Annotated in this window: 223 protein-coding genes, 2 tRNA genes and 1 pseudogene (2 of these 226 cut by a window edge); 118 read left to right on the top strand and 108 right to left on the bottom strand. The window is 72.1% G+C overall.

The window, feature by feature from the left end; genetic code table 11:
- The 13 genes from JOF36_RS10450 to JOF36_RS10510 all read left to right on the top strand — a co-directional run.
- Positions 1–790 carry the 3' portion of a LysR family transcriptional regulator gene (locus JOF36_RS10450; protein WP_210026461.1) on the top strand. Its footprint begins 125 nt before the window's first position, so 790 of the gene's 915 nt are visible here — the last part of the coding sequence; its start codon lies beyond the left edge, outside the window; its stop codon occupies positions 788–790.
- A gap of 69 nt (positions 791–859) precedes the next feature.
- Positions 860–1,312, top strand: coding sequence for a hypothetical protein (locus JOF36_RS10455; RefSeq protein ID WP_210026462.1), 453 nt, complete (start codon positions 860–862; stop codon positions 1,310–1,312).
- Positions 1,313–1,336: 24 nt separating this feature from the next.
- Entirely contained in the window at positions 1,337–3,283 is a 1,947-nt protein-coding gene (locus tag JOF36_RS10460) for an aconitate hydratase (RefSeq protein ID WP_210026463.1), read from the top strand.
- A gap of 109 nt (positions 3,284–3,392) precedes the next feature.
- Positions 3,393–4,649, top strand: coding sequence for a glycosyltransferase (locus tag JOF36_RS10465; protein WP_210026465.1), 1,257 nt, complete (start codon positions 3,393–3,395; stop codon positions 4,647–4,649).
- Between the two features lie 85 nt (positions 4,650–4,734).
- Complete coding sequence (locus tag JOF36_RS10470) at positions 4,735–6,909, top strand: MMPL family transporter (RefSeq protein ID WP_210026467.1); 2,175 nt, start codon at positions 4,735–4,737, stop codon at positions 6,907–6,909.
- Positions 6,906–8,069, top strand: a complete 1,164-nt coding sequence (locus JOF36_RS10475) for a sensor histidine kinase (protein WP_210026469.1) — start codon at positions 6,906–6,908, stop codon at positions 8,067–8,069. The genes JOF36_RS10470 and JOF36_RS10475 overlap by 4 nt, the downstream gene beginning before the upstream one ends.
- On the top strand, positions 8,066–8,740 hold the full coding sequence (locus tag JOF36_RS10480; RefSeq protein WP_307862303.1) for a response regulator: 675 nt from the start codon (positions 8,066–8,068) through the stop codon (positions 8,738–8,740). Before JOF36_RS10475 ends, JOF36_RS10480 begins: the two co-directional genes overlap by 4 nt.
- Positions 8,741–8,958: 218 nt before the next feature.
- A complete protein-coding gene (locus tag JOF36_RS10485; protein WP_307862304.1) occupies positions 8,959–10,374 on the top strand; it encodes a glycosyltransferase family 39 protein in 1,416 nt (471 codons plus the stop codon).
- Positions 10,371–10,979 (top strand): LURP-one-related/scramblase family protein, encoded by a 609-nt coding sequence (locus tag JOF36_RS10490; RefSeq protein ID WP_210026472.1) that lies wholly within the window; start codon positions 10,371–10,373, stop codon positions 10,977–10,979. Before JOF36_RS10485 ends, JOF36_RS10490 begins: the two co-directional genes overlap by 4 nt.
- 122 nt (positions 10,980–11,101) lie before the next feature.
- The gene (locus tag JOF36_RS10495; RefSeq protein ID WP_210026474.1) at positions 11,102–12,601 is read left to right on the top strand and encodes an AAA-type ATPase lid domain-containing protein; all 1,500 of its coding nucleotides are present in this window, start codon (positions 11,102–11,104) and stop codon (positions 12,599–12,601) included.
- 84 nt (positions 12,602–12,685) lie between these two features.
- Positions 12,686–13,123, top strand: coding sequence for a hypothetical protein (locus JOF36_RS10500; RefSeq protein WP_210026475.1), 438 nt, complete (start codon positions 12,686–12,688; stop codon positions 13,121–13,123).
- The gene (locus JOF36_RS10505; RefSeq protein ID WP_210026476.1) at positions 13,120–14,685 is read left to right on the top strand and encodes a GMC family oxidoreductase; all 1,566 of its coding nucleotides are present in this window, start codon (positions 13,120–13,122) and stop codon (positions 14,683–14,685) included. The genes JOF36_RS10500 and JOF36_RS10505 overlap by 4 nt, the downstream gene beginning before the upstream one ends.
- A gap of 29 nt (positions 14,686–14,714) precedes the next feature.
- Positions 14,715–15,257, top strand: coding sequence for a YbhB/YbcL family Raf kinase inhibitor-like protein (locus JOF36_RS10510; protein WP_210026477.1), 543 nt, complete (start codon positions 14,715–14,717; stop codon positions 15,255–15,257).
- A 65-nt stretch (positions 15,258–15,322) separates the two neighbouring features.
- On the opposite strand, the gene JOF36_RS10515 is transcribed toward JOF36_RS10510, so the two are convergent.
- A complete protein-coding gene (locus tag JOF36_RS10515; protein ID WP_210026478.1) occupies positions 15,323–16,273 on the bottom strand; it encodes an aminoglycoside phosphotransferase family protein in 951 nt (316 codons plus the stop codon).
- A 156-nt stretch (positions 16,274–16,429) separates the two neighbouring features.
- On the opposite strand from JOF36_RS10515, the gene JOF36_RS10520 reads away from it, so the two are divergent.
- Complete coding sequence (locus JOF36_RS10520; protein WP_210026479.1) at positions 16,430–17,527, top strand: AF_0692 family protein; 1,098 nt, start codon at positions 16,430–16,432, stop codon at positions 17,525–17,527.
- On the opposite strand, the gene JOF36_RS10525 is transcribed toward JOF36_RS10520, so the two are convergent.
- Positions 17,472–18,797 (bottom strand): FAD-binding oxidoreductase, encoded by a 1,326-nt coding sequence (locus JOF36_RS10525; RefSeq protein ID WP_210026480.1) that lies wholly within the window; start codon positions 18,795–18,797, stop codon positions 17,472–17,474. The genes JOF36_RS10520 and JOF36_RS10525 overlap by 56 nt on opposite strands.
- Positions 18,798–18,867: 70 nt before the next feature.
- Between JOF36_RS10525 and JOF36_RS10530 the strand changes: the two genes are divergently transcribed.
- From JOF36_RS10530 to JOF36_RS10540, 3 genes are all read left to right on the top strand, one after another.
- Entirely contained in the window at positions 18,868–19,713 is an 846-nt protein-coding gene (locus tag JOF36_RS10530; RefSeq protein ID WP_210026481.1) for a LysR family transcriptional regulator, read from the top strand.
- Between the two features lie 566 nt (positions 19,714–20,279).
- A complete protein-coding gene (locus JOF36_RS10535; protein WP_210026483.1) occupies positions 20,280–21,017 on the top strand; it encodes a DUF4190 domain-containing protein in 738 nt (245 codons plus the stop codon).
- A gap of 571 nt (positions 21,018–21,588) precedes the next feature.
- Positions 21,589–22,026 carry a tyrosine-type recombinase/integrase gene (locus tag JOF36_RS10540; protein ID WP_307862305.1) on the top strand — a complete coding sequence of 146 codons (438 nt, stop codon included), beginning with the start codon at positions 21,589–21,591 and terminating at the stop codon, positions 22,024–22,026.
- Positions 22,027–22,177: 151 nt separating this feature from the next.
- On the opposite strand, the gene JOF36_RS10545 is transcribed toward JOF36_RS10540, so the two are convergent.
- Together JOF36_RS10545 and JOF36_RS10550 are read right to left on the bottom strand one after the other, a co-directional pair.
- Positions 22,178–22,254: transfer RNA gene (locus tag JOF36_RS10545), tRNA-Pro, on the bottom strand.
- A gap of 158 nt (positions 22,255–22,412) precedes the next feature.
- Complete coding sequence (locus JOF36_RS10550; RefSeq protein ID WP_210026486.1) at positions 22,413–22,550, bottom strand: hypothetical protein; 138 nt, start codon at positions 22,548–22,550, stop codon at positions 22,413–22,415.
- 147 nt (positions 22,551–22,697) lie between these two features.
- Here JOF36_RS10550 and JOF36_RS10555 point away from each other — a divergent pair, with 147 nt between their 5' ends.
- A complete protein-coding gene (locus tag JOF36_RS10555; RefSeq protein ID WP_307862306.1) occupies positions 22,698–23,465 on the top strand; it encodes a CHRD domain-containing protein in 768 nt (255 codons plus the stop codon).
- 31 nt (positions 23,466–23,496) lie between these two features.
- Positions 23,497–24,051 (top strand): sortase domain-containing protein, encoded by a 555-nt coding sequence (locus tag JOF36_RS10560; RefSeq protein WP_210026487.1) that lies wholly within the window; start codon positions 23,497–23,499, stop codon positions 24,049–24,051.
- Positions 24,052–24,070: 19 nt separating this feature from the next.
- Here the strand turns inward: JOF36_RS10560 and JOF36_RS10565 are convergent, their stop codons facing one another.
- On the bottom strand, positions 24,071–24,730 hold the full coding sequence (locus JOF36_RS10565; RefSeq protein WP_210026488.1) for an anti-sigma factor family protein: 660 nt from the start codon (positions 24,728–24,730) through the stop codon (positions 24,071–24,073).
- Positions 24,727–25,266: a sigma-70 family RNA polymerase sigma factor gene (locus JOF36_RS10570; RefSeq protein ID WP_307862307.1), complete on the bottom strand. Its 540-nt coding sequence runs from the start codon at positions 25,264–25,266 to the stop codon at positions 24,727–24,729. Before JOF36_RS10570 ends, JOF36_RS10565 begins: the two co-directional genes overlap by 4 nt.
- Before the next feature lie 146 nt (positions 25,267–25,412).
- Here JOF36_RS10570 and JOF36_RS10575 point away from each other — a divergent pair.
- Positions 25,413–25,483 (top strand) — tRNA-Gly (locus JOF36_RS10575).
- Between the two features lie 83 nt (positions 25,484–25,566).
- Here the strand turns inward: JOF36_RS10575 and JOF36_RS10580 are convergent.
- From JOF36_RS10580 to JOF36_RS10625, 10 genes are all read right to left on the bottom strand, one after another.
- Positions 25,567–26,700 carry a tyrosine-type recombinase/integrase gene (locus tag JOF36_RS10580; RefSeq protein ID WP_210026490.1) on the bottom strand — a complete coding sequence of 378 codons (1,134 nt, stop codon included), beginning with the start codon at positions 26,698–26,700 and terminating at the stop codon, positions 25,567–25,569.
- On the bottom strand, positions 26,700–26,918 hold the full coding sequence (locus JOF36_RS10585; protein ID WP_208824972.1) for a helix-turn-helix domain-containing protein: 219 nt from the start codon (positions 26,916–26,918) through the stop codon (positions 26,700–26,702). Before JOF36_RS10585 ends, JOF36_RS10580 begins: the two co-directional genes overlap by 1 nt.
- Positions 26,915–28,270, bottom strand: coding sequence for a replication initiator (locus tag JOF36_RS10590; RefSeq protein ID WP_210026491.1), 1,356 nt, complete (start codon positions 28,268–28,270; stop codon positions 26,915–26,917). The genes JOF36_RS10585 and JOF36_RS10590 overlap by 4 nt, the downstream gene beginning before the upstream one ends.
- 95 nt (positions 28,271–28,365) lie before the next feature.
- On the bottom strand, positions 28,366–29,022 hold the full coding sequence (locus JOF36_RS10595; protein ID WP_245350780.1) for a hypothetical protein: 657 nt from the start codon (positions 29,020–29,022) through the stop codon (positions 28,366–28,368).
- Positions 29,019–29,234 (bottom strand): hypothetical protein, encoded by a 216-nt coding sequence (locus JOF36_RS10600; protein ID WP_210026493.1) that lies wholly within the window; start codon positions 29,232–29,234, stop codon positions 29,019–29,021. Before JOF36_RS10600 ends, JOF36_RS10595 begins: the two co-directional genes overlap by 4 nt.
- On the bottom strand, positions 29,234–30,610 hold the full coding sequence (locus tag JOF36_RS10605; RefSeq protein ID WP_307862308.1) for an FtsK/SpoIIIE domain-containing protein: 1,377 nt from the start codon (positions 30,608–30,610) through the stop codon (positions 29,234–29,236). The genes JOF36_RS10600 and JOF36_RS10605 overlap by 1 nt, the downstream gene beginning before the upstream one ends.
- Positions 30,611–30,765: 155 nt before the next feature.
- Positions 30,766–30,954 carry a hypothetical protein gene (locus JOF36_RS10610; RefSeq protein ID WP_020621973.1) on the bottom strand — a complete coding sequence of 63 codons (189 nt, stop codon included), beginning with the start codon at positions 30,952–30,954 and terminating at the stop codon, positions 30,766–30,768.
- Complete coding sequence (locus tag JOF36_RS10615) at positions 30,954–31,292, bottom strand: hypothetical protein (protein WP_210026495.1); 339 nt, start codon at positions 31,290–31,292, stop codon at positions 30,954–30,956. The genes JOF36_RS10610 and JOF36_RS10615 overlap by 1 nt, the downstream gene beginning before the upstream one ends.
- A 3-nt stretch (positions 31,293–31,295) precedes the next feature.
- A complete protein-coding gene (locus JOF36_RS10620) occupies positions 31,296–31,484 on the bottom strand; it encodes a hypothetical protein (RefSeq protein ID WP_210026496.1) in 189 nt (62 codons plus the stop codon).
- 326 nt (positions 31,485–31,810) lie between these two features.
- Positions 31,811–32,197, bottom strand: a complete 387-nt coding sequence (locus JOF36_RS10625; RefSeq protein ID WP_307862309.1) for a hypothetical protein — start codon at positions 32,195–32,197, stop codon at positions 31,811–31,813.
- Positions 32,198–32,340: 143 nt separating this feature from the next.
- Here JOF36_RS10625 and JOF36_RS10630 point away from each other — a divergent pair, with 143 nt between their 5' ends.
- The 3 genes from JOF36_RS10630 to JOF36_RS10640 are packed head-to-tail and all read left to right on the top strand — an operon-like array spanning position 32,341 to position 34,717.
- Positions 32,341–33,210: a winged helix-turn-helix domain-containing protein gene (locus JOF36_RS10630; protein WP_210026498.1), complete on the top strand. Its 870-nt coding sequence runs from the start codon at positions 32,341–32,343 to the stop codon at positions 33,208–33,210.
- A complete protein-coding gene (locus tag JOF36_RS10635; protein ID WP_210026499.1) occupies positions 33,207–33,899 on the top strand; it encodes an HAD family hydrolase in 693 nt (230 codons plus the stop codon). Before JOF36_RS10630 ends, JOF36_RS10635 begins: the two co-directional genes overlap by 4 nt.
- 59 nt (positions 33,900–33,958) lie before the next feature.
- Complete coding sequence (locus JOF36_RS10640; RefSeq protein ID WP_210026501.1) at positions 33,959–34,717, top strand: phosphotransferase; 759 nt, start codon at positions 33,959–33,961, stop codon at positions 34,715–34,717.
- Here JOF36_RS10640 and JOF36_RS10645 read toward each other — a convergent pair.
- The gene (locus JOF36_RS10645; RefSeq protein WP_210026503.1) at positions 34,714–35,094 is read right to left on the bottom strand and encodes a class I SAM-dependent methyltransferase; all 381 of its coding nucleotides are present in this window, start codon (positions 35,092–35,094) and stop codon (positions 34,714–34,716) included. The two genes, JOF36_RS10640 and JOF36_RS10645, sit on opposite strands and share 4 nt — an antisense overlap.
- A 474-nt stretch (positions 35,095–35,568) precedes the next feature.
- Here JOF36_RS10645 and istA point away from each other — a divergent pair, with 474 nt between their 5' ends.
- Together istA and istB are read left to right on the top strand one after the other, a co-directional pair.
- The gene (gene istA, locus JOF36_RS10650) at positions 35,569–37,149 is read left to right on the top strand and encodes an IS21 family transposase (protein ID WP_245350681.1); all 1,581 of its coding nucleotides are present in this window, start codon (positions 35,569–35,571) and stop codon (positions 37,147–37,149) included.
- A complete protein-coding gene (gene istB / locus JOF36_RS10655; RefSeq protein ID WP_210025094.1) occupies positions 37,146–37,928 on the top strand; it encodes an IS21-like element helper ATPase IstB in 783 nt (260 codons plus the stop codon). Before istA ends, istB begins: the two co-directional genes overlap by 4 nt.
- Here istB and JOF36_RS41360 read toward each other — a convergent pair.
- Complete coding sequence (locus JOF36_RS41360) at positions 37,915–38,235, bottom strand: putative RNA methyltransferase (RefSeq protein ID WP_372447375.1); 321 nt, start codon at positions 38,233–38,235, stop codon at positions 37,915–37,917. The two genes, istB and JOF36_RS41360, sit on opposite strands and share 14 nt — an antisense overlap.
- 587 nt (positions 38,236–38,822) lie before the next feature.
- Here JOF36_RS41360 and JOF36_RS10660 point away from each other — a divergent pair.
- From JOF36_RS10660 to JOF36_RS10675, 4 genes are all read left to right on the top strand, one after another.
- Positions 38,823–39,566 (top strand): DUF6414 family protein, encoded by a 744-nt coding sequence (locus tag JOF36_RS10660; protein ID WP_210026504.1) that lies wholly within the window; start codon positions 38,823–38,825, stop codon positions 39,564–39,566.
- Positions 39,556–40,698 carry an AAA family ATPase gene (locus JOF36_RS10665; protein ID WP_210026506.1) on the top strand — a complete coding sequence of 381 codons (1,143 nt, stop codon included), beginning with the start codon at positions 39,556–39,558 and terminating at the stop codon, positions 40,696–40,698. The genes JOF36_RS10660 and JOF36_RS10665 overlap by 11 nt, the downstream gene beginning before the upstream one ends.
- A gap of 702 nt (positions 40,699–41,400) precedes the next feature.
- Entirely contained in the window at positions 41,401–42,342 is a 942-nt protein-coding gene (locus tag JOF36_RS10670; protein ID WP_210026508.1) for a restriction endonuclease, read from the top strand.
- Between the two features lie 261 nt (positions 42,343–42,603).
- Positions 42,604–43,347: a class I SAM-dependent methyltransferase gene (locus tag JOF36_RS10675; protein ID WP_210026510.1), complete on the top strand. Its 744-nt coding sequence runs from the start codon at positions 42,604–42,606 to the stop codon at positions 43,345–43,347.
- A gap of 247 nt (positions 43,348–43,594) precedes the next feature.
- On the opposite strand, the gene JOF36_RS40040 is transcribed toward JOF36_RS10675, so the two are convergent.
- Together JOF36_RS40040 and JOF36_RS10685 are read right to left on the bottom strand one after the other, a co-directional pair.
- Entirely contained in the window at positions 43,595–44,551 is a 957-nt protein-coding gene (locus JOF36_RS40040; protein ID WP_210026511.1) for a cold-shock protein, read from the bottom strand.
- Between the two features lie 343 nt (positions 44,552–44,894).
- Entirely contained in the window at positions 44,895–45,827 is a 933-nt protein-coding gene (locus JOF36_RS10685) for a DMT family transporter (protein ID WP_307862310.1), read from the bottom strand.
- 879 nt (positions 45,828–46,706) lie between these two features.
- Between JOF36_RS10685 and JOF36_RS10690 the strand changes: the two genes are divergently transcribed.
- Together JOF36_RS10690 and JOF36_RS10695 are read left to right on the top strand one after the other, a co-directional pair.
- Positions 46,707–48,113 (top strand): acyltransferase family protein, encoded by a 1,407-nt coding sequence (locus JOF36_RS10690; RefSeq protein WP_210026513.1) that lies wholly within the window; start codon positions 46,707–46,709, stop codon positions 48,111–48,113.
- Between the two features lie 16 nt (positions 48,114–48,129).
- On the top strand, positions 48,130–48,735 hold the full coding sequence (locus tag JOF36_RS10695) for a TetR/AcrR family transcriptional regulator (protein WP_210026514.1): 606 nt from the start codon (positions 48,130–48,132) through the stop codon (positions 48,733–48,735).
- Between the two features lie 201 nt (positions 48,736–48,936).
- Here the strand turns inward: JOF36_RS10695 and JOF36_RS10700 are convergent, their stop codons facing one another.
- From JOF36_RS10700 to JOF36_RS10730, 7 genes are all read right to left on the bottom strand, one after another.
- Positions 48,937–49,104 (bottom strand): hypothetical protein, encoded by a 168-nt coding sequence (locus JOF36_RS10700; protein ID WP_210026515.1) that lies wholly within the window; start codon positions 49,102–49,104, stop codon positions 48,937–48,939.
- A 44-nt stretch (positions 49,105–49,148) separates the two neighbouring features.
- Positions 49,149–50,315 (bottom strand): mandelate racemase/muconate lactonizing enzyme family protein, encoded by a 1,167-nt coding sequence (locus JOF36_RS10705; RefSeq protein WP_210026516.1) that lies wholly within the window; start codon positions 50,313–50,315, stop codon positions 49,149–49,151.
- Positions 50,312–51,391 carry a tartrate dehydrogenase gene (locus tag JOF36_RS10710; protein WP_210026517.1) on the bottom strand — a complete coding sequence of 360 codons (1,080 nt, stop codon included), beginning with the start codon at positions 51,389–51,391 and terminating at the stop codon, positions 50,312–50,314. The genes JOF36_RS10705 and JOF36_RS10710 overlap by 4 nt, the downstream gene beginning before the upstream one ends.
- Before the next feature lie 100 nt (positions 51,392–51,491).
- Positions 51,492–51,959, bottom strand: coding sequence for a tripartite tricarboxylate transporter TctB family protein (locus tag JOF36_RS10715; RefSeq protein ID WP_210026519.1), 468 nt, complete (start codon positions 51,957–51,959; stop codon positions 51,492–51,494).
- Between the two features lies 1 nt (position 51,960).
- Positions 51,961–53,514 (bottom strand): tripartite tricarboxylate transporter permease, encoded by a 1,554-nt coding sequence (locus JOF36_RS10720; protein ID WP_210026520.1) that lies wholly within the window; start codon positions 53,512–53,514, stop codon positions 51,961–51,963.
- 29 nt (positions 53,515–53,543) lie between these two features.
- Complete coding sequence (locus JOF36_RS10725) at positions 53,544–54,518, bottom strand: tripartite tricarboxylate transporter substrate binding protein (RefSeq protein WP_210026521.1); 975 nt, start codon at positions 54,516–54,518, stop codon at positions 53,544–53,546.
- A gap of 106 nt (positions 54,519–54,624) precedes the next feature.
- Complete coding sequence (locus JOF36_RS10730) at positions 54,625–55,746, bottom strand: tartrate dehydrogenase (RefSeq protein ID WP_210026522.1); 1,122 nt, start codon at positions 55,744–55,746, stop codon at positions 54,625–54,627.
- Between the two features lie 196 nt (positions 55,747–55,942).
- Between JOF36_RS10730 and JOF36_RS10735 the strand changes: the two genes are divergently transcribed.
- Positions 55,943–56,842 carry a LysR family transcriptional regulator gene (locus tag JOF36_RS10735; RefSeq protein WP_210026523.1) on the top strand — a complete coding sequence of 300 codons (900 nt, stop codon included), beginning with the start codon at positions 55,943–55,945 and terminating at the stop codon, positions 56,840–56,842.
- Between the two features lie 267 nt (positions 56,843–57,109).
- On the opposite strand, the gene JOF36_RS10740 is transcribed toward JOF36_RS10735, so the two are convergent.
- The 3 genes from JOF36_RS10740 to JOF36_RS10750 all read right to left on the bottom strand — a co-directional run bounded on the left by JOF36_RS10740 (position 57,110) and on the right by JOF36_RS10750 (position 59,656).
- Complete coding sequence (locus JOF36_RS10740) at positions 57,110–57,991, bottom strand: aldo/keto reductase (RefSeq protein WP_245350783.1); 882 nt, start codon at positions 57,989–57,991, stop codon at positions 57,110–57,112.
- A gap of 311 nt (positions 57,992–58,302) precedes the next feature.
- Positions 58,303–58,677: a cupin domain-containing protein gene (locus tag JOF36_RS10745; RefSeq protein WP_210026524.1), complete on the bottom strand. Its 375-nt coding sequence runs from the start codon at positions 58,675–58,677 to the stop codon at positions 58,303–58,305.
- Positions 58,678–58,816: 139 nt separating this feature from the next.
- Complete coding sequence (locus tag JOF36_RS10750; protein WP_210024799.1) at positions 58,817–59,656, bottom strand: IS5 family transposase; 840 nt, start codon at positions 59,654–59,656, stop codon at positions 58,817–58,819.
- Between the two features lie 164 nt (positions 59,657–59,820).
- Here JOF36_RS10750 and JOF36_RS10755 point away from each other — a divergent pair, with 164 nt between their 5' ends.
- On the top strand, positions 59,821–60,723 hold the full coding sequence (locus JOF36_RS10755; protein WP_210026525.1) for a helix-turn-helix domain-containing protein: 903 nt from the start codon (positions 59,821–59,823) through the stop codon (positions 60,721–60,723).
- Positions 60,724–60,831: 108 nt separating this feature from the next.
- Here JOF36_RS10755 and JOF36_RS10760 read toward each other — a convergent pair whose 3' ends face one another.
- Positions 60,832–62,163: an aminotransferase class I/II-fold pyridoxal phosphate-dependent enzyme gene (locus JOF36_RS10760; RefSeq protein WP_210026526.1), complete on the bottom strand. Its 1,332-nt coding sequence runs from the start codon at positions 62,161–62,163 to the stop codon at positions 60,832–60,834.
- A gap of 106 nt (positions 62,164–62,269) precedes the next feature.
- On the opposite strand from JOF36_RS10760, the gene JOF36_RS10765 reads away from it, so the two are divergent.
- Positions 62,270–63,160: a dihydrodipicolinate synthase family protein gene (locus tag JOF36_RS10765; protein ID WP_245350784.1), complete on the top strand. Its 891-nt coding sequence runs from the start codon at positions 62,270–62,272 to the stop codon at positions 63,158–63,160.
- Between the two features lie 6 nt (positions 63,161–63,166).
- Complete coding sequence (locus JOF36_RS10770; RefSeq protein WP_210026530.1) at positions 63,167–64,441, top strand: MFS transporter; 1,275 nt, start codon at positions 63,167–63,169, stop codon at positions 64,439–64,441.
- Here the strand turns inward: JOF36_RS10770 and JOF36_RS10775 are convergent.
- Positions 64,413–64,604: a hypothetical protein gene (locus JOF36_RS10775; RefSeq protein ID WP_210026532.1), complete on the bottom strand. Its 192-nt coding sequence runs from the start codon at positions 64,602–64,604 to the stop codon at positions 64,413–64,415. The genes JOF36_RS10770 and JOF36_RS10775 overlap by 29 nt on opposite strands.
- A gap of 181 nt (positions 64,605–64,785) precedes the next feature.
- Positions 64,786–65,205, bottom strand: a complete 420-nt coding sequence (locus JOF36_RS10780) for a PPOX class F420-dependent oxidoreductase (protein WP_210026534.1) — start codon at positions 65,203–65,205, stop codon at positions 64,786–64,788.
- A gap of 140 nt (positions 65,206–65,345) precedes the next feature.
- Between JOF36_RS10780 and JOF36_RS40050 the strand changes: the two genes are divergently transcribed.
- Both JOF36_RS40050 and JOF36_RS10785 read left to right on the top strand, forming a co-directional pair.
- Positions 65,346–65,468, top strand: a complete 123-nt coding sequence (locus JOF36_RS40050) for a hypothetical protein (protein WP_281071270.1) — start codon at positions 65,346–65,348, stop codon at positions 65,466–65,468.
- Positions 65,469–65,618: 150 nt separating this feature from the next.
- Positions 65,619–66,371 carry a class I SAM-dependent methyltransferase gene (locus JOF36_RS10785; RefSeq protein WP_210026536.1) on the top strand — a complete coding sequence of 251 codons (753 nt, stop codon included), beginning with the start codon at positions 65,619–65,621 and terminating at the stop codon, positions 66,369–66,371.
- Positions 66,372–66,545: 174 nt separating this feature from the next.
- Here the strand turns inward: JOF36_RS10785 and JOF36_RS10790 are convergent, their stop codons facing one another.
- A complete protein-coding gene (locus JOF36_RS10790) occupies positions 66,546–67,064 on the bottom strand; it encodes a hypothetical protein (RefSeq protein ID WP_210026538.1) in 519 nt (172 codons plus the stop codon).
- A gap of 301 nt (positions 67,065–67,365) precedes the next feature.
- Between JOF36_RS10790 and JOF36_RS10795 the strand changes: the two genes are divergently transcribed.
- The gene (locus JOF36_RS10795) at positions 67,366–67,902 is read left to right on the top strand and encodes a hypothetical protein (protein ID WP_210026540.1); all 537 of its coding nucleotides are present in this window, start codon (positions 67,366–67,368) and stop codon (positions 67,900–67,902) included.
- A gap of 85 nt (positions 67,903–67,987) precedes the next feature.
- Here the strand turns inward: JOF36_RS10795 and JOF36_RS10800 are convergent, their stop codons facing one another.
- The 6 genes from JOF36_RS10800 to JOF36_RS10825 all read right to left on the bottom strand — a co-directional run bounded on the left by JOF36_RS10800 (position 67,988) and on the right by JOF36_RS10825 (position 72,133).
- Complete coding sequence (locus tag JOF36_RS10800; protein WP_210026542.1) at positions 67,988–68,482, bottom strand: flavin reductase family protein; 495 nt, start codon at positions 68,480–68,482, stop codon at positions 67,988–67,990.
- Between the two features lie 51 nt (positions 68,483–68,533).
- Positions 68,534–69,046 carry a hypothetical protein gene (locus JOF36_RS10805; protein ID WP_307862311.1) on the bottom strand — a complete coding sequence of 171 codons (513 nt, stop codon included), beginning with the start codon at positions 69,044–69,046 and terminating at the stop codon, positions 68,534–68,536.
- 158 nt (positions 69,047–69,204) lie between these two features.
- Complete coding sequence (locus tag JOF36_RS10810; RefSeq protein WP_210026544.1) at positions 69,205–70,779, bottom strand: 4-hydroxyphenylacetate 3-hydroxylase family protein; 1,575 nt, start codon at positions 70,777–70,779, stop codon at positions 69,205–69,207.
- Between the two features lie 28 nt (positions 70,780–70,807).
- On the bottom strand, positions 70,808–71,377 hold the full coding sequence (locus JOF36_RS10815) for a flavin reductase family protein (RefSeq protein WP_210026545.1): 570 nt from the start codon (positions 71,375–71,377) through the stop codon (positions 70,808–70,810).
- A 51-nt stretch (positions 71,378–71,428) separates the two neighbouring features.
- Complete coding sequence (locus tag JOF36_RS38825) at positions 71,429–71,785, bottom strand: alpha/beta hydrolase (RefSeq protein ID WP_210026546.1); 357 nt, start codon at positions 71,783–71,785, stop codon at positions 71,429–71,431.
- 12 nt (positions 71,786–71,797) lie between these two features.
- Complete coding sequence (locus JOF36_RS10825; RefSeq protein ID WP_245350785.1) at positions 71,798–72,133, bottom strand: hypothetical protein; 336 nt, start codon at positions 72,131–72,133, stop codon at positions 71,798–71,800.
- A 124-nt stretch (positions 72,134–72,257) separates the two neighbouring features.
- On the opposite strand from JOF36_RS10825, the gene JOF36_RS10830 reads away from it, so the two are divergent.
- Positions 72,258–72,773 carry a hypothetical protein gene (locus tag JOF36_RS10830; RefSeq protein WP_210026547.1) on the top strand — a complete coding sequence of 172 codons (516 nt, stop codon included), beginning with the start codon at positions 72,258–72,260 and terminating at the stop codon, positions 72,771–72,773.
- 14 nt (positions 72,774–72,787) lie between these two features.
- Positions 72,788–73,234, top strand: coding sequence for a DUF421 domain-containing protein (locus JOF36_RS10835; protein ID WP_210026548.1), 447 nt, complete (start codon positions 72,788–72,790; stop codon positions 73,232–73,234).
- 7 nt (positions 73,235–73,241) lie between these two features.
- On the opposite strand, the gene JOF36_RS10840 is transcribed toward JOF36_RS10835, so the two are convergent.
- From JOF36_RS10840 to JOF36_RS10855, 4 genes are read right to left on the bottom strand one after another with little or no spacing between them, the layout of a single operon-like run.
- Positions 73,242–73,883 carry a UdgX family uracil-DNA binding protein gene (locus JOF36_RS10840; RefSeq protein WP_210026549.1) on the bottom strand — a complete coding sequence of 214 codons (642 nt, stop codon included), beginning with the start codon at positions 73,881–73,883 and terminating at the stop codon, positions 73,242–73,244.
- Position 73,884: 1 nt separating this feature from the next.
- The gene (locus JOF36_RS10845) at positions 73,885–74,232 is read right to left on the bottom strand and encodes a DUF3140 domain-containing protein (protein WP_210026550.1); all 348 of its coding nucleotides are present in this window, start codon (positions 74,230–74,232) and stop codon (positions 73,885–73,887) included.
- Between the two features lie 9 nt (positions 74,233–74,241).
- Positions 74,242–75,492, bottom strand: coding sequence for an MFS transporter (locus JOF36_RS10850; protein WP_210026552.1), 1,251 nt, complete (start codon positions 75,490–75,492; stop codon positions 74,242–74,244).
- 8 nt (positions 75,493–75,500) lie between these two features.
- Positions 75,501–76,202, bottom strand: coding sequence for a GntR family transcriptional regulator (locus JOF36_RS10855; protein ID WP_210026554.1), 702 nt, complete (start codon positions 76,200–76,202; stop codon positions 75,501–75,503).
- 226 nt (positions 76,203–76,428) lie between these two features.
- Between JOF36_RS10855 and JOF36_RS10860 the strand changes: the two genes are divergently transcribed.
- Genes JOF36_RS10860 through JOF36_RS10890 form a run of 7 tightly spaced genes read left to right on the top strand, consistent with a single transcriptional unit; the run spans position 76,429 to position 86,756 of the window.
- Positions 76,429–77,790 (top strand): MmgE/PrpD family protein, encoded by a 1,362-nt coding sequence (locus tag JOF36_RS10860; protein WP_307862312.1) that lies wholly within the window; start codon positions 76,429–76,431, stop codon positions 77,788–77,790.
- Positions 77,791–77,849: 59 nt separating this feature from the next.
- A complete protein-coding gene (locus JOF36_RS10865) occupies positions 77,850–78,998 on the top strand; it encodes an acyl-CoA dehydrogenase family protein (RefSeq protein ID WP_210026556.1) in 1,149 nt (382 codons plus the stop codon).
- Entirely contained in the window at positions 78,995–80,422 is a 1,428-nt protein-coding gene (locus JOF36_RS10870; protein ID WP_210026557.1) for an MmgE/PrpD family protein, read from the top strand. Before JOF36_RS10865 ends, JOF36_RS10870 begins: the two co-directional genes overlap by 4 nt.
- Positions 80,419–82,545, top strand: a complete 2,127-nt coding sequence (locus tag JOF36_RS10875; protein WP_210026558.1) for an acetate--CoA ligase family protein — start codon at positions 80,419–80,421, stop codon at positions 82,543–82,545. The genes JOF36_RS10870 and JOF36_RS10875 overlap by 4 nt, the downstream gene beginning before the upstream one ends.
- Positions 82,546–82,590: 45 nt before the next feature.
- Complete coding sequence (locus JOF36_RS10880) at positions 82,591–83,811, top strand: ABC transporter ATP-binding protein (RefSeq protein ID WP_210026559.1); 1,221 nt, start codon at positions 82,591–82,593, stop codon at positions 83,809–83,811.
- Between the two features lie 9 nt (positions 83,812–83,820).
- Complete coding sequence (locus tag JOF36_RS10885; RefSeq protein WP_210026560.1) at positions 83,821–85,563, top strand: ABC transporter permease; 1,743 nt, start codon at positions 83,821–83,823, stop codon at positions 85,561–85,563.
- A 50-nt stretch (positions 85,564–85,613) separates the two neighbouring features.
- Positions 85,614–86,756 (top strand): ABC transporter substrate-binding protein, encoded by a 1,143-nt coding sequence (locus JOF36_RS10890; RefSeq protein ID WP_210026561.1) that lies wholly within the window; start codon positions 85,614–85,616, stop codon positions 86,754–86,756.
- 73 nt (positions 86,757–86,829) lie between these two features.
- On the opposite strand, the gene JOF36_RS10895 is transcribed toward JOF36_RS10890, so the two are convergent.
- The 4 genes from JOF36_RS10895 to JOF36_RS10910 all read right to left on the bottom strand — a co-directional run bounded on the left by JOF36_RS10895 (position 86,830) and on the right by JOF36_RS10910 (position 90,202).
- Positions 86,830–87,300, bottom strand: coding sequence for a MaoC family dehydratase (locus JOF36_RS10895; RefSeq protein WP_307862313.1), 471 nt, complete (start codon positions 87,298–87,300; stop codon positions 86,830–86,832).
- A 43-nt stretch (positions 87,301–87,343) separates the two neighbouring features.
- Positions 87,344–88,087: a 3-oxoacyl-ACP reductase FabG gene (gene fabG, locus JOF36_RS10900; protein WP_210026563.1), complete on the bottom strand. Its 744-nt coding sequence runs from the start codon at positions 88,085–88,087 to the stop codon at positions 87,344–87,346.
- A gap of 58 nt (positions 88,088–88,145) precedes the next feature.
- Positions 88,146–88,928, bottom strand: coding sequence for an enoyl-CoA hydratase/isomerase family protein (locus JOF36_RS10905; protein ID WP_210026565.1), 783 nt, complete (start codon positions 88,926–88,928; stop codon positions 88,146–88,148).
- A 65-nt stretch (positions 88,929–88,993) separates the two neighbouring features.
- Positions 88,994–90,202 (bottom strand): cytochrome P450, encoded by a 1,209-nt coding sequence (locus tag JOF36_RS10910; protein ID WP_210026568.1) that lies wholly within the window; start codon positions 90,200–90,202, stop codon positions 88,994–88,996.
- Positions 90,203–90,310: 108 nt separating this feature from the next.
- Here JOF36_RS10910 and JOF36_RS10915 point away from each other — a divergent pair, with 108 nt between their 5' ends.
- From JOF36_RS10915 to JOF36_RS10940, 6 genes are all read left to right on the top strand, one after another.
- Complete coding sequence (locus tag JOF36_RS10915) at positions 90,311–90,973, top strand: TetR/AcrR family transcriptional regulator (protein WP_210026569.1); 663 nt, start codon at positions 90,311–90,313, stop codon at positions 90,971–90,973.
- An 88-nt stretch (positions 90,974–91,061) separates the two neighbouring features.
- The gene (locus JOF36_RS10920) at positions 91,062–91,499 is read left to right on the top strand and encodes a class I SAM-dependent methyltransferase (protein WP_210026570.1); all 438 of its coding nucleotides are present in this window, start codon (positions 91,062–91,064) and stop codon (positions 91,497–91,499) included.
- Between the two features lie 61 nt (positions 91,500–91,560).
- On the top strand, positions 91,561–91,989 hold the full coding sequence (locus tag JOF36_RS10925; RefSeq protein ID WP_210026571.1) for a DUF1801 domain-containing protein: 429 nt from the start codon (positions 91,561–91,563) through the stop codon (positions 91,987–91,989).
- A gap of 65 nt (positions 91,990–92,054) precedes the next feature.
- The gene (locus tag JOF36_RS10930; protein WP_210026572.1) at positions 92,055–92,357 is read left to right on the top strand and encodes an ArsR/SmtB family transcription factor; all 303 of its coding nucleotides are present in this window, start codon (positions 92,055–92,057) and stop codon (positions 92,355–92,357) included.
- A gap of 9 nt (positions 92,358–92,366) precedes the next feature.
- Positions 92,367–92,846 carry an SRPBCC family protein gene (locus tag JOF36_RS10935; protein ID WP_210026573.1) on the top strand — a complete coding sequence of 160 codons (480 nt, stop codon included), beginning with the start codon at positions 92,367–92,369 and terminating at the stop codon, positions 92,844–92,846.
- Between the two features lie 3 nt (positions 92,847–92,849).
- The gene (locus JOF36_RS10940) at positions 92,850–93,494 is read left to right on the top strand and encodes a maleylpyruvate isomerase family mycothiol-dependent enzyme (RefSeq protein WP_210026574.1); all 645 of its coding nucleotides are present in this window, start codon (positions 92,850–92,852) and stop codon (positions 93,492–93,494) included.
- A gap of 51 nt (positions 93,495–93,545) precedes the next feature.
- Here JOF36_RS10940 and JOF36_RS10945 read toward each other — a convergent pair whose 3' ends face one another.
- Together JOF36_RS10945 and JOF36_RS10950 are read right to left on the bottom strand one after the other, a co-directional pair.
- On the bottom strand, positions 93,546–95,204 hold the full coding sequence (locus JOF36_RS10945) for an AMP-binding protein (protein ID WP_210026575.1): 1,659 nt from the start codon (positions 95,202–95,204) through the stop codon (positions 93,546–93,548).
- 66 nt (positions 95,205–95,270) lie between these two features.
- Complete coding sequence (locus tag JOF36_RS10950; protein WP_210026577.1) at positions 95,271–96,095, bottom strand: mycofactocin-coupled SDR family oxidoreductase; 825 nt, start codon at positions 96,093–96,095, stop codon at positions 95,271–95,273.
- Between the two features lie 181 nt (positions 96,096–96,276).
- On the opposite strand from JOF36_RS10950, the gene JOF36_RS10955 reads away from it, so the two are divergent.
- From JOF36_RS10955 to JOF36_RS10980, 6 genes are read left to right on the top strand one after another with little or no spacing between them, the layout of a single operon-like run.
- Complete coding sequence (locus JOF36_RS10955) at positions 96,277–97,446, top strand: ABC transporter substrate-binding protein (RefSeq protein WP_210026579.1); 1,170 nt, start codon at positions 96,277–96,279, stop codon at positions 97,444–97,446.
- Position 97,447: 1 nt separating this feature from the next.
- Complete coding sequence (locus JOF36_RS10960; protein WP_210026581.1) at positions 97,448–98,344, top strand: branched-chain amino acid ABC transporter permease; 897 nt, start codon at positions 97,448–97,450, stop codon at positions 98,342–98,344.
- A complete protein-coding gene (locus JOF36_RS10965) occupies positions 98,344–99,192 on the top strand; it encodes a branched-chain amino acid ABC transporter permease (protein ID WP_210026582.1) in 849 nt (282 codons plus the stop codon). Before JOF36_RS10960 ends, JOF36_RS10965 begins: the two co-directional genes overlap by 1 nt.
- Complete coding sequence (locus JOF36_RS10970) at positions 99,189–100,010, top strand: ABC transporter ATP-binding protein (protein WP_210026583.1); 822 nt, start codon at positions 99,189–99,191, stop codon at positions 100,008–100,010. Before JOF36_RS10965 ends, JOF36_RS10970 begins: the two co-directional genes overlap by 4 nt.
- Positions 99,997–100,665, top strand: a complete 669-nt coding sequence (locus tag JOF36_RS10975) for an ABC transporter ATP-binding protein (RefSeq protein WP_307862314.1) — start codon at positions 99,997–99,999, stop codon at positions 100,663–100,665. The genes JOF36_RS10970 and JOF36_RS10975 overlap by 14 nt, the downstream gene beginning before the upstream one ends.
- Complete coding sequence (locus tag JOF36_RS10980) at positions 100,662–101,666, top strand: LLM class flavin-dependent oxidoreductase (protein WP_210026584.1); 1,005 nt, start codon at positions 100,662–100,664, stop codon at positions 101,664–101,666. The genes JOF36_RS10975 and JOF36_RS10980 overlap by 4 nt, the downstream gene beginning before the upstream one ends.
- Before the next feature lie 10 nt (positions 101,667–101,676).
- On the opposite strand, the gene JOF36_RS10985 is transcribed toward JOF36_RS10980, so the two are convergent.
- A complete protein-coding gene (locus JOF36_RS10985) occupies positions 101,677–102,486 on the bottom strand; it encodes a nuclear transport factor 2 family protein (protein WP_210026585.1) in 810 nt (269 codons plus the stop codon).
- Between the two features lie 95 nt (positions 102,487–102,581).
- Between JOF36_RS10985 and JOF36_RS10990 the strand changes: the two genes are divergently transcribed.
- From JOF36_RS10990 to JOF36_RS11015, 6 genes are all read left to right on the top strand, one after another.
- Positions 102,582–103,262, top strand: coding sequence for a TetR/AcrR family transcriptional regulator (locus tag JOF36_RS10990; RefSeq protein ID WP_210026586.1), 681 nt, complete (start codon positions 102,582–102,584; stop codon positions 103,260–103,262).
- Positions 103,263–103,369: 107 nt separating this feature from the next.
- Positions 103,370–104,350, top strand: coding sequence for a zinc-binding dehydrogenase (locus tag JOF36_RS10995; RefSeq protein WP_210026587.1), 981 nt, complete (start codon positions 103,370–103,372; stop codon positions 104,348–104,350).
- A 65-nt stretch (positions 104,351–104,415) separates the two neighbouring features.
- Entirely contained in the window at positions 104,416–105,597 is a 1,182-nt protein-coding gene (locus JOF36_RS11000; protein WP_245350788.1) for an acyl-CoA dehydrogenase family protein, read from the top strand.
- Between the two features lie 77 nt (positions 105,598–105,674).
- The gene (locus JOF36_RS11005) at positions 105,675–107,342 is read left to right on the top strand and encodes a class I adenylate-forming enzyme family protein (protein WP_210026589.1); all 1,668 of its coding nucleotides are present in this window, start codon (positions 105,675–105,677) and stop codon (positions 107,340–107,342) included.
- Between the two features lie 72 nt (positions 107,343–107,414).
- Positions 107,415–108,164, top strand: a complete 750-nt coding sequence (gene surE, locus JOF36_RS11010; protein WP_307862315.1) for a 5'/3'-nucleotidase SurE — start codon at positions 107,415–107,417, stop codon at positions 108,162–108,164.
- Positions 108,161–109,090: a 1-phosphofructokinase family hexose kinase gene (locus JOF36_RS11015; RefSeq protein WP_210026593.1), complete on the top strand. Its 930-nt coding sequence runs from the start codon at positions 108,161–108,163 to the stop codon at positions 109,088–109,090. The genes surE and JOF36_RS11015 overlap by 4 nt, the downstream gene beginning before the upstream one ends.
- 50 nt (positions 109,091–109,140) lie before the next feature.
- Here the strand turns inward: JOF36_RS11015 and JOF36_RS11020 are convergent, their stop codons facing one another.
- Complete coding sequence (locus tag JOF36_RS11020) at positions 109,141–109,479, bottom strand: SDR family NAD(P)-dependent oxidoreductase (protein ID WP_210026594.1); 339 nt, start codon at positions 109,477–109,479, stop codon at positions 109,141–109,143.
- Between the two features lie 162 nt (positions 109,480–109,641).
- Between JOF36_RS11020 and JOF36_RS11025 the strand changes: the two genes are divergently transcribed.
- The 7 genes from JOF36_RS11025 (at position 109,642) to JOF36_RS11055 (ending at position 117,586) form a co-directional block, all read left to right on the top strand.
- Complete coding sequence (locus JOF36_RS11025; protein ID WP_210026596.1) at positions 109,642–109,893, top strand: hypothetical protein; 252 nt, start codon at positions 109,642–109,644, stop codon at positions 109,891–109,893.
- An 84-nt stretch (positions 109,894–109,977) separates the two neighbouring features.
- Complete coding sequence (locus JOF36_RS11030; RefSeq protein ID WP_210026597.1) at positions 109,978–110,310, top strand: plasmid stabilization protein; 333 nt, start codon at positions 109,978–109,980, stop codon at positions 110,308–110,310.
- A 52-nt stretch (positions 110,311–110,362) separates the two neighbouring features.
- On the top strand, positions 110,363–112,684 hold the full coding sequence (locus tag JOF36_RS11035) for a molybdopterin oxidoreductase family protein (protein WP_245350789.1): 2,322 nt from the start codon (positions 110,363–110,365) through the stop codon (positions 112,682–112,684).
- 10 nt (positions 112,685–112,694) lie between these two features.
- On the top strand, positions 112,695–113,147 hold the full coding sequence (locus tag JOF36_RS11040) for a hypothetical protein (protein WP_210026598.1): 453 nt from the start codon (positions 112,695–112,697) through the stop codon (positions 113,145–113,147).
- 60 nt (positions 113,148–113,207) lie between these two features.
- Complete coding sequence (locus JOF36_RS11045; RefSeq protein WP_210026599.1) at positions 113,208–114,155, top strand: alpha/beta hydrolase; 948 nt, start codon at positions 113,208–113,210, stop codon at positions 114,153–114,155.
- Between the two features lie 133 nt (positions 114,156–114,288).
- Positions 114,289–115,566: an ATP-grasp domain-containing protein gene (locus tag JOF36_RS11050; RefSeq protein ID WP_210026600.1), complete on the top strand. Its 1,278-nt coding sequence runs from the start codon at positions 114,289–114,291 to the stop codon at positions 115,564–115,566.
- Between the two features lie 10 nt (positions 115,567–115,576).
- Positions 115,577–117,586 carry a CocE/NonD family hydrolase gene (locus JOF36_RS11055; RefSeq protein WP_210026601.1) on the top strand — a complete coding sequence of 670 codons (2,010 nt, stop codon included), beginning with the start codon at positions 115,577–115,579 and terminating at the stop codon, positions 117,584–117,586.
- 163 nt (positions 117,587–117,749) lie between these two features.
- Here the strand turns inward: JOF36_RS11055 and JOF36_RS11060 are convergent, their stop codons facing one another.
- The gene (locus tag JOF36_RS11060; protein WP_210026602.1) at positions 117,750–118,226 is read right to left on the bottom strand and encodes a hemerythrin domain-containing protein; all 477 of its coding nucleotides are present in this window, start codon (positions 118,224–118,226) and stop codon (positions 117,750–117,752) included.
- A 588-nt stretch (positions 118,227–118,814) separates the two neighbouring features.
- Between JOF36_RS11060 and JOF36_RS11065 the strand changes: the two genes are divergently transcribed.
- Complete coding sequence (locus tag JOF36_RS11065) at positions 118,815–121,064, top strand: HNH endonuclease signature motif containing protein (RefSeq protein ID WP_210026604.1); 2,250 nt, start codon at positions 118,815–118,817, stop codon at positions 121,062–121,064.
- Between the two features lie 284 nt (positions 121,065–121,348).
- On the opposite strand, the gene JOF36_RS11070 is transcribed toward JOF36_RS11065, so the two are convergent.
- The gene (locus JOF36_RS11070) at positions 121,349–122,854 is read right to left on the bottom strand and encodes an HAD-IIIA family hydrolase (protein WP_210026606.1); all 1,506 of its coding nucleotides are present in this window, start codon (positions 122,852–122,854) and stop codon (positions 121,349–121,351) included.
- Positions 122,855–123,169: 315 nt separating this feature from the next.
- Between JOF36_RS11070 and JOF36_RS11075 the strand changes: the two genes are divergently transcribed.
- The gene (locus JOF36_RS11075; protein ID WP_210026607.1) at positions 123,170–124,060 is read left to right on the top strand and encodes a polysaccharide pyruvyl transferase family protein; all 891 of its coding nucleotides are present in this window, start codon (positions 123,170–123,172) and stop codon (positions 124,058–124,060) included.
- Positions 124,061–124,070: 10 nt separating this feature from the next.
- On the opposite strand, the gene JOF36_RS11080 is transcribed toward JOF36_RS11075, so the two are convergent.
- The 3 genes from JOF36_RS11080 to JOF36_RS38835 are packed head-to-tail and all read right to left on the bottom strand — an operon-like array spanning position 124,071 to position 126,501.
- Positions 124,071–125,102, bottom strand: a complete 1,032-nt coding sequence (locus JOF36_RS11080; protein ID WP_210035379.1) for a glycosyltransferase — start codon at positions 125,100–125,102, stop codon at positions 124,071–124,073.
- A 5-nt stretch (positions 125,103–125,107) separates the two neighbouring features.
- Entirely contained in the window at positions 125,108–125,638 is a 531-nt protein-coding gene (locus tag JOF36_RS38830) for a cytochrome P450 (RefSeq protein WP_307862316.1), read from the bottom strand.
- Complete coding sequence (locus tag JOF36_RS38835; protein WP_245350790.1) at positions 125,635–126,501, bottom strand: cytochrome P450 family protein; 867 nt, start codon at positions 126,499–126,501, stop codon at positions 125,635–125,637. Before JOF36_RS38835 ends, JOF36_RS38830 begins: the two co-directional genes overlap by 4 nt.
- Positions 126,502–126,574: 73 nt before the next feature.
- On the opposite strand from JOF36_RS38835, the gene JOF36_RS11090 reads away from it, so the two are divergent.
- On the top strand, positions 126,575–127,927 hold the full coding sequence (locus JOF36_RS11090) for a glycosyltransferase (RefSeq protein WP_210026608.1): 1,353 nt from the start codon (positions 126,575–126,577) through the stop codon (positions 127,925–127,927).
- Here JOF36_RS11090 and JOF36_RS11095 read toward each other — a convergent pair.
- The 4 genes from JOF36_RS11095 to JOF36_RS11110 are packed head-to-tail and all read right to left on the bottom strand — an operon-like array spanning position 127,870 to position 131,815.
- Complete coding sequence (locus tag JOF36_RS11095) at positions 127,870–128,262, bottom strand: nuclear transport factor 2 family protein (protein WP_210026609.1); 393 nt, start codon at positions 128,260–128,262, stop codon at positions 127,870–127,872. The genes JOF36_RS11090 and JOF36_RS11095 overlap by 58 nt on opposite strands.
- Entirely contained in the window at positions 128,259–128,954 is a 696-nt protein-coding gene (locus tag JOF36_RS11100) for a ThuA domain-containing protein (protein ID WP_210026610.1), read from the bottom strand. Before JOF36_RS11100 ends, JOF36_RS11095 begins: the two co-directional genes overlap by 4 nt.
- Positions 128,955–128,982: 28 nt before the next feature.
- Entirely contained in the window at positions 128,983–129,495 is a 513-nt protein-coding gene (locus tag JOF36_RS11105) for a (2Fe-2S)-binding protein (RefSeq protein WP_210026611.1), read from the bottom strand.
- Between the two features lies 1 nt (position 129,496).
- A complete protein-coding gene (locus JOF36_RS11110) occupies positions 129,497–131,815 on the bottom strand; it encodes a xanthine dehydrogenase family protein molybdopterin-binding subunit (RefSeq protein WP_210026612.1) in 2,319 nt (772 codons plus the stop codon).
- A 165-nt stretch (positions 131,816–131,980) separates the two neighbouring features.
- On the opposite strand from JOF36_RS11110, the gene JOF36_RS11115 reads away from it, so the two are divergent.
- Positions 131,981–132,199 (top strand): ferredoxin, encoded by a 219-nt coding sequence (locus tag JOF36_RS11115; protein ID WP_210026613.1) that lies wholly within the window; start codon positions 131,981–131,983, stop codon positions 132,197–132,199.
- Positions 132,200–132,227: 28 nt separating this feature from the next.
- On the opposite strand, the gene JOF36_RS11120 is transcribed toward JOF36_RS11115, so the two are convergent.
- Together JOF36_RS11120 and JOF36_RS11125 are read right to left on the bottom strand one after the other, a co-directional pair.
- On the bottom strand, positions 132,228–133,220 hold the full coding sequence (locus JOF36_RS11120; RefSeq protein WP_210026615.1) for an amidohydrolase family protein: 993 nt from the start codon (positions 133,218–133,220) through the stop codon (positions 132,228–132,230).
- Positions 133,213–134,574, bottom strand: coding sequence for a metal-dependent hydrolase family protein (locus JOF36_RS11125; protein WP_210026617.1), 1,362 nt, complete (start codon positions 134,572–134,574; stop codon positions 133,213–133,215). The genes JOF36_RS11120 and JOF36_RS11125 overlap by 8 nt, the downstream gene beginning before the upstream one ends.
- A 259-nt stretch (positions 134,575–134,833) precedes the next feature.
- Between JOF36_RS11125 and JOF36_RS11130 the strand changes: the two genes are divergently transcribed.
- From JOF36_RS11130 to JOF36_RS11140, 3 genes are read left to right on the top strand one after another with little or no spacing between them, the layout of a single operon-like run.
- Positions 134,834–136,303: an FAD-dependent oxidoreductase gene (locus JOF36_RS11130; RefSeq protein ID WP_307862317.1), complete on the top strand. Its 1,470-nt coding sequence runs from the start codon at positions 134,834–134,836 to the stop codon at positions 136,301–136,303.
- Between the two features lie 55 nt (positions 136,304–136,358).
- Entirely contained in the window at positions 136,359–137,375 is a 1,017-nt protein-coding gene (locus JOF36_RS11135; RefSeq protein WP_210026619.1) for an LLM class flavin-dependent oxidoreductase, read from the top strand.
- Complete coding sequence (locus JOF36_RS11140; protein WP_210026620.1) at positions 137,372–138,385, top strand: Gfo/Idh/MocA family protein; 1,014 nt, start codon at positions 137,372–137,374, stop codon at positions 138,383–138,385. Before JOF36_RS11135 ends, JOF36_RS11140 begins: the two co-directional genes overlap by 4 nt.
- Before the next feature lie 45 nt (positions 138,386–138,430).
- Here the strand turns inward: JOF36_RS11140 and JOF36_RS11145 are convergent, their stop codons facing one another.
- Positions 138,431–138,889 (bottom strand): (2Fe-2S)-binding protein, encoded by a 459-nt coding sequence (locus JOF36_RS11145; RefSeq protein ID WP_210026621.1) that lies wholly within the window; start codon positions 138,887–138,889, stop codon positions 138,431–138,433.
- Between the two features lie 4 nt (positions 138,890–138,893).
- Positions 138,894–141,203: a xanthine dehydrogenase family protein molybdopterin-binding subunit gene (locus JOF36_RS11150; RefSeq protein ID WP_210026622.1), complete on the bottom strand. Its 2,310-nt coding sequence runs from the start codon at positions 141,201–141,203 to the stop codon at positions 138,894–138,896.
- A gap of 460 nt (positions 141,204–141,663) precedes the next feature.
- On the opposite strand from JOF36_RS11150, the gene JOF36_RS11155 reads away from it, so the two are divergent.
- Both JOF36_RS11155 and JOF36_RS11160 read left to right on the top strand, forming a co-directional pair.
- Positions 141,664–142,455 carry an SDR family NAD(P)-dependent oxidoreductase gene (locus JOF36_RS11155; protein WP_210026623.1) on the top strand — a complete coding sequence of 264 codons (792 nt, stop codon included), beginning with the start codon at positions 141,664–141,666 and terminating at the stop codon, positions 142,453–142,455.
- Positions 142,456–142,507: 52 nt separating this feature from the next.
- A complete protein-coding gene (locus tag JOF36_RS11160) occupies positions 142,508–143,416 on the top strand; it encodes a TrmB family transcriptional regulator (protein ID WP_307862318.1) in 909 nt (302 codons plus the stop codon).
- A 33-nt stretch (positions 143,417–143,449) separates the two neighbouring features.
- Here JOF36_RS11160 and JOF36_RS11165 read toward each other — a convergent pair whose 3' ends face one another.
- The gene (locus JOF36_RS11165; protein ID WP_210026625.1) at positions 143,450–144,214 is read right to left on the bottom strand and encodes an SDR family NAD(P)-dependent oxidoreductase; all 765 of its coding nucleotides are present in this window, start codon (positions 144,212–144,214) and stop codon (positions 143,450–143,452) included.
- Positions 144,215–144,318: 104 nt separating this feature from the next.
- Here JOF36_RS11165 and JOF36_RS11170 point away from each other — a divergent pair, with 104 nt between their 5' ends.
- On the top strand, positions 144,319–145,566 hold the full coding sequence (locus JOF36_RS11170; RefSeq protein WP_210026627.1) for a cytochrome P450: 1,248 nt from the start codon (positions 144,319–144,321) through the stop codon (positions 145,564–145,566).
- Positions 145,563–146,780, top strand: coding sequence for a cytochrome P450 (locus JOF36_RS11175; protein WP_210026628.1), 1,218 nt, complete (start codon positions 145,563–145,565; stop codon positions 146,778–146,780). The genes JOF36_RS11170 and JOF36_RS11175 overlap by 4 nt, the downstream gene beginning before the upstream one ends.
- Positions 146,781–146,783: 3 nt before the next feature.
- On the opposite strand, the gene JOF36_RS11180 is transcribed toward JOF36_RS11175, so the two are convergent.
- On the bottom strand, positions 146,784–147,272 hold the full coding sequence (locus JOF36_RS11180; protein ID WP_210026629.1) for a nuclear transport factor 2 family protein: 489 nt from the start codon (positions 147,270–147,272) through the stop codon (positions 146,784–146,786).
- 155 nt (positions 147,273–147,427) lie between these two features.
- Here JOF36_RS11180 and JOF36_RS11185 point away from each other — a divergent pair, with 155 nt between their 5' ends.
- On the top strand, positions 147,428–148,180 hold the full coding sequence (locus JOF36_RS11185) for an SDR family oxidoreductase (protein WP_210026630.1): 753 nt from the start codon (positions 147,428–147,430) through the stop codon (positions 148,178–148,180).
- Positions 148,177–149,109, top strand: a complete 933-nt coding sequence (locus JOF36_RS11190) for a TIGR03621 family F420-dependent LLM class oxidoreductase (RefSeq protein ID WP_210026631.1) — start codon at positions 148,177–148,179, stop codon at positions 149,107–149,109. The genes JOF36_RS11185 and JOF36_RS11190 overlap by 4 nt, the downstream gene beginning before the upstream one ends.
- Positions 149,110–149,174: 65 nt before the next feature.
- On the opposite strand, the gene JOF36_RS11195 is transcribed toward JOF36_RS11190, so the two are convergent.
- Positions 149,175–150,218: an LLM class flavin-dependent oxidoreductase gene (locus JOF36_RS11195; protein ID WP_210026632.1), complete on the bottom strand. Its 1,044-nt coding sequence runs from the start codon at positions 150,216–150,218 to the stop codon at positions 149,175–149,177.
- A 241-nt stretch (positions 150,219–150,459) separates the two neighbouring features.
- Between JOF36_RS11195 and JOF36_RS11200 the strand changes: the two genes are divergently transcribed.
- Complete coding sequence (locus JOF36_RS11200) at positions 150,460–151,770, top strand: MFS transporter (RefSeq protein ID WP_210026633.1); 1,311 nt, start codon at positions 150,460–150,462, stop codon at positions 151,768–151,770.
- 66 nt (positions 151,771–151,836) lie between these two features.
- Here JOF36_RS11200 and JOF36_RS11205 read toward each other — a convergent pair whose 3' ends face one another.
- From JOF36_RS11205 to JOF36_RS11300, 20 genes are all read right to left on the bottom strand, one after another.
- Positions 151,837–154,119, bottom strand: a complete 2,283-nt coding sequence (locus JOF36_RS11205; RefSeq protein WP_210026634.1) for a heavy metal translocating P-type ATPase — start codon at positions 154,117–154,119, stop codon at positions 151,837–151,839.
- Positions 154,119–155,054, bottom strand: coding sequence for a DUF8832 domain-containing protein (locus JOF36_RS11210; RefSeq protein WP_210026635.1), 936 nt, complete (start codon positions 155,052–155,054; stop codon positions 154,119–154,121). Before JOF36_RS11210 ends, JOF36_RS11205 begins: the two co-directional genes overlap by 1 nt.
- 86 nt (positions 155,055–155,140) lie before the next feature.
- The gene (locus JOF36_RS11215) at positions 155,141–155,353 is read right to left on the bottom strand and encodes a heavy-metal-associated domain-containing protein (RefSeq protein WP_210026636.1); all 213 of its coding nucleotides are present in this window, start codon (positions 155,351–155,353) and stop codon (positions 155,141–155,143) included.
- Between the two features lie 43 nt (positions 155,354–155,396).
- Positions 155,397–155,678, bottom strand: a complete 282-nt coding sequence (locus JOF36_RS11220) for a metal-sensitive transcriptional regulator (protein ID WP_210026637.1) — start codon at positions 155,676–155,678, stop codon at positions 155,397–155,399.
- 183 nt (positions 155,679–155,861) lie between these two features.
- A complete protein-coding gene (locus JOF36_RS38840; protein WP_307862319.1) occupies positions 155,862–156,596 on the bottom strand; it encodes a VldE C-terminal domain-containing protein in 735 nt (244 codons plus the stop codon).
- A gap of 422 nt (positions 156,597–157,018) precedes the next feature.
- Positions 157,019–157,621 (bottom strand): phosphoribosylanthranilate isomerase, encoded by a 603-nt coding sequence (locus JOF36_RS11230; protein WP_210026638.1) that lies wholly within the window; start codon positions 157,619–157,621, stop codon positions 157,019–157,021.
- Between the two features lie 29 nt (positions 157,622–157,650).
- Entirely contained in the window at positions 157,651–158,592 is a 942-nt protein-coding gene (locus tag JOF36_RS11235; protein ID WP_210026639.1) for a PDR/VanB family oxidoreductase, read from the bottom strand.
- A gap of 13 nt (positions 158,593–158,605) precedes the next feature.
- A complete protein-coding gene (locus JOF36_RS11240) occupies positions 158,606–158,830 on the bottom strand; it encodes a hypothetical protein (protein WP_307862320.1) in 225 nt (74 codons plus the stop codon).
- Positions 158,827–159,888, bottom strand: a complete 1,062-nt coding sequence (locus tag JOF36_RS11245) for a Rieske 2Fe-2S domain-containing protein (RefSeq protein ID WP_210026640.1) — start codon at positions 159,886–159,888, stop codon at positions 158,827–158,829. Before JOF36_RS11245 ends, JOF36_RS11240 begins: the two co-directional genes overlap by 4 nt.
- A complete protein-coding gene (locus tag JOF36_RS11250; protein WP_210026642.1) occupies positions 159,885–161,225 on the bottom strand; it encodes an MFS transporter in 1,341 nt (446 codons plus the stop codon). The genes JOF36_RS11245 and JOF36_RS11250 overlap by 4 nt, the downstream gene beginning before the upstream one ends.
- A gap of 124 nt (positions 161,226–161,349) precedes the next feature.
- Positions 161,350–162,114 carry an IclR family transcriptional regulator gene (locus JOF36_RS11255; protein ID WP_307862321.1) on the bottom strand — a complete coding sequence of 255 codons (765 nt, stop codon included), beginning with the start codon at positions 162,112–162,114 and terminating at the stop codon, positions 161,350–161,352.
- A gap of 144 nt (positions 162,115–162,258) precedes the next feature.
- Entirely contained in the window at positions 162,259–163,581 is a 1,323-nt protein-coding gene (locus tag JOF36_RS11260; RefSeq protein ID WP_210026643.1) for an NAD(P)/FAD-dependent oxidoreductase, read from the bottom strand.
- Between the two features lie 136 nt (positions 163,582–163,717).
- Positions 163,718–164,833: a 1,2-phenylacetyl-CoA epoxidase subunit PaaE gene (gene paaE / locus JOF36_RS11265; RefSeq protein ID WP_210026644.1), complete on the bottom strand. Its 1,116-nt coding sequence runs from the start codon at positions 164,831–164,833 to the stop codon at positions 163,718–163,720.
- The gene (gene paaD, locus JOF36_RS11270; protein WP_210026645.1) at positions 164,833–165,336 is read right to left on the bottom strand and encodes a 1,2-phenylacetyl-CoA epoxidase subunit PaaD; all 504 of its coding nucleotides are present in this window, start codon (positions 165,334–165,336) and stop codon (positions 164,833–164,835) included. The genes paaE and paaD overlap by 1 nt, the downstream gene beginning before the upstream one ends.
- Entirely contained in the window at positions 165,330–166,229 is a 900-nt protein-coding gene (gene paaC / locus JOF36_RS11275; protein WP_210026646.1) for a 1,2-phenylacetyl-CoA epoxidase subunit PaaC, read from the bottom strand. The genes paaD and paaC overlap by 7 nt, the downstream gene beginning before the upstream one ends.
- Positions 166,226–166,606: a 1,2-phenylacetyl-CoA epoxidase subunit PaaB gene (paaB, locus tag JOF36_RS11280; RefSeq protein WP_210026647.1), complete on the bottom strand. Its 381-nt coding sequence runs from the start codon at positions 166,604–166,606 to the stop codon at positions 166,226–166,228. Before paaB ends, paaC begins: the two co-directional genes overlap by 4 nt.
- Positions 166,603–167,568 (bottom strand): 1,2-phenylacetyl-CoA epoxidase subunit PaaA, encoded by a 966-nt coding sequence (gene paaA / locus JOF36_RS11285; RefSeq protein WP_210026648.1) that lies wholly within the window; start codon positions 167,566–167,568, stop codon positions 166,603–166,605. The genes paaB and paaA overlap by 4 nt, the downstream gene beginning before the upstream one ends.
- Positions 167,569–167,712: 144 nt before the next feature.
- Positions 167,713–168,720 (bottom strand): DUF559 domain-containing protein, encoded by a 1,008-nt coding sequence (locus tag JOF36_RS11290; protein ID WP_210026650.1) that lies wholly within the window; start codon positions 168,718–168,720, stop codon positions 167,713–167,715.
- A 51-nt stretch (positions 168,721–168,771) separates the two neighbouring features.
- Positions 168,772–169,383, bottom strand: coding sequence for a TetR/AcrR family transcriptional regulator (locus JOF36_RS11295; RefSeq protein ID WP_210026652.1), 612 nt, complete (start codon positions 169,381–169,383; stop codon positions 168,772–168,774).
- 4 nt (positions 169,384–169,387) lie between these two features.
- Positions 169,388–170,197, bottom strand: a complete 810-nt coding sequence (locus JOF36_RS11300; RefSeq protein ID WP_210026654.1) for an enoyl-CoA hydratase/isomerase family protein — start codon at positions 170,195–170,197, stop codon at positions 169,388–169,390.
- Between the two features lie 148 nt (positions 170,198–170,345).
- Between JOF36_RS11300 and paaZ the strand changes: the two genes are divergently transcribed.
- From paaZ to JOF36_RS41670, 4 genes and pseudogenes are all read left to right on the top strand, one after another.
- Positions 170,346–172,394: a phenylacetic acid degradation bifunctional protein PaaZ gene (gene paaZ / locus JOF36_RS11305; protein WP_210035389.1), complete on the top strand. Its 2,049-nt coding sequence runs from the start codon at positions 170,346–170,348 to the stop codon at positions 172,392–172,394.
- Complete coding sequence (gene paaK, locus JOF36_RS11310) at positions 172,391–173,716, top strand: phenylacetate--CoA ligase PaaK (RefSeq protein ID WP_210026656.1); 1,326 nt, start codon at positions 172,391–172,393, stop codon at positions 173,714–173,716. The genes paaZ and paaK overlap by 4 nt, the downstream gene beginning before the upstream one ends.
- Positions 173,717–173,963: 247 nt before the next feature.
- Positions 173,964–174,668, top strand: a pseudogene (locus JOF36_RS41665) (benzoate/H(+) symporter BenE family transporter); the annotation flags it as partial.
- A gap of 106 nt (positions 174,669–174,774) precedes the next feature.
- Positions 174,775–175,077 carry a benzoate/H(+) symporter BenE family transporter gene (locus JOF36_RS41670; protein WP_504739883.1) on the top strand — a complete coding sequence of 101 codons (303 nt, stop codon included), beginning with the start codon at positions 174,775–174,777 and terminating at the stop codon, positions 175,075–175,077.
- Here JOF36_RS41670 and JOF36_RS11320 read toward each other — a convergent pair.
- Positions 175,074–175,478, bottom strand: a complete 405-nt coding sequence (locus tag JOF36_RS11320; RefSeq protein WP_210035391.1) for an Lrp/AsnC family transcriptional regulator — start codon at positions 175,476–175,478, stop codon at positions 175,074–175,076. The two genes, JOF36_RS41670 and JOF36_RS11320, sit on opposite strands and share 4 nt — an antisense overlap.
- Before the next feature lie 223 nt (positions 175,479–175,701).
- Here JOF36_RS11320 and JOF36_RS11325 point away from each other — a divergent pair, with 223 nt between their 5' ends.
- From JOF36_RS11325 to JOF36_RS11335, 3 genes are read left to right on the top strand one after another with little or no spacing between them, the layout of a single operon-like run.
- The gene (locus tag JOF36_RS11325; protein WP_372447376.1) at positions 175,702–176,760 is read left to right on the top strand and encodes a thiamine pyrophosphate-dependent dehydrogenase E1 component subunit alpha; all 1,059 of its coding nucleotides are present in this window, start codon (positions 175,702–175,704) and stop codon (positions 176,758–176,760) included.
- 8 nt (positions 176,761–176,768) lie between these two features.
- Positions 176,769–177,737, top strand: coding sequence for an alpha-ketoacid dehydrogenase subunit beta (locus tag JOF36_RS11330; protein WP_210035392.1), 969 nt, complete (start codon positions 176,769–176,771; stop codon positions 177,735–177,737).
- Positions 177,734–179,146 carry a dihydrolipoamide acetyltransferase family protein gene (locus JOF36_RS11335; RefSeq protein ID WP_210026659.1) on the top strand — a complete coding sequence of 471 codons (1,413 nt, stop codon included), beginning with the start codon at positions 177,734–177,736 and terminating at the stop codon, positions 179,144–179,146. The genes JOF36_RS11330 and JOF36_RS11335 overlap by 4 nt, the downstream gene beginning before the upstream one ends.
- Here the strand turns inward: JOF36_RS11335 and JOF36_RS11340 are convergent.
- A complete protein-coding gene (locus JOF36_RS11340; RefSeq protein ID WP_307862323.1) occupies positions 179,117–179,935 on the bottom strand; it encodes an SGNH/GDSL hydrolase family protein in 819 nt (272 codons plus the stop codon). The genes JOF36_RS11335 and JOF36_RS11340 overlap by 30 nt on opposite strands.
- Positions 179,936–180,088: 153 nt before the next feature.
- On the opposite strand from JOF36_RS11340, the gene JOF36_RS11345 reads away from it, so the two are divergent.
- Positions 180,089–180,370, top strand: a complete 282-nt coding sequence (locus tag JOF36_RS11345) for an ACT domain-containing protein (RefSeq protein ID WP_210026661.1) — start codon at positions 180,089–180,091, stop codon at positions 180,368–180,370.
- Between the two features lie 21 nt (positions 180,371–180,391).
- On the opposite strand, the gene JOF36_RS11350 is transcribed toward JOF36_RS11345, so the two are convergent.
- The 4 genes from JOF36_RS11350 to JOF36_RS11365 are packed head-to-tail and all read right to left on the bottom strand — an operon-like array spanning position 180,392 to position 183,621.
- Positions 180,392–181,360 (bottom strand): pirin family protein, encoded by a 969-nt coding sequence (locus JOF36_RS11350; RefSeq protein ID WP_210026662.1) that lies wholly within the window; start codon positions 181,358–181,360, stop codon positions 180,392–180,394.
- Positions 181,357–181,848, bottom strand: coding sequence for a carboxymuconolactone decarboxylase family protein (locus JOF36_RS11355; protein WP_307862324.1), 492 nt, complete (start codon positions 181,846–181,848; stop codon positions 181,357–181,359). The genes JOF36_RS11350 and JOF36_RS11355 overlap by 4 nt, the downstream gene beginning before the upstream one ends.
- Entirely contained in the window at positions 181,845–182,180 is a 336-nt protein-coding gene (locus JOF36_RS11360) for a GNAT family N-acetyltransferase (protein WP_210026663.1), read from the bottom strand. Before JOF36_RS11360 ends, JOF36_RS11355 begins: the two co-directional genes overlap by 4 nt.
- Positions 182,181–182,217: 37 nt before the next feature.
- Entirely contained in the window at positions 182,218–183,621 is a 1,404-nt protein-coding gene (locus JOF36_RS11365) for a mycothione reductase (RefSeq protein ID WP_210026664.1), read from the bottom strand.
- Between the two features lie 154 nt (positions 183,622–183,775).
- Between JOF36_RS11365 and JOF36_RS11370 the strand changes: the two genes are divergently transcribed.
- Positions 183,776–185,230, top strand: a complete 1,455-nt coding sequence (locus tag JOF36_RS11370) for an MFS transporter (protein WP_210026665.1) — start codon at positions 183,776–183,778, stop codon at positions 185,228–185,230.
- 211 nt (positions 185,231–185,441) lie between these two features.
- Positions 185,442–186,212 (top strand): molybdate ABC transporter substrate-binding protein, encoded by a 771-nt coding sequence (modA, locus tag JOF36_RS11375; RefSeq protein ID WP_307862325.1) that lies wholly within the window; start codon positions 185,442–185,444, stop codon positions 186,210–186,212.
- A gap of 11 nt (positions 186,213–186,223) precedes the next feature.
- On the opposite strand, the gene JOF36_RS11380 is transcribed toward modA, so the two are convergent.
- Entirely contained in the window at positions 186,224–187,228 is a 1,005-nt protein-coding gene (locus JOF36_RS11380; RefSeq protein ID WP_210026667.1) for an Acg family FMN-binding oxidoreductase, read from the bottom strand.
- 192 nt (positions 187,229–187,420) lie between these two features.
- Between JOF36_RS11380 and JOF36_RS11385 the strand changes: the two genes are divergently transcribed.
- Positions 187,421–189,115: a sensor histidine kinase gene (locus JOF36_RS11385; protein WP_307862326.1), complete on the top strand. Its 1,695-nt coding sequence runs from the start codon at positions 187,421–187,423 to the stop codon at positions 189,113–189,115.
- Between the two features lie 12 nt (positions 189,116–189,127).
- On the opposite strand, the gene JOF36_RS11390 is transcribed toward JOF36_RS11385, so the two are convergent.
- Together JOF36_RS11390 and JOF36_RS11395 are read right to left on the bottom strand one after the other, a co-directional pair.
- On the bottom strand, positions 189,128–189,781 hold the full coding sequence (locus JOF36_RS11390) for a response regulator (RefSeq protein WP_210026670.1): 654 nt from the start codon (positions 189,779–189,781) through the stop codon (positions 189,128–189,130).
- 120 nt (positions 189,782–189,901) lie between these two features.
- Positions 189,902–190,912, bottom strand: a complete 1,011-nt coding sequence (locus tag JOF36_RS11395; RefSeq protein ID WP_210026672.1) for an Acg family FMN-binding oxidoreductase — start codon at positions 190,910–190,912, stop codon at positions 189,902–189,904.
- Between the two features lie 141 nt (positions 190,913–191,053).
- Between JOF36_RS11395 and JOF36_RS11400 the strand changes: the two genes are divergently transcribed.
- The gene (locus JOF36_RS11400; protein ID WP_210026674.1) at positions 191,054–192,280 is read left to right on the top strand and encodes a PIN domain-containing protein; all 1,227 of its coding nucleotides are present in this window, start codon (positions 191,054–191,056) and stop codon (positions 192,278–192,280) included.
- Between the two features lie 54 nt (positions 192,281–192,334).
- Here JOF36_RS11400 and JOF36_RS11405 read toward each other — a convergent pair whose 3' ends face one another.
- Both JOF36_RS11405 and JOF36_RS11410 read right to left on the bottom strand, forming a co-directional pair.
- Positions 192,335–193,237, bottom strand: a complete 903-nt coding sequence (locus JOF36_RS11405; protein ID WP_210026676.1) for a DUF2188 domain-containing protein — start codon at positions 193,235–193,237, stop codon at positions 192,335–192,337.
- Positions 193,238–193,331: 94 nt separating this feature from the next.
- The gene (locus tag JOF36_RS11410; RefSeq protein ID WP_210026678.1) at positions 193,332–193,730 is read right to left on the bottom strand and encodes a DoxX family protein; all 399 of its coding nucleotides are present in this window, start codon (positions 193,728–193,730) and stop codon (positions 193,332–193,334) included.
- Positions 193,731–193,910: 180 nt separating this feature from the next.
- On the opposite strand from JOF36_RS11410, the gene JOF36_RS11415 reads away from it, so the two are divergent.
- The gene (locus JOF36_RS11415; RefSeq protein ID WP_210026679.1) at positions 193,911–194,537 is read left to right on the top strand and encodes a DedA family protein; all 627 of its coding nucleotides are present in this window, start codon (positions 193,911–193,913) and stop codon (positions 194,535–194,537) included.
- Positions 194,538–194,830: 293 nt separating this feature from the next.
- A complete protein-coding gene (locus JOF36_RS11420) occupies positions 194,831–195,085 on the top strand; it encodes a hypothetical protein (protein ID WP_210026680.1) in 255 nt (84 codons plus the stop codon).
- Positions 195,086–195,147: 62 nt separating this feature from the next.
- Here the strand turns inward: JOF36_RS11420 and JOF36_RS11425 are convergent, their stop codons facing one another.
- Positions 195,148–196,599 carry a glutamate synthase subunit beta gene (locus JOF36_RS11425; RefSeq protein ID WP_210026681.1) on the bottom strand — a complete coding sequence of 484 codons (1,452 nt, stop codon included), beginning with the start codon at positions 196,597–196,599 and terminating at the stop codon, positions 195,148–195,150.
- The gene (gene gltB, locus JOF36_RS11430) at positions 196,592–201,160 is read right to left on the bottom strand and encodes a glutamate synthase large subunit (RefSeq protein ID WP_210026682.1); all 4,569 of its coding nucleotides are present in this window, start codon (positions 201,158–201,160) and stop codon (positions 196,592–196,594) included. Before gltB ends, JOF36_RS11425 begins: the two co-directional genes overlap by 8 nt.
- A 509-nt stretch (positions 201,161–201,669) precedes the next feature.
- Here gltB and JOF36_RS11435 point away from each other — a divergent pair.
- Entirely contained in the window at positions 201,670–202,530 is an 861-nt protein-coding gene (locus JOF36_RS11435) for a (2Fe-2S)-binding protein (RefSeq protein WP_210026683.1), read from the top strand.
- Positions 202,531–202,551: 21 nt separating this feature from the next.
- Here the strand turns inward: JOF36_RS11435 and JOF36_RS11440 are convergent, their stop codons facing one another.
- From JOF36_RS11440 to JOF36_RS11450, 3 genes are read right to left on the bottom strand one after another with little or no spacing between them, the layout of a single operon-like run.
- Positions 202,552–202,911, bottom strand: coding sequence for an Asp23/Gls24 family envelope stress response protein (locus JOF36_RS11440; RefSeq protein ID WP_210026685.1), 360 nt, complete (start codon positions 202,909–202,911; stop codon positions 202,552–202,554).
- Positions 202,908–203,474 (bottom strand): Asp23/Gls24 family envelope stress response protein, encoded by a 567-nt coding sequence (locus JOF36_RS11445; protein WP_210026687.1) that lies wholly within the window; start codon positions 203,472–203,474, stop codon positions 202,908–202,910. Before JOF36_RS11445 ends, JOF36_RS11440 begins: the two co-directional genes overlap by 4 nt.
- Positions 203,465–204,091: an RNA polymerase sigma factor gene (locus JOF36_RS11450; RefSeq protein ID WP_307862327.1), complete on the bottom strand. Its 627-nt coding sequence runs from the start codon at positions 204,089–204,091 to the stop codon at positions 203,465–203,467. Before JOF36_RS11450 ends, JOF36_RS11445 begins: the two co-directional genes overlap by 10 nt.
- Before the next feature lie 179 nt (positions 204,092–204,270).
- Here JOF36_RS11450 and JOF36_RS11455 point away from each other — a divergent pair, with 179 nt between their 5' ends.
- The 8 genes from JOF36_RS11455 (at position 204,271) to JOF36_RS11490 (ending at position 212,641) form a co-directional block, all read left to right on the top strand.
- The gene (locus tag JOF36_RS11455) at positions 204,271–204,588 is read left to right on the top strand and encodes a hypothetical protein (RefSeq protein WP_210026688.1); all 318 of its coding nucleotides are present in this window, start codon (positions 204,271–204,273) and stop codon (positions 204,586–204,588) included.
- 217 nt (positions 204,589–204,805) lie between these two features.
- Positions 204,806–206,251 carry a trigger factor gene (gene tig / locus JOF36_RS11460; protein WP_210026691.1) on the top strand — a complete coding sequence of 482 codons (1,446 nt, stop codon included), beginning with the start codon at positions 204,806–204,808 and terminating at the stop codon, positions 206,249–206,251.
- A 298-nt stretch (positions 206,252–206,549) separates the two neighbouring features.
- Positions 206,550–207,149, top strand: coding sequence for an ATP-dependent Clp protease proteolytic subunit (locus JOF36_RS11465; RefSeq protein WP_210035400.1), 600 nt, complete (start codon positions 206,550–206,552; stop codon positions 207,147–207,149).
- Entirely contained in the window at positions 207,149–207,841 is a 693-nt protein-coding gene (locus tag JOF36_RS11470) for an ATP-dependent Clp protease proteolytic subunit (RefSeq protein ID WP_245350791.1), read from the top strand. Before JOF36_RS11465 ends, JOF36_RS11470 begins: the two co-directional genes overlap by 1 nt.
- A gap of 189 nt (positions 207,842–208,030) precedes the next feature.
- Entirely contained in the window at positions 208,031–209,320 is a 1,290-nt protein-coding gene (gene clpX, locus JOF36_RS11475; protein WP_210026692.1) for an ATP-dependent Clp protease ATP-binding subunit ClpX, read from the top strand.
- Positions 209,321–209,456: 136 nt separating this feature from the next.
- A complete protein-coding gene (locus JOF36_RS11480) occupies positions 209,457–210,857 on the top strand; it encodes an OFA family MFS transporter (protein ID WP_210026693.1) in 1,401 nt (466 codons plus the stop codon).
- Positions 210,854–211,006, top strand: a complete 153-nt coding sequence (locus tag JOF36_RS11485) for an MFS transporter small subunit (protein WP_210036441.1) — start codon at positions 210,854–210,856, stop codon at positions 211,004–211,006. The genes JOF36_RS11480 and JOF36_RS11485 overlap by 4 nt, the downstream gene beginning before the upstream one ends.
- Before the next feature lie 90 nt (positions 211,007–211,096).
- Positions 211,097–212,641, top strand: a complete 1,545-nt coding sequence (locus JOF36_RS11490; RefSeq protein WP_210026694.1) for an alkaline phosphatase D family protein — start codon at positions 211,097–211,099, stop codon at positions 212,639–212,641.
- An 11-nt stretch (positions 212,642–212,652) separates the two neighbouring features.
- Here the strand turns inward: JOF36_RS11490 and JOF36_RS11495 are convergent, their stop codons facing one another.
- The 3 genes from JOF36_RS11495 to JOF36_RS11505 form a co-directional block, all read right to left on the bottom strand.
- Positions 212,653–213,642, bottom strand: a complete 990-nt coding sequence (locus JOF36_RS11495) for a family 43 glycosylhydrolase (RefSeq protein WP_307862328.1) — start codon at positions 213,640–213,642, stop codon at positions 212,653–212,655.
- A 153-nt stretch (positions 213,643–213,795) separates the two neighbouring features.
- Positions 213,796–215,319 (bottom strand): MFS transporter, encoded by a 1,524-nt coding sequence (locus JOF36_RS11500; protein WP_210026696.1) that lies wholly within the window; start codon positions 215,317–215,319, stop codon positions 213,796–213,798.
- Positions 215,320–215,418: 99 nt separating this feature from the next.
- Positions 215,419–215,841, bottom strand: a complete 423-nt coding sequence (locus JOF36_RS11505) for a PPOX class F420-dependent oxidoreductase (protein ID WP_210026697.1) — start codon at positions 215,839–215,841, stop codon at positions 215,419–215,421.
- 312 nt (positions 215,842–216,153) lie between these two features.
- Here JOF36_RS11505 and JOF36_RS11510 point away from each other — a divergent pair, with 312 nt between their 5' ends.
- The 8 genes from JOF36_RS11510 (at position 216,154) to dapA (ending at position 224,631) form a co-directional block, all read left to right on the top strand.
- The gene (locus tag JOF36_RS11510; protein WP_210026698.1) at positions 216,154–216,696 is read left to right on the top strand and encodes a hypothetical protein; all 543 of its coding nucleotides are present in this window, start codon (positions 216,154–216,156) and stop codon (positions 216,694–216,696) included.
- A 411-nt stretch (positions 216,697–217,107) separates the two neighbouring features.
- Positions 217,108–219,744: a valine--tRNA ligase gene (locus JOF36_RS11515; protein WP_210026699.1), complete on the top strand. Its 2,637-nt coding sequence runs from the start codon at positions 217,108–217,110 to the stop codon at positions 219,742–219,744.
- A 7-nt stretch (positions 219,745–219,751) separates the two neighbouring features.
- The gene (locus tag JOF36_RS11520; protein WP_245350792.1) at positions 219,752–221,398 is read left to right on the top strand and encodes a bifunctional folylpolyglutamate synthase/dihydrofolate synthase; all 1,647 of its coding nucleotides are present in this window, start codon (positions 219,752–219,754) and stop codon (positions 221,396–221,398) included.
- On the top strand, positions 221,395–221,814 hold the full coding sequence (locus JOF36_RS11525; protein ID WP_210026700.1) for a DUF4233 domain-containing protein: 420 nt from the start codon (positions 221,395–221,397) through the stop codon (positions 221,812–221,814). The genes JOF36_RS11520 and JOF36_RS11525 overlap by 4 nt, the downstream gene beginning before the upstream one ends.
- A gap of 73 nt (positions 221,815–221,887) precedes the next feature.
- Positions 221,888–222,298 carry a nucleoside-diphosphate kinase gene (ndk, locus tag JOF36_RS11530; protein ID WP_210026701.1) on the top strand — a complete coding sequence of 137 codons (411 nt, stop codon included), beginning with the start codon at positions 221,888–221,890 and terminating at the stop codon, positions 222,296–222,298.
- A complete protein-coding gene (locus JOF36_RS38845) occupies positions 222,295–222,816 on the top strand; it encodes a GNAT family N-acetyltransferase (protein ID WP_210026702.1) in 522 nt (173 codons plus the stop codon). Before ndk ends, JOF36_RS38845 begins: the two co-directional genes overlap by 4 nt.
- A 79-nt stretch (positions 222,817–222,895) precedes the next feature.
- The gene (locus JOF36_RS11540; protein WP_210026703.1) at positions 222,896–223,672 is read left to right on the top strand and encodes a TspO-related membrane protein; all 777 of its coding nucleotides are present in this window, start codon (positions 222,896–222,898) and stop codon (positions 223,670–223,672) included.
- Positions 223,673–223,752: 80 nt separating this feature from the next.
- Complete coding sequence (gene dapA / locus JOF36_RS11545) at positions 223,753–224,631, top strand: 4-hydroxy-tetrahydrodipicolinate synthase (protein WP_210026704.1); 879 nt, start codon at positions 223,753–223,755, stop codon at positions 224,629–224,631.
- Positions 224,632–224,653: 22 nt separating this feature from the next.
- Here the strand turns inward: dapA and JOF36_RS11550 are convergent, their stop codons facing one another.
- Entirely contained in the window at positions 224,654–225,448 is a 795-nt protein-coding gene (locus tag JOF36_RS11550; protein ID WP_210026705.1) for a MerR family transcriptional regulator, read from the bottom strand.
- A gap of 88 nt (positions 225,449–225,536) precedes the next feature.
- On the opposite strand from JOF36_RS11550, the gene JOF36_RS11555 reads away from it, so the two are divergent.
- Positions 225,537–226,277, top strand: partial view of a ferredoxin reductase gene (locus tag JOF36_RS11555; RefSeq protein ID WP_210026706.1) — the 5' portion only. The gene runs 318 nt beyond the window's last position; the window shows 741 of its 1,059 coding nt (coding positions 1–741); its start codon is at positions 225,537–225,539; the stop codon falls past the right edge of the window.

The raw sequence follows: 226,277 nt of genomic DNA on the forward strand, positions 1-226,277 counted from the left end.
CGTCGACCTGCTCAGCCATGAAGGCAGGAACGTGCGGCTGACGCCCGCTGCCCGCCGGTTGCTCGAACACGCCGACGTACTGAACGCGCAGTGGGAACACGCGAAGGCCGACCTCGCCGGCCATGCACACCAGGTGGCCGGGACGGTGACGATCTGCGGCGTGTCGTCCGCGCTCGCCGCGTTCGTCGCCCCGGCGCTACCCCGGCTGGCCGACGCGTGTCCACGGCTCGACGTGCGGGTCGTCGAGGAGGAGAGCGTGGACTGCTACCAGCTGCTCACGACCCAGGGGGCCGACGTCGCCGTCGTGCTGCCCACGCCCGACGCGCCCCCCGTGACCGATCCGCGCTTCGACCAACAGCCCCTCTTCGACGACCCGCAGGACCTGCTCGTGGCCCGATCGCATCCGCTGGCGCTGCGCGACGCCGTGGACCTGTCCGACGCCGCAGCGGAGGACTGGATCGTGAAGTCACACCACAACGACACCTACCCGCTGCTGACCGCGGCCTGCGCAGCGGCCGGGTTCACTCCGCGCGTCACACACGAGGTGAAGGAGTGGTACGCGGTCTCGGCGTTCGTGGCACGGGGGCTCGGCGTCTGCCTGCTCCCGAGACTCGTGCCCACCCCGTCCGAGCACGCCGTCACACGCCTCCCGCTCCATGGCGCACCTGTGCTCTCCCGCCGGTTCGTCACCTGTACGCGGCGGGGGAGTTCCGGTCATCCCGCTGTGAGCGCCGTGCTGTCCGCACTGCGGGAGGCGACGGCCGGCCTGCCGCCACCGGGACCGGGCTGAAGGCGCCGGTCTGCGTGGAACCACGGAGGCGCGACCGTGCCCTGCCGTCCACGGTGGACGATGATCGACATGGGAGGACGGATGGTGCAGCGGACGGCGACGGCGTTCGCGGCGGGGATCGCCGCGGCGGCCGGGACCTGGTACCTGATCGGTGATCGGAGCAGCCCGGGAGCGGACCCGTCCGACGGGCGGATCCTGGTTCCGCCACCGGTCCCGCCCGCGGTGGAGCACGTCGCCGGGATCGCGGCCGTGCTGCTGCTCGTCGCGTTCCTGGTCCTGGCGATCCGGCGGCGGCGCCCGGTGGCCGGGACGTCGGCGACGGTGCTGCTCGTCGTCGCAGGGGTGCTGCTCGGTGCCATCGGCCGGGTCGTGTCCGCGGCGACGATCGGCGCGAACATCGGCGGCGGGATCGCGGTCCTGTTCGGTCTGCCGCTGGTCGGGATACTGGTGCTGACGGCCGTGGTCGTGCTGGTGCGGGCCGCGGTGCGTGGGATCGGCGAGAACGGGAACCCGGTCCGGTAGAGCACGCCGCACCAGGGAGGTCCGATGCCCCGCACGCTGACCCGCCAACTCATCGACGAGCACCTCGTCTCCGGGGACCCGGTCGCGGGGCAGGAGATCGCGCTGCGGATCGACCAGACCCTGACCCAGGACGCGACCGGCACGCTGGTGATGCAGGAGCTGGAGGCCATCGGGCTGGAACGGGCCCGCACCGAGGTCAGCGTCCAGTACGTCGACCACAACCTGCTCCAGGCCGACGAGCGCAACGCCGAGGACCACGAGTTCCTCCGGACGGCGGCGCGGCGGTTCGGGTTGTGGTTCTCCAAGCCGGGCAACGGGGTCTCGCACCCCACGCACATGCAGCGGTTCGGGAAGCCGGGCGCCACCATGGTCGGCTCGGACTCGCACACCTGCGCGGCCGGGTCGCTCGGCATGCTGGCGATCGGTGTCGGCGGCCTGGAGGTCGCGTTCGCGATCGCCGGCGAGCCGCTGCGGATCCGGATGCCGCAGGTCTGGGGCGTGCGCCTGACCGGTGAGCTGCCGCCGTGGGTGTCGGCGAAGGACGTGATCCTGGAGATGCTGCGCCGGCACGGTGTCAGCGGCGGGGTCAACCGGGTGATCGAGTACCACGGTCCCGGGCTGGCGGGGCTGAGCGCGATGGACCGGCACGTGATCGCCAACATGGGCGCCGAGCTGGGGGCCACCACCAGCGTGTTCCCCGCCGACGAGCGGGTCGAGGAGTTCCTGCGCGCGGAGGGCCGGGCCGAGGATCATCGCCCGCTGAGCGCGGAGGACGGCGCCGAGTACGACGTCACCGACGAGATCGACCTGTCCACATTGGAGCCGCTGATCGCGAAGCCGTCGGCGCCGGACAACGTGGTGCCGGTCCGGGAGGTCGCCGGCGAACCGGTCGGGCAGGTCGTCATCGGCTCGTCGGCCAACCCGGGACTGCGCGACTTCGCCGTGGCCGCGCTGATGGTGCGCGGCCGGCAGACGAACGATGCCGTGAGCTTCGACGTCAACCCGTCGTCGCGGGAGATCTTCTCCGACCTGACGAAGATGGGCGCCACGTTCGACCTGATCGCCGCGGGCGCCCGGATCCACCAGGCCGGCTGCATGGGCTGCATCGGGATGGGGCAGGCCCCGGCCACCGGGCACAACTCGCTGCGGACCTTCCCGCGCAACTTCAAGGGCCGCTCCGGCACCCCGGAGGACGCGGTGTGGCTGTGCTCGCCGGAGACCGCCGCGGCGGCCGCCCTCACCGGGGTCATCACCGATCCGCGGGAGCTCGCCGAGAAGCTCGGCCTGGACGACCCGGTGCCGGAGCTGCCCGCCGAGGCGTCGATCAACACCGACATGCTCGTGGCGCCGCCCCCCGTCGAGGAGGCGCAGCAGCAGGAACTCGTGCGCGGTCCCAACATCTCCGGGCTGCCCGACTTCCCGCCGCTGCCCGACTCGCTGGATCTGCCGGTGCTGCTGAGGATGGGGGACAACGTCTCGACCGACGAGATCTCCCCGGCCGGGGCGAAGGCGCTGCCGTACCGCTCCAACATCCCCGAGCTCGCGGAGTTCACGTTCACCCGGATCGACGCCGACTACCCCGCGCGGGCCCGGGAGACCGGCGCGCACGCGGTCGTGGCCGGGGCCAACTACGGGCAGGGCTCGTCGCGCGAGCACGCCGCGATCACGCCCCGCCACCTCGGCCTCGCCGTCGTGATCGCCCGGTCCTACGCGCGCATCCACTGGCAGAACCTGGCCAACTTCGGGATCCTCGCCCTCGAGTTCACCGAACCGCAGGACCTGGAGCGGATCTCCGGCGGGACCGTCCTGCACTTCCGGGGACTGCGCGAGCTGGCCGGCACCGAGGAGATCACGGCGACCGACGACGACGGCGCCGAGTTCCGGCTGCGGCACAGCCTGTCGCCGGGTCAGGTCGACGCCGTCCTCGCCGGCGGGCGCATCCCGCAGCTCGCCGAGCAGGGCCCCGGCTGAGCGGACGGGCGCGGCCCACACCGCTGGAGCCCAGCGGAATCGGGTTGCGCCCGATGTCGGGTCGTTGGTGACATCACCCCGTCCTGCCTGCCGAGCCGACGGAGTGTCGTTGCGAGTCCTCATCTCCGCCGTCGGCTCCCGGGGCGACGTGGCGCCCTACACCGGTGTCGGTCTCCGGCTGCAGGCAGCGGGCCACCACGTCACGATCGCCGCGCACCCCTCCTACGAACCGATGGTGCGGGCGGCGGGGCTGGAGATCCACCCGATGCCGGGTGACCTCGGCGTGCTTCTCGACCTGCCGCAGCGCTCGACGCCCGCCTACCAGGCGGGCCGGATCCCGCGGCTGACGACGTTGCTGCACCGGGCCGGGCACGCGACGTACGACGCCGCGGAGCACGCGGACCTGGTGCTCGTCAACGGTTCCGCCCCGTTCGGCTACGACGTGGCCGAAGCCCGTGGACTGCCCAGCGCCGGGCTGTACTGCCAGCCGATGACGCCGACGGCCGCGTTCCCGCCGATCGTGCTGCACTCGGCGCGGTCCTGGGGACGGCGCGGCAACCGGCTGCTCGGCTCGCTGGGTGTCCGCGCCATGATCCCGTTCCACCGGGCGACCGCCGAGCTGCGCCGCGAGCTCGGGCTGCCCCGGCGCCCCGTGCGGGACACCCTCGCGCGCCAGGCGTCCGAGCGGTGGCCGATCCTGCACGGGCACAGTCCCGCCGTGCTGCCCCGCCCGGCCGACTGGCGGCCCGGGCTCGACGTCGTCGGGTACTGGTGGCCTCCCGAGACGCCCTGGGAGCCGCCGGCCGGGCTCGCCGCCTTCCTCGCCGACGGCCCGCCGCCGGTGTTCGTCGGGTTCGGCAGCATGGCGGGCGGTCACGGGCGACGTCTCGCGCCGCTCGTCGTCGCGGCGCTGCGGTACGCGGGGGTCCGTGGTGTCCTGCAGGCCGGTCGGGCGGAGCTGGGTGTCGACGCGCCGGACGGCCTCGGTCCGGACATGCTTGCGGTCGGCGCCGTCCCGCACGAGTGGCTGTTCCCGCGCACGGCCGCGGTCGTGCACCACGGCGGCGCGGGCACGACCGGAGCGACCCTGCGCGGCGGCGTGCCCTCGGTCCCGGTGCCGGTCTTCGCCGACCAGCCACTGTGGTCACGGCGGCTGGTCGAGCTGGGCTGCGCCCCGGAGGTGATCCCGTTCCGCGGGCTGGAGGTGTCCCGGCTGGCCGGTGCGGTCCGCGCGGCCGTGCGGGAACCGCGGTACCGGGCGGCCGCGCAGCGGATGTCGCGGGCGGTGACGGGTGACGACGGCGCGGGCGCGGTCGTCGAGCTGGTGGAGCGGTTCGCCGCGACCGGGAACCTGCGCGGTTCGTGATGTGAGGCCGGTCCACCGAACGGTGGACGCACCGTCCGTGCTCCGGTCGTCCCGCGGACCGGGGGCGCCGGGCGAGGGTTCGACGGTGACCGATGTGCTGATGCGTTGTTCGGGATGGAGCGCTGCTCATCCGTGGCGGGCGGTGGCCGGCTGGCTGTGTTTCGTGGTGCTGTGTGTCGCCGTGGGCACGTCGGCCGGGACGGTCCGGGCGACCACGGAGGACTACCGGATCGGGGAGGCGGGACGCGCGGAGGCCATGGCGGCGGCCGGGGGCCTGCAGCCGCATGCCGTGGAGAACGTCCTGATCACGCGGCCGGACGGGGGCCCGCTCGATCCTGGCGCGGCCGGTGCCGCGGCGGACGACGTCGCGGACCGGATGCGGGTGTTGCCGCAGGTGCGGTCGGTCGAGGCGCCTCGATGGTCCGCGGACGGCAGCGCGATGGTCGTCGCGGTGACGATGGCGGGCCCGGAGCTGGAGGCCAAGGGGCGGGTCGATCCGTTGCTCGCGCAGACCGCCGCGGTCGCGGGAACCACTCCCGAGCTCCGGGTCGCGCAGGTCGGCCCGGCGTCGATCGGCAAGGGCGTGGACCGTCAGCGGTCCGCCGACCTGCTCCGCACCGAGATCGTGGCGGTCCCGGTGACGGTGCTGGTGCTGTTCGTGGTGTTCGGCTCGCTGCTGCTGGCGATGATCCCGTTGCTGCTGGCGGCCACCGCGATCGCCGCGGCGATCGGCTTGTCGATGCCGGCCTCGCACGTGTTCCCGGACGCCGGGGTGGGCACCAACATCATCCTGCTGATCGGGCTGGCCGTCGGGGTGGACTACACGCTGTTCTACCTGAAGCGTGAACGCGAGGAGCGGGAACGTTCGGGTGGGACGCTGAGCGGCGAGGCGATCGTCCGGCTGGCCACGGCGACCGCCGGGCGGACCGTCGTGCTGTCGGGTCTCGCGGTGATCGTGTCGTCGGCGACGCTCTACCTCGCCGACGACGTCATCTTCTCGTCGGTGGCCACCGGGGCGATCACGGTGACCGCGGTCGCGGTACTCAGCGCGCTCACCGTCCTGCCCGCGGTGGTCACGCTCCTCGGCCGGCGTGCGGAACGACGAGGGACCGGACGCCGGTGGGGGCGCAGCCTCCGGCGCCGGACCTCCGGTCCCGGCCGGCTGACCGGGCGGGCACTGCGCCGGGCCGGGCGGCGCCCGGTGTCCACACTGGTGGGCTCGGTGGTGGCACTGCTCGTCCTCGCCGTGCCGATGATCGGGCTGAGCATCACCGACATGGGCCGGGAGACGCACTCCCGCGAGATCCCGGAGATGGTCGGCTACGACCGGCTGAACGGCGCGTTCCCCGACCTGATCGCCACGAACCGGATCGTCGTCGCGGACCGGCCGGAGCGCTCCGGCGCGGTGGCCGCCGAGCTGGACCGCCTGGCCCACGCGGTGACCGGTGCCGCGGCGGGGGACCGGATCCGGATCTCCGACGACGGCGGCGTTACCGTTCTCGATCTCCCGGTTCCCCATCACGTGGGCTCGGAGCCGGCCCGGGCCGCCCTGGCCGACCTGCGGGAGCAGGCGGTCCCACGACTGGCAGCGGCGCTGCCCGGCGCGGACGTCGCGGTGACCGGCGACGTCGCCCGGTACGCGGACTACCCGCAGCACCAGGCCGAGCGGCTCCCGCTGATCATCGCCGCGCTGTTGCTGGTCACGTTCACCATGACGGCATGGGCGTTCCGGTCGATCGTGCTCGGCGCGCTGGGGGTCGTGCTGAACCTGCTGTCCGCGGCCGCCGCGATGGGCGTGGTGGTCGCGGTGTTCCAGCCGACGTGGGCCGAGGGGCTGCTCGACTTCACCTCGACCGGCTCCATCGGGTCCCGGGTGCCGCTGTTCCTGCTGGTGATCCTGTTCGGACTGTCGATGGACTACCAGTTCTTCGTGCTCAGCCGGATCCGGGAGGCGGTCCGCAGCGGGCTCGGTGCCCGCGAGGCGGTGCTGGCCGGCATGAGCCTGTCCGGGCGGGTGGTGACGAGCGCGTCGGTCGTCATGGTGACGGTGTTCGGGGCGTTCGCGTTCCTGCACCTGATCGAGATGAAGCAGATCGGCCTCGGGCTGGCGGTCGCGGTCCTGCTGGACGCGTTCGTCGTCCGGCTGCTGGTGCTTCCCTCGGTGTTGCTGCTGCTGGGGGACAAGGCATGGTGGCCCGGTTCCCCCGCCCCGCAGACGTCCGCCGGGCCGCCGGGACGGATCGAGGTGGCACGTCGGTGAACCTGTTCGGAGCCGGGATCGGCCGGTGGTACCCGGTCGTGTGGGTGCTGTTCGGGCTCGCCCCGCCGGTGATCGGGGCGGTGGACGAGGCACCCGGTGTCCGGGCCGTCGTCTGGTCGGCGGTGACCGTGCTCGGGCTGGTGTACGCCGGCACCCACGGCACGGCCCGGACGGCGAGCGCGCCGGCGTGGCTGTTCCCGGCGGTGCTCACCGCCGCGATCGGAACCCTCGCGGTGTTCTCGGCCGGGGCCGAGGCGTTGTTCGTCGTCTCGCTGCCGCTGTACTGGTCGTCGGCCGCCCACCCGCGCGTTCCGCTGGTGTGGAGTGCGGTTGCTGCCGTGCTGGCGGTCGCGCCCGGGCTCGGGTCGTGGTGGGAGGGCGGGAGCACGTCCCTCGGACTCCCGGTCGTGGCCGCGGGGTTCCTGGCGGGCGCCGGGCTGGGCCTGTGGGGGCACCGCGTCGCGGCCCAGGCGGGGGAGCGGGCCGACCGGCTGGGCCAGGAGCTGACGCGGACCCGGCGCGAACTGGCCGAGGTGCACCAGCGCCAAGGCGCGGCCGAGGAGCGGGAGCGGCTCGCCCGGGAGATCCACGACACGCTCGCCCAGGGCCTCGCCTCGATCGTCGCGCTCGCCGCGGCGGCCCGGGCCGCGGTCACCGCCGACGCCGCGACGGCCGTCCGCCGGCTGGAGTCGATCGAGTCCACCGCGCGGGAGAACCTGGCCGAGGCACGGGCACTGGTCGGCGGGCCCTCCGGGGACGCGCACGGGCCCGCATCCGTCGCCCCGGCCCTGCACCGGACGGCGGAGCGGCTGGCCGAGGACACCGGCATCGCGGTCTCTGGCGAGCTGGCCGAGATCCCGCTCGGCCGGGCGGAGCGGCTCGCGCTGCTGCGGTGCACCCAGGAGTCGCTGGCGAACGTCCGCAGGCACGCCGGGGCGAGCAGCGTCTCGATCACGCTCACCGCCGTCGGCGACCGGGCCGAGCTCGAGATCGTCGACGACGGCCGGGGCTTCGTGACCACCGAGGCCGAGGGGTTCGGGCTCGCCGGGATGGCCCGGCGGATGACCGAGCTGGGTGGGCGGCTCACGGTCACCAGCGCACCCGGGACCGGAACGCGAATCCTGGCGTCGCTGCCGCGGGTACGGGAGGGTGAGCCGTGACCGGGGACGACGCGGCGGTACGGGTGCTCGTGGTCGACGACCACGCCGTGATGCGAGCCGGTGTGGCGGCGCTGCTCGACGGCGAGCCGTCGGTCCGGATCGTCGGCGAGGCGGCGGACGGTCACGAGGCCCTCGCCCTGATCGACTCGCTGCGGCCCGACGTCGCGCTGGTGGACCTGCGCATGCCCGGACTCGACGGCGTCGAGCTCACCGCGCGGGTGACCGCCGGTGCGACCCCGACGCGGGTACTCGTGCTCACCACCTACGACGGTGACGACGACATCGAGCGGGCGGTCGAGTCCGGTGCGGTCGGCTACCTGCTCAAGGACACCCACCGGGCGCAGCTCGTCGACGGGATCCGGGCGGCGAGCCGCGGGGAGACGGTCCTCGCCCCTCGGGTGGCGGCCCGGTTGCTGGCCCGGGCCCGCAACCCCGAGCCCGACCCGGTCCTCACCCCGCGCGAGGTCGAGGTGCTCGCCGCCGCCGCAGAAGGCCTGGTGAACGCCGCGATCGGGCGTCGGCTCGGGATCGGGGAGGCAACGGTGAAGACCCATCTGCTCCGGACGTTCGCGAAACTCGGGGTCGGCGACCGGACCAGCGCGGTCGTCGTCGCGATGGAGAGCGGCCTGTTGCCCGGATCGGGCGGAGACCGGGGCCGCGACGCCCGGTGACCGCCGCCGGGGATCCCCGATCCGCCCCGTGACCGTCCGAACCGAAGTCGATACGCCCGCGACGATCGGTGGGCACGGTGGCACCGCACGTGTGTAGCGCGGTGGGCCTGCGGTGCGGTGGGATCGACGACGACGCGACGGGGCGGGCCGGGAGTGCGCGCCGAGGGGGGATGACGATGGCGTCGGTGCTGCAGCCGGCCGATACGCGGGAGCGAACGGTGCCGCGCCTGGCGAGGTGGCCGGTCGGTCTGACCGCGGCCGCGGTCACCGTGGTGCATCTGGTGGCGGGGTCGCTGGGGCGTGGCTACTGGTTCGACGAGGCGTTGATGCTGGCGATCGGGCGTCATCATCTGGACTGGGGTTCGGCGGATCAGCCGCCGTTGGCGCCGGTGATCGCGGGGCTGGCCGATCTGGTCGCGCCCGGTTCGATGCCGGTGTTGCGGTTGGTGCCGTCGGTGGCGACGGGGTTGGCGGTGCTGGTCGCGGCGTTGATCGCTCGTGAGCTGGGTGGGGATCGGCGGGCGCAGACGTTGACGGCGCTCGCTCAGGCCACGGCGGTGTTCACGACGTTGGCCGGGCACTGGCTGACCCCGTACACCCTGGAGCCGGTGCAGTGGCTGGTGCTGGTGTGGCTGTTGGTGCGCTGGATTCGGGTTCGTGAGGATCGGTGGTTGCTGGCGCTGGGGCCGGTGCTGGGGGTCGCGGCGCTGACGAAGTTCCAGGTGATCTTGTTCGGTGTGGTGCTGGTGTTGATGGTGCTGGTTGCCGGGCCGCGGGAGTTGCTGCGCAGGCCGGCGTTGTGGGGTGCGGCGTTGATCGGGGCGTTGATCGCCGCGCCGACGCTGGTCTGGCAGGCGGTGCACGGTTGGCCGCAGCTGCGGATGGCGTCGGTGCTCAGTGCGGAGGCGCAGGCGCTCTACGGGGGCCGGCCGGGGATCGCGGGCGCGCTGGTGATCATGGCGGGGGTCCTCGGCACGGTCCTGGTGTTCGTCGGTCTGGTCGTGGTCTGGACGGATCCGCGGTTGCGGGTCTATCGCTTCCTGGGTCTGACGTTCCTGGTGCTGTTCGGCTTCTTCGTGGCGACGGCCGGGCGGCCCTACTATCTGGACGGTTTGTACGGGGCGTTGGCTGCGGTGGGGGCGGTGGCGTTGCAGCATCGACGCGAGGCGGGGCACCGGCGCTTGTCGTGGGTGGCGTGGCCGGGTGCGGTGCTGGCGGTGGTGGTGGCGCTGGTGACCCTGTCGGTGTCGCAGTCCCTGAGCCGCCCGGAGACCCCGGATCGGGTGACGGGTCAGGTCCAGCAGGTTTATGCGGGTCTGTCGCCGCAGCAGCGGGACCGCACGGTGGTCTACGGCGCGTCCTACATCTGGGCCGCTTTCGTCGACACCGCCGATCCCGCGCTGGGTCTTCCCGAGGCGCACAGCGGTAACCGTGCCTACGGCTATTTCGATCCGCCGCCCGACGACCATGACGTGGTGATCTACGTCGGTGCCGAGCCCGGCAAGCTCGCCCCGGTGATGACCGGTCTGCGCCGGGTCGGCGGGACCGACGACGCCCCGATCTGGCTCGGCGAGGGGCTCGATCGCCCCTGGTCACAGGCCTGGCCCGAGCTGCGATCGCTGACCGTCGGATGAGCGCGCCCGGAGCGATCCCGCTGTTCACCGAGTCCGAGCTGGTGGTCGGGCAGCGGGACAAGCTCGTCGAGGTGGTGAACGAGTACGACGTGCACGACCGGGACGGCACCCTGCTCGGCACCGCCGTCCAGGTCGGGCAGAGCAGGTTCGCCCGAGCGGTGCGGGTGCTGGGCAAGGCCGACCACTTCAAGGCCGTCGAGCTCGAGGTGCGGGACGCGGCCGGGACGCCCGTCCTGCGGCTGACCCGGCCGGCCAAGATCGTCCGGTCGCGCGTCCTCGTCCGGCGGTCCGACGGCACCGACGTCGGCGAGATCCGCCAGGACAGCACCTTCGGCCGGGCCCGCTTCTCGCTCCTGGTCGGAGGGCAGCGGATCGGTGTCCTCACGGCGAAGGACTGGTGGGCGCGCGACTTCACGATCACCGATCACGACGGCGCCGAGATCGCCCGGATCGTCCAGACCTGGGAGGGCCTCACGAAGGCGGTGTTCAGCACGGCCGACAGCTACGTGGTGCGGATCCACCGCCCGCAGGCCGATCCGCTGGCGAGCATGATCGTGGCCTCGGCACTCACCGTGGACACCGCGCTGAAGCAGGACGCCCGATAGGCCCCCCGGTGGCCCGAGTAGATCTTGTCTCAGGCTGAGACGGCGATTGCTGCCCAGCTGAGGTCGTATGTGACACAGTCCACGGAGCTTTGAGCGCAACGAGGCCTCGGAGGTTCGAGGGTATGAACAGCTCGGTCGGGCTCTCGGAACGGGAGCAGATCGCACGGACGACGGGTGTGGGCTCCGGTATCGCGGTGCCGGACCGGATCGCCGCGTCGTGGCAGCGCAGCGCCGCGTTCGGTGCGTCGCTGGACGAGGTCGCGCCGTCGTTCTGCGGTGGGGTGGACGACGAGTCGCTGTTCTACCGGTGCGGGGTCGAGGTCCTCGGCGGGCTGCAGGAGACGCTGGCGAACGAGCCGATCAGCCTGATGCTCACCGATCCCGACGGCGTGGTGCTCAACCGGCTCTGCCACGAGCGGTCGTTGCTCTCGGCGCTCGACGCCGTCTACCTCGCACCCGGCTTCGACTACGGGGAGCAGGAGACGGGCACGACCGGGCTGGGGCTCGCGCTGGCCGACCGGGCTCCGTCGCTGGTCCGTGCCGACCAGCACTTCTGCACCGAGCTGTGGGGCTACACGTGTGCCGCCGCGCCCGTCCTGGATCCGGTGACCGGGGAGCTGGCCGGCACCGTCAACCTCACCACCTGGTCGCAGCAGTCGGACAAGCTGCTCCTGGCGCTCGCGCAGAGCGCCGCCGGTAGCACGGCGGCACTGATGCTGGCGCGGCATCGCGGGCGATCCCCGCGCCCGGCCGCGCACGGGCAGGTCTTCCGGGTCCACCTCCGCCCGCCGGGTACGGCGGTGAGCCCGCCGTCGCCGCAGTGGCGCACGGCGTCGGCCGAGGTCGAGGCGGCGCTGAGCGCGGGCAAGGTGGTCGCAATCGTCGGCGAGGACGGGGTGGGCCGCACGGCACTGCTGACCGACGCCCTGTCCCGGACCCACCCGCGCCACCGGGTTCTGGTGGCACGACCGCCCGCCGTCCAGGACACGCCCGTGTGGCTGGATCTCTGGACGCCGGAGCTGGGTAAGGACGCCACCAGCATCGTCGTCAGCCGGGTCGACGAGCTCGCCTCGTGGGTCGCGACCGAGCTGGGCGGTGTCCTCGAGCAGGCGGCGTCGGCGCCGGTACCCGAGCAGGCGGGGTTCGCGTTGACGGCCCGGAGCGCGGGAGAGGTACCCGCCCCGCTGCGATCCCTGGTCGACGCCTACGTCGAGCTGCCGCCGCTGCGGCACCGCAGCGCGGACATCATGCCCCTGGCCAGGGCGTTCGCCGCGCGGCGACGGCACCGCGAGGTCCGGTTCACCGCCGCGGCGGGGCGCAGCCTGTCGGCGTACCACTGGCCCGGCAACGTCGAGCAGCTGCGGACGGTCGTGGAGTCCGCCGCGGCCCGCAGCGACGTGATCGACGTCCGGCATCTCCCGGCCGAGCTCTCGTGCGGGACACCGCGCCGGATCCTGTCGCGCATCGAGATGGTCGAGCGCGACGAGATCATCCGCTGTCTCGCCGAACCGGGGACGACGATGGGCCAGGCCGCGGCCCGGCTCGGGATCAGCCGGGCGACCCTGTACCGACGCATCGAGGTGTACGGGATCCGCGACCAGAACGAGGATCCCGTTCCATGATCTGACCCGCCGCCCCGATTCGCATTTCGTCAGTTCGTTCCGCGGTGAGTGCTGCCCGGAAACAATCGAGAGAGGAATTCATCGGTGAGTACTCTTCTGTCCGACACCCAGCGCAGAACGCTGGTCGACCTGCTGCGCGCGGCGTTCCCGCACAGCACGTTCCCGGCCGGTCCGTACGAGCGGACCGCGCAGGCCGTGATCGATGCGGCCGCCACCCAGCCGCGGTTGCAGGCACTGCTGGTGCAGGGGTTGAGCGATCTCGACCAGCAGCGTGAGGTCCCGTTCTCGAAGCTGGACGGCGAGACGGCGGCGGTCGTGCTGCGCGGAATCGCCGACACCCCGTTCTTCGCCGGGATCCTCGACGTCGCCGTCGTCGCGCTCTACGACGACCACGAGATCTGGGAGGTCCTCGGCTACGAGGGCGCCTCCTACGACCAGGGTGGCTACGTCAACCGCGGCTTCAACGACCTGGACTGGCTGCCCGACCCGCGCATCGAGCGCTACGAGGAGGCATCGGCATGACCCGCTTCGACTACGACGACTCCGACGTGGTGGTCGTCGTCGGCTCCGGCGCCGGCGGCGGAACCCTGGCCCACGAGCTGTGCAAGCGCGGTTTCAAGACCGTGGTGCTCGAAGCCGGCCCGCACCTGACCGGGGAGGACTACCACAACGACGAGTGGAAGGCCTTCGGCCAGATGGCCTGGACCGACCCCCGGACGACGTCGGGCAGCTGGGCCATCGCCCGCGACTTCCCGAACCTGCCGACCTGGATCGTCAAGGCCGTCGGCGGCACCACGACCCACTGGGCCGGGGCCTGCCCGCGCTTCAAGCCGCACGAGCTCGCCGCGCGCACCGCCTACGGCGACATCGACGGCGCGAGCCTGCTCGACTGGCCGATCACCCTGTCCGAGCTCGAGCCGTACTACGACCAGGCCGAGATCAAGATGGGCGTCACGCACCGGCACGGCCGCCCGCCGCTGCCGGCGAACAACAACTACAAGGTCTTCGCGAACGGTGCGGAGAAGCTGGGCTACCGCGACTACGCCACCGGCCCGTACGCGACCAACGCCGAGCCCTACGACGGCCGTCCCGCCAGCATCCAGGACGGCTTCAACTTCCAGGGCGACAAGCACGGCTCGAAGTGGTCCACGCTGGTCGCCGAGCTGCCCAAGGCCGAGGCCACCGGCAACCTGGACCTGCGCGCGGACAGCCACGTCGCGCAGATCCTGCACGACACCACCGGCCGGGCCACCGGCGTGCTCTACACCGACCGCAACGGCACCCTGCGCCGCCAGCGCGCCGCGGTCGTCTGCGTGGCGGGCAACTCGATCGAGACCGCGCGCCTGCTGCTGCTCTCGGCGTCCACCCAGTTCCCCGACGGGCTGGCCAACTCGTCCGGCCAGGTCGGGCGCAACTACATGCGCCACACCACCGGCACCGTGTGGGGCCAGTTCGACAAGCCGGTGCGGATGTACCGCGGCGAGACGATGGCCGGGGTGATCGGCGACGAGTCCCGCCTCGACACCGACCGGGGCTTCGCCGGTGGCTACTACATGCAGACGATCGCGCTCGGCCCGGCGTTCTTCGCCAAGTTCGTGGCCCCGGGGGGCTGGGGGTCTGCGCTGACCGACGTCGTCGACAGGTATCTCAACACCGCCGGCATGTGGATCGTCGGCGAGGACATGCCGCAGGAGTCCAACCGGGTCACCCTGTCCGGCGAGACCGACGCCCACGGGCTCCCGGTCGCCAACGTCCACTTCGACGACCACCCCAACGACGTGGCGATGCGCCGGCACGGGCACCAGCAGGGCGCGGCCGTCTACAACGCGGTCGGGGCCACCAACACCATCGAGACGCCGCCGTACCCCTCGACGCACAACCTGGGTACCTGCCGGATGAGCCAGCGTCCGGGTGACGGCGTCGTCGACCGGTTCGGTCGTGCGCACGACGTCCCGAACCTGTTCATCTCCGACGGCAGCGTGTTCACCACCGGCGCCGCCGCCAACCCGACCCTGACGATCGTGGCCCTCGCGATCCGGCAGGCGGACCACATCGCGAGCGAGTTCCGCGCGGCCCAGAGCTGAGCCCCCACCCGACGATCCCTGGAGCACACATGGTCACCAGCACCGCGCCACCCGACCCGTACCTCTTCCTGCCCGAGGTGGCGACCTTCACCCTGACCAGCACCGACATCGCCGACGGCGTCCCGCTGCCCACCCCGCAGGTCAGCGGGATCATGGGTGCCGGAGGCCAGGACCGGTCACCGCAGCTGAGCTGGCGCGACTTCCCGTCCGCGACCCGCAGCTTCGCCGTCACCTGCTACGACCCCGACGCCCCCACCGGCAGCGGGTTCTGGCACTGGGCCGTCGCCGACATCCCGGCGACCGTGACCGAGCTGCCCACCGGGGCCGGTGACCCGGGGGCGACCGCGCTGCCCGAAGGCGCACTCGCGCTGCCCAACGACGCGGGCATCCACCAGTTCCTCGGCGCGGCGCCACCGGAGGGGCACGGCGTCCACCGCTACTTCTTCGTGGTGCACGCCGTGGACGTGGCGACGCTGGGCGTGCCCAAGGGGGCCTCGCCCGCCTTCCTCGGGTTCAACCTGTTCTCCCACACCCTGGCCAGGGCCACGATCACCGCCACCTACGAGCGCTGAGCTCAGGGTTCCGGAGCACGGTGCCGGGGCCGGACGACCGGAGGCGGCTGTGAGGTCGCCTCCGGTCAGCCGGCCACGCCGCCGGCGAACGGCATCGTCCGCCACTGCTCGATCGACGGTGTCAGGTATCCGAGAAGCGCGGGCAGCTGCGGTGCGAGTGCGAGGGTGGCGATGACCCGCAGCATGCCCACGGCGTTCACGAACCCCAGGACGTCCCGGTCCAACGATCGCGCCCCGACGCGCCGGGCGCCGCGGTCGTAGGCGGCCTCGAGATCGGGCCCGAGTCCGGCCAGGTCCCATTCGACGGGTCCCGACGTGACCAGCTCGAAGTCGGAGAACAGGTCCCCGTCCGTCCCGTAGAAGACGTTGGCGGGCGGGCAGTCGCCGTGGATCGGCCGGAGCTCGATCCCCGGGAACGTCTTCTCGAAGACCGCGCGGGAGGACACGAGGGGCTCCAGGACCTGCCACTCGCGACGGGCGCGGTCCAGGTCCGCCGGGTCGAGGAGATCGGGCCGCCTTTCGAGCAGCGCGAGGCTCTGCGTGACGAACTGCGGTTCGGCCGCGGACAGGAATGACAGCCGGCCGGGGTAGTCGCGCATCGCGACGTGCAGTTCGGCGACGGACTCGGCGTTCGCGACGTAGTCGGGCTCCCGGTCGTGGTCCTGGTCGACGAACTGCCAGAACGTCATCGAGAACCCGCCGCGCTGCACGGGCTCCGCGGGCACGAGCGGGCTGGGCGGGATGACGGGTGTGCCCCGCTCGGTGAGCCACCGGGCCACGTCCAGCTCCGCCCGCTGGCGGTGCGCCAGGTGCTCGAGGCTCGCGTAGTGCGGCAGGACGGTGGGGATGCGGGCGACCACCGGCGCGGGTGCGAGGTGGACGACGACCGAGAACAGGTCGTACAGCACCCGCGCGTCCGACACAGTGAGCCCGAGATCGCGCCCCGCACCGGCCGCCGCGTCGACCGCGGCACGGGTACGGCGGACGAGGTCTTCCGGGGTCGCGAAGTCGGACATCCGAGCGAGTCTTCCATCTCCCGGGAGGGGCGGTGCCCCTCATGATCACCGGATGTGGAGTGTGACGTCCGTTTCGCGTACGCAGCGCTCCACAGCCGGTGATCACCGGGTCTCCGTCCCGAGTTAATAGAGTGGCTGCTCTGCTAATGTTGCCGGGTGCCGTCCTCCCGGGTCCGTCTCGCCTCGCTGCTCGGCATCGCGCTCGGTGCGCCGCTGACCGCGGAGTACCTGCAGGCCTACCTGTCGTCGACCGGGGACCTGCCCGCGATGCTGGCCGGGATCCTGGTGTTCGCGCCGCTCTACGGTGGGGCCGCCCTGCTGATCCGGGAGATCGCGGTCCGCACCGGCCGCGGCTGGACCGGGATCCTGCTGCTGGGCGCGGCGTTCGGTGTGGCGATGCCCGGGGTGATCGACCTGGCGATGTTCGGCGCCGAGCGCCCGGACATCGCGTACTGGGCGGAACTGCGGGAACCCACCCTGATCGCGCCGCTGGGGCTCAGCGCGTTCGCGACGCTGGGCTGGGTGGTCGGCCACGTCGTGATGAGCATCGGTGCGCCGCTCGCGGTGCAGCAGGTGCTGGCGTCGTCCGCGCGGGGCCGGCCGCTGCTCGGCCGGTGGGGGATCGCCGCGGTGCTCCTGCTGTGGGCGCTCGCCGCGGCACTCGTCCACGGTGACGGTCGTCAGGTCTACGGCTATGTCCCGTCCGCCGGGCAGGTGGGCGGTGTGCTGCTGACGGTGGCGGTCCTGGTGGTCGTCGCGATGTCCCGCGCAGGTGTGCCCGTCCGGGAGCGCCCGGACGGTCGCCCGGTCCCGGCCGCCGCGATCCTCGCCGGTGGCATCGCGGCCAAGGTGGCCTTCGATCTCCTCCCACCGACCTGGACGGGGTTTGCGTTCGGCATGGGTCTCCTGCTCCTCGTCGCGACTGCGCTCCGCCGGCTCGCCACGCGGCGGCAGTGGGCCTCGCGCGAGATCGGGCTTGTCGGAGTCGCCGTCATCCTCGGTGGAGTGCTGATCGGCTTCGCGAGTCCGGTGCCGGACGGTGTGGCGGTCGCGGCCAAGCTCGGGCAGAACGTCGTCCTGCTCCTGCCGGCGGTTCTGCTCGCCGTGGTCGTGGTCCGCCGTGCTCGGGAGTCTACGTCGTGGTCTCGCACGCCGACGAACCGGGAACACCGTCGGGGTGATCGATTCGCGCGCTGGGTCAGGGCCGGCCGTGGTGGGTCCGGAACACGTCGCCCGGGTCGACTGCGCGCTTGATCGCGGCCAGCCGCTCGACGTCGCCGGGCCGGTAGCCGTTCGCGAGCGCTGCGGCGGTCACGTCAGGGCCGGACAGGAAGTTCACGCACACCCCGCAGGTGCCCCAGGGTTCCATCGCGGTGACGAGCCGTTCGAGCGCCGACCGCAGCCGCGGTACACGCTCGCCCTCGGCGACGCCGCCGGCGTAGAGCACGAACTCGCCGTCCCGGCGGGCGAGTGCGCTCGGCAGGGCTCCCGGCCGGGCCAGCGCTCCTCCGGTGTGGCGCAGTTCCACCAGGTACGGCGCGTCGGCGGTGGGGCCGGCGTGCCGCAGAAGCTCCGTCACGGCCCCGGCGTCCAGCGAATCGAGCACGAGGTTGCGGGCGTGGAACGGCACCGGGGCGGTGGGCTCGGCGTGGATCGTGCCGACGGCGACGTACGGCATCTCGGTGACGGTGTCGGTCACCGGCCCCAGGTCCCGGAACGGGCGGACCAGCCGTTCCCCGTCGGTGGCCGGGCCGGTGAAGGCGAACCGGACGTGCGCGACGTAGCGGCCACGCAGCGCGTCGGGCAGCACCGGGAGGTCCGGCATTCTGATCAGCAGTACCGACGAGCTCATCGACTCCGGCACGGTGCGTGTCCACCGGGCCCAGGTCGCGACGGTGCGCTCGGCCGTGTCGGCGGCGAAGTGCATGCCGCCGCCGTAGAGCCGGGCGATCGGGTGCAGGTCGATCTCGAGCGCGACGACGACGCCGAGCGTGCCCTTGCCGCCCCCGCGCAACGCCCAGAACAGGTCGGGCTCGTGGGTTGCGGTGGCCCGGCGCAGCGTGCCGTCCGCAGTGACGATCTCGATGGCGCGGACGTGGTCGACGGCCCAGCCGAGGCTGCGCCCGAGTATCCCGAGTCCACCGCCGAGGTGGTAGGACACGGCTCCGACCTCGGGCGACGAGCCGTTCGCCGGTGCGAGAGCGTGTTCGGCCGCGGCCGCCACCAGCGCGCCGCTGCGCACGCCCGCCTCGAACCGCGCGGTGCGGGCCACCGGGTCGACGGTGATGCCGTCCATCCGTGAGGTGGTGATCAGTACCTGGCCGTCGGCGGGCCGGGACGGTCCGTGCCCGGTGGCCTGGACCGCCACGCCGAGACCGTGCGTGGCGGCGTACCTGACCGCGGCGATCACGTCGTCGGTGGTCGCTGCCGGAACGACGACGGCCGGCTTGTGCTCGACCGAGAGGTTGTAGCCGGTCCGCTCGGTGTCGTAGCCGGGATCGGTGGCGGTGAGGTAATCCGTCATGCATCGAGAATGAGCCCGTTGCGCAGGCGGAACAACGACGACTCTCGGCACGTCCGATAACCTGTATGTTATGGAAAGGCGCGAGATCGAGATCTTCCTGACGCTCGCCGAGGAGCTCCACTTCGGACGCACCGCCGAGCGGCTGCTCGTCTCCCAGGCCAGGGTCAGCCAGACGATCAAGACGCTGGAACGCCGGTTCGGCGTGGCGCTGTTCGACCGCACCAGCCGCCGGGTCGGCCTGACCCCCGTCGGCGCCGCGCTCTACGCCGACGTCCGCGCGGGCCACGACCGGATCGAGCGCGGAGTGGCCGCCGCGGTCGCCGCCGGGCGCGGGATCGTGGGAACGCTCGGCGTGGGGCTGGAGGCGCCCGCCGTCGCGGAACTCGCGGCGCCGGTGTTCGCGCGGTTCCGCGCGCGCAACCCCGGAATCGAGATCGTCTTCCGCGAGACCGGATTCGCCGACCCGCTCGACCTGCTCCGGGCCGGCGAGGTCGACGTCGCGGTCACCAACGCGCCCGTCGACGAGGACGGGATCGAGGAGGGGCCCGGGGTCTACACGGAGCCGGTCGTGCTCGCGGTGTCGCGCGGGCACCGGCTGGCCGGCCGAGCCGAGGTCACGCTCGACGACCTGGACGGCGAGACGGTGTTCCGCGCCGGACGCCGCGCCGCGCCGTACCGCCGCACGCCCGACCGCACCGCCGCGACGCTGCTGGACCTGCTGGCGCGGATCGCCGCGGGGGAGGGCGTGTGTCCGCTTGCCGCGCATGCCGCCGACTACTTCGCGCGGCCCACGCTGGCGATGGTGTCGTTCGCGGCGGGCTCGCCCCCGGTGCGCTGGGCACTGTGCTGGCGGCGGGGTGGGCGCACCGCCCGGGTCGCGGCGCTGGCGGCCGCCGCCGACGCCGTGGCGGGGTGAGCAGGGGCGCTATCGGGACAACCCCGACAGGGTCTCGACGATCCTGCTTGTCCGTGGTGGCGTCGACGGCTCGCCGACCTCTATCAGGGGCGGCCGCTCACCGAGCGTGAACGAGATCGTGCCTACCGACAGGCAGGACTGTCACCGCCATCTTCGTGATACGCGAGGCGCCCAACACTTCGCCGGAGCCTCCGCGCGAAGCTCCTGGATCGCCTGGCGCGCCGTCATCGGGGGTGGCGTCGCTGCGGCTTGCCGTCGCGGAAGAGGTAGTCGTGCGATCCCGTAGCGAATAGCTCGATCCCGGACCGGCGTCAACGGCTGGCTACATATTGATCTTCGCCAGGTATCGCGGAGCTGCTCCGTGGGTCAAGCGTGGTCGGGTCGCCACGCCCCTGGGCTGCTCCCTCCACAGCCCGCGGCGCAGCCCTCCGAGCACGACGGTGTCGCTGGTCAGGGATACCCGTCCCCAATTCTGTTGAGCCCGAACGGCCGTCGTTAACAACACCGGTGCGGAGCCGACACAACTCGTGAGCACCCTCCTACCAGGACAAAGGACCCGAGCCGCGATGACCACACCAGCAGGCCCCTACCCGCCCCACTCCCAGCCGCAGTGGGGGCCGGGACCGCAGCAGCCGCAGTACCGGAACGGGCTCGGCACCACGGGTTTCGTCCTCGGACTGCTTGCTGCGCTCTTCGCGTGGATCCCGTTCATCGGGGTGATCGCGTGGCCGCTGGCCATCCTCGGCGTGATCTTCTCCGTGCTCGGGCTATACAGAGCGATCAAGGGGCGGGCGAACAACAAGGGGTTGTCGATCGCCGGGCTCGTCCTGTCGGTCATCGCCCTGGTCTTCTGCGTCGTCTACGCGTCGGCGTTCGCGAGTGCTGCCAGCGACGTCGCCGCCACCGGGTCTGTGTCCGGTTCGTCGCAGCCCGCGGCATCCGGTGACGCGATCGCGCCGGCAGGGACGATGATCGACGTCGGCGGACTGCAGCTGATCGCCGGTCAGCTGACGGACAAGACGCAGTACGGGAACCCGTCGCTGTGCACGACGGTCTCCTACAACAACACCGGGGCCGGCTCGGAGAGCTACAACTCCTACGATTGGCAGCTGCTCGACCCGAACGGCGCCACGACCGCCCCGAACATCGCGTGGGACAACGCCCTGAACTCGGGGAGCCTTGTCGCGGGCGGCACCACCTCTGGTGATGTCTGCTTCGCCACGAAGGCAACTGCAGGGGAGTACCGGGTTCTGTACTCGCCGTTCGGCGGGACGAAGGCGTCGTGGACAAGCGCCGTGAACTAGGCTGCGCGGTGATTGCTTCGGTGTTAATGCGGCCTGGCTTGCGTTCCTGCTGCTGGCGATGCCTACACAGCGTGCCGACCTGCGCTATGTCGGCTTGCCCCGGTTGCGCCACGACAAGGGCATCCCGGCCGGGCCGACCAATCTCACCGCGGAGCAATTCCTGACCGAGTGGCTGGACCACATCAAGCTCCACGTACGGCCGCAGACCTGGGCGGGCGGGCTACGAGAGCACCGTCCGCCTCGTGCCGAGGCTCGGGAGGAAGAAGGTCACCGCGCCCTCGGTGCGAGACGTCCGGCGCATGGTCGACGACCTGAAGGCCGGCGGGACCAGCGCGCCCATAGTCCAGTGGATCCGCTCCACGCTCCGGGACGCGTTGCAACACGCCGTGGCCGAGGAGCTGGTGACTTGCAACGTCGTCCGCAGCGTCCAGGCCGCCCAGCCGTCACGGGACACCCTGAGTGAGCCCCTGACAGCGGAGGAGGCGACGGCGTTCCTGCGCGCGGCCAAGACCCACCGGCTGCACGAGCTCTGGGTGAGTGTCCTGGTGCTCGGCCTCCGGCGATCGGAGATGTGCGGCCTGCACTGGGACGACGTGGACCTCGACCGCGGCACCATCGAGATCCAACGTGGACTGCAGCGCCCCGGGGGCGGCTGCAGGAACTGCCCACCAGGACCCGCTGGTCCCGCCGGACGGTCTTGCTTCCCGAGATGGTCGTCGACGCCCTGCGCGAGCACGAGAAGCGTCAGCGTGCCGAACGGACCGCTGCTGCGCGCGAGACCTGGACGGACACCCCGTACGTGTTCACCTCGTCGGTCGGGACGCCACTGGAACCGCGGATACTGACCCGCACGTTCCACGCTCTGCTCGAACGGCACGGGTTCCGCAAGGTCCGGCTGCACGACCTCCGGCACACCTGCGTGAGCCTGCTGCTCTCGCTCGGCGTGCACCCGCGGATCGTGATGGAGATCGTCGGACACAGCGCGATCGAGATGACGATGTACGTCTAGGGTCACGTCACGCTCGACAGCCAGCGCGACGCCCTCGACCTGCCGAACACTCAGCTCGGTAGTGCCGCCGAGAACAGCAACGAGCACTGAGGTTGCTGTCAGATACCGCTGTCAACCGCGTCCGGCACGCCGCTCACGGCGACGTTTCCGCTGGTCGGGGTGGCGGGATTTGAACCCACGGCCCCTCGCTCCCAAAGCGAGTGCGCTACCAAGCTGCGCCACACCCCGTCGGACGGAGTCTAGCCCCGACCCGCTCTCGTCGGACGAGGACCTGCCCCGCGGTGTCCGGTGCTGCCCGGCCTCGGTGCTCGGGCAGCACGTGGACGCTGCGGTGTGACGACAACCGCGGTGTGTAGGACGAACGGACCCAGCCGTCCGTCGCGTGATCAGGACGTCAGCAGGAGGAACGCCATCGGGATGGCGCCGCTGAGGCTCGCCAGCGATCCGATGGCGAGGGCCGCGAGACCGCTCAGGCGGATGCGCGGGGTCGAGGCCGGGGCGGACGTGGGCGACAGGGCAGTCATCGCTTCCTTCTCTTCAATCGTGTCTGGATTGTTGCCTTCACCTATTGCATCGCTTCGATCTCGAGTTCCGTTCCCGTCCCCCGACGTGTCCTGCCCCACCCTGTCGGGGATCGACCTGAGCGTCGGGGCGACGGATCGGGTGAACCGGTGAACGCGGTCACCGCAGCCGTCGTAGAGAAGGGCATCAAGGACAAGAATCCCCGAAAGGACTCCGCGATGCGCCGTTCCCTGCCTCGCCTCGCCGCCGTCACCGCGGCAGGTGCCCTCGCGTTCGCTGCCACCGCCGGTACGGCGTTCGCCCAGGACGGTTCGGTTTCTGAGCCGGACTCGTTCACCAGCATGTACACCGTGTCGGCGACACCCGACATGATCATCAACAACGACGGTCAGTCGGTTCCCGGCCAGGACGGCGCGACCGGCGAGTTCAACTACCGGCTCAACAGCGACGAGGAGATCGTCTGCTACGACCTCACGCTGCGCGGGGTCACCGGCGAGTACAAGAGCCCGGCGAAGACCGCGACGCACATCCACGAGGCCGCCGCGGGCCAGGCCGGGCCGCCGCGCCTGGCGTTCCCGGACCCCCAGGGTGACGGCGACGTCCGCACCTCGTCCGGCTGCATCCAGGGCCCGTTCACCACCGGGCTCGAGGGCGACAACGGTCAGGACACCGCGACCGGCTTCTCGCTCAAGCAGATCGAGGCCAACCCGTCGGCGTTCTTCGGTGACACCCACACCGCCGACTTCAGCGCCGGTGCCGTCCGTGGCCAGCTGATGGAGGTTCCGATGGGTGGCGTCGAGACCGGCGCCGGCGGCTCGTCGAACGACGCCGCGGCCTACGCGATCGGTGCCGCCGGGCTGGCGGGCGTGGCCGGAGCAGGCGTGGTCATGTTCCGACGGGGCCGTGCCCAGAGCTGAGCGCGCGCGTGACCGGCGCCCGGGAGCCCTGATGCTCCCGGGCGTCGTCGCGTTGCTGCTCCTGTTGGTCACCGCGTGCGGTACCGGGCCCGCGGATGCGCCGGAACGGCCCGCGGGCCCGCTCACCCAGGCACCGGTCGTGGCAGCCCCGGACGAGATCGGGCCGACGTCGGTGCGGATCCCCGCCATCGACGTCGACGAGCCCGAGCTGCTGCGTCTGGGCATCGCCGACGACGGTGCCGCGGAGGTCCCGCAGGACTACGACCGCGTCGGCTGGTTCGACCACGACGGTCCCGGCCCGACCGTGCTGCTCGGGCACGTCGACTCCCGTTCCGGCCCGGCGGTGTTCTACCGGCTGCGGGACCTGGTGCCCGGGGACGTGATCGAGGTCGGACGCGCCGACGGGACCGTCGGCCGCTACACGGTGGAACGCACGCAGCAGGTCGCGAAGGACGAGTTCCCGACCTTCGAGGTGTTCGGCGCGGCATCGGGCGACGTGCTCCGGCTGGTCACCTGCGCGGGGGAGTTCGACCGCGGCGAGCGCAGCTACCACGACAACCTGGTCGTGCACGCCCGCGCGGCGTGAACGACCAGGTTGCCCTGGGTCAGAGTTCGCCGCGCAGCACCACGGAACCGCGGTCGTCGAGCACCTGGAATCCGGCTGCTTCGGCCCGCAACACCGACGAGTTCAGGTTGCAGGTCATCGGGTTCGCCCCGGTGCCGATGAACTCGCCCGCGTTGACCGCTCGCCCGTCGTCGGACTCGACGACGACGCGGTAGGTGGAACCGTCGACGAAGCCGTCTGCGGCCAGCACGATCTCGACGCCCCAGGTGTGCGGGATCGCCTCGGCACTGGCCTGCACCGCGGGATCCATCGCCTGCACCGCGACGGGTTCGCGGGGGATGCCGTCGTAGTCGCCTGCCAGGTACCCGGCAGCCCCGCCGACCAGGATCGCGACCGCCGCCGCGGCAGCGACCGGAAGCCAACGCGAGCGCCGGCGGGCCGGGGCGTCGCGCCCCTCGGCACGGGCAGCCGCGACGATCCGGTCGCCCAGATCCGGCGGTGGTACCGGCGTGCGATCGAGCCGGTCGGGATCGACGCGGCGCAGCGCCGGCAGCACCGAGGAGATCTCCTCGAGCTCGGCCCGGCACTCCGGGCAGCCGTCCAGGTGGGCCTGCAGGGTGGCCGCCTCGTGGGCCCCCAACCTGCTCAGAGCGTGGTCGCCGAGCGACTCACGCAGGGTCCGGTGCTCCTCCGGCGTCACGGTTCCACCCCCATCTCGTCCATCGCCAGTCTCAGTGCCTTGAGCCCGTAGAACACCCGGCTCCGGATCGTCCCGAGCGGCACCCCCGCCTCGGCGGCGATCTCCGCGTGCGGACGTCCGCGCAGGTAGGCCTCGACGATCGCCTGCCGGTGCTCGGGCCTGAGCCGTCTCAGCGCCTCTTCCACCAGCCAAGTGTCGACCAGGGCGTCGTCGGCCGGGCCGACGGTGTCCCGGCCGGACTCGGGCTCGTCGGTGAGCTCGCGGCGCCATGGGCGCACGTTCAGCCGGCGGATCTCGTCGACGATGACGTTGCGGGCGATCGCGAACAGCCACACCCGCAGGCTCGCGATCGACGGGTCGTAGGCGTCGGCGCGGCGCCACGCCCGCAGGAAGACCTCCTGCACCACCTCTTGGGCCCCGCCGTCGTCGCCGAGCTGGCGCAGCGCGTAGCGGTAGAGCTCCGCCCCGTGCGCGGCGTAGGCCGCCCGCAGGCCGCCCTCACTGTTCAGCCCGGGTTCGGCGGCATCGGGAAGCACCGCACGCAAGGCTCGTCTGCGCACCGCCATCGGTGTCCGTCACCTCCCGGTTCGTCTGGAAGGTGTGTTCGTACGGCGGGGCGCAGGTGTTCACCGCTGTGGGATCGGCTACGCTGGGGGAGTCCGACCGGGCTTCGGTGGGGCATGCGGGCGTAGCTCAATGGTAGAGCCCCAGTCTTCCAAACTGGCTACGCGGGTTCGATTCCCGTCGCCCGCTCAGGTGGTTCTACCAGCGGAAACGGCGCCCACTCCCGATCTTGGGAGGGGCGCCGTCTTCGTTGTCGTGCAACTAGCGTGCAATTAGCCGTCGTCGTGCTCGTCGCGCTGGACCAGGTCGTTGAGGCGGCGCGCGATGGCTCGGTCCCGTTCGCTGGTGGCGTGCTGGTAGATCAGGGCGGCCCGCATCGAGCCGTGGCCCATGCGGTGCATCAGCTCGCGGGTGCTGGCCCCGGCCGTGGCGGCGAGGTGGTTGCCGGTGTGGCGCAGGTCGTGGAAGTGGAAGCCGCTCGGGAGGCCTGCGGCGACGACGGTGCGGGTCCAGGCGGTGGCGCGGTGGAAGTTGCCTCGGCGTAGTGGGCCGTCGCGGTCGCCGGTGAAGACCAGGCCCTCCGTGCCTTCCTCAGCGTATTCGGCGATGTGCTCGCGCAGCTCGGTCACCAGCACGTCGGGTAGGGCGACGGTGCGGGCCCCGGCCACGGACTTGGTGGGCCCCGCTTCGATCTCTCCGTTCTTGTGCTCGGCCAGGCGCCGGTAGACGTGGATCGCTGCGCCGCCGAGATCGATGTCGCAGCGCCGCAGGGCCACCAGCTCACCCCAGCGCAGTCCGGTGAACGCGGCCGCGAGAACGAGCACCCGGAAGCGCGGAGGCACCAGCCCGGCGAGCCGGTTGACCTGTGCGACCGTCGCCGTCGGTCGCTCCGGGGTCCGGTGCTGGCCCGCGCCCTTGATCCGGCACGGGTTGCGCTTGATCAGTCCGTCGTCGACGGCGGTGTTGAGGATGGCGCGCAGGAGCCGGTAGGCCTTGGCGGTCCGGTCCTCCGAACGTCCGTTGTTCAGGAGAGTGGACCGCCAGGATCGGACGCGATCGGTGCTGATCTGGCCGAGCGGGTAGTCGCCGAGGTACGGAGCGAGGTGCAGCGCCCAGAGACTCGCGTACTCCTCGCGGGTCCTACGGCTGATCTTGTGCTCGGCGATCCACTGCTCAGCGAACTCGCGCAACGGGATCTTGCCCAGAGCCGGGTCGGTCCAGTCGTCACGCAGCAGCTCCGTTTCGACCGTTGAGAGCCACTGCTCGGCCTCGCGCTTGCGGGCGAACGTGTCGGGTGCGGTTCGTCGTCGACCATCGGGACCGAGGTAGGAGGCCTGGTAGCGCCCGGACGGCAGCTTCCTGATCAGGCCGAATCGGCGGTGCCCGGGGCGGTTGCCGCGTGCCATCAGCTCACCTTCCGAAGCTGTCGACGCACGGCGGAGACGTCCACCGGCTCGACCCGTCCGGCCTGGACGAAGGCCTCCAGGTCGGTCACGCGGAGCCGGACGTGCCTGCCCATGTGGTGGAAGGCGATCCGACGCTCGGCGATCAGCCGTCGGACGAAGCGCACCGAGGTGTTCAGGTAGGCCGCTGCCTCGGGGACGGTCAGGTAGTGCGCGGTCATGACGTCTCCTTCCGGGCTCGCGTGGTGCGCTGTTCGCGTCGTCGTTCGGCGATGCCGAGTGCGATTTCTCGTTCGGCGTCGTTGCGGTGGCCGATGTGGACGACGGCCCAGTCGTTGACCACCAGCACTGATCCGGGCTCAGCCGGGGTGTCGAGAGCGGCCAGGGTCTCCCCGAGCCGGTAGGTGCGCCGGTCCCCGCGGATCGCACCGAAGGTGGTCGAGTAGGCGCGGGACTTGGTGAGGAAGTGGCCGCGGAATCCGAGCATGTGCGCCCACCGGCGCAGGTTCAGCCCGTCGTACTCCTCGCGGCCGCCGAGCTCCCATGCGGTTTCGATGAGCCTGCGGTGGTGTGGGGTGATGTCGAGGTGGTCGAGGTGGGCGATGTCGCGGATCGGGCGGTCGGTCGCTTCGGACTTGCCGGTGCCCTTGGTGGCGTACTTGGCCACGTAGGCCGCCAGCGCTGAGTCCGTGATCTCACCGTCGTCGTTCTCCAGCGCCGCCGCGGTCGTGCTGGCGATGGGCCGGATGTCGACCTGCGTCCCCCAGGCGAGCACCTGAGGAGAGCCGTCCGGCCGGTCCACGGTGAGCGACACGTCGTGCGCGGCGTCCCGGATCGCGGCGTGGAGCGCGTCGGTGGTGATCCCGGGCGGTGGGGCGGTCCAGGGTCCCTCGGGGCCGTCGAGGCGGACGACGGCGTGGAAGTGGACCAGTCCGCGGCGCTGGTACTCGGCGACCTTGGCGTAGGACAGGCGGGCGTGGTCGCGGAAGTCGCGGACCCGGACGCCGAGGGACTGGGCGAGCAGGCGTCGGAGGCGGATGGCGAAGCGGTTCCAGAGGACCCCGGAGTGGGCCTGCCAGAGCACCGCGCCGACGTAGTCGTGCGACTCAGGATCGAGTGCGCAGCCGATGCGGGGGTCGTCGCGGTGGTGTTTGTCGCCGCAGCGGCAGGGGATGACGAGGCCGCGGGCGGTGACCCGGCGGGTGTGGACCGGTCCGAACGAGGGCGCGGTGAGCGTGACGAACCGCCGCGGGTGGGTGGCGGCGCTGTCGGGGACGCCCTTGCCGCCGGCCATTCCGGAGCGCAGGAGGTGGTAGGCGTCGGAGGCGTAGCGGTCCGAGCACGCGGGGCACACGCTCGCGCGGCGGTTGCCGCACGGGGCGAGGATCTCGCCTTCCCGCTCAGCGAGGACGGTGCCGGTGGCACGGTCGTAGATCCGCGACGAGCCGGTGAGGTGGATGGGGGCGGCGCAGCCGCCGATGGCGGTGACTTCTCGGCGCCAGGTCTGGAAGCCGTCGGAGCGCAGCAGGTGGGACAGGTCGTGGTCGTGCTGTGTGGTCGTGGCAGCCGTCATCACGGCATCCCTCCGAGGGACGAGGTGAGTGAGTGGGGGTGGCTCCGGCCCCGCCGGGAGCTGGACTCACAACGGCGGAGCCGGGCCAGGCCGCCTCAGCGGCGGTAGAGGCGGTGCTCGTGCTCGATCTCGACCGGCCCCGGTGTGAAGCCGTGGTAGCGGGCCAGGAGCCGGGCAGCGGCCCGGTAGCTCGACGCGTAGCCGACGAGTGCGCCGTGATCGTTCTCGACCCGGTAGCGGCCTCCGTCGCGCAGCACGGTCCCGCCCTGACCGGTCGTGCCGAGGCAGACCAGGGCCTTGCCCGGTTCCACGACGTCGACGCCGATCAGCCCGGTGGAGCGCTGCGGTGTCTTCGTGGTTTCCGGCGCTGGGGCCGGTTCCGGGATGGGCCGGAGGTGGTCCCAGCGGGACACCATGTCCCGGGTCGCCTTGGGCACGAGCACCGACCGGGCCGGGCCCTCAGCACCCGCGTGGTGGATGTGGTGGGTGCCGCCGAGCCGGAGGTGTCCGGTGTCGAGGAGCTGGGCGACGGTGTCCCCGTCGTGGCGGGCTACTGGCTCGGCGCAGCCAGGCCGGGCCGGGTCGGCGCGCAGGACCAGGCCGGTGCGTTCGATGAGGAACAGTCCCGGGTCCTGGGCCAGGGCGACGATGCGGACGACTTCGCGCGGGTCCTGCGTCGCGGCGGGGCCGTGGTCGGTGGTCTCGACGGTCACGGGGTCCCCGAACAGTGCGCCCTGGATGGTGCCGGTCATGCCGACCACCACCAGGTCGCGCGAGCTTCCCACGACCACTCACGGGCGAGCTGGCGGACCACGTACCACTCGGCCACGACGGCCCCGCCCGTGGCTATCCAGAACCAACCCGAGGTGGTACCGAGGTAGAGCCAGGTCCCGCCGACGATCAGTGCGAAGAGCAGGGTGAATCTGGCCCAGGTGCGGAGCACCCATGCGGTGGTGGTGCCCATCAGGCGGCCCCCCGCTCGGTGTCGAGGTCGATCACGTCCGCGTCCGGCGGGGGCGTGCAGCGCTGGACCAGTTCGGTGATGTCGTCGTCGGAGACGAACGCGGCCCGGAAGCGGACCGGGAGGCGTGACCCCTTGTCGATGACGAACCCGATCCCGGCGTGGCGGGCGTCGCCGGGGATCTCATCAGCGAGAGCACCCCGCTCCCGAGCCCCTTCGCCGAGGACCATGTCGACGTGGGAGGCCGCGGTGACGCCCAGGCAGATCCGCTGGGTGAACAGCTCCCGCACGTCCACGACGTCCTTGGAGGGCTCCTGCAGGTAACCGTGGACCGCGAACAGCGACGCCCGACCTTGGGTCATGACCTCCGCCAGCAGCCGCAGCGCATCCCGGACCGATGTGCGGTCGCCGTAGGCGGTGAGCATGGCCATCTCGTCGATGACCAGCAGCTCCACCGGCGTCGCTGGGCTGGGGGTGCAGGCGCGCACGTTCTGGTCGCGCATGTCGTCCTGCCGGTCCCGCATCGCGTCCCGGAACTCGGTCAGTAGCTCCAGCGCGGCGGGCATGGTGGTGGCGTAGCGGTGGAACAGCGGTGCGCCCTGCTCGGTCTCGACACCACCCTTGAGGTCCACCATCCACACCCGGACGATGCCGTCGCGGATGCACGGGCCCACGCCGCGCAGGGTCGACCACAGCACGGAGCCCTTCCCGGAGCCGGAGGCGCCGGCCACGAGGCGGTGTCCGCCGATGACGGGTGCGGTGAACGGCTCGCCGCGCTCGTTGTCCCCGATCTCCACCGCCCCCAGGTCCACATCCTCGGTGGTCTCAGGGATGTCCGGGGCGGGGATGGTGCGGGTGAACGGCAACTCCCACTCGATCACGATTGCGACGACGCCTGGTCGGTGGCGGGTGATGGCGACCCGGTGCGCGATCAGGGCTTCCCAGAGCACGGAGGAGCGTTCCTGCCAGTAGGCGACGTCCTGGCCGCGGACCATGCGGACGTAGACGGTGTCGATCGACGCCGACGACGACCGCACCCGCAGCACCCGCGGGACGAGCAGATCGCCGGTGTGGCGGTGCTCCTTCGTCAGCCCGCAGTCCGACATCAACTGCGCCCAGCGACGGCCGCGGTAGACCGTCCAGCGCCGCCACGTGGCCCGCAGAGCGGGGGCAGCGAACCGGTCGAAGCTGGCCGGGTGCGAACGCCCCCAGACCGCCACGGAGGCGACCAGGACGCCGAGCCCAATCCCGGTGACGAGCGGCCCGAGCATCAGCACGAGGCCCAGGACGACCAGGGGAACGGCGACGAACCCCGGGTGCCGCGCGGTCCACGCCAGCGCCTGGAACTCCCGACCCGGAGGCCGAGACGCACGACCCACATGAGTGCGCGCCGGGCCGTTCATACGTGTTGCAGAGCTACTACGCTTGTTCACTGCTACCAGTCCTCACGAGAGTTTGTGTCGGGTAGCAGGGGCGCCCGCTGTGTGTTTCCGCCAAGAATCAGTGCAGCGGGCGACCCCACCACCCGAGGTGGTCATTTCTGATCGCGCAGCGCGCCCCTTGCTGAGTCCAGGTGGACGGTGAGGTGGGCGACGTCGCGGGCGAGGTTGTCGTGGGTGTTCTTGAACCCACCGGTCCGATACGGAATCCCATGCAGCGAACGCTTGAGTTCGCGCATCGCGGCATCCAGCTCTTCGACGGTCCGATCGACAGCCTTCGACATCACTTCCTCCATTCGCGGGAGACCAACTCGGCCTCCCACTTCTTCGCCGCCGACGCCATGACCCGCAGCGAGGCGTGCGCGGTCTTCGCCGAGGCCCGGATCTCCTCCGGCGACGCAGTCGACCAGTGCTCCCCCTGGACGCCGGCCTTGGCCGAGACGCCCTTTCCGGAGCGCTTGGGCTTGGAGTCGGTGGCCTTGGCTGCGACCTTGTCGGCCTCGGCGAGGGCGTCTCCGACCAGCTGCAATGCCCGCCAGAACTCCCCGTACTTGCGCAGCGCCCGCCGGTTGACCTTCGGCAGGGTCTTGATCCGATCCCGCGGGCCCAGGTTGATCGCCACGCCTCAGACCCCCTTGCGGATGGCGAGCTGGGCCAGGCGCAGACCCTCCGCGACACCGGCCCGCCACGCCTGCTCCGTCGCGACGACGGGGTGCTCAGTGCGGGCCCAGCGGCGCCGCTCAACCTCCAGCCGCCGCACCAGGCGACCCACACCGGAGGTCACCCGCGGGCGGGTGCTTGTCGTTTTGCTCATCGCGTCATCTCCATCTCCGCCAGCGCCGCCGTGGGGCTGCTGGTCTCGCCGTCTCCGAAGCAGCCCGGGCAGACCCCGGAACCACCACACGCCCCACACTCGACACCGCAGGTCGAGTCGCCGTAGCCGTCGCACACATCGCACGCCCGGCTACCGCCGCATTCACCACACACCACCGCAGATCACCCCTTGGCAGAGGACACAGGTGTCCCCGACTCGGAATTACTGGGAATTGCCGGAACACCATTCCGGCGACAAATGGGCCGCTACATCAGGCGGCCGGCCCGCACATCACCGCGGTCAGAACGACACGCAGATGGTGTCGGTCAGGAGTGGTTCTCGTCGTCCTTGCCACGGCGCATCGGCGCCGGAGCGGGGTGGGCGTGCTTGAGGCCCATCGCCTTGAACGCGATCCCCGACACCGTCCGACCATCCGCGGACTCGATCGAGTACGGGTTGATCTTCGGATCGATCAACTGCACCCGGGCGTCCTCCCCGAACCCCTCACCCGGATCCGTCGTCAGGGTCACCTTGATCTCCTCACCCTTCGGCGCCCGCTGACCCGCCTGCACCTGGAGCTTGGCGAACAGCGACACCACGAACTGCGTCACCCCATCCCGATCCGTCACCGGCACCTCCGCACCATTCGCGTCCTGACGGGTCTTGGGCGCGGGCGGCTCCACCACCGTGAGCTTGAAGCCGTCGAGCACCACCGGAAGATCCCTCATCGCTCTCTCCTTCGTTCACCTGACCAGCTTGGCTAGCCATATCAGAATGACCGGCTTGGCTAGCCATGTCAAGCACGAACGAGGAAGATGGCTAGCCGGGCTAGTCAGCCGACCGATACCGTGGGGTCATGAGCACGCCAGCTGAGTTCCTCGCGCACCTGGACCCGGAGGATCCGCGCACCCCGTCGCAGCAGATCTCCAACCAGATCCGCGCCGCGATCAAGCTCGGCAAGCTCAAGGCGGGGGAGAAGCTGCCATCGCAACCTGACCTGGCCGAGCGCTACGGCGTCGCCCGCGAGACGGTCAAGGCCGCGCTACGCCCCCTCTACGCCGAGCGACTGCTCATCAGCCGCCAGGGAAGCGGGGTGTTCGTCCGCGCCCAGACCGAGCTACCGGTGGGGCTGCGCCCGCACATCGAAGCCGCGTTCGAGCGCCCGCACGTGCGCATCGACTTCGCCGGGTTCTCCGGCGAGACCCTGGCCAACACCCTGTCCGAGGTCCTGGACAAGGTCCGCGCCGGACGCCTGAGCCCGGAGTCCATCGCCGTGCGGATCATGCTGTCCGACCCCGGCGTCCCCCTCGCGCTCCCGTGCCGAGCCGACACCGCCGCCGACGACCCCGCCGTCCGCAAGCGCGCCGATCGCATCACCCGCCGCGCGGTGGACAGCATCACCGACGGCGTCCAGGAGCTTGCCGACCTGGGGCTGGTCAAGACCGCGACCGCAGAGGTCCGGGCGCACAGCGCCTCGCCGCTGTTCAAGCTCTACCTGATCAACGACGAGGAAGCGTTCTTCGGCTTCTACCCCGTCCTGGAACACACCGTCACGATCGACAAGGCCCCGGTGCCGATCTTCGACCCGATGGGCAAGGACGCCACCCTGTTCCACTTCTCCAGCGGCGACGACGCCGACACCAGCAACGGCCCCCAGTACGTCACCCAGGCCCGCACCTGGTTCGACTCCGTGTGGACCACCATCACCCGGGAGTACCCGCAGTGACCCTCCCGACCGGCACCCGCACCCAGCTCGCCGACCTGCTCCGCGGCGCCCGGGTCCTGCTCCTGGACTTCGACGGGCCTGTCGCGCATCTGTTCGCCGGCCACCCTGCACCCGAGGTCGCCGCAGCCCTAAGGCAGTTCGCCACCGTGCACGGCATCGACCTCAGCGGGGTTCGCACCGACGATCCGCTAGTCCTGCTCCGAGCCGCGTACCGGCATTCGCCCGAGTCCGGTCGTGACGTCGAGGCCCACGTCATCGAGCACGAGACCCGCGCCGCGACCGTAGCCGAACCGACCCCCGGTGCCCACGAGCTCATCCGCACCGCCGTCGCCACCAGCCACGCCGTCCTGGTCGTCAGCAACAACTCCGAGCGAGCCATCCGCACCTACCTGGCCCGCCACAACCTCACCGAGCACGTCGCGCAGATCATCGGCCGGCCTTTCGGGCACCCCGAGCAGATGAAGCCCGACCCCCACCTACTGCGCGCAGCACTGGACATCACCCGAGCGGCACCGAGCGACGCGGTGTTCGTCGGAGACTCGATCACCGACGTCCTCGCCGGGGCAGCAGCAGCAGTGCCGTGCATCGGCTATGCCAAGCAGGCCGAGCGAGCCGAGGGCCTGGCCGACGCGGACGCCCTGGTCGTCGTCGACGACATGCACACCCTCGCTGGGGCACTCCGCTCGTGACTTCTCTCAGCCCCGCTGTTGCCGACGCTGTGCGCTGTCGATGGCCTGACCGTGCGCCTGTGTGGATCGAGAGCCTTTCCAACGAACTGGCCGCGGTCTGCGCCGCGCTCGCCGTGACACCTACCGGCCGAACGTTCTCCGCACGATCAGCCCACGTCATCGAAGCAACGAGTCGCTCCGGGACACGTTTGATCCTGCGATCGAGTCCGGATCCTGCCGCCGCCCACCAGGCTGCGGTATCGGAGCGATTGGCAGCGCTCGACTTGGCGCCTGCCCTGCATCTCGTCAGCAACACTCCCACCAGCACCTGGACCGCGATGGACGCCATCAGCCCCGGGACCTCACTTGCCGAGCAGGAGCCGACTCCGTCCCAGCTTGCGAGGGTGAGCGAAATGATGGGTGTCCTGCGTAGCGGGAGCGGTCCTGCATCAGCTCCCGGCATCGTGCCGTGGTTGCGCGCTCGCCTCACCGAACCGCCGGCCGATGACCAGCCGCCCCATCGCGGGCCTGCTGCTGAGGAACAGCGTCGCGCCGGACTCGACATGCTCGACCAGCTTGCCGACGACCTGCGCCCGGGCCTCTGCCACGGCGATCTCTCGCCTCCGAACGTCCTGCACGGGGGCCGACGATTGTGGTTCATCGACCCCCGCGGGATGAACGGTGAAGCCGCGTACGACATCGCCGTGCTTGCACTCAAGCTGAGCTATGACGACCTCGACACGGCCCGCGCACTGGCCCGAAGTATCGCCCTGGGCAGCGGGGACGATCCCGACCGTGCCGCAGGATGGACCGTCGTCGCCGACGCCGCGACCGTCTAACCGCCGCTCGTATCGCGACGGAGAACAACAACATCCACAGCAGCGGTCAGTCCCAGGGTGTTCGGCAGCTCTTGCAGGACGCGGTCGCGGTGGTCTGAGTCGATGTGATGGGCGCTGGGCCCCATGTCGACGAGTGCTCGCACCTGGTCGCGGCTTAGGGCGAGCCGCCATCTCACCGGTTGTCGAGCGACCTCGACGAAGCCCTCAAAGGCGTGCTGCAGCCGGTCCGCCTTGCGGGAGTCGATGCCGATCGTTCCGAGGCGGCCGCGCAACTCACGCAGATGCTCCGTGCCCGCCGTGGCCATGAGCAGGACCCCGTCATCGATCAAGACGCGGTTGATCTCGGCGGGTGTCCGTGGGCCGAAGACGTTCAGCACGATATCGACTGACCGTGACGCGAGGGGCAGTGGTTGCCACATGTCCGCTCCGATGGCGGCGGCCCTCGGATGGGCGCGGCTCGCGCGCCGTAGGGCTGCAGTCGACAGGTCGAGGGTCGCGCCCCACGCGTGCGTAAGAGCATCGAGAGTGGCGGCGAGGTAGTAGCCGGTGCCTCCGGCGAGGTCGGCGACGAGCCTGCTCTGCTGTGGGGCGTGCTCGGCGGCGAACGCTGTGATGGTCGAGCGCAGGGCGTCGTAGTGGCCCTGGCCCAGGAACGAGTCGCGTGTCCGTGGCCATGAAAAAGTCCCCGCTGGTGGCCAGGTTCAGGTCCCCGCGGGTGGCCTTGTGAGGTCCCCGCTGGTGGCCAGATAGAAGTCCCCGGTCCCTCGTCGTGTCGTACGCCGGGTTGAGGCCCTGGGCGGTGACGGTGGTGGTTGTCGAAGCCAGCCGCCGCACCACCCAGGGGTCTCCCATTGAAGTCTGCGAGGGAACGGATGGACATCATTTCGGCCTATCGGGATGTCGGCAGTTATCGCGGCGCGGCCGCGATCTGCGCCACGACACCGAAGACCGTGCGTCGGGTCATCGAGCGTCATGACGCGGGGGGTGTTGTCCCGCAACGCAAACCACGCTCCCGGAACTATGAGTCGGTCGCCGAGCTGGTCGCCGGGCGAGTGGAGAAGACCAAGGGCAGGATCTCGGCGAAGCGGCTGCTGCCCGATGCTCGCGCCGCGGGCTACGAGGGCTCGGCGCGCAACTTCCGCCGCCTCGTCGCGCAAGCGAAGGCCGACTGGCGCCGCGATCATCACCGCGGGCGGCGTCCGGCGGTGTGGTCCCCGGGCGAGCACCTGGTCATCGACTGGGGCGTGATCGCCGGGCTGCACGTGTTCTGCGCCGTGCTGGCCTGGTCGAGGGTGCGGTTCGTCCGCTTCGCCGTCGACGAACGCGCCGAGACCACCCTGAACATGCTGGCCGAGTGCTTCGAGACCATCGGCGGGGTCCCGAAGGTCGTGCTCGCCGACCGGATGGGGTGTCTGAAGGCCGCCGTGGTCGCCGACCTCGTGGTCCCGACACCGGACTACGTGCGCTTCGCCAGCCACTACCGGTTCCGCCCGGACTTCTGCCACGGCAACGATCCGGAGTCCAAGGGCATCGTGGAGAACCTCGTCGGCTACGCCAAAGCCGACCTGATCATCGGCTGCGACCTGGTCGACCTCGACACCGGGGACACCGGGGGGCCGGGACGCCCCGACCTGGCCGCGGCCAACGCCGCAGCGCAGCAGTGGTGCGCGGAGGTCAACGCGGTGACGCACTCGGAGATCGCGGCGATCCCCGCTGAGCGGCTGGCCGAACACGAGCTCGACGTCTTGGGCGGGCTCCCGTCGCTGCGCCCTCGGATCACCGGCCCGGCGGTGATCCGCAAAGTCGACCGGTTGTCCTGCGTGAGGTTCGGGTCGGCCCGCTACTCGGTCCCCACCACCGCGATCGGCACCCGGGTCGAGGTCCGCACCCACGCCGACCGCCTCACCATCCTGTCCACCGCCACACCCGGCGGCAGGGTCGGCGCAGTTGCCGGGGCCGGGGTGGTGTTGGCCGAGCACCGCCTGGTCGGGCCGGGCGAGGCGTCGGTGATCGACGCCCACTACGGCGGGCCGCGCCCCACGACTCCGGTTCGGGCGGCCCGCCCGAAGACCGCTGACGAGAAGACGTTCTGCGCACTCGGGCCCGCCGCGCAGGCGTTCCTGACCGGTGCTGTCGCAGCCGGATCGGCCCGCCTGGGCACCGAGCTCGGCGAGCTCCTCGCACTCGGCCAGGCTCACGGCGAACAGGCTCTGCTCGACGCGCTGGCCCGAGCGACGGCGTTCCGTCGTTGGCGGGCCGAGGACGTCCGGTCCATCCTCGCCGCCGGCGCTGCCGCACCGAGACCCCAACCGGCCGGGCAGGCGTTGGTGGTCGAGCTGCCCGCGGTCCCGACCCGCTCGCTGACCGACTACGCCGTCTTCACCGACACCGCCACACCCGCCGGCGGTGTCGTCGAGGGTGATGCGTCATGACTGCGAGCAAGCCCCCGGCGCTCGACGCGGACCTCGAGGCCGGGCTCAAACGACTCAAGCTCGCCGCGATGCGCCGCCTCGCGCCGGAGCTGCTGCTCACCGCCCGCACCCAGCGCTGGCGTCCTGAGGAGCTGCTGCGGGTCCTGGTCGAGGCCGAGGTCGCCGCCCGGGACGCCTCCAACATCGCCAACCGGCGCAAGGCGGCCGGGTTCCCGGTCGCCAAGACCCTCGACGAGTTCGACCTGTCCGCCTCCTCGATCCCCCAGGCCACGTTCGACTACCTCGCCTCGCTGGAATGGATCCGCGCCCCGGAGAACCTCGCCCTGGTCGGCCCGGCCGGCACCGGGAAGTCGCATCTGCTCGTCGCGCTTGGCACGGCGGCGGTCGAGGCCGGGCACCGGGTCCGCTACTTCACCGCCGCCGACCTGGTCGAAGCGCTCTACCGCGGCCTGGCCGACAACTCCGTCGGCCGACTCATCGACCACACACTGCGCCATGACCTGATCATCATCGACGAGATCGGGTTCGCCCCACTCGACGACACCGCCGCCCAACTGCTGTTCCGGCTCGTCGCCGCCGCCTACGAACGCCGCAGCCTCGCCATCAGCTCCCACTGGCCCTTCGACCGATGGGGGCGGTTCATGCCCGAACACACCACCGCGGTCAGCCTGCTCGACCGGCTCCTGCACCACGCCCAGGTCGTCGTCACCAGCGGCGACTCCTACCGCATGCGCGAAGCCCGAAACGCGAAGAAGGGAGCCGCCATCAACACCAGCTGAACAACCCCGGACCGGGGACTTTCACCCGGCCACCAGCGGGGACCACAAACTGGCCATTGACATCGCGGGCCGTCACCATCTCCGCGGTGTCTCCACGGTGGCGGCGTCGGCCGGACAGCAGTGTGAGGTAGCCCTGGCGGGCGATGTCGAAGGAATGGCCTCTCTGGCAGTGGACGGTCCTGCCGTCTCGGCGCAGTACGGCGGCGTGGCATTGCGGGCACCGGAGCCGTTCGAGAACGGCGTCCAGCGAGGTCGGGTATCGGGAAGAGCCGTCAGCGTGGCAGCCGACGGCAGGGGAGGTCTCCACAGTCGCGCAGTCCCTGGGTGCGGAAGCGGGAGTGCGGCGGTGTCACGTCTACACGACAAGCCCATGTCGGCACGGGTGAGAGGCCGTCGGACCTAGCAGGGTCGGACGGCGGGGTGCACCGCCTCAGGCGGTACGGGGGCGCTTCGCGAGCGGGAGCCACATGCCCCTGACCGTACCTGCTCGATCCGCGCCCGAACGTCAAGCATCAGGTGAGACCGGAACGTCAAGCATCAGCCGGGACACGACAACGACGTCAGCGCTCGCCGTGTCTAGACCTTCCATTCGGTATCAAGGCGCCGCCTCCGGCGCCGCCGCGGAGAGGCTGCCCGGGGCGTGCGGCCTCCGGCCGGTCCCCGCCCAGCCTCTCCGCGCAGTCTGATCGGTGCGACGGCGTGACCGTCATAAGTCGAGACGCGTAGGCCCTGATGAGCCTGGTGCATCGTCCATCGGCGTGCGTGCTACTGACAAAATCGTTAAAACTGATGATCGTGATGAGTCGCTGTCACGCTGGTAGTCGAGCGAGCGATGGAACGAAGAGCGGTGACTGCGATCGGAGCGCAATGGCTAATGCAAACAAGAGTGCGACTGTGTCAATCATCAAAGTTGTGTACTTTGATGAAGAGTCGGCATCTGATTACCTTGACATTTCGGCAGGCGGAAAGGCTGTCGCTTCGAGCGAGGATGTTCGAGATCGCACCAGCAAGCTGCACGGCAAAATGCAAGCTGAGGTGGCAGCCAAGTTCAGTTGGCTTCCATTTCTAGGTGGCTCAGCGGGAATTGCAGGTGGTGCGGAAATCGCCCAAAGCGGACAGAGTCTTCTTCGTAAGACACTGTCGAACACGATCCTGACGGACTACCTCAGTAGTGCAGCTAAGGATGAGCGGGTTCAGAAGTTGACTAAACTTCGCGTCACTGCGCCGGAGGGGTCTATGGCATTCGCAAAAATGTTCACGCCATACATGGTTATGCTTAGAATGGAAGATGCGCCGATCGATCTAGCTCGAATGGACGAGACGCTCGCAGGAGCCAAGGGCTACTACGAGCTTCTTGGTGAAGATTCGGGCGGGACGATTCACGTCCTTCGCTTCAATATTAAGGCGTTTAGAAACAATTACGGATTGGCCGATCTCGGTCGGATGAATTTAACATTTCATGGAGTACTTGTTGGGCGAACTGCAAACAAAGCGCTCGACATGAAGGCAGAGATGGCCGTTGGTGCGGACGAGACGTTGCCATCCGCGGCCGACATTGTTGATGCGAAGCCCACTCGGGATGACCTCCTCTTGAACGTCTACGACGTGTTGTTTGCTGGGGTCGAGCATGTCGGCTGATGTCGAGGTTAAGATCTTCTACGGCCCTCCGTCGTGGTTCAAGGAGCAACTTGGGCAAGATAAGGGGGAGAGTCTCCTTGATCTTGTCGATGAGCTTGACGAGGCTAAACGTCGCCATACATTAGCTGTTGAAGGTCAGGACTCGCCGCCGCCTGACGAGTCCGATCCGCAGCCTGAGCTGGTGGTCGCTGAGTCGGGCGATTACGCTACATTGAACGAGCACGCGATCACGAACTTTGTAAGCCTCATCCGAAAGATCAGCCCCGAGTGCCTGTACTTGCATAACCCTCCTGCGCGCGTTCATTCGCAGCTCGAGAGAGTATTCGCAACCGAGGTGCAGCGGTTCGTTTATCCCGTGGTAACCAAGGACGTTCTCGTTGCCTTCCGTGATGGATTTGCTGATCACCTGGTCGGACAAGGGGCCGTAAGGGAGTCGCTTCTAGCTGCGTTGTACCCGCTGACTACAATACGCCGAAGTACGCCGGTCGTTCTGATGTTCTACGGACCTTCGGGTGTTGGGAAGACGGAGACCGCACACTTCATCAACGGACTACTCGGCGGCGCGCTGCTGCGCAAGCAGTTCTCAATGTTTCACAGCGAGAAATTTGCATCGTACGTCTTCGGGGGGGCCCACTCCGAAGTCTCTTTCGCTCACGATCTGCTCGACCGTGAGTCCGGCGTCATCTTGGTTGATGAGTTCGACAAGGCGAATCCGATCTTTCACAGCGCCTTCTATCAGCTCTTCGACGATGGAGTGTTTGAAGACAAGAACTATCGTGTAGAGCTCGGCGCATCCTTAGTGATCTGCACATCAAACTATAGAACGGAGGATGATATACGTGCCGCTCTTGGGGATGCGCTGTATTCTCGATTCGATGCTTTAGTGGAATTTGCCTCTCTGGATGCAGAGGGGGTGAAGCGAGTTATCGACCGGATCGTCGATGGAAGGTTCTCTACGTTGACAGCGGTAGAGCAGGAGTGGCTGGATCTCCCTAAGATTAAGACGATGCTGCAAGCGCGACTACAAAATCTAGGAAACGTTCGAAAGTTGGGAAAGTTGATCGACGAGGTCATCTCGCTGATGCTGGTGCGCGCAATGCTGGAAGAGGAAGGCAAGGCTCTTCCGAGCTGACGCGTCGCGCTTGGGGACACAGTTTGAGTTCTCGGACATATCAGCACTTGTGACAACTGGGCTCCGCTCCTCGCGTGTCGACAGGAGTCCGCCCGGCGGGTCGCAAGAAGGGGTCAACGGAGCGCCCTCGCCGGGCGGGCAGGTCTCCGGGATGGTGACACCGTGCCATCCCGCCGACCTCCCGGAGGGCGTACCGCACGGCCACCCGTGGGCGGAGCGTGGCATGGTCGGGTGCGGTTGCGTCGAGGGCCGCCCACGGGCGCCCACACGGTCGGTCTGGCGACAGGTCGACGGGATGGCACTCAGAAGGCGCGGGGGAGCGGGCTCGCCCCGGGTTACCCCCGGAATTGAACGGCAGAAGCCGACGACGGACCGTTGCCGGGGGAAGACGGGGCACCGCGTCCGTGCAGCGCACGAGGGATGACGGCGAACATCGGGCACCGCCGAAAGTAGTGGATCTCGTCTCCGCGGATTCAGGGTGCACGTGATGGCGGAGCTGCTTGACCAACCGCCTGACAACGGCCCCTGCCTAAGGAAGCGTCCAGCGGACGTCTACGGACTCGACGATGCCGCCCACCTGGGCATCATCGCCTGTCGTGCCCGAGTCACTGTTGCTTCGGGACGAATGAGTCCCCTGCCGCCCGTCCTGCCTGTGTGTCACTCGCTCGCAGTCAGGTTGATCGGACAGATAGCCTGCTGCGCGTGGTTGACGCTCTGCAGCCTGTCAGCGAGATGCCGACGTGGGACGGCTTCTTGCTGCCCGTCCTTCAGGTCCTCAGTGACGGGGAGACGGTCCAGGCTCGCGAGGTTCAAGATCGCGTCGCTGACCATGTCAAGCTCACCGATGCCCAACGAGACGAGGTCCTCGATTCCGGGCAGCAGCGGTTCCGGAACCGCGTCGGTTGGGCAGTCTCCTCGCTGGCCCGAGCCGGAGCGCTCGACCGTCCGCGACGTGGGTCGTACACCGTGACCGATGTGGGGCGGCGCCTGCTCGCCGAGCACCCGCACCGGCTGGACGAGGTCGACCTGAGACAGATTCCGGCGTACCGCGACCACGTCCCGGCCCGGCGTGTGCAGGTCCCATCGAACAACGCAACACCGGTCCAGGAGAACCAGTACAACTCTGAGCTTGATCCGATCGAGCAGATCGAGGCTGGCACCGCCCGGCTTCGAGCGGAGGTCAGCACGCAGCTGCTCGAACGGTTGCGCTCCGCCAGTCCTGACTTCCTCGAGCAATCGGTCCTCGACGTGTTGGTCGCGATGGGCTACGGAGGGGTCGAGCAGCGCGCCCGTCGCATCGGCGGTAGCGGGGATGGCGGGGTCGACGGCGTCATCGACCAAGACCCCCTCGGTCTGGCTCGCATCTATGTCCAGGCGAAGCGGTACGCACCGGACACGGTTGTCGGTCGACCGCAGGTACAGGGGTTCGTCGGCGCCCTTCATGGTCAACAAGCCACTCAAGGTGTCTTCATTACTACGAGCACCTTCTCCCGGGAGGCCGTGGAATACGCGCGCTCTGTCAACGCGAGCGTGATCCTCATCAATGGGGAACGGTTCGCGAACCTCATGATCGATCGCGGGGTCGGCGTACAGGAAGTGCAGACGTACACGATCGTCAAGCTTGACGAGGACTACTTCGAGTAGTCAGTGGACCGGGTGACCTCAGGGAGCCTCTGATGCTGCGCCACGACGACCGGACTCAGCCGGAGCAATCCCGGAGCGGACTGCCAACGATCGCCCAGCATACAGAACGACGTTCCGGCACGAACGCCCAGCTCAGTCGGTACGACACGGCACCGGCCACTACAGGGCGGCACCACGTCGCCGCTTTTACGTCGAGGTGGTCACCGCGCCTCTCCGGCTCCGGCTTAAGGCACGGCCACTGTCTTCGGCATGATGAGGCAGATGACCGATGTACCAGCGGGCGCCGAGGCTCAGGGGCGGCCACAAGTAAACGACTACGACGCCTTTGCTGCAGCCTACTCGGCGGAGAATGACGACAGCCTCGCCAACGCGTACTACGAGCGCCCCGCCATGGTGGCGCTGGCTGGAGACGTAGCGGGCCGCCGCGTCCTCGACGCTGGGTGCGGCTCGGGAACGCTGTCCGCTGCGCTGCGCGACCAAGGGGCCGCTGTCACGTGCATGGACGCGAGCGCTGGGATGCTCGACCTGGCGAAGAAGCGCCTCGGCGACGACGCTGAGCTGCGATTGGCCGACCTCAACGACCCTCTACCGTTCGAAGACGGCGCGTTCGACGACGTGATCGCCTCGCTGGTGCTGCATTACATCGAGGACTGGGCTCCGGTACTGATCGAGATGCGGCGGGTTCTGGAGCCCGGCGGCAGGCTGTTCGCCTCCGTCGACCACCCGATCGTTGCGTACACCATTCACGAGCCCCGGCCGGACTACTTTGAAAACACCAGCTACGAGTTCGAGTGGGAATTCGGAGGGCAGCGGGTACCCATGCGGTTTTGGCGCAAGTCACTGCAGTCGATGCTAGACGCTTTCATGACCGCTGGATTCCGTGTAACGCGCATCACTGAGCCGCAGCCCATTCCGGAGGCGCGCGACTTACACCCTAGGGCCTTCGCTCACTTTTCGACTGCACCCGGGTTCCTCTTCTTCGCACTTGAAGCAGGTCGGGAGTAGCCCTTTCACCTGCCGGGACCCGAGCTCAGCTCGTGCAATTGGCGTGCAACTACCGGCGGTCAACCACGGTCAGTCGCGGGGCTGTCCGTCCCCTATCCCCGCAGGTCAACGTCGCAGAGTGCCAGTCTTGCGAGGCCTTCCAAAGTGGCTACGCGGGTTCGATTCCCGTCGCCCGCTCCACCCTCTGACCAGGGGTCTTGCAAGCCGACTGAGCTGGGGTTCTCGATCCTCGCGGTGGGCCGCCTCTTCAGAGGCGTTCGACGCGGTCGGCCTGCGGGCCCCGGTCGCTCTGACGCACCGCGTACCGGACCCGGTCACCCTTCTGCAGCGGCTCCGACCCCATGACCACGGACACGTGGGCGAAGAGATCGTCGCCGCCTGCGTCCGGGGTGATGAACCCGAAGCCGCGGTCGCCGTCGTAGCGCGCGACGACGCCCTCGCCGCCTCGTGCGGGCACGTCCCGCGTCGCCGGCCCTGCGGCCGCGGCAGGTGCCGACCGCTGCGGCGCCGTCTGGGGCTCGGCCCCCCGGACCAGGTGCACGTCGCGGGCCTGCGGGCCCTTGTCTCCACTAACCACCTCGTAGGCGACGCGGTCGCCCTCCGTGAGCCACGTCAGCCCCTCGGCCAAGGCCCGGGCGTGAACGAAGACGTCCCCGTCGCCGGAGTCGGGGTTTATGAAGCCGAAGCCCTTGTCCTCGTCGTACCAGGCCACCGTGCCGTCGGCACCGTCCGCGCCGTCCGCGGTGCCGGCCGCAGCGGGTAGGCCGGCCCCCGCTCCCAGCGGGATCACGTGCCCGGCCTGCGGGCCGCGCTCGCCCTCGACGACCAGGAAGGCCACCCGCTGCCCCTCGGTGACCACGCCGCCGGTCACGATGGCGGAGCTGTGCACGAAGATGTCGGCGCCGCCGCCGTCCGGCGACGCGAAGCCGTACCCCTTGCCCGGCTCGTACCAGTTGACGGTGCCGAGCAGGCCCACGGCGCTGCCGGTGGCCGCGTCGGCGGTGACGCGAACGTGCAGCGCCTGGGGCCCGCGGTCGTTCTCGCCGACCTCGAACACGACGGCCTGGCCCTCGCGGAGCACTTTCGCTCCGCCGTCCCCGACGATCTCGGAAGCGTGCACGAACACGTCCGGCGAGCCGTCCTCGGGCGCGAGGAAGCCGAAACCTCGTTCGGCGTCGAACCAACGGACGGTTCCCTGTGGCATCGAAGGCTCCAGGTCGGGAGGGCGGGCACTGACCCCAGTCTCCCCGACGGACCTCGCGGTCCGTCGGGCCGGGGGCCCACAGGCGGGAGGTGCGGGGCCAGAGCCGGTCCTCGACCAGCCGCTGCTGCTCCATCGTGCTTACGAGCGCAGACGATCACCCCAGCGGGCGCCGAGCTCCTTCGACCTCGTACCGCGCACACCGGCCGCACCGAGGAGCGCGACCGGTCGGCGGTGGACGGGCCCAACCCGAAAGCCGCGCCCACTCTTGGGAGGGGCGCCGCTCCTGTTTTGTGCAGCTGATGTGTGATTGACCGTGGTCTCCGTCGGTCAGGTCGTACCGGCGTCAGCGGTTCCGCAGCGCGGTGACCGCGCCGAAGATCAGTACGACCCCGGCGACGCCGTGCGCCGGCAGCGATTCCCCGAGCAGTAGTACGGCGAGTACCGCGGCCGTCGCCGGTTCCAGAAGTGTTGCGACGGCGGCGGTGCCCGCTGATGCGGTGCGCAGCCCGGTGTAGAGCAACAGGTAGCCGCCGGCCATCGTGACGACACCGAGGTAGCCGAGTGCGCGCAGCGAAGCCGGCGCGCTGGTCCCGACCGGTCCGGTGAGCATGGCGAGTGGCAGCAGACCGAGTGCGCCTACGGTCGTCGTCATCGTGGTCAGGACCATCGGTGTGATCCGCGGGGCGGCGTGCCGTCCCACCACGGTGACCGCGGCGTAGATGAGTCCGGACGCGATGGCGAGTAGTACGCCGGCCGTCGGCGCCGTACCGGTCCCGGCGTCGACGGTGGACACCAACACGAGCCCGGTGACGGCGACGGCGATCGTCCCGAGCCGGCTGGGCGCCGGCGTCCGGCGGGTGCACAGCGCCTCCCATGCCGTGACGCCGATCGGCGCGAGACCGAGCGCGACGACGGTGGACACTGCGGCGCCGACCAGCGGGATCGAGGCGAACCACAGCGCTTGGTAGGCCGCGACCCCGAGCCCGATGACAACGACCGGCACGGGGCTTGTCTGCACGGCGGCAAGCACCGCGGCCATGGCGCCGGTCGCGACGGCGAGCAGGCCGAGGACGGCCGCAGCCACGGTGAGCCGCCATGCGCTGACGGCGAGCGGTGACAGGTCGCCGACTGCGGCGAACGCGACGGGTGCAGTGCCCCACACGACACCGGCAGAACAGACTTGGAGGACCGCGGCCCGTGAGCGGGCAGGGGTGGACGACGAGGACAACGAGGAGCTCCTGCGCGGAAGAGGTGATGGGCGGGCGCACCGGAGCAATGGCGGATCGGCCGGCCGCGCCTCACGCGCGGTCGGCGGCGCCGGCCCCGGTCAGGAGCGCGGCGGGGGAAGAACGAGGAGCCCGATCACGTCGACGACAGTAGCGTGCGCGAACCGGCCGGTGCCCGTGTTTCGGGACCGCGTAGGTCGGAGGGCTCAGTTGGTCGCGAGACAGGCTGCGGCGGACTTCGTCCGACTGGGGGCGTGCCAGAACGGGCGCGTTGCCGCGGTGACTCACGGGGGTCGCGGTCTCATCGTGCCGAGATCGCCGGGGCGGCCGGGGAGCCCAGGCCGGAGTTGGAAATGGTGCCCGCCCCGGTCGCCGGTGAACACCAGGCCCTCCGAGCCGTCCTCGGCGAACTCGGCGCTGTGCCGGCGTAGCTACTGACGAGCACACCGGGCCGCGCGACGGTACGGGCTCCGGCGACCGACTTGGTGGGCCCGGCTTCGATCCCGCCGTTCTTGTGCTCAGCCAGGCGCCGGTAGGCGTGGACGGCGCTGTGTCCGATGCAGCCGCAAGCGCTCGCGTGGGGCCTCCGGCCGGTCCGCGCGGCGCACGGCCGTAGTGGGGGCGCCTCGGAAGGCGGGAGGCGATAGCCGAGGCTGAGCCGAAGTCACGACATGACGGTGGGTCCTCGCCGGGCGGGCAGGTCTCGGAGATGGTCGGCGACGCGCACCCGTGCGGTGTTGGGTGGCTGAGGACGACGCTTCGGCCCTGCAGTGGGGCGCGGGGCATTCCCCAGCGAGCCCTGCAGCCGTGCGGTGCTTGGCGCTGCGCTCGCGCCGCATTATCAGGTTCTACGCCACGAACCTGGGACGGCGGGCGGGTTCGGATCCGTGATGTTGAGCGATCTTGTCGGAGGCGGCCGTGGTTGAGCAATGCGCGGGGCCGGTAGTCCGCGAAGTTGCGAAAGCCTCGCGCTTCCGCTTCGTGTTTGTGCTCTTCAGGTTGAGGCTCTCGGTCGGCCTGTTCGGGGCCTGGGAGCATGGCTCGGCTGCAAACTGTCCAACTGGACAGGTCGGTCGGTCCTTGCTAGCTTCCTGTCCATGTGGACAGGACCTGTGGCGGGAGCCGGCCTGCCGGGCGGTACGGGCGCGGCAACGGTCCGACCGGCGCGGCTCCACTATGTGGACTCGATACGGATCGCCCTGTCGGCCCTGGTGATCCTTCACCACGCCGCACAGGCGTACGGGCCACGGGACTGGTGGTACGTCGAGGGGCAGCCGACGGCGCAGTGGATCGAGGATTTTGCCGTTCTCAACGCCCCGTTCAAGATGAGTCTCTTCTTCCTGGTCGCGGCGCTCTTTCTGCCGGCCGCCGTGGACCGCCGCAGGGAGCGTCCCTATCTCGGACCGCGGTTGAGAAAGCTGGGCGGACCGATCCTCGTCGGATTCTTCCTGCTGATCCCGGTCTTGATGTACGCCTACTATCTGAACTTCCGAGAGCACGGACCGATCGGATTCGGGGACTACTACTGGACCGTCTATCTCGGCGAGGGTGCTGAACCGGAGGAGTGGAGCGGTCCGATCTGGCCGGATCGTCAGTTCGGGCATCTCTGGTTCATCCAACACCTGCTGGTCTACTCGCTGGTCTATCTGGTGTGGCGTGCGGTAGCCGACCGGATCCGCATCCGTCGCGGCCTACCCGCTACGCCAGGCGTCCGTCGCACGCCGGAGAGGATCGGCGGGCTCGCGGTGCTCGGCTTCGCCGTGATCGTGGCGGTCGGCACCGCCGCCCTACGGATCTGGTACCCGGTCGACGAGTGGGTGCCGGTCGCAGAGATCATCCAGACCGAGCCGGCCGACCTGGCTCAGCACCTCCCGTTCGTGATCGTCGGCGTCCTGGCCTACCGCAGGGGCTGGCTGGAGACGATCCGGCCTCGCGTCGCCTACGCCTGGCTCACGGCCGCTGCCGCATTGAGCGCCGGCTACGTCATCTTCCGTGAGCCACTGACCGGATTCTTCGCCTGGAGCGGCGCCAACACCGGCCAGTTCGCGTGGGCCGGCTACGAGACCGTGCTGTGCGTGGGATTCGCGCTCGGAATGCTGGTGTTCTTCCGCGACCACGTGCGCGGTACCGGCAGACTGCAGCGTGCCGCCGCGAACGCCACGTTCGCGATCTACCTGATCCATCTTCCCATCGTGGTCGGTCTTCACTACCTGGCGCGCGACGTCGAGCTCGACGCCACCGGCCGCTTCCTGCTCGTCGCAGGGCTCGGTTTCCTGCTCAGCGTCGCGGCCGCTCTGGTCCTTCGCCGAACGCCGGTGATCCGCGCGATCCTGTGATGATTAGGCTCCCAGCGTGGCACCCCCCGCCAGACCGAACCGCGGCGACGCCCGCGCCGCGCTCGTCGCCGCAGGACGCAATCTCTTCGCGCTACAGGGATACGACGCCACCACGACCCGCCAGATCGCCGCCGAGGCAGCGGTGTCCCATGCACTGCTCCGCTACCACTTCTCCACCAAGGCCGGCCTACGCGACGCGGTCGACGAGGACGTGCTCGGCTCCTTCGCCGACGCAGTGGCGTCAGCCCGCGAGGAAGGCATCGAACACGGCTCCCTGGCCGAGGTCGGCCGCGCGACAGCACTCCTGTTCGGCGCGGACCGTGAGCGGCGACGCTACGTACGACGAGTCCTGATCGACGGCGACGATCGCGCCGCCGCGCTGCTGACCCGCCTTGTTGCAGGCGCCGAACGGGAAGTCGAACGACTGCTGCCCCAGCCCAGTACGTTGCCGCCGCAGGAGCGCAGTTGGGCGACCTACCAGATACTCTTCCTGATCCTCGGGCCGCTCCTGCTCGAACCGGCCCTGCACACCGTCCTGGGCGACGACCCGTTCGCACCGGAGACCCTCGCGGAACGAAGCAAGGCCAACCAGCGACTGCTGCGACACGGCTTGCTCGCGTGAGAAAGTGACAGCGGAGCCGACGCACGGCGCCCTACACCCGGCGCAGATCGAAGCGGTAGGTCGAACCGCTCCAGCGCTTGAATGCACTCGTCGCCACCGTTTTCACTGCCCACCCAGAATGAAGCTGTGGCGGCTACGGCACTCATGATCGCCGCTCGAACCCGCGACGATGACCAGGACCAGCCCTCACGTCGACCGAGCTCAGTCGGACGGGTGGACCGCCCAGCCGGGCATCGGGGGGAACGGCGCGAGGCGGTAGGCCGGAGGTTCGGTGCCGCGCAAGTGACGAGCGAGGTAGTTCCAGGTGCGCCGTGTGACGTAGTGGAAGCGGCCGTGGAAGTTGTGCTCGACGCCGGGAATGACGAGCATGTCGATGTCGGCTTCGATGAGCAGGAGCTTGCCGGGCAGTCCCCTCAGCCGGCCAGGTCGGCCATGAGCGAGTACAGATCAGCCTTACCTTCGAACCCGATGCCGGGCAGGTCCGGCATCGTGATGTATCCGTCCTCGACCACGACGCCATCGGGGAACCCGCCGAAGGGCTGGAAGAGGTCCGGATAGGACTCGTTGCCGCCCAGGCCGAGGCCTGCGGCGATGTTGAGGGACATCTGGTGCCCACCGTGTGGGATGCACCGGGTCGGCGACCAGTCGTGCTCGCGGAGCATGTCGAGGATGCGCACGTACTCGACGAGCCCGTAGCTCAGCGCGCAGTCGAACTGCAGCCAGTCCTTGTCCCGGCGCAGCCCGCCGTAGCGGATGAGGTTGCGGGCGTCCTGCATGGAGAACAGGTCCTCTCCCGTCGCGAGCGGCGGGTCGTAGACGGCCGCGACCTCGGCCTGGAGTGCGAAGTCGAGCGGGTCGCCCGGCTCCTCGTACCAGAACAGGTCGTACGGGGCGAGCACCTCGGCGTAGCGCAGGGCCGTGGCCCGGTCGAACCGGCCGTTGGCGTCGACGGCGAGGCGTTGACCGGGCCCGAGGACGTCGAGGACGGCCTCGATCCGCCGCCGGTCGGTGTCGAGGTCGGCGCCACCGATCTTCTGCTTCACGACCGTGTACCCGCGGTCGGTGTAGCTGCGCATCTCGTCCTGCAGCGCCGCGAGGTCCTGGCCAGGGTGGTAGTACCCGCCGGCCGCGTAGACGAAGATCCGCCGGTCGGGCTCTCCGCTCCCGTACCGCTCGGCGAGCAGCTGGAACAGGGGCTTGCCCTCGATCTTCGCGACGGCGTCCCAGACCGCCATGTCGATCGTGCCGATCGCGACGGAGCGCTCGCCGTGCCCGCCGGGCTTCTCGTTCCTCATCATCGCCGCCCACACGGCGGCGGGGTCGAGGTTGTCCCCGGTGCCGTCGAGCAAGGTCGACGGGTCGGTCTCGAGCACCCGCGGGATGAAGCGCTCGCGCATCATCGACCCCTGGCCGTAGCGGCCGTTGGAGTTGAACCCGTACCCGACGACCGGCCTGCCGTCGCGGACGACGTCGGTGACCACGGCGACGAGGCTGAGCGTCATCCGGCTGAAGTCGATGTAGGCGTTGCGAATCGGAGAGCTGATCGGGAACGTCCGCTCGCGGATGTCGACGATCTTCATCGGGCCGCCACCTCCCGCTCGAGTGCCGTGAGGAGTTCGGCGGTGACCTCCTGCGTCGACGCGGTCCCGCCCAGGTCGGGGGTGCGCACCCCGGTCTCGGCGAGGACGTGGGAGACCGCGCCCATGACCGCAGCGGCAGCATCGGCGTGGCCGAGGTGCTCGAGCATCATCGCCCCGGCCCAGACCTGACCGATCGGGTTGGCCCGCCCGGTGCCGGCGATGTCGGGGGCGGAGCCGTGGACGGGCTCGAACATCGACGGGAACTCGCGCTCGGGGTTGAGGTTGGCCGACGGCGCGAAGCCGATGCTGCCGATGATCGCCGCCCCGATGTCGGTGAGGATGTCGCCGAAGAGGTTCGAGGCGACGACGACGTCGAACCGGGTCGGGTCGAGCACGAACAGGGCCGCGAGGGCGTCGATGTGGTACTCGCTCGTCTCGACCCCGGGATGCTCGGCGCCGAGCTCGCGGAAGATCTGATCCCAGAACGGCATCGAGTGGATGATCCCGTTGGACTTCGTCGCCGAGGCGAGCCGGCCCTTCCGGCTCCGGGCGAGGTCGAACGCGTAGCGCATGACCCGTTCGACGCCGCGGCGGGTGAAGACGGCCTCCTGGATCGCCACCTCGTCCGGGGTGCCGCGGTAGAGGCGCCCGCCGACCTCGGAGTACTCGCCCTCGTTGTTCTCCCGGACGACGACGAAGTCGAGGCCGCCCTCGGGGACCTCCCGCAGCGGGCTGTCGATGCCGGGCAGGAGGGTGACGGGCCGGAGGTTGACGTACTGGCGGAAGGCCCGGCGGATCGGGATGAGCAGTCCCCACAGGGAGACGTGGTCGGGCACCCCCGGGTAGCCGACGGCGCCGAGGAAGATCTGGTCGTGCTCGCGCAGGATGTCGAGCCCGTCCTCGGGCATCATCCGCCCGGTGCGGGCGTAGTACTCGCACGACCACTCGAGTTCTGTCCATTCGAGCCGGATCCCGAAGTGGCTCCCGGCGCGCTCGAGTACGTCCAGGGCGGCGGGTACGACCTCGGTGCCGATGCCGTCGCCGGCGATGGTGGCGATCCGGTATCTCGTGTCCATGGGTGTGTCTCCTCGGGGGCCGGTGGGCGCGACGACGGCGCCGCGCGGGGGCAGCCGGAGCGGCCCCGCGTCGGTGGTGTGCCGCAGGGGGTCGGTCTGCTCAGAACTCCAGGTCGGGGAGGCGGACGTAGAGCACCTCGGTGAAGATCAGGTAGAAGGTGGTGACGACGACGACCGCGACGATGACGTCGAGGAGGATGCCGCGCAGGGTCGGCCGCTCGGTGCGCATGAGCACCGCCATGAGGACGAAGAAGACGACCCCGCCGACGAGGTAGCCCAGGTACGGCAGGGCCGCGACCCATGCGGTGAGGAGCGCGACGGCGAGCACGAGCCCGCGCACCGGCAGCCGCTCCTCCAGCTCGGTGTCGCCGCCGACCGGCCGGCGCAGCAGCCCGAGGACGAGGAGAACGAGCCCGAAGACCCCCAGGGCGATGATGACCGGGTCGGCGAACGTCCCCCCGTACTGGGTCGTGTAGCTGCGCTGGAGCCAGAAGACGGCGGCGACGGCGACGGTCAGGACGGCGACGGCGATGTTGATCTTGTCGTTGAGCGTGGCGGGTCTGGCCATGTCAGTCCTTCCTCAGCGTCTCGTCGGGGGCCGCGTCGGCCGGCTCGTCGGCTCGACGGGACCGCCGCTGGCGCCGCGCTCGCACGAGCGGCCAGACGAGCGAGACGACCGTGAGGGCGATGAGGGCGAGGCTGAGAGGGCGGTTGAAGAACGTCAGCCACGGCTGCGGCTCGCCCTGCGCGGTGAGCAGGCCCTGGACGAGCCCGGTCTCGGCGATCGAGCCGAGGATGAGCCCGAGGACGATCGGCGCGGCGCTGATGCCCGCAAGAGACAGGAAGTAGGCGAGGACGCCGAGGACGAGCATGATGACGACGTCGACGACGGAGGTGCGCACCGCGTACGCGCCGACGATCGTCAGCACCGTGATGCCAGGCGCGAGGTACCGGGCGGGCATCGCGACGACGCCGCGCTGGAGGGCGCGCCCGCCGATGAGGCCGACCGGGACCATCATGACCGCGGAGATGGCCAGGGCGATGATGAAGGTGTAGACGAGGTCGCCGGAGGCGGTGAACAGCTCGGCGCCGGGGCGTAGCCCGTGCAGGAGCAGGACACCGATGATGATGGCGTCCGGCGGGGTGCCGGGCACGCCGAGCGTCAGGGTCGGGATCATCCCGGCACCGACCGTGGCGTTGTTCGCGGACTCGGCGGCGACGACGCCGTCGACCTCACCCTTGCCGTAGGTCTCGGGGTGTTTGGAGGACCGCTTCGCCTCGTTGTAGGCGACGAGGTTGGCGATGCTGCCGCCTGCGCCGGGCAGGATGCCCGTGATCGTGCCGATGATGCTCGAGCGGATGAGGTTGAACGGCGTGGAGAAGATCCGCCGGATCATCGGCCAGAGCTTCTCGCGGTGCTCGCGCTCGTCGATCATCTGCGCCTCGCGGCCCTTGCGGGCGACGAGCCGGATGACCTCGGGGATCGTGAAGAGCCCGACCATGGCGGGTACGAGCGGGATGCCGCCCTGGAGCATCGGCTCGCCGAAGGTGAACCGGACCTCGCCGCCGACCGGGGCGACGCCGATGGTGGCGAGCAGGAGGCCGAAGACGCCGCCGATGAGGCCCTTGACGAGCGAGCCGGAGGCCATCGAGATGATGATCGTCAGGCCGAAGATCGCGATCCAGAAGTACTCCTGGGGACCGAACTGCAGCGAGAAGTCGGCGAGCGGCGGCGCGAGGAAGATGAGGGCGACGACGCCGATGAGGCCGCCGACGAGCGAGCCCATCGTCGCGCCGACGACAGCCAGCTCGCTCTTGCCCTTCTTCGTCATCTGGTAGCCCTCGAGGGCTGTCGCGACCGACGACGGTGTTCCTGGCGCGTTCACGAGGATGGCGGTGAACGACCCGCCGTAGATGGCGCCCATGTAGAAGGCGCCGAGGAGTACGAGGGCCCGGGTGGGCTCCATGACGAACGTGAACGGGACGAGCAGCGCCAGGCCCATCGTCGCGCTGAGGCCGGGCATGGCGCCGATTGCCATTCCCGCGGCGGTGCCGACGAGAACGAGCAGCAGCATCGACGGCGCCAGGTTGGCGAGGACTCCGCTGCCGAGGAGGTCGAGCATGGGACTTCCTTCCGCGCGGCCGGAGACCGTCAGAGCATGCCGAGGCGCTCGAAGAGGCCCTGGTAGACCGCCTTGCGCTCCTGCGTGAACGTGGTGGCCTCCGCGGGTCCCATGTTCTCCAGGACGAACAGCTGCTCCTTGAACTGCGCGATGAGTTCGGGGTCCTTGTTGATCTCCGCGAACGTGGCGGCGAGCTTGTCGACGATCGCGTCGGGGGTCTCCGGCGGGACGGCGACGCCGCGGTAGGCGCCTTCGACGAGGTCGATGCCCTGCTGGGTGAAGGTCGGGTGGTTCTCCAGGCCCTCCATCGGCGCCTCGGTGGCGATGCCGAGGACGCGGATCTGGTCACCGAGCTGACCGATCATCGGGGTGTACGTCATGAGCGCGTCGACGTGCCCACCGAGCAACGCCGGCACCGCGGCGCCGGTCCCGGAGAACGGCGTGTAGGTCGTCTCGATGCCCGCCTCGTCGTTGAGCAGGAGGGTGCCGATGTGGTTGGCGCTGAAGTCGCCGGAGCCGCCGACCGAGATCGCGCCGGGGTTCGCCTTCGCCGCGGCGATGAAGTCGTCGAGCGTCTGGTACTCGCTGTCGGCGGGGACGGCGAGGATGTTCGGCGTCGACTGGAAGATGTAGACCTGCTTGAGCTCCTCGGTCTCGTATCCGGCGTCCTCGCGCATCATCGGCTGGAGGATGATGTGGGGCAGGTTGTGGCCCATGATCGTGTAGCCGTCGGGCTCCGTGCGGGTCAGCTCCGACCATGCGAGCGCGCCACCGGCGCCCGGCTGGTAGGAGATCGACACCTCGGTGCCGAGAGCCTCCTGGAGCGGCGCTTGCTGCAGGCGCGCGGTGATGTCGGACTCGCCGCCGGCATCGAAGGCGAGGACGTAGTCGATCGGACGTTCGGGATAGGCAGCGGGGTCGTCACCACCGCCGATGCCGCCGCAGGCGGTGATCATGGCGCTGACGAGGAGGACGGGTAGGGCGGTCTTGGCGAAGCGCTTCATCGGATCCTCCGTTGGATCGTGCGTCGCGTGGTTCGTCGGTGCGGTTCGTCGGTGCTGTCGATCGCGTCATCGACCACCTCGCCGGCGCGGCAGCCCTGTCGGCGGGTTATCGGGCGGCGGCGGCCTCCGAGCGACTGGTGCCGGCGGGCTCGCGTAGGGCTGCGACGAGCGCCGACGTGACGTCGTCGGTCGTGGCCGACCCGCCGAGGTCCTTTGTCAAGGTGCCCGCGGCGGTGGTGGCGTCGATCGCGGCGCGCACGGCGTCGGCGACCTCGGGATGGCCGAGGTGGTCGAGCATGAGCGCGCCGCTGGCGACAGCACCGATCGGATTGGCGACGCCGCGCCCGGTGATGTCGGGAGCCGAGCCGTGGACGGGCTCGAACATCGAGGGGTAGCGCCGCTCGGGATTGAGATTGGCGCTGGCGGCGATCCCGAGGCTGCCGGCGAGGGCGCTGCCGAGGTCGGAGAGGATGTCGGCGTTGAGGTTCGAGGCGACGACCACGGAAAGGCTCTCCGGGTTGAGGACGAACCGGGCGGCCATCGCGTCGACGAGGACGGACTCCGTCTCGACGTCCGGGTAGTCGGCGGCGACGCGGCGGAAGACGTCGTCCCACAGGACCATGCCGTACTGCTGGGCGTTGGACTTCGTCACGCTCGCGACCTTCTTGCGGTCGCGGGTGCGGGCCAGGTCGAAGGAGAACCGCATGATTCGCTCGCAGCCCGTCTCCGTGAACAGCGAGCTCTGGATGGCGACCTCGCCACCCTCGCGGGCGGAGAAGTTGCGCCCCCCGAGCCCGGCGTACTCGCCCTCGCTGTTCTCGCGGACGACCACCCAGTCGAGGTCGGCCGAGTCGGCCTTGCGCATCGGAGAGGTCACACCGGGGTGGAAGACGACCGGGCGGACGTTCGCCCACTGGTCGAAGCCCTGGCAGATCGCCAAGCGCAGGCCCCACAAGCTCACGTGGTCGGGCACCCCGGGCCAGCCGACGGCGCCGAAGTAGATCCCGTCGAAGTCCTTGAGGGTCTCCAGGCCGTCATCGGGCATCATCCGGCCGGTCCGGCCGTAGTGGTCCGAGCCCCAGGGGAACTCGGTCCACTCGAACGTGAAGTCCTCGCCGACGACGCGGGCGGCCGCGTCGAGGACGGCGCAGCCGGCGTGGACGACCTCGCACCCGACGCCGTCGCCCGGGATCGTCGCGATCCGGTAGGTGTGTGCAGTGCTGGGCATCGTGTCTCCGGTTCGGCTGGGGCGGTCCGGAAACAGAGTGAAGCGGTGCGGCGCGGCCGTGTCCAAGACCAACATTCGATACCATCGATAGGCTGCGACTATCCGATGGTGCCGACAGGGCGGCCGGCGTCCTGACGAGCCCCGGTCCGGCGTCGAATCACATAGGTTGCACCGCATCAACCGGTAGCGTGCCGGCGTGGACCTCCGGCAGCTCCAGTACTTCCTCGCCGTCGTCGACGAAGGCGGTGTCCACGCCGCAGCGGAGAAGCTCTTCGTCGCCCAGCCGTCGGTCTCGCAGTCGCTGCACTCGCTCCAGCGCGACCTCGGCGCCGAGCTGTTCACCCGGACCGGTCGCCGGCTACAGCTGACCGCAGCAGGTGAGGCGCTCATCGCCCCGGCCCGCCAGGTCCTGCACTGGATGGAACTCTCCCGCGCCCACGTCGAGGCGGTCAACGGGCTGCGGACCGGGCGGCTCGTCATCGCGACGATGCCGTCGCAGGCGGTCGACCCGCTGCCGTCGGTCATCGACCGGTTCGTGCGGAGGTACCCGATGGTGCAGATCTCGATCCGCGCGGCCGGGACCCCGCAGATCGTGATGGCGCTCGTGCGTTCCGGCGGCGTCGAACTCGGGATCATGGCCGTGACATCCACGCCGGACGCCGAGGACCTCGTCGTGCACCCGCTGACTCGGCAGGGCTTCATCGTCATCTCCTGCCGGGAGGCGAACCTGCCCGCCCGCGGCCCGCTGACGTACGACCAGCTCGAGGGCCAGCGGCTCATCATCGGCCAGCCTGGCACCGGGATGCGCCGGGTAGCGGACCAGGTCGTCGCGACGAACCGGTCGACGATCGCCGTCGTCGAGACCGAGCACCGGGAGGCGATCTTGCCGATGGTGCTCAACGGCACCGGGATAGCGATCATGGCAGAGGCGTGGCGGGCCCTGGCCCGGGAGGCCGGGCTCGTCGTCCACGACCTCGTCACCGACGAGCGGCTCGAGGCCTCGGTCGTTCACCGCGACGTCGACCTCTCTCCCGCCGCCCGAGCGTTCCTCCTCTTTGCCGCGCCCGCCGCCGCGACGCAGCAGGCCAGCGGCTGACAGCAGTTGGGCTCGCTCTCGGGCGCCGAACTCTCGGCCGCCACCAGAACCTGGCTAGCCCGGCTGGGTTCATCGACACGGTCACCGAGAACCGGGTGCCGTGGCGGCGGGCCGCGGAGATCACGGTGCCGGTGGAGAACGCCGAGTCGCCGCGCAGCGGCAACCGCGCGCTGCGGTCGACGTCGGCGCCGAGGGCGCGGGCGGTGCCCAGCGCCTCGGCCACCAACGACACGGGTGCGATTCCCGTCCGAGGCTCCGGACCTCCTGTCAGGAATCCGGAGCCCACGCATCCGTCAGGCGCGTCAACTCCGCGGAGCTCAGGCCGATCTTCCCGGCCGCGACGTTCGCACGGACGTGGCTCGCGCGCGTCGTCCCGGGCAGCGGCACCACGTCGAGACCGTGCACGGATGCGCGGCTGTGTACCCAGGCGATCGCGATCTGCCCGACCGATGCCTCATGTGCCGTGGCGATCTCCCGCAGGACAGTGTGCTTCTCCTCGGACGGCGCGTCGCTGATCGCGGCGGCGTGCAGTACGCCGTGCGAGGTCGGGGAGTGTGCGACGACGGCGATCCCCAGGGCGACGGCAGCCGGTACGAGGTCGCGTTCGATGGTGCGCTCGGCCAGTGACCAGTGCTCCTGGAGGGCGGCCACCGGATGGACGGCGGCCGCGCGCCGGAGGTCCTCGGCGGTGACGTTGGAGAGGCCGATCGCGCCGATCTTGCCGTGCTGCACGAGCTCCGCCAGCGCGTCGACCGTCTCCTCGATGGGGACGGTCTCGCTGCGATGGTGCAGGTAGTACAGGTCGATGTGGTCGGTCCGAAGTCGACGGAGGCTGGCTTCGCAGGCCTGGCGGACGTACGCGGCGTCCGCTCGGATCTCGTAGCCGTCCGGGAGGGTGTCATCCCAGACGACTCCGAACTTGCCGGCCAGTAGCACCTCGTCCCGGCGTCGGGCGATCGCGCGGCCGACGAGTTCCTCGTTCCCGTACATGTCTGCCGTGTCGACCATCGAGACGCTTGCGTCGAGTGCAGCGTCGATCACGCGCAACGGGTCCCGGTCGGGTTCTCCGGACTCGTCCTCGCGCAGTCTCATCGCGCCGAACCCCTGCCGGCCGAGGTGAGAGGGACCGGGGGTCGCGATGTGGCTCATCCCGGAACCATAGAAGCTCTATCGGACTCGAGGTCCAGCCTTTTCGCACGCCGAGATCGTCACCTCAGGACGTCGGCGACGACGGCGGCGAACGCCTCGGCCTCGCGGGCGGTGATCCGGGACGTGGTCGCGCGGATCCGGCAGCAGACGAGTACCTGCAGCAGCGCGCGCTGCCCGATCGGCTGACAGCCCTCGGCAAGCCGCTGCTGGTGATCTTCGGCGAGGAAGACCAGAGATGGCGATCCTCATCCGCCGCCGAGTACTGCAGCGTTCCGGGCGCGACGGTCGAGTTGCTGACCGGAATCGGACATTCACGGGTCGGCTGCGACGTGGACCGTGCGAGGGTCGTCGGCTGTGGAGTCGATGGTGGCGCCCGGCGTGTAGAACATCTCTACGACGTCGTCCACCTCGATGTGCCGGTGCCAGTGGCCCTTGGGCACGATCGCGAACTGACCTGCGGCGAGTGGCAAGTGATAGCGGTCGGTGGTGCCGGTGAGGATCTCAACGGTGACGCTGCCGGACAGGACCATCAGTAGCTCGTCGGTATCGGGGTGCAGTTCCCAGTCGGACTGGTCGAGCTGATCGCCGTAGTACATGCAGAACGCGGCGCCGTTGAACGGGGCGAGTTCCTGGAAGTCGAATGGTGAGAGGTCTCTGGCGATGGCGACGGGGTCGTGGATTCGCATGGCCCCATGGTCAGGTGTCGTACACCCGCAGGTCTTGTACGAATGTTCCGCGACGCCGATCTGCGCGCCCCCCTGTCCGCGGTCTTCAGATACTTTCGGAGTATGCACGAAGCCTGCTCTGAGAGCGTGTTTGAGAAGATCAACTTGTTTGGGTGAAGGTGCGTCGCTGCTGTCGGGTGGCAGGTCCGCCGCGGGCGAGGCGGCGGGTCATGGTGTTGATCGCGGCCCAACGGATCATCGCCTCGGAGGTCGCCCGGTGACGTTCGTAGTCGCGAGCCAAGCGACGGTGGGCGGTCAACCAGGCCAGGCTGCGTTCGACCGCCCAGCGTCGTGGGATGACGACGAAACCGCGCTGACCGGCGGGTTTGCGCACGATCTCGATCGTGGTGCCCACGATGGTCTGCGCCCAGTCGACCAGGCGTCCGGCGAACCCGGCGTCGGCGAACACGAATCGCACCGTGGTGGCCAAGTAGGCGCCGAGCAGGGCGGTCTTGGCGCCGTCGCGGTCCTGACGCCCGGCAGAGCAGACCATCACCGTGAGCAGCAGCCCGAGGGTGTCGGTGACGATGAATCGTTTGCGACCGTTGACCTTCTTCCCGGCGTCGTAGCCGCGGGAGTCGCGGCCGACGGTATCGGCGCCACGCACGCTCTGGGAGTCGATGATCCCCGCGCTCGGCTCAGGGTCACGCCCCTCGGCTGCTCGGAGCTGTCTACGCACGATCGGGAGGATCTTCTCGGTGACCCGCTGCTGCTCCCACCGGTTGAAGTACCAGTACACGGTCTGCCACGGCGGGAAATCAGCTGGTAGGGCGCGCCAGGAGCAGCCAGCGCGTACCACGTAGAGGATCGCGTCGACCACGTCCCGGCGCGGGTGCTTCTCCGGCCGCCCGCCCGACCCAGGCGCGGGCAGCAGGGTCTCGATCAGCGCCCACTGCTCATCGCTGGTGTCCGAGGGATACCGCTTCCTCCGTCGAGCCACCCATCCACCGTGGACTCAATCCACCCTCGCGTCCCGCAGACACGCCGACGCTTCTCAAACACGCTCTGAAGGATCACCCTTCGAGCTCTTCGGCACTCCGATCCACCTCTGCCCGGCCGGCCGATCCCGACCCCGGACCGGCACCGGCGACATCGAGCCCTGCCATGGTTCTTCGCGCTGACCAGGTCGGCGGTTGGCAGGTCCTCCGCTCAGCCGACCGGCCCGAGTACGAGGGCGTGGAGCTGGTGGGCTACCGCGACCTTGCCGGGCACGGCCTGGACATGCGGGTGCTGCCCGAGCCGGGGCTGACGATCGTGCTGGTGATCGACGGCGAGCTGCGGATCGACCGGACACGCTCGGTGGCGGCCGGCATCGCGAGCGGGGTGGGAGTCAACTCGGTGCCGGTACGCGGTCGGGATCTGGTCTGTGTGGACATCCACCTCTCACCACTCGCGGCGCACTCCGTCCTCGACGGCGCAGTCGCGGAGCTCGCCGGGACGGTCGTCAGCATCGAGGACCTGTGGGGTGCCACGGCCCACCGGATCCGTGCAGCATTGGCGGGCACCGACCGATGGGAGGAACGGTTCAGTGAGCTCCGCGCGACGCTCGCCGACAAACTCCACACGAACCGCTCCGTCGACCCGGAGGTGGCCTTCGTCTGGCGCGAGCTCGTCGCGAACGCCGGCCATCGCCGGATCGGTGACCTTGCGGCGGAGACGGGGTGGAGCCGCAAGCGCCTGTGGTCGCGGTTCACCGCCCAGATCGGGGTTACTCCCAAGCGGGCAGCGATGCTCATGCGCCTGACGCCTGCTATCGAGGCCATCGTGGCGGGGACGGCGGTCGCCGACGTCGCGGCGCGCTGCGGGTATGCCGATCAGTCGCACCTCGCCCGCGACCTGAAGGGACTGGCGGGATACACCCCCGCGTCACTGTTCCGCGACCGGTATGAGCCCGGGCTCGAGAGGGAGACATCCGCTCAAGAGCCCGACGACCTTCCGGAGGGCATACCGCACGGTCGGTCCGGCGACGGGTCGACGGGATGGCGCTCGGCAGGCGCAGGGAAGTGACAGCATCCCCGGAGATCAACGGCAGACCCCGACAGCCAACCGGCGCTTGTGCCAGGCGTGCCTGCGAGTCCGTGCAGCGCCGGCCGAGGTGAGTGGGACCGGAGACCGTCAGCGCAGGACGTCGGCGACGGCGTCGGCGAAGGCCTCGGCTTCGCGGGGGGTGATTCGGGACGTGGTCGCGCGGATCCCGTGGCGCCCGTCGTCGGTGCGGGTGCGGAACGACGAGCCGTCCCGGACCGACCAGCCCGCGTCGCGCAGGGCTGCGACGACCGGTACCGGGTCGCGTGGGACGGGGATCCACATGTTGAGTCCGTCGGTGGGGAACGGGGTGTCGATCCCGGCCGCGGCGAGCGCGTCGCGCAGCAGGTCGGTGCGGCCCGAGTAGGCGTTCCGGGCCCGTCGGAGCAGCTCGGGTGTGTCCGGGGCGGTCAGCAGTTCGGCCGCGACCTGCTGCAACAGGTGGCTGACCCACGTCGCGCCGGGTCGTAGCCGGGTTCCGAGCAGCTCGGCGGTGACGGGGTCGGAGCCGACGGCGGCCACCCGGATGTCGGGGCCCAGGAACTTCGCGACCGAACGGACCAGCGCCCAGTGCCGCGTCGTCGACGGGGTGATGCGGTGGAAGGGGCGGCGGGAGACAGCCGAGAAGTGGTCGTCCTCGATGACCAGCACGTGCGGATAGCCGGCGAGCAGGTCACGCAGCTCGGCGGCCCGTTCGGCGGTGAGGCTGACCCCGGTCGGATTGTGCGCGCGGGGGGTGACGATGACGGCGCGGGCACCGGCGTCGAGTGCGGTGCGCAGGGAGTCGGTGCGCATTCCGGCGGTGTCGAGGTCGACCGGGGCGGCACGGAACCCGTTCACCCGCACCGTGCCCTCGCTGGCGTAGAAGCACGGGTCCTCGAGCGCGACGAGATCGCCGCGGGTGAGGTGGGCGCCGAGCAGCCGGTCGACGGCGTCGACGGCGCCGTGGGTGACCGAGATCGACGGCGGCCGGTCCGGGAACGCGGGCATCGTGTCGAGTGCCCACTCGGCGAGGCGCGGGTTCACGGTCGGGCTGCCGTAGAGCGCGGTGCGGTAGTCCAGGCGAGCCACGACCGCGGCGATGTCGGGGAGCAGCGCCGGATCGGGGTTCCCGCCGGCCAGGTCGACGAGGTCGGGGCCGGGAGAGTGCTCGTCGGCCGGCTGGTGCGGCGACGGGTCCGCGTCGAAGCGGGGCAGGACGCGGATGTGGGTGCCACCGCGCCCGCGGGTCTCGGCCAGGCCGGCGCCGGCGAGCGTGCGGTAGGCCATGGCGACCGTGTTGCGATGCACACCGAGCTGCTGGGCCAGGTCCCGGATCGGCGGCACCGGGTCACCGGGCCGCAGGTCACCCGCACCGACGAGGTCGCGGATGCTGTCCGCGATCTCGGCGGCGGTGCCCCCGCTGATACGCACTCCGGCCATGCTTCCCAGCTTATGTCATGTGACAAAAGCCGGTCGACGTCCTAGCGTCTACGTCACGTGACATACGGCGTCGTGCAGGAAGGAGCCCGCAGAGGTGTTCACAGGGTTGAGCGCGTTTCCGTTGACCCCGGTCAGCGAGACTGACGTCGACGAGTCGGCGTTCTCCGAGATCGTGGCGCGGTTGGACCGGGCCGGGGTCGACTCGATCGGGGCGCTGGGATCGACCGGCAGCTACGCCTACCTGACGCGCGAGCAGCGGCGCCGGGTGGCCGAAGTGGCGGTCCGGGCCGCGGGCCGGACCCCGGTCATGGTCGGGATCGGCGCACTGCGCACCGTGGACGTCCTGCGCCACGCCGAGGACGCCCAGGCGGCCGGGGCGAGTGCGGTGCTCCTGGCACCGATGTCGTACCAGCCGCTGACCGGCGAGGAGGTCTTCGACCTCTACGCCGACGTGACGGCGACGCTGTCGGTCCCGCTCGTCGTCTACGACAACCCGGGCACCACGCACTTCACCTTCAGCGACGAGCTGCACGGCCGCATCGCCGCACTGCCCCGAGTCGCGTCGATCAAGATCCCGGCCACGCCCGCGGACCCGCAGCGAGCCCGCGAGCGTGTCGAGCACCTGCGTTCCCACATCCCCTCCGACGTGACGATCGGGGTCAGCGGTGACCCCGCAGCGGCCGGCGGGCTGCTCGCCGGCTGCGACGCCTGGTACAGCGTCCTGGGTGGACTGTGGCCGGACGTGTGCCTCGCGCTGACCCGCGCCGCCCAGCGCGACGACCCGGCCACGGCGTCGTCCATCTCGGACGAACTTGCTCCACTGTGGAAACTGTTCGGCGAGTTCGGGAGCCTGCGGGTGGTCTCGGCGATCGCCGAGCAGATGGGTCTCGTGGGTGCGGCGAACCTGCCCAAGCCGCTCCAGGGGCTTCCGGACGGGGCCCGGCGTCGCGTCGAGCAGGTCGTGGAGCGGCTCGCGCCGGTCCTGGCGCGCCACTGACCGGCCGTGTCCTGCTCCGAACCGTCCACTGCCGAGAGTGAGGCCGCGGCCGGCGGGCTGGCGCGCTACGTCGTCGCCGCGGCGCTGGCCCGATGCGGTGACGCGGGCGCGGTGGTCGGCATCGTCCTGCTCGTCACCGCCGACGGCGGATCCGGCCTGCTGGCCGGCGCGCTCGCCGCCTGCATCACCGCACCGCACCTGCTCGGCCCGTTCGTGGGCCGCCGCGTCGACACCGCCGCCGACGGACGCCGGGTCATCGCCACCGCGTGCGTGCTCTACGCCGTGACTCTCGCCGCGGCCGTACTGACCTGGCAGACGGTGCCGGCTGTGGTGACCGGGGTGCTGGTCGCCGCGGCCGGTCTCTGCGGTCCGCTGCTGACCGGCGGGATCAGCAGCCGGCTGCCGGCCATCGTCGGCCCGGATCAGCGCACCCAGCGCCGGGCGCAGGGCTGGGACGTCGCCACCTACGGCATCGGCGGGACGGTCGGCCCGTCGGTCGTCGCGGCACTGTCCGGGTGGCTGTCCCCGGCCGCCGCGCTGCTGGCGCTCGCGGCGGCGGTGCTGGTCGCGTCGGTGTGTGTGCTGCGGCTGCCGTTCAGTCCGCCCGCCCACGGAGGAGACACCGGCGCCGTTCCCCGTCCATGGCCGACGCTGGCGTTGATGGCGCGCCACGGCCGACTGCGCCGGACCGGCTACCTGACCATGATCGTCGCGCTGGGCATGGCCGCGCTACCGGTCACCGCCGTCCAGCTGACCACGGTGTTCGGCGTCGGTGCCGCCGCGGCCGGCGTGCTGACCGCCACCTATGGCGCCGGGAACCTCGCCGGGTCGGTCGTGGTGATGGTGCGCCCGCTGCGCGGCGACCCCGACCGGCTGATGCGGGTCCTCGCCGCCACCGTCGTGCTCGGGCTGGTCGCGGTCGTCCTCAGCCCGGGGTTCGGTGTCGCGATCGCCGCCTACGGGATCGCCGGCGCGCTCAACGCCGCGTTCTTCGCCGCCACGCTGGCCGCGCGAACCGAGTTCGCACCGCAGCACGCCCGCGGCCAGGTGTTCATCTGGGTCGCCGCACTGAAGATCACGTCAGCATCCGCGGGCACCGCGCTCGCCGGCGCGCTGACCGGGTTCGACGCCCGGGTCCCGGTCGTGGTGGGTGCGCTGCTCATCCTCGCCGCTGTCCTGGCGTCGCTGACCGAGCACCGTATTGCTGGAAGCAGAGCACGGGCACGCGCATCGAGCGGCGTGCCGTACGCGGCTACTTCTTGCGGAAGATCAGATAGGTGATCCCGAGGATGAAGTCGACCGTGATCCACACACCGAGGATCAGCGCGATACCGACGCCGGTACCGATGCCTTGGGCCGCCTCGCAGGCTTCAGCCGAGAGGTCGGGGCCACCAACTGACCCTTTCCCCTGGTCTGTGCGCCGACAACCGGGGTAGTCACGCACGTCGCAGTCGGCGCACGAAACGAGGCCCCCGCCACGACCCCGGTCAAGGCGGGGGCCTCACTACTGTCGGCGCCCTGCCTGGCTGAGAGCCACCGAGGAATGTTCAGGTAGTCGACGGGTGGTCGGCCTTGTGCGCCGGCGGTAGAGCGTCCGTGCTTGGTCGACTCGCGTTCGAGGACGATCAAGCCGACGAGGCGTGCACCGTGCGGGTGGGCTCGAATCCGTTCTCGCCGATGGGCAGTCCGGCCATGTTCCAGCTCCAGGAGATGGTCGGGACGATCCGCATGTAGGACCCGGGTCCGACCATGCCAACACGGTCGACGGGTCCGTCGGCGCGGCCGTAGACGCGGATACCCCGTGCGATGAAGGGCTCGAACGACGGCATGTCGTCGATGACCAGCGCAACCTTGACGTTGCCCGCTTCGAGGTTGCGGAACTTGCGGGTGGCGGTGACGGTGGCGCCACCGCCGACCCAGAACGCCGAACCGTCGAACTCGACGGCGACCGGCACGACGTCAGGCTGGCCGTGGCTGTCGACGGTCGCGAGCCGTCCCATTCCGTTCGCGCTCAGATACGCGATCTCATCAGCGGAGAAGGACATCGAACGGCTCCTCGGCGGAACACGGGCATGGTCGCGACACAGTATCGAGCATCGACGACGCTGAACTCCTCGAACCAGCGGGCCGCTTCTGACTGACGCGAGTCCTCGCCGCCACCGTCGTGCTCGGGATGGTCGCGGTCGTGCTCAGCCCGGGGTTCGGTGTCGCGGTCGCGGCCTACGGGATCGGCGGCGCGCTGAACGCCGCGTTCTTCGCCGCCACGCTGGCCGCACGCATCGAGTTCGCGCCGCGGCCGGCGCGCTGACCGGGTTCGCCGCCCGGGTTCCCGTCGTGGTGGGCGCGCTGCTCATCCTCGCCGCCGTCCTGGCGTCGCTGACCGAGCACAGTGTTGCCGGGGGCAGGGCACGGTCACGCGCGTCGAGCGGCGTGCCGTCCGCGCCGGAGGTGACGACGCATGACCGCACCGGCCGACCGACCTGAACCCACCGCGCGAGGACGCGCCGCCCACACGTGTCGCGACCGGCCGGGTCGCCGGTCGGCGATGACTGCAAAATGGTCTGCGGAGGTGGTCGAGGACATGACAATGGATCGAGAGTCCTGGGACGAACGCTGGTCCGGGGTCCTGAGCGAACACGGTGACAAGGTCGCGCGGATGCCACCGAACCCCCATCTCATCGCCGAGGTGGGCGATCTGCCGGCGGGGCGCGCGCTCGATGCGGGCTGCGGGCACGGGGCGGAAACGCTGTGGCTCGCCGCGCGCGGCTGGACGGTCACCGCGCTCGACTTCTCCCCGACCGCGCTGGCACACGTCCGGGCGACGGCCGAGGCGACCGGAACCGACGTAGCCGGACGCATCGACTACGCGGAGGGTGATCTGGCCACCTGGACACCGCAGCAGGGTCACTTCGACCTCGTCACCTGCATCTACGTCCACTGTGCAGGATCGGTCGAGGAGATGGTGCAGCGCATGGCCTCCGGAGTGGCGCCCGGCGGCATCCTGTTCCTGGTCGGCCACCGGTCGATCGACCCCGCCACCGGCGCCGAGACAGCTGCTGCCGGCCAGGTGCAGGTCTCCGTCGAGCAGGCCCGCGCCGCGCTCGCCTCCGACGAGTGGGACCTCGTCACGGCCGAGGAACGCCGGCGGAAGGCGGCCGGCACCGGAGTGGACGCCGTGATCCGCGCGCGCCGCAAGGAGACGCCGCGCTGACGACCGCCGTCGACGGCGTGTAGGCAGCTGATCACGGATTCGGATGGAGGCCGGCCATCCGTGGCCGGATCCGTTCCGAATCGGTGATCACCTGCTACATCGACACCGGCAGCACTCCCGCGCGCACCACCGAGCAGGCGCTGGACGTGCTGCAGCCTGATCCGAACCTCCTGGTCAGCGGGCCTGCACTGTGACGGTCGGCGAGAACCGGGTGCAGGTCGAGCGCTCACGGATGGGCGGGAGCGGCCAGCGGGTGACCACCCGACCGCGTTCACACGACTGCACCTGGGCGGATACGAAGCTGCCGGGGGTTACAGGAATGGTCCTCTTCTTCGCCTCTCCCGGCCCGACCTCGCTCTGCCTGCCGTTCACCATCACGTTGTAGTGGGTGTTTCCGGTGTATCCGCCGTAATAGACGGTGATCTCCCCACGGCAGCTGTCGTAGCGCGCCCCGACATACGGCGCATCGGGATAGTCGAACCGGACGGGGTTGCTTCCCACCCGCCGGCCGGACCGGGCCGTTCCGTCTTTCTTGACGCATCCTGCCGCCGAGACCGTATCGGCGACCTGCGTCGATGCGAGAATCTGAACGGAATGTTCCTGCGAGGGAGTTGCGGCGAATGCGGCTCCGCCGGTGCCTGCGAGGGCGAGGCTTCCGGCCAGCAGTGACCCAACGGTGAGTCGGGTCGCCATGCGCGCGAGTTTCACTGGTTTCTCCGATGTGAGGGTGCAGGACGTGCCGGTCCGGATGTGTTCTTTCCGGCTCCTGAACAATGGCGTGCCACTCATTGCGGGAACAGGTGGCCGTCCCCCGCAGACGCGGCCTCAACCCCCGGGATCGCGTCGGGTCAGCCCTCTGGGGTTCCCTCCGGGTCCGCTCGTCATCTGTTTCGATGAAGCGCCGCTCGGACGATTAACGGTGACTCGGTCGCTCCGATTGCCCTGGTGAACGGGTCGCATCGGGCGGTCCCGAGGTCAGTCGGGGGTTCGCACGATGGCTGTGCACCGCCGTCTCCAACGAACCGTCCTGCGCGGTGTCGTCCCGGCGACGCTGGTCGTCGCGCTCTGCGTGGCCGGGGGCCTGTCGTTCGCGGACCCGGCGATCGCCCCGATCGCAGCAACAGCGCCTGCTGCAGTCGGTGGTCAGGATGCGGCCCAGTTGATTCCGGCGCCGCCGCTGCCGGAGCGGGTCATCCCCGAGTTTCCTCTGCCCACCCCCGAGCCCGAGCCGGAGCCGGAGCCCGACTCCTCCGTCGGTGCCGTGGTCTACACGTGCGAGCCGTGGGCGGACGCGAGGTTGGACGATCCGGCGCACCCGAACCACATCACCAACAAGGACTGCCCGGAGATCAACGCGGCGAAGGAACGGGCGCAGCGCGAGTACCTCGAGCAGCTCGACAGCGGGGCCGACGAGGTCAGTGGGGACGGGCTGGAGGGCGAGTGCTCCGACCCGAACAGCTCCTACTACGGCACCGTCGCGTGCGGCGCCGATCTCGACGGCGACGGTGTCATGGACGGCACCACCGACTGACGGTCCGCCGGTCGAGCAAGCGACTTCGAGCGGCACCATCCCGGTTCGGGTGTTCGCCGCCACCTGGAAGAAACCGGTGCTCGGGTCAGATCGCGGCCAGGCGGCGGAAGCGGCTGCCGTGGAAGACCAGGGGAGGGGTGGCCGGGTCGGCTCGTATCCCGTGCACGTTCAGCAGCACGATGTCGTGGTCACCGCTGGGGACCTCGGCGTGGATCGTGCAGTCGAGCCAGAGCGTCGCCCCGTCGACGAACAGGGCACCGTCATCGGCCACGGTCGTCGCGGTGCCGGCGAACCGGTCGCCGGACTTGCTCGCGAGCCGACCGCAGGCGTCGTCCTGACCCTCGGCGAGCACGCTGAGCCCGATCCGGGGCCGTTCCCGCAGCGTCGGCCAGGTCGTCGAGCTGTGCTGCATGCACACCGACACCAGCGGCGGATCGATCGAGACGGACGTGAACGAGCTCGCGGCCAGACCGACGGGGACGCCGTCGACCTCGGCGCATACGGCCGTCACACCCGACGGGAAGCAGCCGAACGCTTGGCGGAGCTGGTCGCCGGCCGTCACCGGCTCGATCACGGACATCGTGGGGCTCCCTCCGGCGCAGGCCTCGGTGCCCGCGCTCGCCGGTTGACGCTAACCCGGCAGCCGACGTCCGGACTGTCGCGATATCGGACGCTCAGGGCAGCGGAAGCCGCTCACCGGCCGGCGCGGTCCACCAGGCTGTCGACGAGCAACGCGGCGCCGATGCCGATGCATCCACACGTCCTTGGCCACCGCGGTGCCTTGCTCGGTGGGGCGGATGCTGCCTTCCTGGCGCATGCCGGGGGTGCGGGCATAGAGCCCCAGCAGGCCGGCGGAGAACGCGGTCAGCCCGGCGCCGGCGACCACTGCGGGTACCACCGGGATGGCCAGCAGCGCCGCTCCCAACGCGATCTCCGCGGTCGACACCGAGGCCACGAACCGCTCCGGGCCGATGGCCTTCACCTGCGGGTATGTACCCGCGGCGAACCCGTGCAGCTGAGCGGCGGTGTCCTTGTCGGCACCGCGCTTGGTCATCCCCGAGTTGAGGATGAACGCACCGGTGACCACCCGCACCGGCACCTGCCAGGCCTTGCTCCGTCCACGGTTGGTGCGCGTCCCTGCCATGGTCCACCTACCTCGATCCCGGGGATCTCCGGTCCTCCGCCGCGAGGTGCCCGTGCACGGCGCCGACGTGAGGACCACAACCTGGTTCCCGGTCGGGCCCCGCTTCAACCGTCGAGACCCGGCCGTCCTGCCGGGACCAGGCATCGGGCCGGCCGGGCTCAGCGGCGCGGGATGACCGACCCATCGACGGAGTCGAACAGGTCCGGAACCGTCCAGCCGTTGAGGTCGTACTCGGAGAGGCACTGCTCGGCGAGACCCTTCATCGCGGTGGCGGTCCCGGACTGCTCGGCGGCGAAGAGCAGTTCGGCGCGCACGCCCTCGTGGTTGCCGGAGTAGTTGCGCTCGTAGAGCTCGTGGCGCCCACCGAACTCCGAGCCGATCGAGTCCCAGATCAGCTTCATCAGCTTGACCCGGTCCACGGCGTCGTAGCCGTTGGATCCCCGCACGTACTTGTCCAGGTACGGGCGCACCTCCGGGGACAGGAAGTCCGCGGCATGTGAGGGCAGGTAGATCAGCGACGCGCCCAGGTCCTGCATGATGATCTCCCGCACCCGTGGGTAGCCGAGTGTCATGAACCAGCGGTAGGCCAGGCCGTAGTCGAGTGTGGGCAGCTTCGCGCCGCCGACCCACTCGTCGGGGTTGGCGCACATCGCGTCCGAGAGTGCCCAGAACATGTTGCGCCAGGCGATGACCTCACCGACGCGGGTCTGCACGCCGCGGAAGTCCTTGGTGCCGGTGACCTCCAGGCCCTTCATGAGCAGGCCGGCGATGAAGTCGAGCTTGACCGCGAGGCGGGTGACGCCGTGGAAGGTGAAGCGGTGCAGGAAACCGGAGCTGGGGAAGAACGTCGAGGCCTTCTCCGGGTCCCCGTAGATGAACACGTTCTCCCAGGGAATGAGCACCTTGTCCAGGACGAAGATCGTGTCGTTCTCGTCCATCCGGGACGAGAGCGGGTAGTCGAACGGGCTGCCCATGGCGTTGGCCTGCTGGGCGTACGACGCGCGGCAGATCAGCTTCATCCCGGGCGCGCCCATCGGCACGGTGCAGACCAGCGAGTACTCCCGCTTCTTGATCGGCAGCCCGTAGTGGGCCAGGAAGTTGAAGTGGGTGATCGCCGAACCGGTGGCCACGACCTTCGCGCCGGAGACGACCACGCCGTTGTCGTTCTCCTCCTCGACGTGCATGAACACGTCGGACACCTCGTCCGGCGGGCGGTGCCGGTCGACCGGCGGGTTGATGATCGCGTGATTCCAGTAGAGGACCTTCTCCTGCGACTCGACGTACCAGCGGCGCGCGTTGTCGGCGTACGGCTCGTAGAAGTCGGAGTTCGCGCCCAGGGTCCCGAGGAAGCTCGCCTTGTAGTCGGGGGAGCGACCCATGAAGCCGTAGGTCATCCGTGCCCATTCGGCGATCGCGTCCCGGTCGCGCTTCAGGTCCTCGACGGTGTGCGGGGTCCGGAAGAACGGGTGGGTGAACCCCGGACTCCCGGTGTCGGTGGGAACCGTGAGCGTGTCCTGCTTGTCCGGGTCGTGCAGGGAGTCGTAGAGCCGGGCGGTCATCCGGACCGCGTTGCGGAACGCGGGGTGGGTGGTGACGTCGTCGACCTTCTCGCCGTAGAGGAACACCTCCCGGCCGTCGCGCAGGCTCTCGACGTACTCGTCACCGGTCATGGGCCGGGTGGTGTGCCCGTCCTTCCCGGTGGGGGTGGGCACGGAATCCTGCTGCAGGGCCATCGTCGACTCCTCCTGTGATCGGTGCGGGTCACGCCGGGCGGGGACGGTGGACGGCGGCGGCCTGGGAGATCCACAGCTGGCCGTCCGGGCTGTCGGCCGAGTCGTCCCAGAGCAGTGGTTCGTGGTCGTCGCCGAGGTGGTGGAACTTGCCGGTGTGGAACAGCAGCGGCGCGCCCTCGTGGATCAGGAACTCCTGGACCTCACCGAGGTAGAGCACGTGGTCGCCGCCGTCGTAGGCCTGCCACGGGGTACAGCAGATGTGTGCGAGCACCCCGTCGAGACGCGGTGCCCCGCACGCGCTGTCGGGCAGCCAGGTGACCTCCTGGTCCGGGCGGCCCGCGAAGTGCAGCGCCAGGTCCTTCTGCCCCGCCTCGAGCACGTTCACGGTGAACGGGCGCTGCTCGGACTCGACCAGCGAGCACAGCCGCGAGCGGCGGTCCAGGGACACCAGCACCAACGGCGGGTCCAGCGACACGGCGGTGAAGGCGTTCACCGTCGCACCGTGCGGTTCGCCGTCGGCGCCCTGGCAGGTGATCACCGTGACGCCGGTGGCGAAGTGCCCCAGGCACCATCGCAGCTCGCGGGGGTCGATCGCCATTGATCTCTCCTGTCTCGCGGCGGTTCTCGCGGCCGGCTCGGAGCTCGGATCTCAGAGTGAGGTGCGCAGGTGCTCCAGCACGGCCTCGTGGATCTCGCTGCTGCGGCCGACCGCACCGGACGCCCAGTAGAGAGCGTGGACGAGCCCGTCGACCCGGGTGGACGTCACCGGGGTACCGGCCCGGTGCAGCGCCGCGGCGAAGGACTCGCCCTCGTCGCGGAGCGCGTCGTACTCGGTGGTCACGACCAGCGTCGGCGGCAGGCCGGCGACGTCGCGGGCGGGCCGCTGCAGCCCGGTGAGCGAGTCGACGGCGGTGCGGGTGGCGTCGACGCCGATCTTCTCGAAGGAGCGGAAGCCCTGGGCGGCGAGGCCGTCGAGCAGGGCCGTGGCGTCCGGGTCGAGTGCCATGGCGGTCTCCTCTCAGGCCTGCGCGAGCGCGCGGTCGCCGTCGGAGATCGCGAAGCCCTCGTAGCCGGCTGCGACGGCCTCCGCGCACCGGGCGCGGTAGGTCGGTGCGCCTCCCAGGTAGACCAGAACGCGCCGAGGTTTGCCGAGCACATTGTCGCCCAGGTACCAGGATGTCGGCGAGTCGGGAAGCAGCATCGCCCGGGCGAGCTCGTCGGTGTGGGCGACCCATTCCCGCTCGGCGTCGGGCGTCGGCTCGATGACGGCGCGGCCGTTCTCCCGCAGGTGCCGGATCGCCGCGGCGGAGAGGCCGACGTGGTCCTCGATCGCCAACGGCATGTTGTAGAGCACCGAGGGACTGGGTCACCGTCTGAGCGACCGGGCGCCGGGCGCGTTTCACGATCGGCACCAGGGGTAGCTCTGCGGGCGGCGCGGCGCCGGGTGCGCTGCCGGACGTGGGCAGGTGACTGGTGCGGTGAGCGGGTCGGAGCTGGAACTCGAGAACGACGAGCAGGACACTCGGGACCCCGCCCGTCAGCACCGGGCGGTCGTCGTGCAGCGCGTCGCGTGGGTGGTCCTCGCCCTGATCGTGCTCGGAGCGCTTCTGGGCCTGTTCGGTCCCGGCCCGCTGAGCCGGGTGACGCAGAGCGACCCCTCGGGACAGATCCAGCTGCAGTACGAGCGGTTCGCGCGGTACTACGGGGACACCAGCGTGGAGCTGCAGGTCCGGCCCGACCCGCACCGGCCCGGCACCGCGAGCGTGTGGATCTCGTCGAACTACCTCACCCTCGTGCAGGTGCAGCAGGTCCGGCCCGAACCGGTCACCTGGACCGGCGTCGGCGACCGCGTGCTCCTGACGTTCCCGGTCCGCGGGCCGGACCCGATCACCGTCGTGCTCCGGACCCGCCCCGACCAGGTCGGTGTGCTGAGCGGGGCGGTCGGCGCGCCGGGCGGGGAACCGATCGAGTTCTGGCAGCTCGTCTACCCGTGACGGAGGGAGTGCAGATGGACGCGATCCTGCGGGCGGCGTTGGTGTACGTGGCCCTGCTGATCATCTTCCGGGCCATCGGCAGACGGACCATGGCGCAGGTGACGACGTTCGACCTGGTCCTGTTGCTGATCGTCTCCGAGGCCACCCAGCAGGCACTGCTCGGAGAGGACTACTCGGTGACGATGGCGGTCCTCGTGATCGTCACCCTGGTCGGTCTGGACCGGGTCGCCGACTATCTCGGCTGGCGGTTCCCCCGGGTCGGCCGGACCCTCGACGGCACCCCGGTGGTCCTGATCGAGCGGGGGCGCGTGCTGGAGGAGTCCCTGCGCCGCCACCACATCAGCATGGAGGAGATCCTGCAGCAGGCCCGGACCAACCAGGGTTTACGGCGTGGCGACGAGATCGACTACGCGATCCTGGAGCGCTCCGGTGCCATCAGCGTCATCCCGAAGCGGGGATGACGGCCGCTCATCGGGCGATCACCCGCAGATCCTCGACGAGGCCGTCGAAGGCGGCCCGTCGCTGCTCGCGGTCGGAGCGCAACACCGACGACGGGTGCACGGTGGCCAACGCCGAGCGGGTGGTGTCGCCGCCCAGCTCGTCGGGCAGCGTGAGCAGGCGACCGCGCTCGCGGGTGACCCGGAACTGCGAGCCGAGCACCGCCTTCGCCGCGGTCGCGCCGAGGAACACCACGACCTCCGGCCCGACCTCCCGGATCTCGGCATCCAGCCACGGCCGGCAGGCCACCACCTCGGTGCGGTTCGGTGTGCGGTGCAGCCGCCGGGTGCCCCGCTCGTCGCGGGTGAACTTGAAGTGCTTCACCACGTTCGTCAGGTACACCTCGTCGCGGGCGATCCCGGCCGCCTCCAGCGCGTCGTCGAGCACCCGGCCGGCCGGACCGACGAAGGGCTCGCCGCGCCGGTCCTCCACGTCCCCGGGCTGCTCGCCGGCCAGCAGCAGCCGGGCGGCGGCCGGACCGGCGCCGAACACGGCCTGGGTCGCGTCCCGGTACAGCGCGCAGCCCCGGCACCCGTCGACCGCCTCCCGCAGCGCCGTGAGCCCGCCGCCGTCGGGCAGGTACGCCTGCGCTCCCTCGGCCTGGTTCGCCACGTCAGGTCCGGGGGTCCCGGGGCGGTTCGAGCGGGTCGTGCCCGATCCGCATGAGATGGCGACGCCACGCCGCCTGCCCGGCCACCGGTTCCAGGTCGTCGCGCCGGGCCTCGTGCACGTGGTCGACCACGGCCTGCATCGTCTCCGCGTCGTCGCGGGTGAGGTCACCCCGGCGCTTGCGCAGGATGCCCAGCACCCGGCGGCCGTCCGGAGCGGCCTGCTGGTGCGGGTCGGGCTCACTGTGCTCGTCCGCGACATCGGTGGCCAGCCACTCGTCCAGCTGGCGGGCGGACATGTTCACCACGCGGTGGAACTCGTCCCACAGCGCGTCGTCGACGTGTTCGGTCATGGGCTCGGGCTACCCGGGCGGGACGGGGTCGATGCCCTCACGACCGGGCCGATCCGGCAGGTTCCGGGTCGCCACCAGGGTGCACGCGGCGGAGGAGAGCAGTAGCAGGCCACTGGCATGGAAGATCGCCCCGACGCCGCCGGTGAGTCCGGCGAGGCCCCCCGCGGCGAGCGGGACGACGACCTGCCCGATGCGGTTGCCCGCCAGTCGTACCGACAGCGCGGCGGCGCGGTTGCGCCGGTCGGCGACCAGCGTCACCCAGGACATCGTGAGCGGCTGCCCGAGTCCCCAGAAGAACCCGACGACGAGCATCGCCGCCGTCAGCAGCGCGATGTCGTCGGTGAGGGGGAGCAGCGCCATGGGGATGCCGGAGGCGAGCGTGGCCGAGAGGAGGAGCCATCGGCGCCCTGCGACGCGCACCAGCACGGGCATCGCGGCGCGGGCGATCACCGAGGTCACCGTCCGCGCCGTCAGCAGGGCCGTGACCGTCCCGACGCCGAGACCCATCTCCTGACCGAGCACCGGCAGGTAGGCCATCAGCAGGTCCATCCCGGTGAGGACGGTCAGGCTGGAGTAGATGGCGGGCTTCATGCCGCACGTTCCGAGGATCGCACGAGTGGACTGCTGGGCCCCGGCCGCGTCGGCGCGACTCACCCGGGCGCGGCTGGCCGGGACGAAGCCGAACGCCAGTGGCACCGCAACCGCGGCCATGGCCCCCATCACCAGCAGCGCAGGCGTGGTGGCGATCTGCCCGGCGTCGCTGCCCTGGTTGGTGAGGGTGGCCACCAGTCCGGCGACCGGGAAGCCGAGGAGCTGCCCGAGGGAGACCCCGAGCGTGAGGTGGCCGAACCGGTTGTCCACCGTGGCCGGTGGGGACCAGAGCGGGATCAGGCTCTGGCAGGCGACGGTGTGCAGCATGTGGCCCAGGCCGAGGACGGCGCTGGCGACGGTCAGGACGGCCAGGGACGGGCTGACCGCGGCGACGAACACCGCGACGACGGTCAGCCCGAGGCCGAGCCGCAGGGCGAGGACGCCACGGCCACGGTCGACCGCGCGCCCGATCTGCAGGGCGACGACCAGGGGCAGCAGCGCGAACGCCGCGGTGATGAGGCCGACGGCGAGGGCGTCGCCGCCGAGCGCGAGGGCACGGTAGGAGACGAGCGTGCGTACCCCGCTGAGCACGGCGTGCGAGAGCAGCGTGGCGAGGACGAGGCAGGGGAACCACGCCGGCTGGGGTGGCCGGAAGCGCGAACGGAGCACCCGGGTGATCAGGAGGCTTCGGAGCCGGAGACGTCCGTGCTCCGCGGGCCCGTGGCGCGCAGCTCCGCACTGGTCTGGCGCAGCTCCCACGCGTGCATGATGTGGTCGTGCATGGCGGCCCGGGCCGCCGGGCCGTCGCGGCGGGCGAGCGCCTCGAGGATCGCGACGTGGTCGTGGTCGAGGGCCCGGCTGAACTCGGAGACCCCCCACAACGTCACCGAGGGCTTGAACCGGGCCCAGAGCAGCGCGATGCCCTCGATCATGACCGAGGACGTGCTCTCGTAGATGGCGAAGTGCAGGTCCTTGTTCAGCACGGACAGGGTCGCCGGGTCGGCACTGTCGGCGGTGGCGGCCACCAGCCGGTCGTTGGCCGCGACGACGGCCTCGTACCCCTCGTCGGTCATCCGTTCGACCGCCACCTCGCACGCGAGCCCCTCGAGCTCGGCCCGCATGCGGTAGAGGTCGCGAGCCATCTCCGGGGTGACGTCGCGGACGGTGGCGCCGCGGTGGCTCGTGTACTCGACCGTCCCGTCGGCGGCCAGGATGCGCAGCGCCTCCCGGACCGGGGTCGGGCTCACGCCGTACCGCTTGGCGATCGCCGTCTGCCGTAGCTGGTCACCGGGGTTGATGACGCCCTGCTCGAGGTCGGCCTTGAGCCGGTCGAGCACATAGGTCGTCCTGCTCTTGGGTGGCGCGTCCATCTCGCTCATCAGCTCCGGCGCTCCTGCTCTCGGTCACCCGGCTCGGGTTCGGCCGCGTGGACGGTGCGGACGGGTGCGAACTTAGCACGGCGCTACTTTCCATGTTCGGTTTAGTAGATTCGATAGAATCTATTGACCTTGTGCTCCCGGGCGTGTTTGCCTCGTTGCCGCCGAGCGGGTGACAGCAGTCACCGATCAGGCGTCGCAATCGCCGACCAGAGCAGGGGGTGACCCGGTGACCCGGAGTGCAGCGACCAGGAGCCGTGCCGACACGACGTGCACGCCCGGCCGATGGTCCGGACTGGATGAGGGGCACCGTGAACAGCTCGTGCACCTGCTCGTCGACGCCACCGGCCTCGCCGCGGCCGGCGCCGCGAACGACGACGCGCGGCCGGTGCTGGCGGGCCTCGCAGCGGTGTCGCCCGGGGAGGTCGCCGTCCCCTGGACGGGCCTGCGCCTCGCCGCGCCGCAGGCCGCCGCCGCGCTCTCCACGCTGATCCACGCCTGGGACTTCGACGACACCCACGACGAGGGCGTCGTGCACACCGCCACCGTCGTCGTGCCCGCGGCCCTCGCAGCCCTGGCGACGGCGCCGGCGCCGGGGGAGCGGTTCCTCGACGGCCTGGCCACCGGGGTGCAGCTCTTCTCCCGGCTGGCCCGCCTCGTCGGCCCCCGCAACGGTGTCATCCGCACCGCCGGGCTGGGTGCGCTCGCCGCCGCCGCCACGGCGGCGACCGTGTGGGGGCTCGACGAGGCCGGTACCGAGAACGCGGTGGCGCTCTGCCTCGGCGCCGCGCTCGCCCCGTCGAGCAGGCAGGCCGTGGTCGACGGGTCGGTCGCCAAGCGGCTCCAGCCCGGGCTCGCCGCCGCCCACGGACTGACGGCCGCCTCGCTGGCCCGCGCCGGCGTCGTCGGGCCTGCGGGGTGGCTCGGCGGCGCGTACGGCGTCCTGCCCGGATCCGACCTGCGGCTCACCGACCTGCTCGCCGGGCCGGTCGAGCTCGACGCGGTCGCGCTCAAGCCCTACCCCGCCTGTCGCTACACGCACGCCGCGCTGGCCGCAGGCGAGCAGCTGCACGCCCGGCACCCCGGCCCCGACGCGCTGCATCGCATGGTCGCGCACCTGCCCGCGGGCGCCGCCTACGAACTGGTCGCCCGCCCGTGGCAGGACCGCGGCGCCCCGCTCGTCGACGCCCAGTTCTCGCTGCCGTGGCAGCTCGCCGCGCTGTGGGTGACCGGCCGCTACGACCTCACCACCCTGCGCGGCGACCTCGGCCGCGCCGACATCGCCGCTGTCGCCGCCCGTATCGAGGTCCGCCAGGACCTCCCCGAGAGCACCGTGATGGCCGGTGCCCGGGTGGAGCTGGAGACCCCGGACGGCCGCCGCGACACCGCCGAGGCCCCGATGCCCGGCACCGGCGACGCGCGGCCGGGGCGCGACGTCGTCGACCGCAAGCTCGTCGGCTGCCTCCAGACGGCCGGCCTGCCCGACCCCCGCGGCACGGCCGACGGCCTCTGGCAGCTGACCACCGAGCTGCCCGGACTCGACGCGGCGGCTGCCTACGACGCGCTCCGCGACCGGACCACCGTCCCCTGACCGGGGCTGCCCGACCTCCCTCACGCACCACGGACGAACGACGAGAAGGAACCATCACCATGGACTTCGGCCTCACCCCCGAGCAGACCACGCTCGTGGAGTCGGTCTCCAAGCTCGCCGAGCGGGAGTTCGGCCCGCACGCCTTCCAGCGGACCGAGTTCGCCTGGGACTCCCTCAAGGTGCTCGCCGAGCACGACCTCACCGGCCTCACCCTCCCCGTCGAGCTCGGTGGCCAGGGCGCCTCGCTGCTCGACGCCGTGCTCGTGATGATGGCGATCACCAAGGTGTGCCCGCACAGCGCCGACGCGTTGCAGGCCAGCAACTTCGGCGCCATCCGGCAGGTCGCGAAGTTCGGCTCCGAGCACGTCCGCAACGAGGTGCTCCCGCTGTTCCTGAAGGGCGAGGCCCTGGTCACGGCCGGGATGAGCGAGCCCGACGCCGGTAGCGCGCTCACCGACCTGCGCACCAGCGCCCGCTACGAGGGCGACCACGTCGTGCTCAACGGCCAGAAGTGCTGGAACTCGCACGGCCCGGACGCGACGCACTCGGTGGTCTGGTGCCGGTTCGGCCCGTCCTCGCGTGAGATCGGCGCGGTGCTCGTCCCGTTCGACTCCCCGGGCTTCACCCGCGGCAAGCGCGAGCTGCACATGAGCGGCGAGTCGCACTGCCAGCTGTTCTTCGACGAGTGCAGGGTTCCCAAGGAGTACGTGCTCGCCGACAGCGGCGCACTGGGCAAGATGCTGTCGATCTTCGGCGTCGAGCGGATGGGGAACGCCTCGCGGGCGCTCGCCCTCGCCGAGACCGCCTACGAGCGGGCCGTCGAGCACGCGAAGATCCGCAAGTCCTTCGGCAAGGACCTCTGCGAGTTCCAGGGCCTGCAGTGGAAGTTCGCCGAGATGAAGGTGGAGCTCGACGCGGCCCGGATGCTGCTGCTGCGCGCTGTCGCGAACGCCGACGCCGGAGCCCCGGACGCCACCGAGGCCGCGATCGCGAAGCTGCACGCCAACCGGACCGCGTTCGCGGTCGCCAACGAGGCGATGCAGATCTTCGGTGCGTCGGGCTACAGCCAGGAGTACCCGCTGGAGTACATCGTCCGCCGCACCCGCGGCTGGATGATCGCAGGCGGCTCGGCCGAGATCCTCAAGAACACCATCGCCGGCTCGATCTTCGGCCGGCGCTTCGACCAGCGTGCGGGAGCTGCCACGTGAGCGTCACCGACACCCCGCAGACCGGCACCCCCCAGAGCGCGGCCCCGCCGCGCGGGCTCGACGGCGCGACCGACGTCCTCGTCGACTGGGTGGTCGCCGCGCAGCAGGCCGCGCTGCCGCCCGAGGTCGAGCACCACGTGCGCCGGCTGCTCGTCGACTACATGGCCGCCGTGATCCCCGGCTCGGCCACCGACGTCGCCCGTGCCATCGCCGCTCACGTCGCCGCCACCTACGGCGTGACCGACCGCGCCGCCACCGCGGTCGGCCTGGGCCGGGTGTCGGCACCGGGCGCCGCGTTCCTCAACGGCACCAGCGCGCACAGCCTCGAGGTCGACGACGGCTACACGCCCGGCAGCGTGCACCCGAGCAGCGTGTGTTTCCCGGCCGTGCTCGCGGCGGCCGAGGCCCGCGGCAGCGACACCCCCACCACGATGCGTGCGCTCGCGGTCGCCCTCGAGACCGTGTCCCGGCTCGCCGCCGCGGGGCACCCGGCCACCTGGCGCAACCACTTCCACAACACCCCGCTCACCGGCGTCGTCGGCGCCGCCTGCGGTGTCGCGGTGCTGCACGGCCTCGATGCCGACCGGCTGCACGACGCGCTCGGCATCGCCGCGTCGCACGCCGGCGGTCTGTTCGCGTTCCTCGGCAAGGACGCCGAGGTCAAGCGGGTGCACCCGGGCAAGGCGGCGCGCGACGCGATCGTCAGCGTCGAGCTCGCCGCGGCCGGCGTGACCGGCCCGCGACCGATCCTCGAGACCCCGCACGGCTACGTCGAGGCGTTCGCCGACGGCGGCTTCGACGCCGGCACCCTGCTCGACGGGCTCGGCGAGCGGTGGGTCGTCCTCGACTCCTACGTCAAGCCCTACCCGTCCTGCCGGCACCTGCACGGTCCGATCGACGCCGTGCGCGCGCTGCGCGCCGCGCACGGGATCGGCGCGGCCGACGTCGCGCGGGTCGACGTCGCGACCTACACCGTCGCCTCGCACCACGCGGGTACGACCGTGGAGGCGCTGCTCGACGCCCAGATGAGCATCCCGTTCGCGGTGGCCACCGCGCTGGTGCACGACGAGGTCGGGCTCACCGAGTTCGGCCCGGACGCCCGCCGCGACGCCGGTGTGCTCGACCTGGTCGGCCGGGTGCACGTGCGCGCCGACGAGCAGGCCGACGCCGACTACCCGGTGCTGCGCACCGCGGTGGTGACGCTGGCCCTGCACGACGGCCGCGAGCTCACCGAGCGCGTGCCGCTGCCCTACGGCGAGCCGGGCAACCCGGTGAGCGACGAGGAGATGACCGCGAAGCTGGTGCGGCTCGCCACGCCGGTGATCGGCCGCGACGCCGCGACCGCGCTCGCCGGGCAGCTCTGGGCGTTCACCTCGCTCGACGTCGTCGCCCGCACCGACGAGTACTGCCGGGGTGCGGCATGACCCAGCTGACCGACCGGCCCGCCGGGACCCCCGGCGCGACCCGGGCCGAGGTGGGCCGAGCGCTCCTCGCGCCGCGCTCCGTCGCCATCATCGGTGCGTCCGACGACGCGCGGAAGACCACCGCGCGCCCGCTGCGGTTCCTGCGCGAGGCCGGGTTCACCGGTGGGGTGTACCCGATCAACCCGCGCCGCGAGACCGTGCTCGGTGAGCGGGCCTGGCCCGACATCGCCTCGCTGCCGGAGGTGCCCGACCACGTCTTCGTCGTGACCGACACCGCCCGGGTGGTCGATGCGGTCCGCGAGTGCGGCGAGGCGGGTGTGCCGCTGGTGACCATCCTGTCCGGTGGCTTCGGCGAGGGCGGTCCGCAGGGCCGGGAGCGGCTGGCCGAGCTGCTCGAGATCTCGCACCGGTACGGAGTGCGTGTCGTCGGGCCGAACAGCATCGGCGTGGTCAACCCGCGCACCGGCATGCTGCTCACCGCGAACGCGGCCTTCGCGGAGACGGACCTCCCCGTCGGGCCCTCGTTCGTCGCCTCCCAGTCCGGCAGCGTCATCGGCGCCCTGATGACCCGGGCGAAGGCCCGCGGGCTCGGCTTCGCCGGGCTGGTCTCCACCGGCTCCGAGGTCGACCTGACCCTCGGCGAGATCTGCGAGGCGACCCTCGACGACCCCGAGATCGGCTCGTACACGCTGTTCGTGGAGTCGATGGAGAACGCCGGGCCGCTGGCCCGGTTCGCGGCGGCCGCCGCGGAGCGCGGCCGGCCGGTCACGGTCTACAAGCTCGGCCGCAGCGACGCCGCCGCCGCGTTGTCGGTCTCGCACACCGGTGCGCTCGCCGGTGAGGACGACGAGGCCGACGCGTTCTTCCGGGCCTGCGGCTTCGCCCGGGTCGACAACTTCGAGGCGTTGATCGAGGCCGAGGCCCTGCAGCGCCGGATCGGCAGCCCCGGCGCCACCCGGGCCGACCGGATCGCGGTGATCACCTCCACCGGGGGTGGTGCCGCGATCCTCGTCGACCAGCTCGAGACCCGCGGCGTGACCGTGGCCCGGCCGAGCCCGGCGGTGTTCGAGGGCCTCGGGGGGCTCGGGCTCGAGGTCGCCGAGAACCTCATCGTCGACCTGACGCTGGCCGGCACCCGCCACGACCTCGTCCTCGGCGCCCTCGACGTGCTCCGTTCCAGCGGCGAGTTCGACCTGGTGCTCTTCGTGATCGGCTCGTCGGCCCGGCTCAACCCGGAGCTCGCCGTGCGGGCGATCGCCGAGGCCGCGGGCGACGGTCCGGTCCCGATCGCGGCCTGGGCACTCCCGGACGCGCTCGAGTCGCTCCGGATGCTCAACGATGCCGGTGTGCCGGCGTTCCGCACCGCGGAGGCCTGTGCGGAGGCGGTCGCCGCGACGCTCGCCCGCCGCCCGGTCGACCCGCAGGTGCTGGGCACCCGCATCGCAGGCGCCGCCGTACCGGCGGGCCACACGCTCGACGAGGCCGGGTCGGCACGCGTCCTCGCGGAGCTCGGGGTGCGCTTCCCCGCCGCGACGACCTGCGACGACACCGGGGCCCCGGCGGCGGAGCCGACCTACCCCGCCGTGGTGAAGGCGCTGTCGGACCGGCTGCCCCACAAGTCCGACGCCGGCGCGGTCGTGCTCGGCGTCGCCGATGCCGGCGGCGTCGCCGACGCCGTCGCGAGGATCACCGCCAACGTCGCCGCGCACGACCCCACGATCCGGCTCGAGCAGTTCCTCGTGCAGGAGATGGTCGACGACGCGGTCGTGGAGGCGCTCGTCGGTTACCGGGTCAGCCCGTCGGTGGGGCCGCTCGTCGTGCTCGCGGCGGGCGGGATCCACGCCGAGCTCTACGACGACTCCACGCTCCGGCTGGCACCGGTCACCCCGGAGGTGGCTCGGGAGATGATCGACGAGGTGACCGCGATGCGGATCGCCCGGGGGTTCCGCGGAGGACCCGTCGGGGACCTCGACGCGCTCGTCGACACCGTCGTCGCCGTCTCACGGCTCGCCGTGACCCGCCCCGACGTGGTCGAGGCCGAGATCAACCCGGTCGCGGTGCGCCCGCGCGGGTGCGGGGCGGTCGCGCTCGACGCACTGGTCCAGCAGGCCCACGAGGCCTGATCGGGCCCGCCCGACCATGAACCGACATACATCCGAGGACGCACCATGGACGTGAAGATCACCGACTTGTCGCTGATGTACGGCGACTTCACCGCGGTCGAGCACCTGAGTCTCCACATCGAGGACGGCGAGTCCCTGGTGCTGCTCGGGCAGTCGGGCTGCGGCAAGACGAGCACGATGCGGTGTGTCGCCGGGCTGGAGGACCCCAGCGGGGGCTCGATCAGCATCGGCGGCACGACGGTCTTCGACGCCGCCGCCGGGACCAACATCGCCCCGAACCGGCGCAACGTCGGGCTGGTGTTCCAGTCCTACGCCGTCTGGCCGCACATGACGGTCATGGAGAACGTCTCCTTCCCGCTGCGCATGAAGCGGCGCCCGAAGAAGGAGATCCGCACCCGGGCGCAGGAGACCCTGGAGCTCGTGGGCCTCGGGCACCTGGCCGACAAGGGCGCGAGCAAGCTCTCCGGTGGTCAGATGCAGCGGGTGGCGCTGGCCCGCAGCCTCGCGATGGAACCCAACGTGATGCTGCTCGACGAACCCCTGTCGAACCTCGACGCCCGGCTGCGCGACGACCTGCGCGTGGAGCTGCGACGGCTGCAGCTCGAGCTCGGGCTCACCAGCATCTACGTGACCCACGACCAGTCCGAGGCACTGGCGCTCGCGGACCGCATCGCGATCATGCAGCACGGCCGCATCTCCCAGCTGGCCACGCCGGTCGAGACCTACCGCAATCCCGCTTCCGCGTCGATCGCCGAGTTCCTCGGGGTCGCGAACATCCTGCGCATCTCCGCTCCGCGGGCGGGGGAGCACCGGCTCGGCCTGGCCGACCACGCCCTCGAGGTCGCGGTCGGGACCGCCGTCCCGGCCGGGGACGATCTGAGCGTCTGTGTGCGTCCGGAGCACGTGCGGCTGGCGACGCAGCCGAGCGAGGGAGCACCGAACTCCTGGCCCGGCACCGTCGAGGTCAGCGTCTTCCAGGGCTCGTACGCACGCTGCACCGTCACCCTCGACGCCGGACCGAGGCTGGAGGTCCAGACCCGCGACGCCACGTTCGTACCGCGCCAGCACGACCGCGTGCACGTCGAGATCGACCCCGAGCACGTGCAGGTGCTCCCGCAGGAGGTCGGCCCGGCCGGCGTCGTGGACGGCGGCCGGGAACCGGCCGGCACCGGCCGGACCGGCGGGACCCGGGCGGGCGACGGCCCGGAGGTCCCCGACCGGCGGCCGGTCGCGGCGCACGCGGCGACCGTGACCGGGGAGGGCTGAGGGGTGGCGATGCTCGACGACCGGCCTCGCGCCGCGCCGGAACCGGCCCCCGCGCCGGCCCCCGCGCGAACGGCCCGCGGCCTGCGCCGCCGCTGGTTGCCCACCGGACTCCTCCTCGTCGTGCTGGGCGTGCTCATCGTGATCCCGGCCGCGATGGTGCTGCTCGCGGCGTTCAGCGTGGACGTGCCGCGCCCCGGGAACATCACGTGGGAGCTGACCGCGAGCAACTTCGCGATCTTCGGTGATCCCCAGACCCTGCGGGCGTTCCTCAACTCGCTGGTCATCGGTGTCGTGGCGACGGCGCTGGCCTGTTTCATCGGTGGGGCGCTGGCGTTCCTCGCCGCGCGCACCGACATCCCGCTGGCACCGTTCGTGTACCTGGTCGGGCTGATGCCGCTGTTCCTGCCGTCCTACGTCGGCGCGCTGGCGTGGTCGATGCTCGGCGGCCCGAACGCCGGGCTGCTGAACATCGCTCAGAGCGACCTGGGGATGTCGCTGCCGCTCGACATGTACTCGATGCCGGGGATGATCTTCGTCTTCGCGATGTACTACTCGCCGTACACCTTCCTGATGGTGCACGGGGCGATGTCGCTGATGAGCCCGGACCTGGAGGAAGCCGCACGGGTGCACGGTGCGAGCTCGCGCCGGATGCTGGGCCTGGTCTCGTTCCCGCTGGTCACGCCGGCACTGATCGGCTCGGCGATGCTCAGCTTCATCCTGATCTTCGAGAACTTCCCGGTCGCCCAGGTGCTGGGGACCCCCGGCGGCGTCGACACCCTGCCCACGCTGATCTTCCGGTTGCTCAACACCAGCCCGTCGCGCGGCAACGAGAGCGCGGCCATCGCGATCGTGCTCGTCGGGGTCGTGCTGCTGGCCACCTGGCTGCAGCAGCGGATGCTGGCCAAGCGGTCGTTCACCACGGTCACCGGCAAGGGCGTCCGCCAGAAGAAGGTCACCCTGGGCCGGGCCCGGATCCCGGTGTTCCTCGCCGTGCTGGGCTTCTTCTTCCTGTCCATCGTGCTGCCGGTGCTCGCTCTCGTGGTGGTCGCGGGCCAGAGCTCGCCCTATCTCACCTCGCTGGCTCAGCTCACCGAGCCGGGCGGTCTCGACTTCAGCTCGTTCTCCGACGTGCTCACCTCGTCGACCTTCCTGGAGGCGGGGTGGAACAGCCTGGTCGTGAGCCTCTTTGCGGCGAGCGCAGGCGTGGTGCTGGCCTTCCTGTGCGGCTACCTCGTCTACCGCAGCAAGGCCTCCGGCCGGTCGCTGGTCGAGGGCGTCTCGATGGTGCCGCTGGCGCTGCCGGCGGTCGTGCTCGGGATGGGGCTGTTGTGGACCTGGCTGGTGATGCCGGTCCCGCTCTACGGCACCCTCGCGGTCCTGGTGATCGCGTTCCTTGCGGTGCAGTCGCCGCAGGGCTTCCGCGGTGTGGCCTCCTCGATCCTCGCCACCGACCGTGACCTCGAGGACTCCGCGGTGATGCTCGGCGCTTCCCGGTCCCGGGCCGTCACGAGCATCACGGTGCCCTTGATGAAGGTGGGGCTGCTGTCCACGTTCCTGTTGTTGCTCATGCTCAGCATGCGTGAGCTCACCGTGCCGCTGTTCCTCTACACCAGCGACACCGAAATCCTCTCGATCGCCATCTACGACGCGTTCGAGAACGGCGGAGCACTCCGCGAGGCAGCGGCCATGAGCGTGATCTACACCGCCTTCATGTTCGTCCTGTCCTACATCCCCCGCCGCCTCGCGCGGTAGCCACTCGCGGACGCCGGGCACCGGTGTACGCACAGCAAAGGAGCTGACCCATGAAGAGGACACGCCTGAGCGTCCTGGGCGCCGCGCTCGCCGCGTGCAGCCTGCTGCTCGCAGGTTGCGGCGGCGGTGCCGCCGAGGGCGGTGCCGGATCCGTCACCGAGCAGATGCTGGCGATGCCACCGGTCGACGACACGGCGGGCCTGGTCATCGACGGTGAGCAGGTCGCCGACGCCGAGCTGCTCGAGGCCGCGCGGGGGGACAAGCTCGTCTGGTTCACCGGCTCGGGCAGCGAGAGCGCCGAGCTCACCGCCGACCGGTTCACCGAGGAGACCGGTGTCGAGGTCGAGGTGACCCGGATGCCGTCGTCGAAGCTGAACGAGCGGGTGCTGAGCGAGGCCGGGGCGGGGCGGCTGTCGGCCGGCGTCGTCACCATCACCGACCCGCTGCTCGCCGAGGGTCTCGCCGAGCAGGGCGTGTACGTGCCGTACACCGAGATGCCGACGCACGACGTGCTCGCCGGCACGGAGAACGTGACGTGGGCCGACGGCGCCTTCTACACGTCGTACTACTCGGCCTACGCCTTCGCCTACAACTCCCGGGCGGTCGCCGAGGCCGACGTCCCGGCGAGCTGGAACGACCTGCTCGACCCGAAGTGGAAGGGCCGGATGGGCGTGGTCAACGCCGGTGCCGGTGGCACCGTGCAGGGCCTCGCCGCCTTCCAGGAGCAGGTCATGGGCGGCGACTACTGGGCCGGTCTGGCCGCCCAGGGGCCCCGCTTCTTCGACACGACCTCGGTGCAGCTCGAGGCGCTCGCGCGCGGCGAGATCGAGATCGCGACGGCCGGATTCAACAGCACCTACGGCGCCCAGAAGTCCGGGGCGCCGATCAAGCTCGTCGTCCCGCAGGAGGGTGTCTCGGGCACCTTCAACATGCAGGGCCTCACCAGCGCCGGCCAGCAGAGCCCGGCGGCGAAGCTGTTCATGAACTGGACCTGGTCGAAGGCCGGCCAGCAGTTCGCCGCGGCCCAGGGCTTCATCGGGGCCCGTACCGACATCGAGCAGGTCCCGACCGGTGAGTACCGGCTGCCGAAGGCCGACGACGCCACCTTCGTGGTGTACACGCCGGAGGAGGCGGAGCAGCACGGCGCCGACGTCGTCCGCCGCTGGAACGAGACCTTCGGGTTCAACGGCTGATCCCACCGGCACCGAACGCCTCCGGTCTCCTGAGACCGGAGGCGTTCGCCGTTCGACAGTAGTCAGCCGAGGATCACCCGAGCAGCACCAGCGACAGTTTGCGCGCCACGCACGCAGGTCGTTCGGCGTGCTCGAGCTCCACGGTGAAGTCGATCGAGACGAGGGCGGCGTCGTCTCGGGGCTGGACCGCCGCGACGGTGGCGCGCAGGCGGATGCGGGAGCCGACCGGGACCGGGGCGGGGAAGCGCACCCGGTCGAACCCGTAGTTGAGCCGCGCGGAGCCGACGTCGAGCCGGTAGAGGTCCCCGGTCAGCGACGAGATCAGCGACAGGGTCAGCTGACCGTGCGCGATCGTGCGGCCGTGTGGACCGGTCGCGGCGCGCTCCGGGTCGACGTGGATCCACTGGTGGTCACCCGTCGCCGCGGCGAACGCGTCGATGTGCTCCTGCTCGACGGCCATCCAGGGCCCCGGGCCGAGTGCGGCGCCGACGGCGTCGTCGAGCTCGGCCCGGGTCGTGATCACGAGCGGGCCCGGCACGGTCACGCCGACTCCTGCACGGTGGCAGTGGATCGGACCGGGGCGGCGCTCACATGAACCGCCCGCCGGTGACCTCGGCGGTCGTGCCGGTCATGTACGACGACAGCGACGACGCGTAGAACAGCGCCACGCCGGCCACCTCGTCGACCTCCCCGACGCGCTGCATCGGGATCTCGGACATCTTCTGGTCCCAGGCCTTCTGCGGCATCGCCTCGGTCATCGCCGAACGGATCAGGCCCGGCTGGATGGCGTTGACGCGCACGCCGTGGTGGGCCATCTCCTTCGCGGCGGCCTTGGTGAGGCCGACGATCCCTGCCTTGGCGGCCGAGTAGTTGGTCTGCCCCACCATGCCGACCTTCCCGGACAGCGAGCTGATGTTCACGATCGCGCCGGACTTCTGCGCCCGCATGTGGGCGGCGGCGAGGCGGGTGCCGTTCCAGGTTCCCTTGAGGTGCACCTGGACGACGAGGTCGAAGTCGTCCTCGGACATGGTGCGCATGGTGGCGTCGCGGGTGATCCCGGCGTTGTTGACGAACACGTCGAGCGAGCCGAACGTGGCCACGGTGGTATCGATCAGCGCCTGGACGTCGGCGGCCGACACCACGTCACAGCGCACACCCACGGCGAGGGCGTCGCCCCCGAGCTCCTTCGCGGCGGCCTGTGCGGCGGCCTCGTCGAGATCCCCGAGCACCACCCGGGCGCCGTGCTCGACGTAGGTGCGGGCGATGGCGAGCCCGATGCCCTGCGCGCCGCCGGTCACGACGGCCGTGCGGCCCTCCAGCAATGCGGTCATGTGTGGTCCTTCCTCATGATGGTCATCCGGATCTCAGTGGTCGTCCGGATCTCAGTGGTCATCCGAAGCGGGGCTCTCGCCGGTCGGTGAAGGCCGCGCGCCCCTCGGCGGCGTCGCCTCCGTGGCCCGCGAGCGAGACGGCCATGCGTTCGGTCGCCAGGAACTCGCCGAGGTCGGCCCGGGTCGCGGCCTGCAGGCGTTTGGTCAGGGCGTTGGACTCCCGCGGCCCCAGCGCGAGTCGTTGCGCGATCGCCACCGCCTGCCCGGTCGCGGCGCCGGGCGCCACGACCTCGCTCACCAGGCCGGCTTCCGCGGCGGCGCCGGCGGTGAGCCGCTCGCCCAGCAGCAGGTGTTTCGCCGCCCGCTGCGGTCCGAGCCGGCGGGGGAGGTGGTAGGCGGTGCCGCCGTCCGCGGTCAGGCCGCGAGCCGCGAACGGGGCGGCGAAGAACGCGTCCTCGGCGGCCACGACCAGGTCGCAGGCCAGGACCAGTCCCCAGGCGGCGCCCACCGCGTACCCCTCGACCGCAGCGACGACGACGACATCGGAGCGCGTGACCGTCTCGATGACCTCGTGCACCAAAGCCAGGCGAGAGGCGGGACCGAAGAGACCGTCGCTCGACGTGGGCATCGAGCCGATGTCACCACCGGAGGAGAAGTACGTATCCCCACCGGTGAGGACGACCGCAGCCTGGCCACGGCGTTCGGCCTCGCGCAGAGCGGTCGCGAGCTGCTCGAGCAACGCGTGGTCGAGGGCGTTGCGGCGGTGTGGCCGGTGCAGCCGGAGGGTCGTCACTCCTGCCGCGACATCGACGACCAGAGACTGTTCGGCGGCGACATCCATAGTCTATAGAATGTAGTCATTGTGTCGCCGTAGGTCGAGTCCCGGCGCGGATCCGCAGGCGTCAGCTACCAGGTGACGGGCAGCTCGTGCAGGCCGTACAGGAGGGTGCCGTGCTTGTAGGGCAGCTCGTCGGCCGGTGCGGCGACCCGCAGGGTGGGGATGCGTGCGAACAGGGTGGAGAACACGATCTCCAGCTCCAGCCGGGCGAGGTTCTGCCCGAGGCACTGGTGCACGCCATAGCCGAACCCGACGTGGTGCCGGTTGCCGCGGTGGACGTCGAACCGTTCGGGCTCGGCGAACACTGCGGGGTCCCAGTCGGCCGCGGCCAGCAGGGCGATGACCCCCTCGCCCGCGCGGATCGGGGTGCCGCTGAGCTCGGTGTCCTCGGCCGCGATCCGGGTGGTGACGACGTCGGCGATGCTGAGGTAGCGCAGCAGCTCCTCGACGGTGCCGGGGAGCAGCTCGGGGTCCGACCGGAGCGCGGCGAGCTGGGCGGGGTGTTCCAGCAGTGCCATGGTGCCGAGCGAGATCATGTTCGCGGTGGTCTCGTGCCCCGCGTTGAGCAGCATCAGACACATCATCAGCAGCTCCTCCCGGCCGAGCTCGCCGGCGGGCTCGAGCTGTTCGGTGACCAGCTTGCTCATCAGGTCGTCGCCGGGGTGCTGCTGTTTGCGGGTGATCAGTCCGTCCATGTAGGCGCGTAGGTCGCCCAGCACGGTCGCGAACTGCTCCGCGGTGCTCGCCGTCGACACGGCGATCTTGCTCCTGCTCTGGAAGAACTCGTGGTCGTCGTAGGGCACGCCGAGCAGCTGGCAGATCACCAGCGACGGCACGGGGAGTGCGAACGCCTCGACCAGGTCCACCGGCGGGGTCCGGGTGAGCAGGTCGTCGAGCAGCCGGTCCACGATGGCCTGGATGCCTGGTCGCATCGTCTTGATGCGCTTGACGGTGAACTCCTGGATGAGCATGCGCCGGTAGAAGCTGTGTTGCGGCGGGTCCATCCGGATGAACGGCGGGCGCGCCAGGACCTGCGCCTGGCCCGGGAGGAGCGTGGGGAAGCCGGGGCGGGTGCCGTCGGCGCTGAACACCGGGCTGCTCAGCACGGTCCGGACGTCCTCGTACCGGGTCACCAGCCAGGCGGTGCCGCCGGTGGGTAGCTGTACCTGGGAGACGGGTTCCTCGGTGCGCAGCCGGTCGTACTCCGGTGGTGGTGCGAACGGGCACTGCCGCTGGAGCGGGAAGCTCCGGTTGTCAGAGGTCGTGGTCCGGGACATCACACGCTCCCATGCAAGTGAAGGTAAGCCCTCCGGTTAGTCGTCGAGTAAGCTAACACAACCGAAGGTTTTCCCTCCACATCTTGAGGGAGAAGGGATGGGTATCGGTTGAGCGAGAACACGACCCAGCTGCGGGCGGACGCCCGCCGCAACCGCGAGCAGATCGTCGTCGCGGCCCGCGAGGTCTTCCTCGAGCAGGGCGTGCACGCGTCGCTGGAGGAGATCGCGCGCCGCGCGGGCGTCGGCATCGCCACGCTCTACCGGCGGTTCCCCGACCGGCAGACGCTCGTCCGGCAGGTCGCCCTGGAGAACATGGCGCTGATCGGTGCGGAGATGGACCGCGCCACCGCCGAGCACTCGGACGCCTGGAGTGCGCTGGTGCAGCTCCTGCGCCGCCTGGTGGAACTTCGGGTCGGCGTCTTCACGCCGATGCTGGCCTCGACCCTCGAGGAGGACCTGCGCGGCGAGAAGGGAGAACTCAAGGCGAGCCGTGACCGGCTCGTCGAGCGGATGGAGCAGCTCATCCATGCCGCGCAGCAGGAGGGCCGGCTCCGTCGGGGTATCGGCCCGATCGACCTGCTGGCCGGCATCATCAAGCTGTCCCGCCCGCTGCCCGTCATCGGCGCCGAGCTGAACGAGCTGCTGACCGACCGGCAGCTGGAGCTGTTCCTCGGTGGACTCCACGCAGTGGCGCTGGACGCCTCCGAGCCGCTGCGCCCGCAGTCGCTCACCCCCGACGAGCTGGATCGCCATCTCAAGATGGCGGAGTGAGCGGCGCCGATGCGATCTGTCCGATCGGGGACGCCGACTGACGAGCAAGGTCCTCGTACACCCACGGCCGGCTACCGGAGGTCGAACAGTGACGACGCGGCTCTCGCCCCGCCTCGCGCAGATCGTGGCGGCGCTCTCGATCGAGCCGGACCAGCGGGTGCTCGAGATCGGCTGCGGGCCCGGTGCAGCGGCGCGCGCGGTCGCTGACCGGCTGACCACCGGTCATGTCCTCGCCGTCGATCGGTCGGCGCGGGCGATCGAGCAGCTGAGGAGTTGCTCGGCGGAGCAGCTCACCTCAGGTCGTCTGAGCGCCCGGCACGTGGCGATCGAAGACTTCACCCTCGCCCACGACGAGGAGCCGTTCGATCTGGTCTTCGCGATCCGGGTCGGAGCACTCGACGGCCGGCATCCCGAAGCGGCGCAGGCAGCCATGCGGCGTATCGCCGCCGCGACCACCCCGCATGCTCGACTCTTCGTCGACGGCGGTCGACCGCTACGGGAACTGACCATCCACCGGCACGCCTGACCTGTATCCGGAGCGTGTACACCCGGAGGGTGCGGGAACGAGCCGTATTCAGGAGGTAACCATGGCCGATCGCGACAAGGACGACGCGGCACCGAAGCTGCTCTCGGGCGGCAATCCTCAGATCCCCAAGGGTGAGGGGGATGGTCCGGTGCAGAGCTACATCGCCGCCATGCCCGGCTGGAAACGGGACGTCGGGAAACGCATCGATGATCTGATCGTGCATGCGGTCCCGCAGGTGCACAAGGCCGTGAAATGGAACCAGCCGTTCTACGGCGTCCGAGGTGAGGGCTGGTTCCTGTCGCTCCGTTGTTTCACGAAGTACGTCCAGCTGCAGTTCCTCAGAGGCACGTCGCTCGATCCCGTGCCTCCCAAGGCGTCGAAACATCGTGAAGTGCGTTATCTCGACATCCACGAAGGCGACCGGCTGGACGAGGAACAGCTCCGGTCCTGGGTCGAGCAGGCCGCCGAGCTGCCGGGCGAGCAGATGTGATGCGGCCGATGTCGCCGGTGGAGCGTCCGTTGACGGGCCTGATGCGTAAGGAGTAGCTTACGCATATGCCGACCGTGGATCCCTGGGTGGCGCTCGCCGATCAGACCCGGCGCGGGCTGCTCGCCCGGGTGGCCAGGGAGCCGAGCTCGGTCACCGCTCTGGCCGAGGACCTGCCGATGAGTCGTCCCGCGGTCTCGCAGCACCTGAAGTTGCTGCTGGATGCCCGGCTGGTCGACGTACACCGGCAGGGACGGCAGCGGATCTACGCCGCCCGCCCGGACGGCCTGGCGGCCCTGCGCGCGGAGCTGGACACGTTCTGGAGCCAGGCGCTGTCGAACTTCAAACGGATCGCCGAGACAAACCACTGAGGTGTAGCCGTGACCACCACCGACGAACTCACGACCGTGCGGCAGCAGATCATCGTCGACGTGGCCCAGGACCACGCCTTCGCGGTGTTCACGAACCGGTTCGACGGGATCAAGCCGCGGGAGTACAACCTGCTCCCGGTCGACATCGCAGAGACCGTCTTCGAACCGCGGGTCGGCGGGCACGTCTACGACCGCGGGATCGACGGGAGCGTCTGCCGCTGGGCGCGGGTGCTGGAGTTCGACCCGCCTCACCGGTTCCTGATCAGCTGGGACATCACCGCGCAGTGGCAGCTCGAGACCGACCTCGGCCGGACCAGCGAGGTCGAGGTCCGGTTCGTGCCGATCGGAGATGCGCAGACCCGGGTCGAGCTCGAACACCGCCACCTCGACCGGCACGGCGAAGGGTGGCGGGACTACCGCTCCGGCCTCGCAGGCGGCTGGCCCGCCTTCCTCGAGAACTTCCGCGTCCTCACCACCGCGCAGGGGTAGGCGATGAGCCGGACCGATCTGCGGACGCTGGCCACCGACGAACGGCGTGACCTCGCCGACTTCCTGGCCGGCCTCACCGACGAGCAGTGGGAGACCCGCTCCCTGTGCGAGGAGTGGACCGTGCGGCAGGTGGTCGCGCACATGATCAGCTACGACGACCTGACGATTCCCCTGCTACTGCGCCGCATGGTGGCGGGCGGGTTCCGGGTGAACGGGATGAACCCCCTCGGCGTCGCGGCGTACGATGCCACCTCGCCGGCCGAGGTGCTCACCGAGCTCCGCACGCACCTGCGTCCCCGCGGCCTCACGGCGATGGGCGGCGGGGGCATCGCGCTGACCGACGGCCTGGTCCACCACCAGGACATCCGCCGCGCACTCGACGCTCCCCGCCGGGTGCCGGCCGAACGCCTCCTACCGGCGCTCGGATTCGCGCTGAAGGCGCTCGCCCTGCCCAGCCGCCACCACGTCCGCGGGCTCCGCCTGGTCGCGACCGACCTGGACTGGACCCACGGCGACGGCCCCGAGGTGACCGGGCCGGGGGAGGCCGTGCTGATGGCGATCGCCGGTCGCCCGGCCGCGCTCACCGACCTGGACGGACCGGGCGTCGCCACCCTCGCCCAGCGCCTCACCGCGAAGCCGGCAGCCTGATCAGGACGAGTCGATGTGCCGGGTGCCTGATGCACCCGCGGCCGGCGGAGGTCACCGGTCCACCCGCTCGTCGAGCCGGGGTGCCTCGATGACGCCGTCCCGCGCGAGCTCCTCGGTGATCCACTCCCGCAGCACCACTTTTTTGATCTTCGTGCCGGACAGCGGCCACTCGGTGACCAGGCGGAGGTAGCGCGGGATCTTGTAGGAGGCGATCGCCCCGCGGCAGAACGCGACGAGCTCGTCGTGGGTCAGCGAGGCGCCCGGAGCGAGCTGGACGTACGCGGCCGGAATCTCCTGGTAGCGGGCGTCCGGAGCGGCGACGACCTGGACCAGGGCGACCGCCGGATGGCGGGCGAGGAAGTCCTCGATCTCGATCGCGGCCACGTTCTCGCCGCCCACCTTCAGCATGTCCTTGATCCGGCCGCCGTAGACGAGATTCCCACCGTCGACGAGCATCGCGCGATCACCGCTGTGGAACCACCCGTCGCCGTCGATCGTGGCTGCGGTCTGGTCCGGGTCCTTGTAGTAGCCCTCGAACATCGAGTAGCCGCGGAAGCACAGCTCGCCCATCGTGTCCTCGCCGAGGTCGTCGCCGGTCTCCGGGTCGACGATCTTCAGCTCCATCCCGTCGACCACCCGGCCGAGGGTGCGCATCCGGATGTCGGCCGGGTCGTCGGGCAGCGGCAGGGTCAGGTTGGTCGCGCACTCGGTGGAGCCGTAGGACGACACCTGGACCGCGCGCGGCATCGCCTCCTCGAACTGGGCCAACCGCTCGGGGGTGGCGATGTTCTGGACGATCCGGACCGCGCTCAGATCCGCCGAGAGGAAGCCGGGATGGTCGAGGACCGCCCTCCAGATCGTCTCGAACGCCGGGTAGAGCACGGTGCAGCGTTCCTCGACGATCGTGCGCAGTGCGGCCCCTGGTTCGAAGTGCCCGGCGTGGCAGTACTTCGCACCGGCGGAGAAGCAGCCGAGCATCGGGACGATGCCCCCGCAGTGGTACAGCGGCAGCGGGTTCCACAGGGCGTCGGAGGGGCCGAGCAGGAACCGGGTGCGCGCGACGTTCTCGGCCTGCCGGACCAGGGCCTCGTGGGTGAGCAGGCAGCCCTTCGGACGGGCGGTGGTGCCGGAGGTGTAGATCAGCAGCGCCACGTCCCGGACCCGGACCCGCCGTCGCAGGACCTCGACCAGATCCGGGTCGACGGTCGCGGCGCCCGCGTCGAACGCTGCGCGGTCGAGCATGCCCGGCGCCGTTCCCGACAGGTTCACCACCGCCCGCAGGCGCGGGGCGCCCTCCAGGCGCAGCCGCCCGGGCTCGCCGCCGGCAAGATCGGGGAACACCTGCTCGACCAGGCCGGCGTAGTCGGTGCCGTGCGGGTCGGCGGCGACGAGCAGCACGTCGATGTCGGCGTGGTCGATCACGTGGGACAGCTCGTGCGCCTTGAACCGACCGTTGATCGGCACGCCGACCGCGCCGATCTTCGCGGTCGCGAGCAACGCCAGGACGTAATCGGGGGTGTTCGGCATGAGGAACCCGACCGTCCCTCGGGGCCTGACCCCGAGAGCGAGCAGGCAGGCGGCGACGTGGTCGATCCGCGCCGCGAGCTCGGGATAGGTGAAGCGGATACCGGGCATGACGAGCGCGGTCGCGTCGGAGCGCGCGGCCTGCTCGTCGACGATGTCGCCGAGCGTCGTCACTCTGATGACCATGGCGGACTCCTCACCGGTCGCTTCTTTCGATCACCGTGTGCCGTGGTTCCGAGGTGCTGCGCGGTGTCACACCAGGGTCGCGCCCAGATCGACCGGGAGCGCGATGCCGGTGACGGTCCGGGACTCCGCGCAGGCGAGCCAGAGGACCGCATCGGAGATGTCGCGCGGTGTGGCCGCCGGCTCGCTGAGCACCTGTCCGAACGAGGCCAGGTACCGGCGTTCCGAGCGCAGGAGCTCCTTGAGCTTCTCGTCGGTCGCCATGGGCGTGTCGACCGCCCATGGGTGCACCGAGTTGACGCGGATGTCGTACGGCGCGAGCTCCAGCGCCGCGGTACCGGTCAACCCGACGACGCCGTGCTTGGCGGCGCTGTAGTGGGCCTGGCCGGGCAGCGGTTTCGTGCCGGCCACCGAACTGATCGTCACGATCGAACCCCCGCGACCCGCCTCGATCATGGGCGGCACGGCTGCCCGGAGCGTGTGCCAGACACCGGTGAGGTTGACGTCGAGCACCGTCCGCCATTGCTCGGGGGTGATCTCCCACAGCCGGCCCCAGTCGCTGATCCCGGCGTTGGCGACCACGACGTCGAGCCGGCCGAAGGCCCGGACGCCGTCGGCCACCGCTGCCTCGACGTCGTCGAGGTTGCGGACGTCACCGCGGTGGGCCACCACCCGCGCTCCCGCCTGCTCGGCGAGCGCGACGGTGTGGGCGAGGTCGTCCGGATCCGAGGGTGGGTAACCCAGCGCGGCCACGGGTCCGCAGACATCGAGGAGTACGAGGTCGGCGCCCTCCTGTGCGAAGCGGAGCGCGTGCATCCGGCCCTGGCCACGGGCGGCACCGGTGATCATCGCTACCTGACCGTGCAGCCGCCCCGGGCGCTCGGAATCCGTCATCTATCAACCATACGATAGTTTGGGCGGGAAATCTGCAACGCGAGGACGTCGAGATCCGGCTCGAGGTCATCGGCCGCCGTTCGCGGGCTGGCCCTGTAGGCCGAACGTCGCATTGACGAGGGAACAGGCGCGCTCTAGCGTCAGCGCCCAAACCAACGTCTGGTTGCTCGGAGGGGTATCCGTGTACAGGACCAGCAGCAGAGTCGCGCTGGCCGCCGTGATCGTGTTCGTCGCGGCGGGCTGCAGCAGCCAGGGTTCCACCGACAGCGACACCGCATCCGGTGACCGGCCGCCCACCGTCGAGGTCGCGATGCTCGCCGACCTCACCGGCGGGGCGTCGTTCTGCGGGAACGCCGCCCGCACCGGCGCCGAGACCGCCGTCCGGAAGATCAACGAGGATCGGCTGGCCGGCCCGGACACCTCGGTCGAGCTCGCGGTCGAGGACACCGCGACCAACCCACGCGAGGCCGCCGCGGTGATGACCCGGATCGCCGGCGGCGACGCGGTCGCCGCGACCTTCGGATGCGCCAGCCAGGTCGCCCTCGCCGTGGCGCCGGTGGCCCAGCAGGAGGGCGTCCCGCTGGTCGCGATGCAGTCCGGGGTGCCGGGCGTGCTCGACGCCGGGGACCACGTCTTCCGCTCCACGGCACCCCAGACCAGCTACCAGAACCTCGTGGTGGACCGGCTGGCCGCACAGGGGGTGAAGACCGCGGCGATCGTCTACCAGAGCGACAACGCCACGCTCGTCGAGCTCGCCGAGCAGACCTTCCCGCCGTTGCTCGCCGAGGCCGGGATCGCAGTGCCGGCGAGCGAGAAGTTCCAGGGCGCCGGCTTCGACTTCGCCGCTCTCGCGTCCGGGGTCGCGGGCCACGCGCCGGACGCGGTGATCATGCTCGGGCAGGGCACCCCGAACGTCACCGTGATCACCCAGCTCCGCCAGGCCGGCTTCACCGGCACGGTCGTCGGCTCGCAGAGCTTCGGCGGTGGTGTCCTCGCACCCCTCGGCCCGCTCGCCGAGGGTGCCATCTGGGCGTCCGACTTCAACGTCGACGGACAGGCACCCTCGACCGTGGCGTTCACCGAGTACTACCGCTCGATCCACGGCGCCGAGCCGTCCGTCTTCGCGGCGCAGGGGTGGGACTCGATGATGCTGGTCGCCGCCGGGATCGAGGCGGCTCCCTCGGCCGACCGCGACGGCGTCCGGGCGGGCCTGGAGACCGCGGCGGCGGCCGGCATCGACGGGGCGGTCGGGACCATCCGGTTCGAGGGGCGCGACGCGCGCGTCCCCGGCCTGGTGAACACCTGGCAGGACGGTCGCGAGCAGCTCGCGGGCCCGACGGCCGGGTCGTGACGTGCTCGACCAGCTGGTCAACGCCGTCGTCCTGGGCGGGATCTACCTGCTCTTCTCCTCCGGGCTGACGCTGTCCTGGGGCGTGCTGGACGTGCTCAACCTCGCCCACGGATCGATCTTCATGTTCGGGGCGTTCAGCGTCTACCTGCTCCTGCGCGACAGCGGGACCGCGCTGGGGCTCCCGGTGCTCGTCGTGCTCGCGGCCGCGGTGGGTGCGGTCCTGTCCACGCTGCTGCAGCTGCTGGTCTTCGGGCCGCTGCGGCGGCGGGCGGCCTCGCGCGGGCAGGCCGAGCTCGGCGTCCTCATCGCGAGCATCGGCGCCGGTCTGCTCCCGGTCGCGGTGGCGCTGAACCTGGCCGACGCCGAGGTGGTCAACCTGCCGGGGGACACCGCCGCCACGGCGGTCCACCAGTGGGGCCCGATCCGGATCTCGACCCTGCAGATCGCGATCGTCGTGCTCGCGGTGGTCCTCGCCGGCGTGCTCGCCTGGTGGATCGCCCGGACCCGGTCCGGTCGTGCGCTGCGCACGATCGCCGTGGACCCGGCGACCGCCGACCTGCTGGGGATACCGGTCGCCCGGCTCTCCGTGCTCACCATGGCGATCAGTGGTGCGCTGGCCGGTGGCGGCGGCCTGCTCCTGGCGGCCAACGCCAATGCGATCGAACCGCACATGGGTGACGGGTTGCTGCTCAAGGCCTTCGCCGTGATCGTGCTCGGCGGGGTCGGCAGCATCGTCGGGGCCGCGGTCGGGGCGTTCGTGCTGGCCTTCGCCGAGACGTTCGCGGTGGCCTACGTGTCCGGTGAGGCCCGCGACGTCATCGCGTTCGCGCTCATCCTCGCCGTGCTGGTCCTGCGTCCGCAGGGGCTGGTGCCCCGTGCCGCCTGGCAGCGTGCCTGATGAACGAGACACTGCTCATGACGGGCCTGGCCTACTACATCGTCGGCCTGGCGTTCCAGGTCGTGCTCCGCAGCGGGGTGTTCTCGCTCGCCGCCGCCGGGTTCTGGGGGATCGGCGCCTACACCTGCGCGCTGACCGCGGAGGCGGTGGGCTGGCCGGTCGCCGTCCTGCTCGCCCTGGCGCTGTCCGGTGTCCTGTCGTTCGGCCTGGCCGTGGTGCTCGGCCGGTTGCGCGGGCTCTACCTGGGCATGGCGACCATCGCCTTCGACCTGCTGATCGTGTCGCTGGCCTTCAGCTGGGACGCGGTCACCGGCGGCGCGCTCGGCCTCTACGGCATCCCGCGCGACGCCACCGTCTGGACGGTCGGCGGGCTCGCCGTGCTCGCCACCGCGGCCGTCGCGATGGTGCAGTCGAGAGCCGGGGGCCGGTTCGTCGACGCGCTGCGGACCGACGAGCCGCTGGCCCGCTCGCTCGGCGTCGAGACCGGGCGGTTGCGGGTGTCGATGTCGGTGCTCAGCGCGCTGCTCGGTGCCCTCGCGGGTGCGCTGACCCCGCTGATCTTCGGCGTGCTCGGCCCCGAGGAGAGCGGGTTCCCGCTGGTCGTGCTCGGGCTGACGATCGTGGTCATCGGCGGCTCGGGCTCCTGGGTGGGCGCTCTGGTGGGTGCGCTGGTCGTCACGGCACTGCCGGAGCTGCTGCGGTTCGTCGACGAGTGGCGCGACGTCGTCTACGGCGCACTGGTCGTCGTGATGGTGCTGTTCGCGCCGTCCGGGGTGGTCGGCACGGCGCGGCGATGGTGGCCCGCGATCCGCCGCCGCGCCGTCGCGGCACCGGGGGAGGCGACGTGAACGCGCTGGAGTGCGACGACGTCGCCGTGCACTTCGGCGGCGTGCGAGCTGTCGACGGCGTCTCCTTAACGGTCCGGCCGGGCAGCCTCTGCGGCCTCGTCGGGCCCAACGGCTCGGGCAAGACCACGCTGCTCAACGCGGTCTCGGGGCTGGCCCCGACGACCCGGGGCCGGATCACCGCCGGCGGCGAGGTCGTCTCCGGACGCGGCGTACCGTGGATCGCCCGCTCCGGGATCCGCCGTACGTTCCAGGCGATCCGGCTGGTCCCGGAGCTGAGCGTCCTGCACAACGTGATGCTCGGCGCCGACGACGGCAGCCGGCTGCTCGACGGGCTGTTGCGGCCTTGGCGGGCTGCGCGCGCCGACCGCGAGTCCCGCGAGCGGGCCCGCGAGGCGCTCACCCGGGTGGGGCTGGCCGGCGTCGAGAACCTCCGGCCCGACGAGCTCCCCTACGGCCACCAGCGACGTGCGGAGATCGCCCGGGCGCTGGCCGCCCGCCCGCGCCTGCTGCTGCTCGACGAACCGGTCGCCGGAATGTCGCCCGCGGAGCGGGCCGAGATCGGTGAGCTGCTGACCGGCCTGCGCGACGACGGGATGACCCAGCTCCTGGTGGAGCACGACCTGGAGCTGGTCACCCGGATCACCGACCATCTCGTGGTGGTGGACTTCGGCCGCGTCATCGCGGACGGCGACCCCGCGACCGCGGTCCTCGACGAACGGGTGAGGGAGGCCTACCTTGGCCGCACCACAGCCAGACGAGAGCGCCCTGCTGCAGGTCACGGGCCTGGCGGTGCACTACGGGCGGGTGAGGGCGGTTGACGGCGTCGACCTGGTCGCCCGCGCCGGGCACGTGCACGTGCTGCTCGGGTCCAACGGTGCCGGGAAGAGCTCGACGATGCTCGCGAGCTGCGGCGGCGTCCGCCCCGCCGGCGGGCGGGTGCTGCTCGACGGTGCCGACATCACCGGCCGGCCCGCCTGGCGCGTCGTCCGGGCCGGGATGGTGCTGGTGCCGGAGGGGCGCCGGATCGTCGCGCCGCTGACGGTCGAGGAGAACCTGCTGCTCGGCGGGTATCCGAACCGCTCGGCCGCGCGCCGGTCGCAGACCCTCGCCGAGGTCTACGAGATGTTCCCGGTGCTCGCGACCCGGCGGACGGCCCCGGGTGGCCTGCTCAGCGGCGGCGAGCAGCAGATGCTGGCGTTCGGCAGGGCGCTGATGGCCGACCCGCGCGTCGTGCTGCTCGACGAGCCCTCGATGGGGCTCGCCCCGATCATGGTCGACACCGTGATGGCCGCGGTGCGCGCGATCGCCGATCGCGGCATCGCCGTCGCGATGGTGGAGCAGAACGCGACCGCCCTGGAGATCGCGGACGAGGCATCGGTGCTGGACCGGGGGCGGGTCGTGCTGACCGGGCGGGCCGCCGAGCTCGCCGGGGACCCGCGGCTGGAGCGTGCCTTCCTCGGCGTGGGCACATGACGGTCCGCGTCGGCCTCTACTACGACCTGCGCAACCCGGGCGGCGCCCGATCCTGGCCCGCGGTGTACGCCGACGCCCTGCGCCGGATCGCCGACGCCGAGGCCGCGGGCGCCGATGCCGTGTGGCTCACCGAGCACCACGGCTTCACCGACGGCTACCTGCCCGCCCCGTTGACGTTCGCCGCGGCCGTCGCGGCGCGCACGAGCCGGGTCCGGATCGGGACCGCGGTCGTCGTCGCCCCGTTCGTGCCGGTGCAGGCGCTGGCCGAGCAGGCCGCGGTCGTGGACATCCTGTCCGGCGGGCGCCTCGAACTGGGGCTGGGCGCGGGGTGGCGTGAAGCGGAGTTCGCCGCGTTCGGCGCCGCCCACGGCGACCGGTACGCCGTCCTCGAGCGGGTGGTCACCGAGCTCGGAGGGCGTAGCGCAGGCGGAGCCCGCATCGGCACCGACCGGAGCGCAGGCGGAGCCCGTACCGGCCCCGATCTGTGGTCGACCGGGGCCGCCACCCCGCCGCCGGTCCAGGACCCGCTGCCGCTCTGGGTCGGCGCCCGCGGGCCCCGCGGCGCCCGGATCGCCGGCCGGACGGGCGCCGGACTGCTCTGGCTCGATCACGAGCTGTACCGGACCTACCGGGACGCGTTCACCGGGCCGGGCCTGCCCCGGGTCGGCGGGCTGGTCAACCTGTTCCTCGCCGACGACCCGGACTCGGCGCTCGCCCGGATCCGGCCGCTCGCCCGGCACAACCGCGCCACCTACGCCGGGAACGACCGCGGGGCCGCGCGCGGGCCGGCGGTGCTGCCGAAGCTGCAGGTCGTGACACCGCAGCAGGCCGCGGCAGTGGTCCGCGAACGCACCGCGGGGCTGCCGGCGACCGACGTCTTCTGCTTCGGCGACATCGGCGGGCTCGACGCCGACCTGGTCGACCGGCACGTGGAGCTCGTCGCGGGCACCCTGCCGCGGCTGCTGCGGGAGCCGGGACCCACCGCGGCCGGGCCGGGGTGAGCGCGGCGGATCACGGATACCGGTCGCCCAGGCGCCGTTCGGCGGCGAGCCGGTCGGTGACGGCGTGCACGTCGGTCACCTCGCCGTCGCGCACCGTCAGCAGGCCGGAGGCGTACAGGCTCGCCGGGAGCCCCCGGAGGTGATCGCGCCCGTCGAGCCCGCCCGCGTAGCTCCCACGCGTCACGACATGGAAGGCGACCCGGTCGCCGGCGGCGAACAGGTCCAGGACCTCGGTCCCCGGTGCGCTCAGCAACATCCGGCGCGGCAGGGCGTCGCGTTCGTCGTCGAGGTCGCCGATCGGGACGTCCAGCAGCCGGCCCGCAGCCAGCCAGCGACGGGCGGCGGACTCGGCCTCGGGCTCGGGCGGTCGCGCCGGCGCCGTCCACGGGTCGAGGCCCGCCGGACGGACGGGGTGGGCCGTGCCGAGTCGCTGCTGGCTGCGTCGGGCGTGGTAGTCCTGCTCGACGCGGCACTCGAGCAGTCGCTCGCCGTCCCAGCGGTAGAGGCTGACCCCCTGCCACGAGGCGTACCCGCCGTGCAGCGCCGATCGGCCGTGCTCGGTGAAGTGGAACGCGGCCCGGTCCTCGCCGAGCACCAGCTCGTGCACGGTGAACCCGAGGCCGGGGAACTGGCGGTACTGCTTCTCGGTGGCTGGCACGTACTGGTCGTCGCGGCCGCGGAGCTCGACGTCCCCCATGCGCAGCACGTAGCCGTCGACCATGATCTCGCGGCACACCGTGAAGTCGTGCGCCGCGGTGTATGCGAACGCGTACCGGCGCAGCAACGCCGCGAGCGGGTGCAGACCGTCGACCGACTCCATGGTGCCCTCCCGAGTGCCGTTGCCCAACCAATCGTTAGGTGGATACGGTCGGGATGTCAAGCGGCGCCGGACCGACCTGCTGTTAGGTTGGGCGGGTGGTGAACAGGAGGCGCTCCGCGCGCGCGGACACCGCTCCGCCGTTCCGGGCGGACGACGGACGCTGGCAGGAACTGCTGGACATCGCGGCCCGCATCTTCGCCCGCAAGGGATACAAGTCCACCACCCTGCAGGACATCGCCGACGAGTTCGGCGTGCTCAAGGGCAGCCTCTACCACTACATCCGGAGCAAGGACGACCTGCTGTTCGAGGTGGTCCACTCGGTCTACGAGGAGGGCCTCGCCAACCTGCGTGCGGTGGCCGGCGCCGATCTCGACCCCGTGGAACGACTGCGGGCGGTCGTCCGCGGGCACGTCGTCTACCTGATCGACAACCTCGTCGAGACCACGGTCCTGCTGCACGAGTTCGACCAGCTCTCCGACGAACGGCGGGCCCGGATGCCGATCCGCGACTACCAGACCCTGATCGCGGACCTCGTCGCCGAGGCGAAGGCGGACGGCCGGCTCAAGCCCGACGTCGATCCCCAGCTCGCGGCGCTGGCGGTGCTGGGTGCGACGAACTGGGTCTACCGCTGGTACCGCCCGGGAGCCCGCTCGCCCGAGGAGATCGCCGACCAGTACGCGGACCTGCTGGTCGACGGGATGCTGCTGCCCGACCGTCGATCGGCGGGTGCGGCACCGGAACGGGCCGGGGCGTCGCCGGGCGGCGCCACCGGCTGAGGCTCCGGCGCCGGGTCCGGTCGCCACCCACGGTCGAACTACTGACGGGCTGCCCAAACCAACGTATGGTTGCTGGGAGTTGTCACCCGATCGAGAGGGGCCGCCCGGTGCGTGCCGTCGTCGCCAGCAAGATCTCTGCAGATGCCCCAGCCGACGCGGTGGAGGTCGTCGACCGTGCGGATCTCGTTCCCGGGCCGGGCCAGGTGCTCGTCACCGTGCGGGCGGCCTCGCTGAACCACCACGACCTGTGGGCGTTGCGGGGTGTCGGGGTGAGTGAGGACAGGCTCCCGATGGTGCTCGGGTCCGACGTCGCCGGCGTCACCGAAGACGGGCGCGAGGTCGTCGTGCACGCACTGGTGGCCGACCCGGACCGCGGTCACGGCGACGAGCTGCTCGATCCCCGGCGGGGGATGCTCGCCGACGCGCTGCAGGGCGGGCTGGCCGAACGGGTCGTCGTGCCCGAGCGCAACCTCGTCGACAAGCCCGCGTCACTGAGCTTCGAGCAGGCCGCCTGCCTGCCGACCGCGTGGCTCACCGCCTACCGGATGCTGTTCGTCCGCGGCGCGGCGCGACCCGGGCAGACCGTGCTGGTGCAGGGGGCCAGCGGGGGCGTCGCGACCGCGGCGATCGTGCTGGGGCGCTCGGCCGGGCTGCGGGTGCAGGTCACCGGCCGGACCCCGGAGAAGCTGGAGAAGGCGCGGGCACTGGGTGCCGACGGGTGCTTCGGCTCCGGCGAGCGGCTCCCCGAACGGGTCGATCTGGTGATCGACACCGTCGGTGGGCCGACCTGGGAGCACTCGCTGCGCTCGGTGCGCCCGGGCGGGACGGTGGTCGTGGCGGGGGCGACGGCCGGTGCTGCGGTCCGGACCGACCTGTTCCGGTTGTTCCTGCAGCACATCACGGTGCACGGATCCGCGATGGGCCGGATCGAGGAGCTGCGCGATCTCCTGGCGCTGTGCGAGGCGCGCGGCGTCGTCCCGCACGTCGACTCCGTGTTCGGACTGGAACGGGCGCCGGAGGCGTTCGCGAAGCTCGCCGCAGGCGAGGCGTTCGGCAAGGTCGTCATCGTGCCGGAGGCCGTGGCGTAGCACTCAGCCCTACCAAACGGTTGTCTGGGCGGCTATCGTGGAGTCGCACAGCGCAGTGTCGGCGGATGCGAGGCAGGACAGTGGACTTCGAGCTCAACGAGCAGCAGCAGCTCTTCCGGAAGACCGTGCGGGACTGGGTGGACCGGGAGGCACCGAAGGAGTGGGCGCGCGAGCTCGAGAAGGACGAGTACAACTTCCCGCACGCGCTGTGGGACAAGTTCACCACCGCGGGCTTCCACGGCATCGGGCTGCCGGAGGAGTACGGGGGCCAGGGCGGCGACATCCTGACCCAGATGATCCTGGCCCGCGGCCTGGCCCGCTCGCTGGCCGGGCTGACCTGGGTGTGGGGGATCACCTCGTTCGCGGGCGGCAAGTCCGTCGGCCTCTACGGCACCGAGGAGCAGAAGCGCCGCCATCTCACCGCCATCACCGAGGGACGGGAGAAGTGGGCGATCGGCTTCACCGAACCAGGCGGCGGCACCGACCTGCTGGGCGGTCTGCGCACGCGGGCGAAGAAGGTCGACGGCGGCTGGGTCGTCAACGGGCAGAAGACGTGGAGCTCGATGGCCCACGTCGCCGACTACATCCTGCTGCTGGCCCGCACCGCCGACTACACGGACAAGCGACACCAGGGCGTGTCGCTGTTCATCCTCCCGGCGCGCAGCGAGGGCGTCACGATCCGGGAGATCCCCAAGGTCGGGATGCGGTCCCTGGGCTCCTGCGACGTCTACCTCGACGACGTGTTCGTACCGGAGGAGAACCTGCTCGGCGAGGAGAACCGGGCCTGGCGCATGCTGCTGCCGACGCTCAACAACGAACGGATCATGCTGTCGTCGTTCTGCGTCGGGATCATGGACGGGGTCCTGGAGGACGCCGTGCGCTACGCCATGGAGCGCGAGGCCTTCGGCGGGGTGATCGGCCGGTTCCAGTCGCTGCAGCACCACATCGCGAACATCGCCATGTGGCGCGACCAGGCCGAGCTCATGGTCAACCGGGCCGCCTGGATGCAGTCGCTCGGCAGGCCCTGCGGGCAGGAGGCCAACATGGCCAAGGTCGTCGCCTCCGAGCTCGGCGGACAGGCCGCCGACCTCGGGCTGCAGATCCTCGGCGGCATGGGGTACTCCGCCGAGACCGACATGCAGCGCTACTGGCGGGACGTGCGGCTGTTCCGGATCGGCCCGGTCACCAACGAGATGGCCCGCAACGGCATCGCCGAGGGGCTCGGCCTGCCCCGGTCGTTCTCGTGAACGTGCCGTAGGGCGACGCCGAGGTCGCGCTCCGAACCTGACACCCACCGTCGAGCAGCTCAACGAGGAGATGTCTCATGGCCGACCCGATCCTGACCCTGCCGCGACTCGTCGAGCGGGCCACCCGCGAGCACCCGGACGCCGACTGTGTCGTCTTCCCGGAGGTGAGGCGCTCGTACCGCGAGGTGCACGAGCGGGCCACCGACGTCGCCCGTGCCCTGACCGCGCTCGGGATCGGCCCCGGCGACGCCGTCGGCACCCTGATGCCCAACTGCCTCGACTTCGTCCACGTCATGATCGGGACGTCGATGACCGGGGCGCTGTTCGTTCCGGTCAACGCGCGGCTCGCACCCCGCGAGATCGCGCACGTGGTGGCCGACTCCGGGATGCGGGTGCTCGTCACGACGGACGCGGTCGACGAGCACGTCGACTACGTCGACCGGCTGCACCGGGCGTTGCCGGAGCTCGCGACCGGAGACGCCGGTGAGACCCCGGCGGTGGCGGGCGCACCCGGCCTCGACCACGCGGTGCTGATGGGGACCCGCTCCGCGGCCGGTTTCGTCGGCGGGACGGCGTTCCTGGAGCGGGGCGCGCCGGTCGACGCCGGCACCGTCCGTGCCGCGGCGCTCGCCGTCCCACCGGCTGCTCCGTACATCATGATGTACACCTCCGGCACGACCGCCGAGCCGAAGGGCTGCCCGCTGACCCACGAGTCCGTCGTGCGGCTCGGACGGGCGTGCGGTGAGGAGGCGTTCCGGATCACGGCGGCCGACCGGATGTGGAACCCGCTCCCGATGTTCCACGTCAGCGCGCAGGCCCCGATGGTGGCGGTGTTCGGTGCGGGGGCCGCCTGGATCTCGATGACCCACTTCGAGCCGGACGCCGCGCTGGATCTGATCGAGCGGGAACGCGCGACGCTGCTCTACCCCGCCTACCCCACACTGACGGCTCCGCTGCTGGGGCACCCGCGCTACCGCGCGGATACCTTCCGCCGCGTGCGGGCGATGCTCACCGTCGGCCCGCCCGACCTGCTGCGCGGTTTCCAGGAGCAGCTGCCGCACACCGCGCACGTCAGCTGCTACGGCTCCACAGAGACCGGTGGCGTGGCCATCATGGGGCGGCTGGACGACCCGCTGGAGGAACGGATCACCTCCGGCAAACCGTTCAGCGGGGTGGAGGCAGAGGTCCGCGACCCGGCCACCGGCGAGGTGCGGCCCGCCGGCGAGACCGGGCTGCTCCACATCCGCGGGTTCAACCTCTTCCAGGGCTACCGCAACGACCCGGAGAAGACGGCGGCGAGCATCGACGCGCAGGGATGGTTCTGCACCGGCGATCTCGCCGCGATCGACGACCGCGGGAACCTGACCTTCCGGGGCCGGATCAAGGACATGCTCAAGGTGGGCGGCGAGAACGTCGGGTGCCTGGAGGTCGAGGCCTTCCTCACCGGCCATCCGGACATCGCGCTCGCCTGTGTCGTCGGTGTACCCGACGACCGCTACGGCGAGGTGCCTGCCGCCTTCGTCGAGCTCCGGCACGGTGCGGAGCTGACCGCGGACGAGGTGCTCGAGTTCTGCAGGGGTGGGCTGGCCCGGTACAAGGTGCCGCGCCACGTGCGCTTCGTCTCGGAGTGGCCGATGTCCGCGACGAAGATCCAGAAGTTCCGCCTGCGGGACCGGCTGCTGGCCGAGCCGGCCGGTGCCGGTGTGCCGGACGCCGTCGCCACCGCGGCCCCGGCGACGCCCTGAGCGCCACGATCCGATGTGTCCGCCGCGCGGTGGCGGGTACTTCATTCCGTGACCTCAGGCCCACGCGCTCTCGTGACCAATGACGACGGCATCGAATCACCCGGGCTGGCCGTGCTGGCCGATGTGGCCGCCGGCGCCGGGCTGGACGTCGTCGTCGCCGCCCCCGATCGGCAGTACTCCGGGGCCTCGGCCTCGGTGACGGCCGTCCAGGAACAGGGACGCACGGTGACCGAGGAGCGTCCGCCGCTCGCGGAGGCTCCCGCCCACGCCGTGCGCGCGGCGCCGGCGCACATCGTCGTCGTCGCCCTGCACGGCTGGCTCGACCCACCCCCGGAGCTGGTCCTGTCCGGTATCAACCGGGGTGCGAACGTGGGGCGGGCGGTGCTGCACTCGGGCACCGTCGGGGCGGCGCTGACCGCCGGTCTGCAGGGGGCCCGGGGCCTCGCGGTGTCGTTGGACGTGCCGCTCGGGTCGACCGAACCCGAGGACTGGGACGCGGTGCGCGGCCACGTCGAGCAGCTCCTGCCGCTGCTGCGTGACAGCGCGGCCGGGTCCACGTTCTCGCTCAACGTGCCGGACCGGCCCGCCGGGGAACACCGCGAGCTGCGCAGCGCCCCGCTCGACCCGGAGGGCTCGGTGCGGACCCTGGTCGAGGAGTCCGGGGTGGACGGTGTGCTGTTGCGTGAGGTCGGGACCGACCGGCCACCCGAGCCGGACACCGACCGGGCGCTGCTCGCCGAGGGCCACCCCACGCTGACCGCGCTCGGCGGCCTCTGCGAGGTCGCGCCACCGGTCCTGCCGGGCGCCGGAGCCGCCCGGTGACCGGCGGGCAGCGGGTCACGGTGCTCGCGCCGTCCCCGATCCTCACCGTGACCGTCGAGGACCGCGCCGGATCGGCCGAACTGCACGTGCACGCGGGTGGCCAGGGTGTGTGGCAGGCCCGGATGCTCGGCTCGCTGGGCACCTCGGTGTGCCTGTGCGCGGCGCTCGGCGGGGAGACCGGGCGCCTGCTCGAGCAGCTGATCGCGGTCGACGGCGTCGAGCTGCGGACGGTGCACTCCGCCGCCCGCAACGGTGGCTACGTGCACGACCGGCGCACCGGCGCCGAGCGGGTCGAGATCGCCACCGAGGACGCCGCGCCGCTGGACCGCCACGAGCTCGACGGCCTCTACGAGCTGACCCTCGCGTCCGGGCTGGAGTCCGGGACGGTGCTGCTCTCCGGCCCGCAGGCGGACTCGGTGATCCCCGCATCGCTCTACCGGCGCCTCGCGCACGACCTCACCGCGAACGACGTCCGGGTGGTCGCCGACCTGTCCGGCGACCGGCTCGAGGCCGTCATCGACGCCGGCGTGGACCTGCTGAAGGTGTCCGACGACGAGCTGGTCGAGCACGGGCACGCCCCGTCGACCGAGCTCGGCGACCTGGTCACCGCGCTGAAGGACCTCCAGTCCCACGGCGCGCGCCGGGTGGTGGTGAGCCGGGCGGGGGAGCCCGCGCTGGCCTACGACGGCGAGCGGATACTCGTCGTGACCCCGCCGCCGGTCGAGGCCGCCGAGCCCCGGGGAGCCGGCGACTCACAGACCGCGGGGATGACCGCCGGGCTCGCGGCCGGTGACGACTGGGAGTCCGTGCTGCGGACCGGTGCGGCGTGCGGAGCGCTCAACGTCGTCCGGCACGGGCTGGGCACCGGCGGGGCGGACACCGTGGAGGTGCTGGCCGAGCGGGTCGGCCTCGCCCCGCTGGAGTGACCGCCGCGGCTGAGGTCTCTCGGTGCTGAGGTTCGTTCCGCAAGCTTCTCTCACTCCGCGGAGCCGGGTTCGGCCATCCGGCCGTGCATCGCCGCCTTCGCCGACTCCGGCAGGACCGAGTTCGCCGCGCCCTGGGCCCGGGTCGACGGCGAACTCGCCACCACCTTCTCCCGACCGGCGAGCATCGCGTCGATACCGTGGCGGGCGACCTGCGCCGGGGTCGCCTCGGCCCCTGCCGCGCGGAACTCGTCCACCGCCGGGTCGAGCTCGGCGTCCTCCGCACACACCACCAGGTCGTATCCGCGGCCGGCGAGGTCCAGTGCGAGTTGCCGCCCGATGCCCGACGACGCGCCGGTGACCAGCGCAAGTGGCTTCTCATTGTCTCCCATGGCATCCGCCTACCCGCCACGTGGCAGCCGGAACGCGCGGAGCGGCCCCGGCCGGACGAGGCCGGTCGGGAGCGCCGTTTGGGTCGCCCGTCCGGGTGGTATCGCGACGACACGCGCGCGGCGACCGCCGGGCGGGATCTCCAGAAGGGACCCGGAGCGACGATGTCCTCCACCACTTCCTCCACCACGGACCAGCAGCGTGAAGCGGACACCGTCCGCTCCGCCCCGGACCGCGGTGGGCACCACGTGCCCACCCTCGACGACGTCGACCGTGTCCTGGCCAGGCTCAGCGAGCACCTGAGGTCGCCCGACCTGGAGCCCACCGCCCGGGAGCACATCAGCGACGACATCGACGCCCTGCTCGAGCGGCGCCGATGGTTCACGGTGCTCGGCCGCGACTCGACGCCCTCCTGAGCTGCTGGTCGCCGGGGCGGTGTGTGGCCGGCCCGTGACCGGGTATCCATCGTTGACGAGGAACCCGACACCGGAGGTGACGTCGTGCCGCAGGCATGGAACGACAAGCGGGAACGTCAGTACGAGCACATCAAGGAGCAGACCGAGGAACGCGGCAGCTCCGAGAAGCGGGCCAAGGAGATCGCCGCCCGCACGGTGAACAAGGACCGTGCGCAGGAGGGCGAGTCCCGGGAGGCGAGCCGGACCTCGACCGACGACGTCTCACCCGAGCACCGGGGCGGTAAGCGGTCCGGTCGCCGTGAAGGGCCCATGGGCCGGACCAAGGAGCAGCTCTACGCCGACGCGCAGCGGGCCGGCATCTCCGGCCGGTCGTCGATGAACAAGGACGAGCTGCAGTCCGCACTGAAGCGGAGTTGATCCCGGGACGATCTCCCGGTGTACCCCGCGGCGTGGCGGGTACCTGCCGGTGATGACCGAGCAGCCGGTGATGACCGAGGACGACCGCACCCGCGACCCGTGGGGCCCGCGGACGCCGCACGCCGCCGGCACCGCCTGGCCCGAACGGGTGGACCGGCACCTGCGTGACGGTGTGCGCGCCGAGGACGTCCAGCGCTGGGTGCGGTCGGCCTGCGTGCTGTGCAGCAACGGCTGCGGGCTCGACATCGGAGTGATCGACGACGAGATCGTCGGGGTCCGGGGCCGGGCCGACGACCGGGTCAACCGCGGCCGGTTGGGGCCGAAGGGGCTCTACGGCTGGAAGGGCCAGACCCGCGACCGGCTCCTGCGCCCCCTGATGCGCGACGACGACGGCCACCTGGTCGAGGTCGACCACGAGACCGCGATGCGGGCCGTGGTCGAGCGGTCCCGGTCGCTGCTGGAGCGCCGTGGCGGGCTCTCGCACGGTTTCTACACCTCGGGTCAGCTGATGGCCGAGGAGTACTACACGCTCGCGGTGATCGGGAAGGCCGGGCTCGGCACCCCGCACATGGACGGCAACACCCGGCTGTGCACGGCGACCGCGGCCGCGTCGATGAAGGAGAGCTTCGGCACCGACGGGCAGCCGGCCAGTTTCGACGACATCGAGCACTGCGACGCGCTGTTCCTGTTCGGACACAACGTCGCCGAGACCCAGACCGTGCTGTGGGCACGGATGCTCGACCGCATCGAGGGTGCCGACCCACCCGCCGTGGTCTGCGTCGATCCGCGGCGCACCGAGGTGGCCCGCCGCGCGACGGTGCACCTCCCGGTCCGGCCGGGCACCAACGTCGCCCTGGTCAACGGGCTCACCCGGGAACTGATCCACCGTGGCGCCGTCGACGACGACTGGGTCCGGGTGCACACGATCGGCTACGACGACCTGGCCGCGGTCGTGGAGCCCTACGATCCCGCACGGGTGGGCGAGATCTGCGGGATCGACCCGGGCGACCTCCGAGCGGCCGCGGACGTCTTCGCGCAGGCACGGGCACCACTGTCGACGGTTCTGCAGGGCTTCTACCAGTCACACCAGGCCACCGCCGCGTCGGTCGGGGTGAACAACCTGCACCTGTTGCGCGGCATGATCGGCCACCCCGGCGCGGGCGTGCTGCAGATGAACGGCCAGCCGACCGCGCAGAACAACCGGGAGTGCGGCGCGGACGGCGACCTGCCCGGGTTCCGCAACTGGGACAACGAGGAACACGTCGCGGAGCTGGCCGAGCTGTGGGACGTCGACCCGATCACCATCCCGCACTGGTCGCCGCCCACCCACGCGATGCAGCTGTTCCGCTACGCCGAACAGGGGTCGATCGAGTTCCTCTGGATCGCCGGCACCAACCCGGCGGTCTCGATGCCCGACCTCGACCGGATCCGCAACATCCTGTCCTCCCCGGACTGCTTCGTCGTCGTCTCGGACGCCTACCCGACCGAGACCACGGCACTGGCCGACGTCGTGTTCCCCGCGGCGCTGTGGGGCGAGCGCACCGGCACGTTCACCAACGCCGACCGCACCGTGCACCTGTCGGAGAAGGCGGTCGACCCGCCGGGCGAGGCACGCAGCGACCTCGATCTGTGGCTCGACTACGCCCGGCGGATGGACTTCCGCACGCGCTCCGGGCGGCCGCTGCCGTGGTGGCGCACGCCGGAGGAGACCTTCGACGAGTGGGTCCGGGCGACCCGCGGACGGCCGTGCGACCAGAGCGCGCTCAGCTACGAGCGACTGCGGGAGCGCTCGGGGATCCAGTGGCCGGTGACCGCCGACGCCCCGGACGGCACCGCACGCCTCTACACCGGCGGTGAGTTCAACACCTACACGGACCGCTGCGAGACCTACGGTCACGACCTGCTGACCGGCGCCACCGTCACCCGCGAGGGTCACCGCGCACTGCGGGCGGACGGGCGCGCGGTGCTCAAGGCCGTCGAGCACACCGCCCCGCCGGGGGCCCCGGACGGCGACTTCCCCTTCCGGCTGATCACCGGCCGCACCGTCCACCACTTCCACACCCGCACCAAGACCGGCCGGGTCGCCGAGCTCGAGGCCGCCGCGCCGCGCGCCTGGGTGGAGCTGTCCGCCGCCGACGCCGACGAGCTCGGTGTGCGGGCCGGCGACACCGTCCGGGTCTCCACCCCCCGCGGGAGCCTCGACCTGCCGGTGCGGATCACCGAGGTGCGGCCCGGCACCGTCTTCGTACCGTTCCACTACGGCGACCAGGCGGCCAACGAGCTCACCCTCACCGCGTGGGACCCGGTCTCCAAGCAACCGCAGCTGAAGCTCACCGGCGCCCGCGTCGACGTCATCGACCCCGAGAACCGGTAGGGAGCGCACCGTGGGACTGGCCGTCTACCTGGGCATGCTGCACGCGGCCGAACAGACCCTGGCCGAATCCTGGCGGCTGGTCGCCGACGGGCACGCCGCGGAGGCCGACCTGCACCATCTCGGCCACCAGCTGGGTGGTCGGGCCGACGCCCGCGTCGACATGCTCGCACCGCTGACCGAGCGCTACGGCGAGCGCTATGACGACGAACCCGAGCGCCTCGAGGCACAGGGGCTCGGCGCGCTGCGCTCCGGCCCGGTCGGGCTGCTGCGCGACCTGCAGGACCTGTACCTGCTCGCGTCCTTCGTCGCGATCACCTGGGATCTGGTCGGGCAGGCGGCACAGGCCACCCGGGACCGCGAGGCCATCGACGCCGTCGCCCACGCGCAACCTCAGGTGCGCAACCAGATCGCGTTCTTGCGTACCCGGATGGAACAGGCCGCCCCGCAGGCACTGGCCGGCTGAGAATGCACCGCGGACGGACGGGTGTGTGGATCGGGAGGCGTCCGTGGGTACTGCAGTGACATGACCGGGACCGAAGTGGAGAAGGAGTGTGGGCTCCCGCGGCCCGCCCGGGTGAGCGTGCCGGCGCGCGCCGCCATCGGGTGGATGCGGCTGCAGCGGATGTCGGCGTTCTACGACGACGCCGCGACCATGCGCGACCAACTGGCGTCGCACCAGGACCCGACGCTGACGCGGCCACCGCGCTGGGTACGCGCCACGACCGACGTGGCACACGACACCGTCGACGGTCACGACTGCTGGACCCTGCGCGCGCCGCGCGGGAAGCGGTCACCCGTGCACGTGCTCCACCTGCACGGCGGCGGCTTCGTCGAGCAGCCCGGTCACCACCACTGGGGTCTGGCCCGCTGGCTGGTCCACCGCCTCGGCGCGACGGTCACGCTGCCCATGTACCCACTGGCGCCCGGGGCGGACCACCGCGAGATCTGGCCGGTCGCCCAGCACAGCTACGAGCGGTTCCTGTCGTCCCGTCCCCCGGAGGACCGGATCGTGCTCGGCGACTCCTGCGGCGGTGCGCTGGCGCTCGCCCTGGCACAGCTCCTGCGGGACCGCGACGAGCCCGTACCGTCGCGGATCGGCCTCTTCTCGCCGTGGCTGGACCTGGGGGTGACCGACCCGCTGTCGGCCCGGATCGCGCCGCACGACCCGGTGCTCGGGATCGAGGGCCTCCGCCAGGCCGGGCAGTGGTACGCGGCGGGTACCGCCCTCGACGACCCGGAGATCAGCCCGGTCGACGCCGACCTGCGCGGTCTCGGCCGGATCGCGGCGTTCGTCGGCACCCGTGACCTCCTGCTGGCCGACGCGCGACGGCTGAAGCTCGATGCCGAGGAGGTCGGGCAGGACATCGAACTGCACGAGTACCCGGGCATGTTCCACAACTGGATCATGCAGCCGCTGGTGCCCGAGGCGCGGCCCGCGCGACAGCATCTGCTCGACTTCCTGCGCTCCTGACCGAACCGGGGATTGACTCGGCCACAGCCGGGTAACAGATGACCATGAGATTCCAGGTGACGGATGCACGGCGCGCCCTTCCCGGCGCGGACGACCTGCGCCACCTCGGCGACGACCTGTGAGAGGGACGGACATGGACGACCAGGTGCTGACCATCGCCGTCCCGGGGCTCGACGACCACAACCGTGAGGTCCTCGAGCGGCTGCCGGAAGCGGACCGGTACCGGTTCGTGCCGGTGCTGACGATCGAGGAACTGCAGTACGGCGACGAGATCCCGGTGCTGGACCTGCTGGAGAAGGCGAAGATCGAGCTGGACCGGGTGGGCCCGGTGCACGGCGTCATCGGGTTCTGGGACTTCCCGGTGAGCACGATGGTGCCGCTGCTGTGCGAGCACGCCGGGACCCCGGGCCCGTCGCTGGACGCCGTGCTGCGCTGCGAGCACAAGTACTGGAGCCGGCTCGAACAGCGCGAGGTGATCGACGAGTACCCGGCGTTCGCGCTGGTGGACCCGGATGTGGACGACCGGCCCCCGGAGGGGGTGCGCTTCCCGATGTGGGTCAAGCCGGTCAAGTCGTTCTCCTCCGCTCTGGCGTTCCGCGTCGAGGACGCCGACGGGTTCCGCGACGCGGTGAGCCGGATCTCCGAGGACATCGGCCGGGTCGGCGAGCCGTTCGCCGAACTGCTGGCCAAGGTCGACCTGCCGCGCGAGATCGCCGACGCCGGCGGGCGGGTTTGCGTGGCCGAGGAGGCCGTCGAGGGCCGGCAGATCACGCTGGAGGGCTGGGTCGGGGACGGCCCGCTGCACGTGCTCGGCGCCGTGGACACCGTGAACCGCGACGACGTGCCCAGCCAGGACCGGTTCGTCTACCCGTCCTCGGTCGCCGACGCCGTGGTGGAGCGGATGTCGCAGGTCACCGACAAGATCGTGCGCCGGGTCGGCCTGAAGCACACCACGGTCAACGTCGAGTTCTTCTGGAACTCCGACACCGACCGGCTCACCGTCCTGGAGGTGAACCCGCGGCACTCGCAGTCGCACGCGGAGCTGTTCGCCGACGTCGACGGTGCCCCGAACCACCGCGCGATGGTGCGTCTCGCGTCGGGTCAGGCCCCGGAGATGCCGCGCCGGGAGGGTGAGCACGCGATCGCGGCGAAGTGGTTCCTGCGCCGGATGAGTGACGGCGTCGCCCGCCGGGTACCGACACAGGAGGAGATCGAGGAGGCCGAGCGGTCGGTGCCGGGTGTCACGGTCGACGTGATCGTCGACGAGGGGGACCGGCTCAGCGAGCTCCCCGACCAGGACAGCTACAGCTACAAGATCGCCAACATCTACGTCGGCGGGAGTGATCCGCAGGAGCTGGCCGACCGGTACCGGCGCTGTACCGAGCTGCTCCCGTTCGAGTTCGACGAGTAAGGGGACGAGGTTGCGCACGATCGACCCGGAGGACCTGCCGCTGCCGGTGAAGTGCGAGGACACCCGGATCCCGCTGGCCGACGGCACGACGCTGGCCACGCGGATCTGGCGTCCGGAGAGCGCCGACGCCGTACCCGCGGTGCTCGAGTTCATCCCGTACCGGCTGCGGGACATGACCGCGGTCCGCGACTCGATGCACCACCCCTATCTGGCGGGGCACGGGATCGCCGGCGTGCGGGTGGACCTGCGCGGCAGCGGCGACTCGGACGGCGTGCTCGCCGACGAGTACCTGGCGAAGGAGCTCGACGACGCCGAGGAGGTGCTGGCGTGGCTTGCGGAGCAACCGTGGTGCTCCGGGCGGACCGGGATGATGGGCATCTCCTGGGGTGGGTTCAACGCACTGCAGGTCGCCGCCCGCCGCCCGGAGTCGCTGGGGGCGATCGCCACGGTCTGCTCCACCGACGACCGCTACAGCGACGACGTGCACTACATGGGCGGCTGCCTGCTCGGGGACAACCTGTCCTGGGCGTCGGTGATGCAGTCCAACAACGCCCTGCCACCCGACCCGGACGGCGTCGGCGACAAGTGGGAGGACATGTGGCTGCAGCGGCTGCAGGGCAGCGGTCTCTGGGCGGAGAAGTGGCTCCGACACCAGCGCCGTGACGACTACTGGCGGCACGGGTCCGTGTGCGAGGACTACGACGCGATCCAGATCCCGGTACTGGCCGCCAGCGGATGGGCCGACGGCTACTCGAACGCGGTCTTCCGGCTGCTGGAACACCTCGACGTGCCACGCCGGGGCCTGATCGGTCCCTGGTCGCACACCTACCCGCACCTGGGCCAGCCCGGGCCCGCGATCGGGTTCCTGCAGGAGCTGGTGCGGTGGTTCGGACGCTGGCTGGCGGACGAGGAGAACGGGGTCGACGAGGGCTGCTCGCTGTGCACCTGGATGCAGGACACCGTGCCGCCGTCGACCGCCTACGAGGACCGTCCGGGGCGGTGGGTCGCCGACCCGTCGTGGCCCTCGCCGCACGTCACACCCGAGGAACGGCCACTGCTGCCCGGCCGGATCGGCGAGCCCGGTGACACCGGCCCGGAGGTCGAGCAGACGGTGAGCTCGCCGCTCTCGGTCGGCCAGTTCGGCGGGAAGTGGTGCTCGTACAACGCACCCCCGGACCTGCCCTACGACCAGCGGGAGGAGGACGGCGGCTCGCTGGTCTTCGAGACCGAGCAGCTGCGCGCCCCGGTGGAGATCCTCGGCGCGCCGGTGCTCGACCTGGAGGTCACGGCCGACGCCCCGGTCGCGATGGTGGCCGCCCGGCTGTCCGATGTGGCGCCGGGCGGACCCGCGACCCGGGTCACCTACGGGCTGCTCAACCTCACCCACCGGGACTCGCACGCCGAGCCCGCGCCGCTGGAGCCCGGGAAGCGCTACCGGGTGCGGGTCGAGCTGAACGGTGTCGCGCAGTACTTCCCGCCGGGGCACCGGATCCGCATCTCACTGTCCACCTCGTACTGGCCATTGGCCTGGCCGCCGCCGGAACCGGTCCAGCTGGCCGTGACGACCGGCCGGTCGTCACTGACGCTGCCGGTGCGCGACCCCGAGGCTCCCGACGCCGGAGCGTTCGAGCCGGCGGAGGGCGTCACCCCGCTGCCGGTGGAGCAGGTGCGTCCCGGTGAGCAGCGCTGGGAGGTGCGCCGGGACCTCGTCGACTACGTCTCGGAACTGCTGGTGGTCAAGGATCTCGGCCGCAAGCGCTTCCCGGACGGGCTGGAGGTCGACCAGCGGGTCGAGGAGCGCTACAGCGCTCGTGGCGACGACCACGACTCGGTGCGCGGTGAAGTGGAGTCCACTGTGACGTTCCGTCGCGGCGACCACGAGACGAGGTCGGTCACCCGGACCGTCCAGACCTCCGACGCGAAGAACTTCTACCTGCACGCCACGGTCGACGGCTATCGGGGCGAGACGCGGATCGCCTCCGTGGACCGGACGACGTCGCTGCCCCGGGACCTGGTCTGAGCTCCGGCATCTGGTCCGGGGCATCTGGTCTGGCTCCCGGGACCTGATCCGGCTCACGGGCTCCGGCTCCGGTGCGCGCCGGAGCCGGGTCAGCTGTTCACCCGGCCGCGTTCAGCCTCACTCGGCCGCGTTCATCCGAGTACCCGTTCATCCGGGCACCACTTCATCCGAGGACCACGGCCGGGCCGGACTGGTCCCCGGGGCTCAGGTCCGCGCGCGCCTCGGCGGCGAGGTCACGCAGCTCGGTGACGGTGAGGTGCTTGCGCAGCACCGGCAGCCGCCGGCTCTCGACGCCCTCGATGTGGTGGCGGGTCGACGCGGCCAGCCGGCGCAGCAGGTCTCCCGCCTCGGGGGAGCCCGGTCCGGCGTCGATCAACTCGCCGACCAGCTGCTCGAGCTGCTCGTGTTCCTCGGTGTCGGCCTGCGCGCACCGGTCGCCGTCGTCCAGGTGCCGGCGCAGCACCGGGTGCAGCAGCCGCTCCTCGGCGGCGCAGTGCCGGCGGACGGCGTTGAGGGCCCGCAGCGCCAGATCCGACCGCTGTGGACCGTGATCGGCCGCAGCGGCGTGGTCGAGCAGGTCGAGCAGGGTGCGATGGTCGTCCGCGAGGACGTCGACCAGGTCATCGTGTCCGGGTGTCACGAGGGCCGTATCACCGGTGTCGTAGCGATCAAACCCGGTCGTGGGCCCGCGGGCCTCCCCCCGCGGAGCCCGAGCGCGGCCCTCACTCGCGGAGCCGGAACGCGGCTCGCGGCCCTCACCCGCGGAGCGTGAGCGCTCCGCCCAGCTGACCGTCGACTCGCCGACCGGTGGTGGCCCGGCCCGGTCAGGTGGTGATCACCCGTTCAGTGCCGATGCGTGCCATCGTCGGCACCGATCGGCACTGAAGCGACGATCACCTGCGAAAGCCGGGGCTGATCGCGGGGCGCATCCCGCCGGGCGATGGGATGCGCAGTGGGACGCGCTGCGCCGGTATGTCGACCGCGCGGCCGCCGCTTTCGGGGGCAGTACTGGTGGTGCGTGATCGTGTCGCGGGCACCCCGTTCGACCGGATGACCGGCGAGGGCCCGGACACGCGGCGGGTGGAGCCCGGCCCCGGTCGCGGTCCGGGACCGGGGCCGACCGAGCCGGACCTGCGGAGCTGTGGCTGAGGGAGACAGTTGGCGGCAGTTCGCGGCGCCGCGGCGTCAGCGGTCCGAAACTGTCGGACCTCGAATGTATGTTCGCCTTATGTCGGCGACGGGGACTCCCGAAGGCCTGGCGGATACCCCGCCGGGCCCGGCCCTGTGCGCGTTGCTCGCCGGCCTGACCCCGGACCGGCTCCCGAACGACGACGTCGTCGATGCACTGCAGGCCTGGCGGCGGCTGCGGTCCTATGCCGATGCCCATGAGCTGGCGATGATGGCGGAGGTGGGCCGCTGCGACCCGCACGCCCCCTCCGGTACGGCGGTCCGGCTGGTGGAGCCGGATCCGGAGTGTGGCCGGGAGATCGCCACCGCGCTCACCCTGACCGAGCTGACCGCCTGGCGTGAGCACGCGTTGGCCGAGATGCTGGTGCACCGGCTGCCGGACGTGCACGCCGCCCTGGCCTGCGGGGACATCGACCGCGGGAAGGCCAGGGTGTTCGCCGATCTGCTCGAGCCGCTCAGCGACGCGCAGATCGCCCGGGTTTGCGCGGCGTTGTTGCCCACGGCTTCGGGTCTGACGACCGGTCAGCTCCGTGCCCGCATGCAGCGCATGGTGATCGCGATCGACCCGGACGCCGCCCAGCGCCGCTATCGCAAGGCGCTCAGCGAACGGCGCGTGGTCTGCTATCTCGACGACACCGGCACCGCCACCCTCTCCGCGATCGGGCTGGACCCGGGTGCCGCGCAGGCTGCCTGCGAACGCCTCGACGCCCTGGCCCGCGACGTGCGTGCGGCCGGGCATCCGGATCCGCTGCCGCGCATCCGCGCCGATCTGGCCACCGCCCTGCTCGACGGCAGTGTCCACGCCCTGAGCCACGACCAGATCATCGCCACGATGCTCGCCCGCGCCGCCGCCGCCGCGACCGACGACCAGACAGAAGGCGAGCGCGAGGGCGACGACACCGGTCACGGTAATGGCGACGGTGCTGGTATCGAGGTCGCTCGCCGCACGGCCGGAGGCCCCGACGACGGTGGCAGCGATGATGGTCGTGGCGACTGCGCTACCGGCAACGGTGATACCGGTGACGGCGCACCCGGTGACGGTGGCGCCGGTGACAGTGGGCTCGGTGGCGGTGGCTCGCACGGTGATGCTGATGCCGGCGGGCTCAGCACCGACGACCTCCACAACGACGGCAGCGACCTCGGCAGCGATGACCCGTGCGGTGAGCGCTCCGGTACCGACGACCCGGCCGGTGCGGACTCCGGCACGGATGACCCGGGCGGTGCGGACTCCGGCACCGATGGCCCGGGCGGTGCGGACTCCGCTACCGATGGCCCGGGTGGCGATGACCCCGGCACCGACGACCCGGGCGGCGACGGGCGCGACACCGACGGACCTGGCGGCCCCGACGGCCCGGACAACAACGGGCCGCAGAACCCCGACAACGGCCCCGCCGGTTCCGCTGGCCCCGGTGGTCGTGGCGCGGAAAGGGCCCGGCCCGGCATCGAGGTCCGGGTACGGCTGTCCACCCTGCTGGGCCACGACGACCACCCCGGCGAGATCCCCGGGCTCGGGCCCATCCTCGCCCCCACCGCCCGCGCCTGGACGGCCCGCCTACGCCACGCCGAATGGCGCTTCGCGATCACCGACCCCGACGGCTACCTGATCCTGGCCGGCACCACCCGCCGGCGCCCACCCCGGCAGCCCGAGCATCCACTGATCCGCCAGGCCCACGGTGGCGTCGTCGAACTCCAGGTCCCCGCCGACCTCCTCGAACAACTCGCCGTGCACCCGCCGGCCGGGTGGGCCCCGTTGATCGCCGACCTGACTACCCAGTACGCCCAACGCGACCAGCTCCACACCGACCTCGACGAGCACCCGGACAACCGGTTGCCGCACTCGGCGCTGCGCCGCCACGTCGAGATCCGCGACCGCACGTGCTCGTTCCCGGGGTGCCGCCGCTCGGCCCACAAGGCCCAGCAGGACCACACCGAGGAGCATCAGCACGGCGGCCCGAGTGTGACCGACAATCTGGGCCCGTTGTGCATCCTGCACCATGCGATCAAGACCACCGGGCGCTGGCGCCTGGAACAGCCCGCACCCGGGTCCTTTCGATGGCAGAGCCCGCTGAAGCGGATCTACTGCACCCGCGGCGAACCCGTATGCCCGCCCGTGCCCGAACCGTTACCCGAGCCCGTCGGTCCCGAACCGGCGCCCGCGCCCCCGAGCCGGGTCCAACGCGAAGCCGACGCCCTTCCCACCTATCCCACCGCACCCGCGGCGGCGACCGTGCCGGTCCCGAGCACTCCGACGACCGGCCGCGGCCCGCCCGACGACGAGCCACCATTCTGAACCGCGAGGTACCGGCACCCGGTCGAAACACCCGCGGGACGGGCTGCCTCGCGTTCCGCGGAACGCTCCGCCTGGCGGCACCGCGTTCCGCGGATCCCCCGGGGCCGGGCCTCCGCTGCCCGAGATCCATCACAGAGCGCTGTCACGCGGTACGCAGCAGCCTCCTCACGGTTCACGGTTCACGGTTCACGGTTCACGGTTCACGGCTCACGGCTCGCGGCCCGCTGTCCACCGCCCGCGGCCCACCCCACCCCGCCCGCGGCCCGCGGCCCACCGCCCGCGGCTCACCCGCGGAGCCCGAGCGCGAGGTCGACGGCGGCGCCCAGGTCGGGCGCGACCCGGGCCGTGCGGTGGGCGCTACGGACCTCTTCGGGTCGGGTGCGCGCGGTGGGGACCAGTACCGCGCGGGCCCCGGCGGCCCGGGCCGCGTCCACGTCCGCGCCGGTGTCGCCGATGAGCACGCAGTCCCGGGCCCGTACGCCGAGCGCCCGGGCGGCTGCCTGCACCATGCCGGGCTCCGGTTTGCGGCAGCCGCAGCCGCCGGTCTCGTCGTGGACGCAGATCTGCCAGGTGCCGAACGGACCGAGCAGGTCCTGGACCCGGGCGTTCACCGCGATCAGGGCGTCCGGAGTGATCAGTCCCCGGGCCACACCGGACTGGTTGGTGACCACCCCGGTCGCGACGCCGGCGGCACGGACCCGGTCGAGCGCCGCGGTGGCGCCGTCGACCGGCTCGACCCGGTCCGGATCGTCGCAGTAGGGCACGTCGTGGACGAGCGTGTCGTCGCGGTCGAACAGGATTGCGGCCGGCAGCCGGTGGGCACGCAGTTCCCCGGCGATCCGGTGCCCGACGGCGGCGGGCGGGATCAGCACGCTGGTCAGGAGCATCGTCGCGACCTCGGCCGGGGTGCGAGGTCCGGGCCGGATCCGGCGGACGGCGAACGCCGCGGTCGATCCCGCCCAGACCCCGGCGGCGGTGCGGGCGGTGCGGCGGAACCCGGCCGCGCCCGCGACGACGGCGAGCGCGGCGGCGGCGGTGGTCAGCAGGTGGGTGCGGAGCATGCCCCGCCCGGCGCCGGTGGCGTCGCGCCAGCCCGGACCGTGCTTGCGGCGCATCCGGGCGTCGTCGGCGTTCCCGGCCTGCGCGCGGACGCTCGCCAGCGGCCCACCGGAGCGGGCCGGGTGGGCGGTGACCCGGTCGCCGTCGATGATCCGGTACCCGGCGGCGAGCACCCGCAGCGCCAGGTCGGCGTCCTCCCGGTAGGCGCGGGGGAAGCCCTCGTCGAACCCGCCCACGGCCGCCAGCGCCGCGGTCCGGTAGGCCATGTCGGCAGTGATCCACCGGGCCGTGGCGAGCCCGGCGGTGTTGCGCTCGGCGTCGGTCGGACGCCGGTGCGTGGGCAGCGGGACGGCGATACGGGCCTGCACGGCGCCGACCGTCTCCGTGGCGCGGGTGAGGTCGGCGGCCAGCGCGGCAGGCCACCCCGCTCCGGGTTCGACGTCGTCGTCGACGAAGGCGACCCAGCCCGGCGCCGCGGCCCGCCATCCGGCGTTGCGGGCGGCGGCCGGGCCGCGGCCGCCGGTGCGCAGCACACGGACCGGCGGGGCCTGGTCCCGCGGCCGCACCCCCGGCAACGGTGTGTCCGGGACCGGGCGGTCGTCGACCACGATCACCTCGCGGACGCCGGCGCCGGGTGCGCAGCCGGGTGCGCAGATGTCGTCCAGGACCCGTGCGAGCCGTGCCCGTCCGGTGGTCGGGACGACCACGCTGACCGGCTCCGCGGCCGTCACCGGCGCACCACGCACCGGCACACCACGCACCGGCACACCACGCACCGGCACACCACGCACCGGCACACCACGCACGGGCACGCGGCCCGGTTACGGAGCAGCGCTCGTCCGGCGGGACCGTGGAATGCGGCGTTCACCCCGAGGGCGCGCATCGCACCTCCTGATCGTCGACTTGTCCGGCCGCGGTCCTCCTACCCTCCGCAGTCGGGCACAAACGCCGGCCCAGGACGTCGCTACGCAGCGGAGTCGGCCGGGGTCCGCGGTTTCCGGCCGGGGTCGGGCATGGCGGGGCCGGGACGGGGTAGCCGGGCGGCCGTGCGGATCGTGGTGGCCGGATGGCCGAGCTTCATCGACGGCGAGGCGACGGCGGGTGACGTGCTGGCGATGGCACAGGCCGCCGAGGCGCTGCGCGGGCCGGGGCGCCGGGTCGAGCAGCTGTTCAGCCCGGTGCTGGACGCGGCGGCGGAGTCCGCGACGTCGGTGGACCCGCTGGGCTGCTCGCTCCTGGTGTTCGCCTGCGGCCCCGTCCGCGGGCGCCAGGTCGCCGAGCTGCACGAGCGCTTCGCCGGGGCCCGGCGGATCGCGGTGGGTGTCTCCGTCCCGGACCCTGCCGACTCGGCCGCCACCGGGTTCCACCGGATCCTCGCCCGCGACACCGGCGGGTCAACAGCGGCCACCGCCGACCTGTGCCGGCACTGCCCGGATCCGGTGCCGGTCCCGGTGGTGGGCGTGGTGCTGGCACCCGGCCAGCCCGAGTACGGCGCGCGGCGCAGGCACGACGGCGTGCACGCGGCACTCGAGGACTGGCTGACCGGTCTGGACGCCGCCCGGCTCCCGCTGGACACCCGGATCGACCCGCGCGACTGGCGCCACGCCGCCACCGCCGACCAGTTCCGCGCGGTGCTGTCCCGGCTCGATGTCGTCGTGACCACCCGGTTGCACGGCCTGGTGCTCGGGCTGGGCGCCGGGGTGCCGGTGCTGGCCGTCGATCCTGTCGCGGGCGGGGCGAAGGTCGCCGCACAGAGCAGCGTGCTCGGCTGGCCGGTGCTCGACGCCGACGAGGTGACGGGGCCGCAGGGCCGCGCCGTCCTCGAGCGGGCCTGGCGCTGGTGCACGGGCGCGGCGGGCCGGGCCCGCACACTCGCGGACGGCACCGGCGCGGATCCCGTGCTGGAGGCACTGCGGGAGGAGGCCGCGGCGGTGTGAGTGCCGCCCGCTACGCCGGGCGAGCTGTCGGGGAGTGGTCCTGCGGTGCGTCGGTCCAGGTGGCCGGGTGCCGCCCCGCGACCACGCCGTCCAGCACCTCGTCCCAGCGCCGCAGGAACTGCTCCAGTCCGAAGTGCTCCAGCACGTGCGCCCGCGCCGCCGCACCGGCGGCCGCCGCCCGGGCCCGGTCGTCGGCCAGCCGGCGGGCTTCCTCGACGAGCTCGGCCACCGACGTGCCGACCGCCCCGGCCGCGGGCGGCACCGCGACCGCGGCCTCGGCCGTCGCCGGGACCACCACGGGCATCCCGAGCGCCATCGCCTCCAGCAGCGACAGGCCGAGCGACGTCCAGCGGGCGGTGTGCAGGTAGAGGCGGCGCTGCGTCATCCGGCGGTGCAGGTCGGCCTGACCGACGTCGCCGAGACCGCGCACGTCCGCCCCCGCCGGCGGCCCGAGGTCCGCGGCGCCCACCCCGTCGGTGCCGATGCCGAACAGGTCCACCGGCAGCGCCGCACCGAACCGGGGGAGCAGGTCGCTGCCGGTGACCCGGCCGCGGCGCACCGGTTCGTTGATCAGCGCGACCGCGCGGCGCAGCTCGCCGGTCCACTGCCGGCCGGGATCGGCGATGCCGTGCGGCACCGTCGTCGTCGGTGCCTCGCCTGAGTCCCACATCAGCTCGTTGAAGTGCGTGACGTGCACCAGCGGCACGTCCGTCCGGTCGGCGATCGGGTGCCGGGACCGGGCTGCGTGCTCCGGGGGCGCGTTGTGCTCGACGTACACCGCGGGCACGTCGACCCCGGGGCGGCGGCCCAGCCAGCCCTCGGCGAGCGCGACCTCCTCCGGGCGCTGGAGCACGACGAGATCGACGTCGGTCTCCGCCAGCTCCGCGGCCGGAACATCACGAGCCGTCGCGGGCCAGTCCCGGCCGCAGCGGCCCCGGCCCCACGGCCCGCCGCCGGGCAGTACCGGCAGCAGGTAGTGGTGCGGGCCGGCCACGAACGAGCCGGTCCAGGACCCGTGCACGTGCCACAGCAGGATCCGCAGCGGCCTCATGCCGCGGCCCGCGACAGTCCGAACCGCAGGGCGTAGGGGTTCAACCCCCGTGGCAGCTGCGCCTCGGCATCGAAGGACTCCGGCGGCAGCAGCACCGCGTGGTGGTCCTCCAGCAGCGTGGCGAGCACCGTCGAGGCGACGAACAGCACGAGTTCGCGGCCCGGGCACGCGCCGTGCCCACCGCTGAACGGGGTCAGCATCCAGTCCTCGGCCGCGCTCCCGTCGAGCCACTGGTCCACGTCGAGCCGGTCGGCGTCGGCGCGGCGACGGTCGTCGCGGTGCAGGAACCAGGTCGGCACCAGCAGCGAGGTGCCGGCGGCCAGCTCCCCGCCGACCCAGCTCGTGTCCGCTGTGGACTCGCGCAGCAGCAGCGGCGTGGTCGGCCACAGCCGCGTCGATTCCAGTACGGACGCGCGCAGCACCGGCAGCTCGGGCGGGCCGCCGGCCGGCGCGGCCGCCATCTCCCTCCGGGCCCGCCCGCGGACGTCCGGATGGGTGGCGACCAGCGCCAGTGCCCGCAGCGTCACCGCCGCGCCCGGATCCCACGCGAACAGCCAGTGGCCGATCTGGTCCTCCGGGGCGACCGCGCCGTCCGGGTCCGTGGTCCGGGCGATCCGCGCGGCGAGGCTGCCCTCCTCGGCCCGGTCCAGGTGCCGGCGCACCCCGGCGGCGAAGCGCTGCTGCAGATCGTCGCGGCGCGGAGCCAGGAACGACCAGTCCCGCGCCGGCGCAACCGGGTCAGGAGATCGGTCAGGTCGTGGTCGTCGCGGGCGCCGTCACCGAGCACGATGCGGCGCACGATCCGCCACCACGTGGTGACGAACCCGTCCCACCCGAGCGCGCCGGTCCGGGTGGCGCCGTCGCGCAGCGCGGCCGTCTCGGCGCGGGCGACCGCGGCGATGTGCGACGCGTCGGCGTGCAGCGGTGACCCGGTGTCCAGCACGGACTCGGTGAACCGGCGCCGCTCGGCACGGGCGTCGCCGTGCGAGATCAGCACGCCGTGCGGCTGGAACTGGCGCAGCGCCCCGCGCTTCTCCCAGGAGGCAGGCGCGAACGGTTCCGGACCCTCGGTCAGCACTCGCCGGACACCGTCGGCGTCGAGCACCAGCGCGGCGGGCCGCCCGGGCAGCGGCACCCGGACCGGGCCGTCGCCGTAGCGGTCGCGCAGCTCCTGCAACAGCCGGACCGAGCGGTCGTCGGTGCCGGCCTTCCCGGCCGCCGCGACCACCCGCGGACGGCGGGCGATCACCCCCTGCGCGCCGATCGGGCCCAGCGCGCCCCCGACCAGCCGGGCGGTGTCCGCGGGGGAGAGCGCGGGGAGCGCTCCCGGGCCACCGGCCGCGGGCCGGGCCGGCTCGGGGTGCATGGCGGGGGACGGGGGAGTGGACATGCCCCGTCGCTACCCGCCGTAGGGCCGTTTCATGCCGCAGGTTTGGACATCGGCCCAGCGGCGATGCGCCGACGTGCGCATCTCCATGGTCTCCGAACACGCCAGCCCGCTGGTCGACCCCGGCGGGCCGGACGCCGGCGGGCAGAACGTGCACGTGCGCGAGCTGGCACTGGCGCTGGGCCGGGCCGGGCACGACGTGACCGTCTGCACGCGGCGGGACGACCCGGCGCCGGCCGAGGTCGTCGAGCTGGCCCCGTCGGTGCGGGTCCGGCACGTACCGGCCGGGCCGCCGGAGCCACTGCCGAAGGACGAGCTGGTCGACCACATCCCGGAGCTGTCGGCGGGTCTGGAACGTGCCTGGGGCACCGACCGGCCGGACGTGGTGCACTGCCACTTCTGGATGTCCGGCTGGGCCGCGACAGGTCCGGCCCGGCGGCGGGGGACACCGCTGGTGCAGACGTTCCACGCGCTCGGCTCCGTCAAGCGCCGTCACCAGGGCGCGGAGGACACCAGCCCGGACGGCCGGATCCGGGTGGAGTCGGCGGTCGCCCGCCGCGCACACGGGGTGATCGCCTCTTGCCCGGACGAGGCCGCGGAGCTGCTGCAGCTCGGCGTGCCGCTCGCCTCGATCGACACGGTGCCGTCCGGGGTGGACACCACGATGTTCGTCCCGGACGGGCCGGTGGCCGCGCGGGGCGACGCGCCCCGGTTGCTGGTCCTCGGCCGTCTGGTCCGCCGCAAGGGCGCCGACGAGACGGTGCGGGCGCTGGCCGGCGTGCCGGGTGCCGAGCTGGTGATCGCAGGCGGCGGCGCCGACCCGGATACCGATCCCGATGTGGCGCGGCTGCGCCGGCTCGCCGACGAGGTCGGGGTCCGGGACCGGGTGCGGTTCATCGGCGCGGTCCGCCGGGACGCGGTGCCCGCGCTGCTGCGCTCGGCCGACGTCGTCGTCTGCGCCCCGTGGTACGAGCCGTTCGGCATCGTCCCGCTGGAGGCGATGGCCTGCGGACGACCGGTCGTGGCCAGCCGGGTCGGCGGTCTGCAGGAGACCGTCCGGTGTGGCCGGACCGGCCTGCACGTGCCGCCGCGTGACCCCGGGGCGCTGGCGGAGGCGTTGCGGGCCTTGACCGGTGACCCCGAGCGGGCCGCGTCGCTGGGCGCGGCCGGGCGGCGCCGGGTGGTGGAGGGGTACGCCTGGGACCGGATCGCCGAGCGGACGGCCGCGGTCTACCGGGTCCGCCCGCCGCCGCGCCGCAGTGGCCGCAGCGGCCGCGCAGGGGGCGCACCGGACCGCTCCGTCGTTCCCGGCGGACCGTTCCGACGCCGTGCGGGTGCTGCCCGGCGGTGCCGCCGCCGGCTGAACCCGGCTCAGCCGCTGCGCAGCACGGGGCCGATGAGCTCCCGCCACGGGCCCAGGTCGACGTAGTCGCGGAACGACGAGATCAGCCCGGAGGGCTCGGTCTCCAGCACCCCGTTGCACGCCACCGCGTACTCGTGGCCGTCGATGACGAACCGGTCGACCCGCTCCAGCCAGGCCCTGCGCTCGGTGTAGCTCGCGGTGACGATCTCCCACCGGACCCGCTCGGAGCGGTTCAGGATCGGGGCGAGCATCGCCTCGACCCCGGCCGGGCCGACCGCGGGCGGGTGCGGGACGTTCGCGTACCCCGCGTCCGGCGCGAAGCAGGCACCGGCGGCGCGGGCGTCCCGGGCCTCGACCGCGGCGAGGAACCGGGCCGCGGCCGCGCGGGCGTCCGCCGTCATCCGCTCGTCACCCACCCGATCGCACGCCGCACGATCTCCCGGTGCTCGGGCACCGCGTACGACGGCGGGTGGTGGCCCAGCGCGTCGTAGACGACCCGGCCACCGCCGTGCTCGCGGGCCCAGAGCATCGGCTGGACCGCATCGGTCGCCGGTGTCGCGGCGGTCGCGAGCGCGGTGAGGCCGGGTGCGGTCCGCAGGTCGGAGTAGACCTCGTCGACGATGGTGAAGTCGTCGATGCCGTCGACCACGGGATGCCCCTCGCCGACCGTGACGTCGATCGGCGGCCCGAGCGGCGGATGGTGCGAATGTCCCCACTCCCACCGGGCGCCGAGCGTGTCCGCCCAGCCGGGCCAGTCGTCGAAGCAGAGCGTCGCGGTGTGCATCGCGAGCACGCCGCCGCCCGCGGCGAGATGGCGGCCGAGCGCCTCGCGGGCCCGCGGCGACGGGCTGGCGGCCTCCACCTCGGCCTGCGCCCGGTACCGCTCGGGCGTCCCGGCGCAGGTCATGGTCCACCGCAACGCGTTGACCACCAGCAACGCCGCGCCCGGCAGGTCCTCCAGCGCCGAGTCCACACCGGACGTTCCGGTGTGGACTCCGACGTCGAACCCGGCGCCGGCCAGCAGCTCGGTCAGGCAGCCGGTCGTCGCGGGGAAGTCGTGGGTCAGGCCCCCGGAGAGCAGGACCGCGCGCACACCCACCTCCTTCCGCTCGGTACCCGGCTCACGAGGATGCCTGCTCGGCGTGACCGGTCGCCACCGTGCCGGCGCCGCCGTGCTCCGCGGCCCACCGCACCGAATCCACGATCATCTGGTACCCGGTGCACCGGCAGAGGTTGCCCTCGATCCCGGCGCGGATCTCGGCGTCGTCGGGGGAGGGGTTCTCCAGGAGCAGGCCGGTCGCCGCCATCACCATGCCCGGCGTGCAGTACCCGCACTGCAGCCCGTGGCAGGCGCGGAAGCCCTCCTGCACCGGCGACATCTCGTCGCCGTCGGCGAGCCCCTCCACCGTGAGGATCTCCGACCCGTCGGCCGCCACGGACAGCACCGTGCACGACTTCACGGTCACCCCGTCGAGCAGCACCGTGCAGGCCCCGCAGCTCGAGGTGTCGCACCCGACGTGCGTGCCGGTCAGCCCGCGGGTGTCGCGGAGGTAGTGCACCAGCAGCTGGCGGGCCTCGATCTCGTCCTCGCCCGGCACGCCGTTGACACTGATCCGGACCTTGTGGTGGGACATGTCAGCTCCCGTTCGCGGTGTTCAGCAGTGCCCAGACCTTCGCCGGGGTGCAGGGCATCTCCACGTCCCGGACCCCGAGGTGGGACAGCGCGTCGACGACGGCGTTCACCACGGCCTGCGGGGCCGCGGTGGCACCGGACTCGCCGAGTCCCTTGGCCCCCAGCGGGTTGAACGAGGTCGGGGTGACGAGGTGGTGGGTCTCGTACGGTGGCAGATCCTCGGCGGCAGGCACCGTGTAGGTGACCAGGTTCCCGGTGCGGGGCTGGCCGTCCACGTCGTAGGAGACCTCCTCGTAGAGGGCCTGGGCGATGCCCTGGGCGAGCCCGCCGTGGATCTGCCCGGTGGCGAGCAACGGGTTGATCACCGTGCCGCAGTCGTCGACGGCGACGTAGCGGGCGATCTCGACGCGGCCGGTCTCCCGGTCGATCTCGACGACGCAGCAGTGCGCACCGGAGGGGTAGGACAGGTTCGACGGCTCGTGGTGGGCGGTCTCCTCCAGGCCGGGGTCGACGCCGTCGGGCAGCAGGTGCGGCTTGAGCGACCGCAGTGCGACCTCGGCGATCGTCACGGTGGGGCCGGTGGTGCCCGCCACCCGGAAGACCCCGTCGGTCAGCTCGACGTCGGACTCGTCGGCCTCCAGCATGTGCGCGGCGATCCGCAGTGCCTTGGCACGCACCTTGCCGGCGGCCTTGAACACCGCCGAGCCCCCGACGGGTGCCCCGCGGCTGCCCATCGTCCCGATGCCCTCCTGCACCGTGGCGGTGTCGCCGTGCAGCAGTGAGATGCGGTCGATGTCGATGCCGAGCTGGTCGGCGACGATCTGCGCGAACGTGGTCTGGTGCCCCTGCCCGTGCGGGCTGGTCCCGACCTTGATCACGGCGGAGCCGTCGGTGGTGAGCCGGACGTTCGCCGACTCCCACCCGCCGACGTAGCCGAACTGTTCGAACAGCGGGGTCGGCCCGAAGCCGCCCATCTCGACGAACGTCGAGAACCCGATGCCGACCAGCGGCGCCGCGGGATCGGCCCGGCGCTCGGCCTGGCGGGTGCGCAGCGCGGGATAGTCGACGTGGCTCAGCAGCAGGTCCAGGCAGCCCGGGTAGTTCGCCTCGTCGTAGACGATGCCCTCGAACTGGGTCGCATACGGCATCTCGTCGGCCCGGATCAGGTTGACCCGGCGGACGTCGACCGGGTCCCGGCCCAGCTCGGCGGCGATCTGGTCGACCACCCGCTCGATCATGAAGGATGCCTCGGGGCGCCCGGCCCCGCGGTACGAGCCGACCGGCGTCGTGTTCGTGACGACGGACCGGAAGCTCGCCGCGATGACCGGGATGCGGTAGCAGCCGCCCGACATGAAGGACGTCAGGGTCGGCAGCCCGATCCCGGTGGCGTCCGGCCAGGCGCCGCAGTCCTGGGTGATCCGCACCCGCAGTGCGAGCAGCCGGCCGTCGTCGTCGAAGCCGACCTCGACCTCGTGGCTCTGGGCCCGGCCGTGCACCATCGAGGTCATGTTCTCGCTGCGCGTCTCGACGAAGCGCACCGGCCGGTGCAGCCGCCGGGACAGCTCGGCGGTCAGCAGGAACTCCGGGTAGCACGACGCCTTCGCGCCGAACCCGCCGCCGACGTCGGGAGCGATCACCCGGACCTGCTCCTGGGAGAGCCCGAACCACTGCGCGATCTCGTTGCGCATGTGGTGCGGGGTCTGCGTGGTCGCGTACAGGGTGAGCCCGGAGTGCTGCCAGTCGGCCAGGCACACGGTCGGTTCCATCGGCACGGCGGCGCACCGCTGGTTGCGCAGCCGGATCGCCAGGCGGTGCGGTGCGGCGGCGAGCTCCTCCTCCGCGTCGGTCGCCGACAGCACCTGCTCGAGCACGACGTTCGAGTCGAGCCCGGGCAGGATCGGCACCGCGTCCGCGGCGGTCGCCGCCGCGACCGAGGCCAGCACCGGCAGGTCCTCGTACTCGACCTCGACCAGCTCGGCGGCGTCGGCGGCGAGGTAGCGGTCGGTCGCGACGACCACGGCCACGCCCTCCCCGACGAAGCGCACCGTGCCGTCGGCGAGGCAGGGACGCTCCATCCCCGGGACGGACCGGGTCGGCGGGAGCCCCGGTAGGTCGTCGTGGGTCCACACGCCGAGCACCCCGGGTGCGACGGCCGCCGCACCCGTGTCGATCGAGGTGATCCGGGCGTGCGCGACGGGGGACCGCACGGTGGCCAGGTACGCGGTACCCGGTAGCCGGATGTCCTCCACGAAGGTCCCGCGCCCGGTCAGCAGCGCCGGATCCTCCTTGCGTACGACCGCGGCGCCGATCATCGACCCCATCCGGACCTCCTCGTCCTCGTGACCCCGTACCCGGGGTTAGAAATCTAGCGTCGCCCGGATCTTCGTCACAAGGGGCCGGAGGACCCTGGCGATCCGGATCGCGGTCCGCGGACGGCGTTGCTAACCTAGCTACTAACGTCGTCCGAGAAGACCGGGAGATGAGCCATGACGTACCGAGTCACCGTCGACGCCGACGTCTGTATCAGTTCGGGCAAGTGCGTGGCCGACGAGCCCGAGGTGTTCCGGTTCGACGACGACGAGGTCGCCGAGCTGGTGCCCGGCGCCCCCGACCTCGCGGACCGGCGCCTCGTCGAGGTCGCCCGCAACTGCCCGTCCGGGGCGATCCAGGTGTTCGACGGGGACACCGAGATCGACGTGCTCTGACCCCGATCGCTGGGACAGGCCCGACCGCTCAGGCCGGGAGCCGGAGCAGTCGCGCGGCGTTCCCGCCGAGGTCGATCCCCTCGGGGACGTCGTGCGCCCCGGTGTCCCAGCCGGCGAAGTTGGTCCCGAAGACCAGCCGGTCGGCCCCCGCGTGCGCGACGAGCAGCTCGAGCGCGCCCGTGTCGTGCACGTGGGTGTCGAACCAGAGCCGCCGGTAGTAGTGCTCGAAGCCGTGCTCGCGCAGTGCCGGACTCGCCCACGTGCGCTTCTGGACGGCGCGGGCGAACCGCGCGGCGAGGAAGGCCGCCGCCCCGCCGCCGTGGCTGATGCAGACGTCGAGGCCCGGGTGGCGTTCCAGCACGCCGCCGAACACCAGCGCGGCCACGGCGAGCGTCTCGTCGCGGGCGAACCCGAACAGCAGGTCGAGATCGAACCGGCGGAGCCGTGGGTCGTCCGGCGGACCGTCGGCGCCCAGCGGTGTCGGGTGCACGAACAGCGGGACGTCGAGCTCGACGAGTGCCTCGTAGAGCGGGTCGAGCTCCGGGTCGTCGAGGGTGCGCCCGGCCGGGTCGGTGTCGATGTAGACCGCCACCATCCCGAGGTCGCGCACGGCACGCCGGGCCTCGGCCACCGCGGCGGCCACGTCCTGGACGGGCAGCTGCGCCGCGGCGAGCAGCCGTCCCGGATGCTTCGCGGCCACGGCGGCCAGCGCGTCGTTGTGCACCCTGGCGAACGCGGTCGCGTCCGCGGCGGGCAGCTCCCCGAAGTAGGTCAGCGGGTTGGGCGAGAGCAGCTGGACGTCGATCCCGGTCTCGTCCATCGCGGCGATCCGGCGGTCGACGTCCATGAACGGGCTGCCGCGGTACCGGACGCCACGCAGCACGTAGTCGCCGACCCGGTAGAACGGCGTGCCGTCCGCGGTGGTGCCGAGCTCGGGCCCGGCCGGGCCGGCCGCACCCTCGGTGACCTCCAGGACGGCGTGCGCGTGCACATCGACCAGCAGCGGGCGCGGCTCAGACATGGGACATCCGTTCGAGATCCTCCTCGGTGAGGGCGAGGCCCCGGGTCAGCGGGCACGAGGCGAGCATGCGGACCTGGTCGCTGCTGCGCATCGTCCGCTCCGGGATCGGCGTGACCAGGTCGATCCGGCGGCCCTGCTTGATCACCTCGGCGATCCGCTCGCGCTCCTGCAGGATCCGGATGTCGGCCAGCGGGTCGCCGTCGACCACCAGGACGTCGGCGATCCGGCCGGGCTCGAGCGTGCCGAGCTCGCCCTCCATGCGCATGGCGAACGCGCCGTTGCGGGTCGCGGCGACGATCGCGTCCATCGGGCTCATGCCCATGTACTCGACGAACATCTCCAGCTCACGGGCGTGCCACTCGCCGACGGGGGTGACCGCGAACCCGGTCTCCGACCCGGTCAGGAACGGCACCCCCTGCTGGTGCGCCTTGTGCATCTGGGCCGCGGTCACCTCGATCTCGGCGCGGAACACCTTGAGCAGCTCCGGCGCCGAACCGATCTTCGCGCCGTAGTCGGCCAGGTTGCCGAGCAAGGTGAACGTGGGGCACAGGGCCGCGCCCGACTCGAGCACCGCCTCCAGCGCCTCGTCGTCCATGTAGGACGCGTGGTAGATCAGGTCGACGCCGGCGCGGGCCGCGTCGCGGGTGGACTCGGAGTTGCGGCAGTGCGCGACGACCTTCGTGTTGAGCTCGTGCGCGGCGTCGCAGACGGTCCGCAGCTCGTCGAAGCTCCAGACCTTGACCTCGGGGCCCTTCATCGACGGGATCAGCCCGGTGACCATGATCTTGATCCAGTCGACGCCGTACTTGATCTGGCGGCGGATCTCGTTGACCATCATGTCCCGGTTGTGCACCACGGTGGCGTAGCCGGTCCGGCCCTCGTCGGCGATCATCCTGCCCGCGGTGCCGCCGAGCATGGTCATCAGCGCCTGGCCGCCGGCCCGCATGCGCGGGCCCTCCACGATCCCGGTGTCGATGGCGTCGCGCAGCTCGACGCCGATGTTCCACAGGCAGTCCGCGTCGAGGACGCTGGTCACCCCGGCGCGCAGGACCTTGCGCGCGTTGTAGGCGGACAGCATCGAGCTGTACGCCTCGGTGCGGTGGTGGAAGAGCTCGTCGTTGCCGGTCGGCTCGCCGAACGTGAGGTGCGTGTGTGCGTCGATCAGGCCGGGCATCACGGTCCGGCCGGTCGCGTCGATCCGCTCGTCCGGCGGGTTCGCCGCCGCCTCGGAGACCGCCGCCGCACCCGTCGAGTGGATCCGGCCGTCCCGGAGCAGGACGTGCTCGTCGGGCCGGGGCGCGGCCCCGGTGCCGTCGATGACCGTCCCGCCCGTGATGAGGATGCTGTCGCCCATGACACCTCCTGTCGGCTTGTGAGTGGAGAGCCTAGCTACTACCCGCACCCGGTGCCAGGGCACTCGATCCCCGCCGCGTGCGCCGTGCTGTTCGATGCTCTGAACAGGGTATCCGGTATCCGTGCGGGGCGGGTCCGGCGCGCAGCCGGGCTGCGGGACGTCGGGGCGCCGTACCGAGCGGCGCCGGTTAGTAGTGAGAAGCTTGACCACGCTCCGGTCGTCTCTCTAGGTTGTCCACGGGCTCACAAGGAGGTGGGACGTGGCCGCACCGGCGGAGACGCTCCAGGCTGACGTGGTGGTTCTCGGCGCCGGTCCGGGCGGCATGGCGGCCGTCGCCGCCGCGGCGGACGCCGGCGCGACCGTCGTCGTGCTCGAGGCGCAGGAACACATCGGCGGGAACGCCGTCTGGTCCACCGGGTACCTGGCCTTCGTCGGGTCCGCGATGCAGGCCGAGCAGGGCATCGTCGACGACGAGGAGCGGTTCGTCGCGGACGCGCGTGCCCAGGCCGAGCTCCTGGCGGACCGCTACGGCCTCGAGTGGGACGAGGACCTCGTCCGGCTGTTCGCCCGGGAGAGCGCCCGTACCTACGACGACCTGACCGAGCGCGGGGTCCGCTTCACCCGCTTCATCCCGCGACCGCGTCAGCACTCGGTCGACCGGATGGCGGCGGTCGAGGACAGCTGGATGCTCGGGCGTGCGTACACCGCCGACTTCCGGCGCGACGAGGTCACCGTCCGGTACGGCACGGTCGCGGACCGGCTGGTCGTCGAGGACGGCCGGGTGACCGGCGTGCTCGCCCACCGCAGCTCCGACGGCGGGCAGGTCCGGGTCGAGGCACGCCGCGCGGTCGTGCTCGCGACCGGTGGCTACCAGGCCAACCCGGATCTGCGGCGCCGGTTCCAGCCCGGCTTCGCCGCCCGCGGGCCGTACCTGGGCATCGACAGCTGCCGCGGCGACGGCCACCTGATGGGCCAGGCGGTGGGCGGTGACCTCGTGAACATGACCGTGGTGCCGCCGCTGGTCATCGTGTCCTCCTCGGTGGTCGAGGACGCGATCGCGGTCAACCCGGCGGGGGAGCGCTTCCACGACGAGGCCGGACCGTACGAGGAACGGGTCGAACGACTGCGTGCCGAACCCGGGCGCCGGGCCTGGTACGTCGTCGACAGCACGGTCGCGGGGGAGAAGGAGGCGCTGATCGGGCAGATGCCCGAGCCTGCGGTGCAGGCTCCGACCCTGGCCGCGCTCGCCGGGCTCATCGGCGTCCCCGGGGCCGCGCTGGAGAGCACGGTGCAGCGCTGGAACGCCTTCCTCGACGGCGGGGCGGACACCGACCCGGACTTCGGCCGCGTCGTGCTGCCCCCGGGCCGCCGCCGCTGCGAGACCGGCCCGTTCACGGCCGTACCGATGATCGAGGGCATCAACTTCTGCTGCGGCGGCTTCCGCACCACGACCGAGCAGCGGGTGATCGACGTGTTCGGGCGGACCCTGCCGGGGCTGTTCGCGGTCGGCGACTGCGTCGGCGGCCTCAACCCGGTCTCGGATCTCGGGGGGATCCACATCTGCGGCGCGCTGACGTTCGGCCGGCTGGCCGGTCGGGCCGCCGCCCTCGGTGACACCGACGCGGCCGATCACGGATCGGTGCTCCACGCCGGCATGCCCTCCATGCTCGGCACCCGCGTCGCCCTCGTGCACCTCGACGGCCGGCTCGACGCGGCCACCCCGGGCTGACCGCCCGCGGCGACGACCACCCGGCCGTCCGCCACCGCCTTCCCGAGGAGACATCGTGTCCGTCGGAGTGCTGTTCACCCAGGGCCTGGTCACCGGCGAGCCCCGCCACGTCCTCGCCGAGATCCTCGAGCAGGCCGAGGTCGCGGACCGGTCCGGTTTCGCGGCCGCGCTCACCACCGAGCACAAGTACTCCGACGAGTACTTCGGCTCCCCGATCCCGCTCTCGTTCGCGATCGCCGCCCGTACCGAACGCGTGCGGGTCGGCACCGCGATCGCCATCGCACCGCTCTACAACCCGGTGGAGCTCGCCCAGGACGCGGCGATGCTCGACCAGCTCTCCGGCGGCCGGGCCTGGCTCGGACTCGGTGCGGGCTACATGCCGGTCGACTACTCGACGGTCGGGGTGAGCTGGGAGGACCGCGCCCAGCGGTTCGACGAGACGGTCCGGATCCTGCGGGCCGCCCACGGCGCCGAGCGCTTCTCGTTCGACGGGAGCATCTACTCCTTCGACGACGTCGCCGTGATCCCGCGACCGGTGGCCGCCGAGGGGATCCCGCTGCACCTCGCGGCCTGGACCCCGGGCGGGCTGCGCCGCGCCGGCCGGTTGGGCGACGGCTGGATCACCAACGCCCTGATGTCGTTGCCGACGATGACCGCGATGGCCGACGGGTACCGCGCCGCGGCCACGGCGGCCGGTCGCACCCCGCACGTCACCGCGGTCCGCTTCTGCTGGCCCTACACCTCCCGGGCGGCCGCACTCGAGAAGTTCGGCGACACCGCCCTGGCGATGGCGCGCACGCTCTTCGACTACGGGGCGATCACCGACCTCCCCGGCGTCGGTTCGTCCGCCGAGATCACGCTCGAGGAGTTCGTCCGGGACCGGTTCGTCTTCGGCACCCCCGACGAGTGCGTCGAGACGATCCGCCGGTTCTCCGACGACGCCGGCGTCGACGACTTCCTGATGGTCTTCCGGTACCCGACCGGCCCGGACCACGCCGCCGTCATGGAGGCCATGGAGCTCTTCGCGGGAGAGGTCATGCCGCACCTCGCCGCACCGGCGGTCCCGGCGTGACGGCACTGCGGATCGGGCTGATCGGCGTCAACTACGCGCAGGTCACGCACCTGCCGGCCTACCGGGCCCTCGCCGCCGAGGGACTGGTGGAGCTGGTCGCCCTGGCCACCGCGCGACCGGAGACGGCGCGGGCGGCGGCCGACCGGCACGGCGTGCCCCGCGCCCATGTGGGCTACCAGGCGCTCTGCGCGGACCCCGACGTCGACCTGGTCGACATCGTGACCCGGCCCAGCCTGCACCTCGAGATGGCCCGTGCGGCGCTGGACGCCGGGAAGCGGGTGCTGTGCGAGGCCCCGCTCGCCCCGACGGTCGCCGAGGGGGAGGAGCTCGCGACGGCCGCGCGCGACCGCGGGTTCGTCGACATGCAGTCGCGCTTCCAGCCCGGACTGGCCGAGCTCCGCAGGCGGGTGCGCGACGGCTACGTCGGCCGGGTCGACAACGTGGCGGTCACCGCGTTCTACCCCACCTTCACGACCGAGGCGGCGGTCGCCGGGTCGGGGTGGTGCGCCGAGGCGGTGCACGGGGCGAGCTCGCTGCGCGTGCACGGGCTGCACACCGCGGACCTGCTGCGGTGGACGTTCGGCGAGCTGACCGACGTCCGGGGCAGCGCGGCGACCCGTGAGCCCGCCTGGCTCGGCCGGGTCGCCGCCGACAGCGCCGACTCCGCGGCCTGGACCGCACGGACCGCCGACGGCGCGGTGTGCTCGGTGCACACCTCCTGGGTCGCGCCGCTCGGCGCCGGTTTCCGGATGGTGGTGCACGGCTCCGAGGGAGTGCTCAGGGCCGAGGCCGACGGGCACACCGGTCACTTCCCGGTGCGGCTGTGCGGAGCGCGGTCCGGCGACGACGGGGTGCGGGAGCTGGTGCCGGCGAGCGGCGGGCCGGCGAGCGCCTTCGAGGCGCTGGCCCGTGCGCTGGCCGGCGGGGACACCGCGGGCGTCCCGACGTTCGACGACGGGCTGGCCGCGCTGCGGGTCGCCGCGGCGGTGGAGTGCGGTCCCGCGGCCTGACCCGGTACGGGGTGGCGCCGGGCCGGAACGGCGCCACCCCGAGCTTCAGGACATCTTCTGCGCGGCGCTCTCGATCGCCTGACGGATGCGGAAGTAGGTACCGCAGCGGCAGACGTTCTCGATCGCCCGGATGTCCTCGTCGGTCGGTGACGAGGTGCGCTTGAGCAGGTCGACCGCCGCCATGATCTGGCCCGGCTGGCAGTACCCGCACTGCGCGACGTCCTGCTCCAGCCATGCCTCCTGCACGGGGTGCAGGGTGTCGCCGTCGGCGAGCCCCTCGATGGTGGTGACCTCGCGGCCCTCCACGGTGGACACCTTCACCGAGCAGGGGCGGACGGCCTCGCCGTCGAGCAGGCTGGTGCAGGCCTTGCAGACGTCGATGCCGCACCCGTACTTCGGGCCGGTGACGCCGAGCTTGTCGCGCAGCGCCCACAGCAGGGGCAGGTCCTCCGGTGCGTCGACCGTGACGTCGGAGCCGTTCAGGGTGAATCCGTACACGGGCATGGGGTCATCCCTCGGGGAAGGCCGGCGGCGGGAGCAGGCCGGGCGGGATCGGCTCGAAGTCGATCGGGTGGTTGATGGGGAAGCTGCGCGGCCGGGTGCCGGTCGCGCGGGCGTAGGCGTTCGCGATGGCACCGGTCGGTGCGGCCATGCCGACCTCACCGGCACCGCCGATCTGCTCGCCGACCGGCGGCATGATGATGATCTCCAGGTCGTCCGGGAAGTCCTTCTGCCGGGCGAAGTGGTACTCGCTGTAGCTGCCTTCCAGCGGCAGCCCGTCGACCACGTGCAGCCCGGCCCGCAGCGTCAGCGAGATCGCCTCGGCGAGCCCGCCCTGCATCTGCGCCTCCAGTCCGAGCGGGTTGATCGCCCGGCCGACGTCGACGGCCATCACCGCCTTGGTGACCTGCGGGTTCCGCGGGTCACGGCAGTCGAGCTCGACCAGCGCCGCGGTGTAGGCGCGGCTCTCGATGTGCACGCCGATGCCCTGCGCGTGCCCGCTCGGCATGCGGCGGCCCCAGTCACCGGCCTCTGCCACCGTGTCGAGCACGGCGCGGGCCCGTTCGGACTTGAGCGTGGACCGGCGGAACTCCACCGGGTCCACACCGAGCCGCTCGGCGACCTCGTCGACGAACATCTCCTCGCTGCCGCGCGCGGGCTGGTTCGGGACGCTGCGGTAGCTGCTGGTCGGGATGCCCAGCGGGAGCTCGAGCAGCTTCTTGTCGTAGACACCGAAGTTGTAGGGCGACGAGATGAACGTCAGGAAGACGGCCTGGCCGAACGCGTCGTTGACGACGGCCTGGTGGGCGCCCTCCGGGAGGCTGGTGGCGGTGGCGGAGAGGATCTCGCCGAGGCCGTGCCGGAAGTCGGTGGAGACACCGGTGACCCGCTGTTCCAGGGTGGCCACCTGGCCGGCGACGATCGTGGCCCGGAACCGCTGGACGTTGGCGGGCCGGCACCGGCCGTGCCGCATGTCGTCGGTGCGGTGCCACATGAGCTTGATCGGACGCCCGACCTGCTGCGAGATCAGCGCCGCTTCCATGGCCGTGTCGAAGAAGACCCGCCGCCCGAAGGCGCCGCCGCACGGAACGACGTGTGCCGTCACCGAGTCCTGCGGCAGACCGAGCTCGACGGCGATCTTCTGCTGGGCGACGATCGGGGCCTGGAACCCGCTCCAGATCTCGGCACCGTCCGGCCGGACGTCGGCGACCGCGCACTCGGTCTCCAGGAAGGCGTGCGCCGCGGCCGGCCACTCGTAGGTCGACTCGACGGTGATCGCGCCGAGCGGCGGAGCGGCGAAGGGCAGCGACGTCGCCCGGAGCTTCTCCATGATGGACTCGTCGTCCTCGTCCGGGACCGGCCCCGGGGTGAACGTCGCGTCGACCGCGCAGACCGCGGCCCGGGCCTGCTCGAAGGTCTCGGCGACGACCGCGACCCCGCTGGAGATCGTGGTGACCGCGACGACGCCCGGCATCGCCTCGATGTCGCCGCGGTTCGCCACCGAGCGGAACTCGCCGTTCCAGGTCGGGGCCCGGCGGACCATCGTCGGCAGCGCGCCGGGCACGTCGAGGTCCATCGTGAACTTCTTGCGGCCGGTCACGATGTCGAAGCCGTCGACGCGGCGGACGGGCGTCCCCACGATCTCGTGGTCGGACACCGGTTTCGGGAGGACCTCGCCGACCTCCAGGGCGGGATCGGCGGCCGCGAGCGACAGTGCCCCGAAGTCCGTCGACCGGCCGTCCTCGGCGTTCACGGCGCCGCCGGAGGTGCTGAGCTCGGAGGTGGGCACCCCCCACTGCGTGGCCGCCGCCGCGAGCATCCTCGCCCGCGCGGCCGCGGCCAGCGCCCGCACCGGGTGGTAGAAGGCCCGCAGCGTGGAGGAGCCGGCGGTCAGCTGGTTGAGCAGCAGCTCGGGCCGGGCATCGGCGCAGGTCACCACCACCCGTTCCAGGGCCACGTCGAGCTCCTCGGCGATCAGCATCGCCACCGAGGTGGTGATGCCCTGACCCATCTCGATCCGGGGCAGGTCCAGACGGGCCACGCCGTCCTCGCCGATCTCCAGCGTGACCAGCGGCATCGTCGGAGCGGACGCGACGACGAGCGCCTCGCCGATGTCGAAGAACTCCTCGACGCTGGGCGGGGAGGGGAGTGCGGCGGCGGCCGGATCCGCTGCCAGGGAGTCGTAGGTGATCCGGGTGGCGACGGCGAGGGCCGGTACGCCGAGCAGGTAGGTCAGGAACCGCCGGCGACCCATGTTCACCTCGAGCGTGCGAGGCCGGTCGGCGGTGACGGTCGGCGGTGGGTCGTGTGGAGTCATCTGGTCGCTGTTCCTCTGGGTGGGAGCGGGCGCGGCCCGAGTGACGACGTCGCGACCACGAACGCAGCCGGGCCACGATGTCCGGGGGCGTCACTCGTTGTGAGGAAAGTCGCAGTGATCTCGAACCGTCGTCAAGTAGCTAGCGACGCCGGACGCATCGAGAGGGTTGCTCATCGGTGGCACGGCAGGCGCGAGTCGGCCGCAGCGGTCACTCGACCGAGTGAACGAGCTGTGTCCGGGCTCACGGCCTGCGAGGCATCCGGGGCTGCGACCTCCAGGTCGTACTCGGCGGTCACTCGATCCGGTGGCTGTGCCGCTCTGTCGTCGTGCGGTGCACGGCGCCCGACGAACGGTCGGTATCGGCCGCGGATATGGACCATGCCCCACGGCGGGCGTACCGTAGTCAGGAACTGAACGCCGATCTCCGGCCGCGTGTTGCCGGAAGGTGGAGGAGGCACTCGTGGCCGAGAAGTGGGCGGTCGTGACGGGCGCGGGGAGCGGTATCGGCGCGGTGGTCGCCGGCGCGGCGGTCAAGCGCGGGTACCGGGTCGCGGCCTGGGACCTGAACCGCGAGGGGCTCGACGCGCTCGCGGCGGACATCGGCGACGGCTGCGTGACCCGGGCGTGCGACGTGACCGACGAGGCGGCGGTCGAGGCCGCCGTCGCGGACCTGCCCACCAGCCCGGCCGTGCTCGTCAACTGCGCGGGCCTGGTGCGTTTCGGCCCGTTGCTGGACCTGTCGCTGGCCGACTGGGAGCTCGCCCTGCGGGTGAACCTGACCGGCACCTTCCTCGTCGCGCGCACCGTCGCGCGGCGTATGGCGGCGGCCGGGCAGGGCAGTGTCGTGAACATCGCCTCGATCAACGGTGTCGCGGCGGCCCCGCACGCCGGGAGCTACACGGCGTCGAAGGCAGGTGTCATCCGGCTGTCCGAGCAGCAGGCGATGGAGTGGGCCCCGCTGGGGATCCGGGTCAACACGGTCGCCCCCGGTCTGATCGACGCCGGCATGTCCGACGCCATCTACGCCGATCCCGAGGTCCGCCGGGTCCGGGAGGGCGCGGTGCCGCTCAAGCGGCTCGGGACCTCCGACGACATCGCCGAGGCCGTGCTGTTCCTGGCCTCGGAGCAGGCGTCCTACATCACCGGTCAGTGCGTGACGGTCGACGGCGGCCTGACCAAGGCCACCCTCGCGAACCTCCCGCGGCCCGCGTCGATCGACTCGGTGGGCACCGATGGCCCAACCGGTTCCTGATCCGTCGCGCGCCGTCCGGCGGCCGCGCGCCGGCGGGTGGGAACATGTCGGGGTGTCGCAACAGACGGTCATCGACGAGTTGCAGCGCCTCGGTATGACGGGGTACGAGGCGAAGGCCTACTCGGCGCTGGTCGCCGCGGGCGGCCCGCTGAGCGGTTACGAGGTCGCGAAGCGCTCCGGGGTCCCCCGCAGCACCGTGTACGAGACGATCTCCAAGCTGGCCAACCGCGGGGCGGCCTACGAGGTCCGCACCGGTGAGGACGTCGTCAGCTACATCGCGCTGCCGCCGACCGCCCTGCTGGACCGGCTGGGGCGCGAGTTCGACGCCTCGATCGACACGCTGCGCGAGGCACTGCCGCGCCTCGCCGCGCCGACCCACGTGCGGATGATGCACGACCTGCCCGACCGGTCGTCACTGCTGGCCCGGGCCGAGGACGTCGTGACGGCCGCACGCACCGACCTGTTCGTGTCCGGCTTCCCGGAGGAGATCGAGGCCCTCAAGCCGGTGATCCGCCAGGCCGAGGACGCCGGGGTCGACGTGACCGCCGTCGTGTTCGGCGAGGACGACGACCCGGTGGGCCGGACCTTCACCCACCGGTTCTCCGCACCGGAGGTCGTGCTCGAGAACCTGGGCTGCCGGCTCCTCGTGCTCGTCGCCGACCGGGACCAGGCGGTCATCGGCGGCGCGGTCGAGGCCGAGGGCTGGGGTGCCTACACCGACGACCCGGCCGTCGTGCTGGTCGCCGTGGAGTACGTGCGGCACGACATCGCGCTGCACCTCATCGCCGAGCGGTTCGCCACCGCGGACGAGTTCGACACCTTCTGGAACTCCGACCCCACGCTGCGCGGCTTCCGCTCCGACCACGGCGCCCCGGCGGCGCTGCTCAAGCGGATCGGGGTCGGCGGCAAACAGACCCGCCCGGTGCGCGGTCGTCGCCGCCGCGAGCCGCGGATCTCCTGACGCCGTCCGGCGATCCGCGGGCCGCGCCGCCGCTCAGGCCTGGGTGACGCCGAGCCCGAGGCCGCCGTCGATCGTGAGGACGGCACCGGTGTGCCACTCGGCGCCGAGCACGTACTCGACGGCCTCGGCCACCTCGTCGACCGTGCCCGGCCTGCCCAGGGCGTGCGCCGGGCCGAGCGCCTCCATGCGCTCGGCGGCCGTGCTGTCGTCCATCAGGCCCGCCCGCTGGTTGATCTCGGTCAGCACCCCGCCGGGCCGGATGCAGCTCACCCGCACGCCCTGCGGCCCGAGCTCCGCCGCGAGCACGCCGGTGAGTGTCTCGAGCGCCCCCTTGGTCGCCGCGTAGGGCGACGCGCCCGGGAAGGCGCGCTGGGTGTGGACCGACCCGAAGAGCACGACGGCGCCGCCGGTCGCGCGCAGGTGCGGCAGGGCGAGCCCGGTGAGCAGCATCGGGCCGATCGTGTTCGAGGCGAAGACGTCGGTCAGGCCCTCCTCGGTCAGCTCCTCGAGCTGACCCCGGTACATGTTCCCCGCCGCGTGCACGACGGCGTCGAGCCGGCCGCCGTGCGCGAGCGCCGCCTCGACCATGGCCGCCCGGCCCCCGGCATCGGTCACGTCGGCCCGTACCGCGTGCGCCAGCGGGCCCGCCTGCTCGGCGACGGCGGTGACCCGGTCGGCGCGCCGGCCGGCGAGGGTCACGAGGGCGCCGTGCTCGGCGAGCCGGCGGGCCACGGCCGCGCCGATCCCGGACCCGGCGCCGGTGACGAGTACGGAGGCGTTCTGGAGGGGACGGCTCATCGGTGCGGACCTCTCGTCGGTGGGGTCGGCTCGCCTGCGGCTTCACCTGGCGACCTGTAGTCGGTATATTTCTTACCACTACGGCTGACGCAAAGGAGCGGAGCATGGATCGTGCGACGGCACCCGCCGAGCCGGTCGTCCTCGACCGGTACGACGACGTCCGCGAGGCGCTGCGCCAGCGGGACCTGAAACAGGCGCTGTACGACGCGGGCGGCGACGTGATGGCCGGCTCGCTCATCACCCTGCACGGCGAGGAGCACAAGCGCCGCCGGCGTGCGGAGAACCGGCTCTTCCGCCGCGGCACCTTCCGGTGGTGGGAGCTCCACCTCGTGCCCGGCACCATCGAGAGCAGCTACGCGGCCGCACTGGAGCGCGGCCGCACGGACCTGGTCCACCTGGGCCGGCGCACGATCATGTACCTGACGGCCCTGGTCGCCGGGATCGACCCACCCGCCGACGAGGCCGCCGCCGACCGGCTCGAGCGCCTCGCGCACGTGTTCAGCGCCGGCGCCACGGCGGTCCACTCGACCCGCGATCCCGAGGAGCTGCGCCGGGACGTGGAGCGGGCGATGGCCGAGTTCGACGAGGAGTTCCTGGCCCCGGCACGCAGGCGCCGGGAGGACATGCTGGCCGGGCTCGCGGACGGCACGGTCGACGAGCAGGACCTGCCCCGCGACGTGCTGACCGCGGTGCTGCGCAACCGCGACGAGCTCGGGATGACCGATGCCGAGGTGCGCCGCGAGGTCGCGTTCTACCTGCAGGCGGGCTCGCACAGCACCGCCAACCTGTTCACCCATTCCATGCACCGGATCTTCAGCGAGTGGGCCGACCCGGCCTTCGCGGCTCGGCTGACCGACCGCCGGTTCGTGCAGCGGTGCGTGCTGGAGACGCTGCGCCTGAACCCGGCGTCGCCGGTGGCGTGGCGCCGCGTGATGGCCGACGTGACGTTGCGCAACGGACGTGCGCTGCCTTCCGGTTCGCTGGTCGAGCTGGACCTGCGGGCCGCCAACACCGACCCGGCCGTGTTCGGGCCGGACGCCGCGGCGTTCGACCCCGACCGCGTCCTGCCCGACGGGGTGGCGCCCTGGGGGCACTCGTTCGGCGGCGGGATGCACGCCTGCATCGGGATGGAGCTCGACGGCGGTGTGGTCGCCGGATCCTCCGCCGACGGCGAGGAGAACGTCTACGGCACCGTGACGCTGATGGTGGCCGCCCTGCTGGAGGCCGGCGTCCGTCCCGACCCGGACGAGCCGCCGACCGAGGACCGGTCGTCGAGCCGGCCGAACTTCGAGCGCTATCCCGTCGTCTTCGATCCCGCCGCGCGCGTCGCCCACGAGGAGGTACCGGTATGACCACCACCGAACCGCTCACCGAGCCGGTCGTCGTCACCCACTACGAGGAGGCCAAGGAGGTCTACCGGCAGAAGGACCTCCGCCAGTCCCTCTACGACGAGGGCGAGGTCGTCATGGCCGACGTCCTGGTCAACCTGCACGGCCAGGACCACCGCGCCCGGCGGCGGGTGGAGAACCGGATGTTCCGCCGCGACGTCTTCGAGCGGTACGAGCGCGAGCTCTTCCCCGAGGTCATCGCCCGCACCCTCGCGCCCTACCGGGAGCAGGGCCGGGTCGACCTGGTGCAGCTGGGTCACGAGCTGCTGCTCAACCTGGCGGCGCTGACCGCGGGGATCGACCGGCCGCAGGGCACGGCCGAGGAGACGCACCGGCTCTACGCGTACACGATGCTGTTCATCGAGGGGGCCACCCTCGCGCACGCGACCGGGGACAAGGACGAGCTGCGCGCGCGGATCCGGGTGGGTCTGCAGGAGTGGGACGACGAGTTCCTGCAGCCCTCGATCGCCCGCCGGAAGGACCTGATCGCCCGCGTCGCCGCCGGGGAGGAGATCGAGCCGCCCCGCGACGTCCTCTACACGCTGCTGGAGAACTGGGACGAGCTCGGCCTCACCCACGAGGTGCTGCGCCGCGAGATCGCGTTCTTCCTGCTGGCCGGTGCCCATACCACGGCGACGGCGTTCACCCGCTCGATCGACCACATCCTGGGCTGGCTCGCCGAGCACCCCGAGGACGCGGCGGCCGTGCGCGAGGACCCGCTGTTCGTGCAGCGGTGCATCCACGAGACGCTGCGGCTCAACCCGTCCAGCCCGACCGGTCGCCGGCGCGCGCTCGCCCCGATCGAGCTGCGGTCCGGTGTCCGGGTGGCGGAGGGTCAGATGGTCGTGCTGGACCTGCAGCAGGTCAACCGGGATCCGGAGGTGTTCGGTGCGGACGCCGCGCAGTTCAACCCGCGGCGCGAGCTGCCCGCCGGGATCGCGCCGTTCGGCCTGAGCTTCGGCGCGGGCATCCACGTGTGCATCGGGCAGGACCTCGCCGCGGGCGTCATCCCGCGGGAGGGGGCCGACCCCGCGGGGCACCTGTTCGGCCTGCTCACCGGCTCGGTCCAGAGCGTGCTGACCGCAGGTGTGCGCCGGGACCCGGACAACCCGCCGGAGCGGGACCGCAACACGCAGCGCCCGTACTGGGGGACCTACCCGGTGCTGCTCGACGGGTGAGACTCACCCGCCGGGAGCGCGGCGGGTGACCCACACCCAGTCGATCTCCGGCCGGTTCTCGACGAGCGCCGCCTCGACGCGGCGTTCGGCGAGGGCCCACCGGCCGTGGGCACGGTGCAGCACGTCGAGGTAGCGCAGGTGGGCCCGCCACACCCGGCCGTCCCACTCCTCGTGCACGGCCGTGACGTAGGTGGTCGCGCTCGCCCGGTCCGCCACGTCCGGGTCGAACGCGATCCGGCTCTGCCCGAGCTGGTGATGGGTGCGGCGGAAGGCGGCCTGTCCGGCCGCGATCCGGTCCCGGACCGCGTCGCGGCCGGTGACCCGGCCACCGCGGCCGGGCCCGTAGTCGGTGACGCAGTCGGCGGTGAACAGGGCGGCGACGGCGTCGATGTCGTACTCGTCGATGCGTTCGCAGTACTCCGCGAACAGGTCGGCGATCACTGCCCGGTCTGCGGTCCGGACGGCGTCGTGCTGGGACGGGACGGGACTCACGGAGGACCCTTTCCGGGTGCGGGTGCGGGTGCGGGGGCGGTGCGCGGACGGCAGGCGCACCGACGGTCTGGAGCAGAACGTCGTCACAAGGCTAGCGTCGGGTCCGGGTGCCGGAGGGCTCCGGACCGTCACAGCATCGAGGAAGGACGTGGGGAATGGACCTGGGGATCCGGGGCAGGCGGGCCGCCGTGGCGGCCGCCGGGGGCGGGCTGGGCTATGCCTGCGCGGAGGCACTCGTGGCGGAGGGCGCGTCCGTGGTGATCTGCGACGTGTCGGAGGACCGCGCGGCCGCGGCCGCCGAGCGGCTCGGCGGGGGAGCCCGCTGGCTGGTCGCGGACCTGACCGACCCGGAGGCGGCAGGGCGGTTCGTGGAGGAGGCGGCCGCGGCGCTGGGCGGGCTGGACATTCTGCTCGTCAACGGGCCCGGCCCACCACCGGGCACGGTGCTGGAGACCCCGGCCGAGGCCTACCAGGCGGCGCTCGACCGCAGCCTGCTGTCGGTGGTGCGGATGTGCCTGGCCGCGGTGCCGCGGATGCGCGCGGGTGGCTGGGGGCGGATCGTCGCGATCACCTCGCTCGGGGTGCGCCAGCCCTACCCGAACCTCGCGCTGTCGAACACGGCGCGGGCGGGGGCCACCGGCTTCCTGCGCACCCTGGCCCGCGAGATCGCCGCCGATGGGATCACGGTCAACTCGGTGCAGCCCGGCCTGCACGCGACCGACCGCGTGCAGTCGGTGTACGGCGACGGGGAGCTGCTCACCGAGACCCTCGCGACGATCCCGGCCGGGCGTCTCGGCGTGCCGGAGGAGCTGGGCGCGCTGGTCGCGTTCCTCTGCTCTGCGCACGCGGGCTACGTGACCGGGGTGGCCGTGCCGGTCGACGGCGGGGCCTACCAGGCGCTGCTGTGACGGCGGATCGGCTCGATCTCGGCGTGCTGATGATGGAGCCGCTCACCGATGCGGCCCAGTGGCGCGAGCGGATACACCGGGTCGAGGAGGCCGGGGCGACGACGCTGCAGGTCTCCGACCACTTCGACCGGTCACCGGCCAGCCCGCTGCTCGCGCTGGCCGCCGCTGCCCAGCACACCGACCGGCTCCGGCTCGGCACGCTGGTGCTCAACAACGACTTCCGCCACCCGGCCGTGCTCGCGAAGGAGGTCGCGTCGCTGCAGGTGCTCTGCGGCGGGCGGCTCGAGCTCGGGCTGGGTGCCGGGTGGATGACCGAGGACTACGCCGTCTCCGGCATCGTCCGGGAACCCGCCGGACGCCGGATCGACCGGCTCGCCGACACGCTCGCGCTGCTGCGGGCGTTGCGGGACTCCGCGGGCGGGCCGGTGGACCTGGAGAACGCCTCGGTCGGTGTCGTGGGCTTCCGGGACGTGCCCGCCGTGCCGCGGGCACCGGCGCTGCTCGTCGGTGGCGGCGGACCGCGGGTGCTGGGCCTCGCCGCGGCGACCGCGGACGTCGTCGGGATCAACTTCGACGTCCGGGAGGGGCACGTCGGCGGCCGGGCCACCCGGTCCGCGTCGGCCGGGGCGACCGACGAGAAGGTCGCGCTGGTCCGCCGCACCGCCGGTGACCGGCGGCCGGTGCTGCACCTGATGCTGTACTGGGCGGCGGTCACCGAGCGGCCCGAGGACGAGGCGGCGAAGCGGATCGCCGCCGCCGGGCTCGACCTGGAGCCGGCCGAGCTGCTGGCGTCGCCGCACTGTCTGATCGGCCCGCGCTCCGCGCTGCGCGAGCGGGTGTGCGAGCTGCGCGAGCGGTGGGGATTCGGCTACGTCAGCTGCTACGAGGCGGACCTCGACGCGGTGGCGCCGCTGGTCACCGGTGGTTGAGCGCGGTCACCGGGACTGAGCGGGCTCGCCGGAGACTGAGCGGGCTCACCGGCGGCTGAGTGCGGTCACCGGGGGGTGAGGGGTGCCGTCCGGTGCGCGAGCCGCGGGAGGACGCCGCGGCCGAGCGTGCGGATGCGGGCGAGCTGCACCGCGGGGTCCGGCTCGGGGAACAGCACGCGCAGGACCACGTGCACCTCCGCCCAGTCCGACAGCCGGTCGAACACCGCGTCGATGCCGCGCACGACCTGCTCGGCAGAGCCGCTGACCTGGAAGTACTCGTCGATCGAGCCCTGGAGCAGGCCGCCGTCGGCGGTGGAGCCGGTGCCGGTGCCGGTGCCGGTGAGTCCGGCGTAGACCTCCCGGCCGGTCTGGATGGACTCGTACATGCGCTGCTGTGCGGCGAACCCCGTCCGGGCCGACTCGGCTCCACCGCCGGGTGCGTCGAGCGCGACCGTCACGATCACCGCGCGGGCGAAGCCGGGCTCCGCGGGATCGCGCACCGGCCCGAGGTGGGCCGAGGCGTCGTCGATCACGCCCGGCTCCCCGCGGCCGACGAGGTGGCCGTCCGCGACCCGGCCCGCCCGGGCCACGGCGCGCGCCGCGTAACCGCCCAGCCAGACGGGGATCCGGCCGGCGGGCGGGGGCGTGACCCGCACGTCGTGCAGCCCCAGCTCCGGTGCCGAGAACGGCTCGCCCGTCCAGGCCCGGCGCAGCATCGGCACCAGGGCCTCGAGCCGGTCCCCGCGGCCGGCACCGTCCACGCCGAAGGCCCGGTACTCGTGCTCGGCGTAGCCGAGGCCGAGACCGAGGATCAGGCGCCCGCCGCTCAGCCGGTCGACGACGGCCGCGTCCTCGGCGATCCGCAGCGGATGGTGCAGCGGCGCGATCAGCAGCCCGGTGCCCAGCCGGATCCGGCTGGTCGCGCCGGCGAGCGCCGCCAGCAGGACCAGTGGTGAGGGGAGGTAGCCGTCGGGGATGCCGTGGTGCTCGCTGACCCAGAAGGAGTCGAAACCCGCCTCCTCGGCGGCGGCCGCGAGCGCGGGTGCGTCGCGCAGGTCGCCGCCCTGGCCGGTGTAGAGCGCGACGCCGACCTCGTGCCGGGCGGTCACGGTGCTGCGGTTCCGTCGACGGTGAAGGCCACCCGCGGAGTGTACTGCCTAGCGGCGGCATCGCCTCGGCTGAACGAGGTCGTGGATCGATCGTCCTGGCCGGCCGGAGCTCCTGTTCGAGCGTCCGGACCGCTGCCGTCGGCGAGAGCCGGTCCAGACGGTTGACTGCTAGTAGTCATGTTTATAACGTCTCTTGCGTGGCACCTGTCACGACACCGCCGTCCGGACCCAGGAGTGCGCAATGACCCATGTCGACAGCCCCGTCAGGGGTGACACCGACCGCGCCGTGCGCCGGACCGTTCTCGGTGGTGTCGTCGGCTCGTTCGTCGAGTTCTACGAGTTCTCGGTGTACGCGGCGCTGGCCACGACGCTGGCGGTGGTGTTCTTCCCGACCGCGGCCCCGTCCACCGCGCTGCTGTCCACGCTCGCGATCTTCGCGGTGGCGTTCTTCGCCCGGCCGCTGGGTGGCTTCGTCTGGGGTGCGATCGGCGACCGGATCGGCCGCAAGCGCACGCTCGCGCTGACCGTCCTGATGATGTCGGTGGCGACCGCGTTGATGGGCGTGTTGCCGGGCTACGCGACGATCGGCGTGCTGGCACCGATCCTGCTGATCACGTTGCGGTTCCTGCAGGGCTTCTCCGCAGGCGGTGAGATCTCCGGCGCGGTGTCGTTCGTCGCCGAGCACTCGCCCGACGAGCGCCGGGGCTTCCTGGTCGGCCTGATCCCGGTCGGGGCCGTGTTCGGCACCCTGCTCGGCAGCGTGCTCCCCGCGGCACTGCTGCTGTCCCTGACCCCGGAGCAGATGCAGTCATGGGGATGGCGGATCCCGCTGCTCCTGGCGCTGCCGATGGGGATCATCGGCCTCTACGTGCGGAGCAAGCTCGACGAGACCCCGCACTTCCAGGCCCTGCGCGCCGAGCGGGGACGCTCGGAGAACCCGGTGGCCGCGGTGCTCAGCGGTCGCGAGCAGCGCCGGCTGCTCGTGCGGGCGTTCCTGATCATCGCCGTCAACGCGTCGTCGTTCTACATGATCGTCGGGTACCTGCCGAGCTTCGCCACCAAGAGCCTCGGTCTGACCGGATGGCAGGCGTTCGCGCCGTCGGTCATCGCGCTGACCGCGTGCGTCGTGGCGCAGATCGCCGCCGCCCGTGCCTCCGACCGCCTCGGTCGCCGGCCGCTCCTCGCGGGCAGCACCATCGCGTTGCTCGTGCTGTCCTACCCGGCCTTCGCACTGATCACCTCGGGCTCGTTCGGCCTGATCGTGATCGGCCTGGTGATCTTCGGAGCGTCGGCGGGCGCCTGCGCCTCGGTGATCAACCCGACGGTGGTCGAGATGTTCCCGACCCGGGTGCGGGTGAGCGGGCACGGCATCACCTACAACCTGTCCGTGGCCCTGTTCGGCGGGTCGGCGCCCTACATCCTGACCTGGCTGGGCGAGGTCACCGGCAGCACGATGGTCGGGGCGTTCTACGTCATGTTGCTCGCACTCGTGTCGCTGCCGGCGATCCTCGGGCTGACCGAGACGGCACGCCGGCCGCTGCGCGCCACCTGACCCGCGCCACCTGACCCGCGCCACCTGACCGCCCCGCGCCACTGATGGCGCGAGGCGGTCGGCCGGTCAGACCGCGCGTGCCCGGAACCGGCGCAGCCGCAGGCTGTTGGCGACCACGCACACCGAGCTGAACGCCATGGCTGCCCCCGCGATCATGGGGTTGAGCAGGCCGAGCGCGGCGAGCGGGATGGCGGCGGTGTTGTAGGCGAAGGCCCAGAACAGGTTGGTCCTGATCGTGCGCAGGGTCCGGCGGGAGAGCCGGACCGCGTCGGCGGCGGCGCGGAGGTCGCCGCGGACCAGCGTGATGTCGGAGGCCTCGATGGCGACGTCGGTGCCGGTGCCCATGGCCAGGCCGAGGTCGGCCCGGGCGAGGGCGGCGGCGTCGTTGACGCCGTCGCCGACCATCGCGACGGTTCGGCCGTGGCCCTGCAGCCGTTCGATCACGGCGAACTTGTCGGCGGGCAGGACGTCGGCGATGACCGTCTCCGGCCCGACGTCGATGCCGACCTCGGCGGCGACCGCCTCGGCCACGGCGCGGTTGTCACCGGTGAGCAGGATCGGGGTGAGCCCGAGGCGGCGGAACTCGGCGACCGCCGCGGCGGAGGTGTCCTTGACCGTATCGGCGACGACGAGTACGGCGCGGGCCCTGCCGTCCCAGGCGACCGCGATGGTCGTGCCACCGCGGGCCGCCTCCCGGGCGGCGGTGTCGGCGAGCTCGCCGGTCAGCGGGACCGACCACTGCTCGAGCAGCCGGGGCCGCCCGACCAGGACGGTGTGGCCGTCGACGGTGCCGGAGACGCCGAGACCCTCGTGGTTGGCGAAGTCCTCGACCCCGGGCAGGTCCGGGACGCGTTCGGTGGCCGCGGCCGTGACGGCGGTCGCGATGGGGTGCTCGGAGGCCTTCTCGAGTGCGCCGGCCAGCCGCAGCGCCTCATCGGCGTCGACGCCGTCGTCGGTGTGCACGGCGCGCAGCGCCATCCGGCCGGTGGTGACGGTGCCCGTCTTGTCGAGGACGACCGTGTCGACCGTGCGGGTCGACTCGAGGATCTCGGGGCCCTTGATGAGGATGCCCAGCTGCGCGCCGCGCCCGGTGCCGACCAGCAGGGCCGTCGGTGTGGCGAGGCCGAGCGCACACGGGCAGGCGATGATCAGGACGGCGACGGCGGCGGTGAACGCCGCGGTGGCACCGGCGCCGGCGCCCAGCCAGAACCCGAGCGTCACGACGGCGATCGTGATGACCACCGGCACGAACACCGCGGAGATGCGGTCGGCGAGCCGCTGGACGGCGGCCTTGCCGTTCTGGGCGTCCTCGACGAGCTTCGCCATCTGGGCGAGCTGGGTGTCGGAACCGACCCGGGTGGCACGCACGACCAGGCGCCCGCCGGCGTTGACGCACGCGCCGACGACGGTGTCGCCGGTGGTCACCTCGACCGGGACGGACTCGCCGGTCAGCATCGAGGTGTCCACGGCGGAGCGTCCCTCGACCACCTCGCCGTCGGTCGCGATCTTCTCCCCGGGCCGGACCACGAAGCGGTCGCCGACCGCGAGATCACGGACCGGGATCCGGCGCTCGGTGCCGCTCGCGTCGAGCACCGTGACGTCCTTCGCGCCCATCTCCAGCAGCGCACGCAGCGCGGCACCGGCGCGCCGCTTGGACCGCAGCTCGAACCAGCGCCCGGCCAGCACGAACGTGATGACCCCGGCGACGACCTCGAGGTAGATGTTGCCCGCACCGTCGCTGGGCGAGACCGACAGCTCGAACGGGTGGGTCATGCCGGGGATGCCGGCGGTGCCGAGGAACAGGGCGTAGGTCGACCAGGCCAGCGCGGCCGTGGTCCCCAGGGACACGAGGGTGTCCATCGTGGCGGCGCCGTGGCGGAGGTTGGTCCAGGCCGCCCGGTGGAACGGCGCCCCGGACCAGGACCAGATCGGCACCGTCAGCACGAACGCCGCCCACTGCCAGTTCACGAACTGCCAGGCGGGCACCATCGACAACGCGATCACCGGCACCGCCAGGACGGCGGCGATGACGAGCCGGTCGCGCAGCAGCAGCGCGGCGGCGTCACCGTCGTCGTCCCGGTCCTCGGCGGCGTCCGGCGAGGCCGGCGGCGTCGCGGTGTAGCCGGCGGCCTCGATGGTGGCGACGAGCGTGCCGGTCTCGACCCCGTCGGGCGCGGAGACCTTCGCCTTCTCGGTGGCGTAGTTGACCGTGGCGGTGACGCCGTCCAGCTTGTTGAGCTTGCGCTCGACCCGGTTCGCACAGGAGGCGCACGTCATTCCGCCGACGGCGAGCTCGATCTCCTGGATCGTGCCGGCCGCGCTACCGGGCTGCGGGATCGTCGTGGCCATCAGTGGCCCCCTTCGGCGTGCTCGTGGCCGGCTCCGGCGGGCGCAGGCGCGGGCGCGGAGGCCGGGCCGCCCGTGGGGACGGTGAACTGTACGGTGCGGACCTCGCCGTCGTGCCGGAAGTCCAGGAACAGCCGGTAGGTGCCGGCGGACGGGACCTCGGTCCGGAACGTGATGCGCGGGCCCGCGGTGGTGCTCCCGTCACCGGGCGCCCCGTCCGGATGGACGTGCAGGTAGCCGAGGTCCCCGGTGCGCAGCGCGACCAGATGGCCGTAGGCGCCGAGGTAGGGCTGCAGGTCGGTGACGGGTGCGCCGTCGCGGGTGACGGTGAGGGTCACGTCTCCCGAGCGCCCCGGGACGAGGTCGCCCTCGAGCGTGACGGCGTAGCCGCCCGGCGCAGTGGCGGTCCGGTTCGGTGCGGGTGCCACGGGGGTGAACTGCCCCGGTACGGACAGGTCGACGCCCAGGGTGGTGGGTGCACCACCGGTGGGGGCGAAGTCGGCGAACGCCCGGTAGGTACCCGCCCCGGCGAGCGTCACCGGGGTGCGCCAGGTCCCGTCGCCGGACATCGTCGGGTGCAGGTGCTGGAAGTCCGCGGTGTCGCGGCGGACCAGGATCAGGTGCATCCGCTTGTCGTGGGCGACGTCGAAGCCGGTGACGGGGGCACCGTCGGGGCCGGTGACGCGGAATGCGAGCTCGGTCGCGGTCCCCGCGGGCAGCGTCGTCGAGGCGGGCACCAGCGTGTACCCGTTCTCGGTGCTCGCCAGCCCGGCGGGACCGGCGTGCGTGGCCGGCGCGGGCGGCGGTGGGGCAGGGGGCCCGGTCGCCGGGCGCAGGTGGTCGACAGGTGTGTCCAGGGTGGAGCCGGCGACGAACGCGACGGCCCCGAGCAGGACGACCGCCGCGCCGTACGCGGACAGTCGTGCGGCTGTGTTCATGATGGGAGGCCTTCTCCTCGGACCCGGCACGGGTGGACGGCGATCGCGCGCCGTGACCTGTGCCGGGTGAACGGATGGGTGGGGCACTAGACCCCGGAAGTGACCTCGTAACCGGCTTCGGAGACGGCCGCGCGGACGGCGTCGGGCGAGACGTCGCCGTCGCTGGTGACGGTGACGGCGCCGGTCGGCAGGTCCACGGCGACACCGGTGACGCCGGCGATCTCGCCGACCTCCTCGGTGACCGAGGCGACGCAGTGTTCGCAGGTCATGCCGGTGACGGTGTAGGTGGCGGTGCTCATGGGGTGCGTATACCTCCTCGTGACGCCCGCGGTGCGGGGACGGTCAGGACCGGACCAGGCGCGCGATGGCGGCGCTGGCCTCCTCGATCTTCTCCTCGGCGACCGCCCCGCCCTCGGCGGCGGCGTCGGCGACGCAGTGCTTGAGGTGCTCGTCGAGCAGACCGAGCGCGACGGCCTCGAGTGCCTTGTTGACCGCCGATACCTGGGTCAGGATGTCGATGCAGTACTTGTCCGACTCGATCATCTTGCTGATCCCGCGGACCTGGCCCTCGATCCGGCGCATCCGCTTGACGTGCGCGTCCTTGTTGTCGGCGTATCCGTGCATCGCCCACCTCCTCGGTCACCACCGAGAGTACCCCTAGGGGGTATACGTATCAACAACGGGCGCGCGCCGACGTGTGTGATCCGGCGCGCGCCGGGTAGGGGAGGGCCAGGCCGATCGACGGGCCCGGGCACGCCGATCGCTCCAGGTCCTGCCGGTTCAGCTTCAGAGCCGGCGGGGCCGCCCTCAGTTGAACGAGATGTGCACGTGGTCCATGTGGTTGGCGGTGGCGCCGCCACGGTCCTCCTGCATCTCCCAGCCGTCGCCGGTGTTGATGCGCTGCTGCCAGATCACGTAGGTGATGCCGAGCTCGTCGGCGTTGGCCAGCGCGTACTCGGCGAGCTCGTCGCCGGTGGCCGGGTCGACCATGAAGTCGAGCGCCTTGCCGCTCGGGTGGTCGGACGTGCCGCCGCGGCTCCCGATGCCGAGCACGCTGTCCACGGCGAACATGCACCGGAGCGTCTCGCCGGCGTCGGCGACGTTCGCCGCGACACCCTCCATGCCCTCGGTGCCCGCCGCGCAGCTGCTCGGCCCGGCACCGGAACCGGCACCGTCGCCTCCGCCGCCGTCGGCCGGCTCCTCGACGTCCTCATCGGAGTCGTCGTCCGGCTCGGCGGCCTGCGCGGCGGCGGCCGCGGCTGCCGCCTCGGCGGCGCGGCGCTGCTGCTCGCGGGCCGTCACCGCGGCGTCGACCGCGCCGTTCGCGGCGCCGACGATCTCGTCGACGTCCACCGGCGGCGGTGGCTCGCCGAGCGCCTGGACGGCGCCGGCCGACGGAGCGGGTGCGGCGCCCGGCGCGGCCGGGCCGGCCTCGGCCAGCGCGAACGACTGCAGCGCGAGCTGGTCGACGTCCGGCACGGCGCCGCCTGCGGCGACGGGACCTGCGACCAGCCCGCCGCCGGCGAGCGCGGAGCTCAGCACTCCGATGGCACCGGCACGCCGGCTCCGGGTCGGCCTCGGGTGGACGTCACGGGTCACGACGGTGCGGGACGGCAGGGGCCGGCTCGGGGAGCGCCGGACGCGTGCCGTGCCGCCGGGGGTATGCCTCGGCACAGGGTGTCCTTCCTCGTCGGAAGCGGTCGCGCCCGGGTGCTGGGGAGCGGGGCGCACACGGTCCTGCTGGGGATCAGGTCCGTTACCGTTCCGAGATCGACGGTACGGGCGGGCGGGCCCCGGGTTGAGTCCCGCTACCGCCGCCGGCGGTCACCGGAGGCCGTCGCGCTGTGAGCGGCGCGGCGTCCCGACCGGGATCGGCCGGAAGGATCAACGCGGCTGGGCCGCCCGGCCTCACTCGCCGTCGGGCCCGGTGTCCGGCCGGGTGTGGACGCCCGGGAGCCCGCCGCTCACCGGAGGGACCGCGCGGCGGCGACGAAAGCGGCGATCCTGGCGTGGTCCTTCACCCCGCGCGCCGACTCGACGCCGCTGGACACGTCGACGCCCCACGGCCGCACCCGGCGGACCGCGGTGCCGACGTTGTCCGGGTCGAGGCCGCCGGCGAGCAGCCAGTTCCCGTCCGGGCGGTGGTCGAGTGCCTCGGCGTCCCAGGTCTCGCCGGATCCGGCCCGGGGCGAGTCGAGCAGCAGGACGTCCTCGCCGTAGCGCCCGACCCGCAGGTCCGGGTCGTGCGCGAGCGACGTCGCGCGCCACAGCCGGATCGGCTCGCGCGCGGCGACGGCGAAGTCGTCCGCGGTGTAGCGGCCGTGCAGCTGCAGCACGTCCGCGCCGATCTCCCGGGTGATCCGGGCGGCGTCCGCCGCGGTGTGCTCGGCGACGACGACGACCGACAGGACCGACGGGGGCACCTGCGCGACGAGCTCGCGAGCGGCCTCCGGCTCGAGATGGCGGGGGCTGGGCGGGTAGATCACGAACCCGACCGCGTCGGCACCGGACTCGACCGCCACCCGGACGTCGTCGGCCGTCCCGAGGCCGCACACCTTCACGAACACGCCGCCGACCCTACGTGGACGGTGGAGGCTCAGAGGTCGAGCACCAGGCGCGGCGACCGGGAGCGGGACACGCAGACCATCATCGTGTCGTTCGCCGCCTGCTCCTCCGGGGTGAGCAGCGAGTCGCGGTGGTCCGGGACCCCGTCGAGGACCCCGGTCTCGCAGGTCCCGCAGGTGCCCTCCCGGCACGACGACAGCACGGTCACCCCGGCGTCGTCGAGGGCGTCGATCACGGACCGCCCGGCCGGGACCGCGACCACCGCGCCGGATCCGGCGAGCTCGATCTCGAAGGCGTCCTGCGGCCCGTCGGTCGCGGCCGGCTTCTGGGCGAACCGCTCGACGTGCACCGTGCGGTCCCGGCGCGCGCACTCCTGCTCGACGGCCTCGATCAGCGCCTCGGGCCCGCAGCAGTAGACCGCGCGCCCGCCGGCCGCATCGAGGATCCCGGCGAGATCGAGCAGCCCGGTCTCGTCCTGCGGGCGCAGCTCGGCCCGGTCCGGATGGTGCTCGGCCAGGTCGCCGAACGCCATCGACGATCGGCTGCGGCCCCCGTACACGAGCCGCCAGTCCGCGCCCGCCGCGTCGGCCGCGGCCAGCATCGGCAGGAGCGGGGTGATCCCGATGCCGCCGGCGACGAACACGTAGCCCGGCGCCGGCACCAGCGGGAAGTGGTTGCGCGGGCCGCGGACGACGAGCGTGTCGCCCTCGGCCAGCACGTCGTGCACGTGCGCCGATCCGCCCCGGCCGCCGGGGTCGCGGAGCACCGCGATCCGCCAGAGCGCGCGTTCGGCCGGGTCGCCGCACAGCGAGTACTGTCGGGTCAGGTCGCCGGTGAGGACGAGATCGACGTGCGCGCCCGGCTCCCAGTCCGGCAGGTCGGCACCGTCGGTGCGGCGCAGGGTCAGCAGGGCGACGCCGTCGGCGATCGTCTCCTTCTTCTCGACCACGAGGTCGAGGGCGGGCTCGCTCACCGCATGTCCTCCTTCACCGGGCCCCGGCCGGCTCGAGCGCCGGACGGGTGGGAGCGACGCCCGGGTGGTGGCCGTCGGGGTGGCCCAGCAGCCACTCCCACAGCACCACCGGGTCGTCGAAGAGCTGCTCGGCGCCGCAGTGGCACACCGCGCACAGCAGGTCGGTGCCCAGCACCCAGTGGATCCGGTGCACCCGCCTGCCGCGCAGCACCGGCGGGGCCTGCGGGATGCCGGTCACCGGGTGGCCGCCGGTGCGGTGTGCGGCGCCTCGGTTGCCATCCGGGCCAGCATCCGCCGGGCCGCCAGCCCACCGGTGTCGATGTTGACCGAGAGCTCCTGGTAGCCGGGCGGCTCGGTCGCGATCACCGTCTCCAGGACGTCGAGGGCCTCGACGTCCTGGAGTACGACGGTGCGGTTCTGCTCGGCCAGGAACGCCGAGACGTGCGCGTCGTCGAGGGCGAAGTCACGGGCGACCATCCAGAAGTCGTGCGTGGAGTGCTCGGTCTCCGGGGTGATCGCGTAGACGACCTCGACGTGGAACGCGTCCGGGTCGCTGCCGTCGGGGTTCGGCACCGACCCGACCGGGGCGATCCGGGAGTGCAGCTTGTACAGGCACGGCGGCGTGTACTCGATGTCCTGCCACCGGGAGATCCGGCCGGAGAGCCCGGTCGAGCGCTGGTAGAACGGCGGGCACGCGGCGTCGTCCATGTGCCGGGAGACGTACACGATGCCGGCGTCGTCGTCGACCTCGGTGGAGATCGGGGTGTCCGCCACCTCGGGGGTGCCGATGTAGCCGCCGTGCAGGTAGGTCTCGTGGGACAGGTCGAGCAGGTTGTCCACGAGCAGCGAGAACCGGGCGGCCAGCGGCTCCATGCCGCGCACCGTCGTCCAGGCGGGGTCGTCGAGGTAGGACGCGCGCGGGATGCGGGCCGGGTCGGCGCCGGCCGGGTCCCCGATCCACACCCAGACCAGTGAGTCCTGCTCGACGACCGGGTACGGCGCGAGCCGTGCGGTGCGGGGCACCCGGGCCTGTCCGGGGACGGCGACGCACTTGCCGTCCGCGCCGTAGGTGAAGCCGTGGTAGCCGCAGACGACGGTGTCGCCGACGAGCCGGCTCGGTGCCCGGGAGAGCGGGAACCGGCGGTGCACGCAGCGGTCGGCGTGCGCGGTGACCTCGCCGGCCTCGGTGCGCCAGAACAGGATCGGTTCACCGCAGATCGTGCGGGAGAACAGCTCGCGGCCGATCTCGGCGGTGTACGCGGCGACGTACCACTGGTCGCGGGGGAGGGAACTCACGACGACGCTCCTTCGCGGGTGTCGGTGGTGGTGGGAACGGAGGAGGGGCGGAGCATCAGGACCAGCGCGGCGGCGCCGACGAACACCGCAGCGAAGACGAGGTAGAGGCTCTGCGGGGTGGCGCCGCCGTCGAGCAGCGCCCCGGCCAGGGTGGGGGCGAGGATCGCCCCGGAGCGACCGACGGCCAGCGCAGTCCCGACCCCGGTGGTCCGGACCTCCGGTGCGTACGACGTCGGGGTCAGGGCGTAGAGCCCGGCCACGCAGCCGTTGACGAACAATCCGATGACCGCCGCGACGACGAACGCGAGGGCGAGCGAGGAGGTCGAGGCGATGAACACGGCGAGCAGCACCGCCGTCGTCACCAGGTAGGCGGCCAGCACGTGCTTGAGCGCGAACCGGGCGGCGAGCAGGCCGAGCACGGCCGCTCCGAACATCCCGCCGACGTTGAGCAGGGTGCCGCCCGCGATGCCCGCGTCCGGCGAGAGCCCGGCCTCGACCAGCAGCGTCGGCGTCCAGCTGGTGACGAAGTAGAAGCCGGCCATGACGCAGAAGAACGTGATCCAGAGCAGGACCGTGGTGCGGCGCAGCGCCGGCCGCAGGAGCGCGCGGTAGCCGGCGGCGATCCCGGACGGCGTCGCGGACGCCTGCGGCAGCGTGGCGAGCGGGTCGTGCCGCATCCGCGTGAGCAGGGCGTTGATCCGCTCGAGTGCCCGGGGCGGTCGCCGGACCAGCAGGTAGTCGATCGACTCGGGGAGCCGCCACCAGACGAGCGGGACCGTGGCCAGCGTGGCGAGACCGCCCACGAGGAACACCGACCGCCAGCCGAGCTGTTCGATCAGCAGCACGGCGAGCAGCCCGCCGAGGGTGGCGCCCAGCGCGTAGCCGGTCGAGTTCAGGCTCACCGCGAGGCTGCGCCAGCGCGCCGAGGCGTACTCCGCGCCGATGACGTTGCTGGTGGCGAGGATGCCGCCCACGCCCAGCCCGGTGATCACCCGCAGGACGCCGAGCTGCCCGGCGGACTGGCTGGCCGCGGACAGCACCATCGCGACGCCGGCCAGTGCCAGGCAGCCGAGGACGACCGGCCGGCGGCCGATCCGGTCGGCCCAGGGTCCGATGAAGATCGAGCCGGCGGCCATGCCGATCAGTCCGGCCGAGAGGAGCAGGCCGAGCTCGGCGCCGGACAGGCCCCACTCGGCGGATACCGCCCGGCCGGTGAACGCCATGACCAGCACGTCGAAGCCGTCGAGGACGTTCAGCAGGACGCATACCGTGACCGCGCTCCACTGGAAGCGGGACATCGGGGCGTCGTCGAGGAGGCGGCGGATCGGGGTACTCACGATCCCGCTCCCGGGAAGTGGCGCATGGTGGGGGACTCCGTCGTCCGGTGCGGCTGGGAACGTCCCGAGCATGCGGCCCGGCCCGTCGCTGCCGAAGGGGACTTCCGGGAAATGGAAGGAGCGCTCAGCCGGCGAGTGCCCGGCTGATCCCGCGGGCACTGGTGCGGACCAGCGGCGCGAGTGCCCGCGGGCCTGCCCTGCCGTGCCGGACGACGAGCGAGACGGCGGCGACGACCCGGCCGCGGACGTCGTGCACCGGCGCGGCGACGGACAGCGCGTCGTCGGTGACCTGTCGGTCGCTGACCGCGAACCCGAGCCGGCGGACGTCGGCGAGCATCCGCCGCAGCCGCTGCGGGTCGGTGACGGTGAACGGGGTGTGCCGCTCGACCGGCGCGGCGAGCACGTCCTCCTGCAGCTCGGCCGGGGCGTGCGCCAGCAGGACCAGCCCCACGCCGGTCGCGGTGAGCGCGAACCGGCCGCCGACCCGGGTGAGCACCGGCACCGCCCGGGACCCGGCGAGCCGTTCGACGAACACGACCTCGGCACCCTCGCGGACGGCGAGCTGCACGTTCTCCCGGGTCACCTGCGAGAGGTCCTCCAGGAACGGCAGCGCGATCTCGCGGAGCGCCTGCCCGCGCGGGGCGAGCGCGCCCAGCTCCCACATCCGCAGGCCGATCCGGTACCGCCCGGTGTCGTCCTCGCGTTCGAGTGCGCCCCAGCGGGTCAGGTCGGCGACCAGTCGGTGCGCGGTGGACAGCGGGACGCCGGCGTGCCGGGCCAGCTCGCTCAGCGTCAGCGCCGGACGCTCCGGGTGATAGGCGTCGAGCATGCTCAGCGCGCGTGCGACGACGGACCCGGTCGGCCCCGCCGGGTGCCCCCGCCGGGTCACCGGCCGCGGTGTTCGGGCGGCCGTCCCCCGGGCCCGAGCACGGTGCGTACCCCCGGGCGGCCGATCGCGACGACGGCGACATGGCCGCCCCGTCCGGTAGCGATCGGCATGCTGGGCACTCCCTCGTCGAGTCCGGAGTGGAGCCTACGTCCCGCGGCGTTCGTGCACGGCCGCGAGTTCGGGCGAGGCGGTGTCCAGCGGCACCTCGTCGGGCTGGACCAGCCCGAGGTGCACCCGTTGGCGGGGCAGCACCCGGTCGAGCAGCCACTCGACGCCGGTGCGGATCCGGTTGCCCGGCATCGCCATGAGGTGGTACCCGCTGGTCACGGCCCGGGCGAGCGGCCCGCCGATCGGGATGTGCAGCGGGTTGGCGGCGGCGTCCCGTCCGCCGAGGTCCACCACGAACCCCAGGTCCCGGTGCCGGTACGGCGCCCGCGTGCCGTGTCCGAGCGAGGCGGCGACGTTGCCTGCGACCGTCCTGCCGTGCCGCACGGCGTGCTGGGCGGTCATCGGCGTGGACGAGCCGGGATTCGCGGGATCGGGCACCGCGGCGGCGTCACCGCAGGCGAACACGTCCTCGTGGCCCTGGACCTGCAGCTCGGAGTCCACCACGATCCGCCCGCGTTCGACGGGCAACCCGAGATCGGTCACCAGCGGATCGGGCCGCACGCCGACGCACCAGATCAGCGAGCGGGTCGGCAGGGACTCGCCGGTGCTCAGCCGCACCCCGTCGGCGGTGGCCTCGGCGACCGAGGTGCCGGTGCGGATCTCCACGCCGCGCCGGCGCAGCACCTTGGCAGCGGTCCGCGACAGCCGCTCGTCGAGTTCGGGCAGGACCCGCGACTGCACGTCGAGCAACAGCCAGCGGATCGGCTGCCCCTCCAGCTCGGGGTGGTCGCGGGCGACCTCCTCGGTCAGCAACGCCCCCTGCGCGGCCACCTCGGTGCCGGTGTAGCCGGCGCCCACCACGACGAACGTGCAGCGTGCGGCTCGTTCGACCGGATCGTCGACGTCGCCGGCCATCTCGAGCTGGCCCAGGATGTGGTCGCGCAGGTACAGCGCCTCGGGCATGCCGCGGAAGCCGTGCGCGTGCTCGGCGACGCCCGGCACCGGCAGCAGCTTGTTCACACTGCCCACGGCCACGACCAGGCGGTCGTAACCGAGCTCGTGCTCACCGCCCTCGGGATCGGTGTAGCACACCGTGTGGTCCTCCAGGCCGACCTTCCGGACCTGGCCGAGCTTCACCGTGACCCCGCGCAGCGAGGACGCCAGGGGCACCGTGATCCGGCGAGGGTCGAGCACGCCGGAGGCGACCTGCGGCAGCAGCGGTACGTAGAGGAAGTAGTCGGTCGAGTTCACCAGGACGATCTCCGCCTTGCCGCGCAGCAGGCGGGCGAGCCGGCGCGCGGCGTGGAACCCGGCGAACCCGCCACCGAGTACGACGACGCGAGGAGTCTGTGTGGACATGTCGGGGGACCTCCGATCCGTCCACGGGCGCCTACCCGCACGCTCGCCGTCCAACCCGTGCCCGGTATTCGACCTTCCGCCCGGTCATCCCCCGATCCGGGACGCGTCGCCCACGGCACCGGTTTCTGCAGCCGGGTCAGCTGTCGTAGTCGATCGTCGCGCGGTCCGACACCGGCCGGGTCTGGCAGGTGAGGACGAAGCCGGCGGCGACCTCGTCGTCCTCCAGGGCGAAGTTGCGCCGCATCGTGACCTCGCCGTCGGTGACCTTCGCCCGGCACGTCCCGCACACCCCGCCCTTGCAGGCGAACGGCAGGTCGCCGCGGACCTCCTGGGCGGCGTCGAGCACGGACTCGGTGCGGGGCAGCGACAGCGTGGTCGACCGTCCGTTGAGGACGATCGTGATCTCGCTGCCCGTCCCGTCGGTGACGATCTCGTCCTCGGCACGGTGCACCTCGGGCGGGGGCTCGTCGACGTAGAACAGCTCCCGGTGCACCCGCTTGCGCGCGACGCCGAGCTCACCGAGCACGGCGACCGCGGCCTCGGTCATCCCGAGCGGCCCGCACAGCCACCACTCGTCGACGCCCTCGACGTCCACGAGGGCGGTGAACAGCGTGCGCAGCCGGTCGGCGTCGAGCCGGCCGTTGACGATCTCCGCCTCGGTGGGTTCGCGGGACAGCACGTGCAGCAGGTGCAGGCGCGGGCCGTAGGCGTTCTTGAGATCGGCGATCTCCTCGGTGAACATCACCGTGTCGGTGCGCCGGTTGCCGTAGAGCAGGGTGACGTGGGTGTCGTCGTGCGCGGCCAGCAGCGACGCCACGATCGACAGCACCGGCGTGATGCCCGAGCCCGCCGCGACCAGCCCGTGGTGGGTGCCGGCCGCCAGCTGCGGGGTGAAGTTCCCGGCTGGCGGGCCGACCTCGACGACGTCGCCGGGGGTGACCTCGTCGACCAGCCACGCGGAGAACAGTCCGCCGTCGACCCGGCGCACCCCGACGCGCGGCGCGTGGCCTGCGGGGGAGCAGATCGAGTACGACCGCCGCTCCTCGCCACCGGGGCCGCGTCTGCGCAGCGTCAGGTACTGGCCGGGGCGGAACGAGTAGTGCTCACGCAGGTCGCCGGGTACGTCGAAGGTGACGGCGACGGCGTCGTCGCACAGCCGGTCCACGTCGGACACGACGAGACGGTGGAAGCCGGTCGGGAGCGCGTCGGGCTCGTCGTCGACGAACAGCGTCGCGGGGCTCCGTCCGCTCATCAGATCTCCTTCATGTGCTCGAACGGCTCCCGGCACGCGGTGCACCGGCGCAGTGCCGTGCACGCGGTCGGGCCGAAGCGGGAGAGCTCCTCGGTGGCCGGGGAGCCGCACTGCGGGCAGCGCACCACGGTCGCCGGCGGGTCGAGGGTCAGCGGGATCGGCCCGGCGGCCCGCGGCGTGGCCCGGCCGGGTGGGGCGACCCCGGCGTCGGCGAGCTTGCGCCGCCCGGACTCGCTGATCCAGTCCGTGCTCCAGGCCGGCGAGAACACCGTCCGGACCTCGATCGGCCCGTACCCGGCGTCGGCGAGGGCGCGGGTGATGTCGGCGCGCATCTCCTCGATCGCAGGGCAACCCGAGTACGTCGGCGTGATCGTCACCGTCACGCCGTCGTCCTGTTCGGACACCGAGCGGATCACGCCGAGATCGTCCAGGGTCAGCATCGGCATCTCGGGGTCGACGACCCGTGCGACGGCGTCACGGGCACCGAGGCTCAGCGTCACCACGATGCCCCCGGGTGCTTGCGGGCCAAACTCTGCATCGCGTCGAGTGCGTGCTCCAGCTTCTCGGTGTGCACACCCTGGCGACCGCCGAGCCCGCCGATGGTGCCCATCTCGGGAATGTCCGGGCGGGTCAGCGTGGCACGCGCGAGCACCTGGCCGATCACCTCGTGGACCTCGTCGTGGAGCCCGGCCGGGTCGACGGCGACACCGGCCGCGACCAGGCGTCGTTCCGGGTCGCTGGTGCGGAAGAGCTCGCCGAGGAACGGCCAGACCCACTCCAGCGCGTCCTGCATCCGCCCGTGCGACTCGGCGGTGCCGTCGCCGAGGCGCAGGGTCCAGCGGGCGGCGTGGTCGCGGTGGTAGGTCACCTCCTTGACGCCCTTGGCGGCGACCGCGGCGAGCACCGGGTCCGCGGAGTCCTGCAGCCGGTGCAGCAGCGCGAGCCGCCAGGTGGAGAAGACCAGCAGCCGGGCGATCGCGCGGGCGAAGTCGAGGTCGTCGGAGGGTTCGGCGAGTGCGACGTTGCGGAACGCGGGCACCTCGCGCCAGTAGGCGAGGTCGTCCTCGTCCCGGTCCTTGCCCTCGACGTGGCCGGCCCGGGCCAGCAGCACCCGAGCCTGGCCGAGCAGGTCGAGGGCGATGTTCGCCAGTGCGACCTCCTCCTCCAGCTCGGGCGCGTGCGAGACCCACTCGGTGAGGCGGTGGCTGTAGACCAGCGCGTCGTCGCCGAGCATCAGGCAGTACTCGGCCAGCTCGGCCGGGTCGGCGCCGTCGGGGACCGCGGCCGTCAGGTCGGCCTCCATGTCCTCGAACCCGGAGCCGAACGCCCAGCGCGGGTCGTCCTGGTCGATCGTCCCGGCGAGCGCCTGGTAGGCGTTGTCCTCGTCGGCGCTCACAGGTGCGGCACCTCCTCCGGGATCGCGTAGAAGGTCGGGTGCCGGTAGACCTTGTCCGCGCTCGGGGCGAAGAACGGGTCCTTCTCGTCCGGGCTCGACGCCGCGATCGCGTCGGCCCGCACCACCCAGATCGAGACGCCCTCGTTGCGGCGGGTGTAGACGTCGCGGGCGTTGTGCAGGGCCATCTCGTCGTCGGCGGCGTGCAGCGAGCCGACGTGGACGTGGTTGAGGCCGCGCTTGCCGCGCACGAACACCTCGTACAGCGGCCACGTGCGGCGGCTCGGCCGCTCACCCGCGCCGGTCTCGACACCGGTGGTGGGGACGGCGCCGTGGCCGCCCTCCGCGGTGACGTCCGGGGTCTCGTCGCCGGGGATCATGCCGTCGCTCCCTTCGCGGCCCGCGCCGCCTGCTTGTCGGCGTAGGCGCCGGCCGCCTCGCGGACCCAGGCGCCGTTCTCGTGTGCCCGGCGCCGGTGCGCGAGCCGCTGCCGGTTCGCCGGCCCGGCCCCGGAGATCACGGCGTTGAACTCCGACCAGTCCGGCTCGCCGAAGTCGTGCGCGCCCCGCTCGTCGTTCCAGCGCAGCTCCGGGTCCGGCAGCGTCACGCCGAGCGCCTCGGCCTGCGGGACGCTCATGTCCACGAACCGCTGCCGCAGCTCGTCGTTGGTGTGGCGCTTGATGCCCCACTCCATCGACTGCTGGGTGTTGGGGGAGTCGCCGTCGGCCGGGCCGAACATCATCAGCGACGGCCACCACCACCGGTTCGTGGACTCCTGCACCATCTCCCGCTGGGCCTCGGTGCCGTTCATCAGCGCGAGCAGCGACTCGTAGCCCTGCCGCTGGTGGAACGACTCCTCCTTGCAGATCCGGATCATCGCCCGGGCGTACGGGCCGTACGAGCAGCGGCACAGCGGCACCTGGTTCGCGATCGCCGCACCGTCGACCAGCCACCCGATGACGCCGATGTCGGCCCAGGACAGCGTCGGGTAGTTGAAGATCGACGAGTACTTCTGCTTCGCGTCGATCAGCTTCTCGGTGAGCTCCTCGCGGTCCACCCCGAGGGTCTCGGCCGCCGCGTACAGGTACATCCCGTGGCCGGCCTCGTCCTGCACCTTCGCGAGCAGGATCGCCTTGCGGCGCAGCGACGGCGCCCGCAACAGCCAGTTGCCCTCCGGCTGCATGCCGATGATCTCCGAGTGCGCGTGCTGGGCGATCTGGCGGATCAGGGTCCTGCGGTACGCCTCGGGCATCCAGTCCCGCGGCTCGATCCGCTGATCCGCCGCGAGAGTCGCCGAGAAGCGCTCCTGCAGTTCCGCCTCCGACGGCGCGGTACTCGTCACGGGACACCTCCGTCGTACCGAATGTTCGTTCGGCAGCGAGTGTGGCTCACCGCCGCGACGCACGCAACCCCACGCCCAATGTCACGCCAGTGCTCGAGCCACGACCTCTGCGTGACACTCGGTAGATCCCGCAGTCGGCGAATGTCACGCCGGTGTTCGTGGGACGACACTGGTGTGGCGCTGGGCGAGCTCGTGCGCGACGTGGCCGGCTACCCGGGGCGGGTGGTGGATCGTGTCCTCGGCGGACGGGCGGAGGATGTGCCAGTTCCGGGCGGTCAGGAACTGCTGCCGGGCGAGGTCCGCGCGGGCCTGTGCCGGCTCGCGGTGGTGGGCGCCGTCGTACTCGATCCCGAGCAGGACGTCGGGGTAGGCCAGGTCGATCCGGTACTCACCGACCGGGAACTGGAGGACGGGCTCGGGCAGGCCGCCGTCGTGCAGTGCGAGCCGGACCCTGGTCTCCATCGGCGACTCGGCGAGCGGGTTCGCCAGCGCCACCAGGTCCCGGAGTCGACGGACGCCGCGGGCGCCGGGATGGTCGAGGAGCAGGTCGAGGACTTGCTCCGGAGCGAACTTGCCGATCCGTGCGAGCGCGTCCAGCGCGATGATCGCCTCGATACGGTCCTCGCGGATCGCCAGGTCGAACGCGGTACGCAGCGGCGAGAGCGTGCGCACGGTCCGGCCGGTGACGTAGCGGCGCCGCCGTCCGGGGATCGGGATGCGGACGCCGCTGCGGATCTCGTGGGGAAGGGCGCGGGCCCGGTGAACGAGGAGCCCCGGTTGGGCACGCCGGTTCCCGACGGCGATGAGTACCTCGGCCGGAACGCCGGCGGGTGCACAGTCGGCTCCGAGCATCTCCGCCGCCGACCAGCCGGCCAGTGCACCGGCTCCGATGTCGAGCGGGCCGGAGGGTGAGTCGCTCGTCGCGTGCACGGCCAGCGCGGCAGCCTCGCACAGCACCAGGTACGTGACCTCGACCGAGGCGTGCACGTACACGTCCTGGAAAAGCCGGCGAAACCCGCTGCCCCGCAGAACCCCTTTGGTCACGGCACCCGCCGCGATCGCCACCGAACCCCGAAACGGTCGCATTCCCATCGTCATGCGCCCTTGGACGATCCCCACCGCCCGCCGGTTCCACTTGATCTCCGGCGGCATCGGCCGAGTGTCACGTGAGGGCTCGGGTCGCAGCCCTCACGTGACACTCGGTCAGGGATTGGGGGTGGGGGAGGGGACTATGCCTGTGAGGGCTGCTTGGACTACGTCTTCCGGGAGAGTGGCTGTTCCGGGGCGGCCGGGGCGGTACCACTCGACGATCGAGTTGACCAGGCCGGAGAGCAGTTTGGCGGCCAGGGCGGGGTCCACGTCGGCGCGGACCTCGCCGGCGTCCACGGCGTCGCGGACGAGCCGGGTGATCGCGGCGTCGAAGGCGCGCCGCCGTTCCAGTGCCCAGCGCTCGGTCTCGGTGTTGCCGCGCACCCGCAGCAGTAGCGTCACGTAGGGCAGCTCGGTCATGAGCACCCGCACCTGCTCGGCGATGATCACCCGCAACCGCTGTACGGGGCTGCCGTCGCGGGCGGTGGGCAGTTCCAGCACCCCGAACAGGCCGTCCACCGCGCGTTCCAGTGCGGCCCGCAGCAGGGCCTCCTTGCCGGCGAAGTGGTGGTAGAACGACGACTTCGTGATCCCCGCGGCCCGGGAGAGGTCCTCCATCGACGTCGCGTCGTAGCCGCGAGCGATGAACTCGCCGACCGCGGTCTCGAGCAGCTGGTCCCGCCCGCCGCTGGGACGGCGGGCCCGCTTCACCGGTGCCTGACTCACGCGCTCATCGTCCTTCGAAGGTCGGCGTCTTCTTGGCCAGGAAGTCCGCGACGGCCCGCTGGTGGTCGGTCGTCGTGGCCAGCCGGGCCTGGGCGGCGGCCTCGTGCTCGAGGACGGCCGGCAGCTCGTTGACCGCGCCGAAGCGGATCGCGCTCTTCACCTCCGCGTAGGCCAGGGTCGGGCCCGCGGCGAGCCTGCGGGCCAGCGCGAGTCCGGCGTCGAGCACCTGGTCGGCCGGCACGACGTCGCGCACCAGGCCCCAGTTGCGCGCGTCCTCGGCGCTGAACTGCTCACCGAGCAGCAGCAGCTCGGTCGCCCGCGCGACCCCGACCGCGTGCGCCAGGCTCGCCGACAGGCCGGTGTCGGCGGTCAGCCCGATCGCGGTGAACGCCGTCGAGAACTTCAGTCCTTCGGCGGCGACGCGCAGGTCGGCGGCGAGTGCGAGGCCGAGCCCGGCACCGACGCAGGGCCCGTTGATCGCGGCGATCACCGGCTTCGGCGTCCCGGTGATGGCCAGCGCGAGCGGGTTGTAGTGGTCGCGCACGGTGTCGAAGGAGGTCGCGGCGTCGCGTTCGAGCGCGGCCGCGTGCTCGCCCAGGTCCTGCCCGACGCAGAACGCCCGCCCGGAGCCGGTCAGCACGACGGCGCGCACGGAGTCGTCCCCGGCCACCTCGGCGACGGCGGGCAGCAGCGCCTCCTTGAGCTCGACGGTGAGCGCGTTGTACTTCGCGGGCCGGTTCAGCGTGAGTACCGCGACGGAGGGGTCGGTGTCGTCGCGCGAGACCAGGACGGCGGGAGCGGCGGAGTCGGCCATCCGGTCACCCTAGCTGCCGACCGAACGATCGGTCTCCGGTCCGTGCGGAGGGCTCCCCAACGGCGGCCGGGGGTGCTAGCGTGCTCAGCCGAACGAACGGTCGGTTCAGTGATGAGCAACGACGGAGGCCTTGTCGATGGCGCAGCCGATGACCCTGCTCCGCAGCCACCTCTCGGGTTCCTGGCAGACCGGGACCGGGGAGGGGCGTCCGCTGCACGATGCGGTGACCGGCGAGGAGGTCGCCCGTGTCAGCGCGGACGGTCTCGATCTCGCCGGCGCGCTGGAACACGGTCGCCGCACCGGTGGTCCCGCACTGCGCGAGCTCACCTTCCACCAGCGTGCGGCCCTGCTCAAGGCGCTCGGCGGGCACCTGCGTGAGCACCGCGAGGAGCTCTACGCCGTCTCGAAGCGGACCGGTGCCACGCTCGGCGACTCGAAGTTCGACGTCGACGGTGGCATCGGTGTCCTGCTCGCGTACGCGTCCAAGGCCAAGCGCGAGCTGCCCAACGACACGGTCCACGTCGAGGGCGCGGTCGAGCCGCTGGGCAAGGGCGGGACGTTTCTCGGCCAGCACGTCCTCACCTCCCTGCGTGGGGTCGCGGTGCAGGTCAACGCGTTCAACTTCCCGGTCTGGGGCCCGCTGGAGAAGCTCGCGCCCGCGTTCCTCGCCGGGGTGCCCACCCTGATCAAGCCGGCGACCCCGACGGCGTTCCTGACGGCGAAGCTGGTCGAGCTGATCGTCGACTCCGGCCTGCTGCCCGAGGGCTCGGTCCAGTTCGTCGCCGGCTCGCTCGGTGACTGCTTCGAGCACCTCACCGGGCAGGACCTGGTGTCCTTCACCGGTTCCGCGGCGACCGCGCAGACCCTGCGCAGCCACCCCGCACTCGTGCGCAACGCGGTGCGGTTCACGGCCGAGGCGGACTCGCTGAACATGGCCGCCCTCGGCCCGGACGCCTCGCCCGGGACCGAGGAGTTCGACCTGTTCGTGAAGGCCCTGACCACCGAGATGACGGTCAAGGCCGGGCAGAAGTGCACCGCGATCCGCCGCGCGTTCGTGCCCCGCGAGCACGTCGACGCCGTCCTCGAGGCGGCGAGCGCGCGGCTGGCGAAGGTCGTCGTCGGCGCGCCCGATGCCGAGGGTGTCCGGATGGGTGCGCTCGCGAGCCTCGACCAGCGCGAGGAGGTCCGGCGCAGCGTGAAGGCCTTGCGCGACGCCGGCCGGATCGTGTTCGGCGACCCGGAGACGGTCGACGTCGTCGGTGCCGACACCGACCGGGGCGCGTTCGTCTCGCCGCTGCTGCTGCTCGGGGACCCGGAACGGGCCGAGCCGCACGAGGTCGAGGCGTTCGGGCCGGTCGCGACCGTGCTGCCCTACGACACGACCGACCAGCTGATCGGCTACGCCACCCGCGGGCAGGGCAGCCTCGTCGGGTCGGTCGTCTCCGCGGACCCGGAGTTCGTCCGCGAGACGGTGCTCGGCATCGCTCCGTTCCACGGCCGCGTGCACGTCCTCAACGCCCGTGACGGCAAGGAGTCCACGGGGCACGGCTCCCCGTTGCCGCAGCTCGTCCACGGCGGTCCCGGCCGGGCCGGTGGCGGCGAGGAGATGGGCGGGGTCCGCGGCGTGTTCCACCACATGCAGCGCACCGCGGTCCAGGCCGACCCGGACTCCCTGGTCGCGATCACCGGCCGCTGGGTGAGCGGCGCGCAGCGCCACGAGTCCGATGTGCACCCGTTCCGCAAGCACCTCGAGGAGCTCAGGCCGGGCGACTGCCTGGTCGCGGGGCCGCGCCGGGTCACGCAGGCCGACGTGGAGCACTTCGCCGAGTTCACCGGCGACACCTTCTACGCGCACATGGACGAGGCCGCCGCCGCGGCGAACCCGCTGTTCGGGCAGCGGGTCGCGCACGGCTACCTCGTCGTGTCGCTGGCCGCGGGCCTGTTCGTCGACCCGGACCCGGGCCCGGTGCTGGCCAACTTCGGCGTCGACGGGCTGCGGTTCCTCACTCCCGTCCGGTTCGACGACGAGCTCACCGTGACCCTGACCTGCAAACAGCTCACGCCGCGCGACTCCGCCGACTACGGCGAGGTCCGCTGGGACGCCGACGTGACCCGCCAGGACGGCGAGTCCGTCGCCCGCTACGACGTGCTCACGCTCGTCGCCAAGAAGCCGGCCGGGAAGGAGACCCAGCAGTGACCATCGCGACGAGGCGACCCGGTGACGCGCCCGCGGCCGAGCTGCTGGACCCGGCCGAACGGATGTCGGTCGACGAGCTGCGGGCCCTGCAGCTGGAGCGTCTGCAGTGGACGCTGCGGCACGCCTACGAGAACGTGCCGCACTACCGGGCGAAGTTCGAGGCTGCTGGGGTGCATCCCGACGACTGCCGCGAGCTCGCCGACATCGCGAAGTTCCCGACGACGACCAAGGCCGACCTGCGTGAGACATACCCGTTCGGCATGTTCGCCGTGCCCCGGGAACGGATCGCGCGGATCCACGCGTCGTCCGGGACGACCGGGCGGCCCACCGTCGTCGGCTACACCGCCGGTGACATCGACAACTGGGCGAGCCTGGTCGCGCGCTCGATCCGCGCGGCGGGCGGACGCCCGGGGCACCGGGTGCACGTCGCGTACGGGTACGGCCTGTTCACCGGCGGGCTCGGCGCGCACTACGGCGTGGAGAAGCTCGGTGCGACGGCGATCCCGGTCTCCGGCGGCATGACCCCGCGCCAGGTCCAGCTGATCTCCGACTTCGAGCCCGAGATCATCATGCTGACGCCGAGCTACATGCTGACCCTGCTCGACGAGTTCGAGCGCCAGGGCATCGATCCGCGGAGCTCGTCGCTGCAGGTCGGGATCTTTGGTGCCGAGCCGTGGACGGAGCAGATGCGCGCCGAGATCGAGGAGCGCGCCGGCATCCACGCCGTCGACATCTACGGGCTCTCCGAGGTGATGGGGCCGGGCGTCTCGCAGGAGTGTGTGGAGACCAAGGACGGCCTGCACATCTGGGAGGACCACTTCCTGCCCGAGGTCGTCGACCCGCTGGACGGCACCCCGCTCCCGGACGGTGCGGAGGGCGAGTTGCTGTTCACCTCTCTCACCAAGGAGGGGCTGCCGATCATCCGCTACCGCACCCGGGACCTGACGACGCTGCTCCCGGGCACCGCGCGCCCGCAGATGCGGCGGATGGCCAAGATCACCGGGCGGTCCGACGACATGATCATCCTGCGCGGGGTGAACCTGTTCCCGACCCAGATCGAGGAGATCGTCCTGCGTACCTCCGGCTGCGCGCCGCACTTCCAGCTGGTGCTGTCGACCGAGGCCCGGCTGGACGCGCTGTCCGTGCGGGTCGAGGCCCGGCCCGGTACCCCGGCCGACCGGCGTGCGGCCGCCGCGGCCGAGCTGGTGCGGGCGGTGAAGGAGACGGTCGGCGTGACCGTCGCCTGTGAGATCGTCGATCCGGACACCCTGGAGCGGTCGGTAGGGAAGCTGCAGCGGCTGGTGGACCGCCGGAGCTCCTGAGGCCCGTCGAGGGTCGAAGCGACAACACTGACCCCCTGGGTCAGGACTGGGCATTCACCCGGGGCACGCGCCGCCGTGATCGTGTGCACTGCGGCGACCCACGGGAGGGCAATTGACAGCGGAGCCGCGTTTCGAGCCCCCGCCGGGAGCCCCGCCCGGGCTCCGGCGGGTGCTGCGCGATCTCGGACCGCAGTACGCGGTGAACGGCCTGATCGGACTGATCTTCGCGGCGACCGGCCCGATCGCGGTGATCCTCGCCGCCGGGGTCCAGGGCGGCCTCGGCGGGCGGGAGCTCGCGTCGTGGTTGTTCGGGGTCTTCTTCCTCAACGGTCTGCTCACCGTGCTGACCTGCTGGCTCTACCGGCAGCCGCTGGCGTTCTTCTGGACGATCCCCGGCACCGTGCTCGTGGGGCAGGCGCTCGGGCACATGAGCTTCGCCGAGGTGGTCGGTGCGTACCTGGCCACCGGCGTGCTGATGCTGGTGCTGGGCCTGTCCGGCTGGGTCCGGACGGCGATGGCCGCCGTCCCGATGCCGATCGTGATGGGCATGGTGGCCGGGGTCTTCCTCGGGTTCGGTACCGGGCTGGTCGACTCGGTCGTCGGCGACGGCGCCGTGGCGGTCCCGATGATCCTCGCGTTCGTGCTGCTCAGCGCCTGGCCCGCGGCCGGACGTCGGCTGCCGCCGGTGCTCGGCGCGCTGCTCGTCGGCGTCGCCGCCGTACTGATCAGTGGACACCGCGGCTCCGGTGGCGGCGACCTGACCGGTGTCCTCGCCGCGCCGCTGTTCGTCGCCCCGGCCTGGTCGTGGCAGGCGATGCTGGAGCTCGTCGTGCCGCTGGCGGTCACCGTGCTGGTCGTGCAGAACGGCCAGGGCGTCGCGGTGCTGCGCGCGGCGGGCCACCGCGCACCGGTGAACGTCGTGACCGTCGCCTGTGGACTGTGGTCGGTGCTCGCCGCCGGGGTGGGGGCGGTGTCGACCTGCCTGACCGGCCCGACGAACGCACTGCTCACCCCGGGAGCGCCAGTACACCGCGGGCATCACGTGCGGGATCCTGGCGATGGTGTTCGGGCTGTTCGCGCCGGTGGTGGTGCGGCTGATGCTGGCCGCGCCGCCTGCGTTCCTGGCGACCCTCGGCGGCCTGGCGATGCTGAAGGTGCTGCAGTCGTCGTTCGTGGCCGCGTTCGGTGGCCGCGTCACGCTGGCCGCGCTGGTCACGTTCGTGGTCACGGTGTCGGGGGTGACCGCGTTCAACATCGGCGCCCCGTTCTGGGGGCTGGTCGCCGGTGTCGCGACGGCGTGGCTGCTGGAGCGCGACGACCTCGCCCGGGATCGTGCGGGTGAACCCGTCGAGGCCCGCTAACGCGTCTCGTCCTCGAACACCAGGATCGTCCGGCTCGCCACCACGGCGGGCAGTGCCTGCAGCCGCTCCAGCACGACGTGGCGCAGCGCGTCGTTGTCGACCGCCCGCACCAGCAGCAGGACGTCGAAGTCCCCGCCGACCAGCGCGATGTGCCGGACCTCGGGGATCGTGTGGAGCTGCGCGCGCAGCTCGCGCCAGCTGTTCTGCCGCACGGTCAGCGTGACGTAGGCCGAGGTGTGCAGGCCGACCTTCGCCGGGTCGACGGTGGCGGTGAACCCGGTGATCACGCCGTCGTCGACCAGCCGGGCCAGCCGGGCGTAGGCGTTCGCCCGGGAGATCGTGAGCCGCTCGGCGAGTGCCCGGCCCGACAGTCGCCCGTCGCGCTGCAGTTCCTCGACCATCCGCCGGTCGATCTCGTCGAGCACCGCGCCGCTCCGTTCGTCTCGCCGGACCTGGCCCGGCCGGGGTGACCCGGACCACCCGTCCACGGGCTTCGGCCGGCTGGGGTCGATCGTCTCGTCATTGCTGTAACCGTGGCCGATCGTACGACCGATACGCGATTCTCGTTGCACTGTGTCCTAACGAGGGTGGCCCGGCGAGGGCGGCCCGACGAGGGGAGTCGTGGTGGACGACCGGCGCGAGACCGTACGCCTGCTGGAACCGGACGGAGCCGTCGTGGCCGGCGTGGAGCTCCCGGCGGCCGAGCGGATCCTCGAGGGCTACCGCGCGCTGGTGCGGGCCCGGCGGCTGAACGAGCAGGCCGGCGCGCTGGTGCGGCAGGGGCGCCTGGCCGTCTACCCGTCGTCGCGCGGGCAGGAAGCGTGCCAGGTGGCCGCCGCGATGGTGCTCTCGGACGCCGACTGGCTGTTCCCGACCTACCGCGACACGGCCGCGATCGTCGCCCGCGGCGTCGACCCGGTCGAGGTCCTCACCATGCTGCGCGGGGACCGGCACTGCGGCTACGACGTCGCCGCCCACCGGGTCGCCCCGCAGGCCACCCCACTCGCGACCCAGCTGCTGCACGCCGTCGGGGTCGCGCACGCGGCCCGGCTGAAAAACGAACCGAGCGTCGTGCTCGCCCTGTGCGGGGACGGCGCCACCAGCGAGGGCGACTTCCACGAGGCGCTGAACTTCGCCGCGGTGTTCCGGGCGCCGGTGGTGTTCCTGGTGCAGAACAACAAGTACGCGATCTCGGTGCCGCTGGCGCAGCAGTGCGTCGCGGCGAGTCTGGCCGACAAGGCGATCGGCTACGGCATGCCGGGGGTGCGGGTGGACGGCAACGACCTCGCCGCGCTGCTCACCGTGCTCGACGAGGCCGTCGACCGGGCCGGTGCGGGCGACGGGCCGACCCTGGTCGAGGCCGACACCTACCGGATCGAGGCACACACCAACGCCGACGACGCCGGTCGCTACCGCGACGAGGCCGAGGTCGCCGGCTGGCTCGACCGGGACCCGCTGCGGCGGGTCCACGCGTGGCTGTGCGCGGCCGGTCACCTCGACGCGACGGCCGAGCGGGAGCTCGCCGACGACGCCGAGCGGATGGCCGCGGCGCTGCGCACCGGGATCGCCGAGGAGACCCCCGTCGACCCGGACGAGCTGTTCGCGCACGTCTACGCCGACCCCACCCCGCAGCTGCGCGAGCAGCGCGACCTGCTGCGCACCGAGCTGGAGGCGACCCCGTGAAGCGCACGATGGCCGAGTCGATCAACACCTCGCTGCGGGACGCGATGACCGCGGATCCCACGGTCGTCGTCTTCGGGGAGGACGTCGGCGCGCTCGGCGGCGTCTTCCGGGTCACCGACGGGCTCACCGCCGACTTCGGGCCGCAGCGCTGCTTCGACACCCCGCTGGCCGAGTCCGGCATCGTCGGCACCGCGGTCGGGATGGCGATGAACGGACTGCGCCCGGTCGTCGAGATGCAGTTCGACGCGTTCGCCTACCCGGCGTTCGAGCAGATCGCCTCGCACGTGGCCAAGTTCGGCAACCGCACGTCGGGCCGGGTGCGGCTGCCGATGGTGATCCGGGTGCCCTACGCGGGCGGGATCGGCGGCGTCGAGCACCACTGCGACTCCTCCGAGGCGTACTACGCGCACACCGCCGGGCTCACCGTCGTCACCCCGGCCACCAACGCCGACGCCTACGGCCTGCTCCGCGCGTCGATCGAGAGCCCGGACCCGGTGGTCTTCCTGGAGCCGAAGCGGCACTACTTCACCAAGGAGGAGGTCGACGCCGACCTCCCGGTCCCGCCGATCGGGCGGGCGGTCGTCCGCCGGTCCGGTGCGGACGCGACGCTGATCGCCTACGGCCCGTCGGTGCCGGTCGCGCTGGCCGCCGCCGAGGAGGCCGCACAGGACGGGGTCGACCTCGGCGTCGTCGACCTGCGCTCGATCGTCCCGTTCGACGACGAGACGGTCTGCGCCCAGGTCCGCCGGACCGGGCGGGCGGTCGTCGTCGCCGAGGCGCCCGGGTTCGCCTCGGTCGCCTCGGAGATCGCCGCCCGGGTCTCCGAGCGCTGCTTCCACCACCTGGAGGCACCGGTACGCCGGGTGACCGGGTTCGACGTGCCGTACCCGCCGCCGAAGCTGGAGCACCACCACCTGCCCGGCGTGGACCGGGTGCTCGACGCCGTCGACGCGCTGGGCTGGGAGTACGCCGCATGAGCGCTGCACAGGTGTTCGACCTGCCCGACCTCGGCGAGGGACTGACCGAGGCGGAACTGGTGCGCTGGCTGGTCGCCGTCGGCGAGGTCGTCGGGATCGACCAGCCGGTCGCCGAGGTGGAGACGGCCAAGGCGATGGTGGAGGTGCCCTCGCCGTTCGCGGGGACGGTGCTGACGCTGCACGGGGCGGAGGGGGCGACCCTGCCGGTGGGCGCCCCGCTGCTCACGGTGGGCGAGCCCGGGGCGGAGCCGGCGGGGGAGACCTACCGCGAGGAGGATCGGGCCGGGTCGGGCAACGTCCTGATCGGGTACGGGACCGCCGGTACGGGTGGGTCCCGCCGACGCCGGCGCCGGGGAGCCAGCGGGGCGGTGCCCGGATCAGTCGCTGACGCGGAGCCGGTCACGTCGCCCGCGACCGGGCCGGTGCCCGGCGAGCGGGTCCCGGCGCAGTCCCCCGTGGTCCGCAGGCTGGCCCGCGACCACGGCATCGACCTGGCCGAGGTGATCGGCTCCGGGCCGGGCGGGATGGTGCTGCGCCGTGACGTCGCGCGGGCAGCGGTCCGGGCCGACGATCCCGCAACCGGCAGCGCCGAGCCGGCGACCGGTGCGGGCGGGACCACCCATGCAGTCGAGCCTTCTCCCGCCGGGGCCGGAGCCGCCTCCCGCGGAGCGGGTAGCCCGGCAGCCGTGCCCGGCTCCGACCAGCGCACGGGGCTCGCCATCCGCGAGACGGTGCCGATCCGCGGGGTCCGGCGTGCGGTGACCGAGAAGCTGACCCGCAGCCGTCAGGAGATCCCCGAGGCCACCACCTGGGTCGACGTCGACGCCACGGACCTGCTCGCCCTCCGCCCGCAGCTGGCCGGGGCCGACGGCCGGCCGGTCGGGCTGATCGCGATCGTGGCCCGGTTCGTCGTCGCGGGCCTGGCCCGGTTCCCGGAGCTCAACGCGCGGGTCGACACCGGTGCCGGCGAGATCGTCCACCTCGACGGCGTCAACCTGGGCATCGCCGCGCAGACCGACCGCGGGCTGGTGGTTCCGTCGGTCGCCGGCGCGCACCGGCTCGGCATGCGCGGTCTCGACACCGAGATCCGCCGGCTCGTGACGGCGGCCCGGGACGGGTCGGTCCCCGCGGCCGAGCTGACCCGCGGGTCGTTCACCCTGAACAACTACGGTGTGCTCGGGGTCGACGGCAGCGCGGCGATCATCAACCACCCCGAGGTCGCGATGCTCGGGATCGGCCGGGTGCTGCCGCGGCCGTGGGTGGTCGGCGGCGAGGTCGTGCCGCGGTCGATCGCGCAGCTGTCGCTGGTGTTCGACCACCGGGTGTGCGACGGCGGCACCGCGGGCGGGTTCCTCCGGTTCGTCGCCGACGCGGTCGAGTCACCGCTCTCGGCGCTCGCCGATCTCTGAGCCGTCGGCCGGCAGCGTCGTCCAGGCCGGGTACTTCGGGGGCCGCCCGTCTCCCGAGGAACGGCCGCGCAGCCGTCGTCCGACCCAGGGCAGGACGTGCGTGCGGTAGTACGTCAGCTCCGCCGACACCCCGCGCGCGACGTCGCCCGCGGCGCCCGCCGCCGGCAGCGCGCCCCGGGCCCCGAGCGCGTCCAGCACCAGCCCGGCCGCGCGCACGTGCCCGGGCGTCGCCAGGTGCAGGCGGTCCGGTGCCCAGTAGCCGGGACGGCGGATCTCGGTGTCGCCGAAGACGTCCACCAGCGTCAGCCCGTGCTCGTCGGCGAGGGTCCGGGCCATCGCCGTCAGCGCCGAACCGCGCCGGTTCACCATCCGCCCCAGCGGTAGCCGCGCCGAGGGATCGGCCCCGCTGAGCAGCACCAGCCGCACCCCGGCCTCGGCGCAGCGCCGCACCGCGTGTGCGGTCAGCTCACCGAGCCGCGCCAGATCGGTGCGCGGGCGCAGCATGTCGTTCCCGCCACCGTTGAGGGTGATCAGCGTCGGGGCCGGGTCGAGGGCGAGTGCGGCCTCGAGCTGCTCGGAGACGACGTCGGCGAGCAGCTTCCCGCGCACGGCGAGATTGGCGTAGCGGACCGGTTCACCCGCTGCCCCGGCCAGGCCGGCGGCGACCCGGTCGGCCCAGCCGTGGGGCACGCCGTCGGCGTCCTCGTCGCCGACACCCTCGGTGAAGCTGTCCCCGATCGCCGCGTACCGCACCCGGCCCATGATCCGCGCCGGCGCGCCCGGGGCCACCCGCGGGGGTGGTGAGCCCTGTTACGCTGGTCCACGTGCGCGGTCTGATCATTATCCGGCGCGCCGGCTGAACCCAGGTCGCCGGCGCGCGATCCGCGCTGCCGTACCGGACCTGGCCGGATCCCTCGCCGTCCGCGATCGCCAGGAGATCCGATGACCACGCTCGCCGCCACCGAGTCGACGAACGAGTCCACGACCGAGTCCGCACCCGCCGGGCACCGCTTCACCCTGCTCGTCACCGACGGGACCGACGGGCTGACGAAGGTCCTCACCACCCTGCGCTCCCGCCGCTACGCCGTGTGCGAGCTGCGGGCCGACCTGTCCGGCGACGTCGGCCGGGTCGAGGTCGGCGTCGAGCCGGACGGTCGTGACCCGCAGCTGCTGCTGGAGCAGCTGCGCCGGGTGATCGCGGTCGTCCGGGCCGAGCACGGCTGAGCCCGCGAACCGGTGTTCCGGCTACTCCCGGGGCCGGAGCCGGGCGTTCGGTAGCTCCGGTGCCGGCAGCGTCGACGCCCACGCGTCCGGGAACGTCCCGAACCGGCCGCCGCCCGGCCCACCGGCGGCCCGCTCGGCCTGCCACTGCTCCCGGTAACCGGCGATCTCGTCGTGCGAGGAACCGATGAAGTTCCACCACATGACGATCTGCTCGCCCAGCGGCTCCCCACCGAGCAGCAGCACGCGGGCACCGTCGTCGCCGGCCCGCAGCTCCAGTGTCGACGAGCCCGGCGGGAGGTAGAGCAGCTCCCCGGAGGCCGCCGTCGTCCCGTGCACGCGAACCGATCCGGTGTCGACCAGCACGCCGTGCTCGAAGCTCTCGGCAACGGTGAGCGACAGCCGGGCCGCGGCCGGCAGCACGATCTCCGCGCCCAGCAGCGGTGACCAGGTCGGCACCGGCGACGTCGCGCCGGCCAGCGAGCCCAGGAAGACCCGCAGCCCGCAGCCGTCGACCTCGGTCCGTGGCGGCGCGTAGTGCTCGAACGCCGGATCGACCTGCCGGTGCGCCGACGGCAGGACCAGCCACAGCTGTGCCCCGTGCAGCACCTCGGTGCCCGGCGTCGAGTGCTCCGAGTGCGCGATACCGCGCCCGGCCGTCATCAGGTTCAGCTCGCCGGGCCGCACGACCGCGTGCGCACCGGTCGTGTCGCGGTGCTCGATCTCGCCCGCGAACAGCCACGACACCGTCTGCAGCCCGGTGTGCGGGTGGCCGGGGACCGACATGCCGCCGGTACCCGCGACCGGGTCCGGGCCGTAGTGGTCGACGAAGCACCAGGCCCCGATCAGGGACCGGGCCCGCCGCGAGAGGGTCCGGCGGACGGTCATCGCCCGCGGCCCGCCGAGCGGGACGTCGCGTGGTGTCACCAGCTCGACGGCCGGGGCGTCGCCGCCGCAGACGACCTCTTCGGGCGCGATCTCGACGTTGCTCACGACTGCTCCTCGGGGGCGGCCCGGCCGTCGGCGTCGCGCACGGGCACCGGGTGCCGGGACAGGATCGAGATCCGGTTGAAACTGTTGATGGTGATCGAGGCCCAGATCAGCATCGAGGTCTCGTCGTCGGTCAGGTCCTTGCGCACGGCGGCGTACTGCTCGTCGTCGAGGTGCGGCCCGGCCGTCGACGTCACCGTCTCGGCGATCGCCAGCGCGGCGCGCTCGCGGTCGTCGTACAGCTCGGAGTCGCGCCACGCGGGCAGCAGCGCCAGCTTCTGCGGGGTCACCCCGGCCGCCGTGCCCGCCCGCCAGTGGGTGTCCAGGCAGGTCTCGCAGCCGTTGATCTGCGAGACCCGCATGTTCACCAGCTCGAGCAGCGCGCGGTCCAGACCGGCCGCGGTGGCCTGCTCGCGGACGACCTTCACGACGCGGGTCATCGCGGAGTACACCTCCGGCGACTGCCGGTCGATCCGTACCCGGGTGCTCACCGCAGCGCCTCCTCCACGGTGGCGATCGCGGCCGGGGTCACCGGGTCCACGGCGTCGGTGACGTCGTCGTGCGACCCGACCCACTTGCGCACGTAGGGGCACACCGGGACGATCCGCTTCCCCTCGTCGCGGGTTGCGGTCAGCGCGGAGCGCACCAGCGTGCCCGCCAGGCCCCGTCCGCCGTACTCGTCACCGATCTCGGTGTGGTGGAAGATCCGCCGGTCGCCGTCGTCGATGTAGAGCAGCGACCCGACCCGGGTGCCGTCCAGTGCGATCTCGTAGCGATGCTGCGCGGGCTCGTGGGTGACCACCGGCTGCTCGTTGTCCGACATGACTGATCCAACCACTTCTCCGGGTGCGGTGTTCCCCTCACCCGGCGGTCCGGGGGCCGAGCCGCGGCGGGCAGCCCTCCTCGGTGGCCGGTGCCCGCAGCGCGTTCTCGATCACCTCGGGCAGTGCCGGGTGGATCCAGTACTGCACGTCCGCCAGCCGCTCCGCGGTGGCACCCAGGGCCATGGCCTGCACGAGCTGCTGGACCAGGGTGGACGCCTGCGGGCCGAGCACGTGCGCGCCCAGCAGCGTCCCGTCCGGCGCGGCGAGGACCTTGCAGAAGCCGCGCTCGTCCTCCATCGCCCAGCCGTAGGCGACGTCGCCGTAGTCGTGCATGCCCACCCGGTACTCCAGGGCCTCGTCGCGGCACTGCTGCTCGGTGCGGCCGACGGTGCCGATCTGGGGGACGGTGAAGACGGCGGCGGGGACCAGGTCGTGGTCGAAGGCGCGCAGGTCACCGGGGTGTGCCAGGTTGTGCCGGACGATGTCGGCCTCGTGGTTGGCGACGTGCTTGAGCGGGTGCGCGGTGGCGATGTCGCCGAGCGCCCAGACCCCCTCGGCGGTGGTGCGGCCGTGGGCGTCGACCCGCACCCGGCCGTCGTCGTGGGTCTCGATCCCGGCCAGCCCGAGATCCATGCGGTCGCTGTTGGGGGTGCGGCCGGCGGCGACGAGGAGACGGTCGGCGCGGATCTCGGTGCCGTCGTCGAGGTGCAGCCGGACGTCCCCGGCGGCCCCGGTGACCTTGTCGACCGAACGTCCGGTGTGGACGGTGAACCGTTCGTGCGCGGCGGCGGTGAACCGTTCGACGATCGTCTCGTCCATCCCGCCGAGCAGGGTGTCGGTGGCCTCCACGATCGTGACCTCGCACCCCAGCCCGCCGAAGACGTGCGCGAACTCGGCCGCGATGTAGCCGCCGCCGATGACGGCGAGGTGCCGGGGCAGCTCGCCGATCCGCATGATCGTGTCCGAGGTGTCGAACGGGACGCCGGAGTCGGCCACCGGGGGCGGCACCACCGGGCGGCCGCCGTCGGCGAGCACGATCCGGTCCGCGGTGAACCCGGCGGTCCCGCCGTCGTGCAGGTCCACGGTCAGCGCCCGCGGCCCGGTGAACCGGGCGAACCCCTCGTGGACGGTGCCGTGCTCGCGGCGGTGCTCGCGGCCGTCGTCGCCGATCGGTTCCAGCCTGCTGAACACCCGGTCCCGGATGTCGGCCCAGCGGACCCGCTCGATGCGGGCGTCGACGCCGAAGCGGGCCGCCGAGCGCACCGTCTCGGCCACCTCCGCGGTGTAGGCGAGCATCTTCGTCGGGATGCAGCCGACGTTGAGGCAGGTGCCGCCGAAGCGCGTGGCCTCGACGTGCACGACGTCCAGACCGGCGAACCGGTCGTCGACGACGGTGTTGCCGGATCCGGTACCGATGACGGCGAGATCGTGGTGGGCCACCCACCCGAGGCTAGAAGCGGTGGGCGCTCCCCGCGCGCCGACGACGCCCGGACGTGATGCGTCCCGATTCGGATTCAACACAGCAGAGACGTGGCGTCAAGCTGCTGTAGAACTTAAACCGGATCGTGTCACCGACCGAGAGGGGGCGACGACGATGACGTCGCCGAACAGCAGTACCCAGGACGCACGCAGACTCCGCGCGGTCGCGTGGATCGTCGGGATCGCCACCGTCGGGCTGGTCTTCGACGGGTACGACCTCGTCGTCTACGGAACGCTCGTGCCGCTGTTCCTGCGCGACCCGTCGCAGATCGGGCCGGTCGACGCGGCCGCGGCGGGCGCGCTCGGCAGCTACGCACTGGTCGGTGTCCTGGTCGGTGCGCTGATCGCCGGGTCGGTGGCCGATCTCGTCGGACGCCGGAAGGTCATGCTGACCTCCTACGTCTGGTTCTCGGTCGGCATGGCGGCGACCGCGTTCACGACGACGACCGGCGCCTTCGGCCTGCTGCGGTTCCTGACCGGGGTCGGCGTCGGTGCGCTGGTGGCGACGACCGGGGCCCTGGTCGCCGAGTTCGCCCCGCCGGGCCGCAAGAACCTGTGCACCGCGATCGCCTACTGCGGGGTGCCGCTCGGCAGCCTCGTCGCCGCGTTGCTCGCGATCCTGCTGCTGCCGCTGATCGGCTGGCGCGGCATGTTCCTGATCGGCGCGCTGCCGCTGTTCGTCGTGCTGCCGCTGGCGATCGCGAAGATGCCGGAGTCGCCGCTGTGGCTGGCGTCGCGCGGCCGGCTCGACGAGGCCCGAGCGGTGTCCGACCGCACCGGTGTCGAGCTGCCGGAGATCGACCGGTCCGCCCCGGCCGCCGCCGCCCCCGTCGAGCGGGCCGGGTTCGCCGGGCTGTTCCGCACCCCGCACCTGCTCCCGACGCTGCTGTTCGGCTTCGTCAGCGCGGCCGGCCTGGTGCTGGTCTACGCGCTCAACACCTGGCTGCCCGAGCTGATGGGCCGGGCCGGGTACTCCGCGAACGGTTCGCTGAGCTTCCTGCTCGTGCTCAACGGCGGCGCCGTGCTCGGCGCGCTGGCCGCCAGCCGGATCTCCGACCGGTTCGGCCCGCGCCGGGTCGTCGCGGTCAGCTTCGCCCTCGGCGCGCTGTCGATCGCACTGCTCACCCTGGAGCTGCCGATCGGGCTGCTGCTCGCGTTCGTCGCGGTGGTCGGGCTCGGCACCAGCGGTACCCAGATCCTGATCTTCGGGTTCGCCTCCACGTACTACCCGACGCGGGTGCGCAGTGCGGGCGTCGCGTGGGTCGCCGGGTTCGGCCGGCTCGGCGGGATCGGCGGGCCGCTGCTCGGCGGGGCTCTCGTGGCCTCCGGGGCGGAACTGGACTCGATCTTCTACGTGCTCGCCGGGCTGGCCCTGCTGGGTGCGCTGCTCACCCTCGCGATCCCGGCCGCGCGCCGCGCCCTCGCGCCGGCCCGGGCCGACCGGACCGGCACGCCCGCGCCCGCTGCACCCACGCCCGCTGCGCCCGCTGCGCCCGCTGCACCCGCTGTGCCCGCTGTGCCCGCGCCCGCTGCACCCGCGCCCGTCGCTGCCACGACCCCCAGGGACTGACCCGCTCCGCGGGCGCGACGGACCCGGTGATCACCGGCTGAGGAGTGCGACGTACGCGTCGCGTGCGCAGCACTCCTCAGCCGACGATCACCGGGTTTCCGGGCGGTGGTTCGGATCTGCGGTGGTAGCGGGCTGACAGAGCAGCTTCTGCGTATCTATGATCGCGAACGCCCCGCAGTTCCGGAGCTGCCCCGATCCCAGGAGTGCTGTCGTGCAGACCCGATTCGTCCCCCGTGCCGTCGGCGCCGCCGTCCTCACGACCGCGCTGGCCGTGTCGGCCGGTTGCGGCGGGGGAGGCGCCAGCGGCGAGCAGACGCTCACGGTGTTCGCCGCCGCATCGCTGACCAGCACGTTCCAGCAGCTGGAGCGGGAGTTCGAGGCGGCGAACCCGGGCACCGACGTCACCCTGAACTTCTCCGGTTCCTCGACGCTGGCCCAGCAGATCGACCAGGGCGCCCCGGCCGACGTGTTCGCCTCCGCCGACCGCACCAACATGACCAAGGTGACCGACGCCGGCAACCACCAGGGTGAGCCCGTGGTCTTCGCGACGAACACGCTGCAGATCGCCGTCGCCCCGCAGAACCCGAAGGGCGTCGCCGCGCTGGCGGACCTGACACGGCCCGACCTGCGCACCGTGGTCTGCGCGCCGCAGGTGCCCTGCGGCTCGGCGACGGAGAAGGTCGAACGGGCCGCCGGCGTCGACATCCGGCCGGTGTCCGAGGAGCAGGACGTCAAGGCCGTCCTGCAGAAGGTCACCACCGGCAACGCCGACGCCGGCCTGGTCTACCGGACCGACGTGGCGGCGTCGGACGGGCAGGCCCACGGCGTCGACTTCCCCCAGGCCTCCGGGGCCGTGAACGAGTACCCGATCACGGTCCTGCGCAACGAGCGGAACCCCGACCTGGCGCGCACGTGGGTCGACTTCGTGACCGGCGACCAGGGCCGCCGGGTGCTGGAGGAGGCCGGGTTCGGCGCGCCCTGACCAGGCGCTGGTCAGCCGGACTCGACGACGTCCGACGCGGGTCGTCGCGGGGTCGCCGGGATCGGCACGCCGTGCCCCAGGCGCAGCACCATCTGCGGCGGGTGGGTCCCGCCGAGCAGCCGGCGCACCTGCTCGCGCACGTCGGGGACCTCGACCAGCTGGGCCACGAAGGACGCGGACAGGCCCTCGGCCGTCGCGGTCAGGAGTACCCGCTGCAGTGCCTCCCCGGCGCGCATCTCCTCCCGCGGACCGTCGGTGTGCACGCTGAGCACGGCGATCAGCGGATCCGACTCGAACGCGGCCGGCGCCGGACGCGGGTGGGCGTCACTGCCGAAGTCCCGCATCACCCAGGCCTGGTTCGGCGGCGGGCAGGGACCGCCCGCGAAGGCGGGGACACCGTCGTCGCGGCCGCCGTCGTGCCCGGCCCAGGCGGACATCTCGGCGGTGAACGCGGGATCGCCGGTCTGCCGGGCGTGCGCCTCGCGCGCCAGCCTGCCGAGCTCCGCCAGCTCGGCGCGGTCGGTCACCAGTTGCAGCCAGGCGCCCTCGTCGAACGCGGCGCGGCGCAGCGCGAACCGGGCGGGCCGGGTGATCGCGGTGTCCCGGAACGGCCGCCGGTTGGTGTGCCGGCGGGACACCGCGTCCAGCAGCCGTCGCTGCTCGGCGGTGATCCGGGCCGTCCCCCCGTGCCGGACGACGGCGACCAGGCCGGGGTCGCTCGGATCGGGGAAGCGGCTGACCAGCGGCCGGATCCCGGCCCCGGCCAGCGCGAGACGCAGCGTGCACAGCGCGGCGCCGCAGCCGATCCGCAGCTCACGGTCGGACGGGTCGGCGACCGGCACCCGCCGGTCGGGATCGATCCGCAGCTCGATCCGGTCCGGCCGCAGGCGGAACCGCCACGGCTGGCTGTTGTGCAGGGACGGCGCCCGCGTGGCAAGGGTGAGCAGCGCGGCGGTGGCATCGGCGTCGAGGCCGAGGGCTCCGGTCACCCACCCCTCGTCACAGGTCGCGTCCATGTCGGTCCCTCCCCCTCACGGCGGCGGTGCCCGCGCGCTCGTCCGGTCCCGATGGTGACGGCGCGGCGTCCGTCCGATCAGGTGCGAAGGTCCCGCGGTTCCCGGGCCGCGTGCCCTGCCCGCTGTTACCGGTGGGGAACCGTTGTGCGAGTGCCCGCAGCGGTGCCAGGTTTGCTAGCGGAAGGGCGGTGTGTGGTGGAGACTCCTGGCGAGCCCGAGCGGGGCGAGCTCGCGAGCCTGCTGTCCGGGCTGCGGCTCGACCAGCTGATCGGCGAGGTGCAGGAGCGGCTGGGCGAGATCGCGACGACCCGGCGTCGGATGCAGAAGCTGCTCGACGCGGTCCTCGGTATCGGGGCGGGCCTCGAGCTCGACGCGACCCTGGAGCGGATCGTCCGGTCGGCGGTGGACCTGGTCGAGTCCCGCTACGGCGCGGTCGGGGTGTTGGCGCCGGACGGCTCGATCTCGCGGTTCGTCGATGTCGGCCTCGACGAGGACACCCGGGCGGCGCTCGGCCGCCCGCCCGAGGGCAAGGGCCTGCTCGGGCAGCTCATCGTGGACCCGCGGCCGCTGCGCCTGGCGGATCTCTCGTCCCATCCGGCGTCGGTCGGTTTCCCGCCGAACCACCCGCCGATGCGCAGCTTCCTCGGCGTCCCGATCCGGGTGCGCGACGCCGTCTACGGCAACATCTACCTGACCGAGAAGATCGGGGCCGCCGAGTTCACCGCCGACGACGAGCTGATCCTGCGCGCCCTGGCCGCCGCGGCCGGGATCGCCGTGCAGAACGCGGCCCTCTTCGAGCAGGGTCTGCAGCGCCAGCAGTGGCTGGAGGCGGCCGCGGAGATCCGCGGCGAGGTGCTGGCCGGCACCGACGGGCCGGACACGCTCGCGCTCGTCGCGCGCCGGTGCCTGGAGCTGTGCCGGGCCAGCGGGACGCTGATCGCGCTGGGTCCGGACGGCGACGGTGAGTTCCACGAGGGCGCCACCGCGGGCCGGTCGTGGCCTCGGAGCGGTCTGGGCGGGACGTTGCTGCGCGACGTGGTCGAGGGCCTGCAGCCGGTGCTCGCGGACAGCTCGCGCGCCGTCGTCGACACCCCTGCCGACCTGGCGGGCGGCCCGACCGTCGCGGTCCCGATGCGGGCGGTCGAGCGGGTGATCGGCGTGTTGATCGCGCAGCGCGAGCCGGGTGATCTGCCGTTCCGGCCGGCGGAGGTGCCGCTGCTGGTCTCGTTCGCCGACCAGGCCGCGCTCGCCCTGGAGCTGGGGGAGAAGAACCGCGCGCAGCAGCAGCTGGCGGTGCTCGCCGACCGCGACCGGATCGCCCGCGACCTGCACGACCACGTCATCCAACGGCTGTTCGCGGTCGGGTTGAAGCTGCAGGGCATGCTGCGCCGCACCGCCGACGCCGACGTGCGGGACCGGGTGCAGCTGGCCGTCGACGAGCTGGACCACACCGTCCGCGAGATCCGCACGACGATCTTCGACCTGCACACCGCCGACCAGGGAGTGGGTGGGCTGCGTCGCCGGCTGCTCGACATCGTCGCCGACGTCACCGCCGAGTCCACGCTCGTGACCTCGGTGACCACCGGTGGGCCGGTGGACACGCTCGTCCCGGCGACCGTGGCGACCCACCTGCTCGCGGTGGTCCGGGAGGCGGCGACCAACACCGTCCGGCACGCCGGGGCGAGCACGCTGACCGTGACGGTGGAGGCCGGACCGGAGCTCACCGCCGAGATCGTCGACGACGGCTGCGGGCTCGAGGGGACCGACCGGCGCAGCGGGCTGCACAACCTCGCCGAGCGGGCCGCCGAGCTGGACGGCACGTTCACCGCGGGGTCACCGGCGACGGGCAGCGGTACGCGGCTGGTGTGGACGGTGCCCCTGCCGTAGGAGAAGGGCCGGTCAGTGCCTGCGGCGCCGCTCGGCGGCGTAGACCGCGGCCTCGGTGCGGCGTGCGTACCCGAGTTTGTGCAGCACGGACGACACGTAGTTCTTGACGGTCTTCTCGGCCAGGTGCAGCTCGCCGCCGATCTGCCGGTTGGTCAGCCCGTCCGCGACCAGCTCCAGGATCCGCTGCTCCTGCGGGCTCAGCGCGTCGTAGCGGGGGTCGGACTCCGCACCGGCGCTCTCGCCGTTGCGCAGCCGCTCCAGGACCGCGGCCGTCGCCTTCGGGTCGAGCAGCGACCCGCCCGCCGCGACCGTGCGGACCGCGCCCACCAGATCCACTCCGGCGACCTGTTTGAGCAGGTAACCCGACGCCCCGGCCATGATCGCGCCGAACAGCGCCTCGTCGTCGGCGTAGGAGGTCAGCATCAGGCAGGCGGGCGGCGGGTCGAGCGTGGACCGCACGTCCCGGCAGACGGTGACACCGTCGCCGTCGGGCAGCCGGACGTCGAGAATCGCGACGTCCGGGCGCAGCGCGGGCAGCCGGACCGCCGCCTGCGCGGCCGTGGCGGCCTCGCCGACCACCTCGATGTCGTCCTCCAGCTCCAGTAGCTGGGCCAGCCCCCGGCGCACGATCTCGTGGTCGTCGAGCAGGAACACCGAGATCGTCACGATCGCCTCCGCGTCTGGTCCGTCCGGTCCGAGGTTAGTGCCCCGGAGCTCGCCCCGGCAGCGCCCGAACGGCCCGCCACCGGGGGCGAAGGTCCGTGCCGGCCGTCACCGGCGGACGGGTCAGGTCCCGTGGACGAGGACGTCGGAGAGCCTGCGGCGCGGGGTGGCCGGCAGCTCGCGGTCGTCCGGGGCCTGCCCGATCCGGATCAGCAGCTGCGGGTGGTCGAGGGTGCGCAGCACCCGGGTGGCCAGCGTCCGGCGGGTTCCCGGTACCTCCAGTATTCGGGACAGCGGGCAGGTCGCGAGCCCGGCCCGGGTCGCGGCGAGCAGGAGGACACCGGCCGCCTCACCCGCGGCCAGCCGGGCCGGATCGTCGTCGGCCGGGGTGGTGAGCGCGACGATCGTCGCCCGGTCCTGCACGAGCGGCGACGACGGGAGCGACCCGGCGGGGAACCGGACGCCGATCTCCGGCTCGCGCGGCCACCGGGCGCCGGCCGGGACCGACTCGGCGCGCACACCGTCGCGGGAGTCGGCGTAGCGGCGGGTCCACACCAGCAGTTCGGCGGCCTGCCCGGGGCGCAGCCGCAGCTCACGGGCGGCCTCCTGCTCCAGCTCGGCGAGCCGGGTGCGGGCGGCCGGGTCGGTGACGGCGTGCAGGCCGACGCCGTACCGGGCCGCGCGGACGTCGAGCGCGGCCCGGGTGTGCGGGGCGATCACGCCGTCGGGGAACGGGCGCCGGTCGGTACGCCGGCGCCGCATCGCGCCGGCCAGGACCGCGTCCGCGCGGTCGGGTCCGCGCAGCGGCCCCCCGGTGAACACGACCGTCGCGAGGTGGTCGGTGTCCGCACCGGGGAACCGGGTGATGTCGTGCCCGATCCCCGCCGCGGCCAGCGCGACGTGCAGGCCTGCTAGGGCGGCCCCGCAGCTGACCAGATGATCGCGCCGGTCCGGATCGGTGAACGGCAGCCGCCGCACCGGATCGGAGTGCAGCTCGACCCGGCCGTCGGCGATCCGCCACCGCCACGGCTGGCTGTTGTGCACCGACGGCGCGAGCAGCGCGGCCGCGACGGCCTGGCGGACGGTGCCGGGCTGCGGCAGCCCGGTGGCCTCGTGCGGCGTGCGATCGGCCATGGTGTTCTCCTCGTCGGCGTCGGACACCAGCGTGCGCGGATCCGGGCCCGCCGGGCAGGGCCGACGGTCCCGGAGGCCGGGGACCACTGCCCGCTCTCGCCCCGCCGGGCCGGTGTGGTGCACCGGGCATAGTCTTCCGCGGTGGCCCACGAGGACGAACGCATCGCCCTGTTGCTCGACTACGAGAACCTCGCGATCGGCGCGCGGGACGGCCTCGGTGTCGTCCCGTTCGACTTCGGTCCGGTCGCCGACGCCCTCGCCGAGCGGGGGCGGGTGGTGGTCCGCCGCGCCTACGCGGACTGGTCGGCGTTCGACGAGGACCGCCGGATGATGGCGCGTGCCCAGGTCGAGCTGATCGAGATCCCGCAGCGGATCGGTGGATCGCGCAAGAACGCCGCCGACATCAAGCTCGCCGTGGACGCGGTGGAGCTCGCCTACGAACGCGAGTTCATCACGACGTTCGCGATCGCCACCGGCGACTCCGACTTCACCCCGCTGATGCACAAGCTGCGTGAGCTGGACAAGCGGGTGATCGGGATCGGGGTGCAGTCGTCGACGTCGGCGTTGCTGCCGCCGGCCTGCGACGAGTTCCTGTTCTACGACCGGCTGCCCGGCGTCGAACCGACCCGGGCGCCGCTGCCCCCGCGACGGCGCCGGGGCATGGCCCGGCCTCCCGCCGCCGCGGAGCCCACCCAGCCCACACCGTCCACCGGGTCCGCGCCGCCCACCGGGTCCACGGAGTCCACCGGATCCACGGAGCCCACCGACTCCACGAAGCCCGCGCCGGCGGTCGCCGCGGCGCCCGGCCCGTTCGGCGTCGCCTTCCGGGACGCGACGGACGGGACGGACGGGACGGACGACACGGCGACGACCGGCGCCGAGGAACGCGACGTCGCCGGACTCGTCGTCAGCACGCTGACCGGGCTGGGCCGCCAGGCGGACGGCCCGGTCGTGGCGTCGAGGCTCAAGCGGGCGATCCTGCGCAAGGACCCGACGTTCGACGAGAGCGACCACGGTTTCCGCGGGTTCGGCGAGCTGCTGCGCCACCTGGAGGGCCAGGGCGCGGTGACGCTGACCCGGGGTTCGGCGCAGGGGGACCCGGAGATCGGGATCCGGGACGACCCGGCCGCCGACCACGACGCGTTCGCGCAGCTGGTCGACGTGGTGCGGGAGCTGACCGCGGCCGGTGGCCCGCCACAGCTGAGCGGCTTGAAGGACCAGCTCCGCAAGCGGGTGCCGGGCTTCTCGGAGAAGCGCTACGGCTACGGCAGCTTCCTGTCGTTCGCGAAGGCGGCCCGGGCCCGGGAGCTGATCGGGATGGAGTGGCGCGACGATGCGGGCGACTACGTGCTGAGCCCGGTGTCCTGAGCTGATCCGGCCCCGCCCCGGTCGATGTCCGGGGCGGGGCCGGCGGGGGCGGGGTCAGCGCCCGGTGGCCTTGTGGGTCCCGCGCTGGAGCAGCTTCCCGGCACGGGAGGTGACCGCGCCGGTCACGCCGAACGCGGTCGCGACCGCGCCGGCGGCGACGCGGCTGCCGAACCGGATCGGGTTCAGCGGCCGGTAGACGCGGGCGGCGAGCTCGTCGAGCTGGATGGCGGCTCGCTCGCCGCCCTCGTGGAGCCTGCGGGCGAGTGCGACCCCGGTGTGGTCGAGATCGTCCTCGACGCGTCCGCTGACCCGGCCTGCCCGGTCGGCGGTGTGTACGGCGGAGTCCGCTCCGCTGTCCGCGACGGCCTGCAGCGTCGCGGCGGACCGCTCGGCGGAGGCGGCCGCCTCGCCGGTGACCTGCCTGCCGGTGCGCGCGGCGTTGCCGGCGAGCTGCTCGCCGGTGGCCTTCGCCGTGCCGGCCGCGGCCTTGCCCGCCTCCTTCGCGTCCTTGCCGGCGTCGGCGGCCCTGCGGGCCTCGGCCGCGACCGCGTCGGCGCCCTTCCCGGCGGTCTGCGCGGCCCCCGAGGCGGCGCTGTGGCTCTCGCCGGCCACCTTCTTCCCGGTGCTCCGGGCGTCCGAGCCGACCTCCCGCGCGGCGGAACCGGCTGTGTCGGCGGCCTTCGAAGCCGTGTCCTTCGCGGCCGTCCCGGTCGCGGAGGCGGTGGCCTTCGCCGCGGTGCCGCCGGTGTCGTCGGCGTTGGCCTCCACCGTCCGGCGCTCGCGCACCGAACCGTCCGTGCCGTACACCACGAGGTTGCCGCCCCCGCCGTTGGCGATGATCTCCACCGCCCGGGTGATCGCCTCGGCCTGGGTGGTCGTGCGGGCGCTCGGGCGCTGGGCGTCCTTCTTCTCGACGGCCCAGCCGTCCTCGACGGGCTTCACATGGCGGTCGGCCATGACGGTGCCTCCTGTGGCGGTTCGGGGCGGCGCCGTGTCGCCGGCGCCATCGTCACCCGAGGCCTTCCCGTCGTGTGGCCGGTATAAACGCAGGTCAACGCGTGGTGGTCAGCGTCTCCCGGCGCCCGACGGCGATCACGGCGGCCAGCACACCCAGCACGATCGGGGTCAGCACGAGCAGACCGCCGTGCAGCACGAAGGCCTGGGTGAGTGCGGCCCCGATCATCAACAGGACCAGGCCGACGGCCGCCGGCCCGGAGAACCGCCTGGTCATCAGGCCGATCCCACCGGCGAGTTCGAGCACGCCGACGACGTAGCGGAGCCACTGGCCCACTCCGATCCCGTCGAAGATCGCGACGGCGAACGGGTCGCCCCAGAACTTCGGCGCGGCCGAGGCGAGCACGAAGAACAGGCCGAGCAGGATCTGCAGCACCCACAGCGTGCGGTGCACGGCGGGGGAGACGGAGGGGCGGGAGACGGACGGGACGGTCATGTCGGAACCTCCGGTGCGAGCGGCCGCCACGGCCTGTCCGCGGCGGTCACCATGTCGACCGGTGGTGCGGGCGGAACTCATCTGTGGGCGGTCGCACCGGTCACGGGGGGACACCCCCGTTACGCAGCGAGACGGATCTGCGAGGGTGAGGTGACGTTCCGGGACGACGGAGGTATGCGCGTGGAGCTGGTCACGGCCGTCCTGCACAGCGGGTGGCTGCTCCCCGCGCTCGTACTGATGATCGCGGTGGACGGCCCGGTCCCGATGCTCCCGAGCGAGACCCTGCTGATGATGGCGACGGCGTCGGCGAGCGTCGTGCGTGACGTGCCGATGCTGCTGGGGCTCTTCCTCACCGCGGTGGCCGGATCGGTGATCGGTGATCTGGCCGTGCACGCCCTCGGCCGCGGCTCGAACCGGCTGCTCCCACGCTCGGCCTACGCCGACCACGGCGTATCGCGGTGGGTCCGGTCGAACTTGTTCCGCAGGCCGGTGACCGCGCTCGCCGCGGCCCGGTTCCTGCCCGGCGGGCGCCTGGTCAGCTGTGCCGCGGCCGGACGGCTCGGGCTCGGGCTGCGGCCGTTCCTGGCCGGTTCCGCCGTGAGCTCCGTGCTGTGGGCGGTGTACATGCTGGTGGTCGGGCTCGTCCTGGGCCCGATGACCGGTGGCAACCCGCTGTTGTGCGTGCTGGCGGGGGCGGTACTGGCGGTCGTGACGACGGCGGTCTTCGCCCTGGTCCGCCGGATCCGTGCGGTGCGGCGGCGGCCGGCCCGGGTCGGTACGCCGGTCCCGGTGCTCGCGGGGAACTGAGGATCATCCCGCCGGGCACCGGGACCACGGCCTCGGCCGCGGTACCCGGTGTCCCGATGGTGCCGGCACCGACAGGGGCTCCCGGTTCTGCAGGTGCCGGTCGCCCGGTTCAACGCGCGAGTGCGCCATCAGTTGTGGTGCGAGTGGCGGTCTTCCCGGATCCGACCGCGGGCGGCACCGTGCCCGCGACGGGCGGGGTGAATCGTTCAGGAAGGGACCGGCGGACAGCATTCGTCACGATCTCCGGTAGCCGGGCGACGACGGACGGAGTGATCCAGGACATACTCCTGGTCATGCGCGAAGAACGCTGGCGGGTCGAGGTCGGCCCCGAGAACGCTGCCTGGCTCTCCACCGAGTGCCGCACCGCACTCCTCGCCCGGGAGTACCGGCCGGTCGACGCCGGCGGTGGTGTCGTCGAGTTCGACCGGCGCGCCCTCGGGGCGATCCGTGAGCTCGGCGAGGAGGAGGACGGCTACATCACCGACGACGCGGAGGGTGTGCGGATCTGGATCGGCGAGGACGCCTACGAGCTGGAACGCGTGGAATGACGAGGGCCCCGGCCGTGCGCGGTGGCACGGCCGGGGCCCTCGTGTTCCTGGTGCCCCGCAGCTCAGGCGAGCTGCCGGTCGGACGGGTCGATCGGCCGGGGGAGCACGGTCCGGCCGGTCAGGTAGGCGTCCACCCCGGCGGCCGCGGCACGGCCCTCGGAGATGGCCCACACGATCAGCGACTGGCCGCGGCCCATGTCACCGGCCACGAACACGCCGTCGGCCGAGGACATGTAGTCGTCGCGCCGGGCGACGTTGCCGCGCTCGTCGAGCTCGACCTCCAGGTCGTTCAGGAGCCTGCCCTTCTCCGGGCCGACGAAGCCCATCGCGAGCAGCACCAGCTGCGCCGGGAGCTCCTGCTCGGTGCCCTCGACCGGCTCGAAGCCGTTGTCACCGCGCTTGACCTCGACGATCCGGATGCCGGCGAGCCTGCCGTCGGCGTCGGCGACGAACTCGGTGGTGTTCACCGAGAACAGCCGCTCGCCGCCCTCCTCGTGCGCCGAGGACACCCGGTAGACCGTCGGGTAGGTCGGCCAGGGCATGTTCGCGGTGCGGTGCTCCGGCGGGGTCGGCATGATCTCCAGCTGGGTCACCGAGCGCGCACCCTGGCGGTGCGAGGTGCCCAGGCAGTCGGCGCCGGTGTCACCGCCGCCGATGATCACGACGTCCTTGCCCTGCGCGGAGACCGGTGGGGCGTCGATGTCGCCCTGCTGCACGTGGTTGGCCCAGGGCAGGAACTCCATCGCCTGGTAGACGCCCTCGGCGTCCCGGCCGGCGGCGGGGATGTCCCGCCACGCCGTCGCGCCGCCCGCGAGGACGACCGCGTCGTAGTCGGCGCGCAGCTGCTCGACGGTGAGGTCGGTGCCGACGTCGACCGAGGCCCGGAAGTGCGTGCCCTCGGCGACCATCTGCTCCAGCCGCCGGTCGAGGCGCGACTTCTCCATCTTGAACTCGGGGATGCCGTAGCGCAGCAGCCCGCCGATGCGGTCGGCCCGTTCGAACACGACGACGTCGTGCCCGACCCGGGTCAGCTGCTGGGCGGCGGCGAGCCCGGCCGGCCCGGAGCCGACGACGGCGACCTTCTTGCCGGTCTTCTGCTCGGGCACCTGCGGCGGCACCCAGCCCTCGTCCCAGGCCCGGTCGATGATCTCGATCTCGACCTGCTTGATGGTGACGGCGTCGTCGTTGATGGCCAGCACGCACGCGGCCTCGCAGGGGGCCGGGCACAGCGTCCCGGTGAACTCCGGGAAGTTGTTCGTGGCGTGCAGCCGCTCGATCGCCTCCCGCCAGTCCTTGCGGTGGACGAGGTCGTTCCACTCCGGGATGAGGTTCCCGAGCGGGCAGCCCTGGTGACAGAACGGGATGCCGCAGCTCATGCAGCGCCCGGCCTGCTTCTCCAGGTGCTGGCGCGGGAAGTCCTCGTAGACCTCGCGCCAGTCCATCAGCCGCAGGTCCACCGGCCGCCGGGTCGGCGTCTGCCGGGGAGTGGTCATGAAGCCCTTGGGGTCACCCATGAGCAGCCTCCATGATCGCCTGGTTGACGTCGCGCCCCTCGCGCTCGGCGTTCTCCGTCGCGAGCAGCACGCGCTTGTAGTCCTTGGGCATGACCTTGCCGAACCGCTCGACCGCACGGTCCCAGTCGGTCAGCAGGGCGTGTGCCACCGCGGAGCCGGTCTCGGCGTGGTGGCGCTCGACGTGGTCGCGGACGATGGCCCGGTCCTCGTCGCCCAGCGGGTCGATGTCGACCATCTCGGGGTTGACCCGGTTCCGGTCCAGGTCGAGCAGGTACGCGATGCCACCGGACATGCCTGCCGCGAAGTTGCGCCCGGTCCGGCCGAGCACGACGACCCGTCCGCCGGTCATGTACTCGCAGCCGTGGTCGCCCACACCCTCGACGACGGCCACCGCGCCCGAGTTGCGCACGCAGAACCGCTCGCCGACGACACCCCGGATGTACATCTCGCCCGAGGTGGCGCCGTAGCCGATGACGTTGCCGGCGATGACGTTGTCCTCGGCGGCGAACGGCGCCGACGGGTCCGGCCGCAGGGTCAGCCGTCCACCGGAGAGCCCCTTGCCGAAGTAGTCGTTGGTGTCACCGACCAGCCGCAGGGTGATGCCCTTGGGCACGAAGGCACCGAAGCTCTGGCCGGCCGCGCCGGTGAGCGTGATGTCGATCGTGTCGTCGGGCAGGCCCTTGCCGCCGTGCGCGCGCGTCAGCTCGGAACCGAGCATGGTGCCCACGGTGCGGTTCACGTTGCGCACCGGCAGGTCCAGGGTGACCCGGTCGCCGCCCCGCAGTGCCCCCTCGGCCAGCTGGATCATGGTGTTGTCCAGCGCCTTGTCCAGGCCGTGGTCCTGCTCCCGGGTGCGCTTGCGCGGGGCGTCGCCGTGCTCGCCCACCTGGAAGATCGGGCGCAGGTCCAGGTGCTTCGACTTCCAGTGCTGCGCGGCGGCGTCGACGTCGAGCACGTCGGCCCGGCCGATCGCCTCGTCGATCGAGCGGAAGCCCAGCTGCGCCAGGTACTCCCGCACCTCCTCGGCGATGAACTTCATGAAGTTGACGACGTACTCGGCCTTGCCGTCGAACTTCTTCCGCAGCACCGGGTTCTGCGTCGCGACACCGACCGGGCAGGTGTCCAGGTGGCAGACCCGCATCATGATGCAGCCGGAGACCACCAGCGGTGCGGTCGCGAAGCCGAACTCCTCGGCACCGAGCAGCGCCGCGATGACGACGTCCCGCCCGGTCTTCAGCTGGCCGTCGGCCTGCACGACGATCCGGTCGCGCAGGTTGTTGGCCATCAGCGTCTGCTGGGTCTCGGCCAGGCCGAGCTCCCAGGGACCGCCCGCGTGCTTGATCGAGGACAGCGGCGAGGCGCCGGTGCCGCCGTCGTGGCCGGAGATGAGCACGACGTCGGAGTGCGCCTTGGACACGCCTGCCGCCACGGTCCCGACACCGACCTGGGACACCAGCTTCACGTGGATGCGGGCCCGCGGGTTGGCGTTCTTCAGGTCGTGGATGAGCTGCTTGATGTCCTCGATCGAGTAGATGTCGTGGTGCGGCGGCGGCGAGATGAGGCCGACGCCCGCCGTCGAGTACCGGGTCGTCGCGATCCACGGGTAGACCTTGCTGCCGGGCAGCTGGCCACCCTCGCCGGGCTTGGCGCCCTGCGCGATCTTGATCTGGATGTCGTCGGCGTTGACCAGGTACTCGGACGTGACGCCGAACCGGCCGGACGCGGCCTGCTTGACCGCGCTGCGGCGGGAGTCGCCGTTCTGGTCGACGGTGAAGCGGTCCGGGTCCTCGCCGCCCTCACCGGTGTTCGACCGCCCGCCGATCCGGTTCATCGCGATCGCCAGGGTCTCGTGCATCTCCTGCGAGATGGAGCCGTAGGAGATCGCACCGGTGGCGAACCGGGTCAGGATGGACTCGACCGACTCGACCTCGTCGATCGGGACCGGTGGCCGCAGACCCTCCTTGAAGGTGAACAGGCCGCGCAGCGTCATCAGCCGCCTGGCCTGGTCGTCGACCGCCTTCGTGTACTCCTTGAAGATCTCGTAGCGCCCGGAGCGCGTCGAGTGCTGCAGCTTGAAGACGGTCTGCGGGTTGAACAGGTGCAGCTCGCCCTCGCGGCGCCACTGGTACTCGCCGCCGACCGCCAGGGCCCGGTGCGACGCGCGGACGTCGTCGGCCGGGAAGGCGCGGCGGTGGTGGGCGAGGACCTCCTCGGCGAGGACGTCGAAGCCCACACCGCCCAGCCGCGAGGTGGTGCCGGTGAAGCAGGAGTCGATGACGTCGGACCCCAGGCCGACGGCCTCGAAGATCTGCGCACCGGTGTAGGAGGCGACGGTCGAGACGCCCATCTTCGACATGGTCTTGCGGACGCCCTTGCCGAGCGCCTTGACCAGGTTCTTCGCCGCGGTGCGGCCGTCGACGCCGGGGACGTCGCCGCGCTCGGCGATGTCCTCGACGGTCGCCATCGCCAGGAACGGGTTCACCGCGGACGCGCCGTAGCCCAGCAGCAGCGCGATGTGGTGGACCTCGCGGGCGTCCGCGGACTCGACGACCAGGCCGACCCGGGTGCGCGAGCGCTCCCGCACCAGGTGGTGGTGCACGGCGCCGGTCAGCAGCAGGGACGGGATCGGGGCGGACCCGGCGTCCACCCCGCGCTGGGACAGCACGATCAGCCGGGCGCCGGCCTCGATCGCGCGGGAGACCTCCTGCCTGATCTCGGCGAGCCGGGAGAGCATGCCCTTGCCGCCGTCGCGGGCCAGGAAGGTCCCGTTCACGACGTGTGAGGTGAAGCCCGGGAGCTCGTTGTCGTCGTTGACGTGGACGATCTTGGCGAGGTCGTCGTTGGTCAACACCGGGAACGGGACGACGATCGTCCGGCAGTGCGCCGGCGTGGCGTCGAGCAGGTTCTGCTCCGGACCGAGCTGGCTGAACAGCGAGGTGACGAGCTCCTCGCGGATCGCGTCCAGCGGCGGGTTGGTGACCTGCGCGAACAGCTGGATGAAGTAGTCGTAGAGCTGCCGCGGACGCTCGGAGATCGCGGCGAGCGGCGCGTCGTTGCCCATCGAGCCGATCGGCTCGGCACCGGTGACGGCCATCGGGCGGAGCAGGAGTTTGAGCTCCTCCTCCGTGTAGCCCATGGCCTGCTGACGCAGGGTCAGCGCATCGTGTGACGGTGCCTCGCGCTTGCGGTCGGGCAGCTCGTCGAGCCGGATCAGCCCGGCGTGCAGCCACTCGGCGTACGGGCGCTCGGCGGCGAGCTCGCCCTTGATCTCCTCGTCGTCGACGATCTTGCCGCGCTCGGTGTCGATGAGGAACATGCGGCCCGGCTCGAGGCGGCCCTTGCGGACCACCTTGTCCGGCTCGACGTCCAGGACCCCGACCTCGGAGGCCAGCACGACCAGGCCGTCCTCGGTGACCCAGTAGCGCGCCGGGCGCAGACCGTTGCGGTCGAGGACCGCACCGATTTGGGTGCCGTCGGTGAACGCCACCAGCGCCGGTCCGTCCCACGGCTCCATCAGCGTGGAGTGGTACTCGTAGAACGCCCGCCGGGCGGGGTCCATCTCGGCGTGGTTCTCCCAGGCCTCCGGGATCATCATCAGCACCGCGTGCGGCAGGCTGCGACCGCTCAGGTGCAGCAGCTCGAGGACCTCGTCGAAGGTGGCCGAGTCCGACGCGTCCGGGGTGACGATCGGGGTCAGCCGCGACAGGTCGCCCGGCAGGTTCGCCGACTCCAGCAGCGCCTCACGGGCGGCCATCCAGTTCCGGTTGCCGCGCAGGGTGTTGATCTCACCGTTGTGCGCGACGTAGCGGAACGGGTGCGCCAGCGGCCACGCGGGGAACGTGTTCGTGGAGAACCGCGAGTGCACGATCGCCAGCGCCGAGGTGACCCGCTCGTCGGTCAGGTCGGGGTAGAACGCGGCGACCTGGGGCTCGGCGAGCATGCCCTTGTAGATGATGGTGCGCGGGCTCAGCGACGCGAAGTAGGCGTCGTGCGCGTGCTCGACCCGCTTGCGCAGGCAGAACGCGCGACGCTCCAGCTCCACGCCGGTGGGAGCGCTGTCGGGGCTCTCCCCGGTCAGCTCGGCACCGCCGACGAACAGCTGCCGGAACGTGGGCATCACCGCGAGCGCGGTCGGGCCCAGGTCGGCGGCGTCCGGGTCGGTCGGGAGCTCGCGCCAGCCCAGGACCGTCAGGTTCTCCTCCGCGGCCAGCCGGCCGATCGCCTCGATCGCCTCGCTGACCTGCTCGGGGTCCTGCGGCAGCATCGCGATGCCGGTGGCGTAGGCACCTGACGGAGGCAGCCAGAAGTCGGTGACCTCGCGGTAGAAGTCATCGGGAACCTGGATCAGGATCCCCGCACCGTCGCCGGTGTTGTGCTCGGCACCACGGGCACCACGGTGTTCCAACCGCAGCAGGGCCTCGATGGCCTTCTGCACGATGGCGTGGTCCCGCTTGCCGGTGACGTCGGCCAACATGGCCACACCGCAGGCGTCGTGCTCGTGATCGGCGGCGTACAGACCACCGGGCGAGGGGCGACGCGTCTGGTCACTGATCGCGGCCAACTGCTCCTCCTGTCGTCTCGGTGCACCTCTGCCACCCGTATCGGACGACCCGGGACCCGGCAGCGCGCTGCGGTCCGAAAAGGGTTCTCAGAGTACAGCGACCGTCGGGTCGAGGGTGTTCGAAAGGGCCGTTCAGGTGCACCGTGCCGCCGGGGTGGGGGGCTGTCGGAGACCTCCTCCGGGCACGACTCGCGGCCGGGCGCTGACATCCGATACCCGGCCAAGCCCTGCGGCACGGTTCGACCGCACACCCCGGCGAGTGCGGTCTGGCGAGAGCACAGAGTGGCACGCCGAAACCCGCGCGCGCTACAGATGATCGGGAGCGGATCGCGTGACGTGGATCGCTGGCCATCCAAGCAGGACGACGTTGCCTCCCCGTGTCCGCACGGTGAGCGACACGTGATCAGCGACCCGGGAGAGGCCTCTCTTCTGGCGATGTCGCGGCACGTGGTCGATTCGTTACGCGGACGCCGGGACGCGCCCGTGCCGGCCCGGGGAGACTGCCTCCGATGGACCTGCCCGAGTCGTTCCCAGCCCTGCCGTCCGTACCCGATCGGGGGGCGGTGGCGGCGGTGCTCGCCGACGTCGCCCGGATCGGGCCGTGGTTCGCCGTCGGTGTCCTGCCGCCGGACCCCGCAGGCCCGTGGCGGCGGTGGGACGAGCTGTACGCCCCGCCCGGCACCGGGACCGATCCGCTCTCGGCCCGGATCGACCAGGTCGCCGCGTCGCTGCGCACCGGGCGGCGGGTGGCGGCGTCGATCGCGGTCCAGGGGATGGCCGCCCGGCTGGTGTCGATGCCGTTCGCGGCGGTGGCGCTGCACGGCGTGCTGCCCCGGCTCGGAGATCTGTACCGCGACCCGTCCGCCGGCGACCCCTGGGCGCCCGCGCTGCCGACGACGCGGGACACCGCGGTGACACCGGACGCGTCGGTGGCACCGCACGCGTCGGTGGTGCCGGCGGGGCCCGCGGGCGTCCGGGCCCCGGACCCGCTGACCGACCCCGACGGCGCCGCGGACCTGCTGGCCCGCGAGCTGGCCACCACCCACCTCGAACCGCTGTACGCCGCCGTCGCCGCGCGGGTGTCGGTGTCCGAACGGGTGCTGCGGGGCAACGTCGTCTCCGCGATCGGGGGCGCGGCCCGGGTGATGGAGGCGATGCGGCGGGCCGACCGGCCTGCCTTCCTCGCCCTGCTCGGTGCGCTGATCGGGCACCCGGCCCTGCGCGGACCGCTCCCGGACGGGGCGACCGGGCACCTGCTCCGCCTCGACGAGACCGACCCGGACACCGAGTGGTCGTTCCGCCGCCGCAGCTGCTGCCTCTACGTGCGGATCCCCGACGGCGGCACCTGCGGCGACTGCGTCCTGACCTGAGCGTCCCGCCCCCGGCCCGGGTCAGCGGGGGAGGTCGATGTGGGCGATCGTGACCCGCACGCGGGCGGTCAGGCCGGTCACCGCGGCGATCTCCTCCGCCACCTCCCGCTGGACCCGCGCGGCGAGGTCCGCGCACGGTGTCCCGAGGCGGATCCCGACGGACACCCGGACGTCGGCCTCCCGGCCGTGGACGCCGGCGACGACCCCGCGGGTGCGCAGCTCGTCGGGCACCGGGTCGTGGGGCAGCCATTCCCCGGCCAGCCCGAGCAACGTCTGCTGCAGACCCCCCAGCAGCGTGACGACGCCCGGCACCGCGCGGGCCCGGCGCGCGGCCACCCGTGCGACGGCGAGGTCCGAGACGTGGAAGCGGACGGTAGTCATACCGGGTCCTCCCACACGTCCTCCACCAGGATGTCGACGCCGTCGACCGGCACTCCGAGCGTCCGCTCGCCGGCCGAAATGATCATCTGCCGGACCCGGGCGGTCACCGAGGCGAGGTCGACGCCGAACCGGGCGGTGACCGTCATCCGGACCCAGACCGGTTCGACGTCCGCGTCCGGGGCGGGATCGCCGGGTGGCCCGCCGGTCTGCTCGATCCGGCAGCGCCGGGCCCGCAGGCCGCCCATCGAGTCGACGACGTGTCGCAGCGCCGCCTCCGCGGCCGGCCGGCCCAGCCAGGCGTCGGGCCCGATCCGCAGCAGCTCGTGCGGTCCCAGGTCGGCGACCACCGCACCCACCACCTGCTCCAGTACCGACGGCGGCGGCCGCAGCGGCTCGGCCGCCATCCGGGCGACCAGCCCGCCGAGCCGGTCGCGGTCGGCCAGGGCCGCGGCGCAGTGCCGGCAGGACCGTTCGTGTTCGTCGAGGGCGCCCAGCTCGGCGTGCTCCCACACGTCGGCAGCGTCCCGGCCGCAGGCCAGCGGCCGCACCCGTTCTACCGCCATGCCCGCATCCTCTCAGCGAGTGCCGCCCGTGCCCGGTGGATCCTCCCGCGTACGGCGGTCTCGCCGACGCCGGTGATCTCGGAGATGTCGGCGTAGCCCAGCCCCTCGAGCTCCCGCAGCACCCAGCACGTGCGCTGCTCGTGCGGCAGCTCGCGCAACGCCCGGGAGAGTGCGGCCAGCTCGGCATCGACCTCGGCGGCCCGTGCCGGGGACCCGCGGTCGGTGGCCAGGGCGTCCTCGTCCGGGAGCGGCACCGTCGGCCGGTTCCTCCGCATCAGGGCGGTGCAGCGGTGGGTCACGATCCGGTACATCCAGGTCGAGAAGGCGGCGTCGCCGCGGAACGTGCCGATCTTCCGCCACGCGTCGAGCAGTGCCTCCTGCAGGGCGTCCTCGGCGTCCGCACGCTGGCCGAGCACCCGGACGGCGACCCGGTAGAGCGCGTTCTGGTGCCGTCGGGCGAGCTCCTCGAAGGCGTGCACGTCGCCGTCCTGGGCGCGGGCCACGAGGGTCGCCTCGTCCAGCGCGGCAGGGGACACCGACGGTGCCGGGTGCGCCACGCCCGCGGTGGGAAGCGCACCGTGCGGCCCGCCCTGGGGCGTCCGGTCGGGGACCTGCACGTCCGTCCGTCTCCGTCGTTGGTCTGTTGGCTCCGTGTCCGGAGGACCGGTCCGCCGGTGGGAACCGGTGGAGGGGTACCCGGGAGTCGTCGTCGACGGTAGTGACGGCTACTCGCCGCCGCCTGTCGGACACGCAGAGGAAGCAGGTGAGTCCCCGTCGTACCCATTACGGTGGCCGCGTGAACGAGGCGACCGGTCCGGGACCGGAGGACGTGGCGGCGGCCGTGCTGGAGCACCCGGCGGTGCTGCGGCTCCACGGCGGCCCGTTCGGCTCCATCGCCTCCTACCTGCCGGGGCGGCGGGTGTGGGGGGTGCGCCTGGGCGACCCGGTCGAGATCGCCGTCGTCGTCTCGCTGGGCACGCCCTTCGGCGAGATCGCCGACGGGATCGCCGCCCGGGTCCGTGCCGTGCTCGCCGACGACGCCGTCGCCGTGGAGGTCACGGTGGCCGACGTGGGCGGTGTCGACGCCGCGCCCGGCCGGGCCGTTGCGCCGTGACGCACGCCCGGCCCGACACGCCGTGAGCGGGCTCGCCTAGACTCGCGCGGGCCCCCGCCGTCGCAACGGCACGTCCGCGTGCCCGTGGGCCGGAAGGGGACGCCCGGTGCGATTCCGGGGTCGCCGCCGGATCCGTCCGGCCGGGGGCCGGAGAACAACCCGGGCCGCTCGCTGCGGCCCGTTTGCACACAAGCCCGCACCGGCAAGGAGTTCCACCGTGAAGAGCACCGTCGAGCACCTCAGCCCGACGCGCGTCCGGATCAACGTCGAGGTGCCGTTCGACGAGCTCAAGCCCGACTTCGACCGCGCGTACAAGAAGATCGCTCAGCAGGTCCGGATCCCCGGTTTCCGTCCGGGCAAGGCACCGGCCCGCATTCTCGAGGCCCGTATCGGCCGGGCCCCGGTTCTCGACGAGGTCGTCAACAACGCGATCCCGACCAAGTACCAGGAGGCGATCGTGACGTCCGAGGACGTCAAGCCGATCGGCCGCCCGGACATCGAGGTCACCGAGATCGCCGACGGTGAGCGCATCACGTTCACCGCCGAGGTCGACATCCGCCCGGAGTTCGAGCTGCCGGAGCTCGAGGGGCTGACCGTCGAGGTCGACGAGACCGAGGTGGACGAGGAGCAGGTCACCGAGCAGCTGGACCAGCTCCGTGCCCGCTTCGGCACGCTGACCGGCGTCGAGCGTCCGGCGCAGACCGGCGACTTCGTCCAGATCGACCTCTCAGCCTCGGTCGACGGCAAGACCATCGAGGAGGCCACCACCACCGGCTTCTCCTACGAGGTCGGCCAGGGCGGTCTGATCGACGGCATCGACGAGGCCCTCGAGGGCATGTCGGCCGAGGAGGAGAAGACCTTCACCTCGAAGCTGGTGGCCGGCGAGTACGCCGACCGCGACGCGGAGATCACCGTCAAGGTGACGGCGGTCAAGGAGCGGCACCTCCCCGACGCCGACGACGAGTTCGCCCAGCTGGCCTCGGAGTTCGACACGCTCGAGGAGCTGCAGGAGAACCTGCGCGAGCGCCTCGGCCAGTCCAAGCGCATGGAGCAGGCCACGCAGGCCCGCGACCGGCTGCTCGACAAGATCGTCGAGGGCACCGAGGTCCCGCTGCCGGAGAGCGTCGTGCAGGGCGAGATCGACAACCGGCTGCACGACGCGGTGCACGCCTTCGACCACGACGAGGAGCGCTTCGCCGAGTTCCTCGCCTCGCAGGACAAGACCCGTGAGCAGTTCGACGCGGAGTCCCGCGAGGAGGCCGAGACGGCCGTCCGGTACCGCCTGGTGCTCGACGCCCTGGCCGACCGTGAGGAGATCTCGGTCAACGACCAGGAGCTCACCGAGCGGATCCTCTACCAGGCCCAGCAGTACGGCATGGCGCCCGAGCAGTTCGTCCAGCAGATCCAGCAGGCCGGCCAGATCCCGGCGATCTACCAGGACGTCCGCCGGTCCAAGGCGCTGATCGACGCCGTGCGTGCCGTGTCGGTCACCCTCCCGAACGGTGACCCCGTCGACCTGTCCGACCTCCTGGGCTCGGACGACGACGAGGACGAGGACGCCTCGGTCGTCGAGGGCACCGTCGAGTCCGTTGAGGACAGTGCGGAGCCGGCAGGCGACGACACGCCGGACACCGCCGGTGAGAAGGCCGACGTCAAGTCCTGACCTGGTTGTTCGCCCGGGTGCGGCGTGCCCGGCGCAGTGCGCGCTGCGCTCTGGGCGAACATCGGGCGTCGTTCCCTACGCGGGCCGGTCGGTCCGCGTAGGGTCGGCCCCGAACCGGTCCGACGAGGGCCGTGAACGGGTTCGCAAGACCCGAGACACCGGAGAACCGAGAGCGATCCAGAGGAAGACTTTCTCCGTCCCGTCCGGCGCCCGCGCCGGCGGGCGAGACTTCGGAAAGCAGGGTGAAGTGAGCCATCAGGACACCGGCCCGTTCGCGGGCCACGGTGCCGGGCCGCAGATGCGGTCCGCGACCCACAGCATGTCGCTGTCCGACTCGGTGTACGAGCGGCTGCTCCAGCAGCGCATCATCGTGCTCGGCCAGCAGGTGGACTCGGAGATCTCGAACCGGATCGCGGCGCAGATGCTGCTGCTCGCGGCCGAGGACCCCGAGAAGGACATCGAACTCTACATCAACTCGCCGGGTGGCTCGGTGAACGACGGCATGGCCGTGTTCGACACGATGAACCTGATCCCGTGCGACGTGGCCACGACCGCGATGGGGCTCGCCGCCTCGATGGGGCAGTTCCTGCTCTCCGCGGGCACCCCGGGCAAGCGTTCGGCGCTGCCGCACGCGCGGATCATGATGCACCAGCCGTCGGGCGGCATCGGCGGCACCGAAGCCGACATCACGATCCTGGCCGAGCAGCTCCGCAAGACGAAGCAGGAGATGGCCGCGCTGATCGCCGAGCACACCGGGCAGTCGGTCGAGACCATCGAGCGGGACTCCGACCGGGACCGCTGGTTCTCCGCCCAGGAGGCCCTGGAGTACGGCTTCGTCGACCATGTCGTGACGCACGCCGGCCGTACGGGTATCGGCTCGCAGAACGGGAGCGCCTGATGAGCACCTTCGATCCGCGCCACCCCGAGTCGGTCGCCGACCTGCGCGGGCCCGGCGGCTACGCACCGGACCCGATCCGGTCCCGGTACGTGCTGCCGTCCTACGTGGAGCGCACGAGCTACGGGGTCAAGGAGTCGAACCCGTACAACAAGCTCTTCGAGGAGCGCATCATCTTCCTCGGTGAGCAGATCAACGACACCTCGGCCAACGACACGATGGCCCAGCTCCTGGTGCTCGAGTCGCTGGACCCGGACCGGGAGATCTCGCTCTACATCAACTCGCCGGGCGGGTCGTTCACGTCGCTGATGGCGATCTACGACACGATGCAGTTCATCCGCCCCGACATCCAGACCGTCTGCCTCGGGCAGGCGGCGTCGGCGGCGGCCGTGCTGCTCGCCGCGGGGAGCCCGGGCCGCCGGATGGCGGTCGAGAACGCGCGCATCCTGATCCACCAGCCGGCCACCGAGGGTGTCTACGGCCAGGCGTCGGACCTGGAGATCCAGGCCACCGAGATCTCCCGCATCCGCAGGCGGATGGAGGAGGTCCTCGCCCGGCACAGCAACCGCACCGCCGAGCAGGTGCACGCGGACATCGATCGGGACAAGATCCTCACGGCCGAGGAGGCCAAGGAGTACGGCCTGGTCGACGAGATCGTGCAGAGCCGCAAGCTGTCCGCCACGAGCGGCAGGTAACGACATCCCGGGGCACCGGAGCCGGACACGGCTGCCGGTGACCGCCCGCCGACCCGCCGCCGAATCGGACTCGTCTTGCGGTCCCGGCGGCGGGTCCGGGCAGGTACCGTCGTCTTCCGAGACCGTGTGGTGGTCGGGAACGACGGGCACGACGCGAGAACGCCGGACCAGGACTGGGGATCGACACCAATGGCACGCATCGGCGACGGCGGGGACCTGCTCAAGTGCTCGTTCTGCGGAAAGAGCCAGAAGCAGGTCAAGAAGCTCATCGCCGGCCCCGGCGTCTACATCTGCGACGAGTGCATCGATCTCTGCAACGAGATCATCGAGGAGGAGCTGGCCGAGGCCGGTGAGGTCAAGCTCGACGAGCTGCCCAAGCCCGCCGAGATCCACGACTTCCTCGACCAGTACGTCGTCGGGCAGCCCGACACGAAGCGCACCCTGTCGGTTGCCGTCTACAACCACTACAAGCGCATCCAGGCCGGCGAGCGCAGCCGGGCGAACGACGCCGACGCCGGAGACGGCATCGAGATCGCCAAGTCGAACATCCTGATGCTCGGCCCCACCGGGTGCGGCAAGACCTACCTCGCGCAGACCCTGGCGAAGCTGCTCAACGTCCCGTTCGCGATCGCCGACGCCACCGCGCTGACCGAAGCCGGCTACGTCGGTGAGGATGTCGAGAACATCCTGCTGAAGCTGATCCAGGCCGCGGACTACGACGTCAAGCGCGCCGAGACCGGGATCATCTACATCGACGAGGTCGACAAGATCGCCCGGAAGTCGGAGAACCCGTCGATCACCCGCGACGTCTCCGGCGAGGGTGTGCAGCAGGCACTGCTGAAGATCCTGGAGGGGACGACGGCGAGCGTCCCGCCGCAGGGTGGTCGTAAGCACCCGCACCAGGAGTTCATCCAGATCGACACGACGAACGTGCTGTTCATCGTGGCCGGCGCGTTCGCCGGGCTGGAGCGGATCATCGGTGAGCGGGTCGGCAAGTCCGGCATCGGCTTCGGCGCCGACATCCGCTCCAAGAAGGACATGGACGCGTCGGAGAGCTTCGCCGAGACGCTGCCCGAGGACCTGATCAAGTTCGGCCTGATCCCCGAGTTCATCGGCCGGCTGCCGATCGTCGCCTCGGTGACCTCGCTGGACAAGGACGCCCTGGTCAAGATCCTCACCGAGCCGCGCAACGCCCTGGTGAAGCAGTACCGCAAGCTGTTCGAGATGGACGGCGTGGAGCTCGACTTCGCGGAGGAGGCGCTGGACGCCGTCGCCGACCAGGCGATCCTGCGTGGCACCGGCGCCCGTGGCCTGCGGGCGATCATGGAGGAGGTGCTCCTCCCGGTCATGTACGACATCCCGAGCCGGGACGACGTGGCCAAGGTCGTCGTCACCGCGCAGACGGTGAAGGAGAACGTCAACCCGACGATCGTGCCGCGCCAGCCCGCGCGTCGCGAGCGCCGCGACCGTTCCGCCTGAACACACCCCACCCGATCACGCCGGCCCACCATCAGGTGAGGCCGGCGTTGTCGTTGGGTGATCTTTCCCAAATTGCGCTGCTCCGTCCGGGTACCTAACGTTGCTCCGTCTAACGAGCTGACGGAGGGGCACCACCATGGCGGGTTTTCTGACGAGGGAGCGGATCGTCGCGCCGCCCGGATGGAGCCGCTGGCTCGTTCCGCCTGCGGCACTGTCGATCCATCTGGCCATCGGCCAGGCCTACGCCTGGAGTGCGTTCAAGACGCCACTGGCCGACGGTCTCGGCCTCTCCGGAGTCGCGACGGCGCTGCCGTTCACCCTCGCGATCATCATGCTCGGCCTGTCCTCGGCGCTGTTCGGCACGAAGGTCGACGCGAACGGGCCCCGCTGGGCGATGGTCGTGGCCACCTCCTGCTTCGTCTCCGGCTTCCTGATCTCCGCGCTGGGGCTCTACCTCGGCTGGTACTGGCTGGTCGTGTTCGGGTACGGGTTCGTCGGCGGGATCGGGCTGGGCGTCGGCTACATCTCCCCGGTCTCGACGCTGATCAAGTGGTTCCCGGACCGGCCCGGCCTGGCCACCGGCCTGGCGATCATGGGATTCGGTGGTGGCGCGCTGATCGCCTCGCCGCTGACGGCGTCGCTGCTCTCGGCGTTCGGCGCCTCCGGGGACAACCCGTCCGTCACGGGTATCGGCAACACGTTCCTGGTCATGGGCCTGATCTACCTGGTCTTCATGTCGGTCGGCTGGATGCTGATCCGGGTACCGGCCGAGGGGTGGACGCCTCCGGGCTGGGACGCGTCCTCGGCGAAGAAGTCCGCCATGATCACGACCGGTCAGGTGTCGGCGAACAACGCGCTCCGCACACCGCAGTTCTGGTTGTTGTGGGTGGTGCTGACCTTCAACGTGACGGCCGGTATCGGCATCCTGGAACGGGCCAACCCGATCTTCCAGGACTTCTTCCGTGACTCCACCCCGGCCGAGACGCTCGCCGCGACCGCGGTCGGCTTCGTGTCGATCCTGTCGCTGGCCAACTCGGCGGGCCGGCTCGCCTGGTCGTCGTTGTCGGACGTGCTCGGCCGCAAGAACATGTACCGGATCTACCTCGGCGTCGGCGCGCTGCTCTATCTGCTGATCACGCTGATCCCGAACCAGAGCCGGGCGCTGTTCCTGGTCGCCTCGATCCTGATCCTCTCGTTCTACGGCGCCGGGTTCGCCACCGTCCCGGCCTACCTGCGGGACCTGTTCGGGACCTACCAGGTCGGTGCGATCCACGGCCGGCTGCTGACGGCCTGGTCGACCGCGGGTGTGCTCGGGCCGCTGATCGTCAACGCGATCGCCGACTCCCGGATCCAGGCCGGGGTGGAGGGGCCGGCCCGCTACACCACCGCGTTCTCGATCATGGTCGTGCTGCTGGTGATCGGGTTCGTGTGCAACGAGCTGATCCGGCCGGTGAATCCGAAGTATCACGAGCCGGAGGTGGACGTCGCGGATGACGCCGACCGGCCGACCGCCGAGGTGAAGGGGCAGCAGACATGAGCACGCACGAGGCGACCGGGCCGACCGGATCGACCGGCTGGGGCCCGCTGCAGTGGACGGGCGCCGTACTCGCCTGGGTCTGGGTCGGCGTGCCGTTCGGCTACGGGCTCTACGAACTGATGCTGAAGGTCCCGGCCCTGTTCGGCTGAGGCCCCGTGAGCGGTCGTCGCGGCAGGAAAGCGACAACCGCTCACGGGCGATTCATCGCCCATTCACCCTGACGGGCTACAACGGATCGTGTGATCATCTCCCGTCGCTCCCTGTTCCGCACCGCGGCCGCCGGCGGTCTCGCCGGCGCCGCCGCGCTCGCCCTGCCCGGTGCCGCGTCCGCCGGGCCGGCGCTGGTGCGCTCCGGGCGTCCGGCGCTCACCCACGGTGTCCAGTCCGGCGACGTCCGGCCCGGGTCCGGCCTGGTCTGGACGCGTGCCGACCGGCCGTCGCGGATGGTCGTCGAGGTGGCCGGAAACCCGGAGTTCCGGGGAGCCCGCCGCATCGCCGGCCCGGTCCTGACGCCGGACACCGACCTCACCGGGCGGCTCCGCGTCCCGGCCGGCGCCGGCCGGGTGCACTACCGGGTCGTCGCGGAGGATCTCGACACCGAAGCCGCGGGCGAGGCGCTGACCGGCTCCTTCCGGGCGATCCCGGGCCCCGGCGAACCGGTGCGGATCCAGTGGTCCGGCGACGTCGCCGGGCAGGGCTGGGGCATCGACCCGGCGCACGGCGGAATGCGGATCTTCTCCGCGATGGCCGACCGGAACCCGGACCTGTTCCTGCACAGCGGGGACGCGGTCTACGCCGACGGCCCGCTGACCGGGAGCGTCACGCTGCCGGACGGCCGGGTCTGGCGCAACGAGATGACGCCGGAGAAGTCGAAGGTCGCCGAGACCCTCGCCGAGTTCCGCGGCCAGTTCGCCTACAACCTGCGCGACGAGAACCTGCGCCGGTTCGCGGCGTGCACCGGCCAGATCGTGCAGTGGGACGACCACGAGGTCACCAACAACTGGTATCCGGGCGAGATCCTCACCGGCGAGGCGGGCGAGCCCTACACCGAGAAGCGGGTGGACGTGCTCGCCGAGCGCGGGTTCCGGGCGTTCCACGAGTGGCAGCCGGTGGACCCGCGCACGACCGTCGACGGGCGGGTGTACCGGCAGGTGCCGTTCGGCCCGCACGTCGAGGTGTTCGTGCTCGACATGCGCTCCTACCGGGGCGACAACACCGCGAACGACGGCGCGCCCGAGCCGATCCTCGGCGAGCAGCAGGCCCGCTGGCTGGTGGACGCGCTCGCCTCCTCCCGGGCGACCTGGAAGATCGTGCAGTCGGACATGCCGATCGGGGTGCTCATCCCGGACGGCGACACGGCCTGGGAGGCGATCGCCAACGGCCTGCCCGGGCCGCCGCGCGGGCGCGAGTCGGAGATCGCCGGGGTGCTCGCCGGACTGCACCGGCGCGCGGTCCGCAACGTCGTCTGGGTGACGGCGGACGTGCACTACACCGCCGCCCATCACTACTCGCCGGACCGGGCCGCGTTCGACGACTTCGACCCGTTCTGGGAGTTCGTCTCCGGTCCGCTGCACGCCGGCGCGTTCGGGCCGAGCGAGCTCGACCCCACGTTCGGGCCCCGCGTGGAGTTCGCCCGCGGCCCGGACCGCGACGGTGCGTCACCGCTGGAGGGGTTCCAGCACTTCGGGGAGCTCGACGTCGCGCCCGACGGGTCGACGCTGGACGTCCACCTGCGCGACCAGGACGGCAGGTCGCTGTGGAGTACGACCCTGCGGCGGGCCTGAGCCGGGTCAGGTCAGGTCAGCGGACGGGGTGCGGGCCCGGCCAGGGTCGGGGTGATCCGCCCGAACCGGCCCTCCGGGGTGATCGGCAGCCGGTCGAGCGTCACCTCGCGGTGCGTGCCGTCGCCGTCGGGGATCGCGAACCGGTGGTAGGCGTAGTACCACTCGTCGGTACCGGGGATCCGCAGCGGCGATCCGTGGCCGGGCCCGCGCACCCCCGTCTCGAGGTCTTTCTCGAGGATCACGCCGTGGTTGGTGAACGGGCCGGCCGGGCCCGGGGCGGTCGCGTAGCCGACCCGGTAGTCCTCGGACCGGAAGTCGCCGATCGACCAGGTGACGTGCCAGGTCCCGGCGCGGATCTCGACGTCGAGGCCCTCACCGAACTGGTCGAGGCCGGACAGCACCTGGATCTTCGCGGGGTCGAACGACACCATGTCCGGGTTCAGCGGGACCATCTGCCCCTGGCCGTTTCCCCAGTACAGGTACCGGGTGCCGTCCGGACCGGCGACGACGGCGGGGTCGATCGGCACGCCGCGCCCGCCCGGGTTCTCGGTGATCAGCGGCCGTCCGATGTCGCGGAACGGGCCGGTCGGGGAGTCGGCGACCGCGACGCCGATCTTCTCCTCCGCGGTGTAGTACAGGTACCAGCGACCGTCCTTCTCGGCGATCTCCGGCGCCCACGCCAGGCTGTCCGCCCACTGCACGTCGGGCCCGAGCTCCAGGACCTCGCCGCGCGGGCGCCAGTTCACCAGGTCCGTCGACGACCACACGGTGAACGACGCGTCCGCGGCGCCCTCGCCGTCGGTCGTCGGATAGAGGTAGTACGTCCCGTCCGACACGGTGATCGAGGGATCGGCGTAGTGGCCGTCGAGCGCCCGGCCACCGATCGGGCGGGTGGGCGCCTCCCCGGGCGCCGCGCTCGCCGTCGCGGGCAGGAGCCCGACGGTGCCGAGCGCGAGGACGGTGGCGAGCACGGCCGGTAGCGGCTGGCGGGTTCGCGACACGCCCGCACCGTGGGGGAGCCGGCCGTACCGGGGTGGACGGCGCGCCACGCACGGGCACGGCTTCACTCGGACGAGTGGTCCGGTGGACGGGCTGTCCTGGGACCGGCACCGGGACGCCGGCCGGTGTCCGGGAGCTCCGGCCGTGCGGACTCCTCAGCCCGTGGCGCAGGCCGGCTGCACCGCTCGGGCCGGAACCGCGTCCACCGGCCGGTGCCGCAGGTCGTCGATCGTGCAGGCCGACAGCGCGTCCACCGGATCGTGCTCCGGGGTACCGGTCGCGCCGGTCCTCACCGGCTCGGGCCCGGCGCCCCCTGTGGTGGGGGTGGGGTCGTGCTCCGGCATCGCCAGGTAGGCCGCCGACAGCCGCCGGTACGGGCGGGACGCCAGCGCCGCCAGCGTCGCCACCAGCCCGATCGCCCCGGTGACCACGAAGACCAGCGCGATCGCCCGGTCGATGCCGGTGCCGAACCAGCTGCCGATCGCCCGCGCCCCGGCGCCGCCGTCGGTCATGAACGGTGCCACGACCAGCTCGGTGAACGGGGCGAGCAGGAACGCGGTCAGCGGCGACGCGGACTGCTCGACGCTCTGGGCGAACCCGAAGACCCGGCCCTGCCGCTCGTAGGGCACCACCCGCTGCAGCACGGTCTGCTCGGCGGCCTCGGCGAACGGCATCAGCAGCATGAACACGGCCATACCGATCGTCAGCAACACGATGGAGGCCTGCAGCGGGAACAGGATAGTCGTCGCCCACAGGGTCGCGTTGACCAGCAGCAACGTCCGCACCGGTCGGGCACCGAGGCCGGTCCGGGCCACCAGCAGCCCGCCGACGATCACGCCGGTGGACAGCGCACCCCACAGCAGGCCCCACGCCTGCACGGAGACCATCGACAAGCCGTAGGGGTCCATCAGCGCCATGAACACGCCGCCGAGCAGGTTGTTCAGGCAGGTGAACACGATCAGCGCCGGCAGGCCGGGGACCGAGCCGATCACCCGCAGCGTCCCGCGCAGGTCGATCCCGCCGTGGCCGGAGTCCGGTGTGTCCGTCGCGCCCGGTAGCGCGGTGGGCACCGTGATCCGCGACAGGTGCACCAGCGAGGCCAGCAGCGCGACGATCGCCAGGAGCAGCACCGAGCGCATGCCGTCGAAGGCGACGAGCAGGCCGGACAGCACCGACGTCACCAGGAACGACACCCCGGTCGCGGTGCCGACCAGGCCGTTCGCCCGGTCCCGCACACCGGCCGGGACCAGCAGTGTCACCAGCGTCGGCAGGGCGATCGTCCGCAGGTTGCCGGTGATCACGCCGAGCATGAGCGTGACGACGAAGCCCCACAGCAGCGGGCTCGCCGGATCGCGGAAGGTCTCGGCCGGCACCGCCTGGTGGAACGCCAGGCAGACCGTGTAGATCGTCAGCGACACCACCGCCGACCCCTGCATCACCGACTTCTTGCCGAACCGGTCGACGAGGCTGCCGAACCAGATCCCGGTGAGCGAGGTCGCGGCCAGGAAGACGCCGGCGATCAGCCCGGTCGCCATCACCGACCGGGTCTCGACGAACACCCAGAACGTCACGGCGAACCACACCGTGAAGTTCACGACCGACACGGTCAGCGTGCTGGCCAGCAGGTGCGCGAAGGTGCGCTGCGTGCCGTGCCGCAGGTCCAGCTGCGTGGTACTCATGTCCTCACCCGTCCCTCTCCGCCAGTGAGACCCGTGGGTTCACCGGAACTCATCGGCCGATGGGGACGGTGGGTGCTGAAGCTGGGTTCAGGTCAAGGGTCAGGCGGTCATGTCGAGGGCGGCGACGACCCTGGTCGGCCGGATCCGCACGACCAGCTCGCCCGGCACGCCGTTGCGCCGCCCGAACTCCTCGGCCCGGTCCGCACCCATGTACCGCCCGCCGAGAGCGGTGGCGATGCGCAGCAGCTCGGCAGGGTCCTCGCTGATCTCGGCGACACCCTGGACCTGCACGAACGCGTACGGCGGCGCGGCGAGGTCCGCGGTCAGCACCACCCGGGGATCGCGGACGATGGCCCGGCCCTTCGCGGTGCCGGCGCCGGTGTTGAAGACGATCGTGTCGTCCTCGACGAGGAACCAGACCGGGGCGACGAGCGGGCGCCCGTCCTTCGCGGTCCAGCCGAGCATCCCCGTCCGGGTGCCGTGGGCGAGGAACTCGACGACCTCGGGTGTGAGTGCACTCATGGCGCGAGCGTAGGGCCCGACATCGCCGGTGCCGGTTGTTCCCGTGGTGGGGCTGCACCGGGCGCACCGGGCGCACCGGGCGCACCGTGTGCGTCGGGACGCTCACGTACTCGCGCTCGTACGAGCGACACCGGTCGTCGTGGTCGGCCCGCCGCCGGTGATGATCACCCCCGTCCGAGCCGCCGAGCCGCCCGAGCCGCCGAGCCGCCGGGTCGCCAGGTCGCCCGAGCTGCCCGAGCTGCCCGGGCCGCCCGGGATCGCGGCCGGGTGGAGCTCGACGTCGCCGCTGCCGGATCGGCGAGAATCGGTGCTGTGGACGGTGGACCGCGGGTCGGTGAGAAGCTCGGCAGGCAGGTCGACGGGGTGTCCTGCGGGCCCGCGGTCCTGGTCGTGACGGCAGCACTCACCGGATCGGGACGCTCGGGTCCGGCCACGGCCCGGTCCGGCGCCGCGAGAAGCACCGGCGGAACGAGTCTCGGCGCGGCCCAGCACCTCGCGCACCGGCAGGCCAACCGGCTCTGGCCGCGGGCGCTCGGCACCACACCGTGGGGCATGCGGGCCTGGCTGCACCGGCACGCCCCGGCCGCGGGCGGGTTCCGGATCCGGCCGGCGACCGCGGGGGTGCTCGCGGTCGTGCCGTCCGCGCCCGTCCCGGTGCCGCTGCTGATCGGTTCGCGGTGGTTGCCGCGGCACTGGGTGCTGGTCACCGGCCTCGCCGACGACGGCCGGTGGCAGGTCTACGAGCCGGGCGCCGGGGTCGTGCGCGCCTTCGACCCCCGGACCTTCGACGACGGCACCGCCGCGGCCGTGCTCGGCAGGCCCCGGCCCTGGTGCGTCCTGCTGCCGTCCGGCTGAACGCCCCCGCACGTACGCCCTCGCCGGGGCCGGAGGCGCAGCCCAACCTGTACACCCACACCGGCAAGCACGTTCTCGCCCGACCGCGGCCGAAAAGGTGCACCCCGCCCGCCGGGCCCGGATTGATCAGCACGTTTCGGCCGGTTCCGGGGGCGGAATCGTGCATCCCGGTGGCTCGAGCCCGGTTGATCAGCACGATTCGGCCCTTCCGGGGCGAGAACGTGCGTTTCGGTCGCCCGGGTCGACCGAGCGGGCGTGGAGTCGTCCACCCTGTGTCGGGATGCTTGCGTGCGGGGCCGGCGATCCGGGGCTCCGGAGGCACCGTGGTGCCGGTCGCTCCGGTGGGGCGAGCGGGGGCCGAGCCCGCCGGGGGCCCGGAATCCTGTCGGCGCCGACTCGTAGACTTGACATGTGACCGAGACCCTGTCCGCGCGTACTGCCGACCTGCCCGCCAAGTGGACCCCTGGCGAGGTAGAGGGCGACATGTACCGCCGCTGGGTCGAGCGCGGGTACTTCCAGGCCGACCCGGCGTCCGACGAACCGGCCTTCTCGATCGTGATCCCGCCGCCGAACGTCACCGGCAGCCTGCACCTGGGTCACGCGATGGACCACACGCTGATCGACGTCCTGACCCGGCGCCGCCGGATGCAGGGCCACGACGCGCTGTGGCTGCCCGGCATGGACCACGCCGGCATCGCGACCCAGTCCGTCGTCGAGCGCCGGATGGCCGCCGCAGGCGAGCCGGACCGGCACGCGATCGGCCGCGAGGCGTTCGTCGAGAAGGTCTGGGCCTGGAAGGCCGAGTCCGGCGGCTCGATCCTCGGCCAGATGGAGCGCCTGGGCGACGGCGTCGACTGGTCCCGCGAGCGCTTCACGCTCGACGAGGGGCTGTCCCGCGCGGTGGCCACCGTGTTCAAGCGGATGTTCGACGACGGGCTGATCTACCGGGCCGAGCGCCTGGTCAACTGGTCCCCGGCGCTGCGCTCGGCGATCTCGGACATCGAGGTCGACCACGCGGAGGTCGAGGGCGAGCTCGTCTCCATGCGCTACGGCGACGGGGACGCCTCGGTCGTCGTCGCCACCACCCGGGTCGAGACGATGCTGGGTGACACCGCGGTCGCCGTGCACCCCGGCGACGAGCGGTACGCCGCCCTGATCGGCACCGAGATCGAGATGCCGATCACCGGCCGCAAGATCCCGGTCATCGCCGACGACTACGTCGACCCGGAGTTCGGCTCCGGCGCCGTCAAGATCACCCCGGCGCACGACCCGAACGACTTCGAGGTCGGCCGCAGGCACGACCTGCCGATGCCGACGATCATGGACGAGACCGGCACGATCGCCGGGTCCGGCACCCGGTTCGACGGGATGGACCGGTTCGAGGCGCGCGCCGCGATCCGCGAGGAGCTGCGCGAGCAGGGCCGGATCATCGCCGAAAAGCGGCCCTACCTGCACTCGGTCGGCCACTGCTCGCGCACCGGTGTCCCGGTCGAGCCGCGGCTGAGCCTGCAGTGGTTCGTCAAGGTCGAGCCGCTCGCGAAGGCGGCGGGCGACGCGGTCCGCTCCGGCGCGACCGTGCTGCACCCGAAGGAGCAGGAGAAGCGCTTCTTCGACTGGGTCGACAACATGCACGACTGGACGATCAGCCGTCAGCTGTGGTGGGGGCACCGGATCCCGGTCTGGTACGGCCCGGCGGGCGAGGTGGTCTGCGTCGGGCCCGACGAGGAGCCGCCGTCGGGCGAGGGCTGGCGGCAGGACTCCGACGTCCTGGACACCTGGTTCTCCTCCGGGTTGTGGCCGTTCTCCACGCTCGGCTGGCCGGACGACACCCCGGACCTGCGGAAGTACTATCCGAACTCGGTCCTGGTCACCGGCTACGACATCCTGTTCTTCTGGGTCGTCCGGATGATGATGTTCGGGACCTACGCGATGGGGGAGACCCCGTTCCGCGACGTCTACCTGCACGGGCTCGTCCGCGACGAGCACGGCAAGAAGATGTCGAAGTCCAAGGGCAACGTCATCGACCCGCTGGAGCTGATGGACTCCTACGGCGCCGACGCGCTGCGGTTCACCATCGCCCGCGGCTCCAACCCGGGCACCGACATGTCGCTGTCGGAGGAGTGGGTCGCCGCCTCCCGGAACTTCACCACGAAGCTCTGGAACATCACCCGGTTCGCGCTGTCGAAGGGCGCCACCGTGGCCGCCCCGCTGCCCGCCGACGCCGACCGCACCGATGCCGACCGCTGGATCCTGGACCGGCTCGCCGAGGTCCGCGAGCAGACCGACGAGCTGCTGGACACCTACCAGTTCGCCAAGGCCACCGAGGGGCTCTACCACTTCGCGTGGGACGAGCTGGCCGACTGGTACGTCGAGCTGTGCAAGACCCAGCTCGACGACCCGGCCACCGCCGACGGCACCCGGGCCGTGCTCGGGCACGTGCTCGACGCGCTGCTGCGGATGCTGCACCCGATCGCGCCGTTCGTCACCGAGGCGCTGTGGACCGCGCTGACCGGGCGGGAGACCGTCGTGACGGCTGCCTGGCCGACCGCGCAGGACGCCGGCTCCCCGGCCGACGCGGCCGCGTCCGCCCGGGTGACCGACGCCCAGAAGGTGATCACCGAGGTCCGCCGGTTCCGCACCGAGCAGGGCCTGCCCGACCGCAGGTCGGTCGCCGCCCGGCTGGTCGGGCTGTCCGATGCCGGGCTGGCCGCGCACGAGCGGGCGGTCCGGTTCCTCAACCGCCTCGACGAGGCGGGGGACGGCTTCTCGGCCACCGCGACCTTCGAGGTCGCGACGTCGGGCGGGCCGGTCACCGTCGAGCTGGACACCTCCGGGGCGATCGACGTCGCCGCCGAGCGGGCCCGGCTCGGCAAGGACCTGGCCACCGCCGAGAAGGAACGCGACCAGGCGGAGAAGAAGTTGAACAATCCGAAGTTCACCGAGAAGGCGCCGGCCGAGGTCGTCGACGGCATCCGTGCCCGGCACACGACCGCACTGGCGGACATCGAGCGGATCGATGCGCGGCTGGCCGCGCTGCCGGAGGCCTGATCACCGCATGTCCAGGGAGTACGACCAGTTCGACGAGGAGGACTCGCCGACCTACGGCGGGGACCGCTGGGCCGAGGGCGGTTTCGGCGACGCCGGGGAACCGGGGGATACGCCCGCCCCGGCCGCGCCCGAGGACGACGGTGACGAGGAGAGCGGCGACGATGAGGACCGCGCCGACTCCGCGGCCCGGGACGAGGCGGGCGAGGCGCCCGAGAAGGACGCCCAGGAGGCCGTCATCGCGGCGGTCCTGGACGAGATCCGCGGTGGCGACACCCCGGACGTCGTTCCGGCCCAGTCCACCGTCACCGGGTACGCCGAGTTCCTCGCCGTCGACGCGGCGCTGGACCGGCGCTGGCCCGAGTCGGTCATGGAGCCGTCGCTGGACCGGATGCAGGCGCTCTGCGACGCGCTCGGCGAGCCGCAGCGCGGCTACCCGGTCGTGCACCTGACGGGGACCAACGGCAAGACGTCGACGTCGCGGATGATCGACGCGCTGCTCACCGAGGTGGGCCTGCGCACCGGCCGCTACACCAGCCCGCACCTGCAGCGCGCCACCGAGCGGATCAACCTCGACAACCGGCCGGTCACCCCGGAGCGCTACGTCGAGGCGTACCGCGAGGTGGAGCCGCTGGTCGAGCTCGTCGACGCGAGCCGCGGGGAGAAGCCCGCGCTGTCCAAGTTCGAGGTGCTGACGGCGATGGCGTTCGCCACGTTCGCCGACGCCCCGGTCGAGGCGGCGGTGCTCGAGGTCGGTCTCGGCGGCCGCTGGGACGCCACCAACGTCGCGGACGCGCACGTGGCGGTGGTCCTGCCGATCGGGGTCGACCATGCCGAGTACCTCGGCAGCGACGTCCTCGACATCGCCCGCGAGAAGGCCGGGATCATCAAGGAGGGCTCGATCGCGGTCCTCGCGGCCCAGGACAAGAAGGTCGCCGAGATCCTCATCGAGCGCTGCGCCGAGGTCGGCGCGCAGGTCGCCCGGGAGGGCGCCGAGTTCGGTGTCCGGGAACGGGAGATCGCCGTCGGTGGGCAGCGTCTGGAGCTGCAGGGACTGTCCGGCCGCTACGACGAGATCTTCCTGCCGCTGCACGGTGAGCACCAGGCGTCGAACGCGGCGATCGCGCTCGCCGCCGCCGAGGCGCTGATCGGCGCCGGCACCGCGCAGCCCCTCGACCCGGACGCCGTGCGTGCGGCGTTCGCGTCGGTCCGTTCGCCGGGCCGGCTGGAGCCGGTGCGGGGCGGGCCGGACATCCCGACCGTGCTCGTCGACGCCGCGCACAACCCGGCCGGTGCCCGGGCCCTGGCCACCGCGCTCACCTCGGAGTTCCGGTTCACCCGGCTCGTCGGAGTGATCGGCGTGCTGCAGGGCAAGGACGCCCGCGGCATCCTCGAGGGGCTCGAGCCGGTGCTGCACGAGGTCGTCGTGACCACCAACTCCTCGCCCCGGGTGATGGACCCCGACGAGCTGGGCGCGCTCGCGGCCGAGGTCTTCGGATCCGACCGGGTCAGCGTGGAACCGGACCTGCGCCGTGCTGTCGAGCAGGGCGCCGAGGTCGCCGAGGAGGCCGGTGGGTCCGGCATCGGAGTCGTGGTCACCGGGTCCGTGGTGACGGCGGGCGACGGCCGGTCCCTGTTCGGCAAGGAACCGGAATGAGCGGGGCGGGCGGGATCGACGGGGTGCCCGAGGGGGTCCGTCCGCCGCCGACGGACCCGATGAAGGGCGCCCGTGGGGTGTTCGCGGCCACGCTGATCCTCGAGGCGATCGTCGTGCTGCTCGCCCTGCTGGTGCTGCCGCGGTTCGGCAGCGGCTCCACCGGCCTGGGGTTCGGCGTGGTCATCGGGCTCGCCGTGGCGATGATCCTCGCCTCCGGCCTGCAACGACGGTCGTGGGGCCTCGCGGCCGCGCTCGGGCTGCAGGTGTTGCTGGTGGTGGCGTCCTTCGTGTTCCTGCCGTCGATGGCGATCGTCGCGTTCGCGTTCGTGATCGTCTGGGTGGTGCTGGTGTGGATGCGGCGCGAGGTCGCGCGCCGGATGGCCGCGGGGACCCTGCCGTCGCAACAGCAGGAGTGAGCGACGCTCTCCCGGCGGACCTCGATGCCGACCGCCTCCGAGCCCGTCACGCACCGTCGTTACCCTTGCGCTCGTGACTGAACGCACTCTCGTCCTGGTCAAGCCCGACGGTGTCCAGCGCAAGCTCGTCGGCGAGATCGTCTCGCGGATCGAGCGCAAGGGCCTCGAGCTCGTCGCTCTCGACCTGCGCACCGTCGACCGTGAGCTGGCCACCCAGCACTACGCCGAACACGACGGCAAGCCCTTCTTCGAGGAGCTCATCTCCTTCATCACCTCCGGCCCGGTCCTGGCCGCGGTCGTCGAGGGCCCGCGCGCCATCGCCGCCTGGCGTCAGGTGGCCGGCGGCACCGACCCGGTGGAGAAGGCGACGCCCGGCAGCATCCGCGGCGACCTCGCCCTGGAGACCGGCTCGAACCTCGTGCACGGCTCGGACTCCCCGGAGTCGGCCGGCCGGGAGATCAAGCTCTGGTTCCCGAACCTGTGACGACCGGCGCCCCGGCTGCCCGCCGGGTCGTCGATCCGCATCCCGGCGCCGCCGCCGCGCTCGGTGACCTCTGGGTCGCCGTGACCGAGGCGGGCGGCGCCGTCGACTTCGTGCCCGGCTGGGATCCCGGCGAGATCCGGGACCTGGCCGCGGCGATGATCGACGACGTCCGCTCCGGGGCCGCTCGGATGCTCGTCGTCGGCGACGAGACCGCGCCGGAGGGGACCGTCTTCCTCGTCCGCGAGAGCGGGATCGCCGCGCACCGCGCCGACGTGGCGCGCCTGATGGTCCGGCCCGGGCTCCAGGGGCGCGGGCTCGGCACGGTCCTGCTGGAGGCGGCCGTCGCGCAGGGCCGGGAGATGGGCGTCGAGATGCTCACGCTCGGCGCGCGCGGTGGCACCCCGCTGCCCGCGTTCTACGCCGCCCGCGGCTTCGTCGAGTACGGCCGGCTCCCCGGCGGTGTCCGGCTCTCCGAGGAGGACACCCGCGACGTGCACCTGTTCGTCCGGTCGCTGTGACGACCGGTCCGGCCGGCGGCGGATCATCTCGCCCGTCGGCCGGATGGCAGGGACGGCCGTTGCGCGCCACCATGTGCGGATGACGGTACTCACCCCGCGCCCGACCACCGCGGACCTGGTTCGCGGCGCAGTCGTGGCAGTCCTGGCGATCGTGCAGGTCCTGGTCTCGGCGCTCGGCGGCTCGGGTGTCGGGGAGGTCGCCCGGTCCTACGACACACCGCTGCTCGCGGCCGGCTGGGCCTTCTCCATCTGGGGCCTGATCTACCTGGGCTTCCTCGTCTACGCCGGGTACGCACTGCTGCCCGGCCAACGCGGCCGGGAGATCCACCGGCGCGTCGGCTGGTGGCTGGCGGCCTCGGCCGTACTCAACCCGCTGTGGATCCTGGCGTTCTCGAACCGCCTGGTCGTCGTGGCGGAGCTGGTGCTGATCGCGCTGGTCGCCGTGCTGACGGTGGCCTACTCGCGGCTCGCCCGCGAGGCCGCATCGGGCCGGGTGGAGCGCCTGGCGTTCCGGCTGCCGGTGGCGCTCTACCTCGGCTGGTCGTCGGTGGCGCTGGTCCTGGGCCTGATGGCGGCCGGGGTCGCGGTCGGCCTGCCCGGTGACGGTGCGCTCGCGCAGACCGCGGCGATCCTGCTGCTGGTGCTGCTCACCGCCGCCGTGCTGTCGGTGATCGGCTCGACGGCCGGGTTCGCCGGGTTCGCGCTCGCGGTCGTGTGGGGGCTCGCCGGCGTCGCGGCCAACGACCGGCCGATCGCCGTCACCGTCGTCGCGGTGGTGGCGGCGGTCGTCATCGCGCTGCAGACTGCACGCCGGATACGCCGTTCGGTGCAACCGGCCCGCCTCGCGCTGGGCTGAGGGCCGTTGCCCGGCGGAAGTGCCGGAGCCGCTTGCTACCGTCGCCCTCGGAACATCAGAGGTACCCCGGGAGGGCCGGCATGATCACCGGAAGCATCGTCGCGATCGTGACTCCGATGCACGACGACGGCGAGGTCGACCATTCTGCGCTCGGTGACCTGGTCGAGCGCCAGATTGCCGCCGGCACGTCCGGGATCGTCTCGGTCGGCACCACGGGTGAGTCGTCGACGCTGTCGGTGCTCGAGCACACCGAGGTCATGCGCCGCACCATCGAGGTGGCGAACGGGCGCGTCCCCGTCATCGCCGGCACCGGCGCCAACTCCACCGCCGAGGCCATCCATCTCACCCGGTCCGCCCGGGCCGCCGGTGCGGACGGTGCGCTGCTGGTCACGCCGTACTACAACAAACCTCCGCAGGAGGGCCTCTACCAGCACTTCAAGCGGATCGCCGAGACCGTCGCCATCCCGCAGTACCTCTACAACGTCCCGGGCCGGACGGCGTGCGACCTGCTGCCGACCACCGTCGCCCGGCTCGCCGAGATCCCGAACATCGTCGGGCTCAAGGAGGCCAAGGGCGACCTGGACCGGGTCCGCGAGCTCGTCGCACTCGGACTGGACGACTTCGCGCTCTACTCCGGCGACGACGGCACCGCCCGCGCCTCCATGCTGGCCGGTTTCCACGGCGACATCTCGGTCACCGCGAACGTCGCCCCCGAGCCGATGGCCCGGATGTGCAAGGCCGCGGTCGCCGGTGACGACGAGACCGCCGCCGGTCTCGACGCCGACCTCGCCGGCCTGCACTCGGCGTTGTTCTCCGAGCCGAACCCGATCCCGGTCAAGTGGGCGCTGGCCGAGCTGGGCCTGATGCCCGGCGGGATCCGGCTGCCGCTGGTGCCGCTGGACGAGTGGCACCACGAGGACGTCCGGGCCGCGATGCGGGCCGCGGGGCTGATGAGCTGAGAACGAAGGGAGCCGCAGAGGGTCAGCCCTCTGCGGCGGACTCCGGGGCGGCGTCGGCGGTCGGCCCCGCACTGCTGGTCCGCACATTGCGGACGATGTCGCGGCCGAACGTGACGTCGACCCGCTCGGCGACGGCCAGCTCCAGCACCGCGATCATGACCTCGCCGGAGATCCGGCGCATCCGCTCGATCGTCTCGTAGACCCGGGGCCACTGGTCGTCCGGGCGGCCGGAGTCGTCGAACGGCTGCCAGATCTCGCCGAGGAACAGGTCGACGTAGAGCTTCGCGACGCCGTCGGCGTGCTTGCGGAGCTGCTCGACGACGTCCAGCGAGCGGCCGATCGGGATGCCCAGGCCGGTGAGCTCGGCCGCGGCGTTCATCAGCCGGGGGCTGATCTCCTCGTAGGTGTCCTCGCCGACCTCGCGCAGCAGGCCCATCTTCACGCCGCGCTTCGCGAGGCCCGTGTCGGTGCTCTCGTACCGCTCGGCCAGTTCGGCGAGGTGGACCATCTGCCGGTCCTCGGGGGCGAACAGCTCCCGCACGGTCCGGATGAACTGCACGACCTGCTCGGTGGATCCGCCGGTGGTGTCGAGCAGCTTCTTGATGGTGTCGAGCTTGACGCCCTCGTCCTGCAGGTCCTTGATCAGCTCGAGGCGGGCGGCGTGGCCGCGCCCGTAGTACCCGGTCCGGGCCCTGACCTCGGGCGGTGGCAGCAGTCCGCGGGCCTGGTAGGCGCGGATGTTGCGCACGGTGACGCCGCTGGCCCGGGCCAGCTCGTCGATCGTCTGCCCGTCCTCCGGATCGGTGGCGTCCAACATGACATGCAAGGTAGCAGCAGTTGATGTGACACGTCATACCGCCGCTCTCTCCTTGCTATGTGACATCAAGTTGTGCAGAGTTGGTGTCATGTTCCGATCCGCTCCTGCGGTGTCGTCCCGGCGCCGACGTCTCCTCGCCGCCGCGAGCGCGCTGACCACACCGCTGCTGCCCGAGGACTTCCTGACCCTGATCGACCCGCTGTGGTCGACGACCTCGCTGCGCGGCCGGGTCGTCGCCCGCCGCCGGGAGACCGGCCGGGCCGTCTCGGTGACCATCGAGCCCGGACGCGCCTGGGCCGGGCACCGCGCCGGGCAGTACGTCGGCGTCGGGATCGACGTCGACGGTGTCCGGCACCAGCGCAGCTACTCGCTGTCCTCGCCGGAGGACGCCGACCACCTGACCGTCACGGTCCAGGAGGTCCCGGGCGGCGTGGTCTCCACCAGGCTCGTCCGTGACCTGCCGATCGGGACGATCGTCGAGCTGCAGCAGGCCTCGGGTGAGTTCACCCTGCCCGACCCGCTGCCGTCGAAGCTGCTGTTCGTCACCGCGGGCAGCGGCATCACGCCGGTGATGGGCATGCTCCGCACCCTCGACCGGCGCGCCGCGATGCCGGACACCGTTCTCGTCCACAGCGCGCGTACTCCGGAGGACACCGTCTTCGGAGCCGAGCTGGCCGCGCTCGCCGCCCGGAACCCGTCGCTGCGCGTGGTGCAGCGCCACAGCTCCGTCACCGGCAGGCTCGACCCGGCGAGCGTGGACGCGGCCGTCCCCGACCGGGCCGGACGCGCCGTCTACGCCTGCGGTCCCGCCGGTCTGCTCGACGCCCTG

It is taken from the genome of Pseudonocardia parietis, from assembly GCF_017876315.1.
Taxonomy (GTDB): domain Bacteria; phylum Actinomycetota; class Actinomycetes; order Mycobacteriales; family Pseudonocardiaceae; genus Pseudonocardia; species Pseudonocardia parietis.

Coding starts and splice junctions, on each gene's coding strand:
- JOF36_RS10495 (WP_210026474.1), top strand. CDS start 11,102: ATGAACAGCTCGGTCGGGCTCTCGGAACGGGAGCAGATCGCACGGACG.
- JOF36_RS10525 (WP_210026480.1), bottom strand. CDS start 18,797: ATGACGGATTACCTCACCGCCACCGATCCCGGCTACGACACCGAGCGG.
- JOF36_RS10755 (WP_210026525.1), top strand. CDS start 59,821: ATGGTTCTTCGCGCTGACCAGGTCGGCGGTTGGCAGGTCCTCCGCTCA.
- JOF36_RS11445 (WP_210026687.1), bottom strand. CDS start 203,474: ATGGCGGTAGAACGGGTGCGGCCGCTGGCCTGCGGCCGGGACGCTGCC.
- JOF36_RS11025 (WP_210026596.1), top strand. CDS start 109,642: ATGTCCTCCACCACTTCCTCCACCACGGACCAGCAGCGTGAAGCGGAC.
- JOF36_RS10730 (WP_210026522.1), bottom strand. CDS start 55,746: ATGCCCAGCACTGCACACACCTACCGGATCGCGACGATCCCGGGCGAC.
- JOF36_RS10690 (WP_210026513.1), top strand. CDS start 46,707: ATGCGCGGGGCCGGTAGTCCGCGAAGTTGCGAAAGCCTCGCGCTTCCG.
- JOF36_RS11380 (WP_210026667.1), bottom strand. CDS start 187,228: ATGGACGCGACCTGTGACGAGGGGTGGGTGACCGGAGCCCTCGGCCTC.
- paaB (WP_210026647.1), bottom strand. CDS start 166,606: ATGATCCCCGGCGACGAGACCCCGGACGTCACCGCGGAGGGCGGCCAC.
- JOF36_RS11550 (WP_210026705.1), bottom strand. CDS start 225,448: ATGTTGGACGCCACCGATCCGGAGGACGGGCAGACGATCGACGAGCTG.
- JOF36_RS10510 (WP_210026477.1), top strand. CDS start 14,715: ATGGTCACCAGCACCGCGCCACCCGACCCGTACCTCTTCCTGCCCGAG.
- JOF36_RS11345 (WP_210026661.1), top strand. CDS start 180,089: ATGACCACGCTCGCCGCCACCGAGTCGACGAACGAGTCCACGACCGAG.
- JOF36_RS10785 (WP_210026536.1), top strand. CDS start 65,619: ATGACCGCACCGGCCGACCGACCTGAACCCACCGCGCGAGGACGCGCC.
- JOF36_RS10560 (WP_210026487.1), top strand. CDS start 23,497: ATGCTCCCGGGCGTCGTCGCGTTGCTGCTCCTGTTGGTCACCGCGTGC.
- JOF36_RS10965 (WP_210026582.1), top strand. CDS start 98,344: ATGAACGAGACACTGCTCATGACGGGCCTGGCCTACTACATCGTCGGC.
- JOF36_RS11360 (WP_210026663.1), bottom strand. CDS start 182,180: ATGTCGGACAACGAGCAGCCGGTGGTCACCCACGAGCCCGCGCAGCAT.
- JOF36_RS11465 (WP_210035400.1), top strand. CDS start 206,550: ATGCGGTCCGCGACCCACAGCATGTCGCTGTCCGACTCGGTGTACGAG.
- JOF36_RS11435 (WP_210026683.1), top strand. CDS start 201,670: ATGGACCTGCCCGAGTCGTTCCCAGCCCTGCCGTCCGTACCCGATCGG.
- JOF36_RS11115 (WP_210026613.1), top strand. CDS start 131,981: ATGACGTACCGAGTCACCGTCGACGCCGACGTCTGTATCAGTTCGGGC.
- JOF36_RS10745 (WP_210026524.1), bottom strand. CDS start 58,677: ATGCGAATCCACGACCCCGTCGCCATCGCCAGAGACCTCTCACCATTC.
- JOF36_RS11165 (WP_210026625.1), bottom strand. CDS start 144,214: ATGAGCCGTCCCCTCCAGAACGCCTCCGTACTCGTCACCGGCGCCGGG.
- JOF36_RS11125 (WP_210026617.1), bottom strand. CDS start 134,574: ATGGGCGACAGCATCCTCATCACGGGCGGGACGGTCATCGACGGCACC.
- JOF36_RS10780 (WP_210026534.1), bottom strand. CDS start 65,205: ATGTCCTTCTCCGCTGATGAGATCGCGTATCTGAGCGCGAACGGAATG.
- JOF36_RS10925 (WP_210026571.1), top strand. CDS start 91,561: ATGGCCGATCGCGACAAGGACGACGCGGCACCGAAGCTGCTCTCGGGC.
- JOF36_RS10855 (WP_210026554.1), bottom strand. CDS start 76,202: ATGAGCGAGATGGACGCGCCACCCAAGAGCAGGACGACCTATGTGCTC.
- JOF36_RS10455 (WP_210026462.1), top strand. CDS start 860: ATGGGAGGACGGATGGTGCAGCGGACGGCGACGGCGTTCGCGGCGGGG.
- JOF36_RS10905 (WP_210026565.1), bottom strand. CDS start 88,928: ATGGATGTCGCCGCCGAACAGTCTCTGGTCGTCGATGTCGCGGCAGGA.
- JOF36_RS11005 (WP_210026589.1), top strand. CDS start 105,675: ATGGCCGACCCGATCCTGACCCTGCCGCGACTCGTCGAGCGGGCCACC.
- JOF36_RS11470 (WP_245350791.1), top strand. CDS start 207,149: ATGAGCACCTTCGATCCGCGCCACCCCGAGTCGGTCGCCGACCTGCGC.
- JOF36_RS10460 (WP_210026463.1), top strand. CDS start 1,337: ATGCCCCGCACGCTGACCCGCCAACTCATCGACGAGCACCTCGTCTCC.
- JOF36_RS10515 (WP_210026478.1), bottom strand. CDS start 16,273: ATGTCCGACTTCGCGACCCCGGAAGACCTCGTCCGCCGTACCCGTGCC.
- JOF36_RS10790 (WP_210026538.1), bottom strand. CDS start 67,064: ATGGCGACCCGACTCACCGTTGGGTCACTGCTGGCCGGAAGCCTCGCC.
- JOF36_RS10725 (WP_210026521.1), bottom strand. CDS start 54,518: ATGAAGCGCTTCGCCAAGACCGCCCTACCCGTCCTCCTCGTCAGCGCC.
- JOF36_RS10505 (WP_210026476.1), top strand. CDS start 13,120: ATGACCCGCTTCGACTACGACGACTCCGACGTGGTGGTCGTCGTCGGC.
- JOF36_RS10890 (WP_210026561.1), top strand. CDS start 85,614: ATGAAGAGGACACGCCTGAGCGTCCTGGGCGCCGCGCTCGCCGCGTGC.
- JOF36_RS10980 (WP_210026584.1), top strand. CDS start 100,662: ATGACGGTCCGCGTCGGCCTCTACTACGACCTGCGCAACCCGGGCGGC.
- JOF36_RS11260 (WP_210026643.1), bottom strand. CDS start 163,581: ATGTCCACACAGACTCCTCGCGTCGTCGTACTCGGTGGCGGGTTCGCC.
- JOF36_RS11035 (WP_245350789.1), top strand. CDS start 110,363: ATGACCGAGCAGCCGGTGATGACCGAGGACGACCGCACCCGCGACCCG.
- JOF36_RS41670 (WP_504739883.1), top strand. CDS start 174,775: ATGGTGTTCGGGCTGTTCGCGCCGGTGGTGGTGCGGCTGATGCTGGCC.
- JOF36_RS11000 (WP_245350788.1), top strand. CDS start 104,416: ATGCGAGGCAGGACAGTGGACTTCGAGCTCAACGAGCAGCAGCAGCTC.
- JOF36_RS11300 (WP_210026654.1), bottom strand. CDS start 170,197: ATGGCCGACTCCGCCGCTCCCGCCGTCCTGGTCTCGCGCGACGACACC.
- JOF36_RS10930 (WP_210026572.1), top strand. CDS start 92,055: ATGCCGACCGTGGATCCCTGGGTGGCGCTCGCCGATCAGACCCGGCGC.
- JOF36_RS10760 (WP_210026526.1), bottom strand. CDS start 62,163: ATGGCCGGAGTGCGTATCAGCGGGGGCACCGCCGCCGAGATCGCGGAC.
- JOF36_RS10805 (WP_307862311.1), bottom strand. CDS start 69,046: ATGGCAGGGACGCGCACCAACCGTGGACGGAGCAAGGCCTGGCAGGTG.
- JOF36_RS11395 (WP_210026672.1), bottom strand. CDS start 190,912: ATGGCCGATCGCACGCCGCACGAGGCCACCGGGCTGCCGCAGCCCGGC.
- JOF36_RS11420 (WP_210026680.1), top strand. CDS start 194,831: ATGCGCGAAGAACGCTGGCGGGTCGAGGTCGGCCCCGAGAACGCTGCC.
- JOF36_RS10705 (WP_210026516.1), bottom strand. CDS start 50,315: ATGAAGATCGTCGACATCCGCGAGCGGACGTTCCCGATCAGCTCTCCG.
- JOF36_RS11200 (WP_210026633.1), top strand. CDS start 150,460: ATGACCCATGTCGACAGCCCCGTCAGGGGTGACACCGACCGCGCCGTG.
- JOF36_RS10835 (WP_210026548.1), top strand. CDS start 72,788: ATGGACGCGATCCTGCGGGCGGCGTTGGTGTACGTGGCCCTGCTGATC.
- JOF36_RS11205 (WP_210026634.1), bottom strand. CDS start 154,119: ATGGCCACGACGATCCCGCAGCCCGGTAGCGCGGCCGGCACGATCCAG.
- JOF36_RS10740 (WP_245350783.1), bottom strand. CDS start 57,991: ATGAGCCACATCGCGACCCCCGGTCCCTCTCACCTCGGCCGGCAGGGG.
- JOF36_RS10620 (WP_210026496.1), bottom strand. CDS start 31,484: ATGAGCAAAACGACAAGCACCCGCCCGCGGGTGACCTCCGGTGTGGGT.
- JOF36_RS10875 (WP_210026558.1), top strand. CDS start 80,419: ATGACCCAGCTGACCGACCGGCCCGCCGGGACCCCCGGCGCGACCCGG.
- JOF36_RS10700 (WP_210026515.1), bottom strand. CDS start 49,104: ATGCTCGTCATTCCCGGCGTCGAGCACAACTTCCACGGCCGCTTCCAC.
- JOF36_RS11050 (WP_210026600.1), top strand. CDS start 114,289: ATGGACGACCAGGTGCTGACCATCGCCGTCCCGGGGCTCGACGACCAC.
- JOF36_RS11505 (WP_210026697.1), bottom strand. CDS start 215,841: ATGAGTGCACTCACACCCGAGGTCGTCGAGTTCCTCGCCCACGGCACC.
- JOF36_RS11540 (WP_210026703.1), top strand. CDS start 222,896: ATGACGGTACTCACCCCGCGCCCGACCACCGCGGACCTGGTTCGCGGC.
- JOF36_RS10590 (WP_210026491.1), bottom strand. CDS start 28,270: ATGACGGCTGCCACGACCACACAGCACGACCACGACCTGTCCCACCTG.
- JOF36_RS10800 (WP_210026542.1), bottom strand. CDS start 68,482: ATGTCCGTGATCGAGCCGGTGACGGCCGGCGACCAGCTCCGCCAAGCG.
- JOF36_RS10720 (WP_210026520.1), bottom strand. CDS start 53,514: ATGCTCGACCTCCTCGGCAGCGGAGTCCTCGCCAACCTGGCGCCGTCG.
- JOF36_RS11405 (WP_210026676.1), bottom strand. CDS start 193,237: ATGGCCGACCGCCATGTGAAGCCCGTCGAGGACGGCTGGGCCGTCGAG.
- JOF36_RS10910 (WP_210026568.1), bottom strand. CDS start 90,202: ATGTCCCGGACCACGACCTCTGACAACCGGAGCTTCCCGCTCCAGCGG.
- JOF36_RS10940 (WP_210026574.1), top strand. CDS start 92,850: ATGAGCCGGACCGATCTGCGGACGCTGGCCACCGACGAACGGCGTGAC.
- JOF36_RS10715 (WP_210026519.1), bottom strand. CDS start 51,959: ATGGCCAGACCCGCCACGCTCAACGACAAGATCAACATCGCCGTCGCC.
- JOF36_RS10885 (WP_210026560.1), top strand. CDS start 83,821: ATGCTCGACGACCGGCCTCGCGCCGCGCCGGAACCGGCCCCCGCGCCG.
- JOF36_RS10865 (WP_210026556.1), top strand. CDS start 77,850: ATGGACTTCGGCCTCACCCCCGAGCAGACCACGCTCGTGGAGTCGGTC.
- JOF36_RS11320 (WP_210035391.1), bottom strand. CDS start 175,478: ATGGTCGAGGAACTGCAGCGCGACGGGCGACTGTCGGGCCGGGCACTC.
- JOF36_RS11480 (WP_210026693.1), top strand. CDS start 209,457: ATGGCGGGTTTTCTGACGAGGGAGCGGATCGTCGCGCCGCCCGGATGG.
- JOF36_RS10985 (WP_210026585.1), bottom strand. CDS start 102,486: ATGGAGTCGGTCGACGGTCTGCACCCGCTCGCGGCGTTGCTGCGCCGG.
- JOF36_RS10675 (WP_210026510.1), top strand. CDS start 42,604: ATGACCGATGTACCAGCGGGCGCCGAGGCTCAGGGGCGGCCACAAGTA.
- JOF36_RS10845 (WP_210026550.1), bottom strand. CDS start 74,232: ATGACCGAACACGTCGACGACGCGCTGTGGGACGAGTTCCACCGCGTG.
- JOF36_RS10810 (WP_210026544.1), bottom strand. CDS start 70,779: ATGGCCCTGCAGCAGGATTCCGTGCCCACCCCCACCGGGAAGGACGGG.
- JOF36_RS11170 (WP_210026627.1), top strand. CDS start 144,319: ATGGATCGTGCGACGGCACCCGCCGAGCCGGTCGTCCTCGACCGGTAC.
- JOF36_RS11485 (WP_210036441.1), top strand. CDS start 210,854: ATGAGCACGCACGAGGCGACCGGGCCGACCGGATCGACCGGCTGGGGC.
- JOF36_RS11045 (WP_210026599.1), top strand. CDS start 113,208: ATGACCGGGACCGAAGTGGAGAAGGAGTGTGGGCTCCCGCGGCCCGCC.
- JOF36_RS10795 (WP_210026540.1), top strand. CDS start 67,366: ATGGCTGTGCACCGCCGTCTCCAACGAACCGTCCTGCGCGGTGTCGTC.
- JOF36_RS10630 (WP_210026498.1), top strand. CDS start 32,341: ATGAGCACGCCAGCTGAGTTCCTCGCGCACCTGGACCCGGAGGATCCG.
- JOF36_RS10490 (WP_210026472.1), top strand. CDS start 10,371: ATGAGCGCGCCCGGAGCGATCCCGCTGTTCACCGAGTCCGAGCTGGTG.
- JOF36_RS11500 (WP_210026696.1), bottom strand. CDS start 215,319: ATGAGTACCACGCAGCTGGACCTGCGGCACGGCACGCAGCGCACCTTC.
- JOF36_RS11215 (WP_210026636.1), bottom strand. CDS start 155,353: ATGAGCACCGCCACCTACACCGTCACCGGCATGACCTGCGAACACTGC.
- JOF36_RS11410 (WP_210026678.1), bottom strand. CDS start 193,730: ATGACCGTCCCGTCCGTCTCCCGCCCCTCCGTCTCCCCCGCCGTGCAC.
- JOF36_RS38825 (WP_210026546.1), bottom strand. CDS start 71,785: ATGGCACTCGACCCGGACGCCACGGCCCTGCTCGACGGCCTCGCCGCC.
- JOF36_RS11440 (WP_210026685.1), bottom strand. CDS start 202,911: ATGACTACCGTCCGCTTCCACGTCTCGGACCTCGCCGTCGCACGGGTG.
- clpX (WP_210026692.1), top strand. CDS start 208,031: ATGGCACGCATCGGCGACGGCGGGGACCTGCTCAAGTGCTCGTTCTGC.
- JOF36_RS10585 (WP_208824972.1), bottom strand. CDS start 26,918: ATGACCGCGCACTACCTGACCGTCCCCGAGGCAGCGGCCTACCTGAAC.
- JOF36_RS11330 (WP_210035392.1), top strand. CDS start 176,769: ATGGCCGAGTCGATCAACACCTCGCTGCGGGACGCGATGACCGCGGAT.
- JOF36_RS10595 (WP_245350780.1), bottom strand. CDS start 29,022: ATGACCGGCACCATCCAGGGCGCACTGTTCGGGGACCCCGTGACCGTC.
- JOF36_RS11220 (WP_210026637.1), bottom strand. CDS start 155,678: ATGCACGGATACGCCGACAACAAGGACGCGCACGTCAAGCGGATGCGC.
- JOF36_RS11065 (WP_210026604.1), top strand. CDS start 118,815: ATGTCGGCGACGGGGACTCCCGAAGGCCTGGCGGATACCCCGCCGGGC.
- paaZ (WP_210035389.1), top strand. CDS start 170,346: ATGACCCTGCTCCGCAGCCACCTCTCGGGTTCCTGGCAGACCGGGACC.
- JOF36_RS10815 (WP_210026545.1), bottom strand. CDS start 71,377: ATGGCGATCGACCCCCGCGAGCTGCGATGGTGCCTGGGGCACTTCGCC.
- JOF36_RS10880 (WP_210026559.1), top strand. CDS start 82,591: ATGGACGTGAAGATCACCGACTTGTCGCTGATGTACGGCGACTTCACC.
- JOF36_RS11335 (WP_210026659.1), top strand. CDS start 177,734: ATGAGCGCTGCACAGGTGTTCGACCTGCCCGACCTCGGCGAGGGACTG.
- JOF36_RS11020 (WP_210026594.1), bottom strand. CDS start 109,479: ATGGGAGACAATGAGAAGCCACTTGCGCTGGTCACCGGCGCGTCGTCG.
- JOF36_RS11425 (WP_210026681.1), bottom strand. CDS start 196,599: ATGGGTGACCCCAAGGGCTTCATGACCACTCCCCGGCAGACGCCGACC.
- JOF36_RS10580 (WP_210026490.1), bottom strand. CDS start 26,700: ATGGCACGCGGCAACCGCCCCGGGCACCGCCGATTCGGCCTGATCAGG.
- JOF36_RS40040 (WP_210026511.1), bottom strand. CDS start 44,551: ATGCCACAGGGAACCGTCCGTTGGTTCGACGCCGAACGAGGTTTCGGC.
- JOF36_RS11095 (WP_210026609.1), bottom strand. CDS start 128,262: ATGACGGCGGACGCCCGCGCGGCCGCGGCCCGGTTCCTCGCCGCGGTC.
- JOF36_RS10550 (WP_210026486.1), bottom strand. CDS start 22,550: ATGACTGCCCTGTCGCCCACGTCCGCCCCGGCCTCGACCCCGCGCATC.
- JOF36_RS11150 (WP_210026622.1), bottom strand. CDS start 141,203: ATGACTCCACACGACCCACCGCCGACCGTCACCGCCGACCGGCCTCGC.
- JOF36_RS10665 (WP_210026506.1), top strand. CDS start 39,556: ATGTCGGCTGATGTCGAGGTTAAGATCTTCTACGGCCCTCCGTCGTGG.
- JOF36_RS11210 (WP_210026635.1), bottom strand. CDS start 155,054: ATGAACACAGCCGCACGACTGTCCGCGTACGGCGCGGCGGTCGTCCTG.
- dapA (WP_210026704.1), top strand. CDS start 223,753: ATGATCACCGGAAGCATCGTCGCGATCGTGACTCCGATGCACGACGAC.
- JOF36_RS10600 (WP_210026493.1), bottom strand. CDS start 29,234: ATGGGCACCACCACCGCATGGGTGCTCCGCACCTGGGCCAGATTCACC.
- JOF36_RS11110 (WP_210026612.1), bottom strand. CDS start 131,815: ATGGGGTCGATGATCGGCGCCGCGGTCGTACGCAAGGAGGATCCGGCG.
- fabG (WP_210026563.1), bottom strand. CDS start 88,087: ATGACCGCATTGCTGGAGGGCCGCACGGCCGTCGTGACCGGCGGCGCG.
- JOF36_RS11175 (WP_210026628.1), top strand. CDS start 145,563: ATGACCACCACCGAACCGCTCACCGAGCCGGTCGTCGTCACCCACTAC.
- JOF36_RS11370 (WP_210026665.1), top strand. CDS start 183,776: ATGACGTCGCCGAACAGCAGTACCCAGGACGCACGCAGACTCCGCGCG.
- JOF36_RS10530 (WP_210026481.1), top strand. CDS start 18,868: ATGGAAAGGCGCGAGATCGAGATCTTCCTGACGCTCGCCGAGGAGCTC.
- JOF36_RS11185 (WP_210026630.1), top strand. CDS start 147,428: ATGGACCTGGGGATCCGGGGCAGGCGGGCCGCCGTGGCGGCCGCCGGG.
- paaE (WP_210026644.1), bottom strand. CDS start 164,833: ATGAGCGGACGGAGCCCCGCGACGCTGTTCGTCGACGACGAGCCCGAC.
- istB (WP_210025094.1), top strand. CDS start 37,146: ATGACTGCGAGCAAGCCCCCGGCGCTCGACGCGGACCTCGAGGCCGGG.
- JOF36_RS10535 (WP_210026483.1), top strand. CDS start 20,280: ATGACCACACCAGCAGGCCCCTACCCGCCCCACTCCCAGCCGCAGTGG.
- JOF36_RS10950 (WP_210026577.1), bottom strand. CDS start 96,095: ATGACGGATTCCGAGCGCCCGGGGCGGCTGCACGGTCAGGTAGCGATG.
- JOF36_RS11290 (WP_210026650.1), bottom strand. CDS start 168,720: ATGCCGCCGGAGATCAAGTGGAACCGGCGGGCGGTGGGGATCGTCCAA.
- JOF36_RS10610 (WP_020621973.1), bottom strand. CDS start 30,954: ATGTCGAAGGCTGTCGATCGGACCGTCGAAGAGCTGGATGCCGCGATG.
- JOF36_RS10945 (WP_210026575.1), bottom strand. CDS start 95,204: ATGGTCATCAGAGTGACGACGCTCGGCGACATCGTCGACGAGCAGGCC.
- JOF36_RS10710 (WP_210026517.1), bottom strand. CDS start 51,391: ATGGACACGAGATACCGGATCGCCACCATCGCCGGCGACGGCATCGGC.
- JOF36_RS11145 (WP_210026621.1), bottom strand. CDS start 138,889: ATGCCCGTGTACGGATTCACCCTGAACGGCTCCGACGTCACGGTCGAC.
- JOF36_RS38835 (WP_245350790.1), bottom strand. CDS start 126,501: ATGTCCACTCCCCCGTCCCCCGCCATGCACCCCGAGCCGGCCCGGCCC.
- JOF36_RS11120 (WP_210026615.1), bottom strand. CDS start 133,220: ATGTCTGAGCCGCGCCCGCTGCTGGTCGATGTGCACGCGCACGCCGTC.
- JOF36_RS11520 (WP_245350792.1), top strand. CDS start 219,752: ATGTCCAGGGAGTACGACCAGTTCGACGAGGAGGACTCGCCGACCTAC.
- JOF36_RS11105 (WP_210026611.1), bottom strand. CDS start 129,495: ATGTCCCACCACAAGGTCCGGATCAGTGTCAACGGCGTGCCGGGCGAG.
- JOF36_RS11525 (WP_210026700.1), top strand. CDS start 221,395: ATGAGCGGGGCGGGCGGGATCGACGGGGTGCCCGAGGGGGTCCGTCCG.